This is a genomic window from Rhizobium sp. BK008 (assembly GCF_014197345.1).
In the GTDB taxonomy this organism is placed as follows: domain Bacteria; phylum Pseudomonadota; class Alphaproteobacteria; order Rhizobiales; family Rhizobiaceae; genus Rhizobium; species Rhizobium anhuiense.
Window position 1 is genome coordinate 55,824 of record NZ_JACIFK010000002.1, and the last position, 227,350, is coordinate 283,173.

At 62.3% G+C, this 227,350-nt stretch carries 206 protein-coding genes, 1 pseudogene and 2 riboswitches (2 of these 209 only partly in view); of the genes and pseudogenes, 102 read left to right on the plus strand and 105 right to left on the minus strand.

The features are described 5' to 3' along the window. The 6 genes from FHT69_RS11790 to FHT69_RS11815 form a co-directional block, all read right to left on the minus strand. Positions 1–250, minus strand: partial view of an ABC transporter ATP-binding protein gene (locus FHT69_RS11790; RefSeq protein ID WP_063476115.1) — the 5' end (the start) only. Its footprint begins 821 nt before the window's first position; 250 of the gene's 1,071 nt are visible here — the first part of the coding sequence; it begins with the start codon at positions 248–250; its stop codon lies beyond the left edge, outside the window. Further along, positions 247–1,074, minus strand: coding sequence for a carbohydrate ABC transporter permease (locus tag FHT69_RS11795; RefSeq protein ID WP_063476114.1), 828 nt, complete (start codon positions 1,072–1,074; stop codon positions 247–249). Before FHT69_RS11795 ends, FHT69_RS11790 begins: the two co-directional genes overlap by 4 nt. After that, the gene (locus FHT69_RS11800; protein WP_047613136.1) at positions 1,071–1,973 is read right to left on the minus strand and encodes a carbohydrate ABC transporter permease; all 903 of its coding nucleotides are present in this window, start codon (positions 1,971–1,973) and stop codon (positions 1,071–1,073) included. The genes FHT69_RS11795 and FHT69_RS11800 overlap by 4 nt, the downstream gene beginning before the upstream one ends. Before the next feature lie 175 nt (positions 1,974–2,148). Next, a complete protein-coding gene (locus tag FHT69_RS11805) occupies positions 2,149–3,381 on the minus strand; it encodes an ABC transporter substrate-binding protein (protein ID WP_063476113.1) in 1,233 nt (410 codons plus the stop codon). 62 nt (positions 3,382–3,443) lie between these two features. Then, positions 3,444–4,346, minus strand: a complete 903-nt coding sequence (locus FHT69_RS11810; RefSeq protein WP_047613133.1) for a sugar phosphate isomerase/epimerase family protein — start codon at positions 4,344–4,346, stop codon at positions 3,444–3,446. Positions 4,347–4,357: 11 nt separating this feature from the next. Next, on the minus strand, positions 4,358–5,392 hold the full coding sequence (locus FHT69_RS11815; RefSeq protein WP_063476112.1) for a Gfo/Idh/MocA family protein: 1,035 nt from the start codon (positions 5,390–5,392) through the stop codon (positions 4,358–4,360). A gap of 238 nt (positions 5,393–5,630) precedes the next feature. On the opposite strand from FHT69_RS11815, the gene FHT69_RS11820 reads away from it, so the two are divergent. After that, the gene (locus FHT69_RS11820) at positions 5,631–6,674 is read left to right on the plus strand and encodes a substrate-binding domain-containing protein (RefSeq protein ID WP_063476111.1); all 1,044 of its coding nucleotides are present in this window, start codon (positions 5,631–5,633) and stop codon (positions 6,672–6,674) included. A 63-nt stretch (positions 6,675–6,737) separates the two neighbouring features. Here FHT69_RS11820 and FHT69_RS11825 read toward each other — a convergent pair whose 3' ends face one another. Beyond that, a complete protein-coding gene (locus FHT69_RS11825) occupies positions 6,738–8,072 on the minus strand; it encodes an LLM class flavin-dependent oxidoreductase (RefSeq protein ID WP_063476110.1) in 1,335 nt (444 codons plus the stop codon). Positions 8,073–8,395: 323 nt separating this feature from the next. Here FHT69_RS11825 and FHT69_RS11830 point away from each other — a divergent pair, with 323 nt between their 5' ends. Further along, on the plus strand, positions 8,396–9,613 hold the full coding sequence (locus tag FHT69_RS11830) for an SfnB family sulfur acquisition oxidoreductase (RefSeq protein ID WP_063476109.1): 1,218 nt from the start codon (positions 8,396–8,398) through the stop codon (positions 9,611–9,613). Between the two features lie 81 nt (positions 9,614–9,694). Here the strand turns inward: FHT69_RS11830 and FHT69_RS11835 are convergent, their stop codons facing one another. Next, positions 9,695–10,903, minus strand: a complete 1,209-nt coding sequence (locus FHT69_RS11835; RefSeq protein WP_063476108.1) for an acyl-CoA dehydrogenase family protein — start codon at positions 10,901–10,903, stop codon at positions 9,695–9,697. 76 nt (positions 10,904–10,979) lie between these two features. Continuing rightward, positions 10,980–12,026 (minus strand): substrate-binding domain-containing protein, encoded by a 1,047-nt coding sequence (locus FHT69_RS11840; RefSeq protein ID WP_063476107.1) that lies wholly within the window; start codon positions 12,024–12,026, stop codon positions 10,980–10,982. Positions 12,027–12,259: 233 nt separating this feature from the next. On the opposite strand from FHT69_RS11840, the gene FHT69_RS11845 reads away from it, so the two are divergent. From FHT69_RS11845 to FHT69_RS11895, 11 genes are all read left to right on the plus strand, one after another. Beyond that, on the plus strand, positions 12,260–13,744 hold the full coding sequence (locus FHT69_RS11845) for a sugar ABC transporter ATP-binding protein (protein WP_063476106.1): 1,485 nt from the start codon (positions 12,260–12,262) through the stop codon (positions 13,742–13,744). Continuing rightward, on the plus strand, positions 13,741–14,802 hold the full coding sequence (locus FHT69_RS11850; protein ID WP_063476105.1) for an ABC transporter permease: 1,062 nt from the start codon (positions 13,741–13,743) through the stop codon (positions 14,800–14,802). Before FHT69_RS11845 ends, FHT69_RS11850 begins: the two co-directional genes overlap by 4 nt. A 17-nt stretch (positions 14,803–14,819) precedes the next feature. Next, positions 14,820–16,217 carry an LLM class flavin-dependent oxidoreductase gene (locus FHT69_RS11855; protein WP_063476104.1) on the plus strand — a complete coding sequence of 466 codons (1,398 nt, stop codon included), beginning with the start codon at positions 14,820–14,822 and terminating at the stop codon, positions 16,215–16,217. A 229-nt stretch (positions 16,218–16,446) separates the two neighbouring features. Further along, positions 16,447–18,057, plus strand: a complete 1,611-nt coding sequence (locus FHT69_RS11860; protein WP_063476103.1) for an ABC transporter substrate-binding protein — start codon at positions 16,447–16,449, stop codon at positions 18,055–18,057. Positions 18,058–18,097: 40 nt separating this feature from the next. Then, positions 18,098–19,087, plus strand: coding sequence for an ABC transporter permease (locus FHT69_RS11865; RefSeq protein ID WP_183905402.1), 990 nt, complete (start codon positions 18,098–18,100; stop codon positions 19,085–19,087). Then, entirely contained in the window at positions 19,084–19,917 is an 834-nt protein-coding gene (locus FHT69_RS11870) for an ABC transporter permease (RefSeq protein WP_063476101.1), read from the plus strand. Before FHT69_RS11865 ends, FHT69_RS11870 begins: the two co-directional genes overlap by 4 nt. Then, positions 19,914–20,708: an ABC transporter ATP-binding protein gene (locus FHT69_RS11875; RefSeq protein WP_063476100.1), complete on the plus strand. Its 795-nt coding sequence runs from the start codon at positions 19,914–19,916 to the stop codon at positions 20,706–20,708. The genes FHT69_RS11870 and FHT69_RS11875 overlap by 4 nt, the downstream gene beginning before the upstream one ends. Further along, a complete protein-coding gene (locus FHT69_RS11880; RefSeq protein ID WP_063476099.1) occupies positions 20,705–21,487 on the plus strand; it encodes an ABC transporter ATP-binding protein in 783 nt (260 codons plus the stop codon). The genes FHT69_RS11875 and FHT69_RS11880 overlap by 4 nt, the downstream gene beginning before the upstream one ends. 11 nt (positions 21,488–21,498) lie before the next feature. Continuing rightward, positions 21,499–22,593 carry a pyridoxal-phosphate-dependent aminotransferase family protein gene (locus FHT69_RS11885; RefSeq protein ID WP_063476098.1) on the plus strand — a complete coding sequence of 365 codons (1,095 nt, stop codon included), beginning with the start codon at positions 21,499–21,501 and terminating at the stop codon, positions 22,591–22,593. 165 nt (positions 22,594–22,758) lie between these two features. Further along, positions 22,759–23,622, plus strand: coding sequence for a glycerophosphodiester phosphodiesterase family protein (locus FHT69_RS11890; protein ID WP_176707401.1), 864 nt, complete (start codon positions 22,759–22,761; stop codon positions 23,620–23,622). A 128-nt stretch (positions 23,623–23,750) separates the two neighbouring features. Next, the gene (locus FHT69_RS11895; RefSeq protein ID WP_063476096.1) at positions 23,751–25,406 is read left to right on the plus strand and encodes a GGDEF domain-containing protein; all 1,656 of its coding nucleotides are present in this window, start codon (positions 23,751–23,753) and stop codon (positions 25,404–25,406) included. A gap of 77 nt (positions 25,407–25,483) precedes the next feature. Here FHT69_RS11895 and FHT69_RS11900 read toward each other — a convergent pair whose 3' ends face one another. Genes FHT69_RS11900 through FHT69_RS11930 form a run of 7 tightly spaced genes read right to left on the minus strand, consistent with a single transcriptional unit; the run spans position 25,484 to position 32,666 of the window. Then, complete coding sequence (locus tag FHT69_RS11900; protein WP_047613101.1) at positions 25,484–26,293, minus strand: inositol monophosphatase family protein; 810 nt, start codon at positions 26,291–26,293, stop codon at positions 25,484–25,486. Beyond that, positions 26,293–27,297: a LacI family DNA-binding transcriptional regulator gene (locus tag FHT69_RS11905; protein ID WP_063476095.1), complete on the minus strand. Its 1,005-nt coding sequence runs from the start codon at positions 27,295–27,297 to the stop codon at positions 26,293–26,295. Before FHT69_RS11905 ends, FHT69_RS11900 begins: the two co-directional genes overlap by 1 nt. Beyond that, positions 27,281–28,060, minus strand: coding sequence for a glycerophosphodiester phosphodiesterase (locus FHT69_RS11910; RefSeq protein ID WP_063476094.1), 780 nt, complete (start codon positions 28,058–28,060; stop codon positions 27,281–27,283). The genes FHT69_RS11905 and FHT69_RS11910 overlap by 17 nt, the downstream gene beginning before the upstream one ends. Continuing rightward, a complete protein-coding gene (locus FHT69_RS11915) occupies positions 28,060–29,115 on the minus strand; it encodes an ABC transporter ATP-binding protein (protein ID WP_063476093.1) in 1,056 nt (351 codons plus the stop codon). Before FHT69_RS11915 ends, FHT69_RS11910 begins: the two co-directional genes overlap by 1 nt. Further along, on the minus strand, positions 29,115–29,957 hold the full coding sequence (locus FHT69_RS11920) for a carbohydrate ABC transporter permease (RefSeq protein ID WP_047613097.1): 843 nt from the start codon (positions 29,955–29,957) through the stop codon (positions 29,115–29,117). Before FHT69_RS11920 ends, FHT69_RS11915 begins: the two co-directional genes overlap by 1 nt. Positions 29,958–29,959: 2 nt before the next feature. Continuing rightward, positions 29,960–31,261, minus strand: a complete 1,302-nt coding sequence (locus FHT69_RS11925) for a carbohydrate ABC transporter permease (RefSeq protein ID WP_063476092.1) — start codon at positions 31,259–31,261, stop codon at positions 29,960–29,962. Positions 31,262–31,319: 58 nt separating this feature from the next. After that, entirely contained in the window at positions 31,320–32,666 is a 1,347-nt protein-coding gene (locus FHT69_RS11930; RefSeq protein WP_063476091.1) for an extracellular solute-binding protein, read from the minus strand. 247 nt (positions 32,667–32,913) lie between these two features. Between FHT69_RS11930 and FHT69_RS11935 the strand changes: the two genes are divergently transcribed. Together FHT69_RS11935 and FHT69_RS11940 are read left to right on the plus strand one after the other, a co-directional pair. After that, positions 32,914–33,372, plus strand: coding sequence for a YbaK/EbsC family protein (locus tag FHT69_RS11935; RefSeq protein ID WP_047613092.1), 459 nt, complete (start codon positions 32,914–32,916; stop codon positions 33,370–33,372). Between the two features lie 84 nt (positions 33,373–33,456). After that, a complete protein-coding gene (locus tag FHT69_RS11940) occupies positions 33,457–34,479 on the plus strand; it encodes a Tim44 domain-containing protein (RefSeq protein ID WP_063476090.1) in 1,023 nt (340 codons plus the stop codon). Between the two features lie 26 nt (positions 34,480–34,505). On the opposite strand, the gene FHT69_RS11945 is transcribed toward FHT69_RS11940, so the two are convergent. Then, complete coding sequence (locus FHT69_RS11945; protein ID WP_063476089.1) at positions 34,506–35,537, minus strand: hydroxyacid dehydrogenase; 1,032 nt, start codon at positions 35,535–35,537, stop codon at positions 34,506–34,508. A 295-nt stretch (positions 35,538–35,832) separates the two neighbouring features. Between FHT69_RS11945 and FHT69_RS11950 the strand changes: the two genes are divergently transcribed. From FHT69_RS11950 to cydX, 7 genes are all read left to right on the plus strand, one after another. Further along, positions 35,833–36,432 carry a HupE/UreJ family protein gene (locus FHT69_RS11950; protein WP_063476088.1) on the plus strand — a complete coding sequence of 200 codons (600 nt, stop codon included), beginning with the start codon at positions 35,833–35,835 and terminating at the stop codon, positions 36,430–36,432. Between the two features lie 286 nt (positions 36,433–36,718). Continuing rightward, complete coding sequence (locus tag FHT69_RS11955; protein WP_047613087.1) at positions 36,719–37,297, plus strand: GbsR/MarR family transcriptional regulator; 579 nt, start codon at positions 36,719–36,721, stop codon at positions 37,295–37,297. 4 nt (positions 37,298–37,301) lie between these two features. After that, on the plus strand, positions 37,302–39,047 hold the full coding sequence (gene cydD / locus FHT69_RS11960; protein ID WP_063476087.1) for a thiol reductant ABC exporter subunit CydD: 1,746 nt from the start codon (positions 37,302–37,304) through the stop codon (positions 39,045–39,047). Continuing rightward, positions 39,044–40,732 (plus strand): amino acid ABC transporter ATP-binding/permease protein, encoded by a 1,689-nt coding sequence (locus FHT69_RS11965; protein ID WP_063476086.1) that lies wholly within the window; start codon positions 39,044–39,046, stop codon positions 40,730–40,732. The genes cydD and FHT69_RS11965 overlap by 4 nt, the downstream gene beginning before the upstream one ends. Before the next feature lie 72 nt (positions 40,733–40,804). Beyond that, a complete protein-coding gene (locus FHT69_RS11970; RefSeq protein WP_047613082.1) occupies positions 40,805–42,385 on the plus strand; it encodes a cytochrome ubiquinol oxidase subunit I in 1,581 nt (526 codons plus the stop codon). 5 nt (positions 42,386–42,390) lie between these two features. Next, entirely contained in the window at positions 42,391–43,545 is a 1,155-nt protein-coding gene (cydB, locus tag FHT69_RS11975) for a cytochrome d ubiquinol oxidase subunit II (protein ID WP_063476085.1), read from the plus strand. A gap of 98 nt (positions 43,546–43,643) precedes the next feature. Further along, positions 43,644–43,766 carry a cytochrome bd-I oxidase subunit CydX gene (gene cydX / locus FHT69_RS11980; protein WP_047613080.1) on the plus strand — a complete coding sequence of 41 codons (123 nt, stop codon included), beginning with the start codon at positions 43,644–43,646 and terminating at the stop codon, positions 43,764–43,766. Positions 43,767–43,807: 41 nt separating this feature from the next. Here the strand turns inward: cydX and FHT69_RS11985 are convergent, their stop codons facing one another. The 5 genes from FHT69_RS11985 to FHT69_RS12005 form a co-directional block, all read right to left on the minus strand. After that, positions 43,808–45,811, minus strand: coding sequence for an aldo/keto reductase (locus FHT69_RS11985; RefSeq protein ID WP_063476084.1), 2,004 nt, complete (start codon positions 45,809–45,811; stop codon positions 43,808–43,810). 36 nt (positions 45,812–45,847) lie between these two features. Next, the gene (locus FHT69_RS11990; protein WP_047613076.1) at positions 45,848–46,930 is read right to left on the minus strand and encodes an ABC transporter ATP-binding protein; all 1,083 of its coding nucleotides are present in this window, start codon (positions 46,928–46,930) and stop codon (positions 45,848–45,850) included. A gap of 20 nt (positions 46,931–46,950) precedes the next feature. Further along, positions 46,951–47,787 (minus strand): carbohydrate ABC transporter permease, encoded by an 837-nt coding sequence (locus FHT69_RS11995; RefSeq protein ID WP_063476083.1) that lies wholly within the window; start codon positions 47,785–47,787, stop codon positions 46,951–46,953. After that, the gene (locus tag FHT69_RS12000; protein WP_028757496.1) at positions 47,784–48,644 is read right to left on the minus strand and encodes a carbohydrate ABC transporter permease; all 861 of its coding nucleotides are present in this window, start codon (positions 48,642–48,644) and stop codon (positions 47,784–47,786) included. Before FHT69_RS12000 ends, FHT69_RS11995 begins: the two co-directional genes overlap by 4 nt. Positions 48,645–48,727: 83 nt before the next feature. Beyond that, complete coding sequence (locus FHT69_RS12005) at positions 48,728–50,002, minus strand: extracellular solute-binding protein (RefSeq protein WP_047614940.1); 1,275 nt, start codon at positions 50,000–50,002, stop codon at positions 48,728–48,730. 86 nt (positions 50,003–50,088) lie between these two features. Between FHT69_RS12005 and FHT69_RS12010 the strand changes: the two genes are divergently transcribed. From FHT69_RS12010 to atzF, 8 genes are all read left to right on the plus strand, one after another. Then, the gene (locus tag FHT69_RS12010) at positions 50,089–51,006 is read left to right on the plus strand and encodes a helix-turn-helix domain-containing protein (RefSeq protein WP_028757494.1); all 918 of its coding nucleotides are present in this window, start codon (positions 50,089–50,091) and stop codon (positions 51,004–51,006) included. A gap of 213 nt (positions 51,007–51,219) precedes the next feature. After that, positions 51,220–51,328: riboswitch (guanidine-I (ykkC/yxkD leader) on the plus strand. Positions 51,329–51,402: 74 nt separating this feature from the next. Then, entirely contained in the window at positions 51,403–52,476 is a 1,074-nt protein-coding gene (locus FHT69_RS12015) for a putative urea ABC transporter substrate-binding protein (protein WP_063476082.1), read from the plus strand. A 65-nt stretch (positions 52,477–52,541) separates the two neighbouring features. Beyond that, entirely contained in the window at positions 52,542–53,360 is an 819-nt protein-coding gene (locus FHT69_RS12020) for an ABC transporter permease (RefSeq protein WP_063476081.1), read from the plus strand. Continuing rightward, positions 53,357–54,187, plus strand: a complete 831-nt coding sequence (locus FHT69_RS12025) for an ABC transporter ATP-binding protein (protein ID WP_063476080.1) — start codon at positions 53,357–53,359, stop codon at positions 54,185–54,187. The genes FHT69_RS12020 and FHT69_RS12025 overlap by 4 nt, the downstream gene beginning before the upstream one ends. Beyond that, a complete protein-coding gene (locus FHT69_RS12030) occupies positions 54,184–55,005 on the plus strand; it encodes an urea amidolyase associated protein UAAP1 (RefSeq protein WP_063476079.1) in 822 nt (273 codons plus the stop codon). The genes FHT69_RS12025 and FHT69_RS12030 overlap by 4 nt, the downstream gene beginning before the upstream one ends. Before the next feature lie 12 nt (positions 55,006–55,017). Next, the gene (locus tag FHT69_RS12035) at positions 55,018–55,668 is read left to right on the plus strand and encodes an urea amidolyase associated protein UAAP2 (protein WP_063476078.1); all 651 of its coding nucleotides are present in this window, start codon (positions 55,018–55,020) and stop codon (positions 55,666–55,668) included. 3 nt (positions 55,669–55,671) lie between these two features. Further along, positions 55,672–59,211, plus strand: a complete 3,540-nt coding sequence (uca, locus tag FHT69_RS12040; protein WP_063476077.1) for an urea carboxylase — start codon at positions 55,672–55,674, stop codon at positions 59,209–59,211. Position 59,212: 1 nt separating this feature from the next. Continuing rightward, positions 59,213–61,012: an allophanate hydrolase gene (atzF, locus tag FHT69_RS12045; RefSeq protein WP_063476076.1), complete on the plus strand. Its 1,800-nt coding sequence runs from the start codon at positions 59,213–59,215 to the stop codon at positions 61,010–61,012. 97 nt (positions 61,013–61,109) lie between these two features. Here the strand turns inward: atzF and FHT69_RS12050 are convergent, their stop codons facing one another. Genes FHT69_RS12050 through FHT69_RS12060 form a run of 3 tightly spaced genes read right to left on the minus strand, consistent with a single transcriptional unit; the run spans position 61,110 to position 63,657 of the window. Beyond that, entirely contained in the window at positions 61,110–61,520 is a 411-nt protein-coding gene (locus FHT69_RS12050; RefSeq protein WP_183905403.1) for a VOC family protein, read from the minus strand. 18 nt (positions 61,521–61,538) lie between these two features. Further along, positions 61,539–62,636 carry a Gfo/Idh/MocA family protein gene (locus FHT69_RS12055; RefSeq protein WP_047614937.1) on the minus strand — a complete coding sequence of 366 codons (1,098 nt, stop codon included), beginning with the start codon at positions 62,634–62,636 and terminating at the stop codon, positions 61,539–61,541. Positions 62,637–62,646: 10 nt separating this feature from the next. Beyond that, positions 62,647–63,657, minus strand: a complete 1,011-nt coding sequence (locus FHT69_RS12060; protein WP_047614936.1) for a Gfo/Idh/MocA family protein — start codon at positions 63,655–63,657, stop codon at positions 62,647–62,649. 366 nt (positions 63,658–64,023) lie between these two features. Between FHT69_RS12060 and FHT69_RS12065 the strand changes: the two genes are divergently transcribed. Beyond that, complete coding sequence (locus tag FHT69_RS12065) at positions 64,024–65,184, plus strand: fumarylacetoacetate hydrolase family protein (protein ID WP_063476075.1); 1,161 nt, start codon at positions 64,024–64,026, stop codon at positions 65,182–65,184. 1 nt (position 65,185) lies between these two features. Here the strand turns inward: FHT69_RS12065 and scpA are convergent, their stop codons facing one another. Then, complete coding sequence (gene scpA, locus FHT69_RS12070) at positions 65,186–67,324, minus strand: methylmalonyl-CoA mutase (RefSeq protein ID WP_063476074.1); 2,139 nt, start codon at positions 67,322–67,324, stop codon at positions 65,186–65,188. Positions 67,325–67,557: 233 nt separating this feature from the next. Here scpA and FHT69_RS12075 point away from each other — a divergent pair, with 233 nt between their 5' ends. Beyond that, the gene (locus FHT69_RS12075; protein ID WP_063476263.1) at positions 67,558–68,916 is read left to right on the plus strand and encodes an LLM class flavin-dependent oxidoreductase; all 1,359 of its coding nucleotides are present in this window, start codon (positions 67,558–67,560) and stop codon (positions 68,914–68,916) included. On the opposite strand, the gene FHT69_RS12080 is transcribed toward FHT69_RS12075, so the two are convergent. The 5 genes from FHT69_RS12080 to FHT69_RS12100 all read right to left on the minus strand — a co-directional run bounded on the left by FHT69_RS12080 (position 68,917) and on the right by FHT69_RS12100 (position 73,741). After that, positions 68,917–69,570: a methionine ABC transporter permease gene (locus tag FHT69_RS12080; RefSeq protein WP_063476073.1), complete on the minus strand. Its 654-nt coding sequence runs from the start codon at positions 69,568–69,570 to the stop codon at positions 68,917–68,919. Further along, a complete protein-coding gene (locus FHT69_RS12085; RefSeq protein WP_063476072.1) occupies positions 69,551–70,636 on the minus strand; it encodes a methionine ABC transporter ATP-binding protein in 1,086 nt (361 codons plus the stop codon). The genes FHT69_RS12080 and FHT69_RS12085 overlap by 20 nt, the downstream gene beginning before the upstream one ends. Before the next feature lie 90 nt (positions 70,637–70,726). Then, positions 70,727–71,560, minus strand: coding sequence for a MetQ/NlpA family lipoprotein (locus FHT69_RS12090; protein WP_047613490.1), 834 nt, complete (start codon positions 71,558–71,560; stop codon positions 70,727–70,729). Positions 71,561–71,803: 243 nt separating this feature from the next. After that, positions 71,804–72,364: an FMN reductase gene (gene msuE, locus FHT69_RS12095; RefSeq protein WP_047613488.1), complete on the minus strand. Its 561-nt coding sequence runs from the start codon at positions 72,362–72,364 to the stop codon at positions 71,804–71,806. Positions 72,365–72,538: 174 nt separating this feature from the next. Beyond that, positions 72,539–73,741 carry an MFS transporter gene (locus FHT69_RS12100; RefSeq protein ID WP_063476071.1) on the minus strand — a complete coding sequence of 401 codons (1,203 nt, stop codon included), beginning with the start codon at positions 73,739–73,741 and terminating at the stop codon, positions 72,539–72,541. A gap of 353 nt (positions 73,742–74,094) precedes the next feature. On the opposite strand from FHT69_RS12100, the gene FHT69_RS12105 reads away from it, so the two are divergent. Next, complete coding sequence (locus tag FHT69_RS12105) at positions 74,095–74,553, plus strand: helix-turn-helix domain-containing protein (RefSeq protein ID WP_047613041.1); 459 nt, start codon at positions 74,095–74,097, stop codon at positions 74,551–74,553. 40 nt (positions 74,554–74,593) lie between these two features. Here FHT69_RS12105 and FHT69_RS12110 read toward each other — a convergent pair whose 3' ends face one another. After that, entirely contained in the window at positions 74,594–75,034 is a 441-nt protein-coding gene (locus FHT69_RS12110) for a DMT family transporter (RefSeq protein WP_047613040.1), read from the minus strand. After that, positions 75,031–75,516 carry a DMT family transporter gene (locus FHT69_RS12115; RefSeq protein ID WP_063476070.1) on the minus strand — a complete coding sequence of 162 codons (486 nt, stop codon included), beginning with the start codon at positions 75,514–75,516 and terminating at the stop codon, positions 75,031–75,033. Before FHT69_RS12115 ends, FHT69_RS12110 begins: the two co-directional genes overlap by 4 nt. 180 nt (positions 75,517–75,696) lie before the next feature. Here FHT69_RS12115 and mug point away from each other — a divergent pair, with 180 nt between their 5' ends. From mug to FHT69_RS12130, 3 genes are all read left to right on the plus strand, one after another. Continuing rightward, on the plus strand, positions 75,697–76,251 hold the full coding sequence (gene mug, locus FHT69_RS12120) for a G/U mismatch-specific DNA glycosylase (RefSeq protein WP_063476069.1): 555 nt from the start codon (positions 75,697–75,699) through the stop codon (positions 76,249–76,251). Between the two features lie 90 nt (positions 76,252–76,341). Further along, positions 76,342–77,187, plus strand: a complete 846-nt coding sequence (locus FHT69_RS12125) for a pirin family protein (protein ID WP_063476262.1) — start codon at positions 76,342–76,344, stop codon at positions 77,185–77,187. Between the two features lie 60 nt (positions 77,188–77,247). Next, complete coding sequence (locus FHT69_RS12130) at positions 77,248–77,466, plus strand: hypothetical protein (protein ID WP_047613034.1); 219 nt, start codon at positions 77,248–77,250, stop codon at positions 77,464–77,466. Between the two features lie 12 nt (positions 77,467–77,478). Here the strand turns inward: FHT69_RS12130 and FHT69_RS12135 are convergent, their stop codons facing one another. The 6 genes from FHT69_RS12135 to FHT69_RS12160 form a co-directional block, all read right to left on the minus strand. Then, positions 77,479–78,615 (minus strand): NAD(P)/FAD-dependent oxidoreductase, encoded by a 1,137-nt coding sequence (locus FHT69_RS12135; protein ID WP_063476068.1) that lies wholly within the window; start codon positions 78,613–78,615, stop codon positions 77,479–77,481. After that, complete coding sequence (locus FHT69_RS12140) at positions 78,608–80,104, minus strand: M81 family metallopeptidase (RefSeq protein ID WP_063476067.1); 1,497 nt, start codon at positions 80,102–80,104, stop codon at positions 78,608–78,610. Before FHT69_RS12140 ends, FHT69_RS12135 begins: the two co-directional genes overlap by 8 nt. A gap of 1 nt (position 80,105) precedes the next feature. Then, positions 80,106–81,071, minus strand: a complete 966-nt coding sequence (gene speB / locus FHT69_RS12145; RefSeq protein WP_080759870.1) for an agmatinase — start codon at positions 81,069–81,071, stop codon at positions 80,106–80,108. Position 81,072: 1 nt separating this feature from the next. Further along, positions 81,073–81,762, minus strand: a complete 690-nt coding sequence (locus tag FHT69_RS12150; protein WP_047613028.1) for an ABC transporter permease — start codon at positions 81,760–81,762, stop codon at positions 81,073–81,075. Positions 81,763–81,765: 3 nt separating this feature from the next. Beyond that, entirely contained in the window at positions 81,766–82,476 is a 711-nt protein-coding gene (locus FHT69_RS12155) for an ABC transporter permease (protein ID WP_047613026.1), read from the minus strand. A gap of 72 nt (positions 82,477–82,548) precedes the next feature. Beyond that, positions 82,549–83,337, minus strand: a complete 789-nt coding sequence (locus FHT69_RS12160; protein WP_183905404.1) for a transporter substrate-binding domain-containing protein — start codon at positions 83,335–83,337, stop codon at positions 82,549–82,551. 125 nt (positions 83,338–83,462) lie between these two features. Here FHT69_RS12160 and FHT69_RS12165 point away from each other — a divergent pair, with 125 nt between their 5' ends. Beyond that, the gene (locus tag FHT69_RS12165; protein WP_183905405.1) at positions 83,463–84,380 is read left to right on the plus strand and encodes a LysR family transcriptional regulator; all 918 of its coding nucleotides are present in this window, start codon (positions 83,463–83,465) and stop codon (positions 84,378–84,380) included. 102 nt (positions 84,381–84,482) lie between these two features. Here the strand turns inward: FHT69_RS12165 and FHT69_RS12170 are convergent, their stop codons facing one another. The 8 genes from FHT69_RS12170 to FHT69_RS12205 all read right to left on the minus strand — a co-directional run bounded on the left by FHT69_RS12170 (position 84,483) and on the right by FHT69_RS12205 (position 93,085). Continuing rightward, on the minus strand, positions 84,483–85,016 hold the full coding sequence (locus tag FHT69_RS12170) for a GNAT family N-acetyltransferase (RefSeq protein ID WP_025554435.1): 534 nt from the start codon (positions 85,014–85,016) through the stop codon (positions 84,483–84,485). 19 nt (positions 85,017–85,035) lie between these two features. Then, positions 85,036–85,854, minus strand: coding sequence for a bifunctional allantoicase/(S)-ureidoglycine aminohydrolase (locus FHT69_RS12175; protein WP_025554437.1), 819 nt, complete (start codon positions 85,852–85,854; stop codon positions 85,036–85,038). A 124-nt stretch (positions 85,855–85,978) separates the two neighbouring features. After that, the gene (locus tag FHT69_RS12180) at positions 85,979–87,814 is read right to left on the minus strand and encodes an ABC transporter ATP-binding protein (protein ID WP_183905406.1); all 1,836 of its coding nucleotides are present in this window, start codon (positions 87,812–87,814) and stop codon (positions 85,979–85,981) included. 17 nt (positions 87,815–87,831) lie between these two features. Further along, entirely contained in the window at positions 87,832–89,028 is a 1,197-nt protein-coding gene (locus FHT69_RS12185; protein WP_183905407.1) for an aminotransferase class V-fold PLP-dependent enzyme, read from the minus strand. Between the two features lie 70 nt (positions 89,029–89,098). After that, on the minus strand, positions 89,099–89,611 hold the full coding sequence (locus FHT69_RS12190) for a RidA family protein (protein WP_183905408.1): 513 nt from the start codon (positions 89,609–89,611) through the stop codon (positions 89,099–89,101). Between the two features lie 50 nt (positions 89,612–89,661). After that, on the minus strand, positions 89,662–90,534 hold the full coding sequence (locus FHT69_RS12195) for an ABC transporter permease (RefSeq protein WP_183905409.1): 873 nt from the start codon (positions 90,532–90,534) through the stop codon (positions 89,662–89,664). Then, complete coding sequence (locus tag FHT69_RS12200) at positions 90,534–91,475, minus strand: ABC transporter permease (protein ID WP_025554445.1); 942 nt, start codon at positions 91,473–91,475, stop codon at positions 90,534–90,536. The genes FHT69_RS12195 and FHT69_RS12200 overlap by 1 nt, the downstream gene beginning before the upstream one ends. Before the next feature lie 83 nt (positions 91,476–91,558). Continuing rightward, on the minus strand, positions 91,559–93,085 hold the full coding sequence (locus tag FHT69_RS12205) for an ABC transporter substrate-binding protein (protein WP_183905410.1): 1,527 nt from the start codon (positions 93,083–93,085) through the stop codon (positions 91,559–91,561). A 228-nt stretch (positions 93,086–93,313) separates the two neighbouring features. Here FHT69_RS12205 and FHT69_RS12210 point away from each other — a divergent pair, with 228 nt between their 5' ends. From FHT69_RS12210 to FHT69_RS12245, 8 genes are all read left to right on the plus strand, one after another. Beyond that, positions 93,314–93,898, plus strand: a complete 585-nt coding sequence (locus FHT69_RS12210; RefSeq protein WP_183905411.1) for a DUF1349 domain-containing protein — start codon at positions 93,314–93,316, stop codon at positions 93,896–93,898. Between the two features lie 215 nt (positions 93,899–94,113). After that, positions 94,114–95,247: a transporter substrate-binding protein gene (locus FHT69_RS12215; RefSeq protein ID WP_183905412.1), complete on the plus strand. Its 1,134-nt coding sequence runs from the start codon at positions 94,114–94,116 to the stop codon at positions 95,245–95,247. After that, positions 95,244–95,825, plus strand: a complete 582-nt coding sequence (locus FHT69_RS12220) for an ANTAR domain-containing response regulator (protein WP_097544062.1) — start codon at positions 95,244–95,246, stop codon at positions 95,823–95,825. Before FHT69_RS12215 ends, FHT69_RS12220 begins: the two co-directional genes overlap by 4 nt. After that, positions 95,825–96,673, plus strand: coding sequence for an ABC transporter permease (locus FHT69_RS12225; RefSeq protein ID WP_017996436.1), 849 nt, complete (start codon positions 95,825–95,827; stop codon positions 96,671–96,673). The genes FHT69_RS12220 and FHT69_RS12225 overlap by 1 nt, the downstream gene beginning before the upstream one ends. Beyond that, on the plus strand, positions 96,673–97,593 hold the full coding sequence (locus tag FHT69_RS12230) for an ABC transporter permease (RefSeq protein ID WP_024320038.1): 921 nt from the start codon (positions 96,673–96,675) through the stop codon (positions 97,591–97,593). The genes FHT69_RS12225 and FHT69_RS12230 overlap by 1 nt, the downstream gene beginning before the upstream one ends. A gap of 25 nt (positions 97,594–97,618) precedes the next feature. Then, a complete protein-coding gene (locus tag FHT69_RS12235; RefSeq protein WP_183905413.1) occupies positions 97,619–99,238 on the plus strand; it encodes an ABC transporter substrate-binding protein in 1,620 nt (539 codons plus the stop codon). 62 nt (positions 99,239–99,300) lie between these two features. After that, positions 99,301–100,245: an acetamidase/formamidase family protein gene (locus FHT69_RS12240; RefSeq protein ID WP_063476052.1), complete on the plus strand. Its 945-nt coding sequence runs from the start codon at positions 99,301–99,303 to the stop codon at positions 100,243–100,245. Then, entirely contained in the window at positions 100,242–101,930 is a 1,689-nt protein-coding gene (locus tag FHT69_RS12245; protein WP_063476051.1) for an ABC transporter ATP-binding protein, read from the plus strand. Before FHT69_RS12240 ends, FHT69_RS12245 begins: the two co-directional genes overlap by 4 nt. 54 nt (positions 101,931–101,984) lie before the next feature. Here FHT69_RS12245 and FHT69_RS12250 read toward each other — a convergent pair whose 3' ends face one another. The 6 genes from FHT69_RS12250 to FHT69_RS12275 all read right to left on the minus strand — a co-directional run bounded on the left by FHT69_RS12250 (position 101,985) and on the right by FHT69_RS12275 (position 115,711). Continuing rightward, positions 101,985–102,785 carry a hypothetical protein gene (locus FHT69_RS12250; protein ID WP_063476050.1) on the minus strand — a complete coding sequence of 267 codons (801 nt, stop codon included), beginning with the start codon at positions 102,783–102,785 and terminating at the stop codon, positions 101,985–101,987. After that, positions 102,785–112,162: a hemagglutinin repeat-containing protein gene (locus tag FHT69_RS12255; protein WP_246780715.1), complete on the minus strand. Its 9,378-nt coding sequence runs from the start codon at positions 112,160–112,162 to the stop codon at positions 102,785–102,787. Before FHT69_RS12255 ends, FHT69_RS12250 begins: the two co-directional genes overlap by 1 nt. 98 nt (positions 112,163–112,260) lie before the next feature. Next, complete coding sequence (locus tag FHT69_RS12260) at positions 112,261–112,812, minus strand: hypothetical protein (protein WP_183905414.1); 552 nt, start codon at positions 112,810–112,812, stop codon at positions 112,261–112,263. Positions 112,813–112,857: 45 nt separating this feature from the next. Further along, positions 112,858–113,325: a hypothetical protein gene (locus FHT69_RS12265; protein WP_029868271.1), complete on the minus strand. Its 468-nt coding sequence runs from the start codon at positions 113,323–113,325 to the stop codon at positions 112,858–112,860. A 13-nt stretch (positions 113,326–113,338) separates the two neighbouring features. Next, the gene (locus FHT69_RS12270; RefSeq protein WP_029868272.1) at positions 113,339–115,060 is read right to left on the minus strand and encodes a ShlB/FhaC/HecB family hemolysin secretion/activation protein; all 1,722 of its coding nucleotides are present in this window, start codon (positions 115,058–115,060) and stop codon (positions 113,339–113,341) included. A gap of 12 nt (positions 115,061–115,072) precedes the next feature. Then, positions 115,073–115,711, minus strand: coding sequence for an invasion associated locus B family protein (locus FHT69_RS12275; protein WP_183905415.1), 639 nt, complete (start codon positions 115,709–115,711; stop codon positions 115,073–115,075). Positions 115,712–116,415: 704 nt separating this feature from the next. After that, positions 116,416–116,512: riboswitch (TPP riboswitch) on the plus strand. 50 nt (positions 116,513–116,562) lie between these two features. On the opposite strand from FHT69_RS12275, the gene thiM reads away from it, so the two are divergent. The 11 genes from thiM to FHT69_RS12330 all read left to right on the plus strand — a co-directional run bounded on the left by thiM (position 116,563) and on the right by FHT69_RS12330 (position 126,601). Then, complete coding sequence (gene thiM / locus FHT69_RS12280; RefSeq protein WP_047613002.1) at positions 116,563–117,366, plus strand: hydroxyethylthiazole kinase; 804 nt, start codon at positions 116,563–116,565, stop codon at positions 117,364–117,366. Next, on the plus strand, positions 117,363–117,998 hold the full coding sequence (gene thiE / locus FHT69_RS12285; RefSeq protein ID WP_183905416.1) for a thiamine phosphate synthase: 636 nt from the start codon (positions 117,363–117,365) through the stop codon (positions 117,996–117,998). Before thiM ends, thiE begins: the two co-directional genes overlap by 4 nt. Beyond that, on the plus strand, positions 117,995–118,804 hold the full coding sequence (thiD, locus tag FHT69_RS12290) for a bifunctional hydroxymethylpyrimidine kinase/phosphomethylpyrimidine kinase (RefSeq protein WP_183905417.1): 810 nt from the start codon (positions 117,995–117,997) through the stop codon (positions 118,802–118,804). Before thiE ends, thiD begins: the two co-directional genes overlap by 4 nt. 216 nt (positions 118,805–119,020) lie before the next feature. Beyond that, a complete protein-coding gene (locus FHT69_RS12295) occupies positions 119,021–119,500 on the plus strand; it encodes a GNAT family N-acetyltransferase (RefSeq protein WP_183905418.1) in 480 nt (159 codons plus the stop codon). Positions 119,501–119,524: 24 nt separating this feature from the next. Continuing rightward, positions 119,525–120,547 carry a glycoside hydrolase family 3 protein gene (locus FHT69_RS12300; RefSeq protein ID WP_183905419.1) on the plus strand — a complete coding sequence of 341 codons (1,023 nt, stop codon included), beginning with the start codon at positions 119,525–119,527 and terminating at the stop codon, positions 120,545–120,547. Between the two features lie 43 nt (positions 120,548–120,590). Next, a complete protein-coding gene (locus tag FHT69_RS12305) occupies positions 120,591–122,237 on the plus strand; it encodes an ABC transporter substrate-binding protein (protein ID WP_183905420.1) in 1,647 nt (548 codons plus the stop codon). Between the two features lie 58 nt (positions 122,238–122,295). Next, positions 122,296–123,273 (plus strand): ABC transporter permease, encoded by a 978-nt coding sequence (locus FHT69_RS12310; RefSeq protein WP_183905421.1) that lies wholly within the window; start codon positions 122,296–122,298, stop codon positions 123,271–123,273. Between the two features lies 1 nt (position 123,274). Further along, positions 123,275–124,153 carry an ABC transporter permease gene (locus tag FHT69_RS12315; RefSeq protein ID WP_097622744.1) on the plus strand — a complete coding sequence of 293 codons (879 nt, stop codon included), beginning with the start codon at positions 123,275–123,277 and terminating at the stop codon, positions 124,151–124,153. Continuing rightward, the gene (locus FHT69_RS12320; RefSeq protein WP_047614920.1) at positions 124,150–124,953 is read left to right on the plus strand and encodes an ABC transporter ATP-binding protein; all 804 of its coding nucleotides are present in this window, start codon (positions 124,150–124,152) and stop codon (positions 124,951–124,953) included. The genes FHT69_RS12315 and FHT69_RS12320 overlap by 4 nt, the downstream gene beginning before the upstream one ends. Further along, positions 124,950–125,849 carry an ABC transporter ATP-binding protein gene (locus FHT69_RS12325; protein WP_047614919.1) on the plus strand — a complete coding sequence of 300 codons (900 nt, stop codon included), beginning with the start codon at positions 124,950–124,952 and terminating at the stop codon, positions 125,847–125,849. Before FHT69_RS12320 ends, FHT69_RS12325 begins: the two co-directional genes overlap by 4 nt. 71 nt (positions 125,850–125,920) lie before the next feature. Continuing rightward, positions 125,921–126,601 carry a spermidine synthase gene (locus tag FHT69_RS12330; protein ID WP_097622742.1) on the plus strand — a complete coding sequence of 227 codons (681 nt, stop codon included), beginning with the start codon at positions 125,921–125,923 and terminating at the stop codon, positions 126,599–126,601. 3 nt (positions 126,602–126,604) lie between these two features. Here FHT69_RS12330 and FHT69_RS12335 read toward each other — a convergent pair whose 3' ends face one another. The 3 genes from FHT69_RS12335 to FHT69_RS12345 all read right to left on the minus strand — a co-directional run bounded on the left by FHT69_RS12335 (position 126,605) and on the right by FHT69_RS12345 (position 128,698). Further along, positions 126,605–127,396, minus strand: coding sequence for an HpcH/HpaI aldolase family protein (locus tag FHT69_RS12335; protein WP_097622741.1), 792 nt, complete (start codon positions 127,394–127,396; stop codon positions 126,605–126,607). A 100-nt stretch (positions 127,397–127,496) separates the two neighbouring features. After that, a complete protein-coding gene (locus tag FHT69_RS12340; RefSeq protein WP_047613481.1) occupies positions 127,497–127,700 on the minus strand; it encodes a hypothetical protein in 204 nt (67 codons plus the stop codon). Positions 127,701–127,795: 95 nt separating this feature from the next. Next, positions 127,796–128,698 carry a choline sulfate utilization transcriptional regulator gene (locus tag FHT69_RS12345; RefSeq protein ID WP_097622740.1) on the minus strand — a complete coding sequence of 301 codons (903 nt, stop codon included), beginning with the start codon at positions 128,696–128,698 and terminating at the stop codon, positions 127,796–127,798. Between the two features lie 95 nt (positions 128,699–128,793). Here FHT69_RS12345 and betC point away from each other — a divergent pair, with 95 nt between their 5' ends. Next, positions 128,794–130,308: a choline-sulfatase gene (gene betC, locus FHT69_RS12350; protein WP_183905422.1), complete on the plus strand. Its 1,515-nt coding sequence runs from the start codon at positions 128,794–128,796 to the stop codon at positions 130,306–130,308. Positions 130,309–130,323: 15 nt separating this feature from the next. Here betC and FHT69_RS12355 read toward each other — a convergent pair whose 3' ends face one another. Together FHT69_RS12355 and FHT69_RS12360 are read right to left on the minus strand one after the other, a co-directional pair. Continuing rightward, the gene (locus tag FHT69_RS12355) at positions 130,324–131,184 is read right to left on the minus strand and encodes a sugar phosphate isomerase/epimerase family protein (protein ID WP_097622738.1); all 861 of its coding nucleotides are present in this window, start codon (positions 131,182–131,184) and stop codon (positions 130,324–130,326) included. 65 nt (positions 131,185–131,249) lie between these two features. Next, a complete protein-coding gene (locus FHT69_RS12360) occupies positions 131,250–132,620 on the minus strand; it encodes an amidase (RefSeq protein WP_097630751.1) in 1,371 nt (456 codons plus the stop codon). Between the two features lie 273 nt (positions 132,621–132,893). Between FHT69_RS12360 and FHT69_RS12365 the strand changes: the two genes are divergently transcribed. Both FHT69_RS12365 and FHT69_RS12370 read left to right on the plus strand, forming a co-directional pair. Beyond that, complete coding sequence (locus FHT69_RS12365) at positions 132,894–133,172, plus strand: hypothetical protein (RefSeq protein ID WP_052213315.1); 279 nt, start codon at positions 132,894–132,896, stop codon at positions 133,170–133,172. Between the two features lie 67 nt (positions 133,173–133,239). After that, positions 133,240–133,674: a DUF1810 domain-containing protein gene (locus FHT69_RS12370; RefSeq protein WP_183905423.1), complete on the plus strand. Its 435-nt coding sequence runs from the start codon at positions 133,240–133,242 to the stop codon at positions 133,672–133,674. On the opposite strand, the gene FHT69_RS12375 is transcribed toward FHT69_RS12370, so the two are convergent. After that, entirely contained in the window at positions 133,671–133,859 is a 189-nt protein-coding gene (locus FHT69_RS12375; RefSeq protein WP_047612978.1) for a hypothetical protein, read from the minus strand. The genes FHT69_RS12370 and FHT69_RS12375 overlap by 4 nt on opposite strands. 133 nt (positions 133,860–133,992) lie before the next feature. Beyond that, the gene (locus tag FHT69_RS12380; protein WP_047612977.1) at positions 133,993–134,616 is read right to left on the minus strand and encodes a TetR/AcrR family transcriptional regulator; all 624 of its coding nucleotides are present in this window, start codon (positions 134,614–134,616) and stop codon (positions 133,993–133,995) included. Positions 134,617–134,743: 127 nt separating this feature from the next. Between FHT69_RS12380 and FHT69_RS12385 the strand changes: the two genes are divergently transcribed. Next, a complete protein-coding gene (locus FHT69_RS12385; RefSeq protein ID WP_047612976.1) occupies positions 134,744–134,959 on the plus strand; it encodes a hypothetical protein in 216 nt (71 codons plus the stop codon). Between the two features lie 54 nt (positions 134,960–135,013). Here FHT69_RS12385 and FHT69_RS12390 read toward each other — a convergent pair whose 3' ends face one another. Continuing rightward, on the minus strand, positions 135,014–135,541 hold the full coding sequence (locus FHT69_RS12390) for a winged helix DNA-binding protein (RefSeq protein ID WP_047612975.1): 528 nt from the start codon (positions 135,539–135,541) through the stop codon (positions 135,014–135,016). A gap of 88 nt (positions 135,542–135,629) precedes the next feature. Between FHT69_RS12390 and FHT69_RS12395 the strand changes: the two genes are divergently transcribed. Further along, a complete protein-coding gene (locus tag FHT69_RS12395; RefSeq protein WP_183905424.1) occupies positions 135,630–139,241 on the plus strand; it encodes a hydantoinase B/oxoprolinase family protein in 3,612 nt (1,203 codons plus the stop codon). 41 nt (positions 139,242–139,282) lie between these two features. Here FHT69_RS12395 and FHT69_RS12400 read toward each other — a convergent pair whose 3' ends face one another. Further along, positions 139,283–140,140: an SDR family oxidoreductase gene (locus FHT69_RS12400; RefSeq protein WP_063476261.1), complete on the minus strand. Its 858-nt coding sequence runs from the start codon at positions 140,138–140,140 to the stop codon at positions 139,283–139,285. A 157-nt stretch (positions 140,141–140,297) separates the two neighbouring features. On the opposite strand from FHT69_RS12400, the gene FHT69_RS12405 reads away from it, so the two are divergent. Next, positions 140,298–141,146, plus strand: coding sequence for an IclR family transcriptional regulator (locus FHT69_RS12405; RefSeq protein WP_047612972.1), 849 nt, complete (start codon positions 140,298–140,300; stop codon positions 141,144–141,146). A gap of 22 nt (positions 141,147–141,168) precedes the next feature. On the opposite strand, the gene FHT69_RS12410 is transcribed toward FHT69_RS12405, so the two are convergent. Then, a complete protein-coding gene (locus FHT69_RS12410) occupies positions 141,169–142,386 on the minus strand; it encodes an amidohydrolase/deacetylase family metallohydrolase (protein ID WP_183905425.1) in 1,218 nt (405 codons plus the stop codon). A gap of 258 nt (positions 142,387–142,644) precedes the next feature. Then, on the minus strand, positions 142,645–143,514 hold the full coding sequence (locus FHT69_RS12415) for a sigma-70 family RNA polymerase sigma factor (protein WP_028755725.1): 870 nt from the start codon (positions 143,512–143,514) through the stop codon (positions 142,645–142,647). A gap of 126 nt (positions 143,515–143,640) precedes the next feature. Between FHT69_RS12415 and FHT69_RS12420 the strand changes: the two genes are divergently transcribed. Further along, on the plus strand, positions 143,641–144,099 hold the full coding sequence (locus FHT69_RS12420; protein WP_063476259.1) for a carboxymuconolactone decarboxylase family protein: 459 nt from the start codon (positions 143,641–143,643) through the stop codon (positions 144,097–144,099). A 90-nt stretch (positions 144,100–144,189) separates the two neighbouring features. On the opposite strand, the gene rhaI is transcribed toward FHT69_RS12420, so the two are convergent. Together rhaI and FHT69_RS12430 are read right to left on the minus strand one after the other, a co-directional pair. Next, a complete protein-coding gene (gene rhaI / locus FHT69_RS12425) occupies positions 144,190–145,482 on the minus strand; it encodes an L-rhamnose catabolism isomerase (RefSeq protein WP_183905426.1) in 1,293 nt (430 codons plus the stop codon). Positions 145,483–145,699: 217 nt separating this feature from the next. Then, a complete protein-coding gene (locus FHT69_RS12430; RefSeq protein WP_183905546.1) occupies positions 145,700–147,796 on the minus strand; it encodes a bifunctional rhamnulose-1-phosphate aldolase/short-chain dehydrogenase in 2,097 nt (698 codons plus the stop codon). Positions 147,797–147,995: 199 nt separating this feature from the next. Here FHT69_RS12430 and FHT69_RS12435 point away from each other — a divergent pair, with 199 nt between their 5' ends. The 8 genes from FHT69_RS12435 (at position 147,996) to FHT69_RS12470 (ending at position 156,006) form a co-directional block, all read left to right on the plus strand. Then, entirely contained in the window at positions 147,996–148,808 is an 813-nt protein-coding gene (locus FHT69_RS12435; protein ID WP_028755721.1) for a DeoR/GlpR family DNA-binding transcription regulator, read from the plus strand. 48 nt (positions 148,809–148,856) lie between these two features. Next, positions 148,857–149,852: a rhamnose ABC transporter substrate-binding protein gene (gene rhaS / locus FHT69_RS12440; protein ID WP_028755720.1), complete on the plus strand. Its 996-nt coding sequence runs from the start codon at positions 148,857–148,859 to the stop codon at positions 149,850–149,852. A gap of 72 nt (positions 149,853–149,924) precedes the next feature. Further along, entirely contained in the window at positions 149,925–151,460 is a 1,536-nt protein-coding gene (locus tag FHT69_RS12445; protein ID WP_183905427.1) for a sugar ABC transporter ATP-binding protein, read from the plus strand. A gap of 9 nt (positions 151,461–151,469) precedes the next feature. Further along, entirely contained in the window at positions 151,470–152,471 is a 1,002-nt protein-coding gene (locus tag FHT69_RS12450; protein ID WP_183905428.1) for an ABC transporter permease, read from the plus strand. Beyond that, a complete protein-coding gene (locus FHT69_RS12455; RefSeq protein WP_028755717.1) occupies positions 152,468–153,475 on the plus strand; it encodes an ABC transporter permease in 1,008 nt (335 codons plus the stop codon). The genes FHT69_RS12450 and FHT69_RS12455 overlap by 4 nt, the downstream gene beginning before the upstream one ends. Then, entirely contained in the window at positions 153,472–153,792 is a 321-nt protein-coding gene (rhaM, locus tag FHT69_RS12460) for an L-rhamnose mutarotase (RefSeq protein ID WP_028755716.1), read from the plus strand. Before FHT69_RS12455 ends, rhaM begins: the two co-directional genes overlap by 4 nt. Further along, a complete protein-coding gene (locus FHT69_RS12465; protein WP_183905429.1) occupies positions 153,789–155,168 on the plus strand; it encodes an FGGY-family carbohydrate kinase in 1,380 nt (459 codons plus the stop codon). Before rhaM ends, FHT69_RS12465 begins: the two co-directional genes overlap by 4 nt. Positions 155,169–155,247: 79 nt before the next feature. After that, a complete protein-coding gene (locus FHT69_RS12470) occupies positions 155,248–156,006 on the plus strand; it encodes a fumarylacetoacetate hydrolase family protein (RefSeq protein WP_028755714.1) in 759 nt (252 codons plus the stop codon). 13 nt (positions 156,007–156,019) lie between these two features. Here FHT69_RS12470 and mmsB read toward each other — a convergent pair whose 3' ends face one another. The 7 genes from mmsB to FHT69_RS12505 form a co-directional block, all read right to left on the minus strand. Beyond that, complete coding sequence (mmsB, locus tag FHT69_RS12475) at positions 156,020–156,901, minus strand: 3-hydroxyisobutyrate dehydrogenase (protein WP_183902975.1); 882 nt, start codon at positions 156,899–156,901, stop codon at positions 156,020–156,022. A 9-nt stretch (positions 156,902–156,910) separates the two neighbouring features. Beyond that, a complete protein-coding gene (locus tag FHT69_RS12480; RefSeq protein ID WP_183905430.1) occupies positions 156,911–158,506 on the minus strand; it encodes a GMC family oxidoreductase in 1,596 nt (531 codons plus the stop codon). A 133-nt stretch (positions 158,507–158,639) separates the two neighbouring features. Continuing rightward, on the minus strand, positions 158,640–159,629 hold the full coding sequence (locus tag FHT69_RS12485) for a branched-chain amino acid ABC transporter permease (RefSeq protein WP_028755711.1): 990 nt from the start codon (positions 159,627–159,629) through the stop codon (positions 158,640–158,642). A gap of 1 nt (position 159,630) precedes the next feature. After that, entirely contained in the window at positions 159,631–160,518 is an 888-nt protein-coding gene (locus tag FHT69_RS12490; protein ID WP_047612951.1) for a branched-chain amino acid ABC transporter permease, read from the minus strand. Positions 160,519–160,522: 4 nt separating this feature from the next. Then, positions 160,523–161,224, minus strand: coding sequence for an ABC transporter ATP-binding protein (locus tag FHT69_RS12495; protein ID WP_028755709.1), 702 nt, complete (start codon positions 161,222–161,224; stop codon positions 160,523–160,525). Beyond that, positions 161,224–162,006: an ABC transporter ATP-binding protein gene (locus FHT69_RS12500; protein WP_047612949.1), complete on the minus strand. Its 783-nt coding sequence runs from the start codon at positions 162,004–162,006 to the stop codon at positions 161,224–161,226. Before FHT69_RS12500 ends, FHT69_RS12495 begins: the two co-directional genes overlap by 1 nt. A 5-nt stretch (positions 162,007–162,011) precedes the next feature. Continuing rightward, positions 162,012–163,217, minus strand: a complete 1,206-nt coding sequence (locus FHT69_RS12505) for an ABC transporter substrate-binding protein (protein WP_028755707.1) — start codon at positions 163,215–163,217, stop codon at positions 162,012–162,014. A 174-nt stretch (positions 163,218–163,391) separates the two neighbouring features. Between FHT69_RS12505 and FHT69_RS12510 the strand changes: the two genes are divergently transcribed. Beyond that, complete coding sequence (locus FHT69_RS12510; protein WP_047614914.1) at positions 163,392–164,342, plus strand: LysR family transcriptional regulator; 951 nt, start codon at positions 163,392–163,394, stop codon at positions 164,340–164,342. Here FHT69_RS12510 and FHT69_RS12515 read toward each other — a convergent pair whose 3' ends face one another. Beyond that, complete coding sequence (locus FHT69_RS12515) at positions 164,343–164,681, minus strand: cupin domain-containing protein (protein ID WP_028755705.1); 339 nt, start codon at positions 164,679–164,681, stop codon at positions 164,343–164,345. A gap of 173 nt (positions 164,682–164,854) precedes the next feature. Here FHT69_RS12515 and FHT69_RS12520 point away from each other — a divergent pair, with 173 nt between their 5' ends. The 4 genes from FHT69_RS12520 to FHT69_RS12535 all read left to right on the plus strand — a co-directional run bounded on the left by FHT69_RS12520 (position 164,855) and on the right by FHT69_RS12535 (position 168,555). After that, positions 164,855–166,042, plus strand: a complete 1,188-nt coding sequence (locus FHT69_RS12520) for an acyl-CoA dehydrogenase (protein ID WP_063476028.1) — start codon at positions 164,855–164,857, stop codon at positions 166,040–166,042. A gap of 82 nt (positions 166,043–166,124) precedes the next feature. Further along, complete coding sequence (locus FHT69_RS12525; RefSeq protein ID WP_047614912.1) at positions 166,125–166,586, plus strand: DUF4126 family protein; 462 nt, start codon at positions 166,125–166,127, stop codon at positions 166,584–166,586. Continuing rightward, the gene (locus FHT69_RS12530; protein WP_183905431.1) at positions 166,583–167,944 is read left to right on the plus strand and encodes an FAD-containing oxidoreductase; all 1,362 of its coding nucleotides are present in this window, start codon (positions 166,583–166,585) and stop codon (positions 167,942–167,944) included. Before FHT69_RS12525 ends, FHT69_RS12530 begins: the two co-directional genes overlap by 4 nt. Positions 167,945–167,985: 41 nt before the next feature. Then, positions 167,986–168,555, plus strand: coding sequence for a DedA family protein (locus tag FHT69_RS12535; protein WP_028755701.1), 570 nt, complete (start codon positions 167,986–167,988; stop codon positions 168,553–168,555). Positions 168,556–168,580: 25 nt separating this feature from the next. Here the strand turns inward: FHT69_RS12535 and FHT69_RS12540 are convergent, their stop codons facing one another. Beyond that, entirely contained in the window at positions 168,581–169,624 is a 1,044-nt protein-coding gene (locus tag FHT69_RS12540) for an NAD(P)-dependent alcohol dehydrogenase (RefSeq protein WP_028755700.1), read from the minus strand. A 493-nt stretch (positions 169,625–170,117) separates the two neighbouring features. Here FHT69_RS12540 and FHT69_RS12545 point away from each other — a divergent pair, with 493 nt between their 5' ends. The 8 genes from FHT69_RS12545 to FHT69_RS12580 all read left to right on the plus strand — a co-directional run bounded on the left by FHT69_RS12545 (position 170,118) and on the right by FHT69_RS12580 (position 179,066). After that, entirely contained in the window at positions 170,118–170,207 is a 90-nt protein-coding gene (locus tag FHT69_RS12545) for a K(+)-transporting ATPase subunit F (RefSeq protein WP_082008793.1), read from the plus strand. A 68-nt stretch (positions 170,208–170,275) separates the two neighbouring features. Further along, positions 170,276–171,979 (plus strand): potassium-transporting ATPase subunit KdpA, encoded by a 1,704-nt coding sequence (gene kdpA / locus FHT69_RS12550; RefSeq protein WP_047612938.1) that lies wholly within the window; start codon positions 170,276–170,278, stop codon positions 171,977–171,979. A 9-nt stretch (positions 171,980–171,988) separates the two neighbouring features. Continuing rightward, a complete protein-coding gene (locus tag FHT69_RS12555) occupies positions 171,989–172,144 on the plus strand; it encodes a hypothetical protein (protein WP_164735899.1) in 156 nt (51 codons plus the stop codon). A gap of 44 nt (positions 172,145–172,188) precedes the next feature. After that, complete coding sequence (gene kdpB, locus FHT69_RS12560; protein WP_028755698.1) at positions 172,189–174,249, plus strand: potassium-transporting ATPase subunit KdpB; 2,061 nt, start codon at positions 172,189–172,191, stop codon at positions 174,247–174,249. A 36-nt stretch (positions 174,250–174,285) separates the two neighbouring features. Further along, complete coding sequence (gene kdpC, locus FHT69_RS12565; RefSeq protein WP_183905432.1) at positions 174,286–174,855, plus strand: potassium-transporting ATPase subunit KdpC; 570 nt, start codon at positions 174,286–174,288, stop codon at positions 174,853–174,855. A gap of 301 nt (positions 174,856–175,156) precedes the next feature. After that, a complete protein-coding gene (locus tag FHT69_RS12570) occupies positions 175,157–177,865 on the plus strand; it encodes a sensor histidine kinase (RefSeq protein WP_097622721.1) in 2,709 nt (902 codons plus the stop codon). Continuing rightward, complete coding sequence (locus FHT69_RS12575) at positions 177,862–178,554, plus strand: response regulator transcription factor (RefSeq protein ID WP_047614906.1); 693 nt, start codon at positions 177,862–177,864, stop codon at positions 178,552–178,554. The genes FHT69_RS12570 and FHT69_RS12575 overlap by 4 nt, the downstream gene beginning before the upstream one ends. 56 nt (positions 178,555–178,610) lie before the next feature. Next, positions 178,611–179,066: a PTS sugar transporter subunit IIA gene (locus tag FHT69_RS12580; RefSeq protein ID WP_047614905.1), complete on the plus strand. Its 456-nt coding sequence runs from the start codon at positions 178,611–178,613 to the stop codon at positions 179,064–179,066. 50 nt (positions 179,067–179,116) lie between these two features. On the opposite strand, the gene FHT69_RS12585 is transcribed toward FHT69_RS12580, so the two are convergent. Then, positions 179,117–180,133 carry a porin gene (locus tag FHT69_RS12585; protein WP_028756382.1) on the minus strand — a complete coding sequence of 339 codons (1,017 nt, stop codon included), beginning with the start codon at positions 180,131–180,133 and terminating at the stop codon, positions 179,117–179,119. A gap of 361 nt (positions 180,134–180,494) precedes the next feature. On the opposite strand from FHT69_RS12585, the gene FHT69_RS12590 reads away from it, so the two are divergent. The 5 genes from FHT69_RS12590 (at position 180,495) to FHT69_RS12610 (ending at position 185,394) form a co-directional block, all read left to right on the plus strand. Beyond that, the gene (locus FHT69_RS12590) at positions 180,495–181,520 is read left to right on the plus strand and encodes a sulfate ABC transporter substrate-binding protein (protein ID WP_047612933.1); all 1,026 of its coding nucleotides are present in this window, start codon (positions 180,495–180,497) and stop codon (positions 181,518–181,520) included. Positions 181,521–181,528: 8 nt separating this feature from the next. After that, a complete protein-coding gene (gene cysT, locus FHT69_RS12595; protein WP_047612932.1) occupies positions 181,529–182,386 on the plus strand; it encodes a sulfate ABC transporter permease subunit CysT in 858 nt (285 codons plus the stop codon). Next, entirely contained in the window at positions 182,376–183,248 is an 873-nt protein-coding gene (gene cysW / locus FHT69_RS12600; protein WP_047612930.1) for a sulfate ABC transporter permease subunit CysW, read from the plus strand. The genes cysT and cysW overlap by 11 nt, the downstream gene beginning before the upstream one ends. 10 nt (positions 183,249–183,258) lie before the next feature. Continuing rightward, entirely contained in the window at positions 183,259–184,299 is a 1,041-nt protein-coding gene (locus FHT69_RS12605; RefSeq protein WP_047612928.1) for a sulfate/molybdate ABC transporter ATP-binding protein, read from the plus strand. 252 nt (positions 184,300–184,551) lie between these two features. Beyond that, the gene (locus FHT69_RS12610) at positions 184,552–185,394 is read left to right on the plus strand and encodes a cell wall hydrolase (protein ID WP_047614901.1); all 843 of its coding nucleotides are present in this window, start codon (positions 184,552–184,554) and stop codon (positions 185,392–185,394) included. A gap of 125 nt (positions 185,395–185,519) precedes the next feature. Here FHT69_RS12610 and pepT read toward each other — a convergent pair whose 3' ends face one another. From pepT to FHT69_RS12650, 8 genes are all read right to left on the minus strand, one after another. Further along, positions 185,520–186,752, minus strand: coding sequence for a peptidase T (pepT, locus tag FHT69_RS12615; RefSeq protein WP_097622720.1), 1,233 nt, complete (start codon positions 186,750–186,752; stop codon positions 185,520–185,522). Positions 186,753–186,853: 101 nt separating this feature from the next. Continuing rightward, positions 186,854–187,606: a metallophosphoesterase gene (locus FHT69_RS12620; RefSeq protein WP_097622719.1), complete on the minus strand. Its 753-nt coding sequence runs from the start codon at positions 187,604–187,606 to the stop codon at positions 186,854–186,856. Between the two features lie 70 nt (positions 187,607–187,676). Beyond that, positions 187,677–188,735, minus strand: a complete 1,059-nt coding sequence (locus tag FHT69_RS12625; RefSeq protein WP_047612917.1) for an ABC transporter ATP-binding protein — start codon at positions 188,733–188,735, stop codon at positions 187,677–187,679. 5 nt (positions 188,736–188,740) lie between these two features. Further along, complete coding sequence (locus FHT69_RS12630) at positions 188,741–189,571, minus strand: carbohydrate ABC transporter permease (RefSeq protein ID WP_097622839.1); 831 nt, start codon at positions 189,569–189,571, stop codon at positions 188,741–188,743. A gap of 4 nt (positions 189,572–189,575) precedes the next feature. Further along, positions 189,576–190,511: a carbohydrate ABC transporter permease gene (locus FHT69_RS12635; RefSeq protein ID WP_047612914.1), complete on the minus strand. Its 936-nt coding sequence runs from the start codon at positions 190,509–190,511 to the stop codon at positions 189,576–189,578. Between the two features lie 97 nt (positions 190,512–190,608). Further along, a complete protein-coding gene (locus tag FHT69_RS12640; RefSeq protein WP_097622718.1) occupies positions 190,609–191,868 on the minus strand; it encodes an ABC transporter substrate-binding protein in 1,260 nt (419 codons plus the stop codon). A gap of 35 nt (positions 191,869–191,903) precedes the next feature. Beyond that, complete coding sequence (locus FHT69_RS12645; RefSeq protein WP_097622717.1) at positions 191,904–193,076, minus strand: PLP-dependent transferase; 1,173 nt, start codon at positions 193,074–193,076, stop codon at positions 191,904–191,906. Then, positions 193,073–193,795: a FadR/GntR family transcriptional regulator gene (locus FHT69_RS12650; protein ID WP_047612905.1), complete on the minus strand. Its 723-nt coding sequence runs from the start codon at positions 193,793–193,795 to the stop codon at positions 193,073–193,075. The genes FHT69_RS12645 and FHT69_RS12650 overlap by 4 nt, the downstream gene beginning before the upstream one ends. A gap of 255 nt (positions 193,796–194,050) precedes the next feature. On the opposite strand from FHT69_RS12650, the gene FHT69_RS12655 reads away from it, so the two are divergent. Continuing rightward, positions 194,051–195,676: a carboxylesterase/lipase family protein gene (locus FHT69_RS12655; protein ID WP_183905433.1), complete on the plus strand. Its 1,626-nt coding sequence runs from the start codon at positions 194,051–194,053 to the stop codon at positions 195,674–195,676. Between the two features lie 289 nt (positions 195,677–195,965). Beyond that, entirely contained in the window at positions 195,966–196,541 is a 576-nt protein-coding gene (locus FHT69_RS12660) for a hypothetical protein (RefSeq protein WP_097622838.1), read from the plus strand. Positions 196,542–196,595: 54 nt separating this feature from the next. On the opposite strand, the gene FHT69_RS12665 is transcribed toward FHT69_RS12660, so the two are convergent. Both FHT69_RS12665 and FHT69_RS12670 read right to left on the minus strand, forming a co-directional pair. Next, positions 196,596–197,411, minus strand: a complete 816-nt coding sequence (locus FHT69_RS12665; RefSeq protein WP_047612893.1) for an endonuclease/exonuclease/phosphatase family protein — start codon at positions 197,409–197,411, stop codon at positions 196,596–196,598. 186 nt (positions 197,412–197,597) lie between these two features. Continuing rightward, positions 197,598–199,061 carry a phospholipase D-like domain-containing protein gene (locus FHT69_RS12670; RefSeq protein ID WP_063476255.1) on the minus strand — a complete coding sequence of 488 codons (1,464 nt, stop codon included), beginning with the start codon at positions 199,059–199,061 and terminating at the stop codon, positions 197,598–197,600. Between the two features lie 211 nt (positions 199,062–199,272). On the opposite strand from FHT69_RS12670, the gene FHT69_RS12675 reads away from it, so the two are divergent. The 5 genes from FHT69_RS12675 (at position 199,273) to FHT69_RS12695 (ending at position 203,748) form a co-directional block, all read left to right on the plus strand. Further along, positions 199,273–199,914: a UdgX family uracil-DNA binding protein gene (locus tag FHT69_RS12675; RefSeq protein ID WP_063476256.1), complete on the plus strand. Its 642-nt coding sequence runs from the start codon at positions 199,273–199,275 to the stop codon at positions 199,912–199,914. Between the two features lie 142 nt (positions 199,915–200,056). After that, the gene (locus FHT69_RS12680) at positions 200,057–200,311 is read left to right on the plus strand and encodes a DUF2934 domain-containing protein (RefSeq protein WP_047612891.1); all 255 of its coding nucleotides are present in this window, start codon (positions 200,057–200,059) and stop codon (positions 200,309–200,311) included. A gap of 137 nt (positions 200,312–200,448) precedes the next feature. Then, positions 200,449–200,631, plus strand: a complete 183-nt coding sequence (locus FHT69_RS12685; RefSeq protein WP_047614894.1) for a hypothetical protein — start codon at positions 200,449–200,451, stop codon at positions 200,629–200,631. Positions 200,632–200,640: 9 nt separating this feature from the next. After that, positions 200,641–200,814 carry a hypothetical protein gene (locus FHT69_RS12690; RefSeq protein ID WP_164735898.1) on the plus strand — a complete coding sequence of 58 codons (174 nt, stop codon included), beginning with the start codon at positions 200,641–200,643 and terminating at the stop codon, positions 200,812–200,814. 216 nt (positions 200,815–201,030) lie between these two features. Continuing rightward, positions 201,031–203,748 (plus strand): response regulator, encoded by a 2,718-nt coding sequence (locus FHT69_RS12695; RefSeq protein ID WP_063476019.1) that lies wholly within the window; start codon positions 201,031–201,033, stop codon positions 203,746–203,748. Positions 203,749–203,772: 24 nt separating this feature from the next. On the opposite strand, the gene FHT69_RS12700 is transcribed toward FHT69_RS12695, so the two are convergent. Next, complete coding sequence (locus FHT69_RS12700) at positions 203,773–204,165, minus strand: hypothetical protein (protein ID WP_063476018.1); 393 nt, start codon at positions 204,163–204,165, stop codon at positions 203,773–203,775. Between the two features lie 179 nt (positions 204,166–204,344). Between FHT69_RS12700 and FHT69_RS12705 the strand changes: the two genes are divergently transcribed. The 3 genes from FHT69_RS12705 to FHT69_RS12715 all read left to right on the plus strand — a co-directional run bounded on the left by FHT69_RS12705 (position 204,345) and on the right by FHT69_RS12715 (position 205,759). Beyond that, positions 204,345–204,659 (plus strand): hypothetical protein, encoded by a 315-nt coding sequence (locus FHT69_RS12705; protein WP_047612885.1) that lies wholly within the window; start codon positions 204,345–204,347, stop codon positions 204,657–204,659. 71 nt (positions 204,660–204,730) lie between these two features. Next, on the plus strand, positions 204,731–205,021 hold the full coding sequence (locus FHT69_RS12710) for a DUF3175 domain-containing protein (protein WP_063476017.1): 291 nt from the start codon (positions 204,731–204,733) through the stop codon (positions 205,019–205,021). A 6-nt stretch (positions 205,022–205,027) separates the two neighbouring features. Continuing rightward, positions 205,028–205,759: a glutathione S-transferase family protein gene (locus FHT69_RS12715; protein ID WP_063476016.1), complete on the plus strand. Its 732-nt coding sequence runs from the start codon at positions 205,028–205,030 to the stop codon at positions 205,757–205,759. Positions 205,760–205,771: 12 nt separating this feature from the next. Here the strand turns inward: FHT69_RS12715 and ligD are convergent, their stop codons facing one another. From ligD to FHT69_RS12775, 12 genes are all read right to left on the minus strand, one after another. Then, positions 205,772–206,650 (minus strand): non-homologous end-joining DNA ligase, encoded by an 879-nt coding sequence (ligD, locus tag FHT69_RS12720; protein ID WP_097622715.1) that lies wholly within the window; start codon positions 206,648–206,650, stop codon positions 205,772–205,774. Beyond that, positions 206,647–207,654: a DNA topoisomerase IB gene (locus tag FHT69_RS12725; protein ID WP_063476015.1), complete on the minus strand. Its 1,008-nt coding sequence runs from the start codon at positions 207,652–207,654 to the stop codon at positions 206,647–206,649. The genes ligD and FHT69_RS12725 overlap by 4 nt, the downstream gene beginning before the upstream one ends. Positions 207,655–207,669: 15 nt before the next feature. Then, positions 207,670–209,826: a glycogen debranching protein GlgX gene (glgX, locus tag FHT69_RS12730; protein ID WP_097543471.1), complete on the minus strand. Its 2,157-nt coding sequence runs from the start codon at positions 209,824–209,826 to the stop codon at positions 207,670–207,672. 95 nt (positions 209,827–209,921) lie between these two features. Continuing rightward, positions 209,922–210,716 (minus strand): SDR family NAD(P)-dependent oxidoreductase, encoded by a 795-nt coding sequence (locus FHT69_RS12735; RefSeq protein ID WP_018448491.1) that lies wholly within the window; start codon positions 210,714–210,716, stop codon positions 209,922–209,924. 158 nt (positions 210,717–210,874) lie between these two features. Continuing rightward, positions 210,875–212,791 (minus strand): bifunctional sugar phosphate isomerase/epimerase/4-hydroxyphenylpyruvate dioxygenase family protein, encoded by a 1,917-nt coding sequence (locus FHT69_RS12740; RefSeq protein ID WP_063476013.1) that lies wholly within the window; start codon positions 212,789–212,791, stop codon positions 210,875–210,877. A gap of 41 nt (positions 212,792–212,832) precedes the next feature. Continuing rightward, the gene (gene aroQ / locus FHT69_RS12745; protein ID WP_028757578.1) at positions 212,833–213,282 is read right to left on the minus strand and encodes a type II 3-dehydroquinate dehydratase; all 450 of its coding nucleotides are present in this window, start codon (positions 213,280–213,282) and stop codon (positions 212,833–212,835) included. 1 nt (position 213,283) lies between these two features. After that, the gene (locus FHT69_RS12750; protein WP_183905434.1) at positions 213,284–214,393 is read right to left on the minus strand and encodes a Gfo/Idh/MocA family protein; all 1,110 of its coding nucleotides are present in this window, start codon (positions 214,391–214,393) and stop codon (positions 213,284–213,286) included. Positions 214,394–214,415: 22 nt separating this feature from the next. Further along, a complete protein-coding gene (locus FHT69_RS12755) occupies positions 214,416–215,222 on the minus strand; it encodes a sugar phosphate isomerase/epimerase family protein (protein WP_047612865.1) in 807 nt (268 codons plus the stop codon). 16 nt (positions 215,223–215,238) lie between these two features. Beyond that, positions 215,239–216,000, minus strand: a complete 762-nt coding sequence (locus tag FHT69_RS12760) for an amino acid ABC transporter ATP-binding protein (RefSeq protein ID WP_280178056.1) — start codon at positions 215,998–216,000, stop codon at positions 215,239–215,241. Between the two features lie 31 nt (positions 216,001–216,031). Then, positions 216,032–216,871 (minus strand): transporter substrate-binding domain-containing protein, encoded by an 840-nt coding sequence (locus FHT69_RS12765; RefSeq protein ID WP_164735896.1) that lies wholly within the window; start codon positions 216,869–216,871, stop codon positions 216,032–216,034. Between the two features lie 43 nt (positions 216,872–216,914). Beyond that, positions 216,915–217,565, minus strand: coding sequence for an amino acid ABC transporter permease (locus FHT69_RS12770; protein ID WP_097622711.1), 651 nt, complete (start codon positions 217,563–217,565; stop codon positions 216,915–216,917). Between the two features lie 5 nt (positions 217,566–217,570). Next, the gene (locus FHT69_RS12775) at positions 217,571–218,239 is read right to left on the minus strand and encodes an amino acid ABC transporter permease (RefSeq protein WP_097543544.1); all 669 of its coding nucleotides are present in this window, start codon (positions 218,237–218,239) and stop codon (positions 217,571–217,573) included. 401 nt (positions 218,240–218,640) lie between these two features. On the opposite strand from FHT69_RS12775, the gene FHT69_RS12780 reads away from it, so the two are divergent. Then, positions 218,641–219,348, plus strand: a complete 708-nt coding sequence (locus FHT69_RS12780) for a TetR/AcrR family transcriptional regulator (RefSeq protein ID WP_052213310.1) — start codon at positions 218,641–218,643, stop codon at positions 219,346–219,348. 48 nt (positions 219,349–219,396) lie between these two features. On the opposite strand, the gene FHT69_RS12785 is transcribed toward FHT69_RS12780, so the two are convergent. From FHT69_RS12785 to FHT69_RS12805, 5 genes and pseudogenes are all read right to left on the minus strand, one after another. Further along, positions 219,397–220,611, minus strand: coding sequence for an MFS transporter (locus FHT69_RS12785; RefSeq protein WP_097622709.1), 1,215 nt, complete (start codon positions 220,609–220,611; stop codon positions 219,397–219,399). 132 nt (positions 220,612–220,743) lie between these two features. Further along, positions 220,744–221,224: pseudogene (locus FHT69_RS12790) on the minus strand (N-acetyltransferase family protein). Between the two features lie 86 nt (positions 221,225–221,310). Beyond that, a complete protein-coding gene (gene pcaF / locus FHT69_RS12795) occupies positions 221,311–222,516 on the minus strand; it encodes a 3-oxoadipyl-CoA thiolase (protein ID WP_097595661.1) in 1,206 nt (401 codons plus the stop codon). A 9-nt stretch (positions 222,517–222,525) separates the two neighbouring features. After that, on the minus strand, positions 222,526–223,215 hold the full coding sequence (locus FHT69_RS12800) for a 3-oxoacid CoA-transferase subunit B (protein WP_097622708.1): 690 nt from the start codon (positions 223,213–223,215) through the stop codon (positions 222,526–222,528). Beyond that, positions 223,212–223,919, minus strand: a complete 708-nt coding sequence (locus FHT69_RS12805; protein WP_097622707.1) for a 3-oxoacid CoA-transferase subunit A — start codon at positions 223,917–223,919, stop codon at positions 223,212–223,214. The genes FHT69_RS12800 and FHT69_RS12805 overlap by 4 nt, the downstream gene beginning before the upstream one ends. 157 nt (positions 223,920–224,076) lie before the next feature. Between FHT69_RS12805 and FHT69_RS12810 the strand changes: the two genes are divergently transcribed. After that, positions 224,077–224,835 (plus strand): IclR family transcriptional regulator, encoded by a 759-nt coding sequence (locus FHT69_RS12810; protein WP_097622706.1) that lies wholly within the window; start codon positions 224,077–224,079, stop codon positions 224,833–224,835. A gap of 96 nt (positions 224,836–224,931) precedes the next feature. On the opposite strand, the gene FHT69_RS12815 is transcribed toward FHT69_RS12810, so the two are convergent. After that, positions 224,932–226,476 (minus strand): acid phosphatase, encoded by a 1,545-nt coding sequence (locus tag FHT69_RS12815; RefSeq protein WP_097622705.1) that lies wholly within the window; start codon positions 226,474–226,476, stop codon positions 224,932–224,934. 197 nt (positions 226,477–226,673) lie between these two features. On the opposite strand from FHT69_RS12815, the gene FHT69_RS12820 reads away from it, so the two are divergent. Further along, positions 226,674–227,350, plus strand: the 5' portion of a protein-coding gene (locus tag FHT69_RS12820; protein ID WP_097622704.1) for a cytochrome-c peroxidase. The gene runs 613 nt beyond the window's last position; only the first 677 of its 1,290 coding nucleotides appear in the window; its start codon is at positions 226,674–226,676; its stop codon lies beyond the right edge, outside the window.

The following is a 227,350-nucleotide window of genomic DNA, read 5'->3' on the forward strand; positions in this document are numbered from 1 at the left end:
ACTGGAAGACCATGGCGACATCGCGCTTGCGCGGCGGCACGCCGTTCATCAACTCGCCGGCGATCCTCAGATCGCCCGTCGAAATGCTTTCGAGGCCGGCAAGCGAGCGCAGCAGCGTGGACTTGCCGCAGCCCGACGGGCCGACGAGCGCGACGAAGGTGCCCTTGGCGATCGAAAGGTCGATATTCTTCAGGGCATGGAAGGCGCCGTAATATTTGTTGACGCCTCTGAGCTCGATCTGCGTGGTCATTTGAGGGCTCCAGAGGTGAGGCCGGATACGATGCGGCGCTGCAAGAGAACGAAAATGGCGAGGATCGGCGTCACATACATCGTGGCATAGGCCATGATGTTGTTCCACTCGTTGGTGTTCGGCCCCATGAAGGAATTGAGGCCGACGCTTGCCGGCTGAAGCTCGACCGCCTGGATCATCGACTTCGAATAGACGAATTCGCCGAAGGCCTGCATGAAGATCAGGATGGCGCTGACCAGGATGCCGTTGCGGGCAAGCGGCAGGACGATGTTGAAGAAAGCGCCGACACGTGAATTGCCGTCGACGAGGGCCGCCTCCTCGAGCTCCTGGGGAACGCTCATGAAGGTGGCGCGCACCAGGATGACGAAGAAGGGCATGCTCTTTGCCGCGACCGCGATGATGACGGCAAGCCTTGGATAGTCCAGCATGCCGATCTGCGAAAAGCCGACGAAGATCGGCGTGATCATCAGCGAGGCCGGCAAGACCTGCAGCATCAGGATCAGGAACAGGCCGATATCCACCCAGACATTGCGGTATCTGGCGAGCACATAGGCGCAGCCGACCCCGAGCAGGGTGATGAGCGCCATGGAGCCGAGTGCGATCACCAGGGAATTCCAGAGATAGCGGCCCATGTCACGGCTTTCCCAGACATAGGCATAGGTGGCCCATTGCGGAGCGGCCGGCCAGAAGCTCGGCGGTGTCGCGAACATCTCCGAGCCGCTTTTCAGCGCGGTGATGTACATCCAGTAGAGCGGGAAGAGATAGATCGCCGCCATGACGACCGATATGGCGAACATCAGGCGGTCGCGGTTGGTCGTATTCATCCGCGTACCTCGTGGCGTGTGGACCGGACATAGACGACGGAGGCGAACATGACGAAGACAATCATGATGACGGAGATCGTCGCACCCTTGGCGAAGTCGTATTGTCGGAAGGAGAGATCCCAGGCCCAGTATTGGGTGACGTTCGACGAGTTGTTCGGCCCGCCCGAGGTGATCGCGGCGAAGAGATCGAACTGCTGCAGGGTGAAGATCAGGCCGAGCGCGATGATCGCGCCGATGGTCGAGCGCATCATCGGCAGCGTGATCGTCCAGAAGCGCTGCCAGATATTGGCGCCGTCGAGTTCGGCCGCTTCGTAGAGATCGGCGGGAATGCCGGCGAGACCGACGGACAACAGGATCATGTTGAAGGAAGTGCCGAGCCAGATATTGGCGATGATGACGGCATAGAGCGAATAATGCGGGTCCGAGCGCCAGAAGATGTTGCCGGAGATGATGCCGCTTTCCCTGAGGATGAAGTTCAGCACGCCGAAATCGCCCGAGAGAATCCAGTTCCAGATGGCGCCGACGACGAGGCCGGGCATCACCCAGGAGACGAGGAACAGTCCGCGCATCCATGAGGCGCCGGGGAAATTGACCCAGAAGAACAGCGCCAGCCCGAAGCCGATCAGGAACTGGCCGGCAATGGAGCCGGTGACGAAGATGACGGTGTTGTAGAGGATCGGCAGCGTTTCCGGCTGCGCGAAGAGGTCAGTATAATTCTTGAAGCCGACGAAGGGACGCGAGAAGGTCCCGAGGCTGAACATGTCGACCTCCTGGAAGCTCATCACGACATTGTAGATCAGCGGCAGCCCCGCCATCAGGAACAGAAAGCCGAGCGGGAAAGCGACCAGCACGATATCGAAACCGCGACCGTCCCTGACGCTCATCAGGATCCTTTTCATGGGTCCTCCGATACTCCGAACGGGGCCGCCTGGCGCATGATGCGGAAGACGGCCCCTGCCGGGAGGAAATGAAGAGATGAACCGAGGCTCATCCGGTTAAAAGACGCGTTGCTTCCGGTCCCTCTTCTCCCCGCGGGGGAGAAGAGGGAGCAAGCGGCTCGCTCGCAGCCAATGATCAGCCTAGTACTGCCTTGATCTTGTCGGCGGCCTGGTCGAGCGCGTCCTTCGGGCTCATCTGGCCGGTCAATGCCGCCTGTATGGCGTCCTGGATCGCCTTGGAGATCTTCGGCCATTGCGGATGCGGACCGCGCGGCTTGGCGTATTTCAGCTGTTCGAGGAAGACCTTGAGGGCGGCATCCTTCAGCGGTTGGCCGCTTTCGGGGATCGAGATGTCGGAACGGGCCGGAAGCTGGCCGAAGTTCTTGAACATCTTGTCGTCCTGCGAGGCGAAATATTCGAGCGCCTTGAAGGCTTCGGCCGGATGTTTGCTGGTGGCAAAGATCGCCCAGTTGAAATCGCCCATGGCCGAAGAGCGTTCGGCCCCTTCCTTCGGAACTGGGAGCAGGGTGACGCCCCAATCGAATTTCGCTTCCTGCGTCATGCGGTCGAGCTCCCACGGACCGGAGATCGCCATGGCCGCATTGCCCGAGTTGAAGGTTCCGGTCGAATCCCACTGACCGCGCGTCAGCGTATCGGGAGAAGCGAGCTTCTCGTCCATGATCGTCTTCCAGATCTCCAGCGCCTTCACCGCGCCGTCGGCATTGATGTGCTCATAGCTGCCGCCGCCCATCTGGGCCCAGGGAAGGAACTGGAAGGTGCCCTCCTCGTTGGCCTTGGCCGAGAAGGCGAGACCGTAGACGTTCTTGGCGGGGTCGGTCAGTTTGCGCGCATCCTCGACCAGCTCGTCCCACGTCTGTGGCGGTTTCGCCGGATCGAGGCCCTTCGCCTTGAACATGTCCTTGTTGTAATAGAGCGCGATCGTGTTGGTCGCCTTCGGCACGCCAAAATACTTGCCGTCCCACTCGACCGATTTCAACGGTCCGGGGAAATAATTCTCCGGCTTGATGACGGTCGACTTGGCGATCATGTCGGTAAGATCGAGGAAGGCGCCGCGCGACGAGAACAGCGCGTGCTCGGGATTGTCGACGGCGATGATATCGGGCGCCTGGCCGGTGGCATAGGCGCGCATCGCCTCGGTGACGACGTCGTCGAACTGGATCAGCCGGTATTCGATCTTGATGCCGCTGTTCTGAGCGTTGAACTCCTTGACGAGGTTCGGCGCCGGCTGGGTGTCCTTGTCAAGCGACCAGAGCGTCAGCGTGACGTCCTCGGCCTTGGCCGAAAGACCGAACAGCGAGACGCCTGCAAGGGCAAGCGCTCCCAGAATTGCATATTTGCGGATAGCCATGGTTCTCCTCCTTTGTGGTTATCCCCGTGTCCGGCAATTCCTCCTTGCCGGAAACGATGTCATCAGGCCGGATCGACGACGAATTCGCCGCCCCGGGCATGCTTGAGGTGGTTGAGCGCATAGACCTGGCCGGTCATTTCAAGCGCGTCGCGATAGACCGGGTCGTGCCAGCCCTCGATGTCGATCGAGCCCGACCAGCCGGCCAGGCGCAGCTCGGAAATGATATCGGTCCAGTTGCTGTCGCCGAAGCCCGGCGTGCGCATGAAGACGAACTTCTCCTTGCCGAAGATGCCGTGTTCCTTGATGACCTCCCAGCGGATGGTCGCGTCCTTGCCGTGGACATGGAAGAACTTGTGCGCCCATTTGCGGATCTGCGGCAAGGGGTCGATCAGATAGACCATCTGATGGCACGGTTCCCATTCCAGGCCGATATTATCATCAGGCGTCTCGTTGAAGATCAGTTCCCACGCATCGGGATTGTGGGCGATGTTCCAGTCGCCGGTCGCCCAATTGCCGTCCATGGCGCAGTTTTCGAAGGCGATCTTGATGCCCTTGTCGGCGGCGCGCTTGGCAAGCTCGCTCCAGATCTGCTTGTAGCGCGGCAGGCTGTCGGTCAGCGGTTTGCCGCGGATGCGGCCGGTGAAGCCGGCAACGCAGGTGGCGCCGAAGTGATGGGCATTGTCGATGCAATCCTTCCAGCCCTGCAGCGTTTCGAGGTCGATTTCGGTTTCCTCAAGCGGATTGCCGAACATGCCGAGCGTCGAGATGGTGATGTCGCGGTCGCCGATCGCATCGAGGCAACGCTTGCCGAGTTCGGCAAGGTCCTGGCCCTTGGTCGTTTGCCAGAAGAAGGGTTCGAAGCTTTCGAAGCCCATATCGGCGATATCGCCGATGCGGCTTGCGGCATCGCCCTTGTTGCCGCTGACCATGGTGCCGATGCGAATGGATTTTGCAGGGTTGCTCACGTCATGTCATCCTATGCTGAAATTTCGACGCGCTTGCCGGTCTTGGCGCTTTCGATTGCGCCGAAGACCATGGCAAGGCTTCTGATATTGTCGGAATTGACCGTCTCGGGCTGCTTGCCGGTGCTGATCGCCGCGATGAAGTCGGCGATGACGCTGGCATGGCCATGGGTTTCCTCATCGTGTTCCGGACCGGGAACGTTTACGGCAGCAAAGCCATGCAGAAGGCCGGGCTCTTCGCCGGCAACGGCCGCCTTGAAATTCTCTTCGCCATCCCAGGTGAGCATTCCCTTCGAGCCGACGAGGCGCCACTGGCTTTCCCAGCTGGTTCGCTCGCCCTCGGCGCACCAGGAGCCGCGATAGGTGAAGACGATGTCGTCGGAAAATTCGAAAATGGCGTTGGCCGAGGCGCCGTGCCGATACCACGAACCCTTTGGATTGCGCTCGACGCAATAGACGGCGAGCGGCTTCCTATCGGCGACGTAGCGCGCCGCATCGAAGGTGTGGATCGCCATGTCGAGAAGCAGGACGTTGTCCATCTCTTCGCGGAAGCCGCCGAAATGCGGCGCGATGAAGAAGTCGCAATGGATGCCGGTAAGGTCGCCGATCGCGCCGCTGTCGACGAAACGGCGAAGACGCCGGACCCCCGATATGAAGCGGCGGTTCTGGATGACAGCGTGGATGCGCCCGGTCTCGGCGGCAAGATCGATCAGCGTAGCGCCCTCGGCAAGCGAAGCGGCCATCGGCTTTTCACTGAGCACATGGCAGCCGGCCTTCAGCGCCGTCGAGACGACGTCGTATCGAGCCGAGGGAATGACGATGTCGAAGACCAGATCGGCCTTGGTGGCGGCGATGACGTCAGCCAGGTCCGAACCGATGACGGCGTCCTCGAGGCCGAATTCCGCGGCAAGCGTTTCCGCCGTCTTCCGGTTCAGGTCGACGAGGCCGACAATGGTGATGGCATCGGCCAGCAGAGGGTTGGAAGCGATCGCGCGCAACCAACCTTTGGACATAGCTCCGCACCCGCACAGAATGGCACTGAATTTCACGATTTCCTCCGAGGGAATGGCGCCAACTCCTAGTGACACGCACTCCGTAAACGTTTACGACTGTATGCGGAAACTTTTTGCCGTGTCAATAGAGGTCAGATGCCAAATTGATCCGGATGATTTTAGGCCGGGTCGGCCTAAAATCTGAATCCTGATCTAAACCAAAGAAACAGAGCATGATGTCGTCCGAAAACCGCGCACACTTTTCGGCATCATGCTCTAGGGAAAATCGCCACCGATGAAGGGGATTCGCCAGCTCGCCGACCACCTGGATATTTCGATCGGCACGGTCTCGCGCGCCCTGAACGGCAAGCCCGATGTCAACGAGGAAACCCGCCGGCGCGTGCTGGCTGCGGCCGAGGAACTCGGCTATGTCGCCAACCAGTCTGGGCGGAGCCTGCGTCAGGGAGAGACGAAGGTCATCGGGTTGATGATCGAATCCAGCAAGGAGACGGTCGAGAATGCCGACAACTTCTTCCTTGGCGTCACCAGCGGCCTGCAGAGCGTCTTTGCCCGCCATAAGCTCGACCTCGTGATGTTGCCCTGCCCGAGCGACGAGGACCCGCACGAATATCTGAAGCGGATAGTGGCACGGCACATCGTCGATGCGATGATCATCGCGGACACGCAGCGCGTCGACCGGCGCATCGACTTTCTGTCGCGGGCGAAGATCCCCTTCGTGGCGCTCGGCCGCAGCCTTTCGGCCGGCGATTTTCCATGGATCGATCTCGATTTCGAGGGCGTGGCCGACCATGCCGTCGAGCGGCTGGTCGCGCTGGGGCATCGTCGGATCGCGATCACCGCGCCGTCGAGCGAAGCCAATCTCGGTTATCTCTTTGTCGAAAGTTATCGCCGCGCACTCGAACGACACGGTATCGCATTCAACCCGGCACTCGTCATCCGCGTCAAGTCGAGCGAACGGGGTGGTTACCAGGCGGCCCATGAACTGCTGCTGCTCGAAGAACGGCCGACGGCGGTGATCCTGATCTATGAGCTGATGGCAATCGGCCTTTACCGCCGCCTGATGGAATCAGGTGTCATGCCCGGCCGCGATCTTGCGGTGATCGGCTTCCGCGACGCTCCTCGTGCACGGTTCTTGCAGCCGTCGCTCAGCTGCTTCCGTATCTCGCTCTACGATCTCGGCGTCGCGCTCGGCCGAATGCTTCTCGCCAACATGCAGGCCTATAGGGAATTCTATCCGAACGAGAGCCGCAACATCGTCTGGCCTCTCGAACTGATAATGGGTGAGAGCGATGCGTTTCAGGTCGGGGTCATGGCCTGAGCGCTATCGGCTCGCTTCCGGAAAGCGGAAGCGAGGTTCGTCCATTCCAGCGGCGGCGACGCCTCATGTGCCAGCAGGGAAGAACCGGTTTTCCGGCCGCGGCAATCCGAGATGTTCGCGCAGTGTCGTGCCTTCGTATTCGCTGCGGAACAGACCGCGGCGCTGCAGCTCGGGAACCAGCCGTTCGGTGACGTCGAGGAGACCCTGCGGCAGATAGGGGAAGACGACGTTGAAGCCGTCCGAACCTTGCTCGTCGAGCCAGCGTTCCATCTCGTCGGCGATACTGGCCGGGGTGCCGACGAAGGCAAGGCCGGCATAGCCGCCATAGCGCTGCGCCAGCTGACGCACGGTCAGATTTTCCTCCGCCGCAAGCTTCAGCACCTGAGCGCGGCCGGTCTTGCTGGCATTGGTGTCGGGAATATCGGCCGGCAGCGGCGCATCGGGATCGAAGCCCGAAGCGTCGTGACCGAGCGCGATCGAAAGCGAGGCGATGGCGCTGTCGTAATGCACCAGACTGTCGAGCGTGGCGCGTTTGGCGCGCGCCTCCTCGATGCTGTCGCCGACGATGACGAAGGCGGCGGGCAGGATCTTCAGATGGTCGCGCTTGCGGCCGATGGCTTCCATGCGGGTCTTGATGTCGGCATAGAGCGCCTTGCCGGCGGCAAGATCGCGCGGCGAACAGAAGACCATCTCGGCGGTCTCGGCGGCAAGCTGGCGGCCGGGATCGGACTGGCCGGCCTGGACGATGACGGGCCAGCCCTGCGGCGGCCGGGCGATATTGAGCGGCCCGCGGACGCTGAGTTCCTCGCCTTTGTGGGCGAGCACATGCATCTTTTCCGGATCGAAGAACTGGCCGCTCTCCCGGTCGCGGATGAAGGCATCGTCGGCGAAACTGTCCCACAGCCCGGTCACGACATCGTAGAATTCCCGCGCACGGTGATAACGTTCGCCATGCTCCACATGTTCGTCCAGGCCGAAATTGAGCGCGGCGTCGGGGTTGGACGTCGTGACGATATTCCAGCCGGCGCGGCCGCCACTGATATGGTCGAGCGAGGCGAAGCGACGAGCGATGTGATAGGGCTCGTCGAAAGTGGTGGAAGCGGTGGCGACGAGGCCGATACGCTCCGTCACCGCCGCCAGCGCCGATAGCAGCGTGAAGGGCTCGAAGGAGGTCACGGTGTGGCTGCGCCTCAGCGCCTCCACAGGCATGTTGAGCACGGCAAGGTGATCGGCCATGAAGAAGGCGTCGAATTTCGCCCGTTCCAGCGCCTGCGCGAAGGACTTCAGATGGGCGAAATTGAAATTGGCGTCGGGATAGGAACCGGGATAGCGCCACGCGCCGGTGTGCAGGCTGACGGGACGCATGAAGGCGCCGAGGCGCAACTGCCGTGGGGTCATGACTTTCCTCATGGATCGGGCAAGGCGGTCGCCTGCCCCGCATTGGGCGTTCTTTCTGCAACCGTCGCGGCGACGCAGCGGGATATCGGTTACGTAGGAAGTCGCCGAAATCAAATCGAGACCGGAAGCGGCAATTCCGGGTGGGAATTTTATCGCTTGCCAAGCTACCTTGGCCGCGCCGGTGCAGAACGCAAACCCTAATCGCGGCGGTTGGAGACTGATAAGCAAACACTTTTCATTTTCGATGGCTTCTATAGAATTTGTGCTCTTATCTCGACGCTCGATTTCTTTCACCGATAGGCTCGTCAGAATTGGAGACATCGATGAACACAGTGCTGAGGTCAACAGATCAGATCCGGCCCGTGGCCGCCCGTATCGGCAGCGACGAGGAAGCGATCGCCACCGCCCGCAGACTGGCGGCGCAATTTGCCGCGCGCGCCGCCGAGCGCGATGCCGACCGGATCCTGCCGTTTACCGAACTCGATCTTGTCGCCCAGTCCGGTCTGCTCGCGATCACCGTGCCTGCGCAATATGGCGGGCTCGACGTCTCCAACGCCGTGCTTGCCGAGATCACTGCGATCCTGTCGGAGGCGGATGGTTCGATCGGCCAGATCCCGCAGAACCATTTCTATATTCTTGAGGCGCTTAGAACCGATGGCGGTGAAGAGCAGCAGCGCTATTTCTTCGGCCGTGTGCTGGCCGGCGATCGTTTCGGCAATGCGCTTTCCGAGCGCGGCACCAAGACGGTCGGCCATTACAACACGCGCATCACCCGCGATGGTCCGGGCTACCGGATCAACGGCCGCAAATTCTATTCGACCGGCGTTCTCTTCGCCGACTGGGTCACCGTCTTCGCGCTCGATCCGGAGGATCGGCTGACAATGGCCTTCGTGCCGAAGGGCACCGAAGGCGTCGAGATCGTCGACGACTGGGATGGCTTCGGCCAGCGCACCACCGGCAGCGGCACGACGATCCTCGACAATGTCTATGTCAGCGCCGATTCCGTGGTCTTCCATCACAAGGGTTTCGAGCGGCCGACGACGATCGGTTCCGTCGGCCAGATCATCCATGCCGGTGTCGATCTCGGGATCGCGCGGGCGGCCTTTGCCGAAACGCTTGATTTCGTCAGGACGAAATCCCGCCCGTGGATGGATAGCGGCCTCGATCGCGCTTCCGACGACCCGCTGACGATCGCCAAGGTCGGCCAGATCGCCATCCGGCTGGAAGCCGCAACCGCTCTTGTCGAGCGCGCTGGCCACAAGGTCGATGCCGCGCAGGTCGAGACGACCGAGGAAAAGGTGGTTGAGGCCACACTTGCGGTTGCCGCCGCCAAGGTGCTGACAACAGAGGTGGCGATCGAGGCGGCGAATACGCTCTTCGAGCTTGCCGGAACCTCGTCGGTACAAACAGGTCTCAATCTCGACCGCCATTGGCGCAATGCCCGCACCCATACGCTGCACGATCCCGTGCGCTGGAAATACCATGTCGTCGGCAACTACCATCTGAACGGCGTGACGCCGCCGAAGAACGGTGCGCTCTGAAGCCTTCGTCGCTTTCAAACGAAAACCCCACCGCCGCTGCCGGCAGTGGGGTTTTTCATTGTCGATGAAGCCGTGGCCGCCTCAGCTATAGAGGCTGACCTCCGGTATCCGGTCGTTCAGCACGAATTCACCGACTTCTTTCGCCTTGTAGAAGACTGGGTCGTGCAGCGTGTGGGTACGGACATTGCGCCAGAACCGGTCGAAACGGTATTTGTCTGCCGTCGAGCGGGCGCCGGTCAGCTCGAAGACGCGCGAGGTGATGTCGAGCGCGACATGGGTGGCGTGCACCTTGGCGGTATAAGCTTCCGCCGCCGCCTCGCCGCGCTCGCGCGCCGTCACGTCGCTGCCACGGGCAAGACCCGCCTGCACGGCTGACGCCGCATGGTCGGCAAGGGCTGCCGAGGCCTTCAGCGCCGCGGTGAATTCGCCGACGCGTTCGAGGATATAGGGATCGTCGGCCGCCCGCTCGACGCCTGACGTGATCCACGGCCGGGTGGTGGTTCTGACGTAATCGACGGCCGCCTGCAGCGCGCCTTCGGCGGTGCCGAGATAAAAGTTGACGAAGACCAGCTGGATGAACGGCGTGTTGAAGGTCGACAATACAGGCGGCGCTGCGTCGGGGGCAGCCGGCGCACCGACGAAATCCTCCTCGTAGACCGGGAAGTCGCGGAACTCGACGCTGCCGCTGTCGGACAGGCGCTGGCCGATATTGTCCCAGTCGTCATTGGCGACATAGCCGGGGCGATTGGTCGGCACGGCGAAGCCGGCGATCTTGTCGTCGAGCGTGGCATTGGCGTTGATGTAGTCGGAGACCCGTGCCGCCGTGGAGAAGGATTTGCGTCCGTTCAGCACATAGCCGTTGCCACGACGAGTCAGCACCAGCCCGGGATCGCGCGGATTGACCGCCGCACCCCAATAGAGGTTCCTCGCGACGGTATCGCTGCCCAGCGCATGGGCACGGGCGGCATCGAGGGCCCAATAGATATACTGGCTGTTGACATAGTGGTAGCCGAGCAGCTGACCGATCGAGCTTTCGCCGCGGGCGAGAATGCGCACCAGCCTCAGTCCATCGACCCAGTCGAGGCCGCCGCCACCGATTTGGGTGGGATGCAACGCATTGAGCAGCCCGGCATTCTTCAATTTGACGATCTCGGCGAGCGGGGGACGGCCTTCGCGGTCGAGGTCTGCGGCGCGCCGGGAAAGATCGGCAGAGATATCCTCCGCACGGGCAAAGAGGTCTGCTCGGGTTGGGTTGCGGCTGGCCGCGAAGACGACATTGGACTGGCTCATGGGCGAAACTCCAATTCTCCAAAAGATGATCCGGCGGGAGCTTGAGGCTCCCGCCGGAAGGATCAGCGTGACCTCCTCAGAAAAGCTTGTCCGGAATCCAGCTCGCGGTTGCCGCATCGCTCGTGCTGAAGGCCGGAATCTTCGCAGCCAGTTCCTCGATCGTCTTGACGCCGGCCGCCCGCAGGCTCTCCTGCGTCAGAAGCGTCGGCTTCACGGTAATCTGATGGGGAACCGTCTGACCGGCGATCTCGAGGGCAGCGGCACGGATGGAGACGGCGCCGACGACGGCCGGATTGGTCGCGACGGTCGCAACCCAGGGGCTGCCTTCCTCGGTGATTTCCTGGATATCGGCGGTCGAGACGTCGGCCGAATAGATCTTCAGCTTAGCTGAAATGCCGAGATCGTTGGCGGCGAGCTTCACACCGCGGGCGAATTCATCATAGGGGGCAAAAACGACCGATATATCGGGATTGGCGGTGAGCGCGGCCTTCGCCTGGTCGGCGGTCGAGGTCGCCGTCGTGTCGCTGACATTGCCGAAACGGGCCTTTTCGACCACGCCCTTATTTTCCGACTTGAACTTGTCCCAGACCTCGTTGCGGCGGTCGAGCGGCGCAAAACCCGCGACATAGACATAACCGGCGTTGAAGTCTTTGCCGTTGTCCTTCACCACCTGTTCGAGCGCCAGCGAGGCGAGCTCGTGATCGCTCTGCTCCACCTGCGGGATCTTGGGGTTGTTGAGGTTGACGTCGAAAGCCACGACCTTGATGCCCTTGTCGAGCGCCTGCTGCACGACGTCGCCGAGCGATTCCGGAAGGCCGTGGTCGATGACGATCCCGGAGACGCCGAGATTGATCGCCTGCAGAATCTGCTCGCGCTGCTCGGCGGCGTCCTGCCGTCCGGGGAAGACGCGCAGGTCGATATCCAGCGCCTTGGCCTGGGCTTCCGCACCGGCCTGGTAGGCCTGGAAGAAATCGCCGGCCGAGATGTAGCTGATCAGAGCCACCTTGACCCCGCCCTTATCAAAGGGGGCCGGAGCGCCGGACAGGCCGTCGGCTTTTGCGCCTTGAATGAAAATGAACGGAATGACGGCGGCAGACAGTGCGAGCCGTGCGAGGGATTTCATCGTCGCGTTCCTTCTAGCAATCGGAAGCGTCGTCTGACGGGTTGGGAGCCCCGCGACGCATCGGATTATTTAGATATAATCTCTATGTTTTTAGTAGAGTAAATGATCCGATTTTCCGGGCTGCGGGAGATTCTTTGTTTCCCGGGGACAGTTTGTGAGGGAAAGGCGTGCCTGGAGTTCGACCACCCGGACGGGGCACACTCCTGATACAAATGCAGTCCCGGACATGATCAATGCCGCTTCTTCACATTGAAAATATCACCCGCAGTTTCGGGTCGACGCGGGCGCTTGCCGGTGCTGAACTGTCGCTGGAGCGCGGTGAGATCGTGGCGCTGATGGGTGCCAACGGTGCGGGCAAATCGACGCTGGTAAAGATCCTCTCCGGCGTCCTTCCGGCCGATGGCGGCACGGTCAGCTTCAATGGCCGCCCCTTTGCGCCGCGCAGCCCGGCCGACGCGGCAAAGGCCGGTGTCGTCACGGTGCATCAATCGACGGATCTCGTCGGCGCGGCTGGCCTGAGCGTTGCCGATGCCCTGCTGCTCAACCGGTTCGCCGATCGGAGCGCGCCCTTCTTCGTCTCGCGCGCCGGCATCCGCCGCGCCGCGCAGGCAATGCTCGATGCCGCCGGCTTCAGCCTGCCGCTCGATCGTGATTTCGGCGACCTCGGCAGCGCCGACCGGCAACTGGTGGCGATCGCCCGGGCGCTTGCCAACCGCGCCGATCTGCTCATCCTCGACGAGCCGACGGCGAGCCTTTCCGGAGAGGAAAGCCGCCGCCTCTTCGACATTCTTCTCAGCCTGCGCAAGCGCGGCCTGGCGATCCTCTATATCTCGCACCGCACCGCCGATCTCGAAGCCATCGCCGACCGTGCGCTCGTCATGCGCGGCGGCCGCGTCGTCGGCACCTTCTCGCGGCCGATCGATTTTTCGAGCGCCATCGAGACGATGATCGGCCGCAGACTGGATGCGGCCCGGCCGGATGCGCGGCCTGCGACCGATCCGGCGATTTTCGAGATGCGTGATGTCAGCCTCTTCTCTGACGCCGCATCCTTCGATCTGTCCTTGCATGAGGGCGAGGTGGTGGCGGTTACCGGCGTGCTCGGCGCCGGCAAGAGCCGGTTGCTCCAGGCGATCTTCGGCGTGACGGCGCTTGAGCGCGGCGCGATGTTCCTCGACGGCCGGCCTTACCGGCCAAAAAACGCGGCCGAAGCGATCGCCGCCGGTGTGGCGATGGCGGCCGAAGACCGGCACCGTTCATCGCTGATGCCGCCGGCGTGGCCCGGCCATTCGCTGTCGGCGACGATCAGCCTGCCGCATCTTGGCAAATGGTATCCGCGCGGTTTCCTGGTCGGTGGCCGTGAACGACGCGAGGCCGAGCAGGCGATCGTCCGTCTCGGCATCAAGGCCGCCGGTCCCCTCGCCTCGATCTGGTCGCTCTCCGGCGGCAACCAGCAGAAGGCGGTGATCGCCCGCTGGGAGGCGGAACCGAGCCGGCTGCTGCTGCTCGACGAACCCTTCCAGGGTGTCGACGTCGGCGCCCGTCATGACATCATCCGGGCAATCCGCGCCCGCACCGACCGGGCGACGCTGATCGCGACCTCCGACCCGGAGGAGGCCTATGAAGTGGCCGACCGCATCCTCGTCATCGACCGCCACGTGTTGAGGCCCGCGGCACACGGGGCCGCTTTTGCCTCCGCAATCCAGGGAATACCCGCATGACGACGATCGACGACGACACTCTTCCGCAGGCAAGCGCCCGGCCGAAGGCATCACCGCAAGCCGATAATGGTCGTCTTGCCGCCTTCGGGGCGTTCCTCCGGGCGGGTGCGGTGTTCATCCTGCTTACGGCTCTCGTCATCGGCTTCACCATCGCCGAGCCCGCCTTCATCAATATCGCCAATCTGATGAGCATTCTGCAGGCGGTATCGGTCGTTGCCATTCTTGGCGCCGGCGTCACCGTGACGCTGGCTGTCGGCGGTTTCGACCTGTCGATCGGCGCGGTCGCCGCATCGAGCGTGATGGCGGCGAGTTATGCGATGATCGTCTGGCACCTCGATGCCTATGTGACGGTGCCGCTGGTGCTCGCCTTCGGCGCCCTGATCGGTCTCGTCAACGCCTTCCTGATCGTGCGCCTGAAGGTGCCAGATCTCCTGGCGACGCTGGCGATGATGTTCCTGCTTTCCGGTCTGCAACTGATCCCGACCGCCGGCCGGTCGATTTCGGCAGGCCTCACCCTGCCCGACGGCTCGAAGGCGACCGGCGCCTACGACCCGGCCTTTCTGCTGATCGGCCGCTATAGCATCCTCGGCACCCTGCCCGTCTCCGTGGTGCTGATGGCGGTGGTCGCCGTCGCACTCTTCATTCTCACCGAACGCACCCGCATCGGCCGGCTGCTGTTTGCGACCGGCGGCAACGAGGTCGCGACCCGTCTTGCCGGCGCGTCCACAGTCCGGCTGAAGACGCTCGCCTATGTGATTTCGGGCACGCTGGCGGCGCTGGGCGGCATCGTCATCGCCGCCCGCGTCGGGCGTGGCGATGTCTCCTCCGGCGGCTCGTTGCTGATGGATTCGGTCGCCGCCGCGCTGATCGGTTTTGCCGTCCTCAACCTCAGGCGTCCAAACGTGCTCGGCACCATTGCCGGCGCCGTCTTCGTCGGGGTGCTGCTGAACGGTCTCACCATGCTGAACGCCCCTTATTACACCCAGGATTTCGTCAAGGGTGCCGTGCTCGTCGGCGCCTTAGCGCTGACCTACGGCCTTGGCCGCAGCAATCCCTAATTCCAAGGAAGAAAGACATGACCCGCGAAATCAGGCTCAACGCCTTCGACATGAATTGCGTCGGACACCAGTCGCCGGGGCTCTGGCGCCATCCGCGCGACAAGTCCTGGACCTATAAGGATCTCGACTACTGGGTGCATCTGGCCAAGACGCTGGAACGCGGCAAGTTCGACGGGCTGTTCATCGCCGACGTGCTCGGAGTCTATGATGTGCTGAACGGCAATGTCGATGCCGCCCTTCGCCATTCGGCGCAGGTGCCGGTCAACGACCCGCTACAGCTGATCCCCACCATGTCCTACGAGACCGAACATCTCGGCTTCGGCCTGACGGCGTCGCTCTCCTTCGAGCACCCCTACACCTTCGCCCGCCGCATCTCGACGCTCGACCATCTGACCAAGGGGCGCGTCGGCTGGAATATCGTCACCTCCTACCTCAACAGCGGCGCGCTCAATATCGGCCAGCCGGCGCAGACGAAGCACGATGACCGCTACGATCTCGCCGAGGAATATCTGGAAGTCTGCTACAAGCTCTGGGAGGGAAGCTGGGAGGATGGCGCCGTCGTGCGCGACCGCGAAACCGGCATCTTCACCCATCCGGACAAGGTCCATCCGATCCGCCATTCCGGCAGGCATTTCAACGTGCCCGGCATTCACCTGAGCGAACCCTCGCCGCAGCGCACGCCGGTGCTCTACCAGGCCGGCGCCTCCAGCCGCGGCAAGGATTTCGCCGGCGCCCATGCCGAATGCATCTTCGTCGCCTCCCCGTCGAAAGCCGTGCTGAAGCGTTACGTCGCCAATGTCCGCGAGGCGGCCGAACGCGTCGGCCGCAACCCGCGCGAAATCCTCGCCTTCAACCTGCAGACCGTGATCCTCGGTGAAACGGATGCCGAAGCACAGCGGAAATTCAACGAATACCGCAAATACGCCTCCTTCGAAGGCGCGCTGACGCTGATCTCCGGCTGGACCGGCATCGATTTCGGCCAGTTCGGGCCGGACGAGGTGCTGCGGCACCGCCATACCAATGCGGTGCAATCGGCTGTCGAGACCTTCACCACCATCGATCCCACCAAGGAATGGACGGTGCGCGAAATGGCCGACTGGGTCGGCGTCGGCGGTTTCGGCCCGGTCTTCGTCGGCTCGCCGCAGACGGTTGCCGATCTGATGCAGGAATGGGTCGAGGACACCGATGTCGACGGCTTCAACCTCGCCTATGCCGTGACACCCGAAAGTTTCGAGGATGCCGTCGATCTGTTGGTGCCGGAACTGCAAAAGCGTGGCGTCTACAAGACCGAATATGCCAAGGGAACGCTGCGCGAAAAGCTCGGGGGAGCGGGGCCGCGGCTTGCCGCGCCGCATCCGGGTGCGGCCTATCGCAATCTTTTCGGCGAGCCTACCCGCGTCGCCGCCAGCGGCTGAGCGAATAATGACCGGCGCATCATCCTCCCCGAAAATCGGATCCGATTTTCGGGGAGGATGATGCGCCAATCAAAGTGATAGAGCGTCCTTAGCGCGTCCTGTTGGACGCGCGGCGCTCTGGGTGACAAAAAATGTCTCGCGGTGTCCGAGGTTTAGAATTTAACCTCTATGACAATCGGCGTTTCACCCTGAATATGGGCGCTTGAAATTCGATCGATCAGGAGGGGTCATGACCGTACCATCTATCTCGCGGCGCACACTGATAAAGGGCACCGCCCTGCTCCTCGCTTCGACGGCGCTCGCTCGCCAGGCGCTGGCGCAGGCGGCGCCTGCCGGTGGCCGGCTGATCGTTGCGGCCGATTCCGAACCGAAGAACCTCAATCCGGCGATCGTCGCCTCCAACGGCGTCTTCTTCGTTGCGAGCAAGGTGATCGAGCCGCTTGCCGAAGCCTCGTTCGACGGCAAGGACGGGCTTGCGCCGCGTCTCGCCACCGCCTGGGAGGGGTCGGCCGACGGCCTCTCCGTCACCTTCAAGCTGCGCGACGGCGTGACCTGGCACGACGGCAAGCCGTTCACCTCGGTCGATGTCGCCTTCTCGGCGCTCAACATCTGGAAGCCGCTGCAGAATCTCGGCCGTCTGGTCTTTGCCAATCTCGAAGCCGTCGATACGCCCGATGACTACACCGCCATCTTCCGCTTCTCCAAGCCGACGCCGTTCCAGCTGATCCGTAACGCCCTGCCTGTCGTCACCAGCGTCGTCGCCAAACACATCTTCGACGGTACCGATATTGCCACCAATCCGGCTAACACCACGCTTGTCGGTACCGGGCCGTTCAAGTTCGCCGAACACAAATCCGGCGAATATTACCGGCTGGTGCGCAATGAGAGTTACTGGGACAAGGAGCAGCCGAAACTCGACGAGATCATCTTCCGCGTGCTGCCCGATCGCGAGGCTGCGGGTGCAGCACTCGAGGCTGACGAAATCCAGCTTGCCGCCTTTTCGGCGGTGCCGCTTGCCGATCTCGACCGCATCTCCAAGGTCGAGGGCATCAAGGTGATCTCCAAAGGCTACGAGGCTTTGACCTACCAGCTCGTCGTCGAGATCAATCACCGCCGCAAGGAACTGGCCGACCTCCGGGTCCGTCAGGCGATCGCCCAGGCGATCGACAAGAAATTCGTGGTCGACACCATCTTCCTCGGTTACGCCGCCGCTGCGACCGGCCCGGTGCCGAAGAATGCGCCGGAATTCTATACATCCGATGTCGCGACCTATGCGTTCGACCCCGCCGCCGCCAACGATATTCTCGACAAGGCGGGTTACAAACAAGGGCCTGATGGTAACCGTTTCTCGCTGAAGCTGCGCCCCGCACCCTATTTCAACGAGACCCGCCAGTTCGGCGATTACCTTCGTCAAGCGCTCGCCGTCATCGGCATCGATGCCGAGATCGTTAATGCCGATGCGGCCGCGCACCAGAAGGCTGTTTATACCGACCACGACTTCGACCTTGCCGTCGGCCCGCCGGTCTTCCGCGGCGATCCGGCGATCTCCACCACGATTCTCGTCCAGTCCGGGACGCCAGCCGGCGTGCCCTTCTCCAACCAGGGCGGCTACGTCAATCCGGAGCTCGACAAGATCATCAAACAGGCCTCCGAGACGGTCGACACGGCGGCGCGCACGGATCTCTACCGCAAGTTTCAGCAGCTCGTCGTCGCCGATCTGCCGCTGATCAACGTGGTGGAATGGGGGTTCATCACCGTCGCGCGCGACACCGTACTCAATGTTGCGGACAATCCGCGCTGGGCGGTCTCGAACTGGGGCGATACCGCGCTGCAATCGTGATAGGATCGGCAGCAATTCTCTTCCAGAGGCCCTGTCCGGCGTGAAACGAGCCATCATCCTCCTGAGGCGCAGGGCAATCAGCAGCATTCTGGTGCTGCTGATCGTGGTGATCTTCACCTTTTTCCTGCTCGAATCCGCCTCGGGCGATGCCGTCGACGCCTATCTCGGTTCGATCGGCGGCGGCGACGCCGCACTGAGGCAGTCGCTGCGCGAGAGCTACGGCCTCGACCAGTCGATGTTTGCGCGCCTCTGGCTCTACCTTTCCTCGCTGGCGCGGTTCGATCTCGGCTGGTCGGTCGCCTTCAACCGGCCAGTCGGCACGCTCATCACAGAGCGCCTGCCCAATACGCTGCTGCTGATGGGCAGCGCGACGGCACTCTCCTTTGGTATCGGCTCGGCGCTCGGCATCCTTGCCGGGGCGCGGCCGGGTAGCGTGCGAGATCGGATGCTGTCGATCGGCTCACTGATCGTCTATGCCATTCCGAGTTTCTGGCTAGGCCTGGTTCTCAGTATCGTTTTCTCGGTGAAGCTGCGTTGGTTTCCGATCGCCGGCGTGGAAACAATCGCTTCCGGCAAGACGGGATTTGCCCGCGCGCTCGACATTGCTGATCATTTGGTTCTGCCGGTGGGCGCGCTCGCGCTGATCTATCTCGCCTTGTTCCTGCGGGTGATGCGCAGCGGTATGGCCGAGGCCTGGAAGCTCGATTTCGTGCTCTTCGCCCGCGCCAAGGGCCTGTCGCGCAGCCGTATCGTGCTGCGTCACGTGGCGCGCAATGCGCTGCTGCCGCTCGTCACCATGCTCGGGCTGCAATCGGCGGCCATGCTCGGCGGCAGCGTGGTGATCGAGAGTGTCTTTGCGATCCCCGGTTTCGGCCGGCTGGCGCAGGAGGCGGTCAACGGCCGCGACGCGCCGCTGTTGATGGGCATCGTCGTCACCAGTGCCGTCCTCGTCATATCGGTCAATTTCCTCGTCGATCTCGTCTATGCCGCGCTCGATCCGCGCATCGGCGCATCGGAGGGCGGCGTATGAACTGGCTGCGGCGCCTGCCGCGCACACCGGAAGGTGCAGCCGGACTGGCGATCCTTCTCATCCTGCTTTTGGCCGGGCTGCTCGCTCCCGTCGTTTCGCCGGGCGATCCGCTGAGGATCGCCGGCCGCGCGCTGCTGGCGCCGTTCACCGATCCGGCTTTTCCGCTCGGCACCGACCGTCTCGGTCGCGACGTCCTGGCGGGGCTGCTCTATGGCGCGCGGACGTCGCTTGCCGTCGGCCTGGCGGCGGCGTTTTCAGCCATGGTGCTGGGGCTCTGTGTCGGCATGGTAGCCGGTTTTGCCGGCGGGTTCATTGACGAGGCGCTGATGCGGGTGGTCGACGCCTTCCAGATCGTGCCGGCTTTTCTCCTCGCCCTTGCCTTCGTCAGCACCATCGGGGTGTCGACGCCCATTATCGTCCTTGCCATCGCACTCGGGACCTGGGCCGATCCGGCACGGCTGACGCGAGCGCAGGTGCTTGCGATCCGCGAGCAGGATTATGTCGCCTCGGCAAGGGTGATCGGCATGCATCCGGCCGAAATCGCCTTTCGGGAAATCCTGCCGAACGCGCTGCCGCCGGTGCTGGCGCTTTCCGCCACCATCGTCGCCGGTGCTGTTCTCACCGAGGCAGCGCTGTCCTTCCTTGGCCTCGGCAATCCCAATATCGCCACCTGGGGTTCGATGATTGCCGAGGGCCGCAGCGTACTGCGTTCGGCATCCTATCTCTCGGTGATACCGGGCGCTGCCCTTGCCGTGACCGTGCTCGGCGTCCATCTCTTCAGCGAGGGTCTCGGCAAGGCGCTTGGTCATGACGGCGGGAGCGCGCCATGAGCAGCATTTTCTGCAGCCTCAGACAGCTTTCGGTCACCTATGAGCGCAGGAGGAACGGCGTAGCCGCGCTCGACGGTATCGATCTCGATATCACAGCCGGTGAAAGGCTGGCGATCATCGGCGAAAGCGGCTCCGGCAAGAGCACGCTCGCCCGCGCCCTTACCGGCCTGCTGCCGGAGGGCACAAGGGTCGGTGGCGAGATGCTGTGGCCCGGACTCGGCCATCCGCCTCGCCCGGGGCGCGATTTCGGCTTCGTCTTCCAGGATCCCGGTTCCAGCCTCAATCCCGTCCTGACGATTGGCGAACAGGTCGCCGAGGGCGCCAGGCGCCATCTCGGTCTCAGCTGGAAACAAGCCTATGTCAGGGCCGAGGAATTGCTCGGACGGGTGCGGATACCGCAGCCTGACAGGACCATGCGGGCCTTTCCGCATCAGCTTTCCGGTGGCCAGCGCCAGCGCGTGGCGATCGCCGCGGCCATTGCTGCGAAGCCTGCGCTGCTGATCGCCGACGAGGCGACCAGCGCGCTCGACGTGGTCGTCCAGGCCGAGATTGTCCGTCTGCTCGACGGGCTGGTGCGCGAGGACGGCATGACGCTGCTGTTCATCACCCACGACATCGCGCTTGCCTCCGGTTTCGTCGACCGCATCGCCGTCTTCCGCAATGCGAGGCTGGTCGAGGCTGGCCCCGTCCGTTCCGTGCTTTCGGCGCCGAAAAGCGACTACACCGCCGCCCTCATTGCCAGCCATCGCGACCTCGCGACGCCGCCGCTGATCGCAGAGGTGCAGCCATGAACGATGCGCTGCTTTCCGTCGAGAACCTGTCGAAAGGGTTTTCTTCCGGCGCGCGCCAGGTTGCAGCCCTCGACAATGTGTCGCTGACGATCTCAGCCGGCGAAACGCTCGGCCTCGTCGGCGCCTCCGGCAGCGGGAAATCGACGTTGTCGCGCCTCCTGCTGCGGCTTCTCAGCGCCGATGCCGGGTCGATCCGCTTCGAGGGGGTGGATTGGCTTGCCCTGAACGGTGCGTCGTTGCGCCGCCGGCGGGCGCGCATGCAGATGGTGTTCCAGGACCCGCTCGCAGTCTTCAATCCGCTGGCGAGCGTTGGCGCCGTGCTCGACGATCCGCTTCGCATCCACGGGGTCGTCGCGAAAGACCGCCGCCGCGACGAGATCGTCATGCTGCTCGAACGCGTCGGCCTGCCTGCCGATTATGCCGGTCGGCCGGTCCGTTCGCTCTCCGGCGGCCAGCGCCAACGCGTGGCGATCGCCCGGGCGATTGCGGCACGGCCCTCGCTGCTGGTGCTGGACGAAGCCGTATCGGCCCTCGACGTCACCGTGCGCGGCAGGATCCTGGAACTTCTGGTCGATCTGCAGAAAGAACAGGGCATTGCCTGTCTGTTCATTTCACACGATCTTGCCGTCGTCCGCGCCGTTTCCCACCGCATCGCCGTCATGGATGGCGGGCGGATCGTCGAGACCGGTCCGGCCGCGGCGCTCGTTGCCGCGCCGCAATCCGATGCCGCTCGCGCGCTCGTTGCCGCCGTCCCCCGTCTCGCGACCGATCCCTGCTGAAGGAAGTATCCATGTCCGATCTTGGTTGGAATCCCCTGCATGGCGTACCCTCCTATCCCGCGGAACGCTACGCAGCCCTTGCCGACAGGATCGGCCGCCTATTGCGCAGCCGTGGCGACATATTGCTTGTGCAGGCAGAGGCAGTGGTGGCGCTGGAGGCGGCAGCGGTCAGCCTTGCGCGCCCCGGCCTTACCGCACTCAACATCGTCACCAGCCTCTATGGCGGTTGGTTCGGGCAATGGCTGCGGCGGGGCGGTGCAACGGTTGCCGATATCGTCGCCGAACCAGGCCTGCCGATCGAGATCGATGCCGTCGCCAAAGCACTCGACGCCGGTTCTCGCATCGATGTGCTCGCTCTGGTTCATGCCGAATCCGCCAGCGGCATTCTCAATCCCCTGCCCGAGATACTGGCGCTTGCGCGTGATCACGGCATCGTCACCGTCGTCGATGCGGTCGCCTCGGTCGGCGGCCACGGGCTCGATGTCGACGATCTCGGCATCGACATCGCGGTGATCGGCCCGCAGAAGGCACTCGGCGGTCCGGCTGGTGTCTCCGCGCTCTCGGTCAGCCGCCGTGCCTGGGATTTCATTCTCCGAGATGGCGCACCGCGCGATTCGATCTTGTCTTTGGCGGACATGAAGAGCTGGGTCGATAGCGGCCGGTTCGGCCTGCCGGGAACGCCGGCGCCGCTGGAATTCTTCGCGCTGGAAACGTCGCTCGACCGCATCGAAGCCGAAGGCCTGGAGAATGTGGTCGCCCGCCATGCGCTTGCCGCATCGGCAACACGGGCGGGGCTTGCGGCACTCGGAACTCCGGTCTGGGTGCCGGCAGCAAAGGCGTCGAACCTGGTGACGGCGGTGCCGGTGCCGGAGGCGCTGGCACCTGCCGTGCTGATCACTGCCGCCGGACGACTGGGGGTCGAGCTGACCGAAGGTGTCGGAACCGCGCCGGCCCGTCTCGTGCGGCTGAACCACACAGGTCCGCGCGCCACATTCCAGACGGTGCTGTCGAATGTCGTGGCCTATGGCGCGGCCCTCAGGCAGGCCGGTCATCTCGCGGATATATCAGCCGCTTCCGAGGCGATTTCGTCGGCCTATAGCCGCTGAGAGATGTTCCCGGAACCGGGACGGCATGTCGATGACCACAAGGCCGCCGTCCGGCTTACGCTTGGCCCGGCAAAAACCCTCCGGCATCCCGATAAAGCCGTATTCAGTCCTTGATAATCGTCGCTCGCCAAGGCAGGAGAGAGGCATCGTGGAGACTTGGTGCAGATGACGAGATTGCTGGATGCGCAGGGCCTGGAGATTTCGCATGAGGGGTACCGCACCCGCCTGAAATGGCATAGGTTGCGCAAACGGTTTGCCGATCCGCTGTTCTCAGCCGAGGTCATGGCGGAAGGATTTGCCGCCGGCGCTTCGATGGAGCTCGATCTGCGCGTGCGCGCCGATAGCGGTTTCGTCGTGCTGCACGACGAGGACCTCGAAGGTGAAACGACCGGGCATGGACCGATTGCCGAAAAAAGCCTTGGTGACCTCGGCGATATCAGGATGCAGGAGGGCGACCGGCCGCTGATCCTCAGCGAAGATCTCGCCGCCATGCTGCAATCGGCCCATCCGGCCGCGCTGCTGCAATTCGACATGAAGGACGACTACGAGGCGATCGGCGCCAGGGGCATTGAGCATCTTGCCGCGCATTTCCGCGATATCGCCGCCTCGGTGATCGTTAGCGGCGGCAGTCTCGATCTCATCGTCGCGGTCAAGGAGAAGCTTCCGCATCTGCTGCGTGGCATCGATCCCACCGACAAGCTCTACGATATCAGCAAGGCTCGCGGCTGGAAGGCTGTCGAGGCGGAATTGCGCGCCGACCTGCGCGGCCCGACCGAACCGGACACGATTTATTTGCAGTGGTCACTGATCCTGGACGCCGCCAGGGACGGTCTCGACATGATCGCGCTCTGCCAGGACCAAGGCAAACGCGTCGATGCCTGGACCTTCACCCTGAAGGATCCGGAGGCTGGTTTCAGCGAAGAGGAATGGTTGAATTTCTCGGCGCTGATGGCCCTGAAGCCGGATCAGATCACCACCGACGAGGCACCGGCGACCGAACGCGCCTGGCGCCGCCGCATGGCAGTCTAACAACAAGCATCGGAGTATCATTTCGAAAGGTGTGAGCCGCTGTCGGGACTCTATTTCTCGGCCTGTCGCATGTTTTGCGTAATTTGCATCATTTTAAACTTCTGATGCTATCCATATCCAGCAGACAAATGTTGGTGTTCGATATGCAAGTTGTTGATACTAAAGCAATTGCGCAACAAGCAAATTCCAGCTTGCAGGAAGCGTGGCATCTTGGGTGCACAGGCCGCTCCGTCGAGGCACTCACACTGGCCGGCCAGATCCTTGCGGATGCCACGGCGCGGGGCGACGATCGGCTCGCTGCTCAATGCGACACCGACATTGGCTGGTACTGTTTTCAGATCGGCAAGGCCGAACTTGGCCTGACGCATGTCCGCCGGGCGGTAGACTTCTGGAAAACGAACGGGGAGCCCAGACAGGAAGCCTATGCCCGGGCCTATTTCGGATGGCTGCTGCTGGAATTGGGCCTGCCGGAGGAAGCGATCGAAGAAGCCACGCACGCGTTGGATCTGGCCGACAAGACAGCAGACCCGAAAGCGCAAAGCCTGGCCACCAACGTCATTGGAATTATCTTCTGGTACAACAAGCAGCCCGACCGGGCCATCCTGATGAGCGAGAGGTCTGTCGAACTCGCCAGATCGATCGGCGACAAGACCTATGAATGCTGGTGGCTCATCAATCTCGGCGGCGCTCATTCGGAAGCCGGATATATCGCGCAGGCGCTCGATCAGCCGGAGCAAGGCCACCAGATGCTGGTGAGAGCGCTGGAACTGACCGAACAGGCGCTCGACATCGCAACCGAGACTGGCGATCGCTGGGCTGCCCGCATCTGTCTCGGCAACAAAGCCGAGTTCCACAGCCACCTGGGCGAGCATGACAAGGCGCTCCAGTGCATGGTCCGCTACCGGCTGTTGCAGGAGAACAGCTATGTCAGGGACAGGCAGCAATATCTCTACACCTTGGGCCAGATCTACAACAATTCCGGCAAATTCGCGGAAGCTCTAGCGCCGCTGCTCGAGGCGGTGGTGCTGATAGACGATGGCGGCAGTTTCGATTCCTATATCCAGATCTATCTTCATCTGTCGCAAGCCTATGAGGGGCTGGGACAGTTCGATCCGGCGCTGGCGGCCCATAAAAAATATCACCAAGCCTATTTGCGCAATAGCGCCGAGAGAACCCAGCAGCGCGCCCGCCTTGCCGAAATCTACTATGAAACCAAGCGGTTCAAGGAAGTTGCCGAAACGGAGACGAAGCGCGCAGAAACGCTGGAGGCCTCCTATCAGAAGCTGCAGGAGCAAACCGATATCCTTGCCAGTGCCGTCTATGTGGACCCGCTGACCGGCCTCTATAACCGCAAATATCTCGACAGCCGTTTCAAAGAGCTGACGTCCGAGAAGCGCCCATATTCCATCGCTATGCTGGATGTCGATCACTTCAAGTCGGTCAACGACAACTTCTCTCACATGATCGGCGACCAGGTCCTCAGTGCCATTGGCACCATATTGCGCGGCCAACTGCGCATTACCGATCAGGCAATTCGCTTTGGCGGCGAGGAATTCGTCGTCCTGCTCGCCGGCGCTCCCCGGGGCGCCGCCGATGTCTGCGAGCGGCTGCGTTTGGCCGTTGAACAGTGGGCCTGGTCCGAGATCTGCAACGGGTTGCACATTACGATCAGCATCGGTGTCGCCGGCACCCTGTCTGCCACTTCTCCGAACGAGATCCTGGCGATCGCCGATCAGAATCTCTATGCGGCGAAAAAGAGCGGCCGCAATCGCGTTGTTTCGTAACCGGCGTTTCCGCAGCTTTCGGGTCAACGTCGCAGTTACGCCAAATCGGGCGGGTCGCCTCTTTGGGAATGGTCTATTTATAGCCCTTCAATGTCGAGGATGAAGGCGAATTCGCCGGCAAGCCCCGGCGCGTGGGCTATGACAGGCCCGCCTTGCGCAAGCAGCCTGTCGACCGGCGGCATCGCCACCACAGCGCCGGCCTCTTCGGCGATCAGCGCGCCGGCGAGCATGTCCCAGGCATTGAGGTGGCGTTCGTAATAGAGATCGGCAGCGCCCTCGGCGACGCGGACGAGGTCGATCGCGGCCGCGCCCATGCGGCGATAATCCATGCCGCGTTCGTGGAGCCGCCGCGAAAGCGCGAGATGGTCTTCAAAGCTCGTCTTGCGGGAATGACCGAGAATGACGAGCGCATTGGCCGGATCGACGGTCGCAGCCGCGTGCACCGGAAGCCCGTCCTTGAAGGCGCCGCCGCCGCGCACGGCGTGAACGACCTTGTCGGCGGCGGCGTCATAGACCACGCCGATCTCAACCTTTCCCGAGACGACGAAGGCGATCGATACGCCCCAGTGCCGGAAACCCCTGATATAATTGGTGGTGCCGTCGATCGGATCGACGACCCAGGTGCCGCCCTCGCCCGATCGTCCGCCGCTCTCTTCGCCCATGAAAGTATCGTCCGGAAAGCGCGACAACAGCCCGTCGCGGATTGCCTGCTCGGCCTTTCTGTCGGCGATGGTGACGAAATCCTGCAATCCCTTGTTCTCGACGGCGAGAATGCCGGGGTCAGAGTCGCGCCGAAACCGGGCCGCTTCCCGTCCGACCTCGAGGGCAACTGACATGGCGACCTCCGCCCGAGCGCGGATGGCGGCGGCATCGAATGCGGAATTCATCAGGCAGTCCTTCTTCTGATCAATGTCACCGGCGTGAATTCGACACGCGCCGTCAGGTCCGGCTCGGCCATCCGGCTCATCAGCAGTTCGACCGTCTTTTCGGCCTGGACGTCGCAGGGCTGGCGGATGGTCGTGAGATCGTAAGCGGTCCAGCTCGCTTGCGGAATGTCGTCATGGCCGATGATGCGGAGCGGCGGAGCGTCATCGCGGCCGCGGCCCTGCATGACGCGGTCGATCACGCCGCAGGCCATGTAGTCGTTGGCGCAGAACAGTCCGTCGATGCCCGATGCGGCAAGTTCGGCTGCCGCATCATAACCGCTCCGGTAGTTGTTGATCCTTACCTGCAGGAATTGCGCCTCGACGCCGAGCTGCCTGCAACGCGCGATGAAGGCCTCGCTGCGCCGTCGCGCCGTATAGGATACGGCAGGTGCGGCCATCACGGCGGGCTTTCGCACGCCGCTGTCGATCAGCTGGGTGGCGGCTAGATGGCCGGCCATCCGGTCGTCGGAAATGATGCGGTCGACGAAGGGGATGTCGTTGCCCTTGTTGATGAGCACGATCGGCACGCCTTCGGCCGCGCACTGCTCGCAGATCTCGGTCGGCGGTGCGTCCGAGGTGACGATGACGCCTGACACGGCGTAATGCAGCAGCTGACCGATGACCGTCGAAGTATCGGCCTCCGGCGAGGTCGGCAGCAGGATGGGACGAAAATTACGGGCGAGCAGCACTCTTGCGAGATTCTCGATCTGTAGCGTGCGGAACGGGTTGTCGAGGCCGGCAGCGACAACGCCGACGAGATCGGAGCGTTTGTTGGTCAGGCTTCGAGCAAGATAGTTCACCCGGTAGCCGAGTTCCTTGGCGGCCTGGTAGACTTTCTCGCGCGTCTTCGGCGAGACGCTGGCATCCGGCGTGAAGGCGCGCGACACGGCGGCGCGCGAGACGCCGGCCACACGCGCCACATCGAAGGAGGTTACCTTGCGCGGTCCCTTATCCCTGTCTGCCAACTGCTTTTTCCTTAACCGCAGGCGACCGCATCAGATCGGGCAGATCCGTGCAGATGCCGAGAACGGGAAGCTTCATGATGTCGTCGAGAATGGCCGGTCGCTCCTCGTGCCAGAGCACGATCTCGCGGCCCGCCTCGAAGGCGCGGTTCATCAGCGCCTCGGTGACCAGATCCTGCGGACGCTCGCCTGCCCTCTCCCAGCAGAGATGCAGGATATCGGCGCCGGCCTCGTCGCCGAGCGCATGCGGATCGTGGCCAACGCGGATCAGCACCGAGAGCGGAAAATCGCAAGCCGCGTCACGGAGTTCGCGCACCTGCGCCGTGTCGAAGGAGCCGAGACAGGCGAAACGCTGGTTCATCTCGGCAAGATGCCGCCAGCAGCGCATGCCGGTCCCAGGCGCTTTCAGCTCGACATAGAGACCGGTCCCGGTCTCGCGGCCGAGAGCGGCGACCTCCGAAAAACTCGGCACGTCAACGCCGTCGAGTCCGGCAAGCTCCGCTGCCGTCATTTCGGAAATGCGGCGGTCGATGCCGAAGACGCGCTCGAGATGATCGTCATGCGAGACGACGACCACGCCGTCGCTGGTCAGCTGCGTGTCGAGCTCCCACATCTCAGCGCCGAGTTCGGCGGCGCGGCGAAAGGCGGCAAGCGTGTTCTCGGGTTCATGGCCGCTGGCGCCACGATGGCCGATGCAAAAGGGAAGCCGGCCCTTGGCCGCTGGCCAGCCGTAACGCTCGAAAAATCCCGAAAAATCGCGGGTCATCAGAGCCTCCTGCCATGTTCATCGAAGACGAATATGCCGCGGCTGTCGATCGCCCAGCGGACGTCGTCGCCGACATGGATATCGTTGCGTACCGGCTGGATGGAGCGCAGCAGCGATCCGCCGGCAAGAGCCACATCGTAGAGGTTCTCGCGGCCTTGCGTTTCGGCGAAGGTGATCTTGCCGGGCACGGGGATGTCGCCCGCCGGCGTGAAATGCTCCGGCCGGACGCCGAGCATCAGCTTCGTGCCCTCGGCAGCGCCGATGGTATCGGGCAGCGGCACGCGGATCTCGCTTTCCGGGATCGTGAAGGCGCCCTTGTCGACGACGCCGCGCAGGAAGGTGATCGGCGGGTTGCCGAGAAAGCCGGCGACGAAGGCTGTCTTCGGATCGTTGTACATTTGGGCCGGCGTGGCGATCTGAACGATCTCGCCTTCCTTCATGATGGCGATGCGGTCGCACATGCTCATCGCCTCCACCTGGTCATGGGTGACGAGAATGGCGGTGATGCCGGTCTCGCGCTGCAGGCGGCGGATTTCCGAGCGCATTTCGAGGCGCAGCTTGGCGTCGAGATTGGCGAGCGGTTCGTCGAGCAGCAGCACGTCGGGTTTGCGGATCAGCGCGCGGGCGAGCGCCACGCGCTGCTGCTGGCCGCCGGAAAGCTGGGCCGGCCGGCGCCCCATCAGGTTGCCGATCTGCACGAGGGCTGCGATCTGGTCGACCTCCTTTCGGATTTCGGCGGCGGACACGCCCTTCACCTTCAGGGGAAAGCCGATGTTTTCGGCAACCGTCATGTGCGGGTAGAGCGCATAGGATTGGAAGACGACGCCGACATTGCGGGCCTGGCTCGGCAGATCGGTGACGTCGCGGTCACCGAAGAGGATGCGTCCGCCGGTCGGCCGGTGAATGCCACAGACCGCAAAAAGCGTCGTCGATTTGCCGCAGCCGGAAGGCCCGAGCAGCGCCAGCATCTCGCCGTCGCCGACTTCGAGCCGCATGTTCTCGATGACCTTGGTGGAGCCGAAGCTCTTCGAAAAATTGTCGAGGAGGATGCGCATCAGCCTTTGCTCCCGCCGCCGTAGATGTTCATGAGATATTTGTTGAAGAGTGCATAGGCGATCAGAACCGGGAGGAAGTAGAAGATGCCGACCGCTTTGAACATGTTGAAATCATAATTATTGTCGTCGACGAGGAAGCCGGCGAGATAGACCGACAGCACCTGCACCTGATTGCCAGGCGCCAGCACCTGCGGCAGGATAAATTCACCCCAACCGGAGAGGAAGGAGAACAAGCCGAGCGCCATGATGCCGGGCTTGACTTGCGGCAGCACAAGGCTGCGCCAGACGCGGAAACGCGAGGCGCCGTCGACGACGCCGGCCATTTCGATTTCCCACGGCACGGTGTCGTAGAAGCCTTTCATCAGCCAGATGCCGAGCGGCAGGTCGATCGCCGCCTTTACCAGGATGACGCCGATCAGCGAATTGTAGAGGCCGATCATCTGCAGCACGATGAAGATGGCGATGATCAGCGTCACCGAGGGGAAGGCATGCAGCACCATGACGCCGGCAAGGAAGAAGCCGCGCGCCGGGACGTTCAGCCGCGATAGCACATAGCCCGCCATCGACGAGACGATGAGCACGACGCTGGTGGTGCAGGCTGCAAAGAGCAGCGTATTCACCGTCACTTGCCAGATGTTCGCCTTGCCCGCCGTCGTCTGCCACAGGAAACGCCAGTGCTCGAGCGTCAAGCCGGAGGGCAGCAAGGCATCCGGCTGCCTTACCGTCACGGTGTCGAGGAAGAGATAGGCATACATCAGGAGCAGCGGCAGGCTGACGATTGTCAGTGCCGATATGACGGGCCAGCTGCGGTAATTTGCCGAGGGCTGCGATTGTTCGGCCATGGTCAATCCTCGATCAGGGGCTTGGCGACAAGCGTGCCGTAGTTGAAGACGCGCAGATAGAGGAGCGACAGCACCACGCCGATGACGACGAGCACCAGCGCCATGGCGGCACCCAGCCCATATTCGAGATTGCCGGCATAATTCCTGAGCGCGGTGTGATAGGCGGCCAGCGCCCAGACCTCGGTCGAGTTGCCCGGTCCGCCATTGGTGGCAAGCAGGATTTCATTGAAGGAGGCGAGCAGCGACAGCGTCTGATAGCAGGTGACGAAGAGGATCGGCCAGCGCATCTGCGGCAGAATGATGTAGCGGATCTGCTGCCAGCGTGAGGCGCCGTCGACCTCGCTCGCATAGAACTGGCTCTTCGGAATGGCTTTCATCGCCGAGGAGAAGACCAGCATGCCCATCGAGGCGCCGATGAAGCCGTTGATCAGCACAACGAAGATCCAGGCATTATAGGCGTTGTCGAGCAGATAGTTCTTCGGGGGATAGCCGAACTTGCCCATCAGGATCGAAATGAAGCCGGTATCCCAGGCAAGCCATTTCCACAGCATCACATAGATGACGACGGGGGTGATGCGTGGCAGGAGCCAGATGCCGCGGAAGATCGAGGCTGGCGTCGGCGGCATGTAATGCGTCCAGATCGCCAGTAGCAGCGCATAGCCGACATTGAAAAGCGTCAGCACCAGCGCGACATAGAGCACGGTATTCAAGAGCACGCGCGCCATGTCGGGTGAAGTGACCAGGCGCGAGAAATTGTCGGTCGTCCAGATCCAGCCGGTATAGGTGGCCGTGGCGACGGTTTCCTTCTCTTCCGGGGTCAGCTTGAAACCCAGAGAATCCAGCGCCGAAAAGAGCTGCCCCTTGCTGTCGAAGCGAGTGTTGAGGACGGAGCGGTTGAACTGTTCGGAGATCTGCTTGACCTCGCGCGTCGAAGGCCGCTCGGCGAGATCCTTGAGCATGCGCTCGACGTCCCGGCGCGCTGGAAAGACCTCGCCCATATGTTTGGCACGCAATTCCGCCGCGATCCCAGGCGCAAGTCCGAGGCCCTCGACGGCCTTGAGGCCAGCTTCGTCGACCGTGTAACGCGGTTCGGCCATCTCGGCGGCGATGTCGGGCAGCGCCGATTTCAGCGCGATCAGGGAATTGGGCGCGATCTGGTAGACACCGCCTGATATGCCGGTCGCCGTCGTCATGCTGGTCATCGAGAAGACTGCCGTCAGAACGACCGGCATCAGGAAGAACAGGACGATCATGATCGCCGCAGGCGCGATCATCACCAGTCCGAGCGTTCTGGACGATTTCATGGAAGCCCCTCATCGCGAACCGACCGGGCGGCGGGTGCCGCCGCCCGGAGCTTCGATCTTAGCGGATGACGATCTTGTCGCCGAGCGTGCTCTTCAGCTCGCTCTCGGCATCACCAATGGCGGCGTCGACGGTCTTGGCGCCGGTCCAGGATGCTTCGAGGTTCTTCCACATGATGTTCCAATATTTGCCGAAATCGGAATTGTTCGGCATGGCATTGGCATGCGGCAGCAGGCGCTCGGTGGCTTCGCGGGTCCAGCGGTCGGCCGAGTAGAAATCGACTTGCGATTCCGCCTCGGAAATGCCGAGATGGGCCGATTTGACCGCATGCAGCGCGTTGATGCGCGGCTCGGAGGCGATCGTGATCAGCTGGGCGGCGATATCGGTGTCTTCCTTGTCGTGACCCGCTGTCAGCAGGTAGACGAGCGGGTGAGTCAGCGTGTTGGCCTTTCCGCCTTCGCCGGCCGGGATCAGCGTGAAGATCACGTTGCCGAAGAAATCCTTGAGACCTTCCTGGTTGACAAGGCGGGCATAGTGCCAGGTGCCGCCGTCCCAGATGCCGGCCTTGCCGGTGGCGACTTCCTTCCACCACTGGTCGCCCGGCATGCCGATGTGGTTCTTCTTGGTGACGCCTGATTTAACGGCATCGGCGAAGAACTGGTAGGTGCGGGTCATTGCCGCCTTGTCGAAAACGAGCTTGCCGCCTTCTTCCATCGTGCCGCCGAAGCTGGTGTAGAACTGCCAGTAATCGGGTCCGTTGCTGGCGCGCGGATAGAAACCGTAACCGGCCTGGACCAGGCCCTTGTCCTGCATCTTCTTGGCGTCTTCAAGGAGGTTCTTCATGGTGTACTTGCCGTCCTGAACGCTCTGCGGCAACGCATCCAGATCGGCGTCGCTGTAGCCGATCGCCTTCATGTAAGGCTTCCAGAAGAACATCGGGCGGGATTCGGCATCCTGCGGAATGCCGTAGACGGTGCCGTTGTAGGAGGCGATCTGCAGCAGATTTTCATAGATGCCGTTGAGCGGCCAGGAGTCGAGATCGACGTAATCCTCGATCGGGACGATAAGGCCGGCCTGCGACCAGGGCGCGATGTCTTCATGGCCGCTGACGACGATGTTCGGCGCGGTCTTGGCTTCCGCGGCAAGGGTCAGCGCCTGCTTGAAGTCCTCCCAGGCGGAGTAGGATTTCTTGTCGACGGTGATCTTCAGGTCTTCGCCCTTGAGGGCGGCCTGGCGCTGCAACTGCTGGGCCGCGATCTCGATGGCGTCGAGGCGATAGACGTCGTTCGGGCCGGTACCGCCGGCCCAGACGCTGATGGTAACGTCCTTGGCAAAGGCGAAAGCGGAGGTCGAGGCCAGAATAGTGGCCGCGATCGTGAGGGATTTCAAGCTCGGCAGAATAGTCATCTTCTTCGTCTCCCTAGAAGAGCAGTGTGAAGCCTCTTGACGGGTCAGCACTGCTGATGATGGCCGCTCCGAAACCCCACGAAAACGTGACAATGTCCGCTTTATGGACTGAACGTAACGGCCGAATGACAAAATTGAGCACGTGTGCAAATTTATTATGACGATGTCCGGAAGACTTGCAAGCGGCGGTTTTCGACGGGCGTCTTTTACGCTTCAAATTGCGCTTTTCCTGCGTTAACGTCCCGCCATGAGCCTCGAATCCGTCCGCGCCTTTCTCAGCGTCCACGCACCCGATATCGAAATCATCGAAACCGCCGAGAGCTCCTCGACGGTGGCGCTTGCCGCCGAAGCCCACGGCGTCGAGCCGGCCCAGATCGCCAAGACGATCTGCCTGCGCGTCGGCGAGCAGATGATGCTGGTCGTTGCCGGCGGCACGGCAAGGCTCGACAATCGCAAGTTCAAGGACACCTTCGGAGCCAAGGGGCGCATGCTCGACGCCGAAGAGGTGGTGGCGGTCACCAGCCATCCGGTCGGCGGCGTCTGCCCTTTCGGCCTGCCCTCGCCGCTGCCCATCTATTGCGATATCTCGCTGAAACGCTTCGATGAAGTCGTGCCGGCGGCCGGCTCGACGAATTCGGCCGTGCGCATCGAAACCGGACGGCTGGCGGAGCTGACAGGCGCCAGCTGGGTCGATGTCTGCCAGTAAAATGGCCGAAGAACTTCACACCGGGGAAAGACTACCTATATTACCTCTCGACATGCCGTCATTGTGCATGACAGGAGATCAGGAATGCCGAGTGCCGTTTCGCGTTTTGCCAAGATCGCGGCAATTGCCGCACTGACGAGCGCTACCGTTTTTGCTTCCCTCGACGATGCCGAGGCGCGCCGCGCCGGTAGCGGCGGTTTCGGAAGTCGCGGCACGCGCACCTTCCAGGCTCCGCCCGTCACCAGCACCGCGCCCGGGACTGCGGCACCGATCGAAAGATCGATGACGCCGCGTCCACCGACCACGGCACCGGCGACCGCGCAGCAACCCTTCGGCACCCAGCGCCCTGGTCTCTTCGGCGGCTTCGGCCGTTCGATGATCGGCGGCTTGATTGCCGGCGGCCTTCTCGGCATGCTGCTCGGTCACGGTTTCGGCGGCGGCTTCGGCTTTCTCGGCATGCTACTGCAGATCGCGCTGATCGGCGGCGCCGTCATGCTCGCCATGCGTTATTTCGCCAATCGCCGCCAGCCTTCCTACGGCGTCGGCGGCCAGAGCCGATCCTCGCCACAGTCCTATGGCCAGCAATCCTATAGCATGTCGCCTGCCGGCAATTCGTCCTTCCACATCCCGGCGATCGGTTCGGGCGCCGGTTCAGCTTCGTCTTCGCGCGGCAACCGCCCGAGCGACGAGATCGGGCTGGCGCAGGCCGATCTCGATCAGTTCGAGGAACTGTTGACCAGCGTTCAGACCGCCTACGGCGCCGAAGATTACGGCACGTTGCGGCGCCTGACGACGCCCGAGGCCATGTCCTATCTTGCCGAGGAACTCGGCGAAAACGCCACCAACGGCGTGCGCAACCGCGTTTCCGACGTCAAGCTGCTGCAGGGAGACATTGCCGAAGCCTGGCGCGAGGACGGGCAGGAATTTGCCACGCTCGCCATGCGCTACTCCTCGATCGACGCCATGATCGAACGCGACAGCGGCCGTGTTGTTTCCGGCGACGACCGCCGCCCGAGCGAAAGCGTCGAGGTCTGGACCTTCGTGCGCAAGCCGGGCGCCGACTGGAAGCTCGCCGCGATCCAGGGCACGGAGCAACGCGCCGCGTGATGCGGCGCGCAAAGCCGATACTCTCTTTAATTCACTGCGACCGGTTTGGAACGCATGCGGGAAACCGTCTCGCGTTCCGCCCGCTTGCAGCGCATCGGCGGCAGGCCGCGATCCATCAGGTCCATGTCTTCGAGCACCATGTCGCCCATCTTCTTGAAGGCGCTGTCGAGTGCGCCGGCGCGATGCGCCGAGCGGATGAAGCCCTTCAGGCGCCGCACCGGATGATCGGCCGGCAACGGCTCTTCAGGGTAGACGTCGCTCGCCGCGACGATATGGCCTGACGAGACGGCCGCCATCAGCGCATCGAAATCGACGACATCGGCGCGGCTGAGCAGGATGAAGGCGGCGCCCTTGCGCATGCTGGCGAAGGCCTCCGCGCCGAGAAATCCCCTGTTCTCGCTGGTGACGGCGGCGACGACGAAGATGAAATCGCTCTTCGTCAGAACGTCCTCCAGGCTTGCCGGCTCGACGCCGTTTTCCTCGAGGATCGATTGCGGCAGCCAGGGATCGAACACCCGGATGCGGGTTCTGAAGCCGGACAGCACTCGTCGCAGCGCCTTGCCGAGATCGCCGAAGCCGACAATGCCGATCTCGGAGCCGGCGAGCAGCCGCGCACTCGAATTGCCCTCCCCGCCCCAGAGTTCGCTGCCCTGGCGGAAGGCGACATCCGCATCGACGATGCCGCGCGCCAAGGCCAGCGCGAAACCGAGACCGATTTCGGCGACCGGCTCGGCAAAGACCTGGCCTGTGGTCACAACGTGGATGCCGCGCTCGAAGAGCACCTCATAGGGCATGTTGTTGAGAAGATTGCTTTCGACGTTGAGGATCGAGCGCAAGGCCGGCATACGTCCCAGCGTTTCCGCCGAAAGCGGCGGCTGGCCGATGATGTAGCGCGCCTTGCCGAGGATCCCGTCGCCGAGCCCGGCGATATTCTCGGGGTCGGCCTCGACGATCTCGTATTTCACATGCAGTTCGGCCCGCGCCTTGTCGCTGAAGATCAGGTCGAGCGTGCGCGGCTCGGGGGCGCTGATTGCCAACGGCCGTTCGGTATTCGTCATAGGCATCTCCTCCATCGCGGCGGCTTTCGCCATCTCCGCCGGACGATTGATAGCCGCTGTGCGGGATCGTTTCCAGTTCGCGGAAAAGAACTTTAGAAAACGAGGGGCGCTCGGCGTTGGGAGGCGCTGTCGAAAGCGGCATCTGCCTATCAGATAAGCAATTGAATTGGCTTGTTATTTCGCGGCATTTTCGTTGACGGCGGGAATTCTTTGAACTAGCGTGGTGCACGCGACTTGGAACCATACCTGTGTTCGGCGGCCGCAGGATATTCGAAAACTCATGAGGGAATGAGCCATGAAATCAGCACTCAAGAGCGGTCTGCTTGCCTTGGCTGCCGCAGCGCTTCCAGCCGCCGCCTACGCCCATCCCGCCATCGGCGAAGCCGCCGGCTTCAGCCATGGCTTTGCCCATCCGATCTCTGGCCTCGATCATGTCCTCGCCATGGTGATGGTCGGTGTTTTCGCATTTCAGCTGGGCGGCCGCGCCACCTGGCTCGTGCCGACGACCTTCGTCTTGGTGATGGCAGTTGGTGGTGTCCTCGGGGCGACCGGCGTCAATATTCCCTTCGTTGAAACCGGCATCGCGCTTTCCGTCGTCGTCCTCGGCGCCATCGTTGCGCTCAATGTCAAGGCGCCGCTCGCCGCAACACTCGGTATCATCGGCCTCTTCGCCATCTTCCACGGTCATGCACATGGTGCCGAAATGCCGGAAAATGCCGCCGGTGCTGCCTATGCTGCCGGCTTCATGATCGCGACCGCACTGCTGCATGCCGCCGGCCTCACGCTTGGTTACCTCATCGGCCGCGCCGGTGAACGTCAGGGGCTTTTTGTGACGCGTACGGCAGGCGGCATTGCCGCCATATCGGGCGTCGGTATCCTGGCCGGCTTGATCTGAGCCTGGCATTTCTGAACAGATACGAGGCGGCGTCCTAGACATCTCAATCCGACAGAACGCCCGGCATGCCTAGCGCATCGCCGGGCGTTTCTGCGTCTCGCTGCAAAGGGCTCCGGATTTGACCCAAGTCAAATTCAGCGGCGTTGCGCCCGGCTATAGATAGCCAACGATCAACGACGGGACACCCAAATTGACGCAGGGCCGCCTTGCCGATTGCCGGCGAGACGCGAAAGTCAGTATAGTAATTTCAGAAATTTCTGAAATCTCAGACGCAACGGAAACGACCATGAACCTTCCGCCTCTCGTCCAGTCCTTTGTTCTCCATTTCGGCGAAATGGGATCCCGCTGGGGAATCAACCGCACGGTCGGCCAGATCTACGCCCTGCTCTTCGTTTCTCCGGCGCCGCTCTGCGCCGAGGAGATTGCCGAGTCGCTCGGTATCTCGCGCTCCAATGTGTCGATGAGCCTGCGCGAACTGCAAGCCTGGAACCTCGTTCTTCTCAAACACAGGCCGGATGATCGCCGCGATTTCTTCACGACGCCAGATGATGTCTGGCACATATTGAGGACGCTTGCCGAGGAGAGAAAGAAGCGGGAAGTCGATCCGACGCTGTCTGTTCTGCGCGAAATCCTGATGCAGCGGCCGGCGAGCGACGCCGAGCGCCATGCGCAGCAGCGGATGAGCGAGATGCACACGCTGATCGAGCAGCTGACGCATTGGTATGACGACGTAAAACAACTTGAAACGGAAAGGCTCGCAACGCTACTCTCGCTGGGTGCGAAAGTGACCAAGCTTCTGGAGGCCAAGGACCGGGTCGTTTCGCTCGGCCGCAGCCGCCGGCCAAATCCTGCGAACAAGAGTTAGCGCCATGGGCACTGCTTTCTTCGACGCGAAGGACAGACAAGAGGCCGAGCCAATGCCGGAGGGCGATCCTGTCTCGCCTGTCACAGGTCCCAACGGTACGAAAGGCGGGCTGCGCAGAGCGGCAATGCTGCAGGCGCTGGGCGCCGCCATCTGGATCCCGCAGGCCGGGTTGCTGGCCGTCTCGGTCGGCCGCATCGCCGATGGCGGCGGATGGCATGACGTTCTATGGCCGGCCCTCGGCATCCTTGTCCTCGGGTTTGCAAGAAGCTGTCTCGACGCGGCCGGCGGCCGCCTGGCCTTTCATGCCGCGCGCGGCGAGCTCAGCCGCAGGCGGAAGATTGCCGCCGCGGCACTTTCCATGTCGTCGCCGATCGATCGCAGCCGGCCGGCCTCCGGCAAAGCCGCAAGTGTGCTTGGCGAACAGGCCGAACTCATCGTGCCTTACCTCGCCCGTTTTCAGCCGGCGCGCATGAAGGCGAGCCTCGTGCCGCTCATCATCCTTGCCTTCATCCTTCCGGTCTCCTGGATCGCCACGCTGGTTTTGCTGTTCGCCGCGCCGCTGATCCCGATCTTCATGGCGTTGATCGGCTGGCGTGCCCAGGCGGCCAGCGAAAGACAGCTGGTTGCGACCGGCGGCCTCAACGGCTTCCTGCTCGATCGGCTGCGTGGACTGGCGACGATCCGCGCGCTCGACGCGGTGGATGCAACCGCCCTGCGGCTGCGTTCGGAAGCGGAGTCGCTGCGAGTGCGCACCATGGCGGTTCTGAAGATCGCCTTTCTGTCCTCGGCCGTGCTTGAGCTTTTCGCAGCCCTCGGCGTGGCGATGATAGCCGTCTACGTCGGCTTCAGCCTGCTCGGCGAAATCCGCTTCGGCACTTGGGTAGGCCGGCTCGACCTGACGGAGGGATTGTTCATCCTGCTGCTGGCGCCGGCCTTCTTCGAACCGTTGCGTGAACTTTCGGCCGTCTGGCACGATCGGGCGGCGGGCGAAGCGGCGCTGAAAGCCATGGACGCCATCGCTGCCGACGGCCTGTCCATCCAAGGAGCAGTCGAAGTCGCGCCGGCGGTACCTGCCGTCGCCAAAGCGCCTGATATCCACCTTGAAAATCTCGCCTTTCGCTACGCCGCCGACGAACCGTTGGTGCTCGACGATTTCAACCTCGATATCGTAGCCGGCGAACATCTGGCGCTTCTCGGCGCCAGCGGTTCCGGTAAGTCGACGCTTCTTTCGTTGATTTCAGGACTGGCGCCCTGCACCGGTGGCCGGATCGTCATCGGTGGCATCGAACTTGCGGACGATACCGCCGCCGTCCTGCGCGGCAGCATGGCGTGGATCGGCCAGAGACCGCATATTTTTGCCGGTACCATCGCTAGCAATATCGCGCTCGGCAGGCCCGGCATGCTGCGCGGCGATCTGACGGATGCGCTCGATGCCGCGAGACTGCGGAAGGTTGCCGAGGCCTATGGCAGCCGGCCGCTCGGCGAGGGCGGAATCGGACTTTCCGGCGGCGAGGCGCTGCGGCTGGCGATCGCGCGGGCCGCCTGCAATCCGCATCTTAGGATCATCCTTGCCGACGAGCCGACTGCGCATCTCGACGCCGCCACCGCCGCCGAGGTGACCGAGAGCCTACTTTCGCTCGCCAGGGACCGTATCTTGATCGTTGCGACCCACGATCCGCTGCTTGCCGCCCGCATGCATCGCATCATGCGCATCGACACTGACCTCGTCATGAGGGAGGCCGCCGAATGAGCACATTTGCTACAAACCTCAAGCCGCTCCTGCGACTCTTCTTTGCCGAACGCCGGCGTGCGCTGCTGCTGGGCGCAGCACTTTCAGCGGCGACGGTGACGGCCGGCATCGCCCTGCTCGGCCTGTCCGGCTGGTTCATCACCGCCACCTCGCTCGCCGGTCTTTCCGCCGCCGCCATCACCTTCGACGTCTTTGCGCCGTCGGCCGGCATCCGCCTGCTCGCCATCGTCCGGACGGCCGCGCGCTACGGCGAGAGGCTTGCGACGCATGATGCAACGCTCGGCGTGCTCGCCGCCCTGCGCGAAAGGCTGTTTCGCGGCTTTGCCGAACCGAGTGCGGCTCGCACCCTGCTCTATCGTCCCGCAAGGCTGCTCTTCCGGCTGACGGCCGATATCGATGCACTCGATTCCCTCTATTTGCGCATTCTCGTGCCGGCTACGGTGGCGATCGGCGCAGCGCTGGCAGCAAGCCTCGCACTGGGGCTGATGCATCCCGTGTTCGGTCTGTGTTTCGGCCTTTTTCTCGCCGGCGCCGGGCTCGGCCTGCCTCTGATCGCCGGCCGGGGGGCGCGCAAACATGCCCGCAGGCGCGCCCATGGTATCGAGGGGTTGCGGTCGCGGACGATCGATCTCGTCGCCGGCCAGACCGATCTCCTGATGGCTGGTCGGCTTGCCGCGCAGAGACATGCGATCATGGCAGCCGACAGCTATGCCGCCCACGCCGACGACCGGCTGAACCGTGTCGAAACCGGCCTGACATTCGGCTTCGGCCTCGTTTCGACGCTGCTGTTGACGGCATCGCTGCTTGCCGTCGCAGCGCTTGCGGAAGCCAAGGTGATTACCGCTCCCGTCGCCGCGCTCGGCCTGCTCGTCGCCTTTGCCGCGGTCGAACCCTTTGCAGCACTACGCCGCGGCGCCCTGGAACTCGGCAGAACGCTGCTCGCGGCAGCGCGGATCGCGCCGCGGTTTGCCGCCGCGACAGAACCCGAACCATTGGCAGCGCCTTTGCCGGGATATGCTTTCTCACTGGCTGATGTGTCAGCCTTCCATGAAAACTCCGCCGCGCCGGCGCTTGAGGGTATCGAACTCACGCTTCAACAGGGCGAACGTCTCGCCGTCATCGGCAGCAGCGGCGCCGGCAAGTCGAGCCTGCTTGCTCTCCTTTCCGGCGAGTTGCCGGCCCGGACGGGAAGTGTTGCCGTGACAACGGCGACCCTGCTGACGCAACGGACGGAACTCTTCGAGGACAGCCTGCGCGGCAACCTCTGTCTTGCGAACCCGGATGCCAGCGAGGGCCGTCTTCTTGAGGTGCTCGCCGCCGCCGGCCTGCTTGCCGATATCGAGGCCATGCCGCGGGGGATCGATACGCCGCTCGGCGAAGGCGGGATCGGTCTTTCCGGCGGCCAGTCGCGCCGGCTGGCGCTTGCCCGGCTCTTCCTGCGCGACACGCCGCTCTGGCTGCTCGATGAACCGACAGAGGGTCTCGACGGCGCCACCGCCCGTGACGTGATCGGCCGGCTGTCGAGCATGGCGGCAGGCCGGTCGCTGGTGATCGCCACGCATATCCGTCGCGAGGCTGATATCGCAGACCGCATCGCCGTCATCGAAGGCGGCCGCATCTCAGAGATTTCGCGCCGCGGAGAGGCGGCGTTCGAAAAGGCGCTTAACCGGCTTCGGCCGGATTGAGCAAACATGCCCTCACGCGCCGGCCGGCGCGGAGGAACGCTTTGTATCCCGTGGGACCGTGGGAGAAAGACAATGGAACTAGATATCGTCGCGCTATCGCGCTTCCAATTCGCGCTGACGGCGCTTTACCACTTCCTGTTTGTGCCCTTGACGCTCGGCCTGTCCGTGCTCCTGGCGATCATGGAAACCGTCTATGTCATGACCGGTCGCCAGATCTGGCGACAGATGACGAAATTCTGGGGCACGCTGTTCGGCATCAACTTCGTGATCGGCGTCGCTACCGGCATCGTCATGGAATTCCAGTTCGGCATGAACTGGAGCTATTACAGCTATTATGTCGGCGACATCTTCGGGGCGCCGCTGGCGATCGAAGGCCTCATGGCCTTCTTCCTCGAGGCGACCTTCGTCGGGCTGTTCTTCTTCGGCTGGGACAAGCTGTCGAAGGTCGGGCATCTCGTTGCCACCTGGGCGGTGGCGCTCGGCTCGAATTTTTCGGCACTCTGGATCCTCATCGCCAATGGCTGGATGCAGAACCCGGTGGGATCGGCGCTCAACCCGCAGACGATGCGTATGGAGATCACCAGCTTTTTCGACGTGGTCTTCAATCCGGTGGCCCAGGCGAAATTCGTCCACACGGTGTCGGCGGGTTACGTCTGCGCCTCGATCTTCGTGCTCGGCGTCTCGGCCTGGTATGTGTTGAAGGGCCGGCATATCGAGCTTGCCAAGCGCTCGATGACGGTGGCCGCCTCCTTCGGCCTCGCCTCGGCACTTTCCGTCGTCGTGCTCGGCGATGAGAGCGGGTATCTCGCCACCGAAAACCAGAAGATGAAGCTCGCCGCGATCGAGGGCATGTGGAAGACGGAGCCCGCTCCGGCAGCCTTCACCGCCTTCGGGTTCCCCGATCAGGAGGCGCGCGAGACGCATTTTGCCGTGCATATTCCCTGGGTCATGGGCCTCATCGGCACACGGTCGCTGACGACCGAGATCCCCGGCATCGACAAGCTCGAACAGCAAGCCGAAACCCGCATCCGCGACGGCATCAAGGCTTACGACGCGCTGATGCAGATCCGTTCGGCACCGGCACAGGATCAGGTTGCGCAGGAAGTGCGCAGCTCCTTCGAGGATCTCGGCCATGATCTCGGTTATGCCCTTCTTCTGAAGCGCTACGTCGACGATCCTCGCCAGGCGACCGACGAGCAGATCGTCCAGGCCGCGCGTGATACGATCCCGCACGTGCCGACGCTGTTCTGGTCGTTCCGCATCATGGTCGGCCTCGGCATCTTCTTCATCCTGCTGACCGCCACCTTCTTCTGGCTGTCGGCGCGCCGCCATCTCGACAAATATCCGCTCCTTCTGAAGATTGCCGTGCTGGCGATCCCCCTGCCCTGGGTCGCCATCGAACTCGGCTGGGTCGTCGCCGAGTTCGGCCGCCAGCCCTGGGTGATCGAAGGCGTTCTGCCGACGGCTGCCGCCGTCTCCAGTCTCGGCGCCAGCACGGTGCTTCTGACCATCATCGGTTTTGGCGCACTTTATACGGTGCTGATCGTCATCGAGATGAGCCTGATGATCAAGGCGATTCGCCAAGGACCGGAACCGGACGACGAGCCGGAAGCCGTTCTGATTTCCGAAACCCTCGTCCCGGCCGCGGAGTGACTGTCATGATCCTTCACGAACTCATCGATTATGAAAGCCTGCGTCTCATCTGGTGGCTGCTGCTCGGCGTATTGCTGATCGCCTTTGCAACGACGGGCGGCTTCGACCTCGGCGCCGGCACGCTTCTGCCTTTCGTCGCCAGGACCGACACGGAACGGCGCGTGGCGATCAACACCATCGGCGCCACCTGGGAGGGCAACCAGGTCTGGCTGATCCTCGGCGGCGGCGCCATTTTCGCCGCCTGGCCGCCGCTCTATGCGGTTTCCTTCTCGGGCTTTTACCTGGCGATGTTTGCGATCCTCTTCGCGCTCATCCTGCGCCCGGTCGGTTTTAAATACCGGTCGAAGCGGGAAAGCGCCACTTGGCGGAGCGGCTGGGACTGGGCGCTCTTCATCGGCGGTTTCGTGCCGTCGCTGATCTTCGGCGTTGCCGTCGGCAATGTGCTGCAGGGCGTGCCCTTCCGCTTTGCCGACGATATGCGGATCTTCTACGAAGGTTCGTTCTTCGCCCTGCTCAACCCCTATGCGCTGCTCTGCGGCCTGCTTTCCCTAGCCATGTTGACGATGCATGGAGCGGCATGGCTGGTGTTGAAAGCAAGCGGCCCGGTGGCCGAACGTGCCAGACGCTATGGCAGCATCGCCGCTCTTGCCGTCATCGTGCTTTTCGCACTCGGCGGCCTCTTCCTGTGGATCGGTGTCGGCGGCTATCGCATCACCAGCGATATCAGCCCGATCGGTCCCTCCAACCCGCTGCTGAAGACCGTGGCGCTGGAGAAAGGCGCGTGGCTGACCAACTACGCTGCCCATGCGTGGATGATCATCGCGCCCGTGCTCGGCTTCGTCGGCGCGGCACTGGCCTTCATTGCCATGCGGGCAAAACGCGAGGTGATGACGCTGCTGTTCAGCAAGGTGGCGATCCTTGGCATCATCTCCACGGTCGGCCTGTCGATGTTCCCGTTCATCCTGCCCTCCTCACTCGATCCGCGATCGAGCCTGACGGTCTGGGATGCATCCTCCAGCCACATGACGCTGTTCATCATGCTGGTGGTGACGGTGATCTTCCTGCCGATCATCTTCGCCTACACGGCCTGGGTCTACAAGGTTCTGTGGGGCAAGGTCGATGAGAAGTCCATCACCGACAAAAATAGCCACGCTTACTAGAGCGGCTCAGTAGAACCGCTCTAACCTTTTGTTTTTACGCAATTCCCGGCAAAAGCGCTTCACGCTTTGCCTGGAATTGCTCTGAAGGAGACGAAACGATGTGGTATTTTGCATGGATGCTCGGCCTGCCGCTGGCCGCCGCCTTCGCCGTCCTCAACGCCATGTGGTATGAGCTGATGGACGATGCCGCCCGGAAGAGGGCTTCCGAGTCACGCAAGTAGAATGGAAAGGGCGCGACGTGAACCGCGCCCTTTCCTATTGGTCAGCCTTCCAGCCACTTCACCTGATCGGGCGTCAGCTTGATGTCGAGCGCCGAGAGACTGTCTTCCAGCTCGGCGACGGTGCGCGGCCCGATCAGCGGAATGACCGGGAAAGGCTGGGCGATCACATAGGCGAGCGCGATATGGATCGGATTGCGGCCGAGCTTGTTGGCCAGCTCGATGGCGCGGTCGCGGCGTCCGAAGTTGCGCTCGGAATACCAGACCCGCACGATCTCCTCATCGTCTCGCTTGTCGCGGCCGGCACGGTCGGTGAAGAAGCCGCGGCCCTGGCTCGACCAGGCAAAGTTCGGGATCTGCTTCTCGTTCAGCCACTTCTTCCAGTCGTCGTCGGAAGCGGCGACGCAACCGGCCCAGATCGGATCGAGCATCTCGGCGAGCGAGAAGTTGTTGGAGAGTGCTGCCGGCGCCGCCTTGCCGGTCTTTTCGGCATAGGCGATCGCCTCGTCGAAACGCGCCCTTGTCCAGTTCGAGCCACCGAAGATGCCGCGAATGCGGCCACGCTTGACCTCAGCATCCATGGCATCGACGAACTCGCTGACGGGCACGTCGGTGTTGTCGCGATGCATGAAATAGATGTCGACATAATCGGTCTTCAGCCGGGAAAGCGACTGGTCGAGCTGCTTTGCGATCATATCGGGATAGCAGAGCGGCGAATGCGCACCCTTGCCGATCAGCACGATCTCTTCGCGCGGCACCTTTCGGCTCGTGTGCCAGTCGCCGAAGATCGCTTCCGTCTTGCCGCCGCCATAGACATAGGCCGTGTCGAAGGCATTGCCGCCGGCTTCGTAGAAGGCGTCGAGCGTCAGCGAGGCAGAGGCGAAGTTCGGGAAGAACTCGAAGCCGAGCGTGACGACCGAGGCCGGCTTGGAAATGCCGGGGATCTGACGCTGCGGAATGCTGTTGCCACGCGCGACCGTGCCGCCGGCAATGTTTGCCGTGCGCTTACTGGCTTTCTCAACGCCGTATTCCAGACCGACCGAGGCACGCCATTGGTCGAGCACGCGCAGGTTTCCGATCGAATCCGCCCAGCTCATGCCGGGAGAGCTGAATTCCGTCTTACCGGCGCGGATGGCGTCACCCGCCGCATCGGCCTCGAAGGAGTAAAGCCAGCGGTCTTCCCTGAGCTCGACGGTTTCCCGGCTGCCGCCCTTGAAGATCTCGATCTTGCCGACGCCGCCCTTGTGGCCGGAGGCGAACCAGAAATCCTGGACCTCGATCCGGCCTTCCGAGCCGATGATGCGCAGCACATTGTCCTGATTCGCCATGATCGAGCAGGAGACTTCGGCGATGATCTCGTTCGGGAACTTCAGCACGGCAGAGGCCCATTCATCGACGCCGCTCTCTCCGAGATGGGCGACGCCCGAGATCTTCTCCGGTTCGAGGAAGGCCTTGCCCTGCGCCGCGCCGGCAATCAGCCGGGCCATCGAAACCGGATAACCGCCGACATCGAGAATGCCGCCGCCGGCGGTATCATTGGCGAAAAGCCGGTGTTCCGGCCTAAAGCTGCCCATGTTGAAGCCGAAGCTCGAGCGGATGATGCGGACCGTGCCGATGACGCCGCTTTTGACGAGCTCGACCAGCTTCTCCGTCTGCGGATGCACGCGGTACATGAAGGCCTCGCCGGCAAAGACGCCGGCCTTTTTCGCCTCGTAGTAAACGGCTTCGGCATCATAGGCCGACAGCGCGATCGGCTTTTCCACCAGGATGTGCTTGCCGGCGCGGGCGGCCTTGATCGCCCATTCGGCATGGCCGGTATGGGGCACGGAGATATAGACGGCATCAACCTCAGGGTCGGAAAGCAGCGCCTCGTAGCCATTGACGATGCGGGCGCCGGGGAAATTTTCGGCAAGGCCGGGTTTTGCAGGATTGCGGGTGGCGATCGCCACCAGCTTTCCCGTGCGAGAATGGGCGACGCCGTCGGCAAAGGTGCGGGCGATGGTGCCGGGGCCGATGATGCCCCAGCGGATCGGTTGATCTGAACTCATGGAAAATCCTCTTTCGTCTTTCGGTCTTGGGATAGGTTAGCGAAGCCGCCTGCCGGCGCCGTCGAAAAGGAATGTGCGGTTGGCGGGAAGGCCGACCGTCAGCGTCTCGCGATTGCCGGCGACGCGGGATTCCGGCCGCTCGATGATCAGTTGCTCGGGGCCGATGGTGGCGTAGATGTAGCTGGTATTGCCGAGGTGTTCGGCGACGTCGATGGTGACGGTGAGGTCGGCATCGCCCATGCCCGCATCGACGAAATGTTCGGGACGAATGCCGAGCGTCACCTTCGCGCCGGCTTCGATCGGATCGGCGACGGGCAGCGACAGCCGTGTATTGGTATCACTTTCCAGCGCGATCACCGCCCTGCCCGGCTGCGTCTCGATCACCACGGCCTTCAGAAAATTCATCTTTGGCGAGCCGACGAAACCGGCGACGAACTGGTTGGCGGGGTCGTCGTAAAGGTCGAGCGGCGCGCCGATCTGCTCGATATTGCCGGCGCGCAACACGACGATCCTGTCGGCGAGCGTCATCGCCTCGGTCTGGTCGTGGGTGACATAAATCATCGTCGTGCCCAGTTGCTTGTGCAGCCGGGAGATTTCGACGCGCATCTGCACGCGCAGTTCCGCATCGAGGTTCGACAAGGGTTCGTCGAACAGGAAGACCTGGGGTTCGCGGACGATGGCGCGGCCGATGGCGACGCGCTGGCGCTGACCGCCGGAAAGCTGCTTCGGCCGCCGCTTCATCAACTCGGTGATCTGCAGGATCTCGGCGACATGGCGCACGCGCCGTTCAGTGTCGGCTTTCGGATTGCCGTTCATGCGCAGGCCGAAGCTCAGATTTTCCTCGACGGTCAGGTGCGGATAGAGCGCATAGGACTGGAACACCATGGCGATGCCGCGATCGGCCGGCTCGACATCATTGACGACCCTGCCGCCGATCTGAAGCTCGCCCGAGGTGATGTCCTCGAGGCCGGCGATCATCCTGAGCAGCGTGGACTTGCCGCAGCCGGAGGGGCCGACGAAGACGACGAATTCGCCGTCCTTCACCTCCAGATTGGCGCCGTGGATGATCTCAAAGCCGCCGAAGCGCTTGACGATGTTGCTGAGTGAAAGCTCTGCCATGCGGCCTCCCTATTGTTCGATTATTTGATTGCGCCGGCCGCGATGCCGGCGATGAAATGGCGCTGGAGAGCCACGAAGACGACGAGGATCGGCGCCGTCAGCAGCACCGCGCCGGCCATGATGCCGCCCCAAGAGACCTTGGTGAGGCCGATCAGCGTTCCCAATGCCACCGGCGCCGTCATCATTCCCGGTTTGGAATTGATCAGAAGCGGCCAGAGGTAGTTGTTCCACGAGGCCAGGAACAGGATGATCGCCAGTGCGGCCATGGTCGGACGCGCCAGCGGCAGCGCGATGCGCAGGAAGATCTGCCATTCCTTGACGCCTTCGACCCGGGCCGCATCAAAGAGTTCGCCCGGCATCATCGAGAAGGATTGCCGCATGAACAGCACGCCGAGCGAATTGAACAACGGTGGCACAATCAGCGCCACCCAGGTGTTTGCCAGCTTGAATTCGCGTGCCACCATGATGAATTGCGGGATGACGACCACCGAAAACGGCAGCGTGATCGTGCCGAGGATGATGGCGATGACGATGGAGCGGCCGACGAAACGGTAACGCGCCAGCGCCCAGCCCGCCATCGAGGTCAGCAGTACCGACAGGACGGTATAGATGAGCGCGACGCCGACGGAGATCACCATGGCGCCGATGAAATCGGTATCGGCCTGCAGGTTCTTGAAATTCTCGACGAAATTGGTCGATGGCCAGAGCACGATATCAGGGCTGAAGATGCCGTTGTCGGGCATGGTCGAGAAGACGAACATCATCCAGAGCGGAAACAGCCAGATTATAGCCAGCGGCGCCAGTGCGGCATGCAACGCGATCTGGCGCAGCAGAAGGGATTGCGATTTGGACTTCATTTCGGATCCCTCCCGACCCAGAGATTGAGAAGCGAGATCGCCACGGCAAGGGCAGCCATCGTATAGGCGATCGCCGAGGCATAGCCGAAGTTCAGCGAAGTGAAGCCCTGGCGGTAGAGCAGCAGGCCGAGGGTCTCGGTGCCGCCGCCGGGACCGCCGCGGTTGGTGATCAGGAAGGGCTCGGTGAAGAGCTGCATGGTGCCGATCACCGAAAGAACCACGCAGAAGAGGATGATCGGCTTCAGAAGTGGCAGGGTGATATGAAAGAATTGCTGGATCTTGCTCACCCGGTCGAGTGTCGCCGCCTCGTAGACATCGTCGGGAATCGACTGCAGCCCGGCGAGAATGATGATGGCGTTGTAGCCCGCCCAGCGCCATGTGACGGCGAGGATGATCAGCGCCATGGCGGCATTCGCGTTGTCGAACCAGGAGACCGGGCTGAGACCAACGGCGGAAATCAGCTTGTTGATGATCCCGAAATCGAGGCTGAACATCAGCCGGAAGACGGCAGCATAGGCGACCTCGCCGACGACGACAGGCGCAAAGAAGGCGAAGCGGAAAAGCGGCCGCGCTTTCAGCAGCGGCGAATTGAGCATTACGGCCATGACCGTCGCAAGCGCGATCATCACCGGCACCTGAATCAGCAGGATGATCAGCGTGTTGTAAAGAGCATTGTAGAAGGCCGGGTCGTAGAAGAGCCGGCCCCAATTGGCCTGGAAACTGTATTTCCACGGGTTGATGCGGGTGTTCTGAAAGGAAATCAGGAACGAATTGATGATCGGCCAGACCCAGAAGGTGGCAAAGACCAGCAGATAGGGGGCAAGGAACGCATAGGCGCTCCGGGTTCTGAACGGCATCAAGCCTCCTCCTCACGAACGAATGACCGGCCGCTTTGCAAGCCGGGGGAAAGCCGGGCGCCTCAAGCGACCGGCATCGTCATTCATTGCGCGATCGGAAGGCCGGTCGCTGAAGCGATCTGCTTGGCGGCATCGTCGAGAGCCGCCTTCGCATCGGGATAGCCGCCGGCAAAGAACTTCGCCTGCGTCGCCTTGAAGATGGCTTCGGCATCACTTTGGAAGGCGGTACCGCGGCTCGGCACGATCTTCGGCAGTGTCGCCAGGATATCAGCCCAGACCTTCTGGCCGCCCCAATAGGGTTGCGGCTCATTGACGAAGGGATCCTTCTCGGCCGAAAGCAGCGACGGAACCAGACCGAACTCCTTCAGCATGGTGATCTGACCCTCATCCGTGCCGAGGGCGTAGTTGACGAATTTCCAGGCGGCTTCCTTATTTGCGGACGTCGCCGAAATGGCGAGCGACGAACCGCCGAGATTGGCCGCATGCGGGCCATCAGCCGTCAGGCTCGGCATTCTGTAGACGCCCCACTTGCCCTTGAGATCGGGAGAGGTCGAGCGCACGGTGCCCTCATACCAACCGCCATACAACTGGCTTGCGGCCTTGCCGGCGGTATTGGCCTGGATCTTTTCGTCCCAGTTGGCCGCCGTCAGCGTGCCGGCGTCCTTCATTTCCTTCACTTTTTGCAGCGAAGCGACGCAGGCCGGCTGGTTGATGGTGATGTTCTGGCCGTCGGTCGAGTAATAGCCGCAGCCCTGTTCATTGGCGATCATGCGGAACCATTCGCTGTCGCCATTGAAGTCTGCCTGCGCCATGACCACGCCGGGATTGGCGGCGGAAATCTTCTTGCCGGCGGCAATGAAATCGTCCCAGGTGCTGATGGTGCTCGGATCGACGCCGGCCTTTTCGTAGAGGTCGCGGCGGTAGAAGACGGCGACAGGGCCGGAATCCCACGGCATGGCGTAAGCGACATCGCCGACCTCGAGCTCAGTGCGCTTGAAGTCAGGGAATTTTGCCTGGATCTCGGGCGTATAGCCGAGCTCTTTCAGATTGGCAAAACAATCCGGGAATCGGCTCCAGAAGATTTCAGCCTCGAAATTCTCGATGCTGACGATGTCAGGCAAGCCGTCGCCGCCGGCGGCGCAGGCAGCGAGCGTCTTGTCGAAGACCTGGCTGTTGCCGAGGTCCTCAACGGTGATTTTGATATCGGGAAACTGCTTGTTGAAGCCTGGAAGCGTGGACTTCAATGCCGATGCGGCGACATTCCAGCTCCAGATGGTGAGATTGGCCGACTGCGCGAATGCGGAGCCGGAAGCAAGCAATGCAACAGCTGCGGTCGCAGCGAGAAGTTTGAAGCGCATTGAAAATCCTCCCTTTTCAATTGCCGATCTTTCACGAACGCGGTTAGACTATCTGTAAGGGAGCGGGTGTCTCCTAAAAAGGGAACATGAATTTGGCGGAAAGTAAGGTCGGCACACGTGCAATCTACCAGCCCGGCGCGAGCAGCATCGAGGGTTTGCCGACAGCGCTGCAGATGTTTCATGCCCATCCGCCTGTTATGGCGATGCCGCACTGGCACGCGCAGGTCGAGGTCAACTACGTGATGCGCGGAACCGTTCACTACCGGATGAGCGACCACGAATTCCGGCTGAACGCCGGCGAAATGTGCCTGTTTTGGGGTGGTCAGCCGCATCAGATGGATGAATCTTCGGATGATTCGCTCTATGCCGGCGCCCATCTGCCGCTCGTCTATTTCTTCCGGCTGCGCTTGCCGATCAGCGTTTCCAGCCGACTGATGAAGGGCGAGACGCTGCTGACTTCGGCAACGGATGCCGCCGACAGCGAGAACTTCACCCGCTGGTTCCGCTATGCCAACTCAGGCGATCCCGCCAAGGCCCAGCACGCCGTCGACGAGCTGCTGCTGCGCATCGAGCGGATCGCGCTCGAACCCTATTCGATGACGTCGCAGGCGGCCATCAATCTCGACGGCGATCACCCGTATCCGCATTCCTCGCGCAGCGTCGCGCGCATGTGCGATTTCATCGCCGCCAATTTCCTGCAGGACATCGATTCGGTCGATATCGCCCGCGCCGCCGATCTGCATCCGAAATATGCGATGAACCTGTTCAAGCGATCGACTGGCATGACGCTCAGCAAATACGTGACGCTGCTGCGGCTGTCGCGCGCTCAGGCGATGCTGATGAGCGAGGGCGCCAACGTGCTGCAGGTGGCGATGGACAGCGGCTTCGGCTCGATCAGCGCCTTCAACAAATCCTTCCGCCACATCGCCGGCATGTCGCCGTCGGACTTCCGCCGTGACATCCGGCTGGTGACGACGGTCCCGGCCGGCGCTTTCCGGAACTAACTCAGGGCAGCCGCAATTCGGCGTTCTGTGCGTTCTGCCTGGGGCCTTGTTTTCCGCTGGGCAAAAAAGAACCAGCGCCTAAGCTGGCGGCAGAATACGCACATTTTCTGTGCAAGTGCATGCACTATTGCATTTGCTGGGGAATTGGTGCCATCGACCTCTCAATAAAATCAACGGTTTATAATTTGGCACGCACTTTGCTTCGATAGTTGCAGAGTTGGTGGCTAGGGTTCCGGCGTCGCAAGGCGTGGCTGGTCCGAGAGCTACCACCGGCAGGGGAGACATCCCGCCGGGTGCACGGCGGGACAAAAGCCCGGGAGACCTCGTAAGCCAAGGGATTGGCGGCACGATGGTCATTGCCGATCCCTTTTGAAGAAAAGCAAAAGGGGAATTTCAATGCAGACTTTTTCGAAGATCCTATCGATCAGCGCCCTGACGGCGTCCCTGGCGCTCGGGCTCGGCTCCATCGCCAAAGCCGAACAGAAGACCGATTTCAAGGTCGCCTGGTCGATCTACGTCGGCTGGATGCCCTGGGGTTATGCTGCTGATCACGGCATCGTCAAAAAATGGGCCGACAAATACGGCATCAAGATCGAGGTCACCCAGTTCAACGACTATGTCGAATCGATGAACCAATATACCGCAGGCGCCTTCGACGCCGTGACGTTGACCAATATGGACGGCCTGTCGATCCCGGCCGCCGGCGGCGTTGATACGACAGCGGTCATCGTCGGCGATTTCTCGAACGGCAATGATGCCGTCATCCTCAAAGACAAGGCGAGCCTTGCCGACATCAAGGGACAGAACGTCAATCTCGTCGAATTTTCCGTTTCGCACTATCTGCTGGCCCGCGCGCTCGAAAGCATCAAGCTGACCGAGCGCGACGTCAAGGTGGTCAACACCTCCGATGCCGACATGGTCGCCGCCTATAAGACGGCTGACGTGACCGCAGTTGTCACCTGGAACCCGCTGGTCTCGACCATCCTCGAGGATCCCACCGCCAAGAAGGTGTTCGACAGCTCGCAGGTGCCGGGCGAGATCATCGACCTGATGGTCGCCAATTCAGGCGTGCTGAAGGACAATCCGAATTTCGGCAAGGCACTCGCCGGCATCTGGTATGAAACCGCTGCACTGCTGACTGCCGACAGTGCCGACGGCAAGGCTGCGCGCGAAGCGATGGGCCAGGCATCGGGCACCGATCTCAAGGGTTTCGAATCCCAGCTTGCCGCCACCAAGCTGTTTGCCAAGCCGGCCGATGCCGTTGCCTTCACTGCCTCAGGCAGCCTGCCGAAGACAATGGATCTTGTCCGCAACTTCCTGTTCGAAAAAGGCTTGCTCGGCAATGGCGCGCCATCGGCAGACGTCATCGGCATCGAAATGCCGGATGGCAAGATCCTCGGCGACAGTGGCAACGTCAAGTTGCGCTTCACCGAGACTTACATGAAGGCGGCCGCCGACGGTTCGCTCTGAGCGATGTCCAAGCAGCGGTGCGGTCTTGACCGCGCCGCCCAATCTTCATCAGCGGAGCTTTCCTCATGCGCTGGATCAACACGAGGCCGAGCCGGGGCGCGCAGCTTGCCTTGACGCTGCTGCCCTTCGTGCTGCTGATCGTTGCCTACACGATGGGCTCGGCGGCACGGCTGGCGGAAAACGCCAATGACAAGCTGTTGCCCGGTCTTGCCGGGTTTGCCGATGCGATCGATCGCCTGGCCTTCGTCGCCGATCCGCGCACCGGCGAATATCTGCTCTGGTCCGATACGGGGGCGAGCCTGATCCGCCTGCTTGCAGGCCTCGGCATCTCCACGATCACCGCGCTCGTCATCGGCATGCTGATCGGCATGCTGCCATATCTCCGGGCGCTGCTCTCCCCCTTCGTCGCCGTCATCTCGATGGTGCCGCCGCTGGCGCTGCTGCCGATCCTGTTCATTGCCATGGGGCTCGGCGAAGCCTCGAAGATCGCGCTCATTGTCATCGGCGTTGCGCCGACGATGATCCGCGACCTTGCGCTGAAGGCGCTGGAGCTGCCGCGTGAGCAGATCGTCAAAGCTGAAACGCTCGGCGGCTCCTCCTGGCAGATCGGCCTCCGTGTCGTGCTGCCGCAGATCCTGCCCCGGCTGATCACCTGCCTCCGGCTTCAGCTCGGCCCCGCCTGGCTGTTCCTGATTGCGGCCGAGGCGATCTCGTCGGATTCCGGCCTCGGTTACCGCATCTTCCTCGTGCGCCGCTACCTCTCGATGGACGTCATCTTTCCCTATGTCGTCTGGATCACGCTGCTCGCCGTGGTCATGAATTACATTCTCGATCGCATCCGCATTGCCATCTTCCCCTGGTCGGAACTGGAGAAGCAGGCATGAGCGAGTTGGTGATCGAAAAGGTCTGGAAGGAATACGGCGACCAGATCGTCCTGGAAGATGTGTCGCTGACTGTCGCCTCGCGCGCCTTCGTCGCCCTCGTCGGTCCCTCCGGCTGCGGCAAGTCGACGTTCCTGCGCATGCTGCTCGGCCAGGAACGGCCAACGCGCGGCACGATCCTGCTGGACGGCGAAGCTCTGCCGCAGGAGCCAGGTCCGGATCGGGGCGTCGTCTTCCAGCGCTATTCGGTTTTCCCGCATCTGACTGTGCTCGGCAATGTGCTGCTGGGGCGGGAACTCTCGGGGTCTCGCTATAAAGCCAAGCTTTTCGGCGCTGCCCGTCGCAACGCCATTGACGAAGCCCGGCGGCTGATCGGTGAAGTCGGCCTTTCCGGCGCCGAGGACAAATATCCGGCGCAACTGTCAGGCGGCATGCAGCAGCGCCTGGCGCTGGCGCAGGCGCTGATCATGAAACCGAAGGTGTTGCTGCTCGATGAGCCCTTCGGCGCGCTCGACCCCGGCATCCGCGCCGAGATCCACACCTTGATGAAGCGGCTCTGGCACGAAACGCAGATGACCGTCGTCATGGTAACGCACGACATGCGCGAGGCCTTCACGCTGGCGACGCGCGTCGTCGCCTTCGAGCGTCGGCGTGACCGCCCGGAGGAAAAAGAGCGCTACGGCGCGACGATCACCAAGGACATTTCGATCTGGCCGCCCAGGCTTGCCGGCGCGCCCTCCGTCTTCAGCCCCGACCGGGACGGCCCGGTCATTTCTCTGGGCCCTCGCCGGGACGACCCGGCTTCCAGTCCGTCAGGAGAAAAACCATGATGCATGTCAGACGTTCGCCCGAAGAGATCGCCGCCAACCGGCAGCGTTACGAAGAACATCAGAAGAAGGGGCTGGAATTTGCGCCGAAGGCCCTGCCGGCGCCGAGCCCCCTGCCCGCCCCCGCAATCGATGCGGCTGCGATCATCCATCAGGAAACCATCCCCGGCGGCTGGTATTGGTCGACTGCGGTCAAGCGCGGCGAAGCGCTCCGCATCGACCAGGGCGAAGGCGCATCGACCGTGGCGCTCGTCGCCTGGAACGCCGCTGACACCAGCGAACGGCTCAATCTCGTCGATACGGTCAAGGTGCAGTGGACGACCGCCCTCGGCAAGGGCCGCGTCATCTTCTCGGATATGGGCCGAGTGATGTTTTCGCTGATCGAGGACAGTTCGGGCGCCCATGACTGCCTGATGGGCGGATCGACGGCAGCTTCGAATGCCACAAAATATCCTCACGTCAGGACCCGCAACACCCGCGACAATCTCGTGCTCGTCGCCGGCAAGCTTGGTCTTGCCAGGCGTGACATCCCGGGGATTCTCAATCTCTTTGCGCCTGTCCGCGTCGACGACGCCGGCGGCTTCCACTGGCGCGGCAAGCTCTCCAACAGCGGCGATTATGCCGAGCTGCGCGCCGAAATGGACATGATCGTCGGCTTCTCGAATTGCCCGCATCCGCTCGATCCCGACCCGGTCTACGCGCCGAAGCCGGTGATCGTCACGCGCTATCGCGCGCCTTCGCCCGCAGCCGACGATCTCTCGCGCACCGCGACCGCTGAAGCCCTTCGCGGCTTTGAGAACAATGCCGCGATGCTGGCCTGAGGGAGGATTGTAATGACCGATTTCATCAAGACTTCAGCTTCGCGCAGCCTCGAAAACGCCGTGCAGGATCATTTCATTCCGGCCGAGGCGCCATGGTCCGGTATCATCCGCAAGGGCCAGACCATCCGCATCGAGGACAGCTACGGCCAGCAGGCGATCGACACGCTGTTTTATCGCGCCGATGATTTTGCCGAGCGTTATTCCAACCAGGATACGATGCGGGCGCAGGGTGGCGCCTATATCGGCACCGGCACGAAGATCATCTCGAACGAAGGCAACGTCATGCTGGTCATGACCGCCGACAGCTGCGGCCGCCATGACACATCAGCCGGCGCCTGCTCCTGCGAGAGCAACACCGTGCGCTTCGGCCACGGCACGAAATACCTGCATGCCTGCCGCGACAATTTCGTGCTCGAGGTGACCAAACACGGCATGAGCAAGCGCGACATCGTGCCGAACATCAATTTCTTCATGAACGTGCCGATCAAGCCGAACGGCGAGATGACCATCGTCGACGGCATCTCGGCACCAGGTGACTATGTCGAACTGGTGGCCGAGATGGACGTGCTCTGCGTCATCTCCAATTGCCCGCAGATCAACAATCCCTGCAACGGCTTCGATCCGACGCCGATCCGGGTGCTGATCTGGGACGGCGAGGACTGACCGATGTTCACCAAGGTCCTTATCGCCAATCGCGGCGAAATCGCCGTCCGCGTCATTCGCACATTGAAGCAGATGGGCATCGCTTCGGTCGCCGTCTATTCCGATGCCGACCGGTTCTCAAAGCCGGCGCTGACCGCCGACGAGGCCGTCCGCCTCGGCCCGGCGCCTGCCGGGGAAAGCTATCTGAACGTCGATGCCGTCATCGCCGCCTGCAAGGCGACGGGCGCTGAGGCCGTGCATCCGGGCTATGGGTTCCTGTCGGAGAATATCGGCTTTGCCGAGCGGCTCGCCGCCGAAGGCATCGCCTTCATCGGCCCGCGGCCGGAGCATTTGTCGGCCTTCGGCCTGAAGCACACGGCGCGCGAATTGGCGAAAGCGAGCGGCGTGCCGCTGCTGCCCGGCACCGATCTCTTGCAGAGCGTCGAAGAGGCGCTTTCGTCTGCCGAGACCGTCGGTTATCCCGTCATGCTGAAAAGCACGGCGGGCGGCGGCGGTATCGGCATGCAGCTCTGCACCGATGCGGCGGCCCTCAAGACCTCTTTCGAAAGCGTGCAGCGGACCGCGCGCGCCAGCTTCGGCGACGCGCGGGTCTATATCGAGCGTTTCGTTGCCGAAGCGCGCCATGTCGAGGTGCAGATCTTCGGCGACGGCAAGGGCGGAGTGATTGCGCTCGGCGAACGCGACTGCTCGCTGCAGCGGCGGAACCAGAAGGTCGTCGAGGAGACGCCTGCGCCGGGCCTTTCCGCGGAGACAAGGGCGCGCCTGCACGAGGCCGCGGTCGACTTGGGACGCTCGGTGTCCTACGAATCGGCCGGCACTGTCGAATTCATCTACGATCCCCAGCGCGAGGAATTCTATTTCCTCGAGGTCAATACCCGCCTGCAGGTCGAGCATCCCGTCACCGAAGCCGTCTTCGGCATCGACCTCGTCGAATGGATGATCCGTCAGGCGGCGGGCGAGGATGTGCTCTCGGCTGCTCGGGCCCTGACGCCGAAGGGTGCGGCGATCGAGATGCGGATCTATGCGGAGATGCCGCATGCCGATTTCCGCCCGAGCGCCGGCCTGCTGACCGAAGTCGTTTTCCCCAACAATGCCCGCGTCGACGGCTGGATCGAGACGGGAACCGAGGTCACGCCCTTCTATGACCCGATGCTCGCCAAGCTGATCGTGGCGGCGGAAGACCGGCCGGCGGCGATCGCGAAGCTGAAGGCAGCCCTCGCCGCAACATCGATATCCGGCATCGAGACCAATCTCGCCTATCTCAGGGCGATCGCCGCTTCCGAACTGCTTGCCGACGCCAAGGTGGCGACGACGGCGCTACGCGACTTCGCTTTCGTTCCCGATGTCGTCGAGGTACTCGCGCCCGGCGCACAGTCGAGCATCCAGGAACTGCCGGGCCGGCTCGGCCTCTGGCATGTCGGCGTGCCGCCGAGCGGACCGATGGACGAGCGCTCCTTCCGCCATGCCAACCGCCTCGTCGGCAATGCCGATGTGACGGCTTCGCTGGAGTTGACGGTGTCCGGCCCGACACTGCGGTTTTATGCCGACCAGACGATCGCCCTTGCCGGCGCGCGGATGCCAATGACATGCGACGGCGTAAAATTGCCACATGACGCCCCGGTGACAATTCGGGCGGGTGAGGTTCTGTCGATCGGCTCTATCGAAGGACCGGGACAACGCGCCTATCTCGCCGTCGCCGGTGGTTTTGCCGCTCCCGTTGTGCTCGGCTCCCGCGCGACCTTCGGCCTCGGCCAGTTCGGCGGCAACGCCACTGGTACGCTGAAGACAGGGCATGTGCTGCATTTTGCGCGCCAGGCACCGGTCGAACCGGTAAGCCCTGCGACGGAGCCCGCCGCCTTGACGCGCGAATGGGATGTCGGCGTCGTCTATGGCCCGCATGGTGCGCCCGATTTCTTCGAGAACAGCGATATCGAGACGCTGTTCTCGACGGCCTATGAAGTGCATTTCAACAGCGCCCGCACCGGTGTGCGCCTCATCGGCCCGGCCCCGCTTTGGGCGCGCCGTGATGGCGGCGAAGCGGGTCTGCATCCCTCCAACCTGCACGACAATGCCTATGCGATCGGGGCGATCGATTTCACCGGCGACATGCCGATCATTCTTGGCCCTGATGGTCCAAGCCTTGGCGGCTTCGTTTGCCCGGCGGTGATTGCCCGCGACGAGCAGTGGAAGATGGGCCAGTTCAAGCCCGGCGACCGTATCCGTTTTCATGCCGCAGCGCGGCCGGAAGATCCGATCGCCGGTCCAGCGGTGCGGCGGGTCGCGGAAGAGATGGGTTGGCCGATCGTCGGCGCCAGCGAGGATGGCCCGGTTTCGGTCGTCTATCGCCGTCAGGGCGACGACAATCTGCTCGTCGAATACGGGCCAATGACGCTCGATATCGCGCTGCGGCTGCGGGTGCACCTATTGATGCAGGCGGTCGTGGAGGCCCGCCTCCCCGGCGTCATCGACCTCACCCCCGGTATCCGGTCGCTGCAGATCCATTATGACGGCACGCAGTTGACGCGCCGGCGCCTGCTCGGGCTGCTCTCCGAGATCGAGGCGACGCTTCCGGCGGCCCAGGAGGTCACGGTGCCGAGCCGCATCGTGCATCTGCCGCTTTCCTGGAACGATCCGGATGCGAAGCTTGCCATGAGCAAATATCAGGAGCTCGTGCGCCCGAATGCGCCCTGGTGCCCCTCGAATATCGAGTTCATCCGCCGCATCAATGGCCTTGCCGATGAACAGGCCGTTCGCGATATCGTCTTTGATGCCAGCTACTTGGTGCTGGGTCTCGGCGACGTCTATCTCGGCGCGCCGGTTGCGACCCCGACGGATCCGCGCCACCGCCTCGTGACGACGAAATATAATCCCGCCCGCACCTGGACGCCGGAAAATGCCGTCGGCATCGGCGGCGCCTATATGTGCATCTACGGCATGGAAGGACCGGGCGGCTACCAGCTCTTTGGCCGCACCATCCAGGTCTGGAACACGTGGCGGGAGACACCGGCTTTTGCCAGGGGCAAACCTTGGTTGCTGAATTTCTTCGACCAGATCCGTTTCTTCCCCGTGAGCAATCAGGAGCTGACGGAGGCGCGCGCCGCCTTCCCGCATGGCGGTTATCCGATCCGGATCGAGGAGACGGAATTCTCCTATGCCGCCTATGAGAAGGAATTGCAGGCGAATGCGGCGTCGATCGGCCGCTTCAAGGCAACGCAGCAGGCCGCCTTCGAGGCCGAACGCCAGCGCTGGAAGGACGCCGGTCTCGACAGCTTCGTCACCGATGAAGGCACAGGCGAAAGCCCAGATGGGGATATTCCCGACGGCTGCTTCGGAGTTGCCAGCGCCGTGCCCGGCAATATCTGGAAATTGCTGGTCGAGCCGGGCGCCCCGGTTGCGGCCGGCGATACACTCGCCATCATCGAATCGATGAAAATGGAAATCAACGTCACCGCCCATGCGGCAGGCCGCGTCCGCGACCTGCGCGCCGGGCCGGGAAGAAACGTCAAAGCGGGCGATATCATCGTCGTTCTGGAGGAATGCTGACATGCTGCCGACCATTCTCGATCTCTCAAGCCTTCGCGCCGCCTATCAATCCGGCCTGACGCCGCTCGACGCCATCGAAGAGGTGATTGCGCGGCGTGCCGCCTCGAAAGATCCGGCAATCTTCATCACCCCGGTGCCCGACGAAGAGCTGCGCGCCGCCGCCAAAGCCTTGATGGCACGTGCGCCCGAGGCAAACAGCCTGCCGCTCTGGGGCGTGCCCTTCGCGGTGAAAGACAATATCGATGCCGCCGGCCTGCCGACGACTGCTGCCTGCCCGGCCTATGCGTATCGGCCGGAGGCGGACTCCACCGTCGTTGCACGGTTGAAGGCCGCCGGCGCGCTCGTCATCGGCAAGACCAATCTCGACCAGTTCGCGACCGGCCTCAACGGCACGCGCTCGCCCTATGGCGCGCCGCGTTCGGTCTTCGATGCGGCCTATATCTCAGGCGGTTCGAGTTCCGGATCGGCGGTCACCGTGGCCTCCGGCCTCGCGGCCTTTGCGCTCGGCACCGATACGGCCGGCTCCGGCCGTGTGCCGGCTGCCTTCAACAATCTGGTCGGCATCAAGCCGACCCCGGGTCTCTTGCCGAATACCGGCGCCATACCGGCCTGCAAGAGCGTCGACTGCATCACGATCTTTGCCGCGACCGTCGGCGACGGTGTTGCGATCCGCAAGGTCGCCGAAGGCTTCGATGCCGCCGATGCTTTTTCCCGCCACGCCAAGCCGGCGAACCTGCCGGTATCGGGGTTGCGCATCGGCGTCCTTGCTGGCGCCGAGCGGGAATTCTTCGGCGACAAGGAGGTGGAGGCGCTCTACGATCAGGCGATCGAGCGGGCCAGAGCGCTCGGCGCGACCATCGTGCCGTTCGATTACGCACCATTCCGCGAGGCCGCCGCCCTTCTCTATGACGGGCCGTGGGTCGCCGAACGTCTGGCGGCGGTCGAGACCTTCCTCGCCACGAACGCGGCCGATTTCGACCCGACGGTGCGCGGGATTATCGAAGGCGCCAAGGGCAAGACCGCGGTCGAGGCCTTCAACGGCCGCTACCGGCTGGAAGAATTGCGCCGCAGGACCGAAGCCGAATGGGAAAAGGCGGATGTGCTTCTGCTGCCGACCGCTCCGACCACCTATACGGTTGCCGACATGCAGGCCAATCCCGTCGTGCTCAACGGTCGCCTCGGCCGCTACACCAATTTCGTCAACCTGCTCGATTGCTCTGCGATCGCCGTTCCGGCCGGTTTCGGAAAGGGTGGCCTGCCAGGTGGGGTGACGGTGATCGCCCCTGCCTTCACCGACGATGCGCTGGCGCCGCTTGCCGATGCGCTGCACCGTGCCGCAGGTTCCGGCATGGGCATCGACCAGCAGGCGGCGATCCCCGAAGCCAGTCGTGTTGCGCCTGGCGATGACGGTTTCATCGAAATCGCGGTCGTTGGGGCGCATCTGACCGGCATGCCGCTCAATCACGAACTGGCCGGCGGGCGTCTGGTCAAGACCTGCCGCACATCAGGCGACTATCGCCTCTTCGTTCTGCCCAATACCACGCCGCCGAAGCCGGGGCTGCTGCGCGAACCCGGCCATAAGGGTCAGGGGCTGGAGGTCGAGGTCTGGGCACTGCCGGCCGATGCTTTCGGCAGGTTCGTCCAGAAGATTCCGGCACCCCTCGGCATCGGCAAGCTGGTGCTCGAAGATGGCTCCAGCGTCTCCGGCTTCGTCTGCGAAGCGCATGCGGTGAAGGGTGCCGAGGAAATCACCGCGCTTGGCGGCTGGCGCAACTATATCCGCGCCAAATTGGCGAGCTGAGGGGAGCCTTTCATGGCGGCAAAGCTCATCCGGCGCCTGATCGATCTGCTGCGGGACGGTCTGGCCGCCCGCAGCGAAGCGATCGGCAGCACCTGCGTCAACCCTGGCGGCTCTGGGAGCGTTCGGCAAGCTCGACGATGATGCCGTCGGGGTCGCGAACGAAGGCAATCTTGTTCAGCATCTCGGAGTGGACGGCGAAGCGCGGCCGCTCCTTGATCTCGACGCCCGCCTGTTCAAGGCGGGCGAAGGTCTCCTCGACATTGTCGAAATGGAAGGTGAGGTGCCGGACGCCGGCCGTATCTTCAGGCACGTCGACCGCCCGCGAAGCGCCGCCGGGCGGCGCGAAGATCTCCAGCATGCCGCCGCCTGCATCGAGGAACGCCACCTCCATGCCATTCGCCATCGTCTTGCGCAGCACGAGGCTGAGGCCAAGCAGGCCGCAGTAAAAATCGATAGCGCGGTCCATATCGCCGACCGTCATGCCGACATGCTCGAAGGATTTCAGCATGAGAGAGCCCTTCCCGATTCAGACCGTAGCGGCGCTGCGCCACTCCCCCGCCGGAAGCCAGGAGCGATAGAGCGGATGATCGGCGGCGATCGGCATCGGCGTCGGCCGGCCGGTGCGCTGCGAGAAATAGGCGGCTGTCACCAGCTCCAGCGAATTGCGGGCATCCTGCAGCGTCACCGGCGGCTCCTTGTCCTCAACGATCGCCTTATGAAAGAGCTCGAACTGACGGGTGTAGCCATCTTCGCCTGGCACATAGCCAGCGAGCGCCGCGTCGATCCGCGCCTGATGCTCCTCCGTTCCGGCGACGAACGTCCACGGATCACGGCCCATCGTATAGGGTTCGATGATGCTTTCGGCGACGAGGTCGTTGAAGCAGAAGCGCAGCCGCGAGATCTCCTTGCGCGAACCCAGCGTCATCGACAGCGTCGCCAGCGAGCCGTTCTGCATCTTCACCGAAAGGGCTGCCGTGTCCTCGACCTCGATCGGATTGACCAGTGTCGCGCCATAGGAAAACACTTCGGCGCAGGGGCCATGGACATAATTCAGCATGTCATGCGCGTGGATGGCGTGACCAAGAAGACCGCCACCGAGTTCGCTTGCCCATTTGCCGCGCCATGGCACGGCATAATAATCCGGGCCGCGCCACCAATGGGTTTCGATCGTCGTCAGGAACGGTTTGCCGGCAAGACCGCGCTCGATCAGTAGCTTCAGCTTCTGCAGGCCGGAGCCGTAGCGGTACTGGAAGATCGGCATCAGCTTCCTGCCGGGGAACCGAGCAAGGATGCGGCCCATCTCGTCGACCTCGGCAATCGAGCCGAAAAGCGGCTTCTCGCAGATCACGTGCTTGCCGGATTCGATGCCCTTGCGGCAGAGTTCGAAATGCGAGCTCGGCGGCGTCGAAATGTCGATGATGTCGAGATCGTCACGGGCAAACAGCGAATCGGCATCCTGGGTGTATTCGGCAATGCCGTACTCCTCGCACAACGCCTTGCCGCGCTCCTCGTCGAGCGAGCAGAGCACGGGAACCTCGAAAAGCTCCTTGTTCCAGCCGAAGCCGGCCAGATGCCGCGCAGCGATGCCTGCGCCGATGACACCGACGCGCAATTTCCTGGTCATGATATCCTCCTCAGCGAGCGCCGATCCGCGCGGCTTTCGTCTGGGCTTCGAGCGAAAGACGGCAAACTTCAAAAACGTGATCCTGCGTCATCGCCGTCTGCGTGCGGTTGCCGACGTCGGCGGTGAAAGCGTCGAAATAATCGAGCTTTTCGCCGCTGCAATCGATATGGGTCATTTCCCTGCCGTTGACCAGGAAGAGATGATCCTTGCCCGGCCGGCCGGCAATGTCGATATATTTGCGCAGCTCGATATAGCCTTCAGTGCCGAGAATGGTCAGGCGCCCGTCACCCCAGGTCGGCAGCGCCTCCGGCGTGAACCAGTCGACGCGGACATAACCCGCCGCCTTGTCGGAACGCAGAAGCACCTCGCCGAAATCCTCGAAGGCCGGCTTGTCGGGCATGCCGAAATTGCCGATCGAGCTGGCGATGACCTCGCCCGTGGTAGAGCCGGTATAGAACAGGAACTGGTCGACCTGGTGAGAAGCGATATCGACGATGATGCCGCCGAAGGCTTCCGGATCGAAGAACCAGTCGGGCCGCGTCGGCAGTTGCAGCCGGTGGGGACCGACACCGAGCGTCTGGATGACCTTGCCGATCGCACCGTCGGCGACGAGCTTGCCAGCCTTGACGGCGGAGCGCACGCAGTGGCGCTCGGAAAAGCAGATCGAGAAGATCTTGCCGGTCTCGGCGACGGTGCGCTTGACGTCCTCAAGCTGGGCGAAGGTCGTCACACCAGGCTTGTCGGTCATCACGTCCTTGCCCGATCTCATCGCGCGGATGGCAAGCCCGGCACGATCGCGCGGGATCGCTGAAATGCAGATGACATCGATCGACGGATCGTCGAACAGCTTTTCCCGGTCGATCTGCGGCGCATCGGGATAGGTCTTCTCGAAGGCCTCGCGCAATGCCGGCACCGAAGTCTGCGGGCAATAGCCGACGAACTCGCCGCCAGAGGCAAGCAATCCCTTCACGTGATCGAACGTATGCCCATGGTCGATTCCGACGACGGCAAATCTCAACATCGCTGTAATATCCTCCCGGGATTTTCTTAGCGCCGGCTGACGCCAGCAGCCTCCATGTCGGGCAAAACAGATAACGAAAGCCGGCTCCTGTCAAGGCGAGATGAGGGGAAAAATCGCCGCATCATGCATTTAACTATTTGAAATAACAAATGTATTTTGTATCTAAATAGTTATTTTGCGGGCTTTTGCGATTGGATTTACGAGAAATATTGCGGCTTGAGCCGAGCGGGCAAAAGTCTTTTTCCCCAGTGCATCTTGCCCCGCCTTCATGAATGTGATCGATTTCCGCAGTCGCCGGGTCGGAGGGCGGCAACACCCCGCAATTCTCAAAAGAGCGCTTCTCGCTCACCTTGACGGAAGATCACCATGTCTCAAGCTCTTCTCGATGTCGCCGCTTCGGATGGTCTTTTCGTCGGCCGCGTCTGGAATCCCGAGGTTGCCGGACCGAGCATTGTGACATCACGCGAGGGCGTGCTGGTCGACATCACCTCGCGCGAGGCGCCGACGCTGAGCGCTCTCTTCGAGCGGCAGGACGCCGCCGGCTTCGTCCGCGCCGCAAGTGGCAAGGCGGTCGGTTCAGTGGAGCAGATCGTTGCCAACAGCACCGGCAAGCCGGACGAAGCGCGTCCCTATCTCCTGGCGCCCGTCGACCTGCAGGCCGTCAAGGCCTGCGGCGTCACCTTCGCCCAGTCGATGATCGAGCGCGTCATCGAGGAGAAGGCTGCCGGCAATCCGGAACGTGCCGCCTCCATCCGTGAACGTGTCAGCACGCTGATCGGCGGCAGCCTCACCAATCTGAAGGCGGGTTCGCCGGAGGCTGCCACGGTCAAGCAGGCGCTGATCGACGAGGGCATGTGGTCGCAATATCTCGAAGTCGGCATCGGGCCGGATGCCGAAGTCTTCACCAAGGCCCCGGTGCTTTCCTCGGTCGGCTGGGGTGCGGATGTCGGCCTGCATCCGATCTCGACCTGGAACAATCCGGAGCCGGAAATCGTGCTCGCGGTCAATAGCCGCGGCGAAATCAAGGGGGCGACGCTCGGCAACGACGTCAATCTGCGCGACGTCGAGGGCCGCTCGGCACTGTTGCTCGGTAAAGCCAAGGACAACAATGCCTCCTGCTCGATCGGTCCTTTCATCCGCCTGTTCGATGCCGGCTACAGCCTGGATGATGTCCGCAAGGCCGAACTCGATCTGAAGGTCACCGGCCGGGACGGCTTCGTGCTGCGCGGCAAGAGTTCGATGTCGCAGATCAGCCGCGATCCGACCGATCTCGTCAAACAGACGGTCGGCGCGCATCACCAATATCCCGACGGCTTTATGCTCTTTCTTGGCACGTTGTTTGCACCGACGCAGGATCGCGACGCGCCGAAGCAGGGCTTCACCCACAAGATCGGCGATGTCGTCGAGATTTCCTCGGCAGGGCTCGGCGCGCTCGTCAACACCGTTCGGCTCTCCACCGAATGCCCGCCCTGGACCTTCGGCATTTCGGCGCTGATGAGTAACCTCGCAAAGCGTGGATTGCTGTAAGCTACTGGTTTCGCCGCTTGCCCTCTAACAGGTCGAGAACGGAGTTTGCCGCCTCGAGAACGTTCGTGCCGGGCCCGAACACGGCTGCAACGCCGTGTTCGTGCAGGAAGTCATAGTCCTGCCGTGGGATGACACCGCCGCAGACGACGATGATATCGCCACCGCCCTTTTCCCTCAGCTTGTCGATCAGCTGCGGCAGCAGGGTCCTGTGGCCGGCCGCCAATGACGAGACGCCGACGACATTGACCTTTTCGCTGAGCGCGACGCTGGCGGCTTCGTCAGGGGTCTGGAACAGGGGACCGGCGAGCACATCGAAGCCGATGTCACCGAAGGCCGAGGCGATCACCTTGGCGCCCCGATCGTGCCCGTCCTGGCCGAGCTTGGCGACCATGATTTTCGGCCGGCGGCCCATCGCTTCCGTCACCTCAGTCATGCGGGTCCGCAAGACGGCGAGTTCCGGCTCGTTGCTATAGGCCTCGCCGTAGACGCCTTTGATGACATTAGGGATCGCGGCATGATCGCCGAAGGCATCGCGCATGGCATCCGATATCTCGCCGACCGTGGCACGAGCCCGGGCCGCCTCGATGGCGGCTTCCAGCAGGTTGCCCTTGCCGGTCCGGGCGATCTGCGCCAGGGCGGCCAGCGTCTCGCGGACGGCCCCGCCATCGCGGCGCCGTTTGGTTTCCTCGATCCGTTTGATCTGCGCGATCCGCACCGCACTGTTGTCGATCTCCAGAATGTCGATCGGCTGTTCGTTGTCGAGCCTGTAGCGGTTGACGCCGACGATGACCTCGTCGCCCTTGTCGACGGCCGCCTGGCGGCGCGCGGCCGCTTCCTCGATCAGCCGTTTCGGCAGGCCGTCATTGACGGCCTTGGTCATGCCGCCGAGCGCTTCCACCTCCTCGATCAGCGCCCAGGCCTTGTCGGCAAGCTCCTTCGTCAGGCTTTCGACGTAATAGGAGCCGGCGAGCGGATCGACCACCTTGGTGACGCCGGTCTCATGCTGGAGGATGAGCTGCGTGTTGCGGGCGATGCGGGCGGAAAACTCCGTCGGCAGCGCGATCGCCTCGTCGAAGGAATTGGTGTGCAGCGACTGCGTGCCGCCGAGCACGGCCGACATCGCCTCGAAGGCGGTGCGGATGATGTTGTTATAGGGGTCCTGTTCCTGCAGCGAGACGCCCGACGTCTGGCAATGGGTGCGCAGCATCAGCGAGGAAGTTTTCTTCGGCTGGAACTCTTCCATGATGCGGGTCCAGAGCAGCCGGGCGGCGCGAAGTTTGGCCGCTTCCATGAAGAAATTCATGCCGATCGCGAAGAAGAAGGAGAGCCTTCCGGCGAAATCATCGACATTGAGGCCCTTGGCGATCGCCGCCCTGACATATTCGCGGCCATCGGCAAGCGTGAAGGCGAGTTCCTGCACCAGCGTCGCGCCAGCCTCCTGCATGTGATAGCCGGAGATCGAGATCGAATTGAACTTCGGCATCTCCCTTGCGGTATATTCGATGATGTCGGCAACGATCCGCATCGAAGGTTCCGGCGGATAGATATAGGTGTTGCGGACCATGAACTCCTTGAGGATGTCGTTCTGAATGGTCCCCGAGAGCTCGGCCTGCGGAACGCCCTGCTCTTCGCCGGCCACGATGAAGGAGGCGAGGATCGGAATGACGGCGCCGTTCATGGTCATCGACACCGACATTTCTCCGAGCGGAATGCCGTCGAACAGGATTTTCATGTCCTCGACGCTGTCGATTGCCACACCTGCCTTGCCGACATCGCCTTCGACGCGGGGATGGTCGCTGTCGTAACCGCGATGGGTGGCAAGATCGAAGGCGACCGACAGGCCCTTCTGGCCGGCTGCCAGATTGCGGCGATAGAAGGCGTTCGATTCTTCTGCCGTCGAGAAGCCGGCATATTGGCGGATCGTCCAGGGCCGGCCGGCATACATCGTCGCGCGTGGGCCGCGGGTGAAAGGCGAAAAACCGGGAAGCGAGCCGAGATGCTCGGCACCATCCAGATCCTCGGACGTATAGAGCGGCTTGACGGCGATGCCTTCCGGCGTCTGCCAGGTCAGCGCTTCAGGTGAGGCACGCAGATCCTTTTGCGCAAGCTCCGCCCAATCCGACAGCGTCTTCTTCGTCATGCGTTTCCTCCGGCTTTTTTCATCCCAACCCTACCATTTCACAGGCTCTTCGTGCGATAGAGCCCGAACAGGATGATTTTGGGCCGAGCCGGCCTAAAATCTGAATCCTGTTCTACATTATATAGTTAGAGCATGATGTCGTGCGAAAACCGCGCACACTTTTCGGCATCATGCTCTAGGATAATTAATGCGGCAAATCCTTGATTTCTATTGCCGGTTTTGGGACCCGCCTCATGAAGACCATGCAGATCTATGCCTTTGACATGAACTGCGTCGGGCATATCAACCACGGCCTGTGGACGCATCCGCGCGACGGCTCAGCGCATTATACCGATCTCGACTATTGGACGGAGTTTGCCAAGACCGCCGAACGCGGCAAGCTGGACGGCATCTTCCTTGCCGATATCGTCGGCGTCTATGACATCTTCAGAGGAAGCCCGGCGCCGGTGATCACGACGGCGGCGCAGATCCCGGTCAATGATCCGCTCATTCCGATTTCGGCGATGGCCTATGTCACCAAACATCTGGGTTTTGGCGTCACCGTCAACACCACCTATGAGCCACCCTTCCTGCTGGCGCGGCGCATGTCGACGCTCGATCATCTGACCAAGGGACGGATCGGCTGGAACATCGTCACCGGTTATCTCGATAGTGCTGCCCGCAGCATGGGTTTCGACAGGCTGCCGGAACATGACACGCGTTACGACGCAGCCGAGGAATATCTCGAGATCGTCTACAAGCTCTGGGAAGGCAGCTGGGATGACGATGCGGTGCTGCGCGACAAGGTGGGCGGCATCTATGCCGATCCCTCCAAAGTGCGCACTGTCCGTCATGACGGTCAATATTACCGGATGGAGGGCATCCATCTCTCCGAACCTTCTCCACAGCGCACGCCCCTGCTCTTCCAGGCCGGCGCCTCCGCACGCGGCCAGGAGTTTGCCGCCCGGCACGCCGAATGCGTCTTCCTCGCCCGCTCAAACCCCAGGGTGATGCGGCCGACGGTGGATGCGCTGCGGGCGAAGGCGGAGGAATTCGGCCGCGGCGCCGACGCACTGAAGATCCTGAGCCTGATCACTGTTGTCGTCGGGCGGACGGAGAAGGAAGCACGGGACAGGCTGGAGGAGTATCGCCGCCATGCGAGCGTGGAGGCCTCGCTTGCGCATTACTCCGCCTCCGTCGGCATCGATTTTTCGAAATATGGGCTGGATGACGTCATCGACCAAAGCTCGACGAACGCCAATCAGTCGGCGCTTGCGGCCATCACCAAACAGGCGGCGAAGCCGGTGACGCTGCGCGACATCATCGACCAGATGATACTCGGCAGCCGGATGAAGCCGGTGGTGGGCTCGCCCGAGCAGATCGCCGATCATCTCGAGGCATGGATCGAGGAGGGCGGCATAGACGGCTTCAATCTGGCGCGGACCGTGGCGCCGGAAAGCCTGCGCGATTTCGTCGACCTGGTGGTGCCGGTGCTGCAGGAGCGCGGTCTCTTCAAGGCGGACTACGTGGAAGGACCTTTGCGGCAGAAGCTTTTCGGCGGCGGGGACGGCAGGTTGCCCGCCGCGCATCCCGCCGCCCAGTTCCGGCACTGACTATCGATGGTCCAGCTTGGCGACCAGCCGGTCGCCCAGCCACTGAATGCCGCAGACGAGGACGATGAGGACGGCCACCACCGCGATCATCACATTGGTTTCGAAGCGCTGATAGCCATAGCGGATGGCGAGATCGCCGAGACCGCCGGCGCCGATCGCGCCCGCCATCGCCGAGGCGCCGATCAGCGTCACCAGCGTGACGGTGAAGCCGGCGACGATGCCCGGCAAAGCTTCGGGCACCAGCACCTCACGGATGATCGTCCAGCGATTGCCGCCCATGGCGCGCACGGCATCGATCAGCCCGCGGTCGACCTCGCGCAACGACACTTCGGCGATGCGGGCGTAATAGGGCGTTGCGGCGATGGCGAGCGGCACGATGGCCGCCCAGGTGCCGAGCGCCGTGCCGACGATCAGCCGCGTCAGCGGGATCAGTGCCACCAGCAGGATGATGAAGGGCACCGAGCGGAAGCCGTTGATGATCCCACCGAGCACGCGATTGATCCACAGATTTTCGGCGATGCCGCCGCGCGCCGTCGCCACCAGGGCAAGGCCGAGCGGCAGGCCGGCGACGAGCGAGATCACTCCCGAGGCGACGGTCATCAGGACCGTCTCCCAAAGGGAGCGAAGAAGCAGTTCAAGCATGATCGGTGTCATAACCAAGCACCTCCACCCGGGCGGACCTGGCCGTCAGGAATTGTTCGACCTTTCCGGCAAGCGCGGGGTCGCGCATGGGAACGGCGATGAAGAACCGCGCCACCGGCTGGTTCTGGATGTGGTCGATGCCGCCATGGACGAGGCGGAAGGAATGCGGCAGCGCCGCCGAGAGTTCGGCAAACAGCGCGCCCTGCGCCTGCGGCCCGGCGAGATCGACGCTGAGGATGGCCTCGCTCCCCGTCGTTGCCGACAGCCGACCGGCGATGTGATCCGGAAGCTGCGGCCGGATACCGCCGAGCAGGCTCCCGGTGATGTCAGCCTGCGGGTTGGCGAAGACCGACCAGACCTGCCCTTCCTCCACGATCCGCCCGGCGTCGAGGACTGCGACGCGATCGGCAATGCCGCGCACCACTTCCATCTCATGCGTGATCAGCAGAATGGTCAGCCCGAGCTTACGGTTGATATCCCTCAACAGCGCCAGGATCGACCGGGTCGTTTCCGGATCGAGTGCCGACGTCGCCTCGTCGGACAAAAGCAGTGCCGGGCGGGCCGCAAGCGCCCGAGCGATGCCGACGCGTTGTTTCTGCCCGCCGGAGAGCGATGAGGGATAGGCTTTCGCCTTGTCGGCAAGCCCGACCAGATCGAGCAGCTCATGCGCCCGTTTCAAGCGCTCGTTCTTTGCAACGCCCTCGATCTTCAGCGGCAGCGCGACATTTTCCTCGACGGTCTTGGCGGAAAGCAGGTTGAAATGCTGGAAGATCATGCCGATGCGGCGGCGCAGCGGCTGCAGTTCCTGTTCTGAAAGTCCGGTGATTTCTCGGCCTTCGATGAGAATCTCGCCGCTATCGGCGCGCTCCAGGCCGTTGAGGCAACGGATCAGCGTCGATTTGCCGGCGCCGCTGCGGCCGATGATGCCGAGGATCTCACCTCTCTTCACCGTCAGCGAAATACCGTCGAGTGCTGCCGTGGTTCCGAACCGCCGCTTCACATTGGCAAGCCTCACCACGTCTTCGGCGGCCGCTTGCGGCTGCGTCTCGATCGCCGTGGTAGAAACAAAGGAATTCATGTGCTTTTCCTTACAAACACTGAAGGCGGCCCGGGCAAGGAACGCCTGGACCGCCTCTCGGCAGGGCTTAACCCCCCGCCCCGCTTCGGATCAATAGGCGCTGAGACCCGTTCCCTTGTAAACCTTGTCGAACTCGGCCTTGACGGTCTCGTTCTGATAGGAAGAGACAAGCGTCTTGACCCACTCGGCATCCTTATTGTCGGCCTTGACGGCAATGAAGTTGCGATATGGATTGTCGGCAATCGGCTCCTGCGCAATGCGCTCGGCCGGCGAAAGGCCGCTCTTCAGCGCCCAGTCGGTATTGACGACACCGGCATCCAGGTCGTCGATCGAGCGGCCGACGATACCCGCGTCGAGTTCCTTGATTTCGATCTTCTTCGGATTGTCGGTGACGTCGGCGACAGTTGCGAGAATGCCGGTGCCGTCCTTCAGCTTGATCAGGCCTTCGTTCTGGAGAACGCGCAGAGCGCGGCCTTCGTTGGAGGGATCGTTCGGCACGCCGATGACGGCACCTTCCGGGATCTCGGCGACGGACTTGTACTTCTTGGTGTAGAGGCCGATCGGCCAGACGCCGGTATAACCGACGCGAGCGATGTGGTAGCCGTGCTGCTTGATCTGGTTGTCGAGATAGGGCTGGTGCTGGAAGGCGTTGGCGTCGATTTCGCCGCGCTCCAGCGCTTCATTCGGCTGCGTATAATCGTTGAAGGTGATCGTCTCGATCTTGAGGCCTTTCTTGGCCGCCTCGCTGGTGACGACACGCCAGACGTCTTCATCTTCGCCGGCCATGATGCCGACCTTGATCGACTTGTCCTCGGCAAAGGAAGGAGCTGGTGCTGCAAAGGTGAAGAGCGCGGCAGCGGAAACGGCGACAAGAGCCGCCCGGCGCGAAAGGTGGAAGTCGTGAAGATTTTTATTCTTGGTCATTTTATATCCCGTCTGACTGAGTGAGGCCATGCGCCCCGACCAGGCTGATCATGGCAAATGCGCGCATCGGTAGCGAAGCACGATTGTCCGATGTGGAGGAAAGGTCGGGAAAACTCTTGCCCTGCCATTGGTATCGGCAGGATAAATTTCCATCAAATTTGTGGATTATGACGACGTGAGAAGGGTGGCCCAAAAACGAAAACGGCGCCTCCGCGGCGCCGTTTCAAGCCTATCCCTAACTCTTCATTCGGCGGCGATAAGCGCCTGATTCCGGCTGGGAAAGAAGGCCGAGAGCTCACCGATAACCTCCCCGATCCGCTTGGAAAGCGGCTCGGATGAGACACGGTAATCGGTGAAGTCGCGGTCGGACGCGTAAACGGCGGTCGGCAGCGTGTGAGACATGAAGAAACCGAAGAGCGGACGGAGCTGGTGCTCGACCATCAGCGCATGCCGATCGCCGCCGCCGGTCGCAGTGATGATGATCGGCTTGGCGCGCAGCTCATGCGGGTCGATCAGGTCGATCAGATGCTTGAAGAGGCCGGGATAGCTGCCCTTGTACGTTGGCGCTCCGATCACCAGCACGTCGGCATTGACGATGTCGTCGATGACCTCCTTGGCGCGGCTGTCGAGATCGTCACGCCGCAGCGCCTGGCCAAGCGAGGGGCCGACATCGGTCAGGTCGTAGATGGTGTTGTCGAAGCCGTATTTCTCGCCGGCGAGGCCGGCAACGTTTTCAACGAGCGCGAAGGTCTTCGAGGGGCGGTTGAAGCTACCCGCAAGGCCGACCAGTTTGTGAGCAGACATGCCATTTCCTTCCAATATCGTGCCGAAACCGATGTCATTCTCCAACGAATATTATCTATAAAAATAGTGGATTAAAGGAATGGTGATCCCTCTTCCCCATATGAGGAGAAAAATACGTTCGTGCCTGTCGCGATAGCGACGTGTGAACCGCATGATGCGTCGAGCCGGAATACTCTAGGCCGATTTCTGCTTGGGTATGCGCGGCAGGAAGACCGTCAGGAGACCGAGCAGCGGCAGGTAGGAGCAGATCCGGTAGACGAAATCGATGCCGTGGGTATCGGCGAAATCGCCGAGCAATGCTGCACCAAGTCCCCCTGCCCCGAAGGCGAAGCCGAAGAAGACGCCGGCAATCAGTCCGACGCGCCCGGGCACCAGTTCCTGCGCGAAGACGACGATCGCCGAGAAGGCCGAAGCGAAGATCAGGCCGATGACGATGCTGAGCACGCCCGTCCAGAGGAGATTCGCATAAGGAAGCAGGAGCGCGAAGGGAATGACGCCCAGGATCGAGAACCAGATGACGAACCGCGCACCGAAGCGATCGCCGATCGGCCCACCGAGGAATGTGCCGACGGCGACCGAGCCGAGGAACAGGAAGAGCATCAGCTGTGCCTGCTGCACGCTGAGCTCGAACTTGTCGATGACATAGAAGGTAAAGTAGCTCGACACGCTCGCCATGTAGACATTCTTCGTCGCCGTCAGCAGCACGAGGATCAGCAGCGCCCAGACGACCCTGTTCTGCGGCAGCGGCAGGGCCCGGCTCACCGCCGGTTTGCTGGCATTCTGACGTCGGTGGCTCATGTACCAGTTGCCCACCCAGCTCAGCACGACCATGCCGACCATGGCGATGGCGGCAAACCAGGAGACGCTGTGTTGCCCAAGCGGCAGCACGATGAAGGCGGCGAGCAGTGGACCGATCGCCTGGCCGGCATTGCCGCCGACCTGGAAGAAGGACTGCGCGAAACCGTGGCGACCGCCGGAGGCCAGACGGGCGACGCGCGAGGATTCCGGATGGAAGACGGCTGAGCCAAACCCGATCAGGCTTGCGGCAACCAGCAGCAGCGCGAAACTGCCGGCGTTGCCGAGCAGGATGAGGCCGCAGAAGGTGCTCGCCATGCCGACCGGCAGCGAATAGGGCATCGGCCAGCGGTCGGTGACAATGCCGACCAGCGGCTGCAACAGCGAAGCGGTGACCTGGAACGTCATGGTGAGGAGGCCGATCTGCACAAAATCGAGATCGTAATTCGCCTTGAACAGCGGATAGAGCGAGGCGAGCAGCGATTGCATGATGTCGTTCAGCATGTGGCAGAAGCTGACCGCCATGAGGATAGACATCGTTGTTTTTTCGAAACGGGGCGCGCCTTCGGCAACCGTTGCCATCAATATTCCTCCTGCACAGGCCGGTCGGTGCCGTGCCGCGTCTTTTTTCGATGGATTTTAGGCGATCGGGGCTGGGAAGACTATCGAGCGGCGGTCGCTGAATTGCATTTAGCGTAAGCCGGGCGGCAATCACAGCCCAGTTTCATCGGGATTGGTACGGCTTTTGTTTGATTTGCCCTTTTGTCGACCGATTCCAGCGTGGCTTTATGTCTTTCCGGACGGGGGCTTTCATATCACAGTCAGTCGCGATCATCGCATATTGAGTACGCTATATGAAAACAACCATGGAAAACCGAAGCGGGGAATACTACAGCTGCGCCGATTGAAAATGCGATCGAGGCTGAAAACACGCGATGAATGTCAAGACACCGAATGCAATAGACAGCTATGTCGGAGCGCGCATAAGAATGCGTCGGCAGTTGCTCGGGATGAGCCAGGAACGGCTTGCCGAGCAGATCGGCGTAACCTTTCAGCAGGTTCAGAAATACGAGAAGGGCATCAACCGCATCGGCGCGAGCCGCCTGCAGCGGATCGCCGATGTGCTCCACACCTCGGTAAGTTTCTTTTTCGAACAGGAGAATTCCGAGCCGTTGACGCTGCAAGGGCTGGATCTGTCGGCGAATTCCGATCCGGTCGCCGAATTCCTGCGAACGAAGGAAGGATTGGTGCTCAATCGCGCCTTTCTGAAGATCGCCGACCGCAATATCCGCGAAACGGTCATCGCATTGGTGAAGGCGATGGCGCAGGCAGAAAGTCACGGTGTGACATTGGGCGCCTCCATAGCGGACGTCACTCTTCCGCTCGGAGAATAGCTGGGCGTATCGGCAGGCAATAACCGCATGAAGCGCTTGGCTATTGCGAGCCGTCGCCTTTGCGTCGCCTCCGGCTGACCATCATGCCGCCGACGATGAGGACGATTCCGGTCGCGTTCGCCCAAAACGACGTTGGAACGGCGCTGATATAATCAAGCGCCACGCCTGTCACCATCTGACCACCGATGATCAGCAGAGCCGAATTGACCGCGCCTATGCGCGCAATCGCCCAACTGCCCGCCGCCACAAAAACAACACCGATGGAGCCGCCCAGATAGGCATACCAAGGCGCCTCGGCGGCGCCTGCAGGAAGCAGGCCCCCGACGAAGAGACCGAGGCATGTGAGAACGGCAAAGCCTATGGCATGATTCCAGAAGGATGCGATCAGCGGCGTGGTGGATATGCTCAACCGCCCATTGAGCTGGCGGCTGAGACCGACGAGCGCGCCGCCGAGGCACGCCAGGAGAATGAATAGTGTCACGCCGCACCTCGTCCAAACAGGATGATGAGCGCACCCCCGGTGACGACCAGGCCGAGTGCTACGATGTCTCGCATATCCGGACGCCGCTTCGGCAGACCGAACAGTCCCCAACTGTCGGCCGCAACGCTGAAGGCGACCTGGCCTGCCAAACCCAAGGCCAAGGTGCCGGAGAGCCCGAGCGGCGAGTTGACCGCGGTCGAGGTCAGAATGACCGTTGCCGCGCCGGATATCCCACCGAAGTAAGCCCACCAAGGCGCGTTGGGGGCTTTTCCCACCGTCGGCCTGCGCCGGCGGTGGACCAGCAAGAGAAGAATGACGGCCGCGATGATGCCTGTGCCATGAGCGGTCCAGGAGGAGAACAGGGGATTGCCATAATGGGCCAATTCCCCGTTGAAGTGCACCATGAACGTCAGGAGCCCACCCGTGGCAAAAGCACCGATGAAATAGATGGGATGCGAATTACGCGCTGCTTCGGTGGTCATTGCGGATCCTGTCAAAGAATCGATTGCGCCCGATATTTTTCAAATTGCCACTAAGGCCATTCATCGGCATTTTCAGCAAGATGATTAGCACCGTGTGTCTGTCGGATCGGCCCTCCTTGAGGCGCTGATGAAGCTCGTTTCGATCGACGCGACCCATTTAATCCGAACAATGGTTTTACAATGCCAGATGCCACGTCCGAGGACCTCGATGGTCCAGACGACCCTGCAATACCACGGACCGGATTGTCGGAAATCCTCGCGCCCGGCCTTTCCGTGGTTTTCTGCGGATTGAATCCGGCTCTGTCCGCAGTTCGCGACGGGCATAATTTCTCGAACCCGAGCAACCGTTTTTGGCGGGTCTTGCATCTGGCTGGATTTACGCCGCGCTTGCTGCGAGCAGATGAAGAGCGCGCGTTGCTGCAATATGGCTGTGGCCTGACGTCCGCGGTTTCACGCCCGACGAAAAGCGCAGGCGAGCTTAAGAAGCAGGATTACCTCAGCGCAGCACCTGCTCTGGAAAGCAAGATACGAACGTTTGCGCCGGCCAATCTGGCCTTTCTTGGAAAGGCTGCATATGCGGCAATCAGTCTTCGAGCCAATGTCGAATGGGGTCGGCAAGCCGAGGAATTTGCCGGCGCCGTCGTCTGGTTGTTGCCAAATCCGAGTGGCCTCAACAGAGCCTTCACCTTGACGACATTGACCGAACGCTATCTCGAGCTGAGAGCGACGCTCTAGCCATCATAATGCCTGGACGAATGCGCTGACCCGCCCTTCCAGCAGATGGCTAATGGCCTGGTGTCATCATTGCCTTGCATGGAGGATGCGATGCTGCTCAAGGGCGAACGAACCTTCGTGGTGCGGGATGCGGGAGGTTTCGTCGCGCACGTCAATATGCCGGGCTGGTTGACGCCGAAGCCGACCGATCACGGCCATGGCCCCCTCGCCATGATCGTAGAATCCATCCTCGATCCCGGTCGCCTGATCGCGATGCATGAGCATAGAAACGACGAGATCATTTCCTGGGTGCCCGAAGGCGTCATGCGTCACGACGACAAGGCTGCGGGCCGACTGGTGATCGACCGCGACCATCTCATGGTGATGAATGCCGGAGCAAGCTTTTGGCATTCCGAAGAAACGCTGGCATCCGATCCGCCTCTGCGGATGCTGCAAATCCTCATTCGCCCTCACGCCATCGACCTCGAACCGAAGGTCCAACACGGACCGGTGCCAGTTGCCGCGGCAAACACCTGGCGACACCTGGTCGGGCCGGAAGCGGAGGGCGCGCCCTTCTATGTCCGCAGCACGATCAACGTCTTCGATATGCGGCTGGACGCGGGCGCAAGGGTGGAATTTCCGCGCAAGCAAGGCCGAGACCTCTATTTCTATGTCTTCAGCGGTTGTGTCGTCGTCGATAAGCAGACATTCGCCGAAGGCGAGCAGGGGCTGCATTTATTGGATGACAAGCTCGAAGTAGAGGCGCAGAGTGCAAGCATGTTGGTCGCGTTTCTGCTCGATCCGAACGCAGCGATCACCAGGCAGGGAACTGTCGGCGACCACAAGAAGATCCCACCGGCAATCCTCATTCGCGCGTTCCTGCGATGGAGGAAATTCCGCCAGATGTGGCGTCGTCATCTTTCGCATCGCCGCTCGAACACCGAAAAGGCGATATAAATGGAACAAGGATGCCCCTAACGGGTTTCGAACCTTAGCGTTCAATAGGAGGAGCATTTCATGCCTACGGTTGCCGCGACACCCATCACCCCGCCTGACCAGCATGTTGTCACAGCGCGCGAAGCCATCGAGCCGCTTTATGAGAAGCTTGAGCTGCAAACCGAATCGCTGGTCCTCGCTGCGGCGCTGGAAGCGGGCTGGCCTCCCGAGGAGGCAACCGAGGCACTGGCAGCACTCAGGCTACAGGACGCACTTTCCACCCTTGGACGAACGACTTAGCCGATAAGCCCATTATTCAAAGCGGATCGGCGAGAAAGTTTCCGCAGTGATCCCCTCCTGGCGGAGGGCTGCCGGAATCGGGGTTTCCAGAAGCAGCGACGACGCGAGCGCAGCGACCGCTGGCGAACTTTGAATACCGAACCCGCCGAGCCCGGCCAGCCAAAAGAAGCCCGGCGCCCGCTTTGAGGCACCGATGACCGGCAGCCGGTCCGGTGCGAAGGTGCGCAGGCCCGCCCAACTATGGGAGATCCGATGGATTTCGAGCTTGGTGCAGTCGCTCAGATATTGCGCCGCCTGGGCGATATCCAATTCTTCCGGCCAAGCGTCATGCGGGGCGACCGGCGTCTCATCCGCCGGACTAACCAGGAGCCGGCCTGCATCCGGTTTGAAGTAGAAATCCTCGTCGATTTCGTTGACTTCGGGCATGGCCGAAACATCGTAGCCCTCAACTGGCACGGTGATGGCGGTTCGGCGATAAGGCACTAGGCCGAGAGGCGTCGCGCCGAAATGGAGCGCCACGGGATCGGCCCAGCCGCCCGCCGCGTTCACCACCGTCGTGGCCAGCAGATCGGCGCCGTTCGTCTCCAGCCGCCATGCCGATCCGTCCATTCGGGCGCCCGTCACCTCAGCGTTGCGGCGCAGGTCGGCCCCGGCGTGTCGCGCCGATTTCAGATAGGACTGCAGCAGGCTGTCGACCTCGATGTCCCAGCAATCCGGGTCATAGAGCGCAGCCGCGACCCAGTCGGGGTCGAGAAACGGGACCAGCGCCAGCGCATCGGCAACCGTGAGCAATTGAAGCGGCCGGGCCATGGGCGCGCTTTTGTTGCGCTCGACTTCGAAGATGTGATGGAGATGCCCGGCCTTCTCGGCCTGGGCAATGCAGAGGTTTCCGCGCGGCCGGATGAGCGGCAGGTCGCAGAACCCATCCGGAGGCGTCTGGAGAAATCCGGCGCTGGCCCGGATCAGCCGCCCCGCGCCTTCGGACTGGAAGCGCAGCGAGAATTCCGCCGCCGAGCGGCCGGTGGAATGATAGCCCCATGCCTCCTCCCGCTCCAGCAGCACGACCGAACGGCGATTGCCGATGGTATGTGCCAGTGCGGCGCCGACGATGCCGCCGCCGATGATGGCAATGTCAAAATGTTCAGCCATTGATTGGATCCAGTGGAAAAATTGGGCGTCGAATATTGCGGTAGTTGCGGCGGGTGAGATCCGGCGAGCATAATCCGCCGGCATCGGTCACCAGGATCTCACTTGCGAGCGGGGCGAAGGCGCCGCGGAAATGATGCATGGATTTCACCGCCAGGACCGCCTTCGCCGTCGGTTCGATGCCGAGCGCGCGGAAGATGTTGGCGTCGAGCATCTGTTGGTTTTCAGATGCGATCAGCACCTCTATCCCGCCGACCCGGAAAGAAACGGAGCGGCCGAGCGTGCCGGGAAGGCCGGTGAACATCGGCCCTTCAAATGTAAAGGCCCCATCGGAGACGGCCGCAACAGTGCCAGTGACTTCGATCGGCCCACCGCCCGTGCTCGGATCCGTCTTGCCGCCGAGCAATACAGTGCATTCTGCGCCGACACCTGCGGATGCCAGCAGGTCAGCCGCTTGCGGGTCGTAGAGCACACCGAGAGCAATATTGCCCCGCCCTGCGTCAAGCAGCGCAGCCAACAATGTCGTGCTGTCGCCATAGCCGCCTGAGCCCGGGTTGTCGGAGAAGTCGGCCACCACGATCGGCTTGTCGGTGGATTTGTGCGCCTTCAGCCGGGCGATACACTCCCAGAGAGGGATCGGCCGGGCCCAGTCGTCGCGGAAGTCCCATATCCGCGCGCAGATCCTGTCGGCAGTTGCTTGAGCCGTGACGGCGGAGACGATCTTTTCGTCGTAATTTACGAGAACGCTCGGGCCTGCCGCCCAGACATCGGCATCGGTGAAACCGGCGTTGACGGAGACGTTGAGGATGCCCGGCGTCATCATTTCCAGCGCTGCATCTTCCAGCAGCCGGCACATCGGCCCGTCCTGCGTCGTTCGTCCGTCGTCACAGCCGACCAGCATCGGCGGCCGGGCGATGAGCAGGCGCGGCGCCGTCTCGCCTGCCATTGCCGCATGAAGCAGCGTGCAGGCCTCGCGTCCGCGCTCGCGCATGTCGATATGGGGATAGGTCCTGAAGCTTACCGCGATATCGGCAAGCCCTGCCATTGCATCGAAGATATTGGCATGCAGATCGAGCGTCACCGCAATCGGGAGATCGGCCCCTACCACCGAACGGATGGCGGCGAGAAACTGGCTCTCTCCATCCTCGGATGTCTCGGTGACCATCGCGCCGTGGAGTGCGACGAAAATCCCGTCGATCGGCCCGGCCGTTTCAAGGCCGTGAACGACATCTGCGGTAATCGTGCGGCGCGCGGCTTCGGTGACCGTGCCGCCCGGCTGAGCATGAGCGGCAAGAATCGGCACAACCTCCCAACCCCTCGCCTCGGCCAGATCGAGGGCGCCGCCAATCTCGGAATTGGTGCCGCGCATCTTCGTGACAATCTCGACACCTTGGAAATAGCGACTGGCATGGAAGGCCTCGATCGGGGTCGAGCGAATGGTGAAGGTGTTTCCTTCGTGAGAGAATTCGATCAGAGCGACGCGAAAGCCCATCTTATACTCCTTGCCGGCCTGCCGCGCGGGCGCAGATATATTCCAGGATCAGCGAGGCGCCCAGGAGCGCTGTCACGCCGGTCGGATCATAGGGTGGCGCCACCTCGACGAGGTCCATCCCGACGAAATTGACATCCGTCGTCCGGCGCAGGATCGAGAGGATTTCGTGCGGCGCCAGTCCGTCGACGACCGGGGTGCCTGTGCCGGGAGCAAAGGCAGGATCGAGGCAGTCGATGTCGATGCTCAGATAGGTGGGCCTGTCACCCACCACTTCGCGCAGGCGAGCAAGGGCACCCTGCCAACCATGTTCGTGCAGCCAGTCACGGTAGAGCACGGTGATCGAGTCGGTATGGTCGTAATGGGTGCGGATGCCGATTTGGATTGCGTGAGCGGGGTCGATCAATCCATCGCACATTGCATGATGCACGAATGTGCCATGGTCGAATTCCTTGCTCGCCTGCGTGTCACGGTGGGCGTCGAACTGGACATAGGCGAGCTTCCCGTGCCGCTCGGCATGGGCCTTCAAGGCGGTGAAAGTGGTGCTGTGATCGCCGCCCAGCATGACCGTTCCGGCCCCCTCCTCGACGATCCGGCGGGCGAATTCCACCGCGTTTTCCAGCATCTTTTGTGGCTGCCCGCGCCGGAACGGCACGTCGCCAGCGTCCACCACCGAGAGCCGGTCGAAGGGGTCGAAACCCCAGGGCCAGACCTCGCCCCAGGCCAACTGGGTCGAGGCTTCGCGTAGCGCGGACGGGCCGAAGCGTGCACCCGAGCGGCCGGAGGTCGCCAGATCGAAGGGAATGCCATAGACGACAAGATCGACGCCGGTGAAATCCAGGCTGGGACGGCGCCGAAGGAAGGTGCGGATGCCGGAATAAGGCATTTCCACATGGGTCCCGTCCGGACCGGGCACGGTCTGGAACACACCTTCATGGCCGAAGATGCTCTGATTGGATTGTATTTTCATTTCAAACTGTTCCTGCGAAATGTAGCCATCGGTTGCGACCCTCGAGGCGGCGCCAGAGCGCTTCGATCAGGAGGACGACGGCCAGATAGTTAAGCGCCGCCACGTAGAAGACGGTGAGGTCGAAGCTCTGGGCGTAAAGGGATCGCGCCTGGCCCATGATATCGGGCACGGTGATCACGCTGACGATGGCCGAGGCCTTGAGCAGCAGCACCAGTTCATTGCCGATGGTCGGCAGCATCCGTGCCGTGGCGATCGGCAGCACGATCTTGCGGAAAATCTGCACGGTCGAAAGGCCGAGCACCCGCCCTGCCTCGATCGTCCCTCGCGGCACGGCCTGGATACCGCCGCGCAAGATTTCCGCCTGATAGGCCGCGGAATTGAGTGCGAAGGCGAGGAGGCCGCAATAGAACGCATCGCGAAAGAACCACCAAAGGCCAATATCCCGCAGTTCGCGGCTGAAGGAGCCAAGGCCATAATAGATCAGAAAAACCTGAACCAGCAGCGGCGTGCCGCGCATGAGGTAGATATATCCATAGGCCATGCCGGAGATTGTCCGGTTGCGACTGAGCCGGGCCAGTGCGAGTGGCAGCGCCAAGCTGAAGCCCATGAGCGCGCTCAGCAATGTCAGCGTAACGGTATTCTGAAGCCCTTGCGCCCATAGGGCGAGATTGTCGGTGAGAAGCGTCAGCATCTTCTAACGCCCCCTACCGCGAGGAGCCGTGCGTCGTTCCAACAGCGCCTGACCGATGCCCGACAGCAAAGCAAGCGCGACGTAGATCAGGGCGAGCACGGTATAGAAGAAGAACGGCTTCTTGGTCGTCGAGATCGCCATATTTGTGTAACGGACGAGGTCGTTCACCGCTATGATCGAAACCAGCGACGTATCCTTCAGAAGGATCAGCCACAGATTGCCGAAAGCGGGAATGCAATGCCGCCACATCTGCGGAAGGACGACCAGGAAGAAGGCCTGTCTCCGGTGCAGGCCCAGCGATGCCGCCGCCTCTGCCTGTCCCCTGCCGACCGCCTGATAGGCGGCACGGACGACTTCGCTGCCGAGCGCGCTGAAGACGAGCGTCAGTGCCACCACGCCAGCCGCAAAGGCATTGAGTGAAATGCTGGCGTTCGGGAAAGCGAGATGCACCACCCAGTCAATGAGCACTTGGAGCTGGTAGTAGATGATGACGAGGGTCAACAGCTCGGGCAGACTGCGAAAGACTGTCGTGCTGGCGAACGCCAACCAGCGGGCAATCGGACTGCGGGCGTTTTTGCCCCAAGCCAGCAGGAAGGATAGGACCAGGGCCAGCGGAGCGGTGGCGAAGGCGAGTGCGAGTGTTACACTCAGGCCTCGCAGCAACTCGTCTCCCCAGCCCTCGTCGCTGAATAACAGCAGTGAGATGAACTCCATCGCGAATTATCTTCCGATTGCTTGGCGGGGCTGGCTGGACGCTGACTGTGTGGCGTCCAACCTGGTTGCGGACTACTTGAAGATTTCGCCGGCGAGCTTCGGTTGTGTCATGATGTCGAATTTGAAGTAGCGCGCGCGAATCTTGCCATAGGTGCCGTTGGCCTGGATCTCGGCCAGCGCGTCGTTCAGCCGCTTCAGCAGCGCCTCATCGTCCTTGCGGACGGCAATCCCCGTGCCCTTCATGCCGTCATCGCCGAAGGCCTCTCCGACGAAATCACAGCAGGCGCCGCTGTCCTTGGCGAGCCAATCCGCCAGCACGAACTGGCTGGCCAGGACCAGATCAAGCCTTTGATTGTCGAGGTCGAGCAGAGCGTCGTCGAGCTTGGGATAAAGCTTCACCTCCGCTTCGGGGAAATATTGCTTGAGGATCGCGACCTCGGTCGTGCCTGATTGGGTGCCGACCACCAGCCCTTTCAAATCGGCTGGCAGCGCGCTCTTCAGTCCCGAATCCTTGGAGGCGACGAAGCGGTCGGGGTTGAAATAGTAGGGAGCGGTGAAACTGATCACCTTCGCGCGTTCAGCGGTGATCGCCATCGAGGAGAGGATGGCGTCGAATTTCTTGGCATTCAGCGCCGGGATGATCCCATCCCAATCGGTGGACACCCATTCGCACTTCACCTTCATCGCATCGCACAGCGCGTTGCCGATGTCGATATCGAAGCCGTTCAGATTGCCGGCGCTGTCAAAATACTCGAACGGTGGGTAATAGCCCTCAGTTCCCATTCGGACGACACCGTCTTCCGCCGCCGCATTGGTCGCGGCAGCAGCGGCAATCAGGGCGAGGATTCTAAGATATCGCATGGCGGTCTCCTGTTGATGGGGGCGGGCTTTGCTCCGAGGGCAGTTCAGGATTCCGGAAGATGGTGAATATTGAAAATTCTTATTTCTTCTTCTAGAAATAAATTTCGCTTATGGAGACATGCCAGATGGTCGACTTCGTCCGGCAACTTGACTGGAACCTGCTGCATACTTTCATGATCGTGGCGCAGGAACGGAGCATGACGCGGGCCGCCGACGTGATGCACCGCACCCAGCCGGCGATCAGCCAGGGGATCAAGCGGCTTGAGGAAACGGCCGGCACTAAGCTTCTGGAACGCAGTCGTACCGGCCTGATACCAACGCCCGCGGGCGAAATGCTGCTCGAACAGGTCCGATCGATTTTCGCTACGATTTCCCGCTTGCCGGTCGGTTTCGAAGCGGCGCCAGCGGCGTTGTCCGGCAGGTTGAAGATCGCCATGATCGACCAGGTGGTGAACGAGACCTTGGATCGTGCGCTGACGTCTTTCTTCGCACGGTATCCAGGCGTGGATCTGGAAATCACAGTGAGCACCACGGCGACCATCATCCGTGCCGTAGAACTCGGCCATTGTACCTTCGGTATCTCGGACGGGGTGATTCCGGATTTCCTGGCTTCCCGCGAGTTGATGCGAGAGAGGTTCGGCCTGTTTTGCGGCGCAATCCACCGGTTGGCTGGCCGCAGGGACCTGACCGTCGCACAACTGCGTGCCGAACCATTTATCGGCTTCACCGCAGATGTGCTCGGCGGCACGCATATGGGCGATGTCACCGCCTACCGCGCCAGCGCCTCGATCGGTCAACGGGTACGGGGTCAGTCGAGCTATGTCAGCGAGATACGGCGGATGATCGAATGCGGCCTCGGAATAGGCTTCCTGCCGCTGCATCTCGCCGAACCGTATGTCGACCAGGGAAAGTTGTGGCGCCTGCCGCCCTATCGGGACGAGCCCTGCGCATCAGCCTATGTCGTCACCAATCCGCAAATCGGGCTCTCGGTGCCCGAGACGTTGTTCCTGAAGGAGCTTTCGAAGATCGATTTCGGACTCTGAGCTATGCTTTGCAATATATCGTTACAGCCATGAATTGATCATGAATTATCATGCTCCATGGTTGCCGCGCCGTCGTGCCGGCACGAGCCCTGATATCCGCTTTCAAATACCGTTTGGTGATCGCAGTTCGTAGAGCACGTGAGGGCGCAACGGATGCCCTTCGGCCAAATTGGGATGATCGAAGTCACCGATCCGGTTCATTCCCAATCGCCTCATCAAACCCCAGGAACTGCTGTTTGCGGGCACCGTGAAGCTGACGATGCGGTCAAGTTTCAGATCGTTGAAGGCAAAATCCAGAGACCGTTCCGCGGCCTCGCGCGCGTATCCGGCTCCGTGCCGCGACGCTGAAAGCCGCCAGCCGATTTCGACTGCCGGGGCAAACGGCAAAGCCGGCGAAACATTGTTGAGGCCGCAGAGGCCGATCAATGCGCCGCCTGCCTTCTCCTCCAGCGCCCAGAACCCCCAGCCATGATCCTCGAAGTGACGGTCGATGCGGTCGAGCATCGCATCCGACTGTTCATCTGTCAGAGGATTGAGATATCGGACGACGTCGGGTTCGGCGTTGATCGCAGCAAAGGGTTTGCGATCCTCCTGCCGCCAGGGTCTCAAGATCAGTCGTTCGCTTTCGAGCCTCATCGTCCCTCCGCGACAGATCCTACCAGAGCGTCATATGACGGTTGACGTCCTTGTAGAGCAGGTAGCGGAACCGGCCGGGCCCACCGGCGTAACATGCCTGCGGGCAGAAGGAGCGCAACCACATGAAGTCGCCGGCCTCGACCTCGACCCAATCCTGGTTCAAGCGATAGACCGCCTTGCCTTCCAGCACATAGAGACCATGCTCCATGACATGGGTTTCCATGAAGGGGATCACGGCACCCGGCTCCAACGTCACGATATTCACGTGCATGTCGTAGCGGACATCGGCCGGATCGATGAACCGGGTCGTCCCCCAGCGTCCATCGGTGTCGGGCATTGCCGAGATGGCGTGCTCGTCCTCATGCGTGAAGATCGCCGGCGGCGGTTCCAGCCCGTCGACCGCCTGAAAGGCCTTTCGAATCCAGTGGAATTTTGCCGCGGTCGAACCGTCGTTTTTCAGGCGCCAGACTGAACCTGCCGGAAGATAGGCGAACGAGCCGCTGCGAAGCGCATGGCTGACGCCGTCGAGTTCCACCGTGATGTCGCCCTCGACGACGAACAGAACCGCTTCGGCCCGCTTGTCGGGCTCCGGCCGATCGCTTCCGCCGCCCGGCTGGACCTCCATCACATATTGCGAAAAGGTCTCGGAGAAGCCGGAGAGCGGCCGGGAGAGAACCCATGCCCGCGTTCCCGTCCAATGGGGAAGGACGCTGGTGACGATGTCGGTCATGACGCTGCGCGGAATGACTGCATAGGCTGTAGTGAAGACGGCCTTGCTGGAAAGCAGCTCGGTTTGCGGCGGCAGTCCGCCGAGTTTGGAATAATAATCTCTGTTCATCGGTCCAGGCTTCGCGGCTTTTGATTGTGCATCTGCTTTATGCGCCGTTGCGGCGTTAGGCAACTCCCAATGGGTCGAGCGGCGCCCTCCCAGCTCGGGTCTCGAAAAGCACGGGCGCTATAACCTACCGGTCGGCCATCACCAGATGTCCCGGTCCGACCTCGCGATAGGAGGCGTTCGCCGGCTGATAGTCGACCGGGCGCATCGGGCTCTTGATCTCGTCATTCGCCACCATCCGCTTTTCATGGCGGCGGTCGGGATCAGGCACGGGCACCGCCGCAATGAGCTTTTTCGTATATGGATGCTGCGGATTTTCAAAGACCGCGGCCCGTGGGCCGATCTCGACGATCTCGCCGAGATACATCACCGCCACCCGGTGGCTGACGCGTTCGACGACCGCCATGTCGTGCGAGATGAACAGGAAGGCGAGGTTCAGGCTCTGCTGCAAATCGAGCATCAGGTTGATGACCTGCGCCTTGATCGAGACGTCGAGCGCCGAGACGCTTTCGTCGGCGACGATGACCTTCGGCCGCAAGGCGAGCGCGCGGGCGATGCAGATGCGCTGGCGTTGGCCGCCGGAAAACTCATGCGGATAGCGCGCGGCCATATCCGCCGACAGACCGACCTTCATCAGCAGATCAGCGACGACGTCCTTTGCCTGTTTCGCATTGCCCATCTTATGTTCGAGGTAGGGTTCGGCGATCGCAGCACCGACTGTCATGCGCGGATTGAGGCTGGCAAAGGGATCCTGGAAGATCATCTGCACGGATTTGCGCATCTCGCGCAGATCCTTTTTGTCGAGGCCGAGCACCTCCCTGCCCTCGACGAGGACGGAACCGGCCAGCGGTTCGATGAGACGCATGATGGCGCGGCCGGTCGTCGATTTGCCGCAGCCGGATTCACCGACGAGGGACAACGTCTCGCCGGCGTGAAGATCGAAGGAGACGTTTTCGACCGCGTGCACCCGACTGGTCAGCCGGCCGAACAGGCCGGTATGAATGTCGAAGCGCTTGGTGAGGTTCTTCACCTGAAGGACCGGCGTTGCAGCGACGGTATCGGCGGCCTCGGCGGGAACGTCCGATTCCCCCGTTGCCGTGTTGACCACCGGAAAGCGCAGGGGCCTTTGCCTGCCCTGCATCGAGCCGAGCACCGGCACGGCGGATAGCAGCGCCCGGGTATAGGGGTGTTTGCCGCGGTGGAAGATATCGGCGGTGGCGCCGCTTTCGACTTGCTCGCCGCGATACATCACCACCGTCCTGTCGGCGATCTCGGCGACGACGCCCATGTCATGGGTGATGAACAGAACCGAGGTCCCCTCCTCGTCCTGCAGCATCTTGATGAGATCGAGGATCTGGCCCTGGATCGTCACGTCGAGCGCCGTCGTCGGCTCGTCGGCGATCAACAGTTTCGGCCGGCTGGCGAGCGCCATGGCAATCATCACCCGCTGGCGCATGCCGCCGGAGAAACGATGCGGATATTCGCCGAAGCGCGAGGCGGCCGAGGGAATGCGGACCTTTTCCAGCAGCCGGATGGTCTCGGCTTTGGCGTCCGTCTTGCTCATATCGGAATGGCAGAGCAGCGCCTCGGAAATCTGATCGCCGATGGTGAAAAGCGGATTGAGCGATGTCATCGGCTCCTGGAAGATCATCGCCACTTCATTGCCGCGCACCTGACGCATGGCATTTTCCGGCAAAGCCAGGAGGTCGCGTCCGCCGAGCATGACGCGGCCCTCGACGCGGCTCGTCTCCGCCTGCAGCAGCCGCATGATGGAGAGCGAGGTGACGCTCTTGCCCGAGCCGGATTCGCCGACGATCGCCACCGTCTCGCCCGGCGCCACGGTGAAGGAGACATCGCGCACCACAGGTTTCCAGGCGCCATCCACCAGAAAGGACGTCGTCAGCCTATCGACGGCAAGAACGTCGGTCGTCGTCTGGATCGGTTGCGCTTGGACGTTGGCCATGTCTGCTCCTCTACGGTTCAATCCGGCCAGCGCAACAGCCCGTCGAAGCGGTGCCGGCTGCGGTTCTCGATCGGCGTGGCGATGATCTCGTTGGAGGCGCGCGCCTTGTCGAGCTCCTCAGCCAGGCGCTCGGCGACGATCTTCTCCTCGCCCGGATGGAGGTTGCACGGATCGAGGTAGAAATAGCGGTGCTCCACTTCGTGATCGCGCACGATGATCGGCGGGCTGCCCTTGGCAAGCGCATCGGCCAAATCCCAGGCGGTGATATGGGCCTGTTCGGCATCGACGATCAGACGCAGCCGATCGAGCGGATTGTTGGTCGGGTCGGGTTCGATCAGCGCGGTGAGGCCGGGGCGGCCGTCGAGCGTACGCTTCCACAGGTTGAGATAGCTGGTTTCGCGTTCCCGGATGCCGGCATGGTCGCGTTTCTCCCAGGCTTCGAGTGCCGCCATGACGCCGAAGATGCTCTCCTTGCCGACCTTCATGCCGCGGCCGATGCCCATGTTCTGCAGGAAGGCATGACGCACCAGCTCCTTCTTGCCGGCAACGATGCCCGTAGTCGGACCGCCGAGGAATTTGTGGCCGGAGTAAAGGGCGATATCGGCGCCCTGCTCCAGGAAAATCTTCAGATCATATTCCGAAGCCGCATCGACGATGACGGGCACGCCCTTGGCATGGGCGATCTCGACGAATTCCTTCAGGTTCAAAAGTCCGTAATCGACGACATGGTGCGAGACGACGTAGACGGCGGCTGCGGTCTTGTCGGTGATGGCGTTTTCCATGTGGAAGCGATGGGTCGAGGTCGCCTGGCCGACAAGCACGACCTTGCCGCCGGCAAGCCGGATCGCCTGGTCGACGGGTGCGCCATAGCTCACCACATGGCCCATCTGCACCAGCACTTCGTTCTTCTCCGGCACGACGTCCGGCAGCCTCTCGATCGCCAGCAGATTGTTGCCGGTGATTGCCCCAGCAACAGCCAGCGAAATGCCGGCCGAGCAGGAAGCGGTGACGAAGCCCGCCTCCCCGCCGGTCAGCCGGGCGATGACGCCACTTGCCTTGCGCTGCAGGTCGTTGATCTCGACGAAGTGCGGCAGGATCGATGCCATCGCCTCGATCGCTTCCGGCACGACGATCGAGGCGCCGAGGCTCGTCATCGTGCCGGATACGTTGATGACAGGGCGAAGACCGATTGATGGTCTCATATCAGTGGACATGAAGTTCTCCAGAATTCTGGGGCGGGTAGCGGGATAAGATGGGACGCTACTCCAAATATGAAAGTTCTCGTCAGCCGTGCAAGGCGACGATCGCCTCGATCTCGACGGTGATGTTGCCGGGCAGCGAGCCGAAGCCGACGGCCGAGCGGGCATGTTCGCCGGCTGGCCCGAAGACTGCGATCAACAGATCCGAGCAGCCGTTGATAACGCTCGGATGATCCTCGAACTCAGGCACGGCATTGACCATGCCGAGCAGTTTCACTACCCGCTTGACACGGGTGAGATCGCCGAGCGCCTCCTGCATGACGGCAAGCAGGTTGATGCCGGTCAGCCGCGCATGGCCGTAGGCCTCGTCGACACTGATGCCGCCGCCGACCTTGCCGGCATGCAGGAAACCATCAGCCTCGCGTGGTCCCTGGCCGGAGAGGTAGAGCATGTTGCCTTCGATTACGTGCGTGACGAAATTGGCGATCGGCGGCGGTGGCGGCGGAAGCGTTATGCCGAGGGCGGCAAGCCGTTCGTAAGGCGAGTTCTCGACCTTGCCGGCGGCGGTGGGAAACTGATTCACGCAAACTCCTGTCATGCAATTTTATGATTTGGCGAATTGGAATAGGCCGACCCACGGTCGGCGGATTAGAGATCCTTGCGAAGTCTTGGATCGAGCATGTCCCTGAGGCCATCGCCGACCATCTGCAGCGACAGCACCGAGAGGATGATGGCGATGCCGGGAAACAGCGTCATCCAGTCGGCCTGGCCGATATATTGCCGGCCGGCGGCGATCATCGTTCCCCAGGTCGGGATTTCGGGGCTGACGCCGAGGCCGAGGAAAGACAGGCCGGCTTCGGCAAGCATGGCGCTGGCGAAGAGGAATGTGGCCTGCACGAGGATCGGCGACAGCAGATTGCGCAGCACATGCCGCGTCATGATATGGAAGGTCGATATGCCAAGCGCCCTCGCCGCCTCGACATAGGGCAGTTCGCGAATGACCAGCGTCGACGCGCGGACGATGCGGGCAAGGCGTGGCGCATAGACGATCGACAGCGCGATGATCACGGTCGTCAGAGAGGGACCGAGGGCTGCGACGAGCGCAATCGCCAGCAGAATATCCGGAAACGCCATCATCGCGTCGATCAGCCGGGCGATCGGCGTATCGAGCTTCTGGAAGAAACCGGCCAGCAGCCCGAGCGTCACGCCGATCACCGCCGAGAGCGTCACGACCGCAACACCGACGAGCAGCGACAGGCGGCCGGCGAAGATCGTGCGCGAAAAGACATCGCGACCGAACTCGTCCGTGCCGAAGAAGAACATGCCGCCGGGCGGCTTCAGCCGGTTGACGATGGAAAGCTTCGACGGCGAATAGGGCGCGACGACAGGTGCGAAAACCGCCAGAAGCATGAAGATCGTCAGGATCAAGAGGCCGCAGGCGACCGTCTTGCGTTTCAGCAGGCGCCGGACGAATTTGCTGCCCTCGCCCTCGACGGCTGATTTGATTGCGATATCGGCCATCAGTAGCGCACCCTCGGATCGATCAGCAGATAGAGCATGTCGATCGCAAAATTGATCAGCACGTAGAGCGCGGCGATGACGAGCAGCGCGCCCTGGATGACCGGATAATCGCGGCGCAGCACCGCCGAGACGACGAGATTGCCGACACCCGGCAGGCCGAACACGGTCTCGGTGACGACGGCGCCCGAAATCAGCACCGCGGCCGTCAGGCCGATCACCGTCAGGATCGGGATCAGCGCATTTTTCAACGCGTGCTTGAGGATCACCCGGCGCTCGATCAGCCCCTTGGCGCGCGCCGTGCGGATATAATCGTCGCCGAGCACATCGAGCATCGAGGCGCGGGTGAAACGCAGGATCAGCGCCGAGGAGACAATGCCGAGCGCGAAGGCCGGCAGCGTCAGATGATACATGCGGTCGAAGAAGGTTGAGCCGGGACCGCCATAACCTGAAACCGGGAAGAGGTTGAGCCGGACGGCGAAAAACTGCATCAGGATGAGGCCGAGCCAGAAGCTTGGAATGCTGGCGGCAAACATGGCAAGTGTCGTTGCCGCCTGGTCGACGAAGGAGCCGCGCCGATATGCGGCATAGATGCCGATCGGAAGGGCGATGACGCTGGCGATGGCAAGCGAGAACAGCGTCAGGAAGAAGGTCGGCTCGGCGCGGTCGAGCAGAGCCGAGGTGACAGGCATGTTGAGGAAGATCGACTGGCCGAGATCGCCCTTCAGCAGTTGGCCGATATAATAGACATATTGCAGGCCAAGCGACTGATCGAGGCCAAGCCGGGATCGGAGGTCGGCAATATCCTGCGGCGTCGCATCCGGCCCGAGCATGACGGCGGCCGGATCTCCCGGCGTCACGCGCACGATGACGAAGACGATCGTGACGACGAGAAACATCACGACGATCATGCCGAACAGGCGCTGGAGGATGTAGCGTATCATGAATGCCTGGCCTTAAGCCTTTGCGGATGAGGCAGAAAAGATGACCGGTACCGGCCGCGGAAGGCCGGCACCGGTGGCGGTGTTCACTTCTTGATCGAAGCATTCCAGAAATACGGCCACGGCGCCGGATCGACGCCTTCGAGCTTGGTCGACTCGGCCGAGACGGCGTTGAAGTCGCCGATCTTCATGAAGGGTGCGTCGGCATAGACGGCCTTCTGGACATCGGCCCAGAGCGCAACGCGCTTCTTCGGATCGACTTCCGAGGTGAAGGCATCGACGGCTGCCTTGCGGGCCGGCGTATCCCACCAGCCGGGCGAGCTGGTCGAGAGCGAGCCGATGAGGGCCGGCTCCGGCAGGAAGGGGCTATGGGTGATATAGATATCCCAGAGCTTCGGATCGGCGCGGCGCTGCGTCAGCGTCGCCCAGTCCACAACCTGCATATCGACGGTGAAGCCGGCGAGTTTCAGATATTCGGCGGCGACCTGCGCCATCTTGTAGTGGAACTCGTACTGGCGGCTGGTTAAGATACGGATCGGTTCGCCGTTATAGCCGGCCTTTTTGGCGGCAGCGGCCGCCCCTTCCGGATCGGCGACGTTATAGGCGCCGTCGACGCCGGCATCCGTCGACCAGGCAAAGGTCTTCGGATAGATGGCGCCGTCGAGAGCGTAGAAATCCGTGCTGCCGAAAGCAGCCGCCAGCATGTCTTCCATGCTGAGCGCCTGGCGGATGGCCTTGCGCACTTCGACATTCTTGTTGATGCCCTCGGCCGTGTTGAAGACGAAGACGGGATAACCGAAGGGCTTCAGGATGATCGGCTGCGAGGCGGTGGAGGCCTTCAGCTTGTCGTAGGATTCGACCGGAATGGAGTCGACATAATCATACTGGCCTGAGATGGCGGCCTCGACACGGGTATTCGGGTCCGGCACCGGCACGAAGCGGATCTCATCGAGATATTGATGGCGGGCGCCGCCGTAACCATTGCTGTCGCCCTCGCGGGACTTGTAACCGTCGAAGCGGACGAGCTGGATATACTGGTCGGCCTTGCGCTCCTTCAGCATATAGGGACCGGTGCCGATGAATTCCTTCATCGGCTCGTCCTGCTTTTCAGAGGGGATGATAATCGCGGCCGAATTGTTGAAGGCAAGCAGCGAGGTCAGCGGCGCATAGGGCTGCTTCAGCGTGATCGTGACGGTCGCCGGATCGACGGCGGTGATCTTGTCGATGAAACCGGCCACCTGCTTGCCGCGCGAGGCGATCTTCATCCAGCGGCCAAGCGAGGCGACGACATCGTCCGAAGTCATGTCGCTATTGTCGTGGAACTTGATGCCGGTCCTGAGCTTGATCGTATAGGTTTTGCCGTCGGCGCTGATTTCGGGCAGGCTTTCGGCCAGCAGCGGCGTGACGTTCCAGCTCTTGTCGAAGGTATAGAGCGTTTCGAAAATATGCTGCGTGACGATGCCGACGAGATCGGCCGTCGACGACATCGGATCGAGCGTCGGCGGCTCGCCGATCGTCGCGACGTTGATGACGCCGCCCTTTTCCTGGGCAAGGAGAGTCGAAGGCAGGGCGACGAGCGCAGTGCCGAGCAGGAATGCGACCAGTGTTTTCATGCGAGATCTCCCGATTTAGTTCCACAATTATGTAATTCATATTTTTGTAAGAGAATAAGAGATGCATCGATCCTGTCAAGCACGCGCGACGGATTATGCCCTCCCGGGTAGCGCGACGCCGGAAAAACACCATCTTCGGCTGCGGCGCGCCCTCTGCACGACGGCCGGACATTATGCCAAGGTAAGGCGATCACCCTGCAGCAAGGCTCAACGGAACGGGAGAACAGGATGAGGATCGATTTCAACGACGGAACATGGCTGAACGAGCCGGCCAACTGGCGGGCAGACGAAGCCGCCCTCACCCTGACGACCGATGAGAAAACCGATTTCTGGCGAGAGACCCATTACGGTTTCACCCGCGACAGCGGCCATTTCCTCGCCTTTCCCACCGCCGACGGCTTCACCGCACAAATCCGCGTCCAGGGCGAATTCCGCACCCTCTACGACCAAGCCGGCCTGATGGTGCGTATCGACGAGAAACGCTGGGTAAAAACCGGCGTCGAATTCACCGACGGCGAATCCTTCCTCAGCACCGTCGTCACCGACGGCAGGTCCGACTGGTCGGTGGCGCAGCCCTTCAAGGAATTGGAAGACTTCCGCATTCGCGTCACCGTCGCCAACGGCGCGATGCGCATCCAGGCTTCACGTGATGGCAGCTTCTGGCCGCTGCTGCGGTTAGCGCCCTTCCCGGCAGCCACGCGCTACGAGGTCGGGCCGGCTGCCTGCACGCCGGAGCGTAGCGGGCTGACGGTGCGTTTCTCCGAATTCTCGATTGGGCTGGCGATTACTAGGGATCTGCATGATTTGAGCTAGAAGAGCGACACTACCGAAAGAACAAGATCAAATGACTGCGAGTGCAGGGCAGCACACTTGACAAAGATAAGATGCCTGTATTTTACTCAAGCCTGCGGAATAGGCAGAAGGCCGCCGCATTGACATGACTCCGATAGTCTCTGGGCAGTTTCGCCCCATGACGCCTCATCGCTCGATGGGACCAGCGTCGTGGGGTTTTTTGATGTGGTCACTTCATGAATGACGCGCTGAAAATCGGCATCCTCTTTTCGACCACCGGCCCCTACGGCTCGATGGGCCGCGACGCGCGCGACGGCGCCGTTTTCGCGATGGCCGAATATGCCGGCGCCGAAGGACTGGCGATCGAACCCGTGTTCTTCGATCCGCATGCCGATCTTGCCGCCTATCTCGATGGTGCGCGCCATCTTTTGCGCGCCGGCTGCCGCCACATCGTCGGCACGATCACCTCTGCGGCGCGCAAGGAGGTCATCCCGCTCGTCGAGAAACATGACGGCCTGCTCTGGTACATGTGCCCCTATGAAGGTTTCGAGGCCAACGAGAACGTCATCTATGTCGGCGGCTGCCCGAACCAGCATCTGTTGCCGCTTTTCGAGCACCTGATCCCGCGTTACGGGGCAAGGCCCTATCTCGTCGGCGCCAACTATGTCTGGGGCTGGGAGATGAATCGGCTCGCCCGCGAACTCATCACCAATGCCGGCGGCGAGGTGCTGGGCGAACGCTATCTCCCGCTCGAGGAAACCGCCGTCGAACGCATCGTTGCCGAGATCGCGCAGCGCCGCCCGAGCTTCATCCTCAACAATCTCATCGGCCCGTCGAGCTACGCCTTCCTGGAGGCGATCAAGGCCTTGGGTGATCGCGACCCGGCCTTCCGCGCGGAAAACTGCCCGGTCGTCAGCTGCGACCTGATGGAATGCGAGCTCGACGATATAGCCGCAGGAGCTGCCGCCGGCCAGCTTTGCGCCGCGTCCTATTTCGACAGTATCGCGACCCCCGAAAATGCTGCCTTCAAGGCCCGTGTCACAGAGCGTCACGGCACGGAGCGGCGTGTCTCCAGCGTCTTTGCCAGTGCCTATACGGCCGTCCGGCTCTGCGTCGACGCGATCGTCGCTGCCGGCGGTGATGAGCCCGACGCCGTCCGGCGCGAGCTCTACAATCGATCCTGGCCGACCCTGTTCGGTGCGCTGGCGATCGACCGCGAGACCAATCACGCCGCCCTGCCCTTCCATCTCGGCCGGATCAACGCCGACAACGGCTTCGATGTCGTCGCCTCGCGGCCGCCGCTCGCCGCCGACCCCTATCTGACCGGCCGTAACCGACAGGCCTTGCCGCGGCTGAGGGTGGTGTCATGAGAGAGACACCCAATTTCACCGGCTGGCTGGCGACGGTCCTGCATCGCGAGGACGGCAACACCGACAAGCTGGTCCGCCAGCTTCGCCTGCTCGGCATCGATGCAACGCTGCAATGGGCGCCGCTTTCGGCCGCAGTACTGCCTGATCTCGTTATCGTCGATGCCGACCAGGGCTGGGACGATCTGCTGCCCTGGAACGGCGAAACGCCTGCCTGCCCCGTCGTCGCCTTGCTTGGTTCGGAAGCGCCCGGCCGCATCGCCTGGGCGCTCGGACAGGGTGCCGGCGCGATCATCGCCAAACCGATCGCCACATCGGCCGTCTATCCGGCGCTTGTCATGGCCGTCTCCATTCATCAGGAACGCAAGGCGACTGCGGAAAAGCTGCAATATCTCGAAGAGCGCGTCCGGCTGCGGCCGCTCGTTCACGCCGCCGTCGAAAAGCTTCGGGCCGCACACGGCATCGACGAGGAGAGCGCTTACGCAATCCTGCGCAACTGCGCCATGCGCCGCCGCCTGCCGATGGAGCAGATATCAGCCTTCATTCTGGCAGGAGCAGAACCTCTGCCGGAGGCGGGCTGATGCATGTGCTGAAACAGATGATTCGCCAGCCGACCGCCCTCTTCGGCCTGATCGTCGTCACACTCGTCATCGGGCTCGCCATCGCAGCGCCGTGGATCGCGCCGTTCAGTCCGGACGAGCAGATGTTTGACGGCCTCTCACTCGAAGGCGCGCCGCTGCCGCCGGGCGGTCCCTATCTGCTGGGCACCGATACGCTCGGCCGCGACCTCTTCTCCCGCCTGCTCTTCGGCGCCCGCACCTCTCTGATCATCGGCCTTGTCGCCAATGGCATCGCGGTGGCGATCGGCCTCTTCGTCGGCATCGTTGCCGGTTATCTCCGCGGGCTGCCGGGCAACATCCTGATGCGCTTCACCGATCTGATGATGGCCTTTCCGGCGCTGCTGCTCGCCATCGTGCTGGCAGCCCTTTTGAAGCCGAGCCTCTGGATCGTCGCCATGGTGATCGCGCTCGTCAACTGGGTGCAGGTCGCCCGCATCGTCTATACCGAGACTCGCGGCCTGGTGGAGCGCGATTTTATCATGGCGGAGCGCTCGCTCGGCGCCGGCCATATGCGTGTGCTCTTCATGCATATCCTGCCACATCTCGTGCCGACGGCAATCGTCTGGGGCACGCTCGGCATCGCCACCACCGTGCTGCTCGAGGCGACACTTTCCTTCCTCGGCGTCGGCGTCCAGCCGCCGCAGCCCTCCTGGGGCAACATCATCTTCGAGAGCCAAAGCTATTTCCAGGCCGCCCCCTGGCTGGTCTTCATTCCCGGCGCGATCATCCTTCTGACGGCGCTTTCCTTCAATCTGGTGGGCGACGCGCTGCGCGACATACTCGACCCGACCCAGCGCGGGAGGGGCTGATGGCGTCCCTCATGCTGCGCCGGTTGGCACAGGCGGCCCTCATCCTGCTCGGCGTCGCGGCAATCACCTTCGTGCTGCTCTACGCCCTTCCGGCCGACCCGGCCCGCATGATCGCCGGCCGCAGTGCCACGGCCCAGACGGTCGCCAACATCCGCCATGAGCTCGGCCTCGACCAGCCGCTGCTGGTCCAGTTCGGCACCTATCTCGGCAATCTGCTGCATGGCAATCTCGGCCGCTCCTATGCGCAGAAAACCGATGTCTGGACGCTGATCGCCGCGCGGCTACCGGCGACGTTGACGCTGATGCTTGCCGGCATCTTCGTCGAGGTGGTGCTCGGCCTGACGCTGGGCACCATCGCCGCCGTGCGTCGCGGCGGCTTCGTCGACCGGCTGGTGATGATGGCCTCCTTTGTCGGCACCTCGGCGCCGCAGTTCCTCGTCGCCCTGCTGCTGCTCTACCTGCTGGCGGCAACGCTCGGCTGGTTTCCGATGAGCGGCTATGGCAGCTTCTCGCATCTCGTCCTGCCTGCCGTCACACTCGGCATCTGCGGCGCCGGCTGGTACGCCCGCATGGTGCGCTCGTCGATGATCGACGTGCTGAACCAGGATTATGTCCGCACGGCGCGCGCCAAGGGTCTTTCCTCGAAGCGCGTCATCCTGCGCCATGCGCTGCCCAATGCCGTGCTGCCCATCATCGCCATGATCGGCATCGATATCGGCCAGTTCATGGGCGGCGTGGTCGTGGTCGAAGCCGTCTATGGCTGGCCCGGCATCGGCCAGCTCGCCTGGCAGGCGATCCAGCAGGTCGACATCCCGATCATCATGGGCGTCACGCTGACGTCTGCGCTCGCCATCATCATCGGCAACCTGCTTGCCGACCTCGTCGCGCCGGTCATCGATCCGCGCATCCGCACACGCTAACAGCAACCAAAGAAGGGGAACCCAAATGTTCAAACGCTGGCTGCAACAGACGACCATGGCAACGATGGTGGCGCTCGCCCCATTGTCCGTCATGGCCGAGGAAACGCCCAAGCAGGGCGGCGATATCGTCGTCACCTACAAGGACGACATCACCACACTCGACCCGGCGATCGGCTACGACTGGGTCAACTGGTCGATGATCAAGGGCCTTTATTCCCGACTGATGGATTATGCGCCCGGCACGCCGAACCCGGTCCCCTCGCTTGCCGAAAGCTTCACCGTTTCGCCCGACGGTTTGACCTATACCTTCAAGCTGCACAAGGGCGTGAAGTTCTCGAACGGCCGCGAGGTCGTCGCCTCAGACGTGAAATATTCGATCGAACGCGCCGTCGACCCGAAGACTCAAGGGCCCGGCGCCGGCTTCTTCGGCGCGATCAAGGGCTTTGAGGATGAAACCGGCGGCAAAACGACGACGCTCTCCGGCATCGAGACGCCTGACGATAGCACCGTCATCTTCAACCTCTCGCGTCCCGACGCCACCTTCCTGCACGTGCTTGCCATCAACTTCGCTTCGGTCGTGCCGAAGGAAGCTGTCGAGGCGGCCGCCGGCGACTTCGGCAAGAAGCCGGTCGGCTCCGGCACCTTCATCCTGAAGGATTGGACGATCGGCCAGCAGCTCGTTTTCGAGCGCAACAAGGATTATTTCGTCAAGGGGGTTCCCTATATCGACAGCTTCAAGGTCGAGGTCGGCCAGGAGCCGCTGGTGGCGCTCTTGCGCCTGCAGAAGGGCGAGGTCGATATTGCCGGCGACGGCATTCCGCCGGCAAAATTCCTCGAGATCAAGAATTCGGCCGACGGCGCGCAGATGATCGTCGACGGCGAGCAGCTGCACACCGGCTACATCACGCTCAACACCAAGGTGAAGCCCTTCGACAACGTCAAGGTTCGCCAGGCGTTGAACATGGCGATCAACAAGGAGCGCATCACCCGAATCCTCAATGGCCGTGCAACGCCTGCCAACCAGCCGCTGCCGCCGCTGATGCCGGGCTACGACAAGTCCTTCACCGGCTATGCCTATGACATGACGAAAGCCAAGGCGCTGCTTGCCGAAGCCGGCTACCCCGACGGCTTCGAGACCGTGCTCTACTCCACCAACACCGACCCGCAGCCGCGGATCGCCCAGGCGATCCAGCAGGATCTGGCCGCCGTCGGCGTCAAGGCCGAAGTCCGGGCGCTGGCCCAGGCGAACGTCATCTCGGCCGGCGGCACGGAAGGCGAAGCGCCGATGATCTGGTCGGGCGGCATGGCCTGGATCGCCGACTTCCCGGATCCGTCCAACTTCTACGGCCCGATCCTCGGTTGCGCCGGCGCGGTTCCGGGCGGCTGGAACTGGTCATGGTACTGCAACGCCGATCTCGACAAGCGCGCCGTTGCCGCCGACTCGATGTCCGATCCGGCGAAGGCAGCCGAGCGCACCGCCGCCTGGGGCAAGATCTTCACCGACATCATGGCCGATGCGCCGTGGATCCCTGTCATCAACGAACGCCGGGTCGTCGCCAAGTCGCTGCGCATGGGCGGCGCTGACAACATCTACATCGATCCGACCCGCGTCATCAATTACGACGCGATCTATGTGAAGCAATAGGCCCAAGGATCCAGCCTTCCCGGCATTTGCCGGGAAGGCCATAAATTTCAGGGAGACATGACATGTGCATCGCCTGCACCCACACCATTCACCGCGCCCAGCATAATTTCGGCTGGAACAAGGATTTCGCCCCCGCCGTCGTCGCCAAGCCGGGCGAGACGATCCACTTCGAATGCATGGATTCGTCGGGTGGCCAGCTCGGAAGCGACGCCACCCTGGAAACGCTGAACGCGCTCGATTTCGGCAAGATCAACCCGGTCTCCGGCCCGGTCTATATCGAAGGCGCCAAACCCGGCGACGTGCTGAAGGTGACGCTGCGCAAGTTCATTCCCTCGGGCGCCGGCTGGACGGCCAATATCCCAGGCTTCGGCCTGCTTGCCGATCAATTCAAGGATCCGGCGCTGCATGTCTGGTCCTATGACGCCAACAGCATGGTGCCCGCCCTTTACGGCCCGGGCGGCCGCGTGCCGCTGAAGCCCTTCGCCGGCACGATCGGCGTCGCCCCCGCCGAGCCCGGCACCCATTCCGTCGTTCCCCCACGTCGCGTCGGCGGCAACATGGACATCCGCGACCTGACGGCGGGGGTGACGCTCTATCTGCCCGTCGAGGTCGACGGCGCGCTGTTCTCGATCGGTGATACCCATGCCGCCCAGGGCGATGGCGAAGTCTGCGGCACCGCGATCGAAAGCCAGATGAACGTCGAAGCGACGATCGAGCTCGTCAAGGACGCCAAGCTGCAGACGCCGCGCTTCACCACGACCGAACCGGTAACCCGCCATCTCGACGGCGCCGGCTACGAAGTGACGACAGGCATCGGCCCTGACCTGATGACCGGGGCGCGCGAAAGCGTCATGCGAATGATCGATCTTCTCGGCGCCGAACACGGCATGAGCGCAGTCGATGCCTATCTGCTCTGCTCCGTCTGCGGCGATCTCCGGATCAGCGAGATCGTCGACCAGCCGAACTGGGTGGTTTCCTTCTACTTCCCGAGGATCGTGTTCGCGTGAACGAAGCCATGCCCGCCGCAGCACCGGTGCTCAGCCTTCGCAATCTGAGCGTCGATGCCCGCACCCCCGAAGGCCGCAAGCCGGTGCTCCAGGATGTCAGCTTCGACCTTGCAAGCGGCGAAACGCTGTGCATTGCCGGCGAATCCGGCTCCGGCAAGTCGGTCACCTCGTTGTCGATCATGGGGCTCCTGCCGAGGGCCTCGCTGCGGGTCGCCTCCGGCAGCGTGCTGCTTGGCGAGCGCGACCTGCTCACGCTTTCCGACCGGGCGATGCGCAGCGTGCGCGGTGGCGATATCGCCATGGTGTTCCAGGAGCCGATGACCTCGCTCAACCCGGTCATGTCTGTCGGCAACCAGCTGACCGAGGCAATCCGCGCGCACCAGGGCAGCGAGAATGCCGAGGCGGTGGCGCTGAAGATGCTCGATGCCGTGCAGATCAGCGAGCCGGCCCGGCGGCTGAAGCAATATCCGCACGAGCTTTCCGGCGGCATGCGCCAGCGCGTGATGATCGCCATGGCGCTCTCCTGCCGGCCGAAGGTGCTGATCGCCGACGAGCCGACGACGGCACTCGACGTCACCGTGCAGGCGCAGATCCTCAGGCTGATGCGCGAGTTGAAGCGCGAATTCGGCGCCTCGATCATCCTCATTACGCACGACATGGGCGTCGTCGCCGAAATGGCCGATCGCGTCGTCATCATGCAGAATGGCAGGATCGTCGAGCAAGGAACGGCGCTCGCCGTCTTCCAACGGCCGAAGGAGGCCTATACGCAGCAATTGCTGGCCGCCGTCCCGCGGCTAGGAGCGCTTGCCGGCACCGACCGTCCGCCGCGCATCACGCAGCGCGCCGTCGAAACGCTGCATCCGGATCGCACGCCGGTCCTGAACGTGCGCGACCTCACCGTCACCTATGGCAATGCCGCAAGCCGGTTTTTCAGGGGCAAGCCGCCGGTGGCGGCCGTCGATGGCGTTTCCTTCGATATTCTGCCGGGTGAAACGCTCGGCCTCGTCGGCGAAAGCGGCTCCGGCAAATCGACGACGGGCAAGGCCGTCCTCGGTCTCATCCCCTTCAAGGGCAACGTCCTGATCGACGGCCGCAATATCGCCGGGCTCAGCCAGCGCGAGATGTGGCCCGTGCGCCGCTCGGCGCAGATGATCTTCCAGGATCCTTATGCCTCGCTCGACCCGCGCATGGCCGTCGGCAAGGCGATCGGCGAACCGATGGTCATCCACGGCATCGGCAACCACAGTGAAAGGCAGGACCGCGTCGCCGAACTGCTGCGCCGGGTCGGCCTGACGCCTGATGCCGCGACGCGCTATCCACACGAGTTTTCAGGCGGCCAGCGCCAGCGCATCTGCATCGCCCGGGCGCTGGCGCTGGAGCCCAAGCTGATCGTCGCCGACGAAAGCGTCGCAGCGCTTGACGTCTCCGTCCGCGCCCGCGTGCTCGACCTGCTGCTCGAACTGCAGGAAACGCTGGGGCTCGCCTATCTCTTCATCTCTCACGACATGGCAGTGATCGAGCGCATGTCGCACAACGTCGCCGTCATGCGCGCCGGCCGCATTATCGAAACCGGGACGCGGCGGGATATCTTCGAGAACCCAAGGGATGACTACACCCGCGCGCTGATCGCCGCAGTTCCGATCCCCGATCCGGAGGTCTATCGTGGCAAGGAAGCGCATGCCTGACTGAGGGCTTGAGAGTTACCAGCGTGACTAGGCTGTGGACCTTCCGGCGCGCAACTATCCATACAAGATCTTGCGCAAGCGCTCCTGCAAATCACGAGTGGAATCATCGATAAAGCTGGTTTCAGAGATGCTGATACGGACCACATCATCTGTTTCCTGCTTAATCTTAGCTTCCGAAAGTCCGGCCAGCCGTTTCCTGTGATCGACGCCGACATAGCGCCAAAACAGTTCGCTGAGCCACATGACTGCCGCTATCGCTTCTATATACCCTGAACGAAATTCCCAGCGACCGGGGTTCTGCGAGATATCAACAACCATCTGCTCCAGCGGTGGCGGTAGTCCGTTGGAGCGCATAGGTAAAGACGAGTAATCCCGATTGGCAGCCTTGTAGATGAGGGGATCTTGGGCATTTTGCCATTTGTCGTATTCAACATCGGCAACCCACGCCTGAACGAAGTGAGGCGATACGATAAACGGCTCAACCCATTGTTCCCAATCGATTGCCGCGTTTGGAACTTTCTCTCTTACTTCGACATAGCAATGCTCAGCGTCTGCTACGGCACCGTACTTAAAAATGAGTGTCGAGGTTTCGATTTGACTAAGTCGATCGGTATTTCTAACTGATGTCAGGAGCTTCTTGAGTTGGAGAGAGGATCCGTGACCTTGGATTTTTTCGTCGAGCTTTAGCCTCCGCAACACGTCGAGAATTGTCTCTAAGGCGTCAATGGCCTTCAGAGCGCCATGTCTTCGCTCTCCTACTTCTATTTGTGGCTTCTCCGTGATGATGGTCGTCTTCGGGTTAGCTGGGACAAGGGTAAAGATCAGTTCCAGCTTTTCTTGCCTGGTACGCTCCATTACTGAAATTCCTTAATTACCACTGTTACACCCTCTCTCTGGCCATACTCTACCAGAGCCTGTGCAGCGTCGGCTCCGCCCGGCTGAACTCGAATATCGAGAACTTTATTCGCAAGGTTGCCGTTGACCGTTATGGGGCGGCTACCAAGTTCGTCAATCGTATTTTGCATCCTCGCCATCCATGTCGAACCGGTGGTATCGACGGTTTTCAAGCTGACCACCGTATTCCCGCTCTGAAAATCGATCAGCGGAAAATATCCATTTTTTTCGGCACCGATATTGAACCAGCCGTTCGCATCGCTGTATTCGGTTCGTGCGAGCGATGACTCGATTGATTTACCCCGATCAATCGGATTAAGCGACCAAACACTCGATTGCGGATTTGTGGCGGCCGCGTTCGTCTTGGCAATCTCACCCAGCGTTGCAGACCCGAAGATCTTGAGCTTGCTCGCCAATGCGACAACTTGAGCCATGGCAGCAGGATCGCCATTGTTTGCCTGCTGAATCATGTACGGGATACCAAAAACACCGGCGGGATCTGTGACCAAGAGCCCGTAAATGGCAGGAAGGTCGCGCTGCTGCTCAGCGGTCAGGTTCTCGACGCCATTAGGCGCAAGAATTTTCAGGATTTGATCAACCCCACCGGAGTTGCTTAGCAGTTGCTTGGCGGCGTCCTGATCCTCCTGTGACGCCCAATAAGAAATTGTGCCTGCGTAGCTCGACAACGATGCAACCACGTCGCTTAAAACCACAAGGCATCCGGAACCACTATAGCCATTTGCTCGGCAAGCAACGTAGGCGGCCTGCTGCTGGGTGTCTTTCTGCTCGAGTCGCGTCTGCTCTCCGCAGGCCTTTGGATCACCTTTGCCCCCATCACATGCAGCTTTTGCGGCGGCGAGAGCGTCGTTGTCGGCATGGTTGAGATAGTTGTGTTGGTAGTTTGCGGCCCCATAGGCCGCACCTTCCCCACCGCCTACTACACCGCCCACGGCAGCGCTGAGGCTTGCGCCGATCAGTTTGGCGAGAGCGGCACCTTCTTCTGTCCCTTCGTATTTGGTACCCTTGAGCATGCCGTTGACAAGCCGCTCGACCACTGGAGCGAATAGCGTGGAGGCCGCGCCCCCGAGAGCGGCCTTGACGGCACCTTCCCAGCCATTGACTCCACCGAGGATGCCGCCGCCGATCGCATGTAGAGCTGCGCGGCCAACACCGCCCTCACTCCAATAATCCATGCCTGCTTGATCGTGGTTGATGACGGCTTGCTCATACAATTCGGATGCGATGTCCCCGACCAACCCCGCCATAGTATTCTGCGCCGCCTGGAGGTCCGCTTGGGTTTTGTATTGATCCTTTAGGATGCTCTGCAGATCTGGCAGACCGGGCAGCGAGGTGTTGGTGTTACTAGTGTCGCGGCGGATCGCGCCGAGATCCTGTGTCTGGTGCTCCGGATCGGTGATGGTGATGCCGATGTTCGGACCGATGGCTAAATAGGCCTTGCCGGTCTCCTTCTCCCCGGCTTTGACCGGCGGCGCGAGCGAAAGGCCGCCAGTGCCGATCGAACCACCGTAGGTGTCGGCCTTCCAGGTCGAATGCGTATCGATATCGGCGACCGTCAGCGTGCCGGTGGAGAAGCTATTGCGCTCCTCGCCGGCTTCGCTGGTGATCAGGCCACCAACCAGCGACGTCCGACCGCTCACGTCAATGGAAAGACCGCCAGTGCCTGCGTGGATGCCGGATTGTTCTGTGACGAGAACGGCATCGCCCATGGCCTTCTGCGTGACGCCGGAGATGCCGGTGGAGCCGAAACCGATCTGGCCCGAGAGACTGAGCTGATCGGCATTGGCTTTGACGGTATCAACCAGGCTCTCGATCGTCAGATTCCTGACGTCGGCCACGATGGAATTGCCCGCGACGGTCGCCCCCTTCAAGGCAAGGTCGTTGGTAAGAATCGTGACGTCGCCGGTGCCGTTGAGATGGGTGTTGGTGTGGGTGGTGCCAGTGGTGCTCGAGCCACCCTTGCCATAGGAACCGCTGGCTCCGACGCTAGCGTTGCAGCCGGTCTTCGTGGTGCAGCCGAAATTAACGCCGACGCCAGCGCCCCATGAGCTGTTCGAACTGGTCGAATGTGACGTGCCGGTGGCGGCGTTGAGGTTGATGTTACCATTCCTCGCCGACAGGATAATGTCGCCAACCAGCGGATCGTCGGAGATCGTCGGCAGGCCGAACTTGTCGTAGCCGGCAGCGATCTGCGCCCCGTCGCTCGTGATCGAGCCGTTCTGCGCCGCTAGGGTGATGGAGCGGCCGGCGCGGACATCCGTGACGACAGGCGCGGACGCCGTCGACGAGGATGCGCTCTGCTGATGGTTGACACCTACATTCAGACCGATGCTAAAGGAGAGACCCTTGCCACTGGTGAGGTCCTCAGAGACGCCTTTCAGACCCTTGATACCCTCATAGAAGCTGAGACCGACAATCGCGCTGTTGGTCAATCCGTTGACGCCGCCCGGATCCGACAGGCGCTCCGCTCCGTTCATGATGCTCTGGGCCGCACTTCCCAACTGGCTCGAGACGGAGAGCGTCACGCCGGCGAAGGTCTTCTCATGTACCTCCTGGTAATTGGAGACATCGTTAGCAGACAGCAGATTGATGTCGTTGGCGGCGAAGAGGTTGACGTCACGCTCGGCCGAGGCTTGGGCGGCCTGCAGGTTGACATTGTTGCCGGCGGAGATGTTGAGGTCGCGGCCGGCCGAGAGCATGGACGTGGCGTTGGTGTCGGATTGCTGCGCCGAGCTGTCCTTGCTCGTCTGCGCGCCGATGCCGACCGAGAAGCCGCCATTGCCGGCGGAGAAGGACAGGCCGAAGCCGGACTTCTTCTCCTGCTCGGACTGCGAGAAGCTTTCCGCCCCTGGTGTGACATTGACGTCGCGCTTGGCCGACAGATTGATGTCGCGCTCGGCATCGACCGAAGAGCCCATGATGTTCAGGTCGGTTGCCCGGGCTGTCAGGTTGACGTCCTCGCCGGCGGAAAGCGCCGAGCCGACATTCAGCGTCGAGGCCTGTGCACCCTTGTTCTGCTGACTGCCGTAGATCGAAATAAACCCGCCGCCGGAACCGACGCCGATGCCGGATTTCTTTTGCTGCTCCTCGAGCTCGTGCGTCTCCTGCGCCCCGATGATCGAAACGCTGTCGGCCGCGACATTGATCGAGCCGTCGGCATCGACCTTTGAACCTGCAACGACTGCTGCCTTGCCTGCGTCGAGATTGATGTCACCGCTGGCGCTCAGCTGCGAGCCGACCGTCGTCTCGTCGTAGCTCTTGTGGCTGGATGAGCCTTTCGACAGGAAGCCGCTACGCGAGCCCTTGTCGTCCTTGGCGCTGGTATCCATTCCGGAGGCGATGATCAGGTCACCGCCGGCGTTGATGTTGAGGTCCGCCGGGTCGGTGCCGTCGTCCTTGCCGGCTTCGATCTTCGAGGCGGAAATGACCATGTCCTTGCCCGACTGAAGATCGACGCCTGCGCCGCCGCTAATCGACGAGCCGACGGCCGTCGTCGTTTCCAGATGCGTGGTCGTCTTCTCGCTCTTGCCGAGGAAACCGCCCTTGGTGCTAAGCTTGGTGTCGAGGGTCGCGGTGTCGGTGGCTTCGGCGATCGTCACGTCGCCGTCGGCTTTGAGAGCGAGCTTGCCGTCGGCGGCGAGCTTGCTGCCGACGATGTTGAGGTCGTGATCGCCGCTGCCGTTGCCCGCCGTCACCGAGAGATCGCCGCCGGCTGATATTTCCGAGCCGACATGGGTGATCGACGAGGCGGATTTCTTTCCGAAGGTGGATGCGGACTGCTCCTGGGCGGCGGTGATATTGATATCGTCGCCGGCGCTGAGCGCGACATTGCCGCCAGCCTTGACGGACGAACCCGAGAGCAGGATGTCGTCGCCTGATTTGATCGTCGCATTCGTGCCGGCGGATAGCTGCGATTGCTGCTGGTCGGTGGAGAGCGTCCTGGTGTAGCCGGACTGGTTGTTGCGGGCGACATCGGTCGACACCACGGCCACCGAACCCTTGTCGGCGGTCACATCGAGCGTCGTGCCCGCCTTGGCCGAACTGCCGATGAAATTGACGTTGTCGGTTGCCTTGATCGTCAAGGCTGCGCCGCTGGTGACCTGGCTGCCGGTGGCGTTCTGCTGGCCTGAATTATCGACCTTGGCCGCTGCGAGCGTGACGTTGTTGCCGGAGAGCTGGGCGGAGCCTGTGGCATTGACCTTGACGCCCTTCAGCGCCAGATCGCCGCTGCCGCCGGCGAGCTGCAGATTGCCGCCTGCCGTCACGCCTGCATTGGTGTTGACGAGGTTCTGGCCGCCGATCGTCATTGTCTGGGCGGCCAGCGTGATGCCGTTGGTGGCATTGAGCACCGTGTCGCCGCGCGACAGGAACGTGCCGCTGCCCTGGATGGAGCTGCCGGAGACGGTCAGGCCGCCAGCGGATGCGATCAGGCCGGAATTGTCGAGATTGCCGACATTCATATTGACCGAGCCGCCCGCTATGGCGGCGCCGGCGCCGGTCAGCTTCTGCCGGTCGGCGGCGGCGACGTAGACGACGGGCGCGAGCACCTGCACGCCGTCGACGCTCTGCCACTGGTAGAGGACGATCGACGTGGTCAGCGCCGCCGCCTGCTCAGGCGTGAGGCCTTGGCCGACGGCCAGGTGGTGCTCCTTGGCATAGTCGACACCCTCGTCGAGCAGCGTCTTCATCTGCTCGATGGCGTCATTGCCGGCGATGAAGGTGCTTCTGCCGAGGCCTTCGCCGACAAGCTGCCGCAACTGCGTGTCGATCAGCTGGTTCTCGAAATAGGCATCGCCCAGGAACGGAACCGTCGTCTCCGGCACGTAGCCGATTTCTTTCATGAAATAGCCGGAGCCGTAGAACTTGCCGACGTCGAGGAATTCGGCGCGGGTTTCGAACAGGAAGATCTGTCCGCGTATGGTGCCGCCGAAGCCGCCCGATTGCGGCTTGGCGGCGGCCGCAAGAGCTGCGCCGTCGACGCGGATGCGCTCGGCAATATTGCCGAGCCCGGCAAGCAGGCTGCCGCCGTTGGCGGTGACGCCGCCGAGCGCCGCGTTGACGTTGAACAGCGCGCCGCCGGCCGTCAGACCGGTGAGCGCCGAAAGCGGATCGCCGGGATTGCTTGATGCCGCCAGGCTGGCGCCGCCTGCCATCGAGCCGGCTGCGGACGTGTTGTTGACGCTGCCGAAATCGACGGAGAGGGCTCCGCCGGCCTTAATGTTGGCCGAGACGCCGCCGATCGCCTGGACGGAGCTGACGATCGTCGAGCCGTTGGCGATGTTCTTCGAGGGATTGGCGTTGCCATTGCCATCATAGGCCGTGCAGGCGCCCTGGGCGTTGCAGGTTGTCGTCGTCGTGCGAAAGAGCGTGACGCCCGTATTGTTGAGTGTCGAGCCCTTCAGCGTTGCGTTGCCGCCGGCCTCGATCGAGCTGTAGGAATTGGTCAGATTCGTGGCGTCGATCGAAAGGTTGCGGCCCGCCCGGATCGTCGCTTCCGGGCTGAGCGTGCCGACCAAGCGGTCCTCATAGACCGACTGACTGAGATTGGACGACCAATCCCAGGTGTAGGTGGTGCTTTCGTCCGAGCCGCTGAAATTCACCTCGTCGACGATGAAATAGCGCGACGGATTGTTGGGATCGACAACGGGATTGCCGTTCGCGTCCCTCGGCACCCGGTCCCTGATCCAGTCGATGATCGGCCCGACCTTCTCGGGTCCGTCGGCCGAGATCCATGTCCATGCATGATAGGTCGTGCCGTCGGCAAGCGTCGCCTTCGACCAGAGCAGCGGTTCATAATCCTGCCACAAGGCCGGATCCACGCCCGCATAGAGCTGGTACATGTTCTGGTCTGCGGTCTCGAGGTAGCCGAACGGCAGGCCGGCGGCGACGGGATTCAGCGTGAAACCGCTGACGACGCCTGACGACACCAGGGTACCGGTGGTCCATTGCGGCGTGGCGGCCCGCTGGTTGGTCAGGTTGCTGGTCAGGATCGACATGTCGTTTCCGGCCTGGATCAGCCCGGAAACATTGGTGACCGCCGCATTTCTCTGCGCTGATGTCGCCCCGGCAATCGTCAGATCGTTGCCTGATATGATGGCGCCCTGATTGTTGGTGAGCACCCCGCTGACGAAGAGGTTGGCGTTGTTGCCGGCATAGGTCAGGCCCGTGGCATTGTTGGTGAAGTTGCCGGAAATGTTGAATGTGAGATCGTTGCGGGCTGCCAATTGTCCGGCATTGGTCAGCGACGGCAGTGTCAACGTCAGGTCGTTGGCGGCGAGCAGCGCGGTGCCGGCCGTCGTGGTAAGACCGCCCGCCTTGATGGCGATATCGCCCGAACCGCCGGCACTGGTGACGGCATTGACCCGGGCGCCGCTGAGATCGGCCGTGCCGGAGAGATTGAGAGCCAGTCCGCCGAGAGTGAGGCTGCTGTTGGCAAGGTTGGCGCTCGCCGCATTGAGCGTCAGCGTACCGCCGGCGGCGAGGTTGCTCGCCCGGCCATTGGAGAGATCGATATTGGTCGTGCTGAGCGTCAGGTTGCCGGCAGTGCGGGTGGGATTGCCGTAGCTGATCTGGCCGCCCGACGCCGTGAGCGCAGCGCTGGCGAGGCTCTGGAGCTTGTTATAGGCAATATTCTGGCTGGCGCTGGCCGAAAGAGCGCCGCTGCTCAGCAGGGCGTTGCCGGCGGTGATCGAACCGCTTGTTGCGGCAAGGCTCATGCTGCCGGTCTGCTGGAGCTTCAGCGTGCCGGCGGATGCAGCTGTGGCCGCGAAGTCGAGGCCGGAAACGAGAGTATCGACGGTGATATCCCGCGCCGAGAGGCTGGCGTTCCCGGCGGCAAGTGACTGGCCGGTAAGATCGATCGAGCCGCCGGCAACGATCGTCATGTCCTGATGGGCGACGACGTTGGCGCTGACATCCCCCGCTGCGCTGGCATCGACGCTTCCGGCGGCAAGCAGGTTGCCGGCGCTGATATCGGTGGTCGTCGCCTTGAGCGTGAGATCGCCGGCCTGCCCCAGAGCGATGTCGCCATTGGCCGACTGGGCGGTGGCGGCAAAATCGACGCCGGAGACGATGGCGCCGGCCTGAATGGCGGGACCCGTGACCGAGACGTCGCCGGCGCCAAGGAGCTGGCCGGTGACCGATGTATCGGCGTTGATGGCAACGGCGCCGTGGCCGCTGACATTGTCGGCCTGGAAACGACCGGCATCGATGAGGAGCGCGCCTGCGGCAAGCAGCGTGTCGATATCGACGCTCCCGCTGCTGCCGGCATCAAGCGTCAGGTCGCCGGCCGTGCCGACGGCGATGGCGCCACTCGGCGAGGCGGCGGTGACGGCAAAGTCCATGCCGGCGACGATCGTGCCCGCTGCAATCGAGCCGCCGCCGATCGATACATCGCCGGCGCCAAGGAGCTGGCCGGTGACGTCGGTGTTGCCGGAAAGCGTGATCGCGCCATGACTGGTGATAGCAGCGGCACTGAGGTTGGCGGCGGAAGCCGAGAGATTGCCGGCCGCAAGCAGGGTGCCGGCATCGATGTCGCCGCTGGCGACAAGGGAGAGATCGCCGCTCTGCGTCAGCACGATAGCACCGCCGGCCGCTTCCGTTCCCGCAAAGTCGATGCCGGCGATGATGGCGTCGGCCGAGATGGCCGAGCCGGTGATGTCGATGTTGCCGGCACTGAGGATCTGACCGCTGACATCTGTGGCCGCGTTGATCGCAATGGCGCCATGCGCGATGACGCTCTGGGCCGTCAGCACCGCTGATGTGACCGACGTATCGCCGGCCGACAGGAGTGTCTCGACATCGACGGCGCCGCTGCTTGCGGCAAGCTGGATGTCGCCGGCGCCTGATAGAACCGTGCTGCCGTTTGCTGCATTGGTCGCAGCAATGTCGAGGCCGGAAACGACCATATCGGCCGAGATCGAGCGGCCTGACGCCGTGACGTTGCCCTGCGCCAGAATATCGCCGGAGATGCCGATATCGGCGCCGGCGGAAAGCGCGATATTGTTGCTGCTGACGAGCGAGGCAGCCGAGATCGCGCCTGATGTGGCGGTGATGGAGAGCGCGCCGGTGCCCTTGACCGCACCGACAACCTGGATGTCGCCCGACGTAGCGGACAAAGAGAGCGCATTGCCGGCGGTAATGCTGCCGGCGGCAATGCCGGCCGCCGACGACATCAGCACGTTGGCGGCGCTGTTCACCTCGCCGCCGACACTCAACAACCCGCTGCCGCTTGACAGCACGATGTCGCCATCGGCGGCGACCGTATCCAGCGTGATGCCCTGCCCCGCCTGAACGGCGACCTTGGCTTTCGAGGCCACCTTGGCGGCCGTCACCTTCGCCTTCGAGGAGATCGAAACGCCCTGCTGGCCGGAGACATTACCGAGCGAGATCTTGCCGTCGGCCGACAGTGACAGCTCGTTGGTGTTGGCGGCGAGATTGCCGCTCATGCGCACGCCGGCGCCCTTTTCGGTGACGACGATCTTGATGCGGTCGGCCTGCATGGCACCGAGTGCTGTGCCGTCGATCGCATATTCCGGCGTGCCTGATGTCGCGGCAAGTGCCGTGGCGTTGCCGGTGGCATAATCGAATTGATTGCGGCCAGCCGTGACGCGAAGATCCTTGCCATAGACAGGACCGTTGACGTGGACCGCCCGAGAAACGATGTCGAAGAGGTCGACGGCGCCAGACCCGGCGGAGAAATTGCCGCCGTTCGGCCCGATGGTGACGTCGCCGCCATTGACGGTAAAGCCGTTGAGCTTGCCATCGGCGCCGATTTGAGGCGCGCCCGTGGTCAGCGTCGCATGCGGCGTGTTGATGAAGCCGCAGCCGTCGCAGGTGATGCCGTTCGGATTGGCGATGACGACATCCGCCCGGCCGCCGAACACCTCGATCGGGCCGTTCAATCCCGAGCGGTTGCCGCTGGTGACCTCATTGAGGATGACCGATGCGGGACCTGATGTGTTGAGATTGGGATTGCCCGGCGTCAAGCCGCCGAGATTGGAGGTGCCGACCTCGCCCTTGTAGTTGTTGAGGATGAGGCCCGGCGTGCCGACGTTGAAATTGTCGTATTTGTTATGCGACAGGCCGCTCGCATTCGGGGTGACGATGTCGATGAGCGGCACGCCGTTCGGGGCGGTGCCGACGCCCGGCTGGTTGGCGACGGGCGCCGTGGTGCTCGCAGAAACCGATTGGGCATTGGCCAGCATCGGCTGAAAGACCAAGAGTGCGCTGAGCACGACGGCAAGCGAGCGATTGGCAAATCTGCCGAGCCGGCAGCCAAGACCCCTTGCTTCAGAACCAGGACCGGTTTTCTCACGCATCGTTTTGTCTTCCCAAACGCACAACTGATTTTGTGTCTCGACATCAATCGTCGCTCGGCGCCGCCGCCACTGCGGCGGCACTGAGCCTCATCGCAGGCCTATTTCTGGGTGAGCCAGGTCTTCACATTGCGGGTAAAGGACTTGGACAGGCGCTGCGCCATAATGTCAGGCGCCCCTGACGTCGTTGCCGCGTTGATCGCGACAGCGACGATCACGCCGTAGCCGCTCCCGCGCATGGAGAGGTCTTCGCCATGAATGTTTTGCGCTTCGGCGATCAGTTGCCCTGTTTCGGCGTTCTCCAGCCGCACGGTCCCATCGATCATGCTGTCATGGCCGCCGATGATCCGGGCCTGCTTGGTGGTGACATCGAAGACGTGCAGCGTCACGACCAGCCTGCCGCGCGTGGCGCCGCCGGGCACGCCGATCAATTCCTTCGCCATCGTCGCCTGAAGCGTGCGAACCGCCTCCGGCACCTGCTGGTCCGCCTTGTCGCCGAAACCGAATGTCTTGACGTCGGGCGCCAACTCAACCCGGATTTCGCGCACAGAGGTTCGTTGGAGAGCCGCAATCAGCCGGGGATCGGTTGTCGTGACGCAGGACGCAAGCGTCGCCGCCAGAAGCAGAAGGGTTAGAAAACGCACGATACGCATACAGAAGCTCCGGGATTCAGGCATAAGGTTCGAATGTCAGCGAATTCAGTTCCTGTTGTCCGACGACGATGCAGGCTTGGCCTTGGCGTCGAGATGCTTGTAGAGCTCGGTCAACTGGGACTTGGGCGCGGGGCACCCTTTCGATTTGGCAATGCTGGTCAGGACATTGTTCCTGTTGCGCAATGCGTCGATCTCGACCTTCTCAGGCGATTTCGGATCCATGAAAAACAGCGCCGGCAGAAACAGGAGCACACCGGTCGCCCCAAGAACGATGTTCTTGCCTTGCGCATCGGTCCGCTCCTTCACCGTCGAGGTGATCTGCCGCTCGTTCGCCTCGAATTCACGGGTGATGCCGGCGCAATCGAAGGCGCTGTCGGTCGGGTTGGTCGAAGCGACCGGCCGCGCCTCCCGTCCGGCACAGCCGGCAAGCGCCATCGAAAAAGCAAGGATCAGCGCCGTCGATCTTGAAAGGGTTTTGACGGACTTGTTCGTCGAGATGCTGCGGATGATCATTTTCCTGCTTTCGTTACCAATGAGCCGATGCGCTGAAATAAAAGAGCCCGCCGTCGACCCCGTCGAGGCTGCTTGCAACAATGTCGGAATAGCCGAGGTCGGCGCTGAGATTGCCGCCGACGGTCCTGATGCCGGCCGTCCAGCTGGCGAGATCGCCGCCTGATATATCGAGGCGCTGTTGCGCGTAGATGTGGCCGTAATCGAAGCCGAGATAGGGGCGCAGCTCGCCGAATGCCTTCGCAGCCGCGCCGCCACCCTGGTTGGACCCCGTTCTCCAGACGATCTCGTTGTGGCTGAACATGCCGTTATTGCCGAAGAGCACGCTTTCGCGGGTGCCGCGGACATTGCTGTAGCTGCCAAGCGAGATCTGCTCGGCGCCGAGGAGATTGTCGGGGGAATATTGACCGCTGACCAGCGATGTCAGTTCGAACTGCCGGCCGGCGGCCTGGAATGGCTGCGTCACGCTGACCGTCGCGTTGAATTTGGAAAAACGTGGGTCTGCATTTCCGGCACCCGGATCTCCGGGGTCCACGGCATCGAAGAGACCGAGCCCCTTGTCATAGCTGACGTCGAACACCCAGATGCCGCCGAACATGCGGCGGGAGTGGGAAATGCCGATATCGCCGACCGTATAGCGGCGGCTGCCGACCTCGATCAGATTGCCGAGCAGAAAGTTGTTGGTCTGCTTGTAGGTCAGGCTGCTGCGGACCGTCGTGATCGAATCCTTGTCGCGAAAGACGACGCGATCGAGGCCGAGTCCGGCCTGCCCTGAATTGCCCGAGGTATCGAGCGATGAGAAATTTCCTTCGACCGTGCTTTCATACTGGTACCAGGAGCCGTTCAGCGAAACCGTGGAATAGCCGTAGGGGACGCTGACATTGCCGGAATAGCTGTTACCATATCCGTTTCCGTCGTTGCTCCACGGATAGTCCGGACCGCTATGCTCGTAGGAGAACGACCACTGATCGTTGATATCAAGCAGATCGTCGAAGCCGAGCGATGCCGAACTCCTGGAAAAACCGGTGCTTTCCTGGCCCATATTGTTGTTGCCAAGGGAGACATGCCAGGGGCGGCCCGAGCGGTTTTCGATGTTCAGGATGGAGGTTCCGTCCTTGGGGCCGGGCAGCATGGCGGACTTGGCATCGTTGGCCTGCAGCCGGTTCATCTGGTCGAGCCCCTGCTCGATATCGCGGATATTGACGACCCGGCCGATCAGGCCGGGAAAGGCTGTCGCCAGCGAACCGTTGCCGGTCACTTTCTGGCCGTTGAGATAGATGTCGGAAAGCGTGCCTTCGACGACGAGCAGCCGGAGGACCCTGGTCTTGGCGATATCCTGCTGCGGCACGTAGGCACGCGAGGTCACATAGCCATGATCGATATAGAGGTGCGTCACATCCCTGAGAACGGCATTGATCTCCGCCAGGCCGACGCATCGGTTGCCGTAAGGCGCCGTCACCTTGCCGATCTCCTGCGCCGATAGCAGATTTGCCCCATCGATCTCGACGCGAGTGATGTCGAAACAGGCCGCATTTGCCTGGCTGGCCGGCAAAGAGCCGTCTTCCGTATCCGCACCGCCACCCGGTGTGGCGCGGCGCAGGGCATCCAGCCGCTGCGTCTGCGACTGCTGCTCCTGGCGGCGGTTGAAATCATCGGCAGGCGACTGCGCGTAAGCGGGTGCGACACCCATCGCCAGGACGGCGCCAGCGACCAGGAAGTATCGAATTTCTGTGGTCATTTTGAAATTCGGCTACTTCGCGGCGATGGATTGAAGTTCGTCGAGGGCCGGTTGCAGCCCTTTCAACGAGAAACGGATATTGACGTCCTGGCCGTTCATCAGCCGCACCAGCCCTTCGGCGGTCGAGCCCTTCTTGAGCGCCGTCGCCGTCTTCGTATCCAGCGCCAGCTGCGCCCAGCATCCGGCCTGGTTGCAATTGCGGTAGTCAAGTTTCGCAACCGGCTTTCCGTCGGCCTTGATCGACAGGCCCGAGGGCAGGAAGACGTTGAGCGGCAGAAGAGCGGTCAGCGTCAGCCCCGGCCTGCCCTTCTCGCCCTTGCCCTTTTCGCCTCTGCCCTTTTCGCCTTTGCCTTGGGACCCGGCCGGCGCAGCTGCGATCGCCAGCGTCAGCACGTTGACGTTCTCGCCGTCTTTGGCGACTTGCGCGATCTGGGCGACTTCGCAGGCCTCGGTGCCTTCAGAACCCGAGCAGCGATAATACCAGTCGTCGAATTTCTGGGATTTTATCGCCGGCGCCTGCACCTGCCCCGCTCCCTGATCGGCAGGAACAGCAGATTGCGAAAAAGAAGGATTCGCCCAAGCGATGAATATCAGAACGGAGGCGGCAGTCTGGCGGCCCCACTTCATATCGGCTTTCAAAAATTTGCTCATTGAAAATACAACTTCAGGAAGATTTTATTGGCGTGTAAAGTCATATCGCTACAATCCATCGTTTGGTCAACCTAAGCGTGTCAGCACGGTAAAGTTTCCGTTAGATATTTACTTCGCGTTCTGGGAGTTTAATTCGGCGCCCTGGGAGAGGCTTCCCGCAACGAAATCGCCACAAAATTTCGACAGCGGAATGAAACTGAATGGCGAGACGATGAGACGACACGCAACTTACGCGAAGCTGTTCTCGTGCTCGCCTGCATTGAAAAATTCCACCGATGAACGGATAGGGTGAATAACTTCGCGCTATTCCAAATGTAGAAAAGTCTTGGGAAGATGAACTTCATTCTTTCAAAGAAAAGACTGCTTTCCCGCATCAGCACCCTCACCAAGGCTGGCAGCCAATCCCTCACAAATACCAAGATGTATTTTAGAAATTGATTTCACCCACGGTTGCTGCGGTTATTCCTTTTGAAAAAGGAGAGGATAGCCGCATGGCGAAAAGGCAAGGACCCGGCCAACCCGGAAGAGAACCGGCAGACGACTTTCGGGAAAACCTGGTCAAGACCCGAATCGGCGGCGATCTCTCGTCCTTCATGAAAGGCGATCCCGACCCATAAATCATCCATAGCCATCGCGCGCCGCGTCGGTCGCATGATTGTCATTTTCGAGGTGACATCAGCCCCGTTCTCTGCGAAAAGAAACGCGATGAGAGACAGGGGCGTTCGTCGACAGACGGGCTGAGAAGCACCCTTCGAACCTGAACCGGATAATGCCGGCGGAGGGAGTCGCTCGGGGTCGCGGCATCGCCCGCACGAACCGCCCCGTGGCCGCCCCCGCCTGAAAGGGGCCATATGCAGACCAAGACCACACCCGGAGCGATGCTGAAGGCGATGCGCGAGAAGCCGCCGCTCGTTCAGTGCATCACCAATTACGTCGCCATGAACATCGCCGCAAATGTTCTGCTTGCCGCGGGCGCCTCGCCCGCCATGGTGCATGCCGCGGAAGAAGCCGGCGAATTCGCCGGGATCGCCAGTGCGCTGACCATCAATATCGGCACGCTGTCGACGCAATGGATCGACGGCATGCAGGCGGCGGCGAAGGCGGCGGCCTCAGCCGGCAAGCCCTGGGTGCTCGACCCGGTCGCCCATTATGCAACGGCCTTCCGCCGCAACGCCGTCGCCGATCTCCTGGCGCTGCATCCGACCATCATCCGCGGCAACGCTTCCGAAATCATCGCGCTGGCCGGCGGAGAGAGCCGCGGCCAGGGCGTCGACAGCCGCGACCCGGTCGAGCAGGCGGAAGGTTCGGCGCGATGGCTCGCCGAGCGCCAGCGGGCGGTCGTCGCCGTGACCGGCGCCGTGGATTTCGTCACCGACGGCGAGCGGGCCGTGCGCATCGAAGGCGGATCGGCCTTGATGCCGCAAGTCACCGCGCTCGGCTGCTCGCTCACCTGCCTCGTCGGCGCCTTTGCGGCAACGGCGCCCGAGGACATTTTCGGCGCCACGGTCGCCGCCCTTTCGACCTTCGCCATCGCCGGCGAAGACGCGGCACTCGGCGCCGCCGGCCCCGGCTCCTTCTCCTGGCGCTTCCTCGATGCGCTGGCAGCGCTCGACGCCGAAACGCTTGACGCCAGAGCGAGGATATCGGCGGCATGAAGGCTTTCGACCTTTCGCTCTATCTCGTCCTCGACCCCGATCTCTGCGCGGGGATCGGCATGGTGGAAACGGCGCGCCTTGCCATTGCCGGCGGCGCGACGATGGTGCAACTGCGTGACAAACATGCCGGCACCGCCGGGATGATCGAGACCGGTCGCGCCTTGAAACAGGCGCTTGTCGGGACCGGCGCCCTGTTCATCGTCAACGACGATGTCGAGGCGGCAATCGCCATCGGCGCCGACGGTCTGCATATCGGCCAGGAGGATATGGACGCGCGCACGGCGCGGACGATGATCGGCCCTGCCATGATCCTTGGCCTCTCGGTCGAGACCGCGGCGCTTGCCGCCGCCGTCGATCCGGATCTGGTCGATTATACCGGCGTCGGGCCGGTGTTTGCGACGCCGACCAAGGCCGATCACAAGCAGCCGATCGGTTTTGACGGTCTTGCCATGCTGGTAAAGGCCTCGCCGGTGCCGTCGGTTGCGATCGGCGGCCTCAAGGCGGATCATGTCGCCCAAGTATTTGCTGCGGGCGCCAAGGGCCTTGCCGTCGTCTCCGCCATCTGCGGTACGCCGGATCCCGAAGCGGCCACGCGCCGCATCGCCGCAGAAATTCGAAAGGCCCGCGCATGATCCGCAACGTTCTCTCCATCGCCGGCTCCGATCCCTCGGGCGGCGCCGGCATCCAGGCCGATCTCAAGACCTTTTCCGCCCGCGGCGTCTACGGCATGGCGGTGCTGACCGCGCTGACAGCGCAGAACACCCAAGGCGTCAGCGGCGTGCATCTGGTGCCGCCGCAATTCGTCGCCGACCAGATCAATGCCGTCTTTGCCGATGTGCGCGTCGATGCCGTCAAGATCGGCATGATCGCCAATGCCGGCATCGCCGATGCCGTTGCCGGTGCACTGACTGACCACCGCGACATTCCGATCGTCATCGACCCGGTGATGATCGCCAAGGGTGGCGCCGCCTTGCTCGCGCCTGAGGCGGTCGACGTGCTGACCCGCCGGCTGCTGCCGCTTGCGACACTCCTGACCCCGAACTTGCCGGAAGCCGCCGCACTGCTGCACCAACCGGTGGCGACAAACCGAGCCGAGATGGCGGCGCAGGCCGAACAGGTGCGGGCGTTTGGCCCGGCCGCAGTGCTGGTCAAGGGCGGCCATCTCGATAGCGACGAAAGTCCTGACGTCCTTGCCACCGCCGCTGGCCTGCACTGGTTCGAAGCCATGCGCGTGCCGACCAAGAACACGCACGGCACCGGCTGCACGCTCTCCAGCGCGCTGGCCGCCGAACTTGCCAAGGGCGCCTCGGCGCGGGAGGCGGTCGCCATCGCAAAGCAATATCTCGCCGGCGCGGTCGCGGCAGCCGGAAGCCTCACCGTCGGCTCCGGCCACGGCCCGGTGCAGCATTTTCATGTGCTGTGGAAAGACGGCGAATAAGCGCTCGCTCGGCATAGATGCAGCCAATCGAAACGGCCCGGCCCTCCCGGGCCGTTTTTCGTTCGGCAGCTACTTTGCGTTGAAACCGCAGTCGCAGTGCGGGCAGTCCCTTTGACCTTCTGAAAAACCTTGTTGACAAGCCCGGTCAGATGGCCAAATCTATAACACTAAAAGGGGATACATTCCGCAATAACGGAATAACTGGAGGAGTGACAGGTGGCAGACCTGCTTGTGAGCTTGTATTCCGCTGAGCTCGCCGACCTGAAACGGAAAGCCGATGCTATCGGCATCTCCATCCGTCCGGCCCTCCCCCCTGAACTGCATCTTATCATCAGCTGGGTTCGCGAACGGTTCAGCGAGAACTGGGCGAGCGAAGTCGCCGTCGCCTTCTCCCACCAGCCGGTTGCCTGCCTGATCGCCGTCGACGGCGGCAAGCTGCTGGGCTTTGCCTGCTATGACACGACGGCGCGCGGCTTCTTCGGCCCGACCGGCGTCGACCCGGAAGCGCGCGGCAGGGGTATCGGGCTCGCCCTCTTCTCCGCCTGCCTGCAGACGATGAAGACGCTCGGCCACGCCTATGCCTTCATCGGCGATGCCGGGCCAGTCGATTTCTACGCCAAGACCGCAGGCGCAACCATCATCCCCGCCCCCGACAAGGGCATCTACGAAGGCATGCTGAGAAGCACGCCGAAATGACCATGTGATCCCGGAGCTACAGAATTGTCCTCGACCCCGCTCGCCCTTTTCGTCGGCCTTCCCACTCCCACGATTTCGGATGATGAATTCGCCCTTTTTCGCGACACCAATCCGCTCGGCCTGTTCGTCGGCCGGCGCAATCAGCGCGAGCCGGAGCAGACCAAGCGGCTGATCGCCCGCTTCCGCGAAGCCGTCGGCCGCGACGACGCACCTGTCTTCACCGACCAGGAAGGCGGCCGCGTTCAGCATCTCGATGCCGGCCCCTGGCCGCTCTTCCGCAGCTTCGGCCAGTTTGCCGAACTTGCGCGCCGCGATTTCGATCTCGGCAAAAAAGCACTGCGCCTTTCCTCCCAGGCCATGGGCGCGATGATGACGGAACTCGGCCTTTCGAGCGGCTGCTCGCCCGTTCTCGACCTCGTCTTCGAGACGACGAGCGCGGTCATCGGCGCCCGCTCCTTCGGCCCTGATCCCGATTTCATCGCGGCCCTCGGCCGCGAGGTGGTCGATGGCCTGCTCGAGACCGGCAACATGCCTGTCATCAAGCACATTCCCGGCCATGGCCGCGCGACGCTCGACTCCCACAAGGAGCGGCCGGTGGTCGACGCCAGCCGCGAGACGCTCACCGCGACCGATTTCAAACCCTTCGTCGCGCTGAAAGATACGCCCTGGGCCATGGTCGCCCATGTCGTCTACTCGGCCTATGACGCGGAGCTGCCGGCGTCCATCTCGCCCATCATGCACGACGTGATCCGCAAGGAGATGGGCTATGAGGGCGTGCTGATATCAGACTGCATCTTCATGGAGTCGCTCTCAGGTACTTTGCCGGAACGCGTCAGACAGGTGCTCGACGCAGGCTTCGACATCGCGCTCCACAGCCACGGCGACATTCCGGAAAGCGAAGCTGCCGCCAAGGCCGCCCGTCCCCTGACGGAAGCCGCCCTGCAGCGGATCGCCGCCGGCAAGGCGCGCCTCGGCAATCTCAAAGTCGATGTCCGCGCCGCCCACGCAGAAGTCGAAGACATGTTTGCCAGCGCGCTGGTCTCCTGACCGGCCCGTCAACTCTCACCGCATAAGAAAAGGGGAATAAAACATGAAAAAATATCTTCTTGCCGCCGCCGCGCTGACGCTGCTTTCGGGATCGGCCATGGCGCAGACGATTCTGACGGCGAATATCGAACCGGCGACGACCTGGGTTCGCAACTTCAACCCGTTCAACCAGACCTCATCGCGCCAGTCGACGCTCGACTTCATCTACGAGCCGCTGGTTATTTTCAACCGCTTCGACAGCAACAAGCCGGTCTATCGTCTGGCCGAAAGCTTCAAGCTCTCCGACGATCTGAAGAGCATCGAGTTCAAGCTGCGCCCGAACCTGAAATGGTCTGACGGTAAGCCGCTGACCGCAGCCGACGTCAAGTTCACCTATGATTACCTGAAGAAGTTCCCGGCGCTCGACTTCGTCAGCATCTGGACCTTCATCACCGATGTGCAGGCGGTCGACGCCCAGACGGTGCGCTTCACGCTCGCCAATCCGAGCTCGCTCGCCGCCGAGCAGATCGCGCAATTGCCGATCGTCCCGGAACATGTCTGGAAGGATGTCGCCGATCCCGTCACCTTCGCCAACGAAACCCCGGTCGGCAGTGGCCCGCTGACGGAAGTGCCGCGCTTTACCGGCCAGACCTACGACCAGTGCCGCAACCCAAACTACTGGGACAACGAGCACCTGAAGGTCGATTGCATGCGCTTCCCGCAGCTTGCCGACAACAACCAGATGCTGACCGCGACAGCCGACGGCACGCTTGACTGGGGTGTCTCCTTCATTCCCGATATCGACAATGTCTATGTCTCCAAGGATCCGGCGCATTTCCACTATTGGTATTCGCCGAGCAGCATGGTCGCCTTCCTCTTCAACTTGGAAACGACGAACGAGAACAACAAGAAGGCCTTCAACGATCTGAAATTCCGCCGGGCTGTCAGCATGGCGCTCGACCGCAAGACGATGATCGACGTCGCCGGCTACGGCTATCCGACGCTGAACGAAGATCCTGGCCTGATGGGCGAGCTTTACAAGAGCTGGGCGGACCCGTCCGTCAAGGCCGACTTCGGCAAGTTCGCAACCTATGATGCCGATGCCGCCAAGGCCCTGCTCGACGAGGCGGGCTACAAGGATAAGGACGGCGACGGCTTCCGCGACAATCCCGACGGCACGAAGATTTCCTTCTCGATCATCGTCCCCAGCGCCTGGACCGACTGGATCGACACCGTCAACCTCGCCGTCGAGGGCATGCAGGCAGTCGGCATCGACGCCAAGATCGAAACGCCTGAGGAAGCCGTCTGGACCGGCAACCTCATCAACGGCACCTTCGATGCGGCGATCAACAGCCTGCCGGCATCGGCCTCGCCCTACTATCCTTACAAGCGTGCCTTCAGCGCTTCGGACAAGGGCAAGACCCGCTTCACCGCGCAGCGCTGGTTCAACCCGGAGGTCGAGAAACTCGTCACCGAGTTCACCCAGACCGCCGACCTTGCCAAGCAGAAGGAAGCGATGAACAAGGCGCAGCGCATCGTCGCCGAAAACATGCCGATGATTCCGGTGTTCAACAATCCGAACTGGTATCAGTACAACACCAAGCGCTTCACCGGGTGGTCGACCAAGGAAAACCCCTTCGTCAATCCGTCGATCTCGCGGACCAATCCGGCACGCCTCTTGAACCTGCTCGCTCTCGAGCCGGTCAAGTAAGCATCATGATCTCCGGAAGCGGCGCAGAAAACGCCGCTTCCGCGACGACGGAGTTCCCATGGCTTTCCTGCTTCGCCGCCTCGTCTTCTACATGGCAGCCTTCATCGCGGCAGCGACGATCAATTTCTTCCTGCCCCGGCTGATGCCGGGCGATCCCGTGCAGATCATGTTCTCGAGCGCCGGCACCGAATTGCCGCCGGAAAGCCTGCAGGCGCTGAAGCTCACTTTCGGCTTCGTCGACGGTCCGCTCTGGCAGCAGTACCTCACCTATCTCGGCAGCATCTTCACCGGCGATCTCGGCCGCTCGATCAAATATTTCCCGCTGCCGGTCACCTCGGTGCTCGGCCATGCCCTCGTCTGGACCGTCGCCTTGATGGGAACGGCGACGATTTTCAGCTTCGCGCTCGGCACCTTCCTCGGCATCGTCGCCGCCTGGCGGCGCGGCAGCAGGTTCGATGTCGTCGTCTCGGTCGGCGCGATCTTCGCCACCTCGGTACCGGCCGTCGTCACCTCGCTGATCGTGCTCTTCATTTTCGGCTTCACGCTCGGCTGGTTTCCGAACGGTTATGCCGCCGATCCTTCGCTCGATCCGGCCTTCAGCTTGCAATATATCGGCAGCGTCGCCTATCACGGCATCCTGCCGATGGTGACGCTCTGCACCGTGCTGATCGGCGGTTTCACCGTTACCATGCGCAACAACATGATCAATCTGCTCGGTGAGGACTATATCGTCATGGCCCGCGCCAAGGGTCTTTCCGACCGGCATGTGATGCTCTGGTACGCGGCGCGCAACGCCCTGCTGCCAACCGTCTCCAGCCTTGCCATCGCGATCGGCACCATCCTCGGCGGCTCGCTGGTGACGGAGGTCGTCTACAACTATCCCGGCCTCGGCAACATTCTCTACCAGGCGATCCTCGCCCGCGATTATCCCATCATCCAGGGCCAGCTTCTGATCATGACCGCGACCATGCTGATTGCCAATTTCATCGTCGACGTCAGCTATATCTTGCTCGACCCGCGGCTAAAGGGAGCGTGAGATGAAGACCCTGCTTCGAAACCGCAAGGCGCTGGTTGGCCTCGTCATCATCGCCCTCATCGTCATCGTCGCGATCGCCGCGCCGCTGCTCACGCAATACGATCCGGCCGCCCGCACCGGCCGGCCGCATCAGCCGCCGTCGCTCGACCACCTCCTCGGCACGACCCGCATCGGCCAGGATGTTTTCGCCCGGCTGATCTACGGCGCCCGCACCTCGCTTGCCGTCGGCTTCGGCGCCGGCCTGCTGATCACCCTCGTCGGCACCGCGCTCGGCATCATCTCCGGCTATCGCGGCGGCAGGACCGACGAGATCATCAGCTTCTTCACCAACATGGTGCTGGTCGTGCCCAACCTGCCGCTGCTCCTGGTGCTCGCCGCCTTCATCGGCCAGGCAAGCCCCCTCGTCATCGCCCTCATCCTCGGCGCCACCTCCTGGGCCTGGGGCGCCCGCGTCACCCGCGCCGAAACGCTCTCCGTCAAGCAGAAGGATTTCGTCAAATCGGCCGAGATGATGGGTGAGCCGCAATGGCGCATCATGACATTCGAGATCTTCCCCAACGTGATTTCAATCGTCGGCATCAATTTCATCGGCAGCGTCATCTTCGCAATCATCACCGAGGCGACACTGGAGTTCCTCGGCCTCGGCGATCCCCGAGCCATCTCCTGGGGCACGATGCTCTATAATGCGCAGAAGGCTTCAGCCCTTTCGGTCGGCGCCTGGTGGGATATTCTCACCCCCTGCTTCGCGCTCGCCTTCCTTGGCATCGGCATGTCGCTGTTGAACTTCGCCGTCGACGAGATCGCCAATCCGCGACTGCGCACCGGCAATCACCTGAAGCGCTGGTCCCTGCTCGTTCGTTCCGGGGAGGGCCGCCTGTGACGCAGCCGCTGCTTTCGGTGAGGAACCTCACCATCGACTATATCGGCGAGGAGAAGGATTTCCGCGCCGTCAACGATGTCAGCTTCGACGTCGCGCCCGGCGAGGTGTTCGGCCTTGCCGGCGAATCCGGCTGCGGCAAGAGCACCATCGCTTTTGCCATCAGCCGCCTGCACAAGCCGCCGGCGCTGATCCGCAAGGAGAGCCGCATCCTGCTCGACGGCCGCGATGTGCTCGGCCTCGACCGGCAGGCGCTCAGCGCCTTCCGCTGGCGCGATGTCGCCATGGTCTTCCAGAGCGCCATGAACTCGCTGAACCCGGTGCTGCGCATCGAGGCGCAGTTCTATGACATGCTGCGCACCCACAAAGGCATGAGCCGTGCGGCGGCCCGCGAGCGTACCGCCGAGATGCTGACGCTCGTCGACATCGCGCCGGACCGCATGCGCGACTATCCGCACCAATTCTCCGGCGGCATGCGCCAGCGCATCGTCATCGCCATCTGCATGGCGCTCGATCCGAAACTCGTCGTCATGGACGAGCCGACGACGGCGCTCGACGTCGTCGTCCAACGCGAGATCCTGCAGCGCATCAACGAACTGCGCCGCCGCTTCGGCTTTTCCGTGCTGTTCATCACCCATGATCTCGGGCTGATGGTGCAGTTCTGCGACCGCATCGGCATCATGCTGTCAGGCCGGCTGGTGGAGCAGAACACGGCCGAGGCGATCTACAGGACGCCCAGGCATGACTACACGAAAAAGCTCTGGGCCTCCTTCCCGTCGCTGCATGGAGGAGTGCTGTTATGACGGATGCCATTCTCGCACTCGATCAGGTGAGCAAGACCTTCGGCCATGGCTCCGGGGCTGTGCATGCGGCACGCGCCATCTCGTTTTCCCTGCATGCCGGCCGCGCATTGGCACTCGTCGGCGAATCCGGCAGCGGCAAGACCACCTGCGCCCGCATGGCGATGCGCGAATATCTGCCGACATCCGGCCGGATCCTCTACAAGGGCCGGCCGGTCGAGGCGGCGAAATCCGCCGAGATCGCCCGCTACCGCCGTTCGGTGCAGATGATCTTCCAGGACCCCTTCGCCTCGCTGAACCCGGCCCATACCATCGCCCATCATCTCCGGCGGCCGCTGAAGCTGCATCGTCCTGACATCAAGGGAACTGAGATCGACGCGACAGTCCGCGAATTGCTGCAGCGCGTCAGGCTCGATCCCGATCTCGTCGCGCCGAAATATCCGCACGAGCTTTCCGGCGGCCAGCGCCAGCGTGTCAACATCGCCCGCGCGCTCGCCGTCAAGCCGGAGGTCATCGTCGCCGACGAGCCGACCTCGATGCTCGACGTCTCCGTGCGCCTCGGCGTGCTGAACCTGTTGAACGAGATGAAGCAGGAGATGAAACTCGGCCTGCTCTACATCACCCATGATATCGCCACCGCCCGTTATGTCGCCGAGGACATCGCCGTGATGTATGCCGGCCAGATCGTCGAATGGGGCAGCGTCGCCAAGGTGATCGACAATCCGCTGCATCCCTATACGAGGCTGCTGCTCTCGGCCGTGCCCGATCCCGACGTCCGCTTCGAGGACCCGAAAGCCCGGCTGAGGCCCGACGAAGTGGAGGATATCCGCCGCCGTTCGGCCGTGCCGCAGGATGAGACCGTCGAAGTGGAGCAGGGACATTTCATGCGGATGATCTAAGGCCAGCTTGCTGGCCTCACTCCTCGGCCTATGCTAGGGGGACGGTTCCTTTCATATGAGGCGAAGCCGTCATGCTGCCCTGGATCCAGCTCGATTCCGCGACCATTCCCGGCGAAGGCGGGGAACTCAGGCTGAAACAGCGCGGCAGCGAGTTCTCGATCATGCTCGGCGCCAACGAGCTGATGAACAGCCGCCTCAGCGGCTCGGAGGAAGCGCTGGCAACGCTTTCCTGGGAACGGATCAAGACGCACCCGAAGCCAAGGATTTTGATCGGCGGGCTCGGCATGGGTTTCACCCTGCGCGCCGCCCTCGCCGTCCTGCCTGAAGATGCCGGTGTCACCGTCGCCGAACTGGTACCGGCCGTCGTCGCCTGGGCACGCGGGCCGATGGCGGAGGTCTTCCAGGGTTGCCTCGACGATCCGCGCGTCGGCATCCATCAGGGCGATGTCGGCGAGGCGATCCGCGCCGGCAAGGCTGCCTATGATGCGATCCTGCTCGATGTCGACAACGGCCCCGATGGCCTGACCCGCAAATCCAACGACCGGCTCTATGATTTCGCCGGCCTTCGCGCCGCCCGCGATGCGCTTCGTCCCGGCGGCGTGCTCGCCGTCTGGTCGTCCGGCCCCGACCCGGATTTCACCCGCCGTCTCAAGGACAGCGGCTTTTCCGTCGATGCGGTCAACACCCGCGCCAACGGCAAACGCGGCGGCGCCCGCCACGTCATCTGGCTGGCCGTCAAGCCGGTGAAATGACGCTCAAACGGAAGCAATCCGGCGGGCGGCATTGATGGCCCGGCGGGCGCCGGAGCGCAATTGCGTGGTCTCCGCACCGGCAATGACCAGATCGAAGCCAAATTTCAGCAGTTCGCCGGCTCGTTCGCCATCGCCGGCATAGGCGCAGGCGAATTTGCCGTGAGCGCGGCAGCGCGAAACCGCATGCTGCATGGCGCTGTCGATCTCGGCGGCGTTCGGCGCCACCTGGTCGCCGTTCGACAGTGCGATCGAAAGATCGGACGGACCGACGAAAATGCCGTCGATCCCGGCAACACCCAGGATACCGTCGATTGCGTCGAGCGCCGCCCGGGTCTCGACCATGGCGATGGCGACGGTGAGCGCGTTGGCGTTCTTCAGATAATCATCACCCGACAGGCCGGTATAATTCAGCGCCAGCGACGGTCCCCAGCTGCGTTCGCCGGCGGGCGGGTATTTCGTGGTCCGCACCAGGGCTTGCGCGTCTTCGACCGAATTGATCATCGGTGCGATGATGCCGGAGGCGCCGGCATCGAGCAGGCGCGAGGCGGAAGCAAAATCGCCGACCGGAATGCGCGCCAGCGCCGGCTTGCCGGCAAGCCGCACCTGACCGACGGCGTTCGCCGCCGATGGCATGTCCCACATGCCATGCTGCATATCCAGCACGACGGCATCGAAGGCCTCCTGCGCCAGATGATTGACGAGCGTGGCGTCGGGAATGCCGACCCAGGCGGAGATCATGCCGCCCCGGTGGCTCCTGATCCGCTCCGCAAAGCCGTCGATTTCAGCTGCGCTCATGCCATTCTCCTCACTTCGACAGGCCGTCAGCGGCCAGATATTTCACCTCGAGGAGCTCTTCGGTGTCGAATTTCCTCGAAGCCATGCATGTTCTGCCGGCTCATCCTCTCCGGCGCAGCCGTGAAACGATGATTGTCACGGCAAGCCCGGCTGCAGCCGTGATGCTTCCCCAGAGAATCCAGATGCTCTGGTTGATCATGAAGCTGGATGACGGATAGGGAAAATAGCCGCTTCCCTGGGCGACCCAGATCAGCCCCGAGAGGATCATCAGCAATCCCACGACATATCCAATTGTGCGCCACATGCTTCGGCAACCCTTCTTATGAATCAGTGTCACAATGTCGACCGGCATCGTTGATGACAAGGCTTCTCTCCCAAACGCGACGATATTCCCGAATGTCATGTCCTGCCGACTTCATCCACCAGCCAGGTGCTGAGCCTTTCGCTATGAATATTTGCCGATTGCGGCGGTATCAGCCAGTAACCGCGGTCGGGCGCCTCGAGCGGCGGCCCGGCTTCCACCAGCATATGCGCGGAGAGAAGCGTGTCGACCAGCCCCATCCAGCCGATCGCCACGCCCTGCTCGCTGAGAGCAGCCTGGACGACCAGCGAATAGGTGTTGAAGCTGATATCCCCGCGGCCGGCATGGAGATCGCGCGTGACGGAGAATTCGGCAAGATAGCTTCGCCAATCGAACCAGGGTGGCGGCATCGGCGAATCGAGGTGGATCAGGATCGTCCTGGCAAGCTGCTGCGGATCGTCGAACGGGCCGTTGCGATCGAGAAATCCTCGTGTGCAGACGGGCACGACCTTTTCCTGCAACAGCAGCGATCCGAAGGCGCCGAATTCCGCCCGCGTCCCGAAAACCACCACTACATCTGCGTCGTCACCAAAGCCGGGCTCGAGCCGCTGGGTCGCGACGATCTGTATATCCGTTTCCGGATGAAGCTGGCGAAAGCCATGCATGCGCGGGATCAGCCAAAGGGCTGAAAAAGCATAGTCTGTTCTCAGCCTGACGACCGGTCTTTGAGCCTCGGTGCGGAAGCTGCGCGCCAGCGCATCGATGTCACCGACGGTCTTGGCAGCGACCTGGAAAAGCCGCTCGCCCTCCGCGGTCAGCTCGACGCCGCGATGCTGGCGGCGCAACAGGCCGACCCCGAATTGCTCTTCCAGCCGCCGCATCTGATAGCTGACGGCCGGTTGCGTGAGCCCGATACGTGCTGCCGCCGACGAAAAGCTCCCGAGTGTCGCGACCTCGACGAAGATGCGCATCCAGCCAAGCTCGGGCGGGCGGTCTGACATAAAAAATCCTTTAGTCACCCATCGAAAAAAGCTGTCTTTACAGCCGTAACAATAAGCGATTGAATAAATTTCTCAAATAGCAAAAGAGGAATTCCATGCCGCGTCCGAATATCCTCATCCTGATGGTGGACCAGCTGAACGGGACCTTCTTTCCGGATGGCCCCGCGGATTTCCTTCATGCGCCGCATCTGAGATCATTGGCAGAGCGCTCCGTGCGTTTCACCAACACCTATACGGCAAGCCCGCTCTGCGCGCCGGCGCGAGCCTCCTTCATGTCCGGACAATTGCCGAGCCGGACGCGCGTCTATGACAATGCGGCGGAATTCGCCTCCGACATCCCGACTTACGCGCATCATCTGCGCGCTGCCGGATACCAGACGGCGCTATCAGGCAAGATGCATTTCGTCGGCCCCGACCAACTGCATGGCTTCGAGGAGCGCCTGACGACGGACATCTACCCGGCCGATTTCGGCTGGACACCCGACTATAGCAAGCCCGGCGAACGCATAGACTGGTGGTATCATAATCTCGGTTCGGTGACCGGCGCCGGTGTTGCCGAAATCACCAACCAGATGGAGTATGACGACGAGGTCGCCTACCATGCCGCCCGCAAGCTGTTCGATCTCTCGCGTGGCCACGACGGACGCCCCTGGTGCCTGACCGTCAGCTTCACCCATCCGCACGACCCGTACGTCGCGCGCCGCAAATTCTGGGACCTTTATAAGGATTGCCCGGCCCTTGATCCGGCAGTTGCGGCGATTGCCTTCGAGCGGCAAGACCCGCATTCGCAGCGCCTGATGAAAGCCTGTGACCACGATGCCTTCGACATCAGCGATGAGCAAATCAGGCGGGCAAGGCGGGGCTACTTCGCCAATATCTCCTATGTCGATGACAAGATCGGCGAGATTCTCGGCGTCCTGGAACGGACCCGCATGGCGGAAAATGCGATCATTCTCTTCGCCTCGGACCATGGCGACATGCTCGGGGATCGCGGCCTCTGGTTCAAGATGAACTTCTTCGAAGGATCGGCCCGCGTTCCGCTGATGATCGCAGCCCCCGGCTGGAAGCCCAAACGCATCGATCAGCCCGTCTCCACGCTCGACGTGACGCCGACGCTCGCCGGTCTCGCTGGGATCGATATCGCTTCGTTGAAACCATGGACCGAGGGCGAGGATCTGGCATTGCTTGCCGAAGGCACCGGCAATCGCAGCCCGGTGCCGATGGAATATGCCGCGGAGGGTTCCGAAGCACCGCTCGTCTGCATTCGGGACGGACGGTACAAGCTCTCGCTCTGCGAGAAGGACCCGCCGATGCTGTTTGACCTCGAGGCCGATCCCCAAGAACTCGACAATCTGGCGGCCGACCCGGCGCACGCCGACATCTTGGCAAGGCTTGCCGAACAGGCCGGGCGCCGCTGGAATCTTGCCGCTTTCGACGCAGCCGTGCGCGAAAGCCAGGCGCGCCGCTGGGTGGTCTATGCAGCGCTGCGCAACGGCGCCTATTATCCATGGGACTACCAGCCGCTGCAGAAAGCCTCGGAGCGCTATATGCGCAACCACATGGATCTCAACGTGCTGGAGGAAAACCAGAGGTTCCCGCGCCAGGAATGAGCGAAACGCCTCTGATTAAGCCGTCCTGCGCGCCGGCACCTCGCGCAGGAAATCCTCGATGAACGCCTTTTGCAACAGAATGCCGTCCCATTCATCGGGGAAGAAGGGCGAGTCGTAGATCAGCGTGAAGGGACCGTCATAGCCGGCCCGCTCGCACATCTCCAGGCACTTGCGATAATCGTCGGCATCGAGGCCGGTGACGCCATAATCGGCCTTGGCGTGGCAAATTTCCGCCCGGCCCATGATGTCGGCCAGGCCTTCATATTTCGCCGGCGCCGCCCAGTTGCCGAGGTCGCCGTTGAGGCCGACCTTGCCGTCCAGCCGGTCCAGCAGCCAGTTCATCTCGATGGGCGACGGCAGCAGGTCGAACCAATTCTCGACGACGACGCGCACGCCGCTGCCTTCTGCCTTTCCGCCCAGCCAGTTCAGATGACGGGCGGCGCGGGCAAGGTTTTCCTCCGTCGGTTTCTGCTTGCCGGCGATGACGCGCATCCTTTGCGCTCCAAGGGCAGCGGCGATATCGATCCACTCCGCCATCCATTTGACGTCGCGTTCGGCCGTCTCGGGATGGCTCGGATCGCCGTCCTCGACAAGCAGCGTCTGGAACAACACGTTCGAGGCCGCCATCGCATCACGCAACTCGCTTATATAGGCAGCATCGAGGCTCGGCAGATGGAAGGAGCAGATCTCCAGCCGGTTGATGCCGCGCGCCGAGAGTGCCGCCGGCACGTCGATCAGCGCTGCGGCGCCGGGGCCATAGGGTTCCTTCGGCGCGGCACTTTTATCAGGATCGGGGCTATAGGCATGCACGGCGCCGAGCAGCCGATGCAGCGACCATGTCGAAACCGCGAAACGTCCGTTTTGCAAAACCTGCACGTGTCTTCCTCCAGGATCTCCCCCTGCCATCAATGGCAATAAAAGCCCGGCGGTTCAATTGCAATTCAGGCGAAATCGCCGCGGATGACCGCCTCGGCGGCAAGGGCAAACCCCAGCAGCGCCTCATCGCGATGGCGGGTCGCCGACAGCAGCAGGCCGACCGGCATACCGGCCTCTCCCGTGCCGCAGGGAACGGAAACGCCGCACCAGTCGAGGAAATTGCCGAGTGCGGTGTTGCGCAGCGTCTTGTTGTTCGTTGCGAAGAACAGCTCGTCATCCTGCTCCAGCGGTCCGATCGGCGGCGCGACATGGGCAACGGTGGGAAAGGCAATCAGCCGGTCGCCGACAAGCCGCTCGACATCGGCGATCAGGCGGCTGCGCGCCTCGAGAATTCGGAGGTAATCGGGCAGCGTCGTCTTGCTTCCGAGCCGCGTGCGCATGACGACACGGTGATCCATTCTGTCCGCATCCGGTCCGTCCAAGCGTTCGCGGTGAAGTGCAAAAGCCTCCGCCGTCACCAGCGGACCGTATCTCGTCATCAGATCGAAGATCTCGTTGAAGGCGGGGATGACAGTGCGGGCGACATGGGCGCCGGCCTTTTGGAGACGTTCCAGAGCCGCCTCGAACGCAGCGACGACGCCGGGTTCGGCTCCGTCGAAGACGACATTCTCAGGCACGATCAGTTCCAGCTCCTGCAAGGGGCGTTCAATGACCGCCGGCGCCGTCAATCCACGCATCGCCGCATCGATCCAGACCGCATCCCTGACGCTGCGGCAGAGCGGCCCCAGCGAATCCAGGCTCTTTGCCAGCGGATAGACGCCTGCCATCGCATGGCGGCCGCGTGTCGCCTTGTAGCCGACGATACCGTTGAAGGCGGCGGGGATGCGCACCGAGCCGCCGGTATCGGTGCCCATGGCGACCGGCACCAACCCGGCCGCGACGGCGACGCCGGCGCCGGAGGAGGAGCCGCCGGGAATGCGCGGGAGATCGGTGCCACGCGGATTAACCGGCGTGCCGTAATGCGGATTGATTCCGAGGCCGGAAAAGGCAAATTCGCTCATATTGGTGCGCCCAACGGCGACCATGCCCGCGTGCCTGAGCAAACCGACGACGGCCGCATCGCGCTTGGCGGGCGCGTCCGCCGCCAGGACGACGGAACCGGCTGTCGTCGGCACGCCCTCCATGTCGAAAAGATCTTTCCAGGCGATCGGAATTCCGTCCAACAATCCCAGCGAGCGCCCTTCCCGCAGACGGTTCGAGGCGGCGCGCGCCTCCTCCATCGCCCGGCTTTCGGTAAGCGCGGTGAAGACAGCCTTGTCGGCATAATGCGCGATGGAATCGAAGACCGTCTCGGCCACTTCAAGCGGATCGGCCGCACCGCCTTGAATGAGGAGAGAAAGCTGGGCGACCGACATCGCGCCGAAGGATTTGCTCATGAGACGATCCAGAAAAAAGATGACCCTCTGACCTACCCCGGATCATTCCGACGGGCCAGAGCTTCACGATATTTTGCGTTTATTAGTGCGATTTTTTGAACACTGAGTTTGCATATCGCCCCTTCAATTGCCACGATCGAAGACACACATGCTGCACGCATGCGAAGCCGCTTCGGCATGAGGGTGAGAGCTTACTCTTGAGAGGCCGGCTGCGCATGTGTTGCAGGAGTAATTAAAATGACAGATTGTGAAACTTTGAGCCGTCGCCAGGATATGGTGACCCTCCATGCGAAAGAGGATGAAACCACCGGCTTGGGCGAGCGCGACTATGTAGACCATGTCAGCGCCCAGAAACTTTCGCCCTTCGAGCGCATCGTCGTGGTCGGAGCCTTGGTTCTCTTGAGCTTTGCGGGCTTCGCCGCATATTCTTCCGGTGGTACGGACCCGATGACGACATCGGCCATTGCCGCCACATCAGATGATAACACGCCGCATCATCCGGCTTACGGTCATTGCCGTGACAGCAGCCCCTACGCTGAAAGGGTCTGCTAACAGGAAAGCTAGCTCGCCGGGCATGGAGACCTTGGCCCAGGCTGCGTTGACAGCAGGAAAAGGGACCATGGCCGGTGACATCGACTACGACTTCGACCGCTTCATCGATGCCCAGAACGGCGTCTATGAACAGGCGCTGTCGGAACTGAAGGCCGGGCGCAAGACCTCCCATTGGATGTGGTTTATTTTTCCGCAGATCGCCGGTCTTGGCACCTCTGCAATGGCCGAAAAATATGCGATCCGTTCGGCTGAGGAAGCCACCGCCTATCTCGCCGATCCCATTCTCTCAAGCCGGCTGTTGCGCTGTGTCGAGGCGATCTTGTCGGTTGACGGCCGATCAGCGCATGAAATCCTGGGCTCGCCCGACGACCTCAAGCTGCGCTCCTCGATGACCCTGTTTGCCGCCATCAGCGACCATGGGTCGCCCTTCCACCGGGTGATCGAGCATTTCTATCAGGGAGAATTCGACGAGCGGACGACGGAGATCCTTGGCGCGGATTAGCCGCCCGGCCTGCTCTCCAGCGTCGCAATTTCCTCGGAGATCTCGCTCAACCGCTGACGCAGATCGCTGTCGGTGCCATCATCGACTTCTTCCTCGCCGAAACAATAGCGCGCATCATGAAGCTCCAGCTTGGCTTCGAGCTCGGCGCGTTTGGCATATAGGCGCTTGAGATAGACGTAGTTCATCTCCCTGCCTCCACATTGCCCTCCGGTGATGGAAAAACGACACGGAAGCGGTAAGGTTCCCCGACTGCATGGTTCAAAATGCTACGGTGTCCTTCGCGCGTCTGAAAAGACGCGCGGCGCTTTAGAGTGGCGGTCAGGCGAAAGAGGCAATCGCTGCGTTGCAGGCCTTGGCGAAATGACCGCAGCAGTTGGCAGTGCCCATGGCTTGGCGGGTGACGCGCGCACCCTCGAGCAGCAGTGTCAACGTATCGGCAAGAAGCTCGGGTTCACGCGCACCGGCCGCCGAACAGAGCGCGGCCAGGCGATCACGCTGTTCGGCCTTGTGCCGCTCGATCATCTCGTGGGCGGGATGGCCCTCGCCCTTCAGCTCGATGGCAGCATTGGCGAGATCGCAGCCGGCAGGCTCGCCGTTCAGACATTGCGCCCGCGTCTCCACCCAGGCGTAGAGCTGGGCGCGCGGATTGCCGGGATAGGCCACTTCCAGATCGTGCCAGATGGCGCCGGCCTTTTCGGAGGCGCGGCGCAGCGTTTCGCAGACGAGCTCGTCCTTTGAGCCGAAATGCCGGTAGAGCGTCATCTTGTTGGTGAGCGCCGCGTCGGCGATGGCATCGACGCCGATGCCGCGAATGCCGCGTTCGCGGAAAAGCTCCGAGGCGGTCGAGACGATACGCTCCCGCGGCGGGATGCGATCTTCTGAAACGACTGCGGAGATTTCATTCGAAGTTTCTGATTTTTTTGCGGACGTAGTCCTTGACATCAATGTGACCGATCGGTAACAAATGCATTGTTACTTACCGGTAACACCACGAACTGCGAAAGTCAATGCCAAGGGTATGGCAGCGGCAAGTGGAACACGGGCGACCGCCCACGAAAGGAGGACAACCATGAGAAAGACCAGAGACGACCTGACGATATCCGAAGCTCTTCGCGACCCCCTGATCGCCATGGTGTTGCGCGCCGACGGCGTGAAGCTTGAAGACTTCAAGCAGCTCCTGGAGACGGCCGCCGGCAAACGCGAACCGCGGCCGACATCGGTGGGCAACGTGATCGGAGCGCTTGCAAGCCGCGCCAATCTGCCGGCAATGCCCTGCTTCGGCTGAACACGCCGCCTGAAATTTCGGGGGATCTCTCCCTGCCCCCGTCAAGGGCTGCCGTCAGAAAGAGGCGGCGGCCCTTGCCGCTTGATCGTAATGGCCCGACAGCGCCCGGAGCGTGGCGGCCACCGCCGATGTCGCTGCGGCATCGAGGCCGAGCCCCTTGACCGATTCCACCAGCAGCGCCTCCCGCACCGCCCGGTATTTCAGGCAGGTTTCAACGCCCTTTCCGGTAGCGGCAACCAGCTTCTCCTTGCCCGCCCGGGTGCTTGTCACCAGGCCGCGCTTTTCCAGCTTCTTGATTGCATAAATCACCAGATGCGTATCCTCGACACCGAGCACGCTGCAGAGATCGCCGAGCCGCTTCGGCCGTTGCCGGTGAGCCACCGAATGCAGCACCAGCACGTCGATCGCGGCGCATCCGGGCTCGCCCGCAGCCGTCATGCAGCGTACCATCCAGCGGTCGAAGGCGTTGCCGGCAAGGATAAGGCCGAACTCGAGCTCCGAAAGGGCCGGAAGCGCGCCATCGGCGAGATGGGCTGAGGAGACGATCGGTCCGATTTCCCGTCGTCCGCGTCCATCCGACATACGCATCCCTCCATGATCCAAGAGGGAGAACGTTGACATTTTATCGATAAATCGTCAATAAAATTTCAGTTTAACAGGAGACCGGACGATGGGCAGGCAATGGGATTTCTGGGTCGATCGCGGCGGCACGTTCACCGATATCGTCGCACGCCGTCCGGACGGTTCGCTCATCGCCCACAAGCTGCTCTCAGAAAATCCGGAAGCCTATCGCGACCCGGCCGTGCACGGCATCCGTGAATTGCTTGGCCTTGAGCCTGGCGAACCGATCCCTTCCGACCTCATCGGCGCGGTGAAGATGGGAACGACGGTCGCCACCAATGCCCTCTTGGAACGCAAGGGCGATCCAACCCTCTTGGTGACGACGAAGGGGTTCCGCGATGCGCTGGAGATCGGCTACCAGGCCCGCGCCGATATATTCGCCAAGAAGATCGTCAAGCCGGAACTGCTTTATGCCGATGTCATCGAGGCCGACGAGCGGGTGTTGGCGGACGGCACAGTGGAACGTGCCCTTAACGAGCATGACCTGCGACAAGCGCTTGAAGCCGCCTATGCCAGCGGCCTGCGCGCCGTCGCCATCGTCTTCATGCATGCCTACCGCTATCCCGAGCATGAGCAGCAGGCCGCCGCCATCGCCAGCGCAATCGGTTTCACGCAGATCTCGCCCTCCCATGTCGTTTCACCGCTGATCAAGCTCGTCGGGCGCGGCGACACCGCCGTCGTCGATGCCTATCTGTCTCCGGTTCTCCGGCGTTATGTTGATCAGGTTGCCGCCGAGCTCGGCACCGGCGACGCAGAGGGCCCGAAGCTGATGTTCATGCAGTCTTCCGGCGGACTGACCGACGCGCATCTCTTCCAGGGCAAGGATGCGATCCTGTCCGGCCCCGCCGGCGGCGTGGTCGGCGCGGTCGAGGTCTCGCGCATCGCCGGCTTTGACCGAATGATCGGCTTCGACATGGGCGGCACTTCGACCGATGTCTCGCATTACGACGGTGAATTGGAACGCGCTTTCGAGACCGAGGTCGCCGGTGTGCGCATGCGCGCGCCGATGATGAAGATCCACACCGTTGCTGCCGGCGGCGGCTCGATCCTGAGTTATGACGGTTCGCGCTTCCGCGTCGGTCCCGATTCAGCCGGGGCGACGCCCGGTCCGAAATCCTACCGCCGCGGCGGTCCGCTTGCCGTCACCGACGCCAACATCATGACCGGCAAGCTGCTGCCGGATTTCTTCCCTGAAATCTTCGGGCCGGGGCAGGACCAGCCGCTCGATGCCGAGGCGGTGCGCAGCGCCTTTGCCGAGATGGCGCAGACGATCGGCGGCGGGCGGACGGCGGAAGACGTCGCCGACGGTTTTCTCGCCATCGCCGTCGAGAACATGGCCAATGCCATCAAGAAAATCTCCGTGCAGCGCGGCTATGACGTTTCGGACTATGCGCTCACCTGCTTCGGCGGCGCCGGCGGCCAGCATGCCTGCCTCGTGGCCGACAGCCTCGGCATGAAGACCGTGCTGATCCACCCCTTCTCCGGCATCCTTTCGGCCTATGGCATGGGTCTCGCCGATATCCGCGCCACGCGCCAGCGCGCCGTCCTGACCGAACTCGACACGGCCTTGACGACGATCGGCGCCGTCAGGGCCGAGCTGGAAGAGGAGGTGCGTGGGGAAATGACGCTGCAAGGCGTCGAGGCGGCCGATCTGGAGATCGTCACCCGACTGCACCTGCAATATAAGGGCACCGACACGGCCCTGCCCGTTGCCTTCGGGCAGCAGGAGGAGATGGCGCAAGCCTTTGCCGTCGCCCACAAGAAGCAGTTCGGCTTCATCTTCGACGACCGGCCTGTTGTCGTCGATTCCATCGAAGTCGAGGGCATCGGCGGCGGCGCCGACATTCAGGAGGCGGACATTCAGGCGGACGCCTCGGTGCCGGAAGCGCTGCGCACCACCCGCTTCTATTCCGGTGGAACATGGCACGAGGCCGGCATCTTCAAGCGCGAGGCGCTAAAGCCGGGCGCCGTCCTCAAAGGCCCCGCGCTGATCATCGAACCGCATCAGACGATCGTCGTCGAGGCGGGCTGGCAGGCAAGGCTCACCGGCCGCAACCATATCGTCCTCATCCGCGAGATCCCGCTGTCGCGCAATGCGGCGATCGGCACCAGCGCCGACCCCGTGATGCTCGAAGTCTTCAACAACCTGTTCATGGCGATCGCCGAGCAGATGGGCGTGACGCTGCAGAACACGGCCCATTCGGTCAATATCAAGGAGCGGCTCGATTTCTCCTGCGCCGTCTTCGACCGCACCGGCGCGCTCGTCGCCAACGCACCGCACATGCCGGTGCATCTAGGCTCCATGGACCGTTCGGTCGAAACGATCATCCGCCTCAACCAAGGCAACATCCGCCCGGGCGACGTCTTCGCGCTCAACGCACCGTATAATGGCGGCACGCATCTGCCCGACATCACCGTCGTCACGCCTGTTTTCGACGATGCCGGAGAGGTCATCCTCTTCTATGTCGCCTCGCGCGGCCATCATGCCGATATCGGCGGCAAGGCGCCGGGCTCGATGACCCCGCGGGCGACGAAGGTCGATGAGGAAGGCGTGCTGATCGACAATTTCCTGCTGGTCGATAAGGGGCGTTTTCGTGAGGCCGACTTCGCGGCGATGTTGACGGACCACCCCTACCCCGCCCGCAATCCTGCCCAGAATGTAGCCGACGTGAAGGCGCAGATCGCCGCCAACGAAAAGGGCGTGCACGAATTGCGCAAGATGGTCGCCCATTTCGGGCTCGACGTCGTCGAAGCCTATATGGGCCATGTACAGGACAATGCCGAAGAAAGCGTGCGCCGGGTCATCGCCCGGCTGAGCGACAGCGAATTCACCTACCCCACCGATCAGGGCGCCGTTATCAAGGTGAAGATCACCGTCGACAGGAAGGCGCGCGAGGCAACGGTCGACTTCACCGGCACGAGCGCACAGCAGCCGACCAATTTCAATGCGCCGGAACCGGTGACACGCGCCGCCGTGCTCTATGTCTTCCGTGTCATGGTCGAGCAGCCGATCCCGATGAATGCCGGTTGCCTCCGGCCGATCCGCATCATCGTGCCCGACGGCTCGATGCTGCGCCCGACCTATCCGGCAGCCGTCGTCGCCGGCAATGTCGAAACCAGCCAGCATGTGACCAATGCGCTGTTCGGAGCGCTCGGAACACTGGCGGCAGCCCAGGGCTCGATGAACAACCTGACTTTCGGCAACGCCACCTATCAATATTACGAGACGATCTGCGCCGGCGGCCCCGCCGGCGTGCTCAATGACGGCACCGGCTTCAGCGGCGCCGATGGCGTGCACAGCCACATGACCAATTCGCGGCTGACCGATCCCGAGGTGCTGGAATTCCGTTTTCCCGTCGTGCTGGAAGATTTCCACATCCGCCGCGGTTCCGGCGGCAAGGGGCAATATAGTTCCGGCGGCGGTACCGAGCGCACCATCCGCTTCCTGGAGACGATGGATTGCAGCATCCTCTCCTCGCACCGTACGATCCGGCCTTTCGGCCTGTTCGGCGGGGAAGACGGGCAGTTGGGGAAAACCGAGATCCGCCGCGGCGACGGCCAAGTCGAAAAGCTGGAAGGCTGCGATCAGGCAATGCTCGCAGCCGGTGACGCCGTGATCATCACGACGCCGACCGGGGGTGGCTACGGCAAGCCGGTTTAGCTCCTATCCAGGAGCCCCTGAACACTTCCGGGCGACATGCATTAGAGAATGGGCTTGCCGCCGGTGACCGCGATTGTCGCGCCGGAGACATAGCTCGACAAGGGATCGGCCAGCATCACATAGGCTGTGGCAAGCTCGGCCGGCTGACCCGGCCTCTTCATCGGCACCTGCTTGCCGAAATTGCTGACGCTTTCTTCCGGCAGCGTCGAAGGGATGAGCGGCGTCCAGATCGGGCCCGGCGCCACCGCATTGGCGCGAATGCCTTTTTCGGCCAGAAGCTGGGCAAGGCCGGCGGTGAAATTCTGGATCGCGCCCTTGGTCGTCGCATAGGCAAGCAGTGTCGGGTTCGGATTGTCCGAATTGATCGAGGCCGTGTTGATGATGGCGCTGCCGGGCTTCATATGGGCGACGGCTGCCTTGGTCAGGTAGAACATCGCATGGATATTGACCTTGAAGGTCAGTTCCCACTCCTCGTCGCTGATCTCGTCGATACTCTTGAAGCTCGCCTGATGCGCGGCGTTGTTGACGAGAATGTCGATGCCGCCCAGTTCCTTGACCGCCGTCTCGACGATCTGTCTGCAGTGGGCGGGATCCTGGATGTCGCCGCTGACGAGCACAGCCTTGCGCCCGGCCTGCTCGACGAGCCGTTTCGTCTCGTCGGCATCCTCATCCTCGTCGAGATAGGAGATCAGCAGATCGACGCCTTCACGGGCATAGGCAATCGCCACGGCGCGACCGATGCCGCTATCGCCGCCGGTGATGATCGCCCGCTTGCCCTTGAGCCGTTCGGATCCGCGATAGCTTTTTTCGCCATGGTCGGGAATCGGTTCCATCTGCGCGGTAAAACCCGGCATCGGCTGTTTCTGGGATGGGAAGGGTGGTGTTGGATAATTCGTCATCATGACCTCCTGGGTTGAAGGGCAAACTCAGGCTGCGGCTGGTTGTTCCAACGTCATTCCACCGCCATCACATCCGCCCAGACGATCAACCTACAAGATGTTGCGATTTGCCACGGCGACAGCTATGCCATAGTAATGTAACATAATCGCAGTTTTCATGAGGTGCGTGGAATTGGACGGAAAGACATCACCCGCAGTTTATTCCGAAGATGAGAGCGTTGCCGGCGAGGCCGGTGGCAAGGGTGCTCGCCGCGCGCGTGTTAGCGGTATCGACCGTGCGCTGCAGGTGATCGATCATCTCTATGAGACTGGATCGCCCGCCGGCGTCTACGCTATCGCCAAGGCGGTCAAGGCGCCACTGTCGACCGTTTACGTCATCGTCGACGATCTCGTCGAGAAGAACATGCTGACGCGCCAGGCCGACGGCTCGATCTGGCTCGGCGCCCGGCTCTATCACTACGGCCTTGCCTATGCGCGGTCGCTGGATTTCATGAGCATCGCCACCCACGAGATGCACGATCTCTGCCGCCAGGCCGGCGAAACCGTGCAGGTCTGCGGCCGCGACGGCGATTATATGCTGGTGCTGGCCATGGCCGACGGCCCGAGCCACTTCCAGGTGGCGTCGCGCGTCGGCACCCGCGTGCCGCTGAACTGGACGGCCTCCGGCCGCCTGCTCGTCGGCCACTTGCCCGAGGAGGAGCGCATCGAACTGTTCAAGCGCTGCGCCCGCTCCTCACCGACCGGCCGCGCCGAGATCGACCCGGGCACACTGTCGGAAGCCGCCGGCAAGGCCTTCGAGTCGCGCCTGTCGATCCAGGCGGGGGAATCGGATTATGCGGTTGCCTGCATCGCCTCGCCGATCTGCGATCGCGACGGCCAGTGCGTCGCCACCATTTCCATCGTGCTGCCGGAGCAGAAGGCCTTTTCCGACGAGAACCACTACACCGCGCATGTGCGCAGTTCGGCGGAACGGATCGAAAAGCTGATGGGCTGGCGTAACCGCTGATCCTCGCCCTCTTCAGCCAATCCTACCTGTAGGAATAGCCGTGGCTGTGGCGCACCAGCTTGCGCGCCCGCGGCACGTAGCGGCTGGCGGCGAAGGCATCGGCGCCCATCACTGCGTAGCGCGGCTCGAACAGCTTGTTGAGAACCGAGACGTCGCCATTGGAATCCGTCGCTTCGAGGTCGGAATCGACCAGGTCGAAAATCGTGAATTCGGCTTGAGAGCCGACCGAAAGCCGGTTCTCCATCGACAGCTTGATGACCGATGCCGGCGCATGGGTGACGGCTTCCACCACCTTGTCGAAGGGCATGCCGACGCTCAGCAGCTTCGACATCGTCGTCGCCAGGTCCCAGACCGGGAAGTTCATCGAATGGCCGTGCAGGTCGGTCGAGATCGAGAATGGCAGCAGCCCGCGCGCGATTGCCGCTTCGGCGACCTTGAAGGAGAAGGAGGCGCCGCCATGGCCGATGTCGAGACGGATGCCCTCGGAGGCGCAGCGCTCGGCGAGAGTGAAGAGGTCCTCGTCCTCCATGATGCTCGAACCGGCCTTGCCGTTGAAGCAATGGGTGACGACGTCGCCGGGGCCGAGGATCTCCAGCACCTCATCATAGAGCGCCGGCGGCTCGCCGACATGCACCATCATCGGCACTTTCAAAATCTTGGCGATCTTCTTGCCGAGCTTGACCGGCGTCACGCCCCAAGAGCCGGTGATGACATGGCTGGCGCGCACCTTGATGCCGACGATATGCTCGCTGTTTTCGGCATAGACTTCGAGGATGCGGTCGAGATCGATATCTCTTATATCCCTGAGTTCGGCGACGCGATTGCAGGCGACGAGGCCGATCGAGCCCAGATTCAGGAAGGCCTTGATGCGTTCGCGCGAGGGCTCGATGATATATTCGCGGAAGCCATGGAAATTCGCCTCACCGGCCGAACCGGCATCGACCAGCGTGGTGACGCCGCGCTCGACACCGCATTCGGAGGGGCGGATGGAGATGTCGGTGCCGCCGTGCCAGATATGCACGTGCAAATCGACCCAACCCGGCGAGATGAAGGCGCCCTTGCCGTCGATGCGCGCTACATCCTGCGAGACCGCAAGCGATGGACCAATCTCGGCGATCCTGCCGTCGGCATTGACGAGAATGTCGATCATCCCCTCGGATGTGCCCGCACCGAATGCCATCGGTCTGACATTGGTGAGGAGGAGCGGCTTCTTCGCCTGGTCGCCGGACATGATATGCATTCCTTTCGAAGTCTCGGACCGGGATCACTCTCGGTCATCTCTTGTCATCATGGAAAAGGTGGGGGAAGCTGGAGATGATGCCGCAGCGCATACCCATCACAATTCCATAATTATGCTATATAAATCTTTATAATAGAATAAAGCCGGACACACCGCTGTCAAGGAAAATGACACGGCCCTCGCCACTGAGGAAACGCCAGCAGCACGCTCCTTTCGAAGCGCGCCTGTTTCGAAGATCCGGAAAATTGACGTTTGTTTTCAATCTCGAAGGATCGAATAGTCGAGCCGTTCCAGGTGATCCGGATCGGCGATGGCGTCGATCGCGGCGATCCTGCCATCGTCGATCGTCAGCGCCACCACGACGCGCAGCTGGCCCGCGATCTGCACGACGAATCCGAGCTCGCCACCGACGATGGCGATTTCGGCTGCCTGGGCCCGGCCCTTGAAGGCTTCGGCCACCTGAGCTGCGCCGCGCATCTCGCCAATGGTGCCGAAGCGGGCGGCCGTCGCATCCGGCCGGAAGACGACGTCAGGAGCAAGCACCGCGATCAAGCCTTCCAGATCGCCGTTCCGCGACGCCGTCAGAAAGGCCTCGGCGATCGTCCGCTTGCGCCCGAGATCGACATCAGGCGCTTCGTCCAAGCCCTGCACCCTGCGGCGGGCGCGGCTTGCGAGCTGGCGGGTGGCGGCCGACGAACGGCCGATGATCGGGGCGATCTCATCGAAGGGCAGATCGAACATGTCGTGCAGCACGAAGGCGACACGTTCGGCGGGCGCCAATGTCTGCAGCACCACGAGCAGTGCCATACCGACCGAGTCGGCAAAGGCGGCCTCACGCTCTGGATCGTTCGCCGGATCGGCGATCCCGGCGTGGAGCGGCGCCTCCAGCGGCTCCTCGCGCCGGGTCTTGCGGGCGCGCAGCATGTCGAGGCAGATGCGCGCCACCACCGTCGTCAGCCAGCCGCCAAGATTGCCGACCCCTGTCGTGTCCGTGCGGTGGAGCCGCAGCCAGGCCTCCTGAACGGCATCATCTGCCTCGCTGCGCGAGCCGAGCATGCGATAAGCGGCAGCCCGCAGGTGCGCCCTGTTCGCCTCGAATTCATCGGCCAGCCATTTTTTCTCGTCCATGTGTCACATTCCTCCGCTGCGTTCCGTCAGAGCCATGACGCATGAAACCCGGCCGATGTGACAGCGCCGGCGGATCGTCAAACGACAAACGCATCAAGGAGACATATCATGCAGGAAAAATTGGTCATGCAGGAGAGAATGGGAAATCCAGCCCTCGTCCTTCCCGCGGCCATGCAGGCGCTCAATGCGCTCAGCAAGGTGCCGACAGAAACCGGTCTTTCGGCAAAGCTGCTCGAACTGGTCAATCTGCGCGCCAGCCAGATCAACGGCTGCAGCGTCTGCATCGATGGTCATTGGCGCATTGCCCGCAAACACGGCGAGACCGACGAGCGGCTCTTTGCCGTCGCCGGCTGGCGCGACGCCCCCTATTATAGCAATGCCGAACGCGCCGCGCTTGCGCTCACCGAGGCGATCACCCGCCTCAGCGATCGGGCGGATCCGGTGCCGGATGATATCTGGGATGAAGCGACCCGGCACTACGATGGCAAAAGCCTTGCGGCCCTCGTCGTCGCCATCGCCAATATCAATGTCTGGAACCGGCTGAACGTCGCCACCCGACAGGTCGCGGGGCAATGGAAGCCGTAAAACGGCGAGCCGCCGGCGGTGCATCACCTCTGCACTGCCGACGGCCACTTTTTGTTGGCATGACCTCAGATCATGCGAGACGATTGACGCTCAGATGATACCGCCGCCGCCGGCAGCGGAAGCCGGACGCTCGGCCGCCACTTTCTTGCGGTAACCGCTGGCCCGGTAGACGGCGATCGGGTCGATCGCGCCGCCGGCCCTGCGGCGCGCTTCGGCGAGGATCGGCTCGACATCGGCGCGATAGGCGCGCTTCAGCGTTTCAGACGCCATCAGCGCATCATTGTCGTCCTGATAGCCGGAGAGTGCCTTGCGGTCGACGATCAGCGCCTGCGCATAGGCGCGGCGGATTTCGTTGGCGCTGTTGATCAGGCTTTCGATCGGATCGGTGACATTGTGCGACTGGTCGATCATATGGGCCGGGTTGAAATCGTTGACGCCGCGCTGCTCGGCATCGACCAGCTCGTTGAACACCAGGAACAGCCGGTAAGGATCGATCGCGCCGGCATCGAGATCGTCGTCGCCATATTTCGAATCGTTGAAGTGGAAACCGCCGAGCTTGCCGAACTGGATCAGGCGGGCGACGATCATCTCGATATTGGTGTTCGGCGCATGGTGGCCGAGGTCGACGAGGCAGTAGGCCTTGGGGCCGAGCGTCTGGGCGATCAGGTAGTTGGTGCCCCAATCTTGCACGATGGTGGAATAGAAGGCCGGCTCGTACATCTTGTGCTCGGAGAACAGCTTCCAATCATCGGGCAGCGCCTTGTAAATGTCAGCCATCGAGGCGAGGTAACGCTCGAAAGCCTTGGTGAAATGGCTCTGGCCGGGGAAGTTCGAGCCGTCGCCGATCCAGACCGTCAATGCCTGGGAGCCGAGCGCCTTGCCGATCTCGATGCATTCGAGATTGTGCTCGACTGCCTGCGCCCGCGTTGCCGCGTCGGTATGGCTGAGCGAACCGTATTTGTAGGAATGGGCCTGGCCGGGCGCATCGGAAAAGGTGTTGGAGTTCATCGCATCGAAGCCGAGGCCGAGCGCGTCGCCCTTGGCCTTCAACTCCCGTGCATCCGCCTTGTCCCAGGGGATATGCAGGGAGACATTCGGCGTCGCTTGCGTCAGCTGGTTGATGACGGCGCAATCGTCGAGCTTGTCGAAAATCCCGCGCGGCTCGCCGGTGCCGGGGAAACGGGCAAACCGCGTGCCGCCGGTGCCCACACCCCAGGAGGGAACGGCGACGAAGAATTCAGCAACCCTGCGGGTGACCGCCTCGATATCGACGCCGCGGCGGGCAAGCGCTGCGCCCAGCGCCTCGTAATCGGCTTTCAGCGCGGTTGCCCGCTTGTCGTTATCCGTTGCGACCAGATCCTGCGCGATCCTGAATTCGGCCATGTCTTCCTCCCGGTTATGCATTTTAAACATTGGGACTTTGCCGTAGCGGCAGCCCCTCATCCGCCTGCTGGCACCTTCTCCCCGTTCTGACGGGGAGAAGGGAATTTGCCGCGCCGTCTCCGTCCCGCTCCAACGTTTCGTCAGGCAAGTCCCCTCTGCCCGTCATGACGGGCAGAGGGTTAGGGTGAGGGGCCGACGCATCCGCCGTCAATCAAAATCAGCGCGTAAAGCTCTGCACGTTGCCGGCATCGACGTTGATGATGTTGCCGGTCGATTTTGCCGAGAGGTCCGAAGCGAGGAAATAGATCGCCTCGGCGATATCTTCCGGAAACACGTTGAGTTTCAGCATCGAACGCTTGCGGTAATGTTCCTCGAGATCGTCCACCTCGATCTTCGACGAGGCGGCGCGCTGCTCGCGCCATTCGCCGCTCCAGATCTTCGAGCCGCGCAGGACGGCATCCGGGTTGACCGTGTTGACGCGGATGCCGGAATCGGCACCTTCCAGCGCCAGGCAGCGGGCGAGATGGATTTCGGCAGCCTTGGCGGTGCAATAGGCAGACGCGTTCGGCGAGGCGGCAAGACCGTTTTTCGAGGCGACGAAGATGACGTTGCCGCCGAGCGCCTGACGGCGGAACAGGCGGAACGCTTCACGCGAGACGAGGAAATAACCGGTCGCCAGAATATCGATATTGCGGTTCCAGGTCGACAGCTCGGTTGTTTCGATCGGCGCGGAGGAGGCAATGCCGGCATTCGAGACGAGAATATCGACGCCGCCGAATTCGACGCAGGCTTCCACGAAGGCGGCGATCACCGCATGTTCCTGGGTGACGTCGAGCCGGACGCTGCGGACGGCATCGGCGCCATATTTCTTGACGAAATCAGCTTCGGTGCCCTCGAGCGCCGCCTGGTCGATATCGGCAAGCACCACGCAGGCGCCCTCGCCGACGAGGCGCGCCGCCGTCGCCCGGCCGATGCCGCCGGCGCCGCCGGTGACGAAGGCGACGCGGCCGGCGAGGCTCTTCGGCTTCGGCATGCGCTGGAGCTTGGCCTCTTCAAGCAGCCAGTATTCGATATCAAAGGCTTCCTGCTCCGGCAGGCCCTGATATTCCGAGACCGTCGACGCCCCGCGCATGACATTGATGGCGTTGACGTAGAATTCGCTGGCGATGCGGGCCGTCGCCTTGTCGCGAGCAAAGGACAGCATGCCGACGCCGGGGACGAGGAAGATGACCGGATTGGCGTCGCGCATGGCCGGCGAATTGTCATGCTTGCAGTCGTTGTAATAGCGGGCGTAATCGGCGCGGTAGTCCTCCAGCGCCTGGTCGAGACCGGCGACGATCGCGTCGACATCCGGCTTGGCCGGATCGAAATCGACGATCAGCGGGCGTATCTTGGTGCGCAGGAAATGATCCGGGCAGCTGGTGCCGAGCGCGCCGAGCGGGCGCAAATCCTTGGAATTGACGAATTCGAGCACGGCGTCCTGATCGTCGAAATGGCCGAGCTTGCGCTCCTGCTTGCCGATGCGGCCGCGGATTTCCGGCATCAGCCGGGCAGCGATGGCGCGGCGCTCGGCAACGGCCAGGCTCTGCGTGACGGCGCCGCCGAAAATCGTCTTTCCCTCGGTCTTTCCGGCAAACCAGACGATCGCCTTGTTGATGATATCGAGCGTCAGCTCATAGCAAGCCTTGGCGTCGTCAGCCCAGGTGAAGAGGCCATGGCTTTCGAGCACGACGCCCTTCGCATTCGGATTGGCGGCGACGAAAGCGCCGAGGTCGAGGCCGAGCTGGAAGCCCGGGCGACGCCAGGGCAGCCAGCCGATCTCGTCGCCGAAGATCTGCTGCGTCAGCTCCCTGGAATTCTTCGATGCGGCGATCGCGATGATCGCATCGGGATGCATGTGGTCGACATGGGTGAAAGGCACGAACCCGTGCAGCGGCGTATCGATCGAGGCGGCGCGGGCGTTCAGGTTGAAGGTGCAGTGCGGCAGGAAGCCGACCATGCGGTCCTCATCCTCGACGCCCTTGTAGATGCCCTTCAGCGATTCCAGCTTGTCCTGGTAGAGTGTCGCGAAACCGTCGAGCTTGATCGTGCCGACATCGCCGCCCGAACCCTTGACCCAGAGCACCTTGACTTTGCCGCCGGTCAACGGATCGGTTTCCATTACCTTCGCCGAGGTGTTGCCGCCGCCGTAATTGGTGATGCGCTTGTCGGCGCCGAGCAGGTTGGAGCGATAAAGCAGCTTGCCGGGCTCGTCGAGACCTGCCGCGTAACCATCATCCCACCGGTTTTCCAGAAGCCGGACGTTCGCCGCCATGTCATCCTCCCATATGAAATCGTCATCGGGGCGCGAGGGTTCGCGCCCCTTTTCGTTGACGGTATCGCTCATCAAAACGCAGCTTGTCAATCGAAAACGATCAAATTCGATTATTGTGCAGCGCAATATGAAAATTCATGATCGTTTTTGATTGACACATTGTCATATGTGGGAAATAAACGATTGAAGGAGGAGCCCCATGCACGAACGCGAACGCCATCGCATTATTCTGAGCGCCGTTCAGGAAAAGTCCGTCGTGACGGTTCAGGATATTTCCGAACTGACCGAGGCTTCCGAGGCGACGATCCGGCGCGACATCGCGGCTCTTCATGTCCAGGGCAAGATCCGGCGCGTGCGCGGCGGCGCCGAGGCGGTGCATCCGCCGCAGCTCGGCAATCTTGCCGGGCGCCCTTTCCGTGTTTCGGAATCGGTCAACATCGACAAGAAACGCGCAATCGCCCGGCAGGCCGTCGAGCTTTGCGATCCGGGTGACGCGATCATCATCAATGGCGGCACGACCACCTTCCAGATGGTGCATTTCATGGCGGCGCACCGCCTGCAGGTGATGACCAATTCCTTCGCGATCGCCGAACATCTGGTCAAGCATTCGAAGAACACGGTGACGGTGCCGGGCGGCGCGATCTATCGCGAGCAGAGCCTGATCCTCTCCCCCTTCGACAATGACGCGATCCGCAATTTCTATGCCCGCCGTTTCTTCATCGGCGCGCAGGGTATCGGCCCGCTCGGCATCATGGAAGCCGACGCGCTGATCATCCAGAGCGAACAGAAGCTGATGCATCAGGCCGACGAATTGGTCGTCATGGCCGATTCCAGCAAGTTCCATCGCCGCTCGAGCCTCATTCTGTGCCCGCTCGAGCGTGTGTCGACTGTGATCACCGATGACGGCATTCCGGAGGAAGCCGCCAGGATGATCGAAAATGCCGGCATCAGGCTCATTGTCGCGAGCCCGGTCGCCCAGGCAATCAAGGAGGATTCCTCGTCGGTCGCATGAGGCGCCGGCCAGGTGTGAAGAGTGTCAATCAAGTGGGAGGATGAAAGCATGAAACTCGCAAAGAAACTCGCAATCGGCGTGGCATTTGCCGTCGCCATGATGGCGGGAACGGCCAGCGCCGCCGACATCAAGATCGGCCTCGTCGTCAAGTCGCTCGGCAACGGCTTCTTCGATGCCGCCAACAAGGGCGCGCAGGAAGCCGCCAAGGAACTCGGCGGTGTCGAGGTCATCTATACCGGTCCGACGTCGACGACGGCCGAAGGCCAGATCGAAGTCATCAATTCGCTGATCGCCCAGGGCGTCAACGCCATCGCCGTTTCGGCCAATGATCCTGACGCGCTCGTTCCGGCGCTGAAGAAGGCGGCGCAACGCGGCATCAAGGTGATCTCCTGGGATTCGGGCGTCGCGCCTGAAGGCCGTATCCTGCAGCTCAACCCGTCGTCCAACGAGCTGATCGGCAAGATGTGCCTGACGCTCGCCAAGGACCATCTCGACGGCGGCAAGGGCGACTTCGCCATCCTGTCGGCAACGACCACCTCGACCAACCAGAACATCTGGATCGACCAGATGAAGAAGCAGCTCAAGGATTTCCCGGGCCTCAACCTCGTCACGACAGTTTATGGCGACGACCTCTCGGACAAGTCCTATCGTGAAGCCGAAGGCCTGTTGAAGTCGAACCCGAACGTCAAGGTCATCGTCGCTCCGACGACGGTCGGCGTTCTCGCTGCTTCGAAGGTCGTCGAAGACAAGGGCCTTGTCGGCAAGGTCTACGTCACCGGCCTCGGTCTGCCTTCCGAAATGGCCGGCGCGATCAAGTCGGGAGCCACGAAGGAATTCGCCATCTGGAACCCGATCGACCTCGGCTACTCCGCAACGCAGATCGCCTATCGCCTCGTCAAGGGCGAAACCGACGGCAAGCCGGGCAGCGAGATCGAAGTCGGCCGCATGGGCAAGATCAAGGTCGGCGACAACGGCGAAGCCGCCATGGCCGATCCCTTTGTCTACAATGCTTCGAACATCGACCAGTTCTCCAAGGTCTTCTGATCCGGAGCGACGCATAAAAGCCCGGCGGCTCGATGGCCGCCGGGATTCTCATTCGACACTGGTAGAAGCTTGATGAACGCCGCCTTTCAACAAACCGCCACGGACAGCAAAACCGGTGATGCGCCAGCCATTCTGGAAATGCGCGGCATCTCCCAGATCTTCCCGGGCGTGAAGGCGCTCGACAATGTCAGCATCGCGCTGCATCCCGGCACGGTAACGGCGCTGATCGGCGAAAACGGTGCCGGCAAATCGACGCTCGTCAAGATCCTGACCGGCATCTACCGGCCGAATGAAGGCGAGATCCTCGTCGACGGCCGGCCGGTAACCTTTGCCAGCGCCCAGGCCGCGATCGATGCCGGCGTCACCGCCATCCATCAGGAAACCGTGCTGTTCGACGAGCTGACGGTTGCCGAAAACATCTTCCTCGGCCATGCGCCGCGCACACGTTGGCGCACCATAGATTGGCAGACGATGAACAGCCGCGCCAAGGCGCTGCTGACCGCGCTCGAAAGCAATATCGATCCGACGATCCGGCTGAAGGACCTCTCGATCGCGCAGCGCCATCTGGTGGCGATTGCGCGTGCGCTGTCGATCGAGGCCTGCATCGTCATCATGGACGAACCGACGGCAGCCCTTTCCCGCAAGGAGATCGACGATCTCTTCCGCATCGTCCGGGGCCTGAAGGAACAGGGCAAGGCGATCCTGTTCATCAGCCACAAGTTCGACGAGGTTTACGAGATCGCCGACGACTTCGTCGTCTTCCGCGACGGCCGCGCCGTCGGCCAGGGCCGGCTCAAGGAGACGCCGCAGGACGAGATCGTCCGCATGATGGTCGGCCGCGACGTCGAAAACGCCTTTCCGAAGATCGATGTCGCCATTGGCGGCCCGGTTCTCGAGATCAGTCATTACAGCCACCGCACCGAATTCCGCGACATCTCCTTCACCCTGCGCCAGGGCGAGATTCTCGGCATATACGGCCTGATCGGCGCCGGCCGCTCGGAACTGTCGCAATCGCTCTTCGGCATCACCAGGCCGCTCTCCGGCAAGATGATGCTCGAAGGCCGCGAGATCACCATCCATTCGCCGCAGGATGCGATCCGCGCCGGCATCGTTTACGTGCCGGAGGAACGCGGCCGCCATGGACTGGCGCTGCCGATGCCGATCTTCCAGAACATGACACTGCCGTCACTGGCCCGCACCTCGCGCCGGGGTTTCCTCAGGGCGGCCGAAGAATTCGCGCTCGCCCGCAAATATGCCGAGCGGCTGGATTTGCGCGCCGCGGCCCTTTCCGTGCCGGTCGGCACGCTGTCGGGCGGCAACCAGCAGAAGGTCGTCATCGGCAAATGGCTGGCGACCGCGCCGAAGGTCATCATCCTCGACGAACCCACCAAGGGCATCGATATCGGCTCGAAGGCGGCCGTGCACGGCTTCATCAGCGAACTCGCCGCCGAGGGCCTGTCGATCATCATGGTCTCATCCGAACTGCCCGAAATCATCGGCATGTCGGACCGCGTGCTGGTGATGAAGGAAGGCCTGTCTGCCGGAATTTTCGAACGCGCCGAACTGTCACCGGAAGCGCTGGTGCGCGCCGCCACCGGCAATGCATGAGGTAGACACATGGCAAGACTGATCAGAAAACGCGAAACCCTGCTCTTCGCCATCATCGTCGTGATGATCGCGATCTTTTCGACGCGCGCTGCCGATTTCGCAACGCCGGAGAATCTCGCCGGCATTTTCAACGATACCTCCATCCTGATCATCCTGGCGCTGGCGCAGATGACGGTCATCCTGACGAAATCGATCGACCTGTCGGTTGCCGCCAACCTCGCCTTCACCGGCATGGCGATCGCGATGATGAATGCCGCCTATCCCGACCTGCCGCTCGTCCTGCTCATCCTTGCCGCGATCGTCATTGGCGCCTGCCTCGGCGCCATCAACGGCTTTCTTGTCTGGGCGCTCGAAATTCCGCCGATCGTCGTCACGCTCGGCACGCTCACCATCTATCGCGGCATGGCCTTCGTGCTGTCGGGCGGGGCGTGGGTCAACGCCCATCAGATGACGCCGGTCTTCCTGTCGGTGCCGCGCACGCCGATCCTCGGCCTACCCGTCCTCGGCTGGGTGGGCATCGTTATCGTGCTCCTGATGTATGTCCTGCTCCGATATACCCAGTTTGGCCGCTCGGCCTATGCGACCGGCGGCAATCCGACCGCGGCCGTCTATGCCGGCATCGATACGGGCTGGACGAAATTCCTCGCCTTCGTCCTGTCGGGCGCGCTCGCCGGCCTGGCGAGCTATCTCTGGGTATCGCGTTATGCCGTCGCCTATGTCGATATCGCCAACGGCTTCGAACTCGACAGCGTCGCGGCCTGCGTCATCGGCGGCATCTCGATTGCCGGCGGTGTCGGGTCGGTCGCCGGCACCGTGCTCGGCGCACTTTTCCTCGGCGTCATCAAGAATGCGCTGCCGGTGATCGGCATTTCACCCTTCACGCAGATGGCGATCTCCGGAACCGTCATCATTCTCGCCGTCGCCTTCAATGCTCGGCGCGAGCGCAACGGCGGCCGCATCATCCTGCGCGACCGCGCGGCAGCCGAGGTCAGAACGGAGGCAGCAGCATGAGCACCGTGTCCACACATGAAAAGCGGGTCATTCCCGACCGCCTCGGCACACCCTTCCGCCGCATCCTTGCAAGCTGGGAAGTGCTGCTCTTTGCGGTCGCCGTCCTGATCTTCATCTTCAATTCCTTGGCCTCGCCCTATTTCCTCGATGCCTGGAACCTTTCGGACGCCACCTTCAACTTTACCGAAAAGGCGATGATCGCCTTCGCCATGGCACTGCTGGTCATCGCTGGCGAAATCGACCTCTCGGTCGCCGCGATCATCGCGCTCGCCTCGACGGCGATGGGCGCGGCGGCGCAAGTCGGGATCGGCACGCCGGGCCTGGTCGCGATTGGCATCGGCACCGGTCTTGCCTGCGGCACCTTCAACGGCGTGCTGGTCTCGGTGCTGAAACTGCCGTCGATCGTCGTCACCATCGGCACGATGAGCCTGTTCCGCGGCATTTCCTATATCGTGCTCGGCGACCAGGCCTATGGCAAATACCCGGCCGATTTTGCCTATTTCGGCCAGGGTTATGTCGTCTGGGTGTTCTCCTTCGAATTCGTGCTCTTCATCGTGCTGGCGATCCTCTTCGCCATCCTCTTGCATGCGACGAATTTCGGCCGGCAGGTCTATGCGATCGGCAATAACGACTTCGCCGCCCGCTTCTCCGGCATCCCGGTCGAGCGCGTCAAATTCATCCTCTTCCTGCTGACCGGCGTCATGAGCGGCGTCGCCGCCGTCTGCCTGACCTCGCGCCTCGGCTCGACCCGGCCGTCGATCGCCCAGGGCTGGGAACTCGAGGTCGTCACCATGGTCGTGCTCGGCGGTATCTCGATCCTCGGTGGCTCCGGCACGATCGGCGGCGTCGTCATCGCCGCCTTCGTCATGGGCCTCGTCACCTTCGGCCTCGGCCTCTTGAACGTGCCCGGCATCGTCATGTCGATCTTCATCGGCCTGCTTCTGATCATCACCATCGCCATCCCGATCATCGCCCGCCGCGTCAAGCTCATGAGTTCCCGATGACAGCAGAAAAACACGCCTTCAAGATGCAGCTCCATCCCGGCATGGAAGCCGAATACCGCAGGCGGCATGACGAGATCTGGCCGGAACTGGTCGATCTCCTGCACAAGTCCGGCGCCAGCGACTATTCCATCCATCTCGACCGCGAGACCAACACGCTGTTCGGCGTGCTGACGCGGCCGGCCGACCATACGATGGCGAGCCTGCCGGACCACCCTGTGATGAAGAAATGGTGGGCCCATATGGCCGATATCATGGCGACGAATCCGGATAATTCGCCCGTGCAAAGCGACCTCGTCACCCTCTTCCATATGCCATGAACGCCCCCTCCTATCACCGCATCGCCGTCCTCGACATCGGCAAGACCAATGCCAAGGTCGTCGTGCTCGACAGCGAGACCGGCGCCGAAATCGCCGTGCTGAAGCGGCCGAACATCGCGATCAAAACCGGTCTCTATCCGCACTACGATATAGAGGCGCTCTGGTCCTTCGCCCTCGATGCGCTGAAGAGCCTTGCGCGTGAGCCGGGCTTCGACGCCATTTCGATCACCACCCATGGTGCTTCCGCAGCACTCCTTGCCCGGGACGGCGCGCTTGCCATGCCTGTTATCGACTACGAGCACGAATATCCGCAGGAGATCCGCGATGCCTATACGGCGTTGCGTCCCACCTTCGACGAAACCTTCTCGCCGCGCCTTGCGATGGGCCTCAATGTCGGCGCGCAGCTGCACTACCAGAAGACCGCCTTTCCCGAGGAATTCGCTAAAGCTGCGACCATCCTCACCTATGCGCAATATTGGACGGCGCGGTTGACGGGTGTTGCCGCCAATGAGCTGACCTCGCTCGGCTGCCATACCGATCTGTGGAACCCGAGAGTCGGCAGCTATTCCTCACTCGTCGACAGGCTCGGGATCCGCGACCTGATGGCGCCGATCCGCTCCGCCTTCGATGCGCTCGGCCCGGTCCTGCCCGAGGTCGCCGCAGAACTCGGCCTTGCCGCACCCGTGCCGGTCTATTGCGGCATTCACGATTCAAATGCCTCGCTGCTGCCGCATCTGGTCCATCGGGAGGCGCCCTTCGCCGTCGTCTCCACCGGCACATGGGTGATCAATTTCGGCGTCGGCGGCGATCTCGACCATCTCGACCCCAACCGCGATGCGCTCGCCAATGTCGATGCCTATGGCCGGGCCGTCCCCTCGTCGCGTTTCATGGGCGGCCGGGAATTCGAGATCCTTTCTGCCGAAATCGGCCCAGTCGACGAAAAGGCCGTCCAGGCCGCAATCGGCCCGGTCATCGACAAGGGCATGATGCTCTTGCCGAATATCGCCGCCGGTTCCGGGCCTTTTCCGGGAAAGGCAAGCCGCTGGATCGGCGCCGAAGAGGCAAGCCGCGAGCAGCGCTATGCAACTGCCTGCCTCTATCTCGCTTTGATGACCGATGCCTGCCTCGGGCTGATCGGCGCCAAAGGCCCGGTTATCGTCGAAGGGCCCTTTGCCCTGAATGGCACCTATCTCAAGCTGCTCGCCGCCCTAACCGGTCGTGAAGTCATGGCCCTTCCGGGCTCGACCGGCACCAGCCAGGGGGCGGCCCTTCTGAGCGGCATCCGGCCGGCGTCGGGTGCCGAAACGCATATTCCGCCGACCGATATCCCGGGTCTGGCCGCCTATCGCACCCACTGGTACGCGGCGACGGAATAGGAGCTTTTCCAAGAACGGACCTTGTTCATCCCTGTCTTGTGGTTAGTGTGCACCTCGAAAATCAGGTCGAGGAGATAGCATGACAGAGACATTCGATCCGCGCGCCCTTGCAGCCAGGCTTCACGGCCTGCACCAGGCCGGTCACCAGGAGGCAACGAGCACTTTCGCGCTGCCAGCCGATCTGCATCAGGCGATGGAGGTGCAGAATTTGCTGGCCGCCGCAGACGGCGTTTCCAGCAATGCCTGGAAGGTGACGGTCTCGCCGCAGGGCCAAGCGGTCGCTGCTCCGCTGCATCCCTATGCCGAAGCCGTTTCGGGCGCTGATATTCCCTGGTATCCGGGCCTGAAATTCGAGACCGAGATCGCGGTGCGCCTCGGCAGCGACCTGCCGATCCGCGCGGGCACAGCCTACAGCCGCACCGAAGTGGTCGGGGCGATCTCCGCTGTCCATCTCGGCGCCGAGCTGCTGGTCAGCGCCGTCAGCGAGAGCGGCAGCGTTTCGTTTCTGCTGTTCGTCGCCGACCGCCTCGGCAATAGCGGCTATGTGCTCGGTCCGACGCTCGAAAAAAGCGTCGTCGACACCGTCGGCGGAACGCCGCTCAAGGTCACCCATGCCGGCCGCACGATCTATGATGGCCCGGCGCAGCATCCGAAGGGCGACGTTCTCACCTGGCTGATCGATTACGCCAATGACGGTTTGCGCCCCGAGACATCGCTGAAGGCAGGCGCGCTCATCACGACGGGCACGTTGAGCGGCGCGATCGAACTGACCGAACCCGGCGACATCGACATCCTGCTCGGTGACGCCAGGCTCAGCTTCTCGGTGTCGAAGGATTGATTGACCGCGGTGCCTAAGCCTTCTCGCGAAACATCTCAATGATCGCGGAAAAATCCTTTCCGCCATTGCCCAGCTTCTCGAAGAGCGCAAAAAGCTGTGCTGCTTCCGCGCCGAGTGGCGTGGAAGCGCCGCTCGTCAGCGCCGCTTCCTGGGAGAGTCTCAGATCCTTCAGCATCAAAGCCGCGGCAAAGCCCGGCTTATAGCCGTTGTTCGCGGGCGAGGTCGGCACCGGCCCCGGAACCGGGCAATAGGTATTGAGCGACCAGCATTGGCCCGACGAGGTCGAGGCGACGTCGAACAGTGCCTGATGCGAAAGCCCGAGCTTCTCGGCAAGCACGAAACCCTCGCAGACGCCGATCATCGAAATGCCGAGGATCATGTTGTTGCAGATCTTCGCCGCCTGGCCGGCGCCGGCCTCACCGCAATGGACGATCTTCTTTCCCATCGCCTCCAGGATCGGCTTTGCCTTGGTGAAGGCCTCTTCCGCGCCGCCGGCCATGAAGGTCAACGTGCCGGCGGTCGCCCCGCCGGTACCGCCGGAGACGGGGGCGTCGAGCGACAGGCAGCTGGCGGCCTTGGCCATCTCATGCGCCTTGCGGCTGCTTTCGACATCGATTGTGGAGCAATCGATGACCAGCGTGCCTTGCGCAGCCGACTGCAGGATATCGGCCCAGGCCGTCAGCACATGTTTGCCCTGTGGCAGCATTGATATGACGATGTCGGCGTCCTTGACCGCCTGGCTGGCATGGCTAGCCGGCTTGACCCCGCTCTCCTCGGCCGCCTTCAGCACCGACGCCGCGAGATCGAAGCCGAGGACCTCGTGACCTGATTTGACCAGATTGGCCGCCATCGGCCCGCCCATGTTGCCAAGCCCGATGAATGCGATCCTTGCCATGGTCTTCTCCTATCGATTGTCTTCGAGGATCATCGCTGCCGCCTTTTCGGCGATCATGATCGTCGGCGAATTGGTGTTGCCCGAGGTGATCGACGGCATCACCGAGGCGTCGGCGATCCTGAGCTTGCCGAGCGCCCGGAATTTCAGCCTGGGATCGACGACGCTGTCCCTGTCGGCGCCCATGCGGCAGGTGCCGACGGGATGGAAGATCGTCGTCCCGATATCGCCCGCCGCCCGCTCCAGATCGGCCTCCGTCTGATAGCTCGGCCCCGGCTTGAATTCTTCCGGCCTGAAACGGGCAAAGGAAGGCTGCGCGACGATCTTGCGCGTCAACCGTATAGAACGGACAGCTATGTCACGATCGCGCTGCGTCGAGAGGTATTTCGGACTGATCGTCGGCTGGGCGGCAAAATCCGGGCTCGACAGATGCACCGAACCCCGGCTTTCCGGCCGGAGATTACAGACGCTCGCAGTGATCGCCGGGAAAGGATGGACGGGATCGCCGAACTTATCCAGCGAGACCGGCTGCACGTGATATTGCAGATCCGGCGTTTCCCGGTCCGGGCCGGAGCGGGTGAAGATGCCGAGCTGGCTCGGCGCCATCGCCATCGGCCCGGAGCGGCGCACGAGATATTCAAGCCCGATCGCCGCCTTGCCGATCAGCTTCGTCGCCTTCTCGTTCAGTGTCGGAACACCCGTCACCCTATAGGCGAGACGCAGCTGCAGATGATCCTGCAGGTTCTCGCCGACACCCTTCACTTCCGCGACGACATCGACGCCGGCTTGGCTGAGAACCTCGCCCCTGCCGATACCGGACAGTTCCAGGATATGCGGCGAGCCGATCGAACCGGCTGAAAGGACGGTTTCTTTGGCGGCATAGGCGCGCTTCGCCTCACCGCGATGCTGGAATTCGACGCCGGCAACGGCGCCTTCCTCCACCAGCAGCCGTCGGACCTGCGCCTTGGTGAGCACCGTCAGGTTGGAGCGCTTCATCGCCGGGCGCAGGAAGGCCTTCGAGGTGTTCCAACGAATGCCGGAACGCTGATTGACGTCGAAATAGCCGGACCCTTCGTTGCTGCCGCGGTTGAAATCCGCGATCTCCGGGATGCCCGCTTCCCTGGCCGCCTGTTGGAAGGCATCGAGCACGGCCCAGCGCACACGCGCCTTCTCGATGCGCCATTCGCCGCCGGCGCCATGCATCTCGTCTTCGCCGCGATAAAAATCCTCGGACTTGCGGAAGAAGGGCAGCACATCGTCCCAGCCCCAGCCGCTGCAGCCCATCTGCCGCCAGAGGTCGTAGTCGCGCGCCTGACCGCGCATGTAGATCATGCCGTTGATCGACGAACAGCCGCCGAGCACCTTGCCACGCGGATAGTTCAGCGCCCGGCCATTCAGACCGGCTTCCGGCGCAGTGGTGAAGCACCAGTCGGTGCGCGGATTGTTGATGCAATAGAGATAACCGACCGGAATATGGATCCAGTGGTAGTTGTCGCTGCCGCCGGCTTCGAGCAGCAGCACCCGGCTCCGGCCATCGGCGGACAGCCGGTTTGCGAGCACGCAGCCGGCGCTGCCTGCCCCGATGATGATGTAGTCGTAACGATCCATGTGCCCTGCACGAAACTCCAGATGCTTGCCGCTTCCCCCTCCCCGCAGGGGAGAGGAAGAGTCGCAGCGCCGCCGCCCGTCTCCTTTCCCGGGAAAGAGGGATTCTTTCCTGGAAAAAGAGAGGTCCGCCCGTTCAGCGGCGATAGACGAAGCCCAGTTTCCGCCCCAGCCGCGAGGCGTAGAATTCACCGATGATGCCGCGGCGGAAGATCAGCACGCAGACCATGAAGACGATGCCGGTGATGATCGTCACCGGGAATTCCGAGGTGGCCAGGTAGTTTTCCAGCGCCACCACCAACCCGGCGCCGAAGAGCGGGCCGATCAGCGTGCCGATGCCACCGAGCAGCGTCATCAGGATCACCTCGCCCGACATCTGCCAGGCAACGTCGGTCAGCGTTGCGAACTGGAAGACAATCGATTTGACAGCACCCGCGAGCCCCGCAAGCGCTGCCGACATGACGAAGGCGCCGAGCTTGTAGCGCGCCACGGAATAACCGAGCGAGATCGCCCGCTGCTCGTTTTCGCGGATCGATTTCAAGATCATGCCGAAGGGTGAGTTGATGAAACGCCAGATGATCAAGACGCCAATGATGAAAACAGCCAGCACGAAATAATACATGTTGGTCGAGCTGTTCAGATCGATGAAACCGAAGAGATGGCCCCGCGGCACGGACTGGATGCCGTCCTCGCCCTCGGTGAACTCCGCCTGCAGGCAGAAGAAGAAGAACATCTGCGACAGCGCCAGCGTGATCATCGCAAAATAGATGCCCTGGCGGCGGATGGCGAAGAAGCCCATGACCAGGCCGAGAAACGCCGCACCCACCACCCCGATCAGAATGCCGAGTTCCGGCGGCAGGCCCCATGTCTTCACCGTGTAGGCGGTGAAATAGGCCGCTCCCCCGAAGAAGGTGGCATGGCCGAAGGAAAGCAGGCCGGTATAGCCGAGCAGCAGGTTGAAGGCGCAGGCAAAGAGCGCGAAGCAGAGCAGCTTCATCAGGAAGATCGGATAGAAGAAGAACGGCGCCAAGAGCAGGAGCAGCAGCCCCGCCAACAGGAAACCCGCCTGCACCGACAGAGCGGTTCGGTTTTTTTCCGTTCGGATGGTTTCGGTGATGTCAGCCATGTCAAGCATCCCGTCCGAAGAGGCCCGCGGGCCTGATGAGAAGCACGATCGCCATGATGACGAAGATCACGATGTTGGAAGCCTCGGGATAGAAGACCTTGGTCAGACCCTCGGCGATGCCGAGCACATAACCGGTGATGATCGCGCCCATGATCGATCCCATGCCGCCGACGACGACCACGGCGAAGACGACGATGATCATGTTCGATCCCATCAGCGGCGAGACCTGGTAGATCGGCGCCGCCAGCACGCCGGCAAAGGCGGCAAGACCGGCGCCGAGCGCGTAGGTGAGCGTCAAGAGCACCGGCACGTTGACGCCGAACACCTGCACCAGCACGGCGTTTTCCGTGGCGGCCCTGAGATAGGCGCCGAGCTTGGTCTTCTCGATCAGCAGCCAGGTGCCGAGGCAGACGACGAGAGAGACGACGACCACCCAGCCGCGATAGATCGGCAGGAACATGAAGCCGAGATTGGCCCCGCCGGCAAGCGCTGCCGGCGTCGCATAGGGCTGGCCGGAAGAGCCGTAGAGATAGCGGAAGGTGCCCTCGACCGCGAGCGCCAGCCCGAAGGTGAAGAGCAGGCCGTAGAGCGGATCGAGATCATAGAGCCGGCGCAGGAACAGCCGCTCGATGATGGCACCGGCAAGGCCGACGATGACGGGCGCCACGATCAATGACGGCCAGTAGCCGATGCCGGCATAGGTCAGCAAGAGGTAGGCGACGAAGGCGCCGAGCATATATTGCGCACCATGGGCGAAGTTGATCACCCGTAGCAGGCCGAAGATGATGGCGAGGCCGAGGCTGAGCAGCGCATAGAACGAACCGTTGATCAGGCCGATCAGCAGCTGGCCGAACAGCGCCTGCAGGGGAATGCCGAAGATCATCGTCATCTGGTCACACTCCCAGAACCTTGTGCAGCGTGTCCATGCGCTGCGGCAGTTCACCGACCGGGAATTCCGACACCATCTGCCCATGATCCATCAGATAGAAGCGATCGGCAATACGGCTGGCGAAACGGAAATTCTGCTCGACGAGCAGGATCGTCATACCGCGCTCCTTCAGCGTCTTCAGCACCTCGCCGATGCGCTGGACGATAACGGGGGCAAGCCCTTCCGTCGGCTCGTCGAGAATGAGCAGCTTGACGCCGGTACGCAGGATGCGGGCGATCGCCAGCATCTGCTGCTCGCCGCCGGAAAGCTTGGTGCCCGGGCTGCCGCGGCGCTCGTAGAGATTGGGGAAGAGCTCGTAGATTTCGTCGAGCGTCATGCCGCCCTCTGCCACGACAGGCGGCAGCAGCAGGTTTTCCGAAACGGTGAGCGTCGAGAAGATACCCCGCTCCTCCGGCACGAAACCGATGCCTCGATGCGCCGTCTTGTGCAGCGGCACCTGCATCATATCGCTGCCCGCAAAACTGATCTTGCCCTTGCGGGCGCGAACGATGCCGGTGATGGTGCGCAGCGTCGTCGTCTTGCCGACGCCATTGCGGCCGAGAATGGTGATCGTCTCGCCTTCGGCCACCCGCATGTCGACGCCGTGCAGGACGTGACTTTCGCCGTACCAGGCATTGAGCCCCTGGACTTCGAGGAGAGCGGCCATCAATGCTCCTCCGTGCCCATATAAGCCACGCGGACGCGCTCGTCCTGGCTCACGGTGGCATAGTCGCCCTCGGCGAGGATCTCGCCGCGTTGCAGCACGGTGACGTGCTGGCAGATATTGGCGACGACGGAGAGATTGTGCTCGACCATCAGCACCGCGCGCTCGCGGGCAACCTCGCGGATGATGGATGAGACAACGCCGACATCCTCCAGCCCCATGCCGGCCATCGGCTCGTCGAGCAGCAGCACTTTGGGATCGAGCGCCAGCGTGGTGGCGATCTCCAGCACGCGCTTGCGGCCATAGGAAAGATCGGCGGCGATATGATCGCGCTCCTTGGAAAGCCCGACGCTGGCGAGCAGTTGCTCGGCGCGCTCGTTCAGCCGGTCGAGCGCCGACAGAGGCCGCCAGAACTGCGTGGAGAGATTGTTCGGCCGCTGCAGCGCCACCCGCACATTGTCGAGAACGGTGAGGTGTGGAAAGACCGCCGAGATCTGGAAGGAGCGCACCAGTCCCATCCGCGCCACCTTGTCGGGCGGCGTCCCGGTGATGTCGGTGCCCATCAGCGTGATCGTGCCCGATGTCGGCTGCAGGAACTTGGTCAGCAGATTGAAGACCGTGGTCTTGCCGGCGCCGTTCGGGCCGATCAGTGCATGCACGCTGGCGTCATGCACGTCGAGATCGACATTCTTGACGGCCGTGAAGCCGCCGAAATCGCGGCGCAGGCCGCGGGCGGAGAGTACCACCCGCGGCTTTACCTGAGTTTCTATTGCGGAAACCGCCATCGTGCTTACTTCACCAGATCGCAGCCGCTCTTGGCGGGATCGATATAGGCTTCCTTGCCGGGAATGGTGGCGAGCACGTTGAAATAATCCCACGGCTCCTTGCTTTCGGACGGCTTCTTGACCTGCAGCAGGTACATGTCGTGGATCATGCGGCCGTTGGCGCCGACCGTGCCGCCACGGCCGAAGACGTCATCGACCGGCATTTCATGCAGTTGCTTGGCGACGGCTTCCGTTTCGTCGGTGCCAGCCTTCTGCACCGCCTTCAGATATTGCGTCACCGCCGAATAGGTGCCGGCATGGATCATGTTCGGCATCTTGCCGGTGCGGGCGAAGAACTTCTTGGCGAAGGCGCGGCTCTCGTCGTCGCGGTTCCAGTAATAACCTTCCGTCAGCGTCAGCCCCTGCGCCGCCTCGAGCCCGAGGCCGTGCACTTCGGCGAGCGTGAACAGCAACGCCGCCAGATGCTGGCCACCCTGGGTGATGCCGAATTCGGCCGCCTGCTTGATGGCATTCGAGGTGTCGAGGCCGGCATTGGCAAGGCCGATCACCTTGGCGCCGGATGATTGCGCCTGCAGCAGGAAGGACGAGAAGTCCTGGCTCGACAGCGGATGCCGGACGGCGCCGACGACCTTGCCGCCGCTCGCCTTGACGTAATCGCTGGTCTGCTGCTCGAGCGAATAGCCGAAAGCATAGTCGGCGGTCAGGAAGAACCAGCTGTCGCCGCCCTGCTTGACGAGTGCGCCGCCGGTGCCGACGGCGAGCGCATGGGTGTCGTAGGCCCAATGGAAGCCGTAAGGCGAGCAGGCCTTGCCGGTGAGATCGGTCGTCGCCGCACCGGTGACGATATCGATCTTCTTCTTCTCCTTGCCGATCGCCTGCACGGCGAGCGCCACCGACGAAGTCGTCAGTTCCATGATCGCATCCACCTGCTCGGTGTCGTACCACTGGCGGGCGATGTTGGAGGCGATATCCGGCTTGTTCTGGTGGTCGGCATCGACGATCTCAACCGGCACATCGAGCACCTTGCCGCCGAAATCCTCGACCGCCATCTTGGCGGCTTCGACGGAGGACTTGCCGCCGAAATCGGCATAGACACCCGACTGGTCGTTCAGGATGCCGATCTTGACCTTGCCGTCGGTCGCGCTCTGCGCGAGCACTGCGGTGCTGCTCGCAAGCAGAAATGCAACTGATGCAATAAGATTCTTACGCATATTCTCTCCTCCCAGAGATTGGCCAGATTGCGGATCTGTTCAAATTTGGCCAGCCGCACTCCTCAGAACGACGGACCCTCACCTTACGATCACGGAAATTCCGCCCTGAGGCAACGGGTGGTTTACAACTAATTCCAAACAGTATCTGTTCATTTTTGAACAGAGAGGATCGCGATGAACAATCCACCGCAGTTTACTTGGGACGATCTGCAGTTTTTTCTAGCCGTCGCCCGCACCGGACAGCTGTCGACGGCGGCGCGCCAGCTGCGTTCCAGCCACGCCACCGTCTCGCGCCGCATCGACCGGCTGGAGTTCACCCTCAAGGTCAAGCTGTTCGAGCGCAATCCGCGCGGCTATGTGCTGACCGCCATGGGCACGCGCTTCGTCGAGACGGCCGAAAGGATGGAGCAGGAGACAGAACGGCTGCGCGCCGACCTTGCCGACGGCTCGATGGCGCAGCGCGGCCTGGTGCGCCTCAGCGCGCCGGAAGGTTTTGCCAATTTCTTCTTCGCGACCGTGCTGCCGCAGTTTGCCGCCCAGCATCCGCACCTGTCGCTGGAACTGGTGACGATCCAGCAGATCATGTCGCTGTCGCGCAAGGAGGCCGATCTTTCCGTCGTGCTCGACGAGCCGAAGGGCGGGCCTTATTTCGCCGAGAAACTGACCGACTACCATCTGCAGATCTACGGCTCGCGCGACTATCTGGCGAAGGCGCCTGCGATCACCTGCCGCGAAGACCTGCTTGAGCATCCCTTCGTCAGCTATATCGAGGAAATGATCTTCGCGCCGGGCCTGGACTATCTCGGCGACGTGCATCCGCGCATCAAGCCGCAATTCCAGAGCTCCAGCATCTTCGCGCAGCTCACCGCCACGAGAAACGGTCTCGGCCTCTGCATCCTGCCCTATTTCTTCGCCAGCCGTTATCCCGAACTGGTGCGCGTGCTGCCCGAGGAAATCGACCTCAAGCGCCATTACTGGATTACCTGCCACCGCGACCTGAAACAGGCGCCGCGCGTGCGCGCCGTCATCGATTTCCTGCGCGAGGCGGTGCGCGGCGAGGATACGCGCTTCGTGCCGCCCTATGTCACCGCCGCCGGCCCGGCGCGCCGGGCAAGGGAAAGCTGATTATTTCAGGAATTCAGCCCGGTGCGGGGTGAACGTATCGATCAGCCGGCCCTTTTCCAGGGCCTTGACGCCGTGGACGAGATTGGGAGGCACGATGAAGCTGCCACCCTGCTGCAGGACTTCGGTCCGGCCATCGATCGTCACCTCGAAACTGCCTTCGGCGACATAGCTTGCCTGGATATGCGGATGCGAATGGGCAGCCCCGACGGCGCCGCTTTCGAAGGCCACTTCCACCATCATCATCTCGGGCAGATAGGTCATGATGCGCCTCACGACGCCGGGCTCCGGGTTGACCCATTCGGCGCCTTCGGCCGATACGAACAGATCGCTTGACGACATTTCCGCCTCCTCGTTGCAGAATCGATCGCGGGCAAAGTGGAGCATGCCGAGACTTTTGAAAAGATGGCGCGGCCCGTCTTTTCGAGACTGCCGCCTTCTGTTGACGCGGTCGGCTGGCGGGTCTATGGCCACTTAAGCGAGGCAAGCCAGAACCGGGATGAGGAGACGCGGCCATGCAGCATACGCGCGAAGTTTTCGACTGGGCCGATCCATTCCGGCTGGTGGAGCAACTGACCAGTGAAGAGCGCATGGTGCAGGACACCGCCCACGCCTATGCGCAGGAAAAGCTGGCGCCCCGGGTTCTCGACGCCTTCCGCCATGAAAAGACCGATCCCGAAATCTTCCGCGAAATGGGCGAACTCGGCCTGCTCGGCCCGACGATCTCTCCCGACTACGGCGGCGCCGGCCTCGGTTACGTCGCCTACGGCCTGATCGCCCGCGAGGTCGAACGGGTCGACAGCGGTTACCGCTCGATGATGAGCGTCCAGTCCTCACTCGTGATGGTGCCGATCGAAACCTTCGGGTCGCAGGCGCAGAAGCTGAAATACCTGCCGAAACTCGCCACCGGCGAATGGATCGGCTGCTTCGGCCTGACCGAGCCCGATCACGGCTCCGACCCCGGCTCGATGGCGACGCGCGCCAGAAAGGTCGACGGCGGCTACAGCCTCACCGGCTCGAAGACCTGGATCTCCAATGCGCCGATCGCCGATGTCTTCGTCGTCTGGGCAAAGACCGAGGATGGGCTCATCCGCGGCTTCATCCTCGAAAAGGGCTGGAAAGGGCTTTCGGCGCCCGCCATCCACGGCAAGGTCGGCCTACGCGCCTCGATAACAGGCGAAGTGGTGATGGACAGTGTCTTCGTGCCCGAGGAAAACCTTTTGCCTGGCGTCACTGGCCTCAAGGGACCGTTCACCTGCCTGAACTCGGCCCGCTTCGGCATTGCCTGGGGCGCGCTCGGCGCGGCCGAGGATTGTTATGCGAGAGCACGGCAATATACGCTGGAGCGCAAGCAGTTCAGCCGGCCGCTTGCCGCCAACCAGCTGATCCAGAAGAAGCTCGCCGACATGGCCGCTGAGATCTCACTCGGCCTTCAGGGCTGCCTGCGGCTCGGCCGCATGAAGGAGGAAGGCCATCCGCCGGTGGAGCTGACCTCGATCCTCAAGCGCAACAGCTGCGGCAAGGCGCTGGAGATCGCGCGGGCGGCCCGCGACATGCTCGGCGGCAACGGCATCTCCGACGAATTCGGCATCGCCCGTCATCTCGTCAACCTCGAAGTGGTCAACACCTACGAGGGCACACACGACATCCACGCGCTGATCATCGGCCGGGCAATCACCGGCATCGCCGCCTTTGCGAACTAGGCCGGGAAGGCGAATTGCCACGCGCCTGACAATGTGCAACTTTCCTTAATTGCGGCAAGCGCCGGCAAAAAGGGGGTCATGCATGTTTCTGCTTCTTGCATTGCTGATCGGTGTCATATCGGGCCTTCGCACCATGACCGCACCGGCCGCCGTCGCCTGGGGCGCAGCACTCGGCTGGTTCGACGTGTCGCAGACGCCTCTTGCCTTCATGGGGTATCGATGGACGCCGTGGATCTTCACGGTTCTCGCCATCGTCGAACTGATCGCCGACCAGCTGCCGTCCACGCCGTCGCGCAAGGTGCCGATGCAGTTCGGCGCCCGAATCGTTTCAGGCGCCCTGGCAGGGGCGACGATCGGCGCCGCCAGCAGCCTCCTCTTCGGCGGGCTGATCGCCGGGGTGATCGGCGCCGTCATCGGCACATATGGCGGCGCTGCCGCCCGTAGCCGGCTTGCCGCCTCGTTTGGCAAGGACCTGCCGGCTGCTCTCATCGAAGACGCCGTCGCCGTCATCGGCGCGGTATTGATCGTGGCGGCCGTGTCATGAAGAGCTTCGACGCCATCGTTATCGGCGCCGGCCAGGCCGGTCCATCGCTTGCCGCCCGCATGGTCGAAAAGGGCATGAAGGTGGCGTTGATCGAGCGCAAATTCCTCGGCGGCACCTGCGTCAATGCCGGCTGCATGCCGACGAAGACGCTGGTCGCCAGCGCCCGCGCCGCCCATGTCGCAAGAACCGGCGCCGCCTATGGCGTCAATATCCCGGGCGAGATCGCCATCGACATGAAGGTGGTCAGGGCTCGCGCCGAAACGGTGACGATGAATGCCCGCAACGGCCTGATCGGCTGGCTCGCCGGCATGGACGGCATGACGGTGATCTACGGCCACGCCTGTTTCGAAGGCCCGAAGACCGTCAGCGTCAACGGCGAGACGCTGACCGCACCGCGCATCTTCCTCAATGTCGGGGCGCGGCCGGTCATCCCCGCGCTACCCGGCATCGACGACATCGACTACCTCACCAGCACCTCGATCATCCAGCTCGACACGCTGCCGCGGCATCTCACCATCATCGGCGGCAGTTATATCGGGCTGGAATTCGCGCAGATGTATCGCCGCTTCGGCGCCGAGGTCAGCGTCATCGAGCATGGCCCGAAGCTCGCGTCGCGCGAGGACGAGGATATATCCGACGCGATCGCCGATGTGCTGCGCTCGGAGGGCATCGACATTCATACCGGCGTCAGCGACATCGCCTTCGCCAGGAGCAGCGACGGGATAACGGTCGCCACCGATTCAGCGAGGATCGATGCGAGCCATGTGCTGATCGCCACCGGCCGCAAGCCGAATACCGACGATCTCGGCCTCGATGCCGCCGGCGTCATTACCGATCAACGCGGTTTCATCACCGTCGACGACAGGCTCGCCACCAATGTCGAGGGCATCTGGGCGCTCGGCGACTGCAACGGCCACGGCGCCTTCACCCACACCTCCTACAATGATTTCGAGATTGCCGCCGCCAACCTGCTCGATGGCGACGACCGCAAGCTCTCGAGCCGCATCCCGGCCTATGCGCTCTACATCGACCCGCCGCTCGGCCGCGTCGGCATGACGGAAAAACAGGCGCGCGCTTCCGGACGCAAGATCATGGTCTCGACCCGGCCGATGAGCCGGGTCGGCCGCGCCAATGAACGCGGCGAGACCAAGGGTTTCATGAAGGTGGTTGCCGATGCCGAGACAAAGGAAATCCTCGGCGCGGCGATCCTCGGCATCGAGGGCGACGAGGTGATCCACGGCCTCATCGACGCAATGAATGCGGGAACGACCTATCCCGCCTTGCAATGGTCGGTGCCGATCCATCCGACGGTGTCGGAGCTGATCCCGACCCTGCTTGGGGATTTGAAGCCGGTTTAGCGGTAGAAACCCAGGGGCAAGGACGGCTGGAGGCGGACTGCGTGTCTATCGAACTGCTGATCGAGAATTACGGTCTGCTGGCCATATTCCTGGGCGCCGCCTTCGAAGGCGAAACAGCCGCGTTTCTCGGAGGCGTGATTTCCCATCGCGGGCTGCTGACTTATGGGGCGGCGTCGCTTGCGGCAACGGCGGGCTCCTTCGCCGGCGATCAACTATGGTTCTTCGTCGGTCGTTACGCCGCGCAATGGGGCTTTGTCCGCCGGCTGATGGAAAAGCCGGCCCTGGCGCGCGCAACCGGGCTTCTGGAAAGATATCCCACCGGCTTCATCTTTGCGTTTCGTTTTCTGGTGGGGTTGCGGACAATCAGTCCGATCGTCATCGGCACGACGCGGATTCCGACCGGAAAATTCGTCGTCATGAATGCCGCAGCCGCGTTGGTGTGGGGGCAGTTGTTCACGGGGCTCGGTTATCTCTTCGGGCATGGCGTCCAACAGACATTGGGCCACCTTCCGCTTCACCGCCACCTGCTGATCGCAGTCGGAGCCGCGGCTGTCGTCGCAGCCGCGGCGCTTGCCTTTCGCAAGATGAAACTGAGTGCCAGGCACTCATAGGAGCAGACTGGGGAACAGACTGGCTCTATTCCATCACGATCTGCAGCTTCACATCGCTTGGCCGCGCCTCGACGGCGCGATCGAACGCCTTGATCGAATCTTCGAATTTGAAGGTCTCTGATATCAGCGGCTTCAGGTCGACGCGGCCCGAGCCAAGCAGCGCGATCGACCGCTCATACTGATGCGCGTAGCGGAACACCGTCTCGATGCGGATTTCCTTGGTGGATGCCGTCGAGACGTCGAAGCCGATCGGGTTGACCGGCAGGCCGACGACGACGATGACGCCGCCCGGGCGCGGCAGCGCCATGATCGTCTCCCAGGCCTTCGGCGAACCGGAGCATTCGAAGACGACATCGGCGCCCCAGCCGTCGGTCAACCGGCCGACCTCTTCGCTCAGGTTCTGCTCGCGGATATTGACCGGAATGACGCCCTGGTATTGTGCGGCGATATCGAGCTTCGGCTGGGCGAGATCGGCAACGATCGCCCGGGCGCAGCCGCCGGCAAGCGCGGCGATCGCCACCATCGTGCCGATCGGTCCGGCGCCGAGAACGACGGCAGTATCACCAGGCGTTATCTTCGCCTTGGCTGCCGCCTGCATGCCGACGGCGAAGGGCTCGACCATGGCGCCTTCGGCAAAGCTGACATTGTCGGGCAGCTTGAAGGTGTAATTGGCGGGATGCACGACCTCCGGCGTCAGCACGCCGTGGATCGGCGGGGTCGCCCAGAAGGTCACGGCCGGGTCGATATTGTACAGGCCGAGCCGGCTTGCCTTGGAATTCGGATCGGGAATGCCGGGCTCCATGCAGACGCGGTCGCCGACTTTCAGATGCGTGACGCCGGCCCCAACCTCGACCACCGTGCCCGCCGCTTCATGGCCGAGCACCATCGGCGCGTTGACGATAAAGGGACCGATCTTGCCGTGCGTATAATAATGCACGTCCGAACCGCAGACACCAACGGTGTGGATCCGGATCTTCACCTCGCCGGGGCCGGTTTCGAGCGGCAGATCGATATCGCGAAGCGCAAGCTCATGCTGGCGCTCGAGGACAAGCGCGCGGACTTTGGTCATCGTCGGTTTCCTTCCCTAGTGGCTTGCCCATGACTCCATCGGGCAGCGTCGAAGCTGACTATAAGGCCCGAAGCCGTCCCAATTCAACCGGATTGCGAAGGCTTTTGCTCAACAAATGAAAAAATGCTCACAGCAAAGATCCAGGGCCGAGGATCGGCTCGCCCGCTGGTCCGATGGCGGTCGGCCTCGCAAGGGCATTTATAAGATTTTTATATTGACGGTCCGTCGCCCGTCTCGAACCTTTATGCCGTTCGGCTCCATATTGATGTCCGAGAGATCGAAAAGATCATCTCCACGCCAGAAAGCATGAAAGGCGACGTCCCTGGATCCGGCCTGAATCCGGATAGCGCCCTTTGTCTTGTCTGACTCCAAGAAGAACAACAGGAGTCACGATCATGATGGATATCATTCTACTCGCCACGGCGATCATATTCTTCGCGCTGTGCTTTGCCTATACCAGAGCCTGCGACAGGCTTTGACAGGAGAAACGACGATGATCCTCGATTATGTCTTGAGCGGTGCGGTAACCGTGTTTCTCACCGTTTACCTCACCTACGCTCTCCTTCGCCCAGAACGCTTTTGAAGAGAACCGGCGCTTCTCGGTCGCGCATGCGCGCCCTCAGATGCAGCCGGGTATTGAAAGTTTACCCCATGAACCTCAACGGATGGCTTCAGATCCTGCTTTACTGCGGGATCGTTCTTGTGCTCGTCAAACCGCTCGGCGGCTATATGACGCGTGTCTTCAACGGCGAGCGCACCCTCCTCTCACCCGTGCTCGTTCCGATCGAACGGGGACTTTACCGCATTGCCGGCACTCGCGAAGGCGAGGAGCAGCATTGGACCTCCTATGCCTTCGCCATGCTGATGTTCAACCTTCTGGGCGTCATCGTGCTTTACGCGCTGCAACGCCTGCAAGCCGGCCTTCCCTATAATCCGGCCGGCATGGCAGCCGTCCCGCCGGAGCTTTCCTTCAACACCGCCGTCAGCTTCGTCAGCAACACCAACTGGCAGAATTACGGCGGCGAAAGCACCATGTCCTATCTGACGCAGATGGCCGGCTTCACCGTCCAGAACTTCGTCTCCGCGGCGACCGGCATTGCCATTGCGCTTGCCTTCATCCGCGCCTTCTCGCGCGCCTCGGGCAAGGCCATCGGCAATTTCTGGGTCGATATGACGAGGGCCACCTTCTATGTGCTGTTGCCGATCTGCATCGTGCTGACGCTGGTCTATGTCTATCTCGGCGTGCCGCAGACGCTTGGCCCCTACGTCAATGCGACGACGCTTGAAGGCGCGCAGCAGACGATCGCCGTCGGCCCCGTCGCCTCGCAGCTTGCCATCAAGATGCTCGGGACCAATGGCGGCGGCTTCTTCAACGCCAATTCGGCCCATCCGTTCGAAAACCCCGATGCGATCTCCAACCTCATCCAGATGGTGTCGATCTTCGCGATCGGCGCGGCTTTGACCAACGTCTTCGGCCGCATGGTCGGCAATCAGCGCCAGGGCTGGGCGATCCTCGCCACGATGGGCGTCCTGTTCGTCGCCGGCGTCACCGTCACCTATTGGGCGGAAGCCGCCGGCAATCCGCTGATGCATGCCTTTGGTCTTGGCGGCGGCAATATGGAAGGCAAGGAAGTCCGCTTCGGCATCGCCCTATCCTCGCTGTTTGCGGTCATCACAACGGCCGCCTCCTGCGGCGCGGTCAACGCCATGCACGGCAGCTTCACCGCCCTTGGCGGCCTCATCCCGCTGATCAACATGCAGCTCGGCGAAGTCATTGTCGGCGGCGTCGGTGCCGGTTTTTACGGCATTCTGCTCTTCATCATCGTCGCCGTCTTCGTCGCCGGCCTGATGGTCGGCCGCACCCCGGAATATCTCGGCAAGAAGATCGAGGCGAAGGAAATGAAGATGGCCGTTCTCGCCATCCTCTGCCTGCCGCTCGCCATGCTGGTCTTCACCGCGATCGCAAGCGTCCTTCCGAGCGCAGTGGCATCGGTCGGGACTTCCGGTCCGCACGGCTTCTCCGAAATCCTCTATGCCTATACGTCGGCTGCGGCCAACAACGGCTCGGCTTTCGGCGGCCTGACCGGCAATACGCCCTGGTACAACATCACCCTTGGCCTCGGCATGCTGATGGGCCGCTTCCTGGTCATCATCCCGGCTCTTGCCATTGCCGGTTCGCTGATCGCCAAGAAGTCGGTTCCGGCCTCGGCGGGCACCTTCCCCACGGATGGTCCGCTCTTCGTCGGCCTGCTCGTCGGCACGATCCTGATCGTCGGCGGCCTGACCTTCTTCCCGGCCTTGGCCCTTGGCCCCATCGTCGAGCACCTGGTCATGATCGCCGGCCAGACCTTCTGAGGTGATGCCATGATCCTCCGTCAGAGGCTTCGCAATGCCTTCCACCCACGTCCCGGTGCGCCGGGACGCGGGAATGGCCCGGGGCCCCAGGCCTCCGACATCATCCTGGTGATGATGGCAGGCCTCCTCGTCATCGCCGCCATCTTCAAAATCCTACAGGGCTGACCGGCTTCCGGTTCGCCATCCTCGTTTCAAAGCTGGAGTCTCTTATGAGCCAGGCAAAATCCGCGAGCATCATGGATTCTCGCATCCTCATTCCGGCGGTGAGCGCCGCTTTCAAAAAGCTCAACCCCCGGGCGCTTGCCAGAAATCCGGTCATGTTTGTCGTCGCCACGGTTTCGGTGCTGACCACCGTGCTTTTCCTGCGCGATCTTGTGGCCGGCAACGGCAATCTCGGCTTCTCGTTCCAGATCAATCTCTGGCTCTGGTTCACCGTGCTGTTTGCCAATTTCGCCGAAGCCGTCGCCGAAGGCCGCGGCAAGGCGCAGGCGGATTCGCTGCGCAAGGCGCGCACCGAAACCCAGGCCAAGCTGCTGACCGCCAATAATGGCAGCGGCTACCGCATGGTGCCGGGCACCAGCCTCAAGGTCGGCGACGTCGTGCTCGTCGAGGCCGGCGACATCATCCCGTCGGACGGCGAGGTTATCGAAGGCGTGGCCTCCGTCAACGAAGCGGCGATAACAGGCGAATCCGCCCCGGTCATTCGCGAATCGGGCGGCGATCGCTCGGCGGTCACAGGCGGTACGCAGGTGCTGTCCGATTGGATCCGCGTGCGCATCACCGCCGCGGCCGGTTCGACCTTCCTCGACCGGATGATCGCCCTGGTCGAAGGTGCCGAGCGTCAGAAGACCCCGAACGAGATCGCGCTCAACATCCTGCTCGCCGGCATGACGCTGATCTTCGTGCTTGCGACGGCGACGATCCCGAGCTTTGCCATCTATGCCGGCGGCTCGATCCCGATCATCGTGCTGGTCGCCCTCTTCGTGACGCTAATCCCGACGACGATCGGCGCACTGTTGTCGGCGATCGGCATTGCCGGCATGGACCGCCTCGTCCGTTTCAACGTGCTCGCCATGTCCGGCCGTGCCGTCGAAGCCGCCGGCGACGTCGACACGCTGCTGCTCGACAAGACCGGCACGATCACGCTCGGCAATCGCCAGGCGACGACCTTCCGCCCGGTTCGCGGCGTTTCCGAACAGGATCTCGCCGATGCCGCCCAGCTTGCCTCGCTTGCCGACGAAACGCCGGAAGGCCGCTCCATCGTCGTGCTCGCCAAGGAAAAATACGCGATCCGCGGCCGCGACATGGCAAGCCTCAAGGCCACCTTCGTACCCTTCACCGCCCAGACCAGGATGAGCGGCGTCGATCTCGAAGGCTCTTCGATCCGCAAGGGCGCCGTCGATGCCCTGCTCGCCTATGTCAACGGCGACGCACCTTCGAAGAACGGCAGCGAAGTCATGCGCGAGTTGCAATCGATATCAGACGAGGTCGCCAAATCAGGCGGCACGCCGCTGGCAGTCGCCCGCGACGGCCGGCTGCTCGGCGTCATCCAGCTGAAGGATATCGTCAAGGGCGGCATCCGCGAGCGCTTCACGGAACTCCGCCGCATGGGCATCCGCACCGTGATGATCACCGGCGACAACCCGCTGACGGCAGCCGCCATCGCCGCCGAAGCCGGTGTCGACGACTTCCTTGCCCAGGCAACGCCCGAGATGAAGCTGGCGCTGATGCGCGAGGAACAGTCGAAGGGCAAGCTCGTCGCCATGTGCGGCGACGGCACCAACGATGCGCCGGCCCTTGCCCAGGCCGACGTCGGCGTCGCCATGAACACCGGCACGGTTGCCGCCCGCGAGGCCGGCAACATGGTCGATCTCGACTCGGACCCGACGAAGCTCATCGAGATCGTCGAGATCGGCAAACAGCTGCTGATGACGCGCGGCGCGCTGACGACCTTTTCGATCGCCAACGACATCGCCAAGTACTTCGCCATCATCCCGGCGATGTTCCTGACCTTCTACCCGCAGCTCGGCATCCTGAACGTCATGGGACTTTCGACGCCGCAAAGCGCCATCCTCTCGGCGATCATCTTCAATGCGCTGATCATTATCGCCTTGATCCCGCTGTCGCTGAAGGGTGTTCGCTACCGTCCGATCGGCGCCGGCGCGCTGCTGTCGCGCAACCTGCTGATCTACGGCCTCGGCGGCATCATCGTCCCCTTCATCGGCATCAAGGCGATCGACATGGCCGTCGCAGCCCTCGGCCTGGCCTAACAAAATTGGCCTGAAACACTCCAAGGAGTCAGAACAATGTTGAAAGAACTTCGTCCGGCGGTCGTCATGATTGTCGCCACCACCGCCGTAACAGGCCTTCTCTATCCGCTCGCCATGACCGGCGCCGCCCAGGCCCTCTTCCCAACCCAGGCAAACGGCAGCCTGGTCGAGAAGAACGGCCAGGTGATCGGCTCAACGCTGATCGGCCAGGCCTTCACCAGCGACAAGTATTTCCACGGTCGCCCGTCGGCCGCCGGCGACGGCTACAATGCCGCCGCCTCCAGCGGCTCGAACCTCGGCCCGACCAGCCAGAAGCTGATCGACCGCGTCAAGAGCGATTATGAGGCCGCCAAGGCGGCAAACCCGAGCGCGGCGGTACCGGCCGACTTCGTCACCGCTTCGGGCAGCGGCCTCGATCCCCATATTTCGCCGGAGGCCGCCTATTTCCAGGTGCCGCGCGTCGCCAAAGCGCGAAGCCTGGATGAGGCCAGGGTCAAGGCGTTGGTCGATGGCGCCGTTCAAGGCCGCGAGCTCGGCCTTCTCGGCGAACCCACTGTCAATGTTCTGGCGTTGAACCAGAGCCTTGATGCTTCTATGACTGAGTGAGGGTTGGCAGGTTCAGTGCCGGTTGGCAACAAGGCCAACCCCATTCTCCGTCATCCTCGGGCTTGACCCGAGGATCCATGCCGCAGCTAACGGTGGATGCGGCTGTGGATGCTCGGCTCAAGACCGAGCATGACGGAGGATGGGGCGGGCGTAACGCACCACTTACGGCGCAGACATTTGTGTCAGGAATGCCATCCGCCTGCTGAGCCAAACCATGCCGGCACCTCGGCTAAACTGAGTTGACGAGGGATACGGAGACGTAACGCATTCTCGGTGGCCATCTGCAGAAAGACCGAACTACATGCCAGACGACAATCGCGACCAGGCCGGCAGGCCCTCGCCCGATGCGCTTCTCGAAAAAGCCAGGGCGGAGTCGCGTGGCCGTCTGAAGATTTTTCTGGGTGCCGCGCCCGGCGTCGGCAAGACTTACGAGATGCTGAACTCCGGCCGGGCCAAGATCGCCGACGGTCTCGATGTCGTCATCGGCGTCGTCGAGACCCACGGTCGCAAGGAGACCGAAGCGCTCGTCGCCGGTTTCGAGATCATTCCCCGCGTCGAAATCAGCTACAAGGGCCGGCCGCTCGAGGAAATGGATCTCGACGGTATCCTCGCCCGCCGGCCCGATCTCGTGCTGGTCGACGAACTCGCCCATACCAATGCAGAGGGCAGCCGCCATCCGAAGCGTTACCTCGACGTCAAGGAATTGCTCGATCGCGGCATCGACGTCTATACGACGCTGAACATCCAGCATGTCGAGAGCCTGAACGACGTCGTCTCGCAGATCACCCGCATCCGCGTGCGCGAGACGGTGCCGGACTCGATCATCGACCTTGCCGACGACGTCGAGATCATCGACTTGACGCCGGATGATCTGATCAAGCGCCTGCATGACGGCAAGGTCTATATGCCGCGCACCGCCGAGCGGGCGCTGACCAATTATTTCACGCCCGGCAATCTGACGGCGCTCAGGGAACTGGCGCTGCGCAAGACCGCCCAGCGCGTCGACGACCAGCTGCTCACGCACATGCAGGCCCATGCCATATCAGGCCCCTGGGCGGCGGGCGAACGCGTCCTCGTCTCGATCGACCACCATCCGCGCTCCGCCTCGCTGGTACGCTACGCCGCCCGCATGGCCTCGCGGCTGCGCGCGCCCTGGGCTGCCGTCTATATCGAGACCAACCGCTCGATCAATCTCACCGAGGCCGAGCGCGATACCGTTGCATCCACGCTGCGTCTTGCCGAGCAGCTCGGTGGTGAAGCGATCACCCTTCCCGGCCGCGAAGTCGCCGAAGAGCTCGTCCGCCACGCCACCACCAACAACGTTACCCATATCGTCATCGGCGCCCCGAAGAAGCCGACATGGCGCGATTGGTGGCATCGCTCGATCACCGACGAACTGATCCGCAAGACCGGCGAGATCAGCGTCCATGTCATTTCAGGCAATGAGAAGGACGGCACCACCGCGCGCGGCGTCAGGGCGGCCGCCACGGCGCCGGAACTGGATTTCAGGGCCTACCTGCTGGCGACCGGTTATGTCGCCATCGCGCTCGGCGTCAGCGTCGTGCTCGACCAGGTGCTCGACGTGCGCAACCTCGCCCTCGTCTTCCTGATGGCGGTGCTGACCTCCGCCGTCCTCCATGGACTGCGGCCGGCGCTTTACAGCTGCATCCTCAGCGCTTTATCCTTCAACTTCTTCTTCCTGCCGCCGCGCTACACGCTGACGATCAGCGATCCGGAAAGCGTGCTGGCCCTGTTCTTCTTCCTGGGCGTCGCCATCATCGCCAGCAATCTGACCGCCACCGTGCAGCGCCAGGCGGCGTCCGCGCGCCAGCGGGCGCGCACGACGGAGGATCTCTATCTCTTTTCCAAGAAACTCGCCGGCACCGGTACGCTCGACGACGTGCTCTGGGCGACCGCCTTCCAGCTTGCCTCGATGCTGAAGGTCCGCGTCGTGCTGCTGCTGCCGGAAGAAGGCACGATCGCCGTCAAGGCCGGTTATCCGCCCGACGACACGCTCGACGATGCCGACATCGCCGCCGCCCGCTGGGCCTGGGAGCACAATCACGCCGCCGGCCGCGGCGCCGATACCCTGCCCGGCGCCAAGCGCCTCTACGTGCCGCTCCGAACCGGGCGCGCCGCCGTCGGCGTCATCGGCCTCGACAGCGACCGCCGCGATGGTCCGCTGCTGACGCCGGAGCAGCAGCGGCTGCTCGATGCGCTGGCCGACCAGGCAGCCCTTGCCATCGAACGCGTCCAGCTCGTCGCCGATGTCGACCGGGCAAGACTTGCGGCCGAAGCCGACCGGCTGCGCTCGGCTTTGCTGACCTCGATCTCGCACGATCTGAAGACACCGCTTGCCGCCATCCTCGGCGCCGCCGGCACGCTGCGCGACTATTTCGCCTCGATGCCGGAGGAGGACCGCAGCGACCTGCTGTCGACCGTCGTCGACGAATCCGAGCGCCTCAACCGCTTCATCGCCAACCTGCTCGACATGACCAAGATCGAATCCGGTGCGATGGAGCCGAACCATGCGCTGCATTATGCCGGCGATATCATCGGCAGCGCGCTGCGCCGTGCCGCCAAGATCCTCGACGGCCACAAGACCGAGATGAGCATTCCCGCCGACCTGCCGATGGTGCGCGTCGATCCCGTCCTGTTCGAGCAGGTGATCTTCAACCTGCTCGACAATGCCGCGAAATACGCGCCCGAGGGATCGGTGATCCACATCGAGGGCTGGGCCGATGCCGACAACGTCGTCATCCAGGTTTCGGACGAAGGCCCCGGCATCCCGCCGGCCGATCTCACCCGGGTCTTCGATACCTTCTACCGCGTGCGCAAAGGCGATCAGGTGCGCGCCGGCACCGGGCTTGGCCTTTCCATCTGCCGCGGCTTCATCGAGGCGATGGGCGGCACGATCACCGCCGGCAACCGGACGGGCCGTCCGGGCGCGGTGTTCACCATCCGCCTGCCGAAACCCAACGACATTCCGAAACTGGACGAACTCAGATGACCGGTTCAGCCGTCAAAATCCTCGTCGTCGACGACGAGCCTCCAATCCGCAAGCTGCTCCGCGTCGGCCTGACCGCGCAGGGTTACGAGGTGCAGGAAGCGCCGAACGCCAGCGCCGCCCGGCAGTCGGTCGCCGACGACATGCCCGACCTCATCGTGCTCGACCTCGGCCTGCCCGACAAACCAGGCCACGACCTCTTACAGGAGTGGCGCGACGAAGGGCTTTCCATGCCCGTCGTGATCCTGTCCAGCCGCACCGACGAGGCCGGTATCGTCAAGGCGCTGGAAAGCGGCGCCGACGATTACGTCACCAAGCCCTTCGGCATCAACGAGCTCGGCGCCCGCATCCGTGTGGCGTTGCGCCACCGCCTGCAGCAGCAGGGCGAAAAGGCGATCTTCCAGACCGGCGGCCTGTCGATCGATCTCGTCAAGCGCATCGTCAAGGTCGACGGCAACGAAATAAAATTGTCGCCGAAGGAATACGACATTCTGCGCGTGCTCGCCCAGCATGCTGGCAAGGTGCTGACACACCAGTTTCTTCTGAAACAGGTATGGGGGCCGGCGGCGGATGTGCAGTATCTGCGCGTCTACGTCCGGCAGCTGCGGCAAAAGGTCGAGCAGATTCCCGACCAGCCGCACTATATCACCACCGAGACCGGCGTCGGCTACCGGCTCAGGGAACCGGATTGACCTCCCCTGCCTCCCGCTGCCCGAACAGTATTGAGCCGAACAGCATTGAGAATGACATGAATCTTCCCAACATCATCCGGCCGGAACACACCTTCATCGGCGTGTCGGCGCCGACCAAATGGCGTGCGCTGCAGACCATCGCGGACAAGGCGGCAAAGGCTTTTTCCATCGACGGCCAGGCCATCCTGAAGGCGCTCGAAGCGCGTGAAAAGCTCGGCTCCACCGGCATCGGCAACGGCATCGCCATTCCCCATGCGGCGATCGACGGCATGACCAGCCCGCGCGGCCTTCTCCTCCGCTTCGCCCAGCCGCTGGATTTCGAAGCGATCGACGATATTGCGACGGACATCGCCGTCGTGCTGCTCTTCGGGGAAAACAATCGCGGCGAATATTTGAACGTGCTGTCCGCCATCGCCAGGCGGCTGCAATCGGACGGCGTGCTTGCCGCCATGCGCAAGGCAAGGACGGTCGACGAATTCTATTCCGATTTCATCGCCGATTCCCGGGTGTGAAAAAGGCGCGGCCCGAAGGTCGCGCCCCATTTGTCTGCAATCAGACGATTTTAGAAGTCGCGCTGGAAGCGCAGGAAGCCGAACACTTCGTCGTCGCCTTCGTCCTCATCGTGATATTGCACGCTGAGCTTCGAACGCAGGTCTTCGACAATCTGGTAGTCGATCGTGACACCTGTGGTGTAGGCGCTGCCGCCGGTGAAGCCATTGCCGTCAGCTTCGAGAGCGATGTTTTCGAAGTACTGGAAGCCGGGGGTGACCGACCACTTGTCGTTGATCTTCAGGGCGTATTCTGCTGCGATCGTCCATTCGGACTCTTCGTAGTAGTAGTTGGCGCCGCTCGCCCATACGCCGGCAATGCCGAGCGTGCCAGGGCCGATATCGGCATAGACGATGCCGCGGACAGCGACTTCGCTGGTGTCGGTGTCATAACCGGCAAGCAGGTAGGCGCTGATGGCGCCGGCCTTGTAGGAGACCTGGCCTGCGACACCGAAGTTGTTCGGGCCTTCGCCCGGCTTGGTGGCGTAGTCGTCTTCCAGCTCGTCGACCGAGATGCCGGCCGCGAAAGCGCCGGACTCGTACTGATAACGGATCGAGTTATGGGTCGTCTCGTTGCTGGCGAGCGTATCGGTCTCGCCGCTCATGTCGTCATCCCACCAGCTGTACAGCTTACCGACGCGGAAGCCGGCGATGTCGAGATAACCTTCGTCAAGCAAAGCTTCCTGGTCGGAGGCATTGTCGACATTGTAACGCAGGGTGATGACGCCGGTGAGCGTACCGTACTCGGTGTCGTTCTTGGCCTGGAAGGTGACCTGACCGCGAGTCCAGAAGTTTACGTCGGAATCGCCGGCTATGTCGTCACCGAAGCGCACTTCGGTACGGATGTAACCGCCGATCGAAAGGCATGTTTCCGTCCCCGGAATATAAAAATAGCCGGTCCCATAGGCGTCGCAAACGCGAACATATTCCACGGGCTCGGGTTCCGCCGCCACGATGGCGTCGGCTGCGCGGGCTCCGGAGGCCGCGGCAAGGGCGGCAACGGAGGCAAAAAGCATAGTTCTGATATTCATTTTGAATGGCCCTAACAGGTTTGGAATGCGAGGCGCACTTCAAGGGTTGCCCCCGCGTAGCGGCCGGTGAATACGACCGCACGGAGGCCATATAGGAATCCGCAAGTGTCATCGCGGCAAAATCCAGGCAAAAATCTGCCGGACCATGTCGTTTTCGTGGAGGAACTGTGGCGAAAAAAACACGGTCCTGCCGCACGGCCGTAGCTGACCCCATTGGCCGCGGCCAACTTCGGCACGTCCATTTCCAAATTGCCCCTTAAATGGAATGACATTCTAACGGCAGTGCCGGAACCGGAAGAACCTTCGTTTCATTATACGACTGACTTGATAGTGTTTAGGCACAAACACGGAGGGTTCCCCAATGCAGACACAACGGCTCACCCGGCTCATCGCAGCCGCGGTCATGGCAGGCAGCTTCGCAATCGGGAGCATCGCTCCTGCATTCGCGGATCAGACGCTTCTTAACGTTTCCTACGATCCGACCCGCGAATTGTATAAGGATTTCAACGCCGCCTTTGCCGCCAAGTGGCAGAAGGACACCGGTGAAACCGTGACGATCCAGGCATCGCATGGCGGCTCCGGCGCGCAGGCCCGCTCCGTCATCGACGGCCTCGACGCAGACGTGGTCACCCTGGCCCTCGAAGGCGATATCGACGCCATCGCCAAGAAGACCGGCAAGATCCCGGCCGACTGGAAGTCCAAACTGCCCAACAATTCAACGCCCTATACGTCGACGATCGTCTTCCTGGTCCGCAAGGGCAACCCGAAGGGCATCAAGGATTGGGGCGACCTGATCAAGGACGACGTGCAGGTCATCACCCCGAACCCGAAGACCTCGGGCGGCGCCCGCTGGAACTTCCTGGCCGCCTGGGCATGGGCCAAGCAGGCGAATGGCGGCGACGACGCCAAGGCGCAGGAATATGTGACGAAACTGCTACAGCACGTTCCGGTTCTCGATACCGGCGCCCGCGGCGCGACGACCACCTTCGTCCAGCGCGGCCTCGGCGACGTGCTGCTCGCCTGGGAAAACGAAGCCTATCTTTCGCTTGAAGAGCTCGGTCCCGACCAGTTCGAGATCGTAACGCCGGCCTTCTCCATCCGCGCCGACCCGCCGGTCGCCGTCGTCGACGGCAATGTCGACAAGAAGGGCACGCGCAAGGTCGCCGAAGCCTATCTCAACTACCTCTATTCGGACGAAGGCCAGAAGATCGCCGCCAAGCACTTCTACCGGCCGATCAAGCCTGAAGCCGCCGATCCGGCCGACATCGCCCGCTTCCCGAAGCTGACGCTGGCGACCATCGACGACTTCGGCGGCTGGAAGGACGCACAGCCGAAATTCTTCGGCGACGGCGGCGTATTTGACCAAATCTACAAGCCGGCCCAATAATAGACTTCATGAAAGCACATAGCCCCACGCGGTGGCGGTTCAAGCGGCCGAGCGTCATTCCGGGTTTCGGAATGGCGCTCGGCCTTACCTTGACCTGGCTCACCCTTCTGATCCTCATCCCGCTCTCGGGCCTTGCCGTCCGGTCGAGCGCCCTCGGCTGGGAGCAATTCTGGTCGATCGCGTTCGATCAGCGCATATTGAACGCGCTGCGCATCAGCTTCGGCAGCGCCTTCATCGCCGCGACCATCAACGCCATCTTTGGCATCATCCTTGCCTGGGTGCTGGTGCGCTACCGTTTCCCCGGCAAGCGCGTCATCGATGCCATGGTCGACCTGCCCTTCGCGCTGCCGACCGCCGTCGCCGGCATCGCATTGGCGGCGCTCTATGCGCCGAATGGCTGGGTCGGCCAGTTTCTGACGCCGCTCGGTATCAAGATCGCCTTTACGCCGGCCGGCATCGTCGTGGCGCTGATCTTCGTCGGCCTGCCCTTCGTGGTGCGCACCGTGCAGCCGGTCATGGAGGAAATCGACAAGGAAGTGGAGGAAGCCGCAGCAACGCTCGGCGCCAACCGCTTCCAGACGATTTTCCGCGTGTTGCTGCCGGGGCTGGCGCCTGCCGTGCTCACCGGCTTCGCGCTCGCCTTTGCCCGCGGCGTCGGCGAATACGGCTCGGTGATCTTCATCGCCGGCAACCTGCCGTTCAAATCGGAGATCGCGCCGCTGCTGATCATCATCAAACTCGAAGAGTATAATTACGCGGCAGCGACCGGCATTGCGGCAATCATGCTGGTGATCTCGTTCGCCATGCTGCTCGTCATCAACCTCATCCAGAGCTGGAGCAGGCGGAGGTACGGCTATGGCGCTTGATGCGACCGTTCAACCCGCGAAGCTGCGTTCGGTGACCACCGAAAACAGGATCGCGCGCTTCACCCTGATCGCCATCTCGCTGATCTTCCTGCTGCTGATCCTGCTTCTGCCGCTTGCAGCCGTCTTCGTCGAGGCCTTCCGCAAGGGGCCTGCCCCCTTCTTCCAGGCGCTCGCCGATACCGAGACCTTCTCGGCGATTCGCCTGACGCTGATCGTTGCCGGCGTCAGCGTGCCGCTCAACCTCATCTTCGGGGTTGCCGCCGCCTGGGCGATCGCCAAGTTCGAGTTCAAGGGCAAGGCCTTCCTGACGACGCTGATCGACCTGCCCTTCTCGGTGTCGCCCGTCATATCGGGTCTGGTCTTCGTTCTGCTGTTCGGCTCCAGCACCTGGCTTGGCCAGTGGTTCAGCGCGCACGACATCAAGATCCTATTTGCGGTGCCGGGATTGATCCTCGCGACGATGTTCGTCACCTTCCCCTTCGTCGCCCGCGAACTGATCCCGTTGATGCAGGAACAGGGAACTGCCGACGAGGAGGCAGCTCTTTCGCTCGGCGCCAGCGGCTGGCAGACCTTCTGGTACGTGACGCTACCGAATATCAAATGGGGCCTGCTCTACGGCGTGCTGCTCTGCAACGCCCGCGCCATGGGCGAATTCGGCGCCGTCTCGGTGGTGTCGGGCCACATCCGCGGCCAGACGAACACCATGCCGCTGCAGGTGGAGATTCTCTACAACGAGTATAATTTCACCGGTGCTTTTGCCGTCGCCACGCTTTTGGCCTTGCTCGCGCTCGTGACTCTTGTTTTGAAGACGCTGCTGGAAATGCGCTATAGCGCTGAAATCGCCGCCAGCCGGCGGCACTGAAGGATTTGGAATGGAAGTACGCGTTCAAAACATTCGCAAGGAATTCGATCGTTTTCCGGCGCTGCACGATGTCTCGCTCGACATCCGCTCCGGCGAGCTGATCGCACTGCTCGGCCCTTCGGGCTCCGGCAAGACGACATTGCTGCGCCTGATCGCCGGCCTGGAAAGCCCGACCGAGGGACTGATCTTCTTCGGCGACGAAGATGCCTCGAAGAAATCGGTGCAGCAGCGCAATATCGGCTTCGTCTTCCAGCATTACGCTCTGTTCCGCTACATGACGGTGCTCGAAAACGTCTCCTTCGGCCTGAAGGTCAGAAGCGGTGCGCGGCGACCGCCGAAGGCCGACATCCGCCGGCGGGCGCTGGAACTGCTCGAACTCGTGCAGCTTTCCGGCCTTGAGAAACGCTATCCGGCCCAGCTTTCCGGCGGCCAGCGCCAGCGCGTGGCGCTGGCCCGCGCCATGGCCGTCGAGCCGAACGTGCTGCTGCTCGACGAACCCTTCGGCGCGCTCGACGCCCAGGTGCGCAAGGACCTGCGCAAGTGGCTGCGCGAGATCCACGACCGCACCGGACACACCACCGTCTTCGTCACCCACGACCAGGACGAGGCGCTGGAGCTTGCCGACCGCGTCGTCGTCATGAGCCAGGGGGCGATCGAACAGGTCGGCACGCCGGACCAGGTCTACGACAATCCGAATTCTCCCTTCGTCTTCGGCTTCATCGGCCAGTCGAACTGCCTGCAGGTCGAGATATCGGACGGCGACATCCGCTTCGACGGCCGCTCGCTCGGCCTCAATGCCGAGGGCGAACCGGATGGCGCGGCGCAGCTCTACTTCCGCCCGCATGACGTCAGGCTCTGCGAATCAGCTGAAAACTGCATCGCCGGCCAGCCGGTCTCCAGCCGCCGCGTGGCCGGCACCCGCCATATCGAACTCGATATCGGCAACGACCGCCCGCATATCGAGATCGAGCTGCCGCCGAGCGAGGCGGAAAGACTCGACCGCAACCGCGTGGCCTTCAAGCCGACCCGCTGGAAGCTGTTCCGCAGTTGATGGAGATAATTCCGCGCGTCTTTTTAGGCCGCGCAAACGGCGCTGTAACCTTTTGAGTTGCTGCATAATTCCTTAATTTTCAGGAATTATGCAGCAGGCGGCATCAGGGCTCATCGCCGAAGTCGCACATGGCGAGAGTCCTTCAGGCTTTTTGTGATCTAAGGTTGTTTGTATTTCAGTCATATGACGAGTAAAAGATTTTGCGCGTTAATCATAAAGGGCTGGACTAATCCCGATAGGAGGCACCTGGCGTTGAGGGCGGAGATTTCCTTTGGAAAATCCCTGATCGGGATTTTGTTCGTAGGGCTGGCAGCCGCGGGCTGCACGACGACATCGAAACCGGCGGCAACGGCGGCGAAGACCACGACGAAGCAGGTTCAAACCGCAAAGGTCACCTTCAATTACACGGCCAAGGATCGCGAGTGCCTGCAGCGCGCCATGTATTTCGAATCGCAGCATTCGGATGAGGACGGCTACATGGCCGTCGGGACCGTTGTCATGAACAGGCTCACCTCAGGCGCCTATCCCACGTCCATCTGCGGTATCGTGGCCCAGAAAAGGCAGTTCGCGCCCGGCGTGATGACTCGCGAAGTCAAGCCGCAAGCGGAAACGGAGCTTGCCAGCGCGGCGGATGCGATCCTTATCAAGGGCGCGCGCCATCCTGCGGTGAAGGATGCGATGTTCTTCCACACCGAAGGGCTGAAATTCCCCTACGACAACATGCATTATGTGACGGTCGCCGGCGGCAACGCCTTCTACGAGAAGCGCGATTCCAACGGCATGCTTGAAACGCCGCCGCCGCTGCCCTCCTACGAGGTGGCAATGAATTATGTGCCTGGCGAAAGCATGCTGCCGCCGCAATTCGAGGCGCTGATCCCTTCGGCCGTTCCCGTTCCTCTCCCGGCTCCCGACCCCATGGCCACGGCGAGCACGGCGTCGATGCAGATCACGGCGCCGGTGACTTCTCCGGGGCCGGCACCGTCAATCGAGCCCGAGCCGGGAATGCCGATTGCAATCCCCATTCCCCGCCCGGCCTATGACAGCGTGATGCTGCGCGAAAGCCTGCCGGCGAATGTCGCTAAACCCGCCATTTGAGAACTGCCCATAGCGCTGTGCGTCCTTTCGGACGCACAAAGGACGCACTGACACTTTCACCGCTCGCATCGTGCTTTCAAAAATCGATTCCGATTTTCGCGCCGATGCGCTGGAGGCAAGAAGCTTTAGGCGCGCTCTTCCCAGACCTTCGCCAGTTCCACGATCGTCTTAACGGCCTTTTCCATGTCCTGCCGGCTCACCCATTCGAGCGGCGAGTGAAAAGCATGGCCGCCGGCGAAGATGTTCGGGCACGGCAATCCCATGAAGGAAAGGCGCGAGCCATCCGTGCCGCCGCGGATGCTGCCGCGCACCGGCGTCATGCCCGCCCGGCGCACCGCCTCGACAGCGTTGTCGACGATCTCCGGGTGACGGTCGAGCACCACCTTCATGTTGCGATACTGCTCCTTCACCTCGAACCGATAGGTCGAGCCCGGATAGGCTGACATCACGTCCTTGACGATGGCTTCGAGCGTGGTTTCCTTTTCCACCAGCCCCTTGTCAGTGAAGTCGCGGATGATCAGACTGAGCGTCGCCTTCTCCATCGAGCCGGTCACACCTGTGGGATGAATGAAGCCTTGCTTTCCCTCGGTGGTCTCAGGCGCGACATCCCTAGGCAGCCGGTCGATGATAGCGCCGGCGATCTTGATGGCGTTTTCCATGCGGTCCTTGGCGAAGCCGGGATGGATCGCCACGCCGGATATGCCGATCTCGACGCCATCGGCCGAGAAGGTCTCGTCCTCGATATGGCCTGATGTCTCGCCGTCCATCGTATAGGCGAAGTCGGCGCCGAGCTTCTTCAGGTCGACCTTGTTGACGCCGCGCCCGACTTCCTCGTCTGGTGTGAACAGGATCTTGATCGTCCCGTGCCTGATATCGGGATTGTCGACGAGGATCTGGGCGGCGGCCATGATCTCCGCCAGTCCGGCCTTGTCGTCGGCGCCGAGCAATGTCGTGCCATCGGTGGTGACGATGTCGTTGCCGATCTGGTTCTTCAGTTCGGGATGATCGCTGACGCGGATCACCCGGCTGGTGTCGCCGGCAAGCCTGATATCCCCACCCGCATAATTTCTGACGATCTGCGGCTTGACGCCAGTGCCGCTGAAATCGGGCGCCGTATCCATATGCGAGCAGAAACAAATGACCGGAACCGTCTTGTCGCTATTGGCCGGGATGGTCGCATAGACATAGCCGTGTTTGTCGAGATGTGCGTCCGCAAGACCAATCTTCAGCAGCTCCTCGACCAGAACCCGTCCGAGGTCCTTCTGCTTGGCGGTGGTCGGCTGCGTCGACGAGGAAGGATCGGATTGCGTGTCGATGACGACATAGCGGAGAAAGCGGTCGAGAACAGTGTCGGTCATAGCATCCAATCCAGCATAATCACACGGACGATATAGCCCTCATGGGCGATGCGGCAAAAGATTTTTCCGCTCGGCACGTGAGGAATGACCATGCAATCCTTTCATACGCCCATGTCGGATGCCGGAACCGAGACCACGTGCGAAACCAACCTGCCGTCGCTGACCTCATGCATGAGAAAGGACGGAGCGTCGATCACCGAAAGATCGGGCCGGCCTTCCAGCAGAAGCGGATTGGGCGGGCAGAGGGAGCCGCAGGTCTGGACAGGGATCGATCCCAAAAGACCAAACGCGGGGCGGTGGACATGGCCGCAGAGAATCGCTAGCGGCAGCTTGCGCATCGTCTCGAGGCAGCCGAGAAGCGCACTGCCGTTCCTGCATCCGACCTGGTCCAGCGCCTCGATGCCAATCCTAAATGGCGGCTGATGCATGAACAGAAGGGAGGGCATCGTCACGTCGGCAAACACGCTCATCAGCCACGGCAGATGCGGCAGGACGTCGCCGTAGCTCTGACCGGCGACGGTCAGATCGACCCCGAAGAGAGTCAGGCCATCGACGGCTGTCCGGAAGTGCATCGGGCCGGTCGCGTTGATCCACGTGCCAACGGCGGCAAGTTCGGACCGCATCAATCGCACATCGTCACCGTTGCCCGGCAACAGGTGGACAGGGCAGTCCAGCGACCGCAGGCATTCGGCGACCAGGCGATAGCCTTGCCGCCATCCGTCGTCCACCAGATCTCCGGTGACAACAAGCGCATCCGGGCGGAACATCCTCAGCCAGCCGATTGCTCGCTCCAGCGTCTGGAGCGACGAAAGGTCCGGCCTGGCATGGATATCGGATATCTGCGCGACGAGCATATCGTGCCTCCCATCTCTGCCGGAGACAGTATGCCGAAACCGACAGCATCGGGCTACCGGCCTTAACCTTTCAATCGACGCGTTTTCCCTCGTCGTCGAACACATGCAGATATTGCGCCGGGAAGGCGACGTTGACCTTCGGGCCGGCCTTCAGCGCTTCGCGGTTCAGCGTGAAGATCTTGAACGGCAGGCCATGCAGGGAAAGGTGCAGGATGATGCCGAAGCCTGTGGGTTCGACGAGTTCCACATCCGTGGCAAGGCCCGCGCCGCCGTTGCTCATCACTACATGCTCCGGCCGGATGCCGAGCGTCACCTTTGCCCCGTCGGCAAGCGGCAAAGGCTTTGCAAGCGGCACGATCGTGCCGTCCTTCAGCCTCACGCCGCCGGCATCATAGGTGGCCTCGAGGAAGTTCATCCCCGGCGAACCGATGAAGCCAGCAACGAAGAGATTGGCGGGGCGGTCGTAGAGTTCGAGCGGACTGCCAACCTGCTGGACCACCCCGCCATGCATGGCGACGATCCGGTCCGCCAGGGTCATTGCCTCGATCTGGTCGTGGGTCACGTAGATCGAGGTTGCCTTCAGGTCGCCATGCAGTTTCTTGATCTCGGCGCGCATCTGTTCGCGCAGGCGGGCATCGAGATTGGACAGCGGTTCGTCGAACAGGAAAGCCTTCGGCTGACGCACGATCGCGCGGCCCATGGCGACACGCTGGCGCTGACCGCCGGAAAGCGCCTTCGGCCTTCGTTCGAGCAGCGGATCGAGGCCGAGCTTGGCGGCGGCCGCGGCCACCGCGCTGGTGATTTTCTCCTTCGCCACCTTCCGGAGCTTGAGGCTATAGCTCATATTGCCGGCGACGTTCATATGCGGATAAAGCGCATAGGACTGGAACACCATGGCGATGTCGCGATCCTTGGGATGCAGCTCGTTGACCCTGGTGCCGGCGATGCGGATCTCGCCTGATGTGACATCCTCCAGCCCGGCGATCATGCGCAGCAGCGTGGACTTGCCGCAGCCGGACGGGCCGACGAGCACGACGAATTCGCCATCCTGGATTTCGAGCTCGACGCCGTGCAGCACCTGCACGTGGCCATAGGCTTTGCGGATATTCCGGATATCGATCGATGCCATTTTGTTTAACCCTTGACCGCGCCGGCCGTCAGGCCCTGGACGAGATAGCGCTGGATGAGCAGGAAGAAGAGGCCGGCCGGAATGAGCGCCATGATGCCCGCCGCCATCATCTGCCCGAAATCCACCGAGAATTTCGAAACGAAGGTGAGCAGGCCGACGGGGAAGGTCGCCGCGTCATTGCCGTTGATCAGCATCAGCGCGAAGAGCAGTTCGCTCCAGGCGGCGGTGAAGACGAAGCCGAGCGTGGCGGCGATGCCCGGCAGCGTCAGCGGCAGGATGATCTGACGAAACGCCGTGAACTGCGTCGCCCCGTCGATCATCGCCGCCTCTTCGAGATCTCTCGGAATGCCGTCGAAGAAGGACTGCATCAGGAAGGTGGCGAAAGGCACGTTGAAGGCAGTGTAGACGATGACGAGCCCGGTCAGACTGTTGGTCAGATGCAAGGGCGACAGGATCTTGAAGATCGGCGCCACCAGCATGACCAGCGGGAACATCTGGGTCAGCAGCATCAGGGCGACGATCCAGTATTTTGCCCGGAAATTGAAGCGCGACAGCGCGTAGCCGGACAGCGAGGCGCAGATCGTCACGGTCACCGCCGTCGCGGTCGAGACGATCAGGCTGTTCTTGAAGAAGGTCGGAAAGGCGCTGTGCTCCAGCACGAAGGCATAGTGATCCCATGTCGTGCGCGACGGCCACATGCGCACACCTTCGGTATAGAGCAGGTCGTTCGGCGTCACCGAAACCTTGAGCAGCCAGAACAATGGAAAGAGCGCGAAGGCGATGTAGCAGAGGATCGCCAGGCGGTGTGCGATGGTCGGAATGACGGATTGTCTCATCATCTCAATCCTTGTTCAGCAGCGTCTGCCGAAGCAGGATGATCAGCATCGAATAGGCAAGCAGCAGCACGAGCAGCACCAGCGCGATCGCCGAGGCATAACCGAAATCGAGCCGCCGGAAGGCCGTGGTGAAGATGTAGCTGGCGACGATCTGTGTGCGATCCGCCGGCCCGCCATTGGTCATGACGACGATGAGATCGGCGAAATTGGAAATCCAGACGGTGCGCAGCAGCACGGTGATGGCGATCGTCGGCGCCAGAAACGGCAGGGTGATCGAGCGGAAGCGCTGGAACCAGCCGGCGCCGTCGATCGACGCCGCCTCATAGAGATCGCGCGGGATCGCCTGCAGGGCGGCAAGCAGCGTGATGGCGAAGAAGGGAATGCCCCACCAGACGTTGGCGGCGATCGGCCCCCACATCGCATAATTGGGATCGGAGAGGATATTGCCCGGCTCATGCATCAGCCCAAGGGCGAAGAGCCAGTGCGGGATCGGCCCGATGACCGGATTGAACAGCCAGGCCCAGTTGAGGCCGGCGAGGAAGGACGGCACGGCCCAGGGCAGGAAAACCAACGCCTGCGCAATTGCCCTGCCCTTAAACGGCTTGTCGAGCAGCAGCGCCAGGATCAGCCCGAAGACGAACTGCAGGACGACGGAGGCGCCGGTCCACCAGAGCGTATTCCGCAACGCCCCGTAGAAGGCGGCATCCCCGGCAAGCTCACGGAAATGATCGAGCCCGACGAAGCCACCGGAAAACGGATTGAGCAGCTGGATATCGCGGAAGGCATAGGAAATGCCGACCGTCAGCGGCACCAGCATCACCGCGATAATCAGGATCAGCGACGGCGCGCTGTAGAGATAGGGCTCCGAAGCATCGGCAACGCGACGCAGCCATGGCCTGCGGTCGCGACGCATGTCGAGCGTATCGGCGGAAATGGTCATCAGCCAAGGGTTCCCGTTCGCGGCGTTCATGCGCCGTCTGCGTCATAAAAAGAAGCGGCGACGGTCTGTTCTGCAGCCGCCGCCGTCGGTCCGTCGCTTACTTCTTAGCGAGGAACTTCTGCTGCGCCTTGGTGAGGTAGTCCGCCCACTGATCGGCCAGATCCTTCGCGGAGATATCGCCGAGCAAGGCCTGCTGCGAGGTCTTGATCGCCAGCGAATCCTTGAAGAAGGCGAATTCCTCGAGGTAGGTCGGCATGACTGTGGGTACCGTGTTCGGGTCCGCCAGTTCCTCGAACCAGCCCTTGAACTGGTCACCGGCATAGAAGGGATCCTTCTCGGCCGCCGTATAGGCCGGCAGGGCGCCGATGCGCTTGTTCCACTCGATATTGCCTTCCGGCCCTTCGAGGGTGGCGATCAGCTTCCAGGAGAGATCCTTGTTGCCGCTGGTCGAAAACATCGACCAGCCGCCATAGCCGATCGTCGGGAAGGACTTGCCGTCGGGACCCTTCGGCAGCGGCATGACGCCGAAATCTTCTTTTTTCATGCGTTCGGCAATGGCGATCAGCGCATCCGGATCCTGATCGAGGAACGCGCAGGTGCCGGAATAGAAACCGGCGACGACTTCGTTGAAGCCCCAGTTGACGCTATCCTTCGGCGCATAGCCCTTCTTGTAGAGATCGACCATCCATTCGATGCCCTTTGCCCAGCCGGGGCTGTTCATCGTCGAGGTGCCGTCGTCGTTGAAGTACTTGTTCGAACCAGCCATGGTGGCGGCGAAGATCATCCAGCCGTTGAGACCGCCCGGTCCGCCGCGCATGCAGTAGCCGTATTTGCCGGAGAGTTTGGAGACCTTTTCCGAAGCGGCGGTGAACTCTTCCAGCGTCTTCGGCGGCGCGGCCACACCGGCTTCCGAAAGCAGCTTCTTGTTGTAGAACATCGCCCTGAGATAGAAGCCGTAGGGCAGCATATAGGCGGTGTTCTTGACGTCGCGGCCGAGTTCGAGCGCGCGCGGCGTCAGTTCCTTGGTGTGCTCCCACTTTTCGAGGTAAGGCTCCAGGCTCTCGAGCATGCCGTTATTGGCATAGAGCGACAGCCAGGTATCGGGCATCTCCATCACATCGGGCACGTCGCCGGCCGATACCATGGTCGCGAACTTCTGGAACGCTTCGTTCCAGGGCAGCGAGATGATGTCGACCTTCGTGCCGGGATTGGCGGCTTCGAACTTGCCGACGATCGATTTCAGCGTTTCGGTGCGCTCCGGGCTGGTGATGACTTCGACAAGCTTCAGCGTCGTATCGGCAAAGGCCGTGCCCGCCATCATCGAAGCAAAGAGCGTTGAGATTATTACTTTTTTCATGGCTCAGTTCCCCCTTGTTAGGTTTCTCTCAGGTTTCAGGATAATGAGGCGGCGGCGAGCGCCTCCTCGATGTCCCTCCACAGAGCCTCGGTTCCTTCGAGGCCGACATGGAGGCGTACGGATCGCGCATGGATGCCGAAGGCATGTGCGGAATTCGGCTGTGCCTTCTGCTGAAGCACCACCTCGCCCGGTACGATCAGGCTTTCATGTCCACCCCAGCTCACACCCAGTTTGAAGAGCTTGAGGTGATCGGCGAAGGCGCGGATATCGACGCCTTCGCGGAAGATGAACGAAAACAGGCCCGAGGTGCCGTTGAGGCCGGCGGGCAGACGGTTGGCGAGCCCGGGATGGCAGACCGTCTCCACCACATCGAGCTTCTGCAGGCGCCTGGCGATTTCAAGCGCCGATGCCTCGTGGGCCTTCATGCGCAGCGGCAGCGTGCGCAGGCCGCGGATCAATAGCCAGGCGTCGAACGGCGAAAGCTTGCCGCCGAGATAAGGATAGGCCTCGGCCTTGACGCGCGCAATCATCGCCTTCGAGCCGGCGATGACGCCCGCCACCACATCGCTGTGGCCGCCGAGATATTTGGAAGCCGAATGGATGACCAGATCGACGCCGAGCGTCAGCGGCCGCTGGAAGAACGGGCTCGCCCAGCTGTTATCGATCATCGAGACGACGCCGTGTTGCCTGGCGAGCGCGGCAAGCGCGCCGACATCATGCGCCTCCATCACCCAACTCGTCGGGCTTTCCAGATACAGGACCTTGGCGCCGGGCAGCGCCCTGGCGACGGCTTCCTCGTCGCGGCCGTCGACATAGGTCACCTCGATCTTCATCCGCTTCAGGATGGTGCCGAACAGACGGAAGGCATCGGGATAGACATGCTTGACGGCGACGATGCGGTCGCCCGGCTCGACGAAGCTCAGCACCGCCGACGAGATCGCCGCCATGCCGCTGGCAAAACCCAGCGCATCTTCCGCTCCTTCGAGCTTGGCCAGCATTTCCTCGAAAGCGCGCACCGTCGGATTCAGCCCGCGCGTATAGATCGGCCGCACCTTCTCGCCGCGATAGGAGGCGATCATCTCGTCATAATCGGCAAAGGTGAAAAGCGAGGTCTGGAAAATCGGCGGCACGACGGCTTCGGCGAAATTGCCTTCGTCGTGCGCCGTAATGAGGGAGGCAAGGTCGAACGGTTCTGCGCCGTTGCTCATTTGGACATTTCCTTGATGTCTTCTTCGACGATGTCGAGAATTTTCAATGTTTCCAGACGCGCCGCCTCGGGATCCCCGGCAGCGATCGCGTTGAAAAGCGTGCGGTGAAAGGGAAAGGACCGGCGGGCAAAATCCTGCCGGTCGAACGGATGTTCCCAGAAGCGCTCGAAGGTCTCGCGCATCTGCTCGAGCAGCTGGCGAAACAGCGGATTGTGGGTGGCGTCGTAAACGGCGAGGTGGAAGGCCAGATCCTCCGGCCCGGAGGTGCCTTTCTCCAAATGCACCCGCTCCATTTCATCGAGCTTTTCCTCGATAACGACGAGATCCCTTGCTGTGCGCCGCCGCGCCGCGACCATGCCCGCCTCGCATTCGATGCCGCGGCGGACCTCCAGCGTCTGCAGCAGCGCGTCGCGCAGATGCACCGCGTCGAACGACAGCGGCATATGGATCGTCGCCCGGGAAACCGGCTTCAACAGATAGGTGCCGCTGCCCTTGCGCGTCTCGATGACGCCGAGCGCCTGGAAATGGCGGATCGCCTCGCGAATGGTCGAACGGCCGACGGCAAGGGCTGCCATCAGCTCCCGCTCGGCCGGCAGACGGTCACCCGCCTGCAACCGTGCCTCCTCGACATAATCCGCCAGCGCATCAGTCACCTGACGCGCGCGGTCCATGACCGGAAGCGGCCGGATCACCGGCCTGTCGCTACGATTTGCCTTCATGGTTCCCCATTTTCTTATCAGGCAGTCAGCGCGTGAAATTGGTCTGACATCTTAGCATTTCTCAAAGAGCGAAAGACGTCAAGCAGTGATTTTCGGCAAAGAAGAACTGTCCAACTCTCCCGTGTGATCCCTCTTCAACAACCATCTGACATGGCCCTGACAATCGTCCGCTCTGACCTAGTTAGTCACCGACGGCCGGGGACGGCGGCCGTCGGGCTTTTGAAAAATCGAAATCAACGACAAGAGGAAAAGTTGATGAAAAGCATATTGTTACCTCGTTATGCTGTGCTGTTTGCTCTGTCGGCGATGACAGCTCCCATTGTCGGCGCGCCGGCTCTCGCCGAAGAGTTTGTTGCCTCGCAGAGCAAGACGGTCGTCGAAACCAACAAGGGCAATCTCGTCGGCGCACTCGATGATGGAATCTACAGTTATCTCGGCGTCCCCTATGCACGTGCCGACCGCTTCATGCCGGCCGAAGAGGTGGCGCCCTGGAAAGGCATCCGTCCGGCTGTCACCTACGGCGAGAACTGCTTCATCCCCCGAATGAAGGAAGTGGCGGGCGACGAACTCTTCAATCCGCACCGCTATCTGCCGATGAGCGAATCCTGCCAGTTCCTGAACATCTGGACGCCAGCGATCAAGGACGGCAAAAAGCGGCCGGTCATGGTCTGGATTCATGGAGGCGGATTCACCAACGGCTCCGGTATCGAGCTGACCTCGTATGACGGCCACAATCTGAGCAAGGACGGCGATGTTGTCGTCGTCACCCTCAACCACCGGCTCAACGCGCTCGGCTTCCTCGATCTTTCCGCCTATGGCGAGAAGTACAAACGGTCGGGCAATGCCAGCATCACCGATCTCGTCGCTGCGCTGAAATGGGTCCACGACAACGCCGAAGCCTTTGGCGGCGATCCCGGCAATGTGACGATTTTCGGCCAGTCCGGCGGCGGCTACAAGGTGCGCGCCCTGATGGGGACGCCTTCGGCGAAGGGCCTCTTTCAGAAGGCGATCGTCCAGAGCGGCTCGCGGACCGATTCGGTCGTCGATCAGGCGTCCTCGCGGAAGGTGGCCGAACTGACGCTCGCCAACCTCGGTCTGAAGGCTGAGGAAATCGACAAGCTTGCCGACGTCGACTACTACGATCTCCTTGCCGCAGCCGACAAGGCCATCAAGGACGCGACCGCCCAGGGCGCGAAGGACGCCCGCTATGCGCCCGTTCGGGACGGCGACTACATTCCAGCGAATCCTGTCGGAACAGAGTGGGTCGATCAGGCCAAGGACATTCCGCTGATGGTCGGCAACACCCTCAATGAATTCGAGACGGTCATCACTCACAAGGCGGGCGAGCTGCTTGCCGACAATAAGAACGGCTGGGACGGTGCGAAGTCTGAGGCCAAGCTGAAGGAGCGCTTCGCCGATAAGGCCGAGGCGGTCGGCAAGGCATTCATGGCCGCCTACCCCGAAAAGAGGATCGCCGACGCCTATTTCCTGGATCTGCGCTTCCGGCCGGGCGCCATCCGTGATCTCGACCTGAAGGCGAAGCAGAACGGGGCTCCGGTCTACTCCTACATGTTCGCCTACGAGTCACCAGTCCTCGATGGGATTGCCATGGCCTGGCATTGTGCGGAACTGCCCTACGTGTTTGCCAACGCCGCCCTGGTCAAGACGTCGACCGGCGGTGGCAGCGACGCCCTCGCGCTGTCCAGGAAGGTGAGCCAGGCCTGGGTGAATTTCGCCCGCAACGGCAAGCCGAGCGCCGATGGTCTGCCCGACTGGCCGGCCTACACAACCGACAAGCCGGCGACCATGGTTCTCGACAACGAGTCCCGCGTGGCAGTCGATCTCGATCGCAAGCTGCTGCAGGCGGCGGGCGCTCTCTAGCGCCAATTGCACGACAGGACATACGGCGCCGGCTGACATCGACCGGCCGGCGCCAGCTCGCAACAAATGCGCCTTCGCCAACATCAGCCGTCTTCAGGCCGCCGATCCGGGACCTGACCCAGCGACCTCCCAGCCGCGGCCGATCGAAAATCGCAGACGCCATCCCTTTCGGTTCTGAATATTTTCAGATACGCGTGCTGACAGACGCTTGCGACGACACAAGCGTCCGTTGTGCCTTCGAGCATGCCGTGAGATGCTCCAGCGCGAGGCATACCCCTGGGACAAAGGCATGCGCGACTACCTGAAAAGCAGAGATTTTCACCGACATATGCGCTCGCTGCTGGCTCCGAGATTTCGGGAGTTCGGCTGGGAATCCCAGAACGCGGGCAGGTGCAGCTTTGCCCGGGACGGAAGGGTTTGCTGGCTGCAGGTATCCCAATATTCGAACAGCATTATGGGCGCCAAATTTACGATCAACATGACAGAGGGCTCCGGCCCAGCCGGTGACACAAGAATACTTGGTCGCCTCGACGAGGCGGATCGAAGAATTGGAAAAGCTCTGGAAGAAAGCATCATCGCGCGTCTTCCCAGGCCCGATCCCGACCCGGAGATCGAAGTCGTCGGAGGCAACGGCCAAATGATATTGGTCAAGCTCGGCGATCTGGCTCGAGCAAATCCACGACAATGGGAGGCCCCCTCCGACGTATGGCTGCCTTATTTCAGCAAAAGCGATCTTGACGATTGGGCTGCGTTTCTCTTGCCTCGCATTGAGCGATTGACCGCACCATCCTCATCGGAAAAGATCGATCCGCAATTGTGGGCTCAGCGGTTTCGCCGTCTCACGCGGCTGTTCCGCCCGAAGTGAGAGCACTCGGCGATCCATCGAGCCGCTCCGATGACGTCTCAGTCGATGGAGTTCTTAACCGCCCACCGGCTCCAGATCGATCAGCGCCTTGATCGGCAGGTGGTCGGAGGCGATGCGCGCCAGCGGCGTATCATGCGCTTCCACCTCTGAAATAATCCCCTTGCGGTTGGCGATGATGCGGTCGAGCGCCAGAAGCGGCAGACCGGCGGGAAAGCTCGGCACGGCCGGCGGCAGCTCTCCGAAGGCGGATTGAAAGGTGTTGAGCGAGGAGCGGTCGCCCAGTCGCCATTCGTTGAGGTCGCCGAGCAGGATGGTCGGCATTTCGTGCCTGTCATTGATAAGCTCGACCAGTGTGCGGGCCTGCTGGGCTCTGTTATGACGCAGCAGGCCGAAATGCGCGGCGATGATGCGCAGCACCCCGCCCTGCTCCAGCTCGATTTCGGCGACGAGGGCGCCGCGCGGCTCCAGCCCCGGCAGTTTGACCTGGTGCACGTCGTGCACCAACCCCTTCTTGAAGAGCACGACGTTGCCGTGCCAGCCATGCGCCTTGGCCATGCCGGCAACCGGCACCGGGATCAGTCCCGTCTCCCGCTCCAGCCGGCCGAGATCGAGAAGGCCGGTGCGCTCGCCGAAGCGCGTATCGGCCTCCTGCAGGGCGATCACGTCGGCGCCGATTTCATGGATCACCCGGCTGGTGCGCTCCGGATCGAAGCGCCGGTCGGTCCCGACGCATTTATGCACGTTGTAGGAGGCGATCAGCGTTCCCGCACTGCGCGGCCTTGCCTCCGTTTGGGCTGCGTCGAGCCGCTTTTTCCTGCTCCTGATCGAGGCGAGAATGCTGGCGGGAAGGCTATCTTTTCTGGCGTGCATCGGCAGGCGCACTTGTTCCGTTGATCAAAAGGCTACTCACTCCGCAGTATAGGCGGCCGAGCGGAACTTGCCATGTCCGATGACAAAAAAGCGCGTTGCGTCGACGATAATTCATGCGACGCGCCAGATTTTGATTTTATGCATGCCGTCCTCCCAAAACCGCCGCACAGTTTTGAGCGACATGCATTAGAGATAGGGCGAACCCAGCCATAGCACCTTTTCGAGCAGCCGCACCGCAAAGGGCCGCGCCTGCAGCCCCTCAAGCGTCACCAGCGTCGCCGATTTCAAGGTTTCCTCGATATGCTCGTCGATCTCGGCAGCGAAACCTTCGTTCAGCACTTCAAGATCGACCTCGAAATTCAGCCGCAGCGAGCGCGGGTCGAGATTGGAAGAGCCGACATAGGCCCAGGTGCCGTCGATCGTCAGCAGCTTCGAATGGCTGAAGCTGCCGGTCGAGCGCCAGATTCGGCAATAATTCTTGAGGATCTGATCGAATTGCGCCGTCATCGCCCGATCGACCAGCACGAGATTGTTGACCGCAGGCACGATGATATCGACTTCGACCCCGCGCCGCGCCGCCGTCACCAGCGCGCTGATGAGTTCGCGGTCCGGCAGGAAATAGGGCGACATGATGCGGATCGACTGGCGCGCCACGGAAAATGCGCCGGTCAGCATCTTGTGGTTGGTCTCGACGCTGCGGTCCGGGCCGGAGGCGACGACACGCATCAGGATGGGATCGCCGGGACTGCGCTCTGGCGGTTCGATGCGCCAGGGTTCGTCGTTCAACAGCTCCTGAGTCGAGAAGCGCCAGTCTTCGGCGGCGAGGTCGAAAAGGTCGGCGACAACAGGGCCGGTGACGCTGAAATGCGTATCGTGGGCGAAGCTCTCTCCCGTCGCCTCCTCGCTGAAACCCGCCCGGATGTTCATCCCGCCTGTCAGCGCAATTTTCCCGTCGACGATGAGGATCTTACGGTGGGTGCGCAGATTGGCATAGGGCAGCCGCAAACCCATGATGACGTTGCCGTTGAAGACGGCGACGGTGACGCCGCCCTCGCGGAGATGGCCGAGAATGCTCGGCACCGAATACCGCGCACCGACCGCGTCGATCAGCACCCGGACCTCCACGCCGCGACTGACCGCTGCAATCAGCGCGTCGGCGATCCGAAGGCCGATCACGTCGCGGTCGAAGATATAGGTTTCGAGCAGGATGCTGCGCGTCGCCTCGTCGATGCTGGTCTTCATCGCCGCATAGGCCTCGTCACCGGTCTCCAGCATGTCGATCGTATTGCCGGAGGTCAGCGGATTGCGCGTCACCCGGTCGCCGAGCCTCTGAAGCGCCGCGAAGCGGCGCCCGAACTGGCTGATCACCGTCTCGGCCTCGGCATCGAATGTCTCCAGCTCATCGAATTCGGCCGCAAGAAGCAGCGCGTCGCGGCGGATGCTCAGCGATTTGCGGCGGATGCGGTTGATGCCGGCAATCGCGTAGAGCAGCGCACCGATGATCGGAGACAGGATGATGACGCCGACCCAACCGATCGCGGCGCGCACTTCCTCCTTGGTCATGGCGGCATGGATCGCCGCCGCGGCCCCCATGGCGATCGAAACGACAAAGAGGATATGCGGCCAGTAGGTCGACAAGAGATAGAACATCGCTGGCAAATATAGCCGCGAAACGGCGACGTTCAATCGCAGGGCGGCTCTCCCATGACGCGAAATTTTTCGCCGTGATCGTTTGCCGGCCGGGAACCGATCGCGAAAGTCCCGGAATGGGTCAGCAGATTTGGAAAGCCCGCTCCCAATTCCCGAACGGGAACAATCCCGGCACAGATCGATTGATCTCGTCGAGATGAGGATCGCCATCATGAACATAGTTGCAAACGTCGGTCCCGCCCTGACACTCGAAGTCGCGGAGGCGACAGGCATTGCCGAACTCCGGCATCAGGCCGAAGGCTGCACCCGTTGTGATCTCTACAGGAATGCCACGCAAATCGTCTTCGGCGAAGGCCCCGGCAAAGCCGAGATCGCCCTGGTCGGCGAGCAGCCGGGCGATCAGGAGGATCTGACCGGCAGGCCCTTTGTCGGTCCCGCCGGCCGGCTGCTCGATCGCTGTCTTGATGAGGCCGGTCTCGACCGCCGGCGCTGCTATGTCACCAATGCCGTCAAGCACTTCAAGTTCACGCCGCGCGGCAAGCGGCGGCTGCATGCAAAACCGAATGCCGGCGAGATCAGGCGTTGCGCATGGTGGCTCGGCGCAGAGATCAACATCCTGCAGCCGAAGCTCGTCGTGACGCTCGGCGCAAGCGCGCTTTATGCGCTGCTCGGGCCGAAGGTGAAGCTGACACCGCAGCGCGGCCATATTCTGCAGCCGACAAATGGTCCGCCCGTTCTGGTCACCATCCACCCTTCCTATCTGTTGCGCATCCGCGACGAGGCGGACCAGCGCCGGCAGCACCTGGATTTCGTGTCAGATCTGCACAAGGCGGTGGAGTTTCAGTCCTCGTGAAGGCCGATTCTCAACCCTAATATGCTGCAACGCGAAATATTCCAGCGTGCAGAGCGATTTCGCTTGAAAGAGTTCCTCTCCTCTGGAACCATCTCAGCAGTATCGCGTTCGAACGACGGCATCATGTGACTGGAGATCAGCGATGGCAGAAACTCGAGACGAGTGGATCAAAAAACGTGCATACGCCCTCTGGGAAGAAGAGGGTTATCCGACAGGGCGAGATTCCATCCATTGGGAACAGGCACGCTACGAGCGCGAAGCGCTCGAGGGTTCTGCGGCGTCTTCCGACGGCAAGGAAGTCAAGCCCAAGGCGAAGCGCACGGTGGCGGGCAGCAAGACGAACGGCGTCGTGACACCGGCACCAAAACGGACTGCGAGCCGCAAGACGGCGTCCTGACCACTGGAATACCGAACATGTCGATTAGAAGAGGGCGTCGTCACGACGCCCTTGGACCCCTTTTGTCATATGCCTGAATTAGTTGTGCTTTATCGAATTTTAGAGGTGGCTTCCACGCGGGGGTGAACAGAGGCCGGATGACGCTGCAAGCTTTGAGGCTTTCAAGAAAATTGAGCGCTGGCCCCGATAATCGGGAACAACAACATAGAATGGCTGTTTATGGCGAAACCGGGGAAGTCGCCATGAATAACGGCCATATCGAAATCCTTTCCGTTCGGCTTTTGGCGGCCACCAGCCGCGCGTTCACCGCGATTGTGTGAGGGATGGAGATGTCGCTCCTCGTCATCGCCGCGCTGCTCTATCTCGGTGTCGCGCTGGGTTTCATCCTCGTCGTCGACAATCTCGTCGGACTGGTTTTCCGTGATCCGCGCGCGCCGGTGCAACTGGTCTCCGTCTATATCGGCCGCGCCTTCGCTGCATCGCAAAAACTCTACCGAAAATAACCGCTTGCAGGCCATGTCCGCAGACCGCTTGCACTGTTGAACGCCCTGGCGCATCGCCCTTTGCGCGTCCGAAAGGACGCACGAAGCTCTGGGTTAAGGATATTTCGACCGCGCCCTTTCCCTCCTATCGCAAGCCTCTATGTTGAGGGTTTGGCAGGCTGAACCCCGAGGTGGCCAATCACTCCGGCGCAGCGGATGACAAGGAAACGATTTTGAATGGGAAGCGTCGGGAACGGCTGGCCGAGAGGCGGCGGCGAAATCGGCGAATTGTTGCGGCATCCAACCTTCCACGCCGTCGGTCTCGGTTCGGTCGAAAGCTGGCCTGCTTCTCTCAAACATATCGCCGAAATGGTGCTGAATTCCCGCCAGCCCAAATTCGTCGCCTGGGGTCCGGACCTCGCCTTTCTCTACAATGACGCCTATGTGCCGGTTTTCCCGGAACGGCATCCCGATGCACTCGGGAGACCCTTCCGCGAAGTCTGGGCGGATATCTGGGAACAGTTCGCCCCGATCGTCGCCAGCACGCTGGAAGGCGGTTCACAGCTCTTCAAGGAGCTGCTCATCCCGATGCGCCGGGACGGACGCACCGAGGAAACCTGGTTCACCTTCTCCTACACGCCGCTGCGCGACGATGACGGCACGGTCGCCGGCATCCTCTGTGCGGCGCTTGATGTCACCGACCAGGTGGCGGCCAAGCGCGGCGAAGAGATGGCGCTGGAAGAGCTGCGCGCCAAATCGGAGGCGCTTGCGGTCGTCAACCAGGCGGGTGCAGCGATTACCGCCGAGCCCAGTGTCGAACGCCTCACCCAGATCGTCGTCGATGCCGGCGTGACGCTGACCGGCGCGGAATTCGGCGCCTTCTTCTACAATGTCGACGATGGCGAGGGCGGCAGCTACATGCTCTATGCCCTCTCCGGTGTCGACCGGAAGAACTTCGAGAAATTCCCGATGCCGCGCAATACCAAGGTCTTCGCGCCGACCTTCGAAGGCGAAGGCATCGTGCGCTCCGACGACATCCTGCTCGACCCGCGCTACGGGCAGAATGCGCCGCATGCGGGCATGCCGAAGGGACATCTGCCGGTCAGGAGCTATCTCGCCGTGCCGGTGAAATCACGTGACGGCAGCGTCATCGGCGGCTTGTTCTTCGGCCACGGGCAGCCCGGCCGTTTTTCCCAGGCGGCCGAGGCAAGCCTCGTCAGCCTGGCCGGCCAATCAGCCGTCGCGATCGACAATATCCGGCTCTTCCGCGCCGCCAAAGTCGAAATCGACCAGCGCCGCGACATGGAAGATCAGCTGCGCAAACTCAATGAAATGCTCGAGGTCCGCGTCGCCGCCGAGATCGCCGAGCGCCAGCAGGCCGAAGCCGCACTCCAGCAGTCGCAGAAGATGGAATCGATCGGCAAGCTCACCGGCGGCGTTGCCCATGACTTCAACAATCTGCTGCAGGTGATCTCCGGCAATCTGCAGCTTCTCGGCAAGGACGTGGCCGAGAACGGCCGGGCCAAGGAACGCATTTCCAACGCGCTCGCCGCCGTCGAACGCGGCTCGCGGCTGGCAAGCCAGCTGCTCGCCTTCGGCCGCCGCCAACCGCTGGAACCGAAGGTCGTCAATATCGGCCGGCTCGTCACCGGCATGGACGACATGTTGCGCCGCGCGCTCGGCGAAGAGATCGAAGTCGAGACCATGGTCTCCGGCGGCCTCTGGAACACCTTCGCCGATCCGATCCAGATCGAGAACGCATTGCTCAACCTTGCGATCAACTCCCGGGACGCGATGGACGGCGCCGGTAAGCTGACGATCGAGGTCGGCAACGCCTTCCTCGACGATTCCTACAGCCGCATCCATCCCGAAGTCACCGCCGGCCAATATGTCGTGCTCGCCGTCACCGATACCGGCTCCGGCATGACGCAAGAGATCATGCAGCAGGCCTTCGAGCCCTTCTTCTCGACGAAACCGGAAGGCAAAGGCACCGGTCTCGGCCTGTCGATGGTCTATGGCTTCGCCAAGCAATCCGGCGGCCACGTGAAGATCTACAGCGAGATCGGCGAAGGCACGACCCTCAAGCTCTACCTGCCCCGCTCGCTCCAGAGCGAAGATCGCGTCACCACCACCGACGCCGTGCCGGCAACCGGAGGCACGGAAACCATCCTCGTCGCCGAGGATGACGAGGGCGTTCGCGCCACCGTCATCGAAATGCTGTCGGATCTCGGCTATCACGTGCTGAAGGCCAAGGATGCACAAAGCGCGCTCACCGTTATCGAAAGCGGCGCCCATATCGACCTGCTCTTTACCGATGTCGTCATGCCCGGCCCATTGAGGAGCCCGGAGCTGGCGCGTATGGCGCGCGAGCGTCTGCCTGATATCGCCGTGCTCTATACATCGGGCTACACCGAAAATTCGATCGTCCATGGCGGCAGGCTCGATCCCGGTCTCGAACTGCTCTCCAAGCCCTATACGCGCGAGGAACTCGCCCGCAAGATCCGCCACGTGCTTGCCAACCGGCCGCAACACCGCCAGGGGGCGGCAGATGCCGCGGTGCCTGTTGCCAAACATCCCGAGATCGCAGCTGAAAAGCTGAAGTTGTTGCTCGTGGAAGACGACGCCTTCATCCGCATGGACACGGCCGAGATCCTGCAGGATCTCGGCTATGAGGTCATCGAGGCCGATAGTGGCGAACGGGGCGTGGACATCCTCGGACACACCATTGTCGACATCATCGTCGCCGATATCGGCCTGCCCGGCATGTCGGGCCTGGTCTTCGCCGCCAGGGCGCGCGAGGCCTTTCCGTCGGTCGGCCTAGTCTTTGCCACCGGCAACAGCAGCTTGCCGATTGCAAACCGCTTCTCCGGCTCGGTGCTGCTGGCGAAACCTTTCAGCAGCACCGCGCTCGAGCGGGCGGTCAAGACCGCCGTCCAGCAGCGGCCCGTCGGCTAGCCCACGACGCCCTTTGCTGATTATTTACCCGGTGCCGTTGAACTCGGGATATTTGCGCATCCGATCCACCTCGCTGGTGCAGCTGTCGTCGCGCGCCGTCAGTTCGATCGAGATCGTGTCGGCAAGGTCGAGACGGCCGTTGCCGTGATGATTGCCATTGTCATGACGATTACCATCGTCATGACGGCTGGCGCCATCGTGATAAATGGGAATGCGCGCGCCGCTCTGGCTGACCAGCACGGCATCCCGCTCGAAACCTCGCTGCACCAGCCAGTCACGCGGCGCCATCAAGCGGATGTCGACCTCGTACGAATGCCCCTTCCCTTGCTTGAGACTGACGGTATAGGTGACCGGCGATACCTGGCCGTTCACGTCGATCGCGCCGTTTCCATCGGCTTTGACGATGTGTTTTTCCATGTTCTCGGCTCCTTCTTTGTGCGGGCCTGTGTCCAGGCTTTTCCCATCGGAAACCTGATAAAATCGGCTTTTGTTCCCGAAACCGGCCGTTGCAGACCATGGCGGGCGCCGGAACTTTTGGGCTCCGTACCGGTTCAATTCCTTTGAAAACCAGCAGGGCAAAACCAGAGGAGGTTGAGATGCCGAGAGGTGATAAATCCGACTATACCGACAAGCAGAAGCGCAAGGCCGAGCATATTGAGGAGAGCTACGAGGAGCGCGGCGTCTCCGATAAGGAGGCCGAACGGCGCGCCTGGGCAACCGTCAACAAGGAAAGCGGCGGCGGCAACAAATCCGGTTCCGGCCGCGGCAAGAAGGATACGCATGAATCCTCCGAAAAGGGCGGCCGCATCGGCGGCGCGGCATCCGCCGCACGCTCGAAGGAGGAGCGGTCCGCTTCTGCGAAGAAGGCCGCTGCGACACGCAAGCGCAATGAACATCACAGCCCCCACTAATGAGGGACAGGATGAGCGGTGGCTTGCCGCTGCCTGCATCCTGCACCCGCACCTGGTAAAGGATTTTCGCTATGGCCAAAGCGCAGAAGAAATGGTCGCAGGACGTCACCGAACACAGCGATGCGATGGACCTGAAGGAAGGCGTGTTCAAATCGGACGATCCGAAGAAGATTGCCCGCTCCGTCAAGCGCTCCGCCGAGAAGAGCGATCGCCGCAAGGCTAGCCCCTTCCGCGCGGCCATGTCGATGCTGACCTTCTACATCAACCGTGCCGGCGACCACCTGACGAAAAAGCGGCGCGGCACCCTTGAAAAAGCCAAGGACGAATTGCGAAAAGACTTCGGTCGCCAACCGAAGGATTGAGCAGTCATGGCATACGAGCTTTATTACTGGCACGGCATTCAAGGCCGCGGGGAATTCGTGCGGTTGGCGTTGGAGGAAGCCGGCGCCGACTATATCGACATCACCCGCCAATCCGGCCGCGGGCGCGGGACCGGCGCCATGTTCGAGATCATGGAGAGCCAAAGCGAAGCGCATATTCCCTTCGCGCCGCCCTTCCTGAAGGATGGCGACCTCATCATCCCGCATGTCGCCAACATCCTGTTTTACCTCGGCCCGAAGCTCGGCCTCGCGCCCGAGGACGAAGGCCTTCGCCATGTCGTCAACGGCCTGCAGCTAACCGTCACCGATTTCGTCGCCGAAGTGCACGATACGCATCACCCGATCGACACGTCGCTCTACTACGAGGACCAGAAGCCGGAAGCCAAAGCCCGCTCAGCCGCCTTCATCCGCGAGCGCATTCCGAAATTCCTCGGCTATTTCGAGCGTGTGCTGCGGCAGAACCCAAAAGGCTCGGGCCATATGGTCGGCGATACGCTGACCTATGTCGACCTCTCGCTCTTCCAGGTGATCGAGGGCCTCTCCTATGCCTTCCCGAAAGCCATGGCGAGCCGCAAGACTGATTACCCCGGCCTGCTGGCGCTGCACGACGCGGTGGCGAAGCGTCCGAATATCGCCCGCTATCTCGCCTCTCCCCGTCGCCTCGCCTTCAACGAGGAAGGGATTTTTCGGCACTATCCCGAGCTCGACAGCGCGGGATGAGGCAAGAGCCGTTTAGGCGAGCGGCACGGCCGCAGCGAAGAAATTTTCCCAAGGATCCTTCGGCCGGGTCTCCAGTTGCTGCGGTACGTTGCCGAGCGTGAAAGCGGCCGGACCTCTCACCACGTTCAAATCCGGCCAATCGATCGGCATCGAAACCGGCGCGCCTACTCGTGCTCGCGTCGAATAGGCCGCGACCGCCGTATTGCCGCGGCCGTTGCGGAGATAGTCGATGTAGATATGCCCGCCGCGTTTCGCCTTCGTCGCGGTTGCCAGATACTTCTCCGGCGCGTCGGCCGACATGCTTTCGGCAAGCGAATGGGCGAAATCCTTCACCTCGGCCCAGCCGGCCTTCGGCGCAAGCGGCGTCACCACATGCAGCCCCTTGCCACCCGATGTCTTGACGAAGGCGGCTAGGCCACGCGCCTCCAGCCGCGTCTTCAATTCAAGCGCTGCTGTGATGACAGCGCTCCAGGCCACGTCCTCGCCGGGGTCGAGGTCCATGGTGATCATGTCGGGTTTTTCCCAATTGTCGGTGGTGACGCCCCAGGGATGAATTTCGAGCACGGCCGATTGCACCAGCGCCACGAGACCGTTGAAATCGCCGATGCGCAGCAGCTTTTCGCCGTCCGGATCCTCCGGGTCGGCGATCTCCTCGATATGCGGATTCATGCCTTTCCAGGCATGTTTCTGGAAAAATCGTTGGTGGCTTTTTATCCCATCCGGCAAACGCAGCAGCGCCAGTGGCCGGTTGACGACATAGGGCGCCATGAACGGCCAGACCGCCGCGTAATAATCCGCGAGCGCCTGCTTCGTCACGCCCTCATCCGGCCAGTAGAGCCGGTCGGGATGGGTCAGCGAGACGTCAGATGCTGGCGGATGTCTGGGGTTCATTCTTCGATCTCGCGTGTGAGGAAATCAAGTAGCCTGTTTTCCTCGGCCCGCAAGCCCCGCAGCGGCTCGTTACCGCTCTCGACCAGAGGATGGTCGTTGCCGGCGAGTGCGATGATCGCCGGATGGATATAACTCGAACGCGAGATCGCCGGCGTGTTGTGCAGTGCCTCGGCCGCGGCTTCCGACATCTGCTTGACCGTCGGCCGGCCGCCTCCGGTAATCGCCTCGCGCGCCGCGCCGAAAGCCGCCAGCGAGCCGGCCCAGGTGCGAAAGGTTTTCGCCGAGATGGGAATGCCCGATATCTCGGCGAGATAGGCGTTCAACCGGCCGGAATCGATCGGCTTCAGCGCCCCGCTTTCATCCTTCCAGACGAAGAGCTGGCGCCCGGGCAGGTCGGCTATTTCCTCCAGGATCTTCTGCAGCCTGGGATGTTTGAGACTGCGCTGGACGCGTTTGCCGCCCTTGGCGCGGAATTTCAATTCGATCCGCCCGTCGACGATCTTCAGGTGGCGCTTCAGCAGCGTCGTTGCGCCATAGGTGCCGTTCTCCCTGACATAGGCCTGGTTGCCGACGCGCAAATGCGCCTCGTCGAGCAGGGTCGTCAAAGCCGCAAGCACACCGTTGACGTCCTCCGCGCCGGTGTCGAGATGGCGCAGCACGGTGCGGCGTATCTTCGGCAGCGCCCGGCCGAATTCGATCAGCTGATGGAATTTTCCCGCACTGCGGAAGGATTGCCATTCCTTGTGGTAACGGTATTGCTTGCGCCCGCGCGCATCGATGCCAGTCGCCTGCAGATGGCCGTTATCATAGAGGCAGATCCACACATTCTCATAGGCCGGCGGCAGACCGAGCGCACCGATGCGTGCCCGCTGTAATTCGTCAGCGAGCGTCGTGCCGTCGGGCATCACATAGCTGAAGCCCTTGCCTTTCCTGCGTCTTCGGATGCCTGGTTCGGTATCGCTGACATAGACGAGACCAAGTTCGGTGATGGCTTCGGCATTCATCTTCGCTGCGACCTGTTACCTGCTCCTGCGGCCGAACTGGAACCACCGCCGACGCTCGGCTTTTGTCGCATCCTTCGGCGGCTCGGTCTGGCCCTTCGGCGCGAAGACCGCCACGCTCTGGGCATAGACGATGACCGGATTCTGCGGCTCGTGCACCTTGAAGGCGTCCGTCTCCGCGCCCGTGTCGAGAACCCTCGACCACTGTTTCAGCCCATTCACGACAGGCAGGTGAACCTCGCAATCGCCACCGGCATTGAAGATGAGGAAGAGGTCGTCCATCGTCTCGGTGTCTGGCGCATTCACGCTCCTCGAGACATAGACCCCGAACACCTGCAATCCGTCGTCGTTCCAAGCCCCATCGTCCATGAAGTTGCCGTCCGGCTTGTACCAGGCGATCTCGATGCGGCCATCCTCGGCGGTCTCGCCGGTCAGGAACCGCTCCTGCCGCAAGACGGGATGGGCCTTGCGGAAGGCGACGGCCTGCCGGCAGAAATCGAGGAAAGGGTCGTCGAGCCCCGCCCAATCCGTCCAGCCGATCTCGTTGTCCTGGCAATAGGCGTTGTTATTGCCGCCCTGGCTGTTGCCCACCTCATCGCCGGCAAGGATCATCGGAACGCCCTGGGAGAGCATCAGCGTCGCCATCATGTTGCGGCGCCGCCGCGTCCGAAGGCTGTTGATGTCGTCGTTATCCGTCACTCCTTCGGCACCCATATTGTCCGAATGATTGTCCGAATGTCCGTCCCTGTTATCCTCGCCGTTCGCGTCATTGTGCTTGTCGTTGAAGGAAACAGTATCCATCAGCGTGAAGCCGTCATGGGCTGACAGCAGATTGATCGATGATGTCGCACCGCGATCCGAGTGGTTGAACTGTACCGCCGAGCCGGTGATGCGCTGCGAGATCTCCGACACCATGCCGCCGTCGCCCTTCCAAAAGCGGCGCACGTCGTCACGAAACTTGTCGTTCCACTCACGGAAGGGGTGCGGGAAGCCGCCGACCTGATAGCCGCCGTCGCCCACGTCCCAGGGCTCCGCGATCAGCTTGACACCGGCGAGGATCGGATCCTGGCGGATGGCTCCGAAAAACAGGCCCTGCCTGTCGAATTCCATATCCTGGCGGCCGAGCGTGCTGGCAAGGTCGAAGCGGAACCCGTCGATATGCATGACGCCGACCCAATAGCGCAGACTGTCGAGCACCATGCGCATCACCATAGGATTGGCGGCATTCAGGGTGTTGCCGGTCCCTGTTGTATCGAAGGTGTGGCGAGGATCGTCGGGTGAGAGGGTATAATAGCTGGCATTATCGAGCCCGCGGAAGGAGAGCGTCGGGCCTTTCTCGCTGCCTTCAGCAGTGTGATTGTAGACGACGTCCATGATGACTTCGATGCCGGCGGCATGGAACTTCTTCACCATGGTCTTGATCTCGGTGATCTTGTCGCCGGACATGTAGCGCGATTGCGGCGCGAAGAAGCCGAGCGTCTGGTAGCCCCAATAATTGCGCAGGTTGTTTTCCAGGAGATAACGATCGTCGAGGAAATACTGGATCGGCAAGAGCTCGATCGCCGAGATGCCGAGCTTGACGAGATGGTCGATGATCGGATCGCTGCACATGCCGAGAAAGGTGCCGCGCAGCCTGTCGGGCACCTTCGGATGGGTCATCGTCAGGCCGCGCACATGCGCCTCGTAAATGATCGTATCAGGCCAGGGACGGCGGATCGCCTCTTCACCCGCCCAGTCGAAATCCGGATCCTGCACCACGCCCTTGACCATGAAGGGGGCGCTATCACGTTCGTCGAAGGAAAGATCGTCCTTGCCGATCTGGTAGCCAAACAGCGCGTCGTCCCATTTCAACTCGCCCGTCACCTGCTTCGCATAGGGGTCGAGCAGGAGCTTGTTAGGATTGAAGCGATGACCAGCTTTCGGATCGTATGGACCATGGGCGCGATAACCGTAGACGGTTCCCGGTCCGACGCCGGCGATATAGCCCGACCAGATATCGCCTTCACGCTTGGGCAGCGGCAATCGCGCGACCTCCTTCTTGCCGTCCGGCGAAAAGAGGCAGAGCTCAACCTGTTCTGCATGCGCTGAGAATACCGCGAAATGGGTGCCCGAACCCGTATATTCCGCCCCGAGCTCCGGCTTGAGGAAGTCGAGTTCTGAAAATGAATAGCTCATAATGCCCCGCTCGATAAAAAGACCATGCGGGAAACGTAACGGCGGCTCGAAAGTTCCCTTGGCTTGCAAGGGAAGATCTCTCGAGGAGGCGGAGACTAAGGCATCAACTGTCCGCCGTTGACCTCGATAATCTGTCCGGTGATGTAGCCAGACAGCGTCGGCGATGCGAGGAAGAGATAGGCTCCAACGCAATCCTCGGAGGTGCCGACGAAGCCCATCGGGATCGACTTGCGCTGCAGCTCCATCTGCTCGTCATTGGTATAACGTTCGTGGAAGGGCGTGGCGATGACACCCGGCGCCACCGCATTGACGCGGATCCTGTCGGCGACGAATTCCTTGGCATGGCCGCGGGTGATCGTCGAGACGAAACCTTTGGACGCCGCATAGAGGATCGCACCATTGCCGCCGCCGTTGCGCGCGGCGATCGAGGTGGTGTTGATGATGAAGCCTCCCTGCTTCTTCAGCCAGGGATGCGCTGCACGCGTTGCCGCCAGCACCGAGCGGGCGTTGAGGTCCATGACCGCGGCATAATGCGCGTCGGTATATTCCGAGGTCGGCTTGCGCCCCAGCATGCCGCCGGCATTATTGATGAGCCCATCGAGATGACCGAAGGTCTTCGCCGTCTCCTCGACGACACGCTCGGTCTCGCCCTCCCTCGACACGTCGCCCTGGATCAGATGCACGGTGCCGCCGGCAGCACGGATCTCCTCGGCAAGTTTTTCCGCCGGTTCGCGGCTGGCATTGTAATGCACGCCGACCTTGGCTCCTTGAGCCGCGAAGGCACGGGCGAGTGCCGCGCCGATGCCGGTCGAGGCGCCGGTGATCAGCACGGCTTTGCCGGACAGGTCCGGCAGCTTGATGGATGCGAGCGATTGCGCAAGTTCGACCATGGCGACGAATGCCTCCCGAAAAACCAAGGACATAGGTGATGAAACGAATAGGAGAAGTCTTATCTAGGGGAAATCGACGAAGGGCAATGCACGAAAGGGCGAGATTTGCGTGAGAGGCCGAGGCTGACGAGCGGCGATGTGCTCGGTCGCCGGGAAAATCAGTCGGTCTGATGTCCGCGATTTTTCGTGACCGTCGGCATGCCTGCCGGCCTCAGATGTTTCCTCAGCGCCGCGATCCTGAAGATGGCGTTGGCAGCACCATAACCACGATAACCGCGCCGCTCGACGATCTCGAAGAACAGGCCTTCGCCATAGGTCGGGCTATAGAGCTGGAAATATTCGCCGTGCTCATCGCGATCATAGAGGATGTTGCCCGCCTTGAGGCGCTCGGCAAATTCGGCGTCGAGGCCGAAGCGGGCTTCGAGATCGTCATAATAGTTCGGCGAAATCGCCAGTGAGACGAAACCGTTTGCGGCAAGGGCTGCTGCAGTGGCAAAGATGTCGTGCGTCCTGAAGGCCAGATGCTGGATGCCGGAGCCGAAGGTTTCGGCGATGAAACGGCCGGCCAGCGTGTTGCGGTTCTCGGCGCCGTTCATGGTGATGCGCAGCGAGCCTTCCGCATTCTCGACCACCTGGCTCCTGACGATGCCCGAGGGATCGACGATATCGACCATCGGCGTCTTCTGCACGTCGATCAGCGACGTATAAAACAACAGCCAGGTCAAAAGCTCCTCATATTTCATCGTCTGCGCCATATGGTCGATCGACTGCAGCCCGGCCGGCTGAAGAGGGATATGGTCCTCGATCGCGTCGAATTCGATCTCCCAGATGCGACCGAGTTCGGTCTTGCGGTCGAGGAAATAGAGGATGCCGCCGCCGACGCCACGCACCGCCGGCACCTCGATTTCGCCGGCATCGAGCGATTGCTCGAATCGTTGGGCGCCGAGCGCAACGGCGCGTCGCAACGCTGCCGTTGCATCATCGACCATCAGGCCGGCGGCATAGGCCGAGGTGCCGTGGACGGAATAGGAGGCGCTGGCAAAGCCCTTCTGCTCGGTATTGACGACGAGGTTGATGGCGCCCTGGCGAAAGACGGTCACGCGCTTGCTCTTGTGTCTGGCCGCTCTTCTAAAGCCGAGGCTTGCAAACAGCGCTTCGAGCTCTGGCGCCTCGTCTTCAGCGGCGGTGAACTCGACGAAGGAGATGCCCTCGACGGCTGCGCGGGGCGGCATTGGAGGCACCGGCAGCGCACTCTGCGGCTGCTGCCGCTTGACCTGGTCGCCGAGATAGATCAACGAGCGGCGGCCGTCGACGGCGATTGCGCTCGCAGACCCGCCGCGGAATTGATCGTTGAAGATCTCCAGCGACAGATATCCGTCATACCCCGTTGCGGCGACAGCCTTCATGAAGTCGAGCACCGGCAGATCGCCTTCGCCGGGCATGTTGCGGAAGTGCCGGCTCCAATAGAGCAGATCCATGTCGATCAGCGGCGCGTCGGCAAGCTGGATGATGAAGATCTTCTCCTTCGGGATCGAGCGGATCGAGTTGACGTCGATCTTGCGCGACAGCGTATGAAAGCTGTCGAGGACCAGGCCGATATTTGGATGATCGGCCCGCCGGACGATCTCCCAAGCGTCGCGGTGATCATGGATGTGGCGGCCCCAGGCGAGCGCCTCGTAGCCGACGCGCAGACCGCGCCCGGCGGCCCGCTCGCCGAGTTCATGAAAATCTGCCGCCGCCCGGTCGAGACCGCCGAGCGACGCTGGCGAAACGTTCGAGCAGACGAGCACGAGATCGGTGCCCATTTCCTGCATGACGTCGAACTTGCGCTCTGCCCGGTCGAAGGTGCGGCTGCGCAGCGGTTCCGGCATGCCTTCGAAATCGCGAAACGGCTGAAACAGCGTGATCTCCATGCCGAGATCGCGCACCATCCGGCCGACCTCCTTGGGGCTGGCGTCGTAGATCAAAAAGTCGTTCTCGAAAATCTCCACCCCGTCGAAGCCGGCCCTGGCGATCGCCTCCAGCTTGTCGCGCAGGTCGCCGCCTAATGAAACGGTCGCTATCGATGTCTTCATCGCAGGAGTCCTTTCGCGACAGTGATCGGGATGGGAGCGCCCTATGCCGCCTTTGTCTTGGCGACGAGCCGTGACGCCGCCTCGAGTGCGAACTCATAGCCATCCGGCCCGAGGCCGCAGATCACGCCGGTCGCAGCAAGCGAGATGTAGGAGTGGTGGCGAACGGTTTCGCGGCGATGCACATTGGTGATGTGCAGTTCGATGATCGGGCCTTCGAAGGTCCTCAGCGCATCATGGATGGCGAGCGAGGTATGGGTATAGGCACCGGCATTGATGACGATCGCGTCGGCCGCATGGCGGGCTTCGTGGATCCAGTCGATCAGTTCGCCCTCGTGGTTGGATTGCCGGAAGTCGACACCATGCTTTCGGCCCGCCGGGCTCGCATGGCACATGGTTTCGATGTCAGCGAGTGTCGTGCTGCCGTAGATATGCGGCTCGCGTTGGCCAAGCAGATTGAGGTTGGAACCGTTGAGAACGAAGATCGGCTTCATGTCAGAATGCTTTCCTTGGATTTGTAGCTTGCAATGTCGGTGAGAATTTTCCGGCTGCGAGCGCCTCGTAACGATCGTGGAGATCGATCCGGCTTCCCGATGCGGCAGCCTCCGCCACGGCAAGCGTCGCGATCAGCGTACGGGCGCCATCCTCAACGGTGAGCAGCGACTCCGCCTCGCCGCGGACGACATCGCGGAAATGGTCGAGCTGGGCGTGGTAGGGATCGATGAAGCTTGCAAGCAGCCGCTGGGACCGGATCGGCTCGTTCCAGTTCTGGCTACCCTCTGCCTGCGCCCAATGGACCAGGGTCGGAAATTCCAGAGAACCGCGGCTGCCGACGAAGCGATAGTTGCTCTCTCCGCTGAACGGAAACTCGACTGCTTCGCCGGCCCCCTGCTCCGTCGTCCAGGGGGAAACCGCGCTGTCGCTCGCAAAGAAGGTGCCGATGCAGCCGCTATCGAATTGAAGCAAGGCGCCGGTGGTATCTTCAACCGGGAACTGCCGCTGCCGGTTTGAGGAGATGGCGCTGACACCAAGGATCTCGCCTGCCGTGTAACGCAGGAAATCGATCTCGTGAATGAGGTTGATCAGGATCGGTCCGCCACCCGGCTGCGTGCGCCAGGGGGCGATGCGGAAATACTCATCCGGCTTGTAGGCCGCCCAGATGGCGGAGACGCCGACAAGATTGCCAATCAACCCTTCACGCAGCAAGCGTCTCAGCGTCTTGACCTGGTCATGATGGCGGCGATGATGACCGACGAGCGTCCGGACATTGTTTGCGCGCACTTCCAGGAGCAGATCGGCGGCGCTTTCGAGCGTATCGGTCACCGGCTTTTCGATCAGCATATCGATCCCGAGGCGCGCGCATTCGATACCGATTTCGGCATGGCTCTGGTTGGGCGAGGCAATGATGACGGCCTGCGGCCGTGCTTCATCGAGCAGCGACTTGTAATCCTTGAAGACCGCAATACCCGGATATTGCGCCGAGATGCTGTCGCGGTTGACGTCAGCGATACCGGCAAGGTCGAAATCGGGATGATCGATGATCTTCATGATGTGTTTGCGGCCGATCAGGCCTGCGCCGATGACGCCGATGGAGATATTTGCCATGCTTTCAACCATTCCGTTCCAGTCACAAGAGGGTTTGCAGGCGGGTGCGAGAAGCAACCGCATCCGCCAATGGATTTTCCGAGATGATTTCGATGACCACGTCGCCGTCGAAGCGAAGATCTTCGATGGTCTTCAGGATCGGCCGGAAGTCGATCTGTCCCGAGCCGATCGGCGCGTGCTGCCATTTGCCGTCGTCGGCATCCGAGAGGTGGATGACGCGAACCCTGTCCTTCAACATTTCCAGGCCGGCGGACGGATCCTCGCCGATCGCCCGGGCATTGGCGACGTCATAGACGACGTCGATATTGTCCCGGCGGCAGCGGTCGAGCATCGATCGGATCGAGGCCGCATCCGGGAAGACACCGATCGGGTGGTTTTCGAAGAGAAGTCGGATTCCGCAGGCGGCGGCGTGGTCCGCCAGCCGGACGAGGCAGTCAGCGACGATATCTTCCAGCACGCCAGGTGTCGCGGCGATGAGCGCGTGTTTACGCCCTGAACTCACCGTGACATAGCGGCTGCCGAGAAAGGCGGCCGCTTCGATTGCTCTGCCATAGGCGCCGACAGCAAACTCCGTCACATCGGGCATAGGGCTGGCGAGATTATAGTCGCCAACCGGCAGGTCGAGCGCGACCAGCTTTCCGCCAGCAGCGGCGATGCCGTTCCTGAGCGCGATCCAGTCCGTCGAACCGTGATCACGGATATTGAAATGCGGATCACTGGCAAGCAGCTGGAATTTCCTAAAACCCTGATCCGCCAGCCTGGCGATGGCCTCGGCCGCCGTCGCGTTCCAGACGAAGCCGAACGTATGAACACCGTAATCGAGTGGCATTATTCTCTTCCCGCTCTCAGTGCCCGAGAATCTGTCCGAGAAAAGCGCGCGTGCGCTCGTTCCGGGGCGCGGTGAAGAATTCCTCGGGCGACGCCTCCTCGATGATCTCGCCATTCGCCATGAAGATCACACGATCGGCCACGGCGCGGGCAAAACCCATCTCATGGGTCACGCAGATCATCGTTCGCCCTTCGCCGGCGAGCGAGACCATTGTGTCGAGCACTTCCTTGACCATCTCGGGATCGAGCGCCGAGGTCGGCTCATCGAAGAGCATCACCTTTGGATCCATGCAGAGCGCGCGGGCAATCGCCACACGCTGCTGCTGACCGCCGGAAAGCTGCGCCGGATATTTGTGCATCTGATCGGAGATGCGCACGCGCTCCAGATAGGCTCGCGCAACCTCTTCCGCCTGTGCTGCCTTCATTCCGCGCACCTTCATCGGTGCAAGCATGCAGTTTCTCAGAACCGTCATATGCGGGAAGAGATTGAACTGCTGGAAGACCATGCCAACCTCACGACGGATGGCGTCGATCGAGGCGCCTGTCTTCAACTCGATACCGTCGACCACGACCCGGCCGCTGGCGAAATTCTCGAGATAGTTGATGCAGCGGATGAGGGTCGATTTCCCCGAGCCGGAAGGCCCGCAGAGAACGACCTTCTCCCCCTGCTTCACCGTCAGGTTGATGCTCTTGAGAGCGTGGAAGGCGCCGTAATATTTGTCCACGGCTTCCATGACGATCATCGGATCGACAGCGGCATTGTCCGCAATTGTCACCATCGCATTCACGGCGTCTTCCTCATCTGCTTTGTTATTGAACGGTGAAGGGGATATTAGGCAGCGAGTCCGGGAAGTCGGGCGCGTCCTGGCCAAGCCATTTCTGGTAGATCTTCTCGAGGCGGCCGTCGGCGCGCGCCTTGTCGATGAAGGCGTTCAGCTCCTCGACAAACTGCTTTTGACCGGGACGCACGGAGATGCCGTTATATTGGCGGTTGAACTGCAGTTTCTTTTCGAATTTGAAGTCCGGCGCGATCTTGGCGATGCTGAGGAAATAGGTGTTGTTGGCGCCGAGCGCGTCGACCTGACCGGAAAGGAAGGCCTGGATGGCGGTAGCATCGTCATCGAAACGCTGGATCGTCGCGCCTTCCGGAGCGTTCTGCGTCACCTGCGTATCCTGTGCCGAGGAGCGCGCAACGGCAATTCGCAGGCCCTTGAGATCGGCCGGCGCCTTGATATTTGTCTCCGGCTTGGCGAGCAGCATGATGTCGATCGCCGAATAGGGCTTGGTAAACTGCACCACCTTGGCGCGGTCGGGATACATGCCCATCACTGCAATCAGTGCATCGACTTTGTTGGTCATCAAGGTCGGGATACGATTGGCGACGGCAACGCGGTTGAACTCGACCGGCACGCCGATTTCCTCACCGAGAAGCTTGGCGAAATCGGCATCGAAGCCGGCGCTCTGATTGTTTTCGTCGACGAACCCCCATGGTGGATTCTCGCCCTGGATACCGATCACGATCTTGCCGCTGGCCTTCAGCTCCGCAAAGCTCTGCGCATCGGCCTTGCCGGCGCCGAATGCGACGACAAGGCCAAAACCGATCGCGCCGACTGCCCCCCAGGCCTTCCTCAACATATTGGTATTCTTCATCATTAGGCTTCCTCCTTGCCCTTAGCGTTATTCCCTGCGCGCGCTAGCGGGCGCTCGCAAAGCGTTTTTCCAGTTGGAAACTGAAGTGCGACAGCGGCCAGCAGAGCGCGAAGTAGAGCGCGCCGACGAGGCCGAAGACGATGAGCGGTTGATAGGTCGCGTTGGAGACGATCTGCCCGGCCCGCGTCAGCTCGGTGAAGCCGATAATGGCGGCAAGCGACGTACCCTTGACCAGTTGCACCAGGAAACCGACGGTGCTTGGCAGCGAAATCCGCAGCGCCTGCGGCAGGATGACGTCGACGATACGGGCCCGGTATCCGAGGCCGAGCGCCTTGGCCGCTTCTTCCTGCCCCTTCGGCAGCGCCATGATGGTGCTGCGCCAGATCTCGCCGAGATAGGCGCTCGCATGCAGTGTGAGGCCGGCGGCAACGGCGACCCAGGCGTTGACCGTGATGCCGATCAGCGGCAGGCCGTAATAGATGACGAAGAGCTGCATCAACAGCGGCGTGCCCTGAAAGACGATGATGAATGCGGTCGCCATGGCTCGCAGCGCCTGGAACGGCGCCGTTCGGATCAGGGCGATGCAGAGCCCTCCACCGGCACCGCAGACGAAGGCGATCGCCGCGAGCAGGATCGTCCAGCGGAACGCTTCGAGCAGGATGACGATCTGATTGAGGCCGAGTGTCTGAACCATCGCCGTCACCGCGTCGGATAGGAGAGAAGGCCGCGCTCGATCAGGGAGAAAAGCCCCGTGAGCATGGCGGACATTCCGAGGTAGAGACCGGTCAGGGTCAGGTAGACCTCGAAACTGCGAAAGGTCGTCGATTCCAGCTGCTGGCCAATGCTGGCTAGCTCCATCGCCGATATCGAGGCGACAACGCTGGAGGTCAGCATCAACAGAATGAACTGGCTTGCGAGTGCAGGAAAGCTGACGCGCAGCGCCGGCCGCAGGATGATATAGCGGAACACCTGGATGCCGCTGAGGCCGAGCGCGCGGCCTGCCTCGACCTGGCCCTTCTGGATCGATTCCACCCCGCCACGGATGATCTCGGCGGCATAGGCGCCGCCGTTGAGACCAAGCGCGACGATGGCGGCGGTATCTGGCGCGAGCCTGATCCCGATCGACGGCAGGCCGAGATAGATGAAGAAGGCCTGAACCGGAAAGGGAGTGTTGCGGATGATCTCGATGAAACACTTCACCAGCCAGACGAACGGCCCGATCCCGGTCCGGCGCAAGGCCACGCAGAGAAGGCCGATCGCAAAGCCCATCGCCATCGCCTTGGTCGAAATGGCAAGCGTCAGCCAGCACCCATAGAGAAGCCGGGGCCAGGCGGCAAAAATAACGCTGAAATCAAATTGATAGCTCACGGTGAGCTCCTCCCGTCGCTGCAAGCGCCTTCTCCGTCCCCGGCCCTCACACGAAAAATGTTCGCTTACGTACATAAGTAGCCAGATGACGAAATATCTGTCAACTCCCTGGGAGGATTAATGCAAATCTGAAATATTTCGTTTTCTTTCAATTATTTAATATAACACCCTAATCTACTTTGAAGATTCAATCTGACATTTTTTCTTGAATTTTCACCGATGCCAGCTTCAAAAAATTGTTCGCAATGGTTCAAAATTCATTCCTCGCTATGCAAGTAAAAGCCATCTCGCGTGGGGATCGGCTCAACTGGCGATTTTGGAATGTTCGAGGACGGCCATGCTTGCAATGCGAGGCAAAGGCCGCGATAAGGGCGATTGCATTGGCTGGTCAGCGAGGAACCATGGCTGAGAGTGCGGTTAAACCCGGCAAGTCGCAGGCGACGCAAAAATATCAGCGTCAGCAGCGGACGAACGATCCCGATCAGACCCGCGCAGACATCCTCGAAGCGGCCGAGGGTGAGTTCGCCCGGCATGGCTACGCCGGCACGACAATCGACAGCATTGCCCAGAAGACCCGCCGCAGCAAGCGGATGATCTATTACTACTTCAACTCGAAGGCGAAGCTCTACGTCGCCGTGCTCGAAAACGCCTATGCGCGCATCCGCGTCGCGGAAGCGAAGGTCGACCTCGGTGAGGAAGATCCACGCCAGTCGCTGAAGAACCTCGTGGACTTCTGCTTCGACTTTCACTTCGATCATCCGACGTTCGTCAAATTGATCATGAGCGAGAATCTCAACGACGCAAAATACCTGCCGGCCTCATCCCTGATCGGCGAATTGCACCGGCCGATCCTGCAACGCATCGATCAATGCCTGCGTCTCGGATACCAAAAGGAACTATTCCATCAGGCCGTTACGCCAATAGAGATCCATATGACGCTGAGCGGTCTCTGCTTCTTCAATGTTTCAAACCGTGCCACCTTCTCGGCGATCTTCGATGTCGATATGACATCGGCGGCAGCGCGGCGAGCCCGCAAGCAGCAGATCCTGCTGACGATCCTTGGGCGGCTGAACACGACGATGGAAGGCTTCGTTTCGGATTTCTCGTAAAGATCGGTCCTTCGCAACCGCCGCACCACAGAACAGCCCGGCGTCGTCTCATGGAGCCACGCCAAAGGCCGGCTGCGGTTTTTGGCGGGCGAGTGGCGGGAATGCGAGGGCGATCGCGGCCGCCCCCAGACCGACCGTTGCGGAGCCGATGAACAGCCAGGAATAATTGGCGAAGGTGTCGAAGATCCAGCCTCCGACGAGAGGGCCGAAGGCCATGCCGAGGCTGGAGAGCATCGTCGCCGCACCAAAGACCGTGCCGATAATGCGCGGCCCGAAATATTCCCGCGCCAGCACCGCATAAAGCGGCATCACACCGCCATAGGCGCTGCCGAAAATGATGGCGAGCGCATAGAATTCGCCGAGCCGGCTGACCAAGAGATAGGTCGCGAGTGCGGCCGCCTGCACCAGCAGGCCGGCGACCAGCACCGGCTTTACCCCTATCCTATCGGCAAGGCTGCCATAGAGCAGCCGACCACCCAGTCCGGCCAGACCTTCGACGCTGTAGATGCTGACGGCTGCCATCGGTGCGACGCCGCAGATCGTCGCATAATTCACCATATGGAAGATCGGTCCGGAATGTGCCGCGCAGCAGGCAAAGAAGGTCAGGCCGAGCACGATGAATTGCGGCGACCGAAAGACTTTCGACAGCGGGGGCCTGGCGCCGTCGGCTGCGAACTCGGTTCCGGTTTCAGCGGTTTCGGCCGGTGGACGCCTGACCAGCAGAGCGGCCGGCACCAACAGCAGCCAGGCGCCGATACCGATCATCAGCATGGCGGGCCGCCATTCATAGGCCGAGATCAGCCAACGCGCGAAGGGCGAGATCGTCATCGGCGCAACGCCCATGCCGGCGGAGACGAGCGACACTGCAAGGCCGCGGTTTTCGTCGAACCACGCCGTCGTCGCCGCGATCATCGGCGCGAAGAAGGTGCTGGCGGCGAGCCCGACGAGGATGCCGTAGGTCAGTTGGAACTGCAGCAGCGTCCCGGCCCGGCTCGCCAGCACAAGCGCCAGGCCGAGCAGCACCGACCCGATCATCACGACGACGCGCGGGCCGAAGCGGTCGCTTGCCGCGCCCCAGAAGAAGCCGCCGAAGCCCATGACGATGAAATTCAGCGTCATCGCGCTGGCGATGCCGACATGCGACCAGCCGGTCGCCGTTGCGATCGGCTCCTGGAAAATCGCCAAAGAGAACATCGCACCGAGCGCAACGCAGGTCATCAATGCGCCCGCAGCGACGATGACCCAACGATAGGAAACACTCATGGCTTCATAACCTCCATGCCGACAGAGTGATCGCGACGCATGCGGCAAGCCTACCGCACTCCGCGCCTGCAATCCAAAGACGTTTGAACCGCTGCGATTTCGACAGCGCGCTCAAATCTTTTTTCGTCGCACTTAGAGAGTACGGAACATCACCAATGCATCGACATAGCCCTGCGTCGGATGAAGAAACACACCGGGAAGACGACCGACGATTTCGAAACCGAGCGATTGCCACAGCGCGACGGCGCGTTCATTGCTGCTGACGACGAAATTGAACTGCATCGCCCGAAAGCCCCTGGCGCGGGCATGCTGCAGGGAATGGTCATGCATCCGGCGAGCGACGCCGCGGCCGCTCGGCGGCGTTGGTCATGTAACCGCAGTTGCAGACATGCCGGCCGCCGCCGGCCTGATTGGCCTTGATGTAATAGGTGCCGAGGACCACACCATCCTCTTCCGCGACGAAAGTCTCGCGGTCCGGTCCCATCCAATAGGCGAGCGCACCGGCTTCAGAGAGATCACGATCAAGCGCATAGGTTTCGCCGGCGCGGATCGTCGGACCGATGATCCTCCAGATCGCGTCTTGATCGTTCTTATCTGCGGGGCGGATCAGCATGCCCGATGTCTACAGAAGCCTGATATGGCTTGCAACGGATGGGCGGCCTCCGGCCAATGCCGGAAGCGCCTTCCTTTCGAACGACATCAAACCCTTTCGAGCGCGATCGCGATGCCCTGCCCGACGCCGATGCACATGGTCGACAGCGAATATTTTCCGCCGGTCTCATGAAGCTCCAGCGCCGCCGTGCCGGTGATGCGTGCACCCGACATGCCAAGCGGATGGCCGAGCGCAATCGCGCCGCCATTGCGGTTCACCCGCGCATCATCATCGGCAATGCCGAGCGCGCGCAACACCGCCAGCCCCTGGCTGGCAAAGGCCTCGTTGAGTTCGATCACGTCGAACTGTTCGGCGCTCATGCCGAGCCGCGCCATCAGCTTGCGCGAGGCCGGGATCGGCCCGACACCCATCACCCTTGGCGGAACGGCGGCGGCAGCACCACCGAGAATGCGGGCGATCGGCGTCAGGCCATATTTCCGGGCCGCCGCTTCCGAAGCGACGATCAGCGCCGCCGCCCCGTCATTGACGCCGGAGGCATTGCCGGCCGTCACCGTGCCGCCCTCCTTCTTGAAAGGCGTGGCGAGTTTCGCCAGCGTCTCGATCGTCGTCGCCCGCGGATGTTCGTCTTTTTCGACGATGACGGGATCACCCTTACGCTGCGGAATGATCACCGGGGTGATTTCCTTCGCCAGCCGTCCGTTCGCCTGGGCGGCCGCCGCCTTCGCCTGGCTTCGCACCGCGAAGGCATCCTGGTCCTCACGGCTGACATGATAGTCCTCGGCAACGTTCTCACCGGTCTCCGGCATGGAATCGACGCCATATTGCTTCTTCATCAGCGGATTGACGAAGCGCCAGCCGATCGTCGTGTCGTGGATTTCGGCGGCCCGGGAAAAGGCCGTCTCGGCCTTCGGCATGACGAAGGGCGCGCGCGACATGCTTTCGACGCCGCCGGCGACCATCAGCTCGGCCTCGCCGGAGCGGATGGCCCGCGCCGCGGTGATCACCGCGTCCATGCCGGAGCCGCAAAGCCGGTTGATCGTCGTGCCCGGAACTGAGATCGGCAGGCCGGCCAGCAGCGCCGACATGCGCGCGACATTGCGATTATCCTCGCCCGCCTGGTTGGCGCAGCCGAAGATCACGTCATCGACGGCTTCCCAATCGACGGCGGCATTTCGTTGCATCAGCGCTTTCAGCGGAATGGCGCCGAGATCGTCGGCGCGCACCTGGGACAGCGAACCGGCGAAGCGGCCGATCGGCGTTCTGACATAGTCGCAGATAAAGGCTTCGGTCATGGCTTTTCCTCAGAGTTGCGGGACGACGAGGTCGCCAACCGGCCCTTCGACGGTGAGCGGCGCGCCGGTCATCGCCTGCAATTCCTCTTGCGACATCGCGGCGAGCTTTTCGCGCAGGACGAAGCGTCCCTTGACGATGTCGATGACGGCGTGGCTCGTATAGACGCGGGTGATGCAGGCTAGGCCGGTCAGCGGGAAGGTGCATTTCTCCACAAGCTTCGGCTCGCCCGTCTTGGTGACGTGTTCGGTGATGACGCAGACTTGCTTGGCGCCGTGCACCAGGTCCATGGCGCCGCCGACGGCCGGCACGCCTTTGCTGCCCACCCGCCAGTTGGCGAGGTCACCGCTCTGAGCCACCTGATAGGCGCCGAGGATTGCGACGTCGAGGTGGCCGCCGCGCACCATGGCGAAGCTGTCGGCATGATGGAAGAAGGCGGCACCCGGCTTCAGCGTCACCGCCTTCTTGCCGGCATTGATCAGGTCCCAGTCCTCTTCGCCCGCCGCCGGCGGCTCGCCGAAATTCAGGATGCCGTTTTCCGTGTGGAAGATTGCCTGACGGCCGGGCGGCTGATATCGGGCGACCATTTCGGGAAAGCCGATGCCGAGGTTGACATAGGCGCCGTCCGCAATGTCCTGCGCGGCGCGCCAGGCGATCTGCGCGTTGGAAAGCTTGATGTCTTCACGAGTGTCGATGGTCATACGTAGGCCACTCCGGCTCGAATGAGCTCTTCTTCCTGTTGGGGATTGGGAACGGCGACAACGCGGTCGACGAAGATGCCGGGTGTCACCACGTGTTCGGGATCGATGCCGCCGGCCGGCACGATCGACGAGACCTGGACGATCGTCTTTTCCGCCGCCATGCACATCAGCGGATTGAAGTTGCGGCCGGCCTTGTTGTAGGTGAGGTTGCCCTGGATATCGCCGATTTCAGCCTTCACGATCGCAAAGTCGGCCTTCAGCCAGCGCTCCTGCACATAGTGGCGGCCATCGAACTCGGCGATGACCTTGCCGTTGGCCAGTTCGGTGCCGTAAGCCGTCGGCGTGTAAAAAGCCGGAATGCCGGCTCCGCCGGCGCGGATGCGCTCGGCAAGCGTTCCCTGCGGCACCAGCTCGAGCTCGATCTCGCCGGCCAGATATTTATCCGTGAAGGCGCGCGGATCCGACGACCGCGGAAAGGAACAGATCATTTTCCGGACCAAGCCGGCATCGATCATCGCCGCGATGCCGATGCGCCCGTTGCCGGCATTGTTGTTGATCACGGTCAGGCCCTTGGAGCCCTTGTCGATCAGGGCATGAATGAGCTCGATCGGCGCGCCCGAGCCACCGAAACCACCGATCATGACGGTCGCGCCGTCACCGATCTCAGAGACGGCTTCCGCCGTGCTCCCGACTGTCTTGTCCATGCGGGATCTCTCCTTGGCTATGCGATCGGGAACTGGTTCCCATCCTTTGAGCGTCAGGGATAAAGCGCAGCGGGCCGGACGGCAAGAAATTTGTGCGATATTTGACATTTGTTCATACATCGCACAAACTACTCAAGTTGATTGGAGACTCGGACCCATGCGCGAAACGGATTTCGTCAGCGGCTTTGCCCGCGGCCTGAAAGTCATCGAAGCCTTTGGCGAAACGCGGCAGCGGCTTTCCATTGCCGAGGCGTCGAAACTGACGGCGCTCGATCGCGCCACCGTGCGCCGCTCGCTGCTGACGCTCGCCGAACTCGGTTATGCCGATTACGACGGCAAGTTCTTCACCCTGACACCGAAGATCCTGCGGCTTGGCCATGCCTATCTCGCGGCGACGCCGCTGCCGGCGCTGCTGCAACCGCATCTCGATCTTCTCTCGGAAAAGGCCGGCCAGAGCGCCTCGGCCTCGGTGCTCGACGGTACCGAAATCGTCTATATCGCCCGCGCCTCGCAGCGCCGCGTCATGTCGATCAATTTGACCCCCGGAAGCCGCCTGCCCGCTTACTGCGCCTCGATGGGCCGGGTGCTGCTTGCGGCTCTCCCCGAGAGCGAAGCGCGCGCCATCCTTGCCCGCAGCGAGCTGAAGAAGAACACTGTGAATACCAGAACCGATCCGGAGGAGCTCATCACAGAATTCCGCCGTGTGCGCGCCGAGGGTTACGCCATCATCGATCAGGAGCTGGAGATCGGTCTCTGCTCCATTGCCGTGCCCATCGACAACGACCGCGGCGAAACCGTCGCGGCGATCAATATCGGCGCGCCGGCCGCTCTCGTGCCGGCCGCGGAGATGAAGGAGCGGTATCTGCCGCTGCTGAAGGAAACGCAGACCGCATTGCGGCCATTACTGCGGCGGTGACGGCAAGCAGTTCCAGCAAAAGTCCGCAGCGGTTTTGCGTCCGGAATACGTAAAGAAACAGATGGAGCGGCCCCAAACAGGGGCCGCTCGCAATCGTCAATGCGTCAGGTCGAGCGCGGCTGTGAGGTCGCCCATCGGCGGCCGATCATTGTTGCGCAGCGCCTTGTCGCGGGCGAGGATGCCGGGCAGCACCGGCAGATCATAGCGCGCGGTGATGAAGCGGATGATCGAGGTCGTGTCGTACTGGGTGTGATCGACCATGCCGCCCTTGGCGAAGGGCGAGATGATGAAGGCCGGAATGCGGTTGCCCGGGCCCCAGCGGTCGGCCTTCGGCGGCGCGACGTGATCCCAGAAGCCGCCATTCTCGTCATAGGTGACGATGACGAGCATATGGCCCCATTGCGGGCTCTTCTCCAGATGGGAGACGATATCGGCAAGATGCTGGTCGCCGCTCGACACATCGGCATAACCGCCATGTTCGTTGAGGTTGCCCTGCGGCTTGTAGAAGGAGACCGCCGGCAGCTTGCCATCGTCGATATCCCTGAGGAAGGCTTCGCCGCCAAGACCGCCATCCCTCAGATGTTCGGCGCGCGCCGGCGTGCCTGGCGCGAAATTGGCGAAATAGTTGAACGGCTGGTGGTGGAACTGGAAGTTCGGCACCGGCGTGGCGTTCTTGCCGTCGAGGGCTGCCTGCCAGGCGCCGCTATACCATGCCCAGCTGACACCCTTCAGCGACAGCAGGTCGCCGATGGTAATTTCATGCTGCGGCGGCAGCGTCGTTGCGGCGGTGGGATCGGCATAGGCCGAATCGCCGTCCTTGGCCGGCGGATTGGCGCTCGGCTGGTAGGGCGGCTGCATGGTGTTGACGGCATAGAAGTCAGGGGTCAGCGTGCCGTCGGAGACGAATTTCGGGGCGCCCTCCAGCGCCGACTTCGGGGCGTTTTCCGCCACAACAAGCGACGTGCCGTCCGCATCGACCTTGGCAATGGTCGGCTTTGCCGGGCTCTTGTCGGCGTCGGGATAATAGGGCGTGCAGGCGCAGACGAGTGCGAAGTGATTGAGGAAGGAACCGCCGAAAGCGCCCTGGAAGAAGTTGTCGGCAATGACGTATTTCTTGGCGACCTGCCACATCGGCAGGATGGAGCCGTCGTAGTGCCCCATGACGAGGCTGCCGGAATCGGCCCAGGCCACGAACTTGTCGTTCTTGCCGCCGTCGATCTGCATCTGCTCCTGGTAAAAGCGATGCCAGAGATCGCGGGTGATGACCGAAGGCGCCTGCGCAAAACCCTTGGGATCGTCGATCGCAAAGGTGGCGTTGGCAAGATGGGCCGACTGCGCCTCGGTGACGGCAGGCGTAACACCCTTGGCGGTGAGGCCGCCCCAGGCGGGCGGCAGTTCGGATAGCAGCTGGCCGTCGCGGTCGAGCTGGCGGGCGTGATCGGCGGTCGCGTTCGAGAGCCCGTCGACGCCGGGAAAGCTGCCGTAGAGATTATCGAAGCTGCGGTTTTCGGCATAGATGACGACGACATTGTCGATCTTGTCGTAGCCGGCGGGCGCCGCATGGGCTGCCGTTGTGATCGCAAACGGCACGATGGCCGATCCGGCGAGACAGATGGAATGGAGGGTCTTCAGTCTTTTCACGTCAGTTCCTCATGGCTAGGGGGCGTTGGCTAGAGGGAGCGGAGAACGCTCGGGGGCGTCCAAACGCTATTCCGGCCGTCTATCAACTTTGTGACATCGGGGGTTGGCGTGATGCCGCAGGCGATAGCCGTCATCAATTTGTTGCAACAAGGTTCGATCATGGAGCAAACCAGTCTTAAGCTATTGGAATCCTTATCATGGCAATCAAGACCATCTGGCTTGTGCGGTCCGGCCTGGCGGTGAGCATGGGTGCTGTGGCGCTCTGTCTTGCCAGTCTTCCGCTGCGGCAAAGCAGCGCGGCGACCACGGCCGGCCTGCATCCCGGCCCGATGTCGCGCGCCGAGGCCTTTGCCCGAGCCGAAACGCTCACCGCGCTCGGCCGCAAGATATTCTCGGATGCCTCGCTGTCGGCCTCGGGGCTGCAGGCCTGCGCGTCCTGCCATGATCCGGCTCACGCCTTCGGCCCGGCATCGGCGACGCCTGTCGAAATCGGCGGCCAGCATATGGACCGGCCGGGGCGGCGCGCCGTGCCGACGCTGCGCTACCTCCAGGCGGTACCCGCCTTCACTGAGCATTATTACGATTCCGAGGACGAGGGCGACGAAAGCGTCGACAATGGCCCGACCGGCGGCCTGACCTGGGACGGCCGTGTCGACCACGGCGCCGATCAGGCGAAGATCCCGTTGCTTTCGCCCTTCGAGATGGGAAACAAGGATGCGGCCGAAGTGGTGGCAAAGCTGCAGAAGGCAGCCTATGCCGATGACATCGAGGCGGCATTCGGCGAGACGGTGTTCGACAATCCCGACGATGCCTTCGACGCCGCCGCCGAGGCGCTCGCCACCTTCGAACAGAGCGGCCCGGATTTTTATCCCTA

What these genes read in the sequence shown, in the direction of transcription:
- FHT69_RS12230 (WP_024320038.1), top strand. Translation starts at nt 96,673, where the DNA reads ATGGCGTCCCTCATGCTGCGCCGGTTGGCACAGGCGGCCCTCATCCTG.
- FHT69_RS12450 (WP_183905428.1), top strand. Translation starts at nt 151,470, where the DNA reads ATGGCAAGACTGATCAGAAAACGCGAAACCCTGCTCTTCGCCATCATC.
- FHT69_RS11805 (WP_063476113.1), bottom strand. Translation starts at nt 3,381, where the DNA reads ATGGCTATCCGCAAATATGCAATTCTGGGAGCGCTTGCCCTTGCAGGC.
- FHT69_RS12190 (WP_183905408.1), bottom strand. Translation starts at nt 89,611, where the DNA reads ATGACAGGAGTTTGCGTGAATCAGTTTCCCACCGCCGCCGGCAAGGTC.
- FHT69_RS11920 (WP_047613097.1), bottom strand. Translation starts at nt 29,957, where the DNA reads ATGGCCGAACAATCGCAGCCCTCGGCAAATTACCGCAGCTGGCCCGTC.
- FHT69_RS12400 (WP_063476261.1), bottom strand. Translation starts at nt 140,140, where the DNA reads ATGACGAATTATCCAACACCACCCTTCCCATCCCAGAAACAGCCGATG.
- FHT69_RS12750 (WP_183905434.1), bottom strand. Translation starts at nt 214,393, where the DNA reads ATGGCAAATATCTCCATCGGCGTCATCGGCGCAGGCCTGATCGGCCGC.
- FHT69_RS12780 (WP_052213310.1), top strand. Translation starts at nt 218,641, where the DNA reads ATGGCTGAGAGTGCGGTTAAACCCGGCAAGTCGCAGGCGACGCAAAAA.
- atzF (WP_063476076.1), top strand. Translation starts at nt 59,213, where the DNA reads ATGCTGCCGACCATTCTCGATCTCTCAAGCCTTCGCGCCGCCTATCAA.
- FHT69_RS12240 (WP_063476052.1), top strand. Translation starts at nt 99,301, where the DNA reads ATGTGCATCGCCTGCACCCACACCATTCACCGCGCCCAGCATAATTTC.
- FHT69_RS12465 (WP_183905429.1), top strand. Translation starts at nt 153,789, where the DNA reads ATGAACGCCCCCTCCTATCACCGCATCGCCGTCCTCGACATCGGCAAG.
- ligD (WP_097622715.1), bottom strand. Translation starts at nt 206,650, where the DNA reads ATGAACCCCAGACATCCGCCAGCATCTGACGTCTCGCTGACCCATCCC.
- FHT69_RS12620 (WP_097622719.1), bottom strand. Translation starts at nt 187,606, where the DNA reads ATGCTCGTCGCGCAGATATCCGATATCCATGCCAGGCCGGACCTTTCG.
- FHT69_RS12025 (WP_063476080.1), top strand. Translation starts at nt 53,357, where the DNA reads ATGAGCGAGTTGGTGATCGAAAAGGTCTGGAAGGAATACGGCGACCAG.
- FHT69_RS12445 (WP_183905427.1), top strand. Translation starts at nt 149,925, where the DNA reads ATGAACGCCGCCTTTCAACAAACCGCCACGGACAGCAAAACCGGTGAT.
- FHT69_RS11850 (WP_063476105.1), top strand. Translation starts at nt 13,741, where the DNA reads ATGACGACGATCGACGACGACACTCTTCCGCAGGCAAGCGCCCGGCCG.
- cydX (WP_047613080.1), top strand. Translation starts at nt 43,644, where the DNA reads ATGTGGTATTTTGCATGGATGCTCGGCCTGCCGCTGGCCGCCGCCTTC.
- FHT69_RS12340 (WP_047613481.1), bottom strand. Translation starts at nt 127,700, where the DNA reads ATGTGGCGCACAATTGGATATGTCGTGGGATTGCTGATGATCCTCTCG.
- FHT69_RS12810 (WP_097622706.1), top strand. Translation starts at nt 224,077, where the DNA reads ATGCGCGAAACGGATTTCGTCAGCGGCTTTGCCCGCGGCCTGAAAGTC.
- FHT69_RS11800 (WP_047613136.1), bottom strand. Translation starts at nt 1,973, where the DNA reads ATGAAAAGGATCCTGATGAGCGTCAGGGACGGTCGCGGTTTCGATATC.
- FHT69_RS12215 (WP_183905412.1), top strand. Translation starts at nt 94,114, where the DNA reads ATGAATGACGCGCTGAAAATCGGCATCCTCTTTTCGACCACCGGCCCC.
- FHT69_RS12115 (WP_063476070.1), bottom strand. Translation starts at nt 75,516, where the DNA reads ATGACCACCGAAGCAGCGCGTAATTCGCATCCCATCTATTTCATCGGT.
- FHT69_RS12700 (WP_063476018.1), bottom strand. Translation starts at nt 204,165, where the DNA reads ATGGAAAAACACATCGTCAAAGCCGATGGAAACGGCGCGATCGACGTG.
- mug (WP_063476069.1), top strand. Translation starts at nt 75,697, where the DNA reads ATGCCAGATGCCACGTCCGAGGACCTCGATGGTCCAGACGACCCTGCA.
- FHT69_RS12555 (WP_164735899.1), top strand. Translation starts at nt 171,989, where the DNA reads ATGATCCTCCGTCAGAGGCTTCGCAATGCCTTCCACCCACGTCCCGGT.
- FHT69_RS12315 (WP_097622744.1), top strand. Translation starts at nt 123,275, where the DNA reads ATGAAGACCCTGCTTCGAAACCGCAAGGCGCTGGTTGGCCTCGTCATC.
- FHT69_RS11875 (WP_063476100.1), top strand. Translation starts at nt 19,914, where the DNA reads ATGAGCAGCATTTTCTGCAGCCTCAGACAGCTTTCGGTCACCTATGAG.
- FHT69_RS11835 (WP_063476108.1), bottom strand. Translation starts at nt 10,903, where the DNA reads ATGAGCCAGTCCAATGTCGTCTTCGCGGCCAGCCGCAACCCAACCCGA.
- FHT69_RS12050 (WP_183905403.1), bottom strand. Translation starts at nt 61,520, where the DNA reads ATGCTGAAATCCTTCGAGCATGTCGGCATGACGGTCGGCGATATGGAC.
- FHT69_RS12375 (WP_047612978.1), bottom strand. Translation starts at nt 133,859, where the DNA reads ATGAACTACGTCTATCTCAAGCGCCTATATGCCAAACGCGCCGAGCTC.
- FHT69_RS12170 (WP_025554435.1), bottom strand. Translation starts at nt 85,016, where the DNA reads ATGAGGCTCGAAAGCGAACGACTGATCTTGAGACCCTGGCGGCAGGAG.
- FHT69_RS11940 (WP_063476090.1), top strand. Translation starts at nt 33,457, where the DNA reads ATGCCGAGTGCCGTTTCGCGTTTTGCCAAGATCGCGGCAATTGCCGCA.
- FHT69_RS12005 (WP_047614940.1), bottom strand. Translation starts at nt 50,002, where the DNA reads ATGCGCTTCAAACTTCTCGCTGCGACCGCAGCTGTTGCATTGCTTGCT.
- FHT69_RS12570 (WP_097622721.1), top strand. Translation starts at nt 175,157, where the DNA reads ATGCCAGACGACAATCGCGACCAGGCCGGCAGGCCCTCGCCCGATGCG.
- FHT69_RS12210 (WP_183905411.1), top strand. Translation starts at nt 93,314, where the DNA reads ATGAGGATCGATTTCAACGACGGAACATGGCTGAACGAGCCGGCCAAC.
- FHT69_RS11945 (WP_063476089.1), bottom strand. Translation starts at nt 35,537, where the DNA reads ATGACGAATACCGAACGGCCGTTGGCAATCAGCGCCCCCGAGCCGCGC.
- FHT69_RS12760 (WP_280178056.1), bottom strand. Translation starts at nt 216,000, where the DNA reads ATGGTGACAATTGCGGACAATGCCGCTGTCGATCCGATGATCGTCATG.
- rhaS (WP_028755720.1), top strand. Translation starts at nt 148,857, where the DNA reads ATGAAACTCGCAAAGAAACTCGCAATCGGCGTGGCATTTGCCGTCGCC.
- FHT69_RS12675 (WP_063476256.1), top strand. Translation starts at nt 199,273, where the DNA reads ATGAACATAGTTGCAAACGTCGGTCCCGCCCTGACACTCGAAGTCGCG.
- FHT69_RS12270 (WP_029868272.1), bottom strand. Translation starts at nt 115,060, where the DNA reads ATGACCACAGAAATTCGATACTTCCTGGTCGCTGGCGCCGTCCTGGCG.
- FHT69_RS12470 (WP_028755714.1), top strand. Translation starts at nt 155,248, where the DNA reads ATGACAGAGACATTCGATCCGCGCGCCCTTGCAGCCAGGCTTCACGGC.
- scpA (WP_063476074.1), bottom strand. Translation starts at nt 67,324, where the DNA reads ATGACGAAGAAGACGCTGTCGGATTGGGCGGAGCTTGCGCAAAAGGAT.
- FHT69_RS12020 (WP_063476081.1), top strand. Translation starts at nt 52,542, where the DNA reads ATGCGCTGGATCAACACGAGGCCGAGCCGGGGCGCGCAGCTTGCCTTG.
- FHT69_RS12455 (WP_028755717.1), top strand. Translation starts at nt 152,468, where the DNA reads ATGAGCACCGTGTCCACACATGAAAAGCGGGTCATTCCCGACCGCCTC.
- FHT69_RS12690 (WP_164735898.1), top strand. Translation starts at nt 200,641, where the DNA reads ATGTCGCTCCTCGTCATCGCCGCGCTGCTCTATCTCGGTGTCGCGCTG.
- FHT69_RS11900 (WP_047613101.1), bottom strand. Translation starts at nt 26,293, where the DNA reads ATGAATTCCGCATTCGATGCCGCCGCCATCCGCGCTCGGGCGGAGGTC.
- FHT69_RS12380 (WP_047612977.1), bottom strand. Translation starts at nt 134,616, where the DNA reads ATGTCAAGGACTACGTCCGCAAAAAAATCAGAAACTTCGAATGAAATC.
- kdpC (WP_183905432.1), top strand. Translation starts at nt 174,286, where the DNA reads ATGTTGAAAGAACTTCGTCCGGCGGTCGTCATGATTGTCGCCACCACC.
- FHT69_RS12525 (WP_047614912.1), top strand. Translation starts at nt 166,125, where the DNA reads ATGTTTCTGCTTCTTGCATTGCTGATCGGTGTCATATCGGGCCTTCGC.
- FHT69_RS12195 (WP_183905409.1), bottom strand. Translation starts at nt 90,534, where the DNA reads ATGGCCGATATCGCAATCAAATCAGCCGTCGAGGGCGAGGGCAGCAAA.
- FHT69_RS12305 (WP_183905420.1), top strand. Translation starts at nt 120,591, where the DNA reads ATGAAAAAATATCTTCTTGCCGCCGCCGCGCTGACGCTGCTTTCGGGA.
- FHT69_RS12225 (WP_017996436.1), top strand. Translation starts at nt 95,825, where the DNA reads ATGCATGTGCTGAAACAGATGATTCGCCAGCCGACCGCCCTCTTCGGC.
- FHT69_RS12165 (WP_183905405.1), top strand. Translation starts at nt 83,463, where the DNA reads ATGGTCGACTTCGTCCGGCAACTTGACTGGAACCTGCTGCATACTTTC.
- uca (WP_063476077.1), top strand. Translation starts at nt 55,672, where the DNA reads ATGTTCACCAAGGTCCTTATCGCCAATCGCGGCGAAATCGCCGTCCGC.
- FHT69_RS12785 (WP_097622709.1), bottom strand. Translation starts at nt 220,611, where the DNA reads ATGAGTGTTTCCTATCGTTGGGTCATCGTCGCTGCGGGCGCATTGATG.
- FHT69_RS12345 (WP_097622740.1), bottom strand. Translation starts at nt 128,698, where the DNA reads ATGTCAGACCGCCCGCCCGAGCTTGGCTGGATGCGCATCTTCGTCGAG.
- FHT69_RS12150 (WP_047613028.1), bottom strand. Translation starts at nt 81,762, where the DNA reads ATGCTGACGCTTCTCACCGACAATCTCGCCCTATGGGCGCAAGGGCTT.
- FHT69_RS12330 (WP_097622742.1), top strand. Translation starts at nt 125,921, where the DNA reads ATGCTGCCCTGGATCCAGCTCGATTCCGCGACCATTCCCGGCGAAGGC.
- FHT69_RS11845 (WP_063476106.1), top strand. Translation starts at nt 12,260, where the DNA reads ATGCCGCTTCTTCACATTGAAAATATCACCCGCAGTTTCGGGTCGACG.
- FHT69_RS12515 (WP_028755705.1), bottom strand. Translation starts at nt 164,681, where the DNA reads ATGTCGTCAAGCGATCTGTTCGTATCGGCCGAAGGCGCCGAATGGGTC.
- FHT69_RS12065 (WP_063476075.1), top strand. Translation starts at nt 64,024, where the DNA reads ATGTCTCAAGCTCTTCTCGATGTCGCCGCTTCGGATGGTCTTTTCGTC.
- FHT69_RS11840 (WP_063476107.1), bottom strand. Translation starts at nt 12,026, where the DNA reads ATGAAATCCCTCGCACGGCTCGCACTGTCTGCCGCCGTCATTCCGTTC.
- FHT69_RS12205 (WP_183905410.1), bottom strand. Translation starts at nt 93,085, where the DNA reads ATGAAAACACTGGTCGCATTCCTGCTCGGCACTGCGCTCGTCGCCCTG.
- FHT69_RS12100 (WP_063476071.1), bottom strand. Translation starts at nt 73,741, where the DNA reads ATGGCAACGGTTGCCGAAGGCGCGCCCCGTTTCGAAAAAACAACGATG.
- kdpA (WP_047612938.1), top strand. Translation starts at nt 170,276, where the DNA reads ATGAACCTCAACGGATGGCTTCAGATCCTGCTTTACTGCGGGATCGTT.
- FHT69_RS11985 (WP_063476084.1), bottom strand. Translation starts at nt 45,811, where the DNA reads ATGAGTTCAGATCAACCGATCCGCTGGGGCATCATCGGCCCCGGCACC.
- FHT69_RS11830 (WP_063476109.1), top strand. Translation starts at nt 8,396, where the DNA reads ATGAACACAGTGCTGAGGTCAACAGATCAGATCCGGCCCGTGGCCGCC.
- FHT69_RS12395 (WP_183905424.1), top strand. Translation starts at nt 135,630, where the DNA reads ATGGGCAGGCAATGGGATTTCTGGGTCGATCGCGGCGGCACGTTCACC.
- FHT69_RS12010 (WP_028757494.1), top strand. Translation starts at nt 50,089, where the DNA reads ATGAATTTGGCGGAAAGTAAGGTCGGCACACGTGCAATCTACCAGCCC.
- aroQ (WP_028757578.1), bottom strand. Translation starts at nt 213,282, where the DNA reads ATGAAGCCGATCTTCGTTCTCAACGGTTCCAACCTCAATCTGCTTGGC.
- FHT69_RS11825 (WP_063476110.1), bottom strand. Translation starts at nt 8,072, where the DNA reads ATGACCCCACGGCAGTTGCGCCTCGGCGCCTTCATGCGTCCCGTCAGC.
- FHT69_RS12725 (WP_063476015.1), bottom strand. Translation starts at nt 207,654, where the DNA reads ATGAATGCCGAAGCCATCACCGAACTTGGTCTCGTCTATGTCAGCGAT.
- FHT69_RS12670 (WP_063476255.1), bottom strand. Translation starts at nt 199,061, where the DNA reads ATGTTCTATCTCTTGTCGACCTACTGGCCGCATATCCTCTTTGTCGTT.
- FHT69_RS11990 (WP_047613076.1), bottom strand. Translation starts at nt 46,930, where the DNA reads ATGGCAGAGCTTTCACTCAGCAACATCGTCAAGCGCTTCGGCGGCTTT.
- FHT69_RS12030 (WP_063476079.1), top strand. Translation starts at nt 54,184, where the DNA reads ATGATGCATGTCAGACGTTCGCCCGAAGAGATCGCCGCCAACCGGCAG.
- cysT (WP_047612932.1), top strand. Translation starts at nt 181,529, where the DNA reads ATGAAAGCACATAGCCCCACGCGGTGGCGGTTCAAGCGGCCGAGCGTC.
- FHT69_RS12420 (WP_063476259.1), top strand. Translation starts at nt 143,641, where the DNA reads ATGCAGGAGAGAATGGGAAATCCAGCCCTCGTCCTTCCCGCGGCCATG.
- glgX (WP_097543471.1), bottom strand. Translation starts at nt 209,826, where the DNA reads ATGAGCTATTCATTTTCAGAACTCGACTTCCTCAAGCCGGAGCTCGGG.
- FHT69_RS12275 (WP_183905415.1), bottom strand. Translation starts at nt 115,711, where the DNA reads ATGAGCAAATTTTTGAAAGCCGATATGAAGTGGGGCCGCCAGACTGCC.
- FHT69_RS12415 (WP_028755725.1), bottom strand. Translation starts at nt 143,514, where the DNA reads ATGGACGAGAAAAAATGGCTGGCCGATGAATTCGAGGCGAACAGGGCG.
- FHT69_RS12125 (WP_063476262.1), top strand. Translation starts at nt 76,342, where the DNA reads ATGCTGCTCAAGGGCGAACGAACCTTCGTGGTGCGGGATGCGGGAGGT.
- FHT69_RS12405 (WP_047612972.1), top strand. Translation starts at nt 140,298, where the DNA reads ATGAGGTGCGTGGAATTGGACGGAAAGACATCACCCGCAGTTTATTCC.
- FHT69_RS12255 (WP_246780715.1), bottom strand. Translation starts at nt 112,162, where the DNA reads ATGCGTGAGAAAACCGGTCCTGGTTCTGAAGCAAGGGGTCTTGGCTGC.
- FHT69_RS12360 (WP_097630751.1), bottom strand. Translation starts at nt 132,620, where the DNA reads ATGAGCAAATCCTTCGGCGCGATGTCGGTCGCCCAGCTTTCTCTCCTC.
- FHT69_RS12605 (WP_047612928.1), top strand. Translation starts at nt 183,259, where the DNA reads ATGGAAGTACGCGTTCAAAACATTCGCAAGGAATTCGATCGTTTTCCG.
- FHT69_RS11930 (WP_063476091.1), bottom strand. Translation starts at nt 32,666, where the DNA reads ATGACTATTCTGCCGAGCTTGAAATCCCTCACGATCGCGGCCACTATT.
- FHT69_RS12660 (WP_097622838.1), top strand. Translation starts at nt 195,966, where the DNA reads ATGCGCGACTACCTGAAAAGCAGAGATTTTCACCGACATATGCGCTCG.
- FHT69_RS12250 (WP_063476050.1), bottom strand. Translation starts at nt 102,785, where the DNA reads ATGGAGCGTACCAGGCAAGAAAAGCTGGAACTGATCTTTACCCTTGTC.
- FHT69_RS12650 (WP_047612905.1), bottom strand. Translation starts at nt 193,795, where the DNA reads ATGAAGGCAAATCGTAGCGACAGGCCGGTGATCCGGCCGCTTCCGGTC.
- FHT69_RS11890 (WP_176707401.1), top strand. Translation starts at nt 22,759, where the DNA reads ATGACGAGATTGCTGGATGCGCAGGGCCTGGAGATTTCGCATGAGGGG.
- FHT69_RS12545 (WP_082008793.1), top strand. Translation starts at nt 170,118, where the DNA reads ATGATCCTCGATTATGTCTTGAGCGGTGCGGTAACCGTGTTTCTCACC.
- FHT69_RS12090 (WP_047613490.1), bottom strand. Translation starts at nt 71,560, where the DNA reads ATGACCAAGAATAAAAATCTTCACGACTTCCACCTTTCGCGCCGGGCG.
- FHT69_RS12625 (WP_047612917.1), bottom strand. Translation starts at nt 188,735, where the DNA reads ATGGCATCGATCGATATCCGGAATATCCGCAAAGCCTATGGCCACGTG.
- FHT69_RS11860 (WP_063476103.1), top strand. Translation starts at nt 16,447, where the DNA reads ATGACCGTACCATCTATCTCGCGGCGCACACTGATAAAGGGCACCGCC.
- FHT69_RS12105 (WP_047613041.1), top strand. Translation starts at nt 74,095, where the DNA reads ATGAATGTCAAGACACCGAATGCAATAGACAGCTATGTCGGAGCGCGC.
- FHT69_RS12490 (WP_047612951.1), bottom strand. Translation starts at nt 160,518, where the DNA reads ATGACGATGATCTTCGGCATTCCCCTGCAGGCGCTGTTCGGCCAGCTG.
- FHT69_RS12805 (WP_097622707.1), bottom strand. Translation starts at nt 223,919, where the DNA reads ATGGACAAGACAGTCGGGAGCACGGCGGAAGCCGTCTCTGAGATCGGT.
- FHT69_RS12180 (WP_183905406.1), bottom strand. Translation starts at nt 87,814, where the DNA reads ATGGCCAACGTCCAAGCGCAACCGATCCAGACGACGACCGACGTTCTT.
- FHT69_RS12800 (WP_097622708.1), bottom strand. Translation starts at nt 223,215, where the DNA reads ATGACCATCGACACTCGTGAAGACATCAAGCTTTCCAACGCGCAGATC.
- FHT69_RS12085 (WP_063476072.1), bottom strand. Translation starts at nt 70,636, where the DNA reads ATGAATTCCTTTGTTTCTACCACGGCGATCGAGACGCAGCCGCAAGCG.
- FHT69_RS12075 (WP_063476263.1), top strand. Translation starts at nt 67,558, where the DNA reads ATGAAGACCATGCAGATCTATGCCTTTGACATGAACTGCGTCGGGCAT.
- FHT69_RS12325 (WP_047614919.1), top strand. Translation starts at nt 124,950, where the DNA reads ATGACGGATGCCATTCTCGCACTCGATCAGGTGAGCAAGACCTTCGGC.
- FHT69_RS12430 (WP_183905546.1), bottom strand. Translation starts at nt 147,796, where the DNA reads ATGGCGGCGAACGTCCGGCTTCTGGAAAACCGGTGGGATGATGGTTAC.
- FHT69_RS11895 (WP_063476096.1), top strand. Translation starts at nt 23,751, where the DNA reads ATGTTGGTGTTCGATATGCAAGTTGTTGATACTAAAGCAATTGCGCAA.
- FHT69_RS12695 (WP_063476019.1), top strand. Translation starts at nt 201,031, where the DNA reads ATGGGAAGCGTCGGGAACGGCTGGCCGAGAGGCGGCGGCGAAATCGGC.
- FHT69_RS12265 (WP_029868271.1), bottom strand. Translation starts at nt 113,325, where the DNA reads ATGATCATCCGCAGCATCTCGACGAACAAGTCCGTCAAAACCCTTTCA.
- FHT69_RS12680 (WP_047612891.1), top strand. Translation starts at nt 200,057, where the DNA reads ATGGCAGAAACTCGAGACGAGTGGATCAAAAAACGTGCATACGCCCTC.
- FHT69_RS11955 (WP_047613087.1), top strand. Translation starts at nt 36,719, where the DNA reads ATGAACCTTCCGCCTCTCGTCCAGTCCTTTGTTCTCCATTTCGGCGAA.
- FHT69_RS11795 (WP_063476114.1), bottom strand. Translation starts at nt 1,074, where the DNA reads ATGAATACGACCAACCGCGACCGCCTGATGTTCGCCATATCGGTCGTC.
- FHT69_RS11880 (WP_063476099.1), top strand. Translation starts at nt 20,705, where the DNA reads ATGAACGATGCGCTGCTTTCCGTCGAGAACCTGTCGAAAGGGTTTTCT.
- FHT69_RS12710 (WP_063476017.1), top strand. Translation starts at nt 204,731, where the DNA reads ATGGCCAAAGCGCAGAAGAAATGGTCGCAGGACGTCACCGAACACAGC.
- FHT69_RS12765 (WP_164735896.1), bottom strand. Translation starts at nt 216,871, where the DNA reads ATGAAGAATACCAATATGTTGAGGAAGGCCTGGGGGGCAGTCGGCGCG.
- FHT69_RS12520 (WP_063476028.1), top strand. Translation starts at nt 164,855, where the DNA reads ATGCAGCATACGCGCGAAGTTTTCGACTGGGCCGATCCATTCCGGCTG.
- FHT69_RS12685 (WP_047614894.1), top strand. Translation starts at nt 200,449, where the DNA reads ATGACGCTGCAAGCTTTGAGGCTTTCAAGAAAATTGAGCGCTGGCCCC.
- FHT69_RS12185 (WP_183905407.1), bottom strand. Translation starts at nt 89,028, where the DNA reads ATGTCCACTGATATGAGACCATCAATCGGTCTTCGCCCTGTCATCAAC.
- FHT69_RS12335 (WP_097622741.1), bottom strand. Translation starts at nt 127,396, where the DNA reads ATGAGCGCAGCTGAAATCGACGGCTTTGCGGAGCGGATCAGGAGCCAC.
- FHT69_RS12655 (WP_183905433.1), top strand. Translation starts at nt 194,051, where the DNA reads ATGAAAAGCATATTGTTACCTCGTTATGCTGTGCTGTTTGCTCTGTCG.
- FHT69_RS12385 (WP_047612976.1), top strand. Translation starts at nt 134,744, where the DNA reads ATGAGAAAGACCAGAGACGACCTGACGATATCCGAAGCTCTTCGCGAC.
- FHT69_RS12500 (WP_047612949.1), bottom strand. Translation starts at nt 162,006, where the DNA reads ATGGCGGTTTCCGCAATAGAAACTCAGGTAAAGCCGCGGGTGGTACTC.
- FHT69_RS12035 (WP_063476078.1), top strand. Translation starts at nt 55,018, where the DNA reads ATGACCGATTTCATCAAGACTTCAGCTTCGCGCAGCCTCGAAAACGCC.
- FHT69_RS12310 (WP_183905421.1), top strand. Translation starts at nt 122,296, where the DNA reads ATGGCTTTCCTGCTTCGCCGCCTCGTCTTCTACATGGCAGCCTTCATC.
- cydD (WP_063476087.1), top strand. Translation starts at nt 37,302, where the DNA reads ATGGGCACTGCTTTCTTCGACGCGAAGGACAGACAAGAGGCCGAGCCA.
- FHT69_RS12130 (WP_047613034.1), top strand. Translation starts at nt 77,248, where the DNA reads ATGCCTACGGTTGCCGCGACACCCATCACCCCGCCTGACCAGCATGTT.
- FHT69_RS12495 (WP_028755709.1), bottom strand. Translation starts at nt 161,224, where the DNA reads ATGGCCGCTCTCCTCGAAGTCCAGGGGCTCAATGCCTGGTACGGCGAA.
- FHT69_RS11970 (WP_047613082.1), top strand. Translation starts at nt 40,805, where the DNA reads ATGGAACTAGATATCGTCGCGCTATCGCGCTTCCAATTCGCGCTGACG.
- FHT69_RS12740 (WP_063476013.1), bottom strand. Translation starts at nt 212,791, where the DNA reads ATGAAGACATCGATAGCGACCGTTTCATTAGGCGGCGACCTGCGCGAC.
- FHT69_RS12410 (WP_183905425.1), bottom strand. Translation starts at nt 142,386, where the DNA reads ATGCATATCATGTCCGGCGACCAGGCGAAGAAGCCGCTCCTCCTCACC.
- cysW (WP_047612930.1), top strand. Translation starts at nt 182,376, where the DNA reads ATGGCGCTTGATGCGACCGTTCAACCCGCGAAGCTGCGTTCGGTGACC.
- FHT69_RS11965 (WP_063476086.1), top strand. Translation starts at nt 39,044, where the DNA reads ATGAGCACATTTGCTACAAACCTCAAGCCGCTCCTGCGACTCTTCTTT.
- speB (WP_080759870.1), bottom strand. Translation starts at nt 81,071, where the DNA reads ATGAAAATACAATCCAATCAGAGCATCTTCGGCCATGAAGGTGTGTTC.
- FHT69_RS12735 (WP_018448491.1), bottom strand. Translation starts at nt 210,716, where the DNA reads ATGGTCGAACTTGCGCAATCGCTCGCATCCATCAAGCTGCCGGACCTG.
- mmsB (WP_183902975.1), bottom strand. Translation starts at nt 156,901, where the DNA reads ATGGCAAGGATCGCATTCATCGGGCTTGGCAACATGGGCGGGCCGATG.
- FHT69_RS12160 (WP_183905404.1), bottom strand. Translation starts at nt 83,337, where the DNA reads ATGCGATATCTTAGAATCCTCGCCCTGATTGCCGCTGCTGCCGCGACC.
- FHT69_RS12000 (WP_028757496.1), bottom strand. Translation starts at nt 48,644, where the DNA reads ATGCCGTTCAGAACCCGGAGCGCCTATGCGTTCCTTGCCCCCTATCTG.
- FHT69_RS12705 (WP_047612885.1), top strand. Translation starts at nt 204,345, where the DNA reads ATGCCGAGAGGTGATAAATCCGACTATACCGACAAGCAGAAGCGCAAG.
- FHT69_RS12640 (WP_097622718.1), bottom strand. Translation starts at nt 191,868, where the DNA reads ATGAAAAAAGTAATAATCTCAACGCTCTTTGCTTCGATGATGGCGGGC.
- FHT69_RS12260 (WP_183905414.1), bottom strand. Translation starts at nt 112,812, where the DNA reads ATGCGTATCGTGCGTTTTCTAACCCTTCTGCTTCTGGCGGCGACGCTT.
- FHT69_RS12200 (WP_025554445.1), bottom strand. Translation starts at nt 91,475, where the DNA reads ATGATACGCTACATCCTCCAGCGCCTGTTCGGCATGATCGTCGTGATG.
- pepT (WP_097622720.1), bottom strand. Translation starts at nt 186,752, where the DNA reads ATGACCGACACTGTTCTCGACCGCTTTCTCCGCTATGTCGTCATCGAC.
- FHT69_RS12630 (WP_097622839.1), bottom strand. Translation starts at nt 189,571, where the DNA reads ATGAGACAATCCGTCATTCCGACCATCGCACACCGCCTGGCGATCCTC.
- pcaF (WP_097595661.1), bottom strand. Translation starts at nt 222,516, where the DNA reads ATGACCGAAGCCTTTATCTGCGACTATGTCAGAACGCCGATCGGCCGC.
- FHT69_RS12755 (WP_047612865.1), bottom strand. Translation starts at nt 215,222, where the DNA reads ATGCCACTCGATTACGGTGTTCATACGTTCGGCTTCGTCTGGAACGCG.
- FHT69_RS12665 (WP_047612893.1), bottom strand. Translation starts at nt 197,411, where the DNA reads ATGCACGCCAGAAAAGATAGCCTTCCCGCCAGCATTCTCGCCTCGATC.
- FHT69_RS12055 (WP_047614937.1), bottom strand. Translation starts at nt 62,636, where the DNA reads ATGACCAGGAAATTGCGCGTCGGTGTCATCGGCGCAGGCATCGCTGCG.
- FHT69_RS12370 (WP_183905423.1), top strand. Translation starts at nt 133,240, where the DNA reads ATGGCCGGTGACATCGACTACGACTTCGACCGCTTCATCGATGCCCAG.
- FHT69_RS12175 (WP_025554437.1), bottom strand. Translation starts at nt 85,854, where the DNA reads ATGAACAGAGATTATTATTCCAAACTCGGCGGACTGCCGCCGCAAACC.
- FHT69_RS12015 (WP_063476082.1), top strand. Translation starts at nt 51,403, where the DNA reads ATGCAGACTTTTTCGAAGATCCTATCGATCAGCGCCCTGACGGCGTCC.
- FHT69_RS12530 (WP_183905431.1), top strand. Translation starts at nt 166,583, where the DNA reads ATGAAGAGCTTCGACGCCATCGTTATCGGCGCCGGCCAGGCCGGTCCA.
- FHT69_RS12155 (WP_047613026.1), bottom strand. Translation starts at nt 82,476, where the DNA reads ATGGAGTTCATCTCACTGCTGTTATTCAGCGACGAGGGCTGGGGAGAC.
- FHT69_RS12540 (WP_028755700.1), bottom strand. Translation starts at nt 169,624, where the DNA reads ATGACCAAAGTCCGCGCGCTTGTCCTCGAGCGCCAGCATGAGCTTGCG.
- FHT69_RS11935 (WP_047613092.1), top strand. Translation starts at nt 32,914, where the DNA reads ATGAGCCTCGAATCCGTCCGCGCCTTTCTCAGCGTCCACGCACCCGAT.
- msuE (WP_047613488.1), bottom strand. Translation starts at nt 72,364, where the DNA reads ATGTCTGCTCACAAACTGGTCGGCCTTGCGGGTAGCTTCAACCGCCCC.
- FHT69_RS12590 (WP_047612933.1), top strand. Translation starts at nt 180,495, where the DNA reads ATGCAGACACAACGGCTCACCCGGCTCATCGCAGCCGCGGTCATGGCA.
- FHT69_RS11910 (WP_063476094.1), bottom strand. Translation starts at nt 28,060, where the DNA reads ATGACCCGCGATTTTTCGGGATTTTTCGAGCGTTACGGCTGGCCAGCG.
- FHT69_RS11885 (WP_063476098.1), top strand. Translation starts at nt 21,499, where the DNA reads ATGTCCGATCTTGGTTGGAATCCCCTGCATGGCGTACCCTCCTATCCC.
- thiE (WP_183905416.1), top strand. Translation starts at nt 117,363, where the DNA reads ATGAAGGCTTTCGACCTTTCGCTCTATCTCGTCCTCGACCCCGATCTC.
- FHT69_RS12575 (WP_047614906.1), top strand. Translation starts at nt 177,862, where the DNA reads ATGACCGGTTCAGCCGTCAAAATCCTCGTCGTCGACGACGAGCCTCCA.
- FHT69_RS11925 (WP_063476092.1), bottom strand. Translation starts at nt 31,261, where the DNA reads ATGAAATCGTCCAGAACGCTCGGACTGGTGATGATCGCGCCTGCGGCG.
- FHT69_RS12235 (WP_183905413.1), top strand. Translation starts at nt 97,619, where the DNA reads ATGTTCAAACGCTGGCTGCAACAGACGACCATGGCAACGATGGTGGCG.
- FHT69_RS11820 (WP_063476111.1), top strand. Translation starts at nt 5,631, where the DNA reads ATGAAGGGGATTCGCCAGCTCGCCGACCACCTGGATATTTCGATCGGC.
- thiD (WP_183905417.1), top strand. Translation starts at nt 117,995, where the DNA reads ATGATCCGCAACGTTCTCTCCATCGCCGGCTCCGATCCCTCGGGCGGC.
- kdpB (WP_028755698.1), top strand. Translation starts at nt 172,189, where the DNA reads ATGAGCCAGGCAAAATCCGCGAGCATCATGGATTCTCGCATCCTCATT.
- FHT69_RS12635 (WP_047612914.1), bottom strand. Translation starts at nt 190,511, where the DNA reads ATGACCATTTCCGCCGATACGCTCGACATGCGTCGCGACCGCAGGCCA.
- rhaI (WP_183905426.1), bottom strand. Translation starts at nt 145,482, where the DNA reads ATGGCCGAATTCAGGATCGCGCAGGATCTGGTCGCAACGGATAACGAC.
- FHT69_RS12645 (WP_097622717.1), bottom strand. Translation starts at nt 193,076, where the DNA reads ATGAGCAACGGCGCAGAACCGTTCGACCTTGCCTCCCTCATTACGGCG.
- FHT69_RS12485 (WP_028755711.1), bottom strand. Translation starts at nt 159,629, where the DNA reads ATGGCTGACATCACCGAAACCATCCGAACGGAAAAAAACCGAACCGCT.
- FHT69_RS12435 (WP_028755721.1), top strand. Translation starts at nt 147,996, where the DNA reads ATGCACGAACGCGAACGCCATCGCATTATTCTGAGCGCCGTTCAGGAA.
- FHT69_RS12140 (WP_063476067.1), bottom strand. Translation starts at nt 80,104, where the DNA reads ATGGGCTTTCGCGTCGCTCTGATCGAATTCTCTCACGAAGGAAACACC.
- FHT69_RS12770 (WP_097622711.1), bottom strand. Translation starts at nt 217,565, where the DNA reads ATGGTTCAGACACTCGGCCTCAATCAGATCGTCATCCTGCTCGAAGCG.
- FHT69_RS11855 (WP_063476104.1), top strand. Translation starts at nt 14,820, where the DNA reads ATGACCCGCGAAATCAGGCTCAACGCCTTCGACATGAATTGCGTCGGA.
- FHT69_RS12480 (WP_183905430.1), bottom strand. Translation starts at nt 158,506, where the DNA reads ATGGATCGTTACGACTACATCATCATCGGGGCAGGCAGCGCCGGCTGC.
- betC (WP_183905422.1), top strand. Translation starts at nt 128,794, where the DNA reads ATGCCGCGTCCGAATATCCTCATCCTGATGGTGGACCAGCTGAACGGG.
- cydB (WP_063476085.1), top strand. Translation starts at nt 42,391, where the DNA reads ATGATCCTTCACGAACTCATCGATTATGAAAGCCTGCGTCTCATCTGG.
- FHT69_RS11915 (WP_063476093.1), bottom strand. Translation starts at nt 29,115, where the DNA reads ATGCGCATCCTCCTCGACAATTTTTCGAAGAGCTTCGGCTCCACCAAG.
- FHT69_RS12135 (WP_063476068.1), bottom strand. Translation starts at nt 78,615, where the DNA reads ATGGCTGAACATTTTGACATTGCCATCATCGGCGGCGGCATCGTCGGC.
- FHT69_RS12365 (WP_052213315.1), top strand. Translation starts at nt 132,894, where the DNA reads ATGGTGACCCTCCATGCGAAAGAGGATGAAACCACCGGCTTGGGCGAG.
- FHT69_RS11950 (WP_063476088.1), top strand. Translation starts at nt 35,833, where the DNA reads ATGAAATCAGCACTCAAGAGCGGTCTGCTTGCCTTGGCTGCCGCAGCG.
- FHT69_RS12390 (WP_047612975.1), bottom strand. Translation starts at nt 135,541, where the DNA reads ATGTCGGATGGACGCGGACGACGGGAAATCGGACCGATCGTCTCCTCA.
- FHT69_RS12580 (WP_047614905.1), top strand. Translation starts at nt 178,611, where the DNA reads ATGAATCTTCCCAACATCATCCGGCCGGAACACACCTTCATCGGCGTG.
- thiM (WP_047613002.1), top strand. Translation starts at nt 116,563, where the DNA reads ATGCAGACCAAGACCACACCCGGAGCGATGCTGAAGGCGATGCGCGAG.
- FHT69_RS12585 (WP_028756382.1), bottom strand. Translation starts at nt 180,133, where the DNA reads ATGAATATCAGAACTATGCTTTTTGCCTCCGTTGCCGCCCTTGCCGCG.
- FHT69_RS12080 (WP_063476073.1), bottom strand. Translation starts at nt 69,570, where the DNA reads ATGACACCGATCATGCTTGAACTGCTTCTTCGCTCCCTTTGGGAGACG.
- FHT69_RS12060 (WP_047614936.1), bottom strand. Translation starts at nt 63,657, where the DNA reads ATGTTGAGATTTGCCGTCGTCGGAATCGACCATGGGCATACGTTCGAT.
- FHT69_RS12510 (WP_047614914.1), top strand. Translation starts at nt 163,392, where the DNA reads ATGAACAATCCACCGCAGTTTACTTGGGACGATCTGCAGTTTTTTCTA.
- FHT69_RS11995 (WP_063476083.1), bottom strand. Translation starts at nt 47,787, where the DNA reads ATGAAGTCCAAATCGCAATCCCTTCTGCTGCGCCAGATCGCGTTGCAT.
- FHT69_RS12715 (WP_063476016.1), top strand. Translation starts at nt 205,028, where the DNA reads ATGGCATACGAGCTTTATTACTGGCACGGCATTCAAGGCCGCGGGGAA.
- FHT69_RS12220 (WP_097544062.1), top strand. Translation starts at nt 95,244, where the DNA reads ATGAGAGAGACACCCAATTTCACCGGCTGGCTGGCGACGGTCCTGCAT.
- rhaM (WP_028755716.1), top strand. Translation starts at nt 153,472, where the DNA reads ATGACAGCAGAAAAACACGCCTTCAAGATGCAGCTCCATCCCGGCATG.
- FHT69_RS11870 (WP_063476101.1), top strand. Translation starts at nt 19,084, where the DNA reads ATGAACTGGCTGCGGCGCCTGCCGCGCACACCGGAAGGTGCAGCCGGA.
- FHT69_RS12505 (WP_028755707.1), bottom strand. Translation starts at nt 163,217, where the DNA reads ATGCGTAAGAATCTTATTGCATCAGTTGCATTTCTGCTTGCGAGCAGC.